The 230,686-nt window shown below is 65.5% G+C and carries 190 protein-coding genes, 1 tRNA gene, 7 pseudogenes and 2 riboswitches (1 of these 200 cut by a window edge); of the genes and pseudogenes, 71 read left to right on the top strand and 127 right to left on the bottom strand.

Annotated features, from left to right (window positions below; all coding sequences use genetic code 11):
• Together AB8808_RS00990 and AB8808_RS00985 are read left to right on the top strand one after the other, a co-directional pair.
• A protein-coding gene (locus AB8808_RS00990) for a hypothetical protein (protein WP_369925971.1) crosses the window boundary here: on the top strand, positions 1-26 show its 3' end. 517 nt of this gene lie to the left of the window's left edge; the window shows 26 of its 543 coding nt (coding positions 518-543); the start codon falls outside the window, past its left edge; its stop codon occupies positions 24-26.
• 63 nt (positions 27-89) lie between these two features.
• A tRNA-Ile gene (locus AB8808_RS00985) sits at positions 90-165 on the top strand.
• A 195-nt stretch (positions 166-360) separates the two neighbouring features.
• Here AB8808_RS00985 and AB8808_RS00980 read toward each other — a convergent pair.
• From AB8808_RS00980 to AB8808_RS00945, 8 genes are read right to left on the bottom strand one after another with little or no spacing between them, the layout of a single operon-like run.
• Positions 361-552, bottom strand: coding sequence for a hypothetical protein (locus AB8808_RS00980; RefSeq protein ID WP_010516191.1), 192 nt, complete (start codon positions 550-552; stop codon positions 361-363).
• A gap of 41 nt (positions 553-593) precedes the next feature.
• The gene (locus AB8808_RS00975; RefSeq protein WP_010516192.1) at positions 594-1,856 is read right to left on the bottom strand and encodes a cbb3-type cytochrome c oxidase subunit II; all 1,263 of its coding nucleotides are present in this window, start codon (positions 1,854-1,856) and stop codon (positions 594-596) included.
• Positions 1,853-3,283 (bottom strand): cbb3-type cytochrome c oxidase subunit I, encoded by a 1,431-nt coding sequence (locus AB8808_RS00970; protein ID WP_062446546.1) that lies wholly within the window; start codon positions 3,281-3,283, stop codon positions 1,853-1,855. The genes AB8808_RS00975 and AB8808_RS00970 overlap by 4 nt, the downstream gene beginning before the upstream one ends.
• On the bottom strand, positions 3,280-4,263 hold the full coding sequence (locus AB8808_RS00965) for a c-type cytochrome (protein WP_010516197.1): 984 nt from the start codon (positions 4,261-4,263) through the stop codon (positions 3,280-3,282). The genes AB8808_RS00970 and AB8808_RS00965 overlap by 4 nt, the downstream gene beginning before the upstream one ends.
• Positions 4,260-4,940 (bottom strand): c-type cytochrome, encoded by a 681-nt coding sequence (locus tag AB8808_RS00960; protein ID WP_198133931.1) that lies wholly within the window; start codon positions 4,938-4,940, stop codon positions 4,260-4,262. The genes AB8808_RS00965 and AB8808_RS00960 overlap by 4 nt, the downstream gene beginning before the upstream one ends.
• Entirely contained in the window at positions 4,924-5,694 is a 771-nt protein-coding gene (locus AB8808_RS00955) for a substrate-binding domain-containing protein (RefSeq protein WP_369925966.1), read from the bottom strand. Before AB8808_RS00955 ends, AB8808_RS00960 begins: the two co-directional genes overlap by 17 nt.
• A gap of 39 nt (positions 5,695-5,733) precedes the next feature.
• Positions 5,734-6,729 (bottom strand): substrate-binding domain-containing protein, encoded by a 996-nt coding sequence (locus tag AB8808_RS00950; RefSeq protein ID WP_010516202.1) that lies wholly within the window; start codon positions 6,727-6,729, stop codon positions 5,734-5,736.
• A 55-nt stretch (positions 6,730-6,784) separates the two neighbouring features.
• Entirely contained in the window at positions 6,785-7,348 is a 564-nt protein-coding gene (locus AB8808_RS00945) for a DsrE family protein (RefSeq protein WP_369925964.1), read from the bottom strand.
• A gap of 626 nt (positions 7,349-7,974) precedes the next feature.
• Between AB8808_RS00945 and AB8808_RS00940 the strand changes: the two genes are divergently transcribed.
• On the top strand, positions 7,975-8,511 hold the full coding sequence (locus tag AB8808_RS00940; protein WP_155723586.1) for a uracil-DNA glycosylase: 537 nt from the start codon (positions 7,975-7,977) through the stop codon (positions 8,509-8,511).
• On the opposite strand, the gene AB8808_RS00935 is transcribed toward AB8808_RS00940, so the two are convergent.
• The 4 genes from AB8808_RS00935 to AB8808_RS00920 all read right to left on the bottom strand — a co-directional run bounded on the left by AB8808_RS00935 (position 8,448) and on the right by AB8808_RS00920 (position 12,985).
• On the bottom strand, positions 8,448-9,617 hold the full coding sequence (locus AB8808_RS00935) for a TDT family transporter (RefSeq protein ID WP_369925961.1): 1,170 nt from the start codon (positions 9,615-9,617) through the stop codon (positions 8,448-8,450). The two genes, AB8808_RS00940 and AB8808_RS00935, sit on opposite strands and share 64 nt — an antisense overlap.
• A gap of 345 nt (positions 9,618-9,962) precedes the next feature.
• The gene (gene cydB, locus AB8808_RS00930; RefSeq protein WP_369925959.1) at positions 9,963-10,970 is read right to left on the bottom strand and encodes a cytochrome d ubiquinol oxidase subunit II; all 1,008 of its coding nucleotides are present in this window, start codon (positions 10,968-10,970) and stop codon (positions 9,963-9,965) included.
• 7 nt (positions 10,971-10,977) lie between these two features.
• Complete coding sequence (locus tag AB8808_RS00925; RefSeq protein ID WP_369925957.1) at positions 10,978-12,396, bottom strand: cytochrome ubiquinol oxidase subunit I; 1,419 nt, start codon at positions 12,394-12,396, stop codon at positions 10,978-10,980.
• Positions 12,397-12,511: 115 nt separating this feature from the next.
• A complete protein-coding gene (locus AB8808_RS00920; RefSeq protein ID WP_369925955.1) occupies positions 12,512-12,985 on the bottom strand; it encodes a hypothetical protein in 474 nt (157 codons plus the stop codon).
• Positions 12,986-13,150: 165 nt separating this feature from the next.
• On the opposite strand from AB8808_RS00920, the gene AB8808_RS00915 reads away from it, so the two are divergent.
• On the top strand, positions 13,151-14,026 hold the full coding sequence (locus tag AB8808_RS00915) for a LysR family transcriptional regulator (protein WP_369925953.1): 876 nt from the start codon (positions 13,151-13,153) through the stop codon (positions 14,024-14,026).
• 79 nt (positions 14,027-14,105) lie between these two features.
• Here AB8808_RS00915 and AB8808_RS00910 read toward each other — a convergent pair whose 3' ends face one another.
• From AB8808_RS00910 to AB8808_RS00890, 5 genes are all read right to left on the bottom strand, one after another.
• Positions 14,106-14,696 (bottom strand): HvfX family Cu-binding RiPP maturation protein, encoded by a 591-nt coding sequence (locus AB8808_RS00910; protein WP_369925951.1) that lies wholly within the window; start codon positions 14,694-14,696, stop codon positions 14,106-14,108.
• A 118-nt stretch (positions 14,697-14,814) separates the two neighbouring features.
• Positions 14,815-15,129: a hypothetical protein gene (locus AB8808_RS00905; RefSeq protein ID WP_369925949.1), complete on the bottom strand. Its 315-nt coding sequence runs from the start codon at positions 15,127-15,129 to the stop codon at positions 14,815-14,817.
• A 132-nt stretch (positions 15,130-15,261) separates the two neighbouring features.
• Complete coding sequence (locus AB8808_RS00900; RefSeq protein WP_369925947.1) at positions 15,262-15,906, bottom strand: hypothetical protein; 645 nt, start codon at positions 15,904-15,906, stop codon at positions 15,262-15,264.
• Positions 15,903-16,739: an MbnB/TglH/ChrH family RiPP precursor modification enzyme gene (locus AB8808_RS00895; RefSeq protein ID WP_369925945.1), complete on the bottom strand. Its 837-nt coding sequence runs from the start codon at positions 16,737-16,739 to the stop codon at positions 15,903-15,905. The genes AB8808_RS00900 and AB8808_RS00895 overlap by 4 nt, the downstream gene beginning before the upstream one ends.
• A gap of 20 nt (positions 16,740-16,759) precedes the next feature.
• Positions 16,760-17,704 carry an MBL fold metallo-hydrolase gene (locus AB8808_RS00890; protein ID WP_369925943.1) on the bottom strand — a complete coding sequence of 315 codons (945 nt, stop codon included), beginning with the start codon at positions 17,702-17,704 and terminating at the stop codon, positions 16,760-16,762.
• Between the two features lie 760 nt (positions 17,705-18,464).
• Positions 18,465-18,530, top strand: a riboswitch (Fluoride riboswitch).
• 47 nt (positions 18,531-18,577) lie between these two features.
• Between AB8808_RS00890 and crcB the strand changes: the two genes are divergently transcribed.
• The 4 genes from crcB (at position 18,578) to AB8808_RS00870 (ending at position 21,069) form a co-directional block, all read left to right on the top strand.
• Positions 18,578-18,973: a fluoride efflux transporter CrcB gene (gene crcB, locus AB8808_RS00885; protein WP_369925941.1), complete on the top strand. Its 396-nt coding sequence runs from the start codon at positions 18,578-18,580 to the stop codon at positions 18,971-18,973.
• A 25-nt stretch (positions 18,974-18,998) separates the two neighbouring features.
• A riboswitch (Fluoride riboswitch) is annotated at positions 18,999-19,064 on the top strand.
• Positions 19,065-19,135: 71 nt separating this feature from the next.
• The gene (locus AB8808_RS00880) at positions 19,136-20,452 is read left to right on the top strand and encodes a voltage-gated chloride channel family protein (RefSeq protein WP_369925938.1); all 1,317 of its coding nucleotides are present in this window, start codon (positions 19,136-19,138) and stop codon (positions 20,450-20,452) included.
• 11 nt (positions 20,453-20,463) lie between these two features.
• Positions 20,464-20,820: a hypothetical protein gene (locus AB8808_RS00875; RefSeq protein WP_369925936.1), complete on the top strand. Its 357-nt coding sequence runs from the start codon at positions 20,464-20,466 to the stop codon at positions 20,818-20,820.
• 12 nt (positions 20,821-20,832) lie between these two features.
• Complete coding sequence (locus AB8808_RS00870) at positions 20,833-21,069, top strand: DUF190 domain-containing protein (protein ID WP_369925933.1); 237 nt, start codon at positions 20,833-20,835, stop codon at positions 21,067-21,069.
• Here the strand turns inward: AB8808_RS00870 and AB8808_RS00865 are convergent.
• Positions 21,066-21,773 (bottom strand): annotated as a pseudogene (locus tag AB8808_RS00865) (IS3 family transposase); the annotation flags it as partial. The gene AB8808_RS00870 and the pseudogene AB8808_RS00865 sit on opposite strands and share 4 nt — an antisense overlap.
• Before the next feature lie 68 nt (positions 21,774-21,841).
• On the opposite strand from AB8808_RS00865, the gene AB8808_RS00860 reads away from it, so the two are divergent.
• Both AB8808_RS00860 and AB8808_RS00855 read left to right on the top strand, forming a co-directional pair.
• Positions 21,842-22,147 carry a transposase gene (locus tag AB8808_RS00860; protein WP_036140207.1) on the top strand — a complete coding sequence of 102 codons (306 nt, stop codon included), beginning with the start codon at positions 21,842-21,844 and terminating at the stop codon, positions 22,145-22,147.
• Positions 22,138-23,007 (top strand): IS3 family transposase, encoded by an 870-nt coding sequence (locus AB8808_RS00855; protein ID WP_369931243.1) that lies wholly within the window; start codon positions 22,138-22,140, stop codon positions 23,005-23,007. Before AB8808_RS00860 ends, AB8808_RS00855 begins: the two co-directional genes overlap by 10 nt.
• Before the next feature lie 31 nt (positions 23,008-23,038).
• Here the strand turns inward: AB8808_RS00855 and AB8808_RS00850 are convergent.
• From AB8808_RS00850 to AB8808_RS00840, 3 genes and pseudogenes are all read right to left on the bottom strand, one after another.
• Positions 23,039-23,436, bottom strand: a pseudogene (locus AB8808_RS00850) (transposase); the annotation flags it as partial.
• Positions 23,437-23,493: 57 nt separating this feature from the next.
• A complete protein-coding gene (locus AB8808_RS00845; RefSeq protein ID WP_506193281.1) occupies positions 23,494-23,658 on the bottom strand; it encodes a hypothetical protein in 165 nt (54 codons plus the stop codon).
• A gap of 73 nt (positions 23,659-23,731) precedes the next feature.
• Complete coding sequence (locus AB8808_RS00840) at positions 23,732-24,424, bottom strand: NUDIX hydrolase (RefSeq protein WP_369925929.1); 693 nt, start codon at positions 24,422-24,424, stop codon at positions 23,732-23,734.
• 135 nt (positions 24,425-24,559) lie between these two features.
• Between AB8808_RS00840 and AB8808_RS00835 the strand changes: the two genes are divergently transcribed.
• The 5 genes from AB8808_RS00835 to ybiA all read left to right on the top strand — a co-directional run bounded on the left by AB8808_RS00835 (position 24,560) and on the right by ybiA (position 29,229).
• Positions 24,560-25,615, top strand: coding sequence for a hypothetical protein (locus AB8808_RS00835; protein WP_369925926.1), 1,056 nt, complete (start codon positions 24,560-24,562; stop codon positions 25,613-25,615).
• Position 25,616: 1 nt separating this feature from the next.
• On the top strand, positions 25,617-26,540 hold the full coding sequence (locus AB8808_RS00830) for a hypothetical protein (RefSeq protein ID WP_369925924.1): 924 nt from the start codon (positions 25,617-25,619) through the stop codon (positions 26,538-26,540).
• 15 nt (positions 26,541-26,555) lie between these two features.
• Complete coding sequence (locus AB8808_RS00825) at positions 26,556-27,902, top strand: adenylosuccinate synthetase (protein ID WP_369925922.1); 1,347 nt, start codon at positions 26,556-26,558, stop codon at positions 27,900-27,902.
• A gap of 66 nt (positions 27,903-27,968) precedes the next feature.
• Positions 27,969-28,631: a DUF4291 domain-containing protein gene (locus tag AB8808_RS00820; RefSeq protein ID WP_369931307.1), complete on the top strand. Its 663-nt coding sequence runs from the start codon at positions 27,969-27,971 to the stop codon at positions 28,629-28,631.
• 31 nt (positions 28,632-28,662) lie between these two features.
• Positions 28,663-29,229: a riboflavin biosynthesis intermediates N-glycosidase gene (gene ybiA / locus AB8808_RS00815; protein WP_369925920.1), complete on the top strand. Its 567-nt coding sequence runs from the start codon at positions 28,663-28,665 to the stop codon at positions 29,227-29,229.
• A gap of 241 nt (positions 29,230-29,470) precedes the next feature.
• On the opposite strand, the pseudogene AB8808_RS00810 reads toward ybiA, so the two are convergent.
• Positions 29,471-30,467, bottom strand: a pseudogene (locus AB8808_RS00810) (aldo/keto reductase).
• 152 nt (positions 30,468-30,619) lie between these two features.
• Between AB8808_RS00810 and AB8808_RS00805 the strand changes: the two are divergent.
• The 6 genes from AB8808_RS00805 (at position 30,620) to AB8808_RS00780 (ending at position 38,407) form a co-directional block, all read left to right on the top strand.
• Entirely contained in the window at positions 30,620-31,549 is a 930-nt protein-coding gene (locus AB8808_RS00805; RefSeq protein ID WP_369925918.1) for an AraC family transcriptional regulator, read from the top strand.
• Positions 31,550-31,965: 416 nt separating this feature from the next.
• The gene (locus AB8808_RS00800; RefSeq protein ID WP_369925916.1) at positions 31,966-33,069 is read left to right on the top strand and encodes a type I restriction endonuclease; all 1,104 of its coding nucleotides are present in this window, start codon (positions 31,966-31,968) and stop codon (positions 33,067-33,069) included.
• An 81-nt stretch (positions 33,070-33,150) separates the two neighbouring features.
• A complete protein-coding gene (locus tag AB8808_RS00795) occupies positions 33,151-33,810 on the top strand; it encodes a hypothetical protein (protein ID WP_369925914.1) in 660 nt (219 codons plus the stop codon).
• 168 nt (positions 33,811-33,978) lie between these two features.
• Positions 33,979-35,622 (top strand): multicopper oxidase family protein, encoded by a 1,644-nt coding sequence (locus tag AB8808_RS00790; protein WP_369925912.1) that lies wholly within the window; start codon positions 33,979-33,981, stop codon positions 35,620-35,622.
• Between the two features lie 205 nt (positions 35,623-35,827).
• A complete protein-coding gene (locus AB8808_RS00785; protein WP_369925910.1) occupies positions 35,828-37,864 on the top strand; it encodes an alkaline phosphatase family protein in 2,037 nt (678 codons plus the stop codon).
• Positions 37,865-37,978: 114 nt separating this feature from the next.
• Positions 37,979-38,407, top strand: coding sequence for a DUF3617 domain-containing protein (locus tag AB8808_RS00780; RefSeq protein ID WP_369925907.1), 429 nt, complete (start codon positions 37,979-37,981; stop codon positions 38,405-38,407).
• A 69-nt stretch (positions 38,408-38,476) separates the two neighbouring features.
• Here AB8808_RS00780 and map read toward each other — a convergent pair whose 3' ends face one another.
• The 8 genes from map to AB8808_RS00740 all read right to left on the bottom strand — a co-directional run bounded on the left by map (position 38,477) and on the right by AB8808_RS00740 (position 45,330).
• Entirely contained in the window at positions 38,477-39,262 is a 786-nt protein-coding gene (gene map, locus AB8808_RS00775) for a type I methionyl aminopeptidase (RefSeq protein WP_369925905.1), read from the bottom strand.
• On the bottom strand, positions 39,259-39,471 hold the full coding sequence (locus AB8808_RS00770) for a ParD-like family protein (protein WP_369925903.1): 213 nt from the start codon (positions 39,469-39,471) through the stop codon (positions 39,259-39,261). Before AB8808_RS00770 ends, map begins: the two co-directional genes overlap by 4 nt.
• A gap of 89 nt (positions 39,472-39,560) precedes the next feature.
• Complete coding sequence (locus AB8808_RS00765; protein WP_369925901.1) at positions 39,561-39,941, bottom strand: VOC family protein; 381 nt, start codon at positions 39,939-39,941, stop codon at positions 39,561-39,563.
• Between the two features lie 69 nt (positions 39,942-40,010).
• Positions 40,011-41,264 carry a type II toxin-antitoxin system HipA family toxin gene (locus AB8808_RS00760; protein WP_369925899.1) on the bottom strand — a complete coding sequence of 418 codons (1,254 nt, stop codon included), beginning with the start codon at positions 41,262-41,264 and terminating at the stop codon, positions 40,011-40,013.
• The gene (locus tag AB8808_RS00755) at positions 41,261-41,593 is read right to left on the bottom strand and encodes a hypothetical protein (protein WP_369925896.1); all 333 of its coding nucleotides are present in this window, start codon (positions 41,591-41,593) and stop codon (positions 41,261-41,263) included. The genes AB8808_RS00760 and AB8808_RS00755 overlap by 4 nt, the downstream gene beginning before the upstream one ends.
• A gap of 93 nt (positions 41,594-41,686) precedes the next feature.
• Entirely contained in the window at positions 41,687-42,811 is a 1,125-nt protein-coding gene (locus tag AB8808_RS00750; protein WP_369925894.1) for a J domain-containing protein, read from the bottom strand.
• Positions 42,812-42,888: 77 nt separating this feature from the next.
• Entirely contained in the window at positions 42,889-44,457 is a 1,569-nt protein-coding gene (locus AB8808_RS00745) for a glycoside hydrolase family 30 protein (RefSeq protein ID WP_369925892.1), read from the bottom strand.
• A gap of 21 nt (positions 44,458-44,478) precedes the next feature.
• Entirely contained in the window at positions 44,479-45,330 is an 852-nt protein-coding gene (locus tag AB8808_RS00740) for a helix-turn-helix transcriptional regulator (protein WP_369925890.1), read from the bottom strand.
• Between the two features lie 98 nt (positions 45,331-45,428).
• Here AB8808_RS00740 and AB8808_RS00735 point away from each other — a divergent pair, with 98 nt between their 5' ends.
• Positions 45,429-46,325: an SDR family oxidoreductase gene (locus tag AB8808_RS00735; RefSeq protein ID WP_369925887.1), complete on the top strand. Its 897-nt coding sequence runs from the start codon at positions 45,429-45,431 to the stop codon at positions 46,323-46,325.
• A gap of 239 nt (positions 46,326-46,564) precedes the next feature.
• Here AB8808_RS00735 and AB8808_RS00730 read toward each other — a convergent pair whose 3' ends face one another.
• From AB8808_RS00730 to AB8808_RS00705, 6 genes are all read right to left on the bottom strand, one after another.
• Complete coding sequence (locus tag AB8808_RS00730) at positions 46,565-48,877, bottom strand: hypothetical protein (protein ID WP_369925885.1); 2,313 nt, start codon at positions 48,875-48,877, stop codon at positions 46,565-46,567.
• A 308-nt stretch (positions 48,878-49,185) separates the two neighbouring features.
• Positions 49,186-49,707, bottom strand: a complete 522-nt coding sequence (locus tag AB8808_RS00725) for a DUF2127 domain-containing protein (RefSeq protein ID WP_369925883.1) — start codon at positions 49,705-49,707, stop codon at positions 49,186-49,188.
• Between the two features lie 48 nt (positions 49,708-49,755).
• Positions 49,756-50,148 (bottom strand): DUF2894 domain-containing protein, encoded by a 393-nt coding sequence (locus tag AB8808_RS00720; RefSeq protein ID WP_369925881.1) that lies wholly within the window; start codon positions 50,146-50,148, stop codon positions 49,756-49,758.
• Complete coding sequence (locus AB8808_RS00715; RefSeq protein WP_369925878.1) at positions 50,145-50,789, bottom strand: OmpA family protein; 645 nt, start codon at positions 50,787-50,789, stop codon at positions 50,145-50,147. Before AB8808_RS00715 ends, AB8808_RS00720 begins: the two co-directional genes overlap by 4 nt.
• Entirely contained in the window at positions 50,786-52,759 is a 1,974-nt protein-coding gene (locus AB8808_RS00710) for a DUF802 domain-containing protein (RefSeq protein WP_369925877.1), read from the bottom strand. The genes AB8808_RS00715 and AB8808_RS00710 overlap by 4 nt, the downstream gene beginning before the upstream one ends.
• A 10-nt stretch (positions 52,760-52,769) precedes the next feature.
• Positions 52,770-53,465 carry a DUF3348 domain-containing protein gene (locus AB8808_RS00705; RefSeq protein ID WP_369925876.1) on the bottom strand — a complete coding sequence of 232 codons (696 nt, stop codon included), beginning with the start codon at positions 53,463-53,465 and terminating at the stop codon, positions 52,770-52,772.
• Between the two features lie 91 nt (positions 53,466-53,556).
• Here AB8808_RS00705 and AB8808_RS00700 point away from each other — a divergent pair, with 91 nt between their 5' ends.
• Positions 53,557-55,311, top strand: coding sequence for a glycoside hydrolase family 13 protein (locus AB8808_RS00700; RefSeq protein WP_369925874.1), 1,755 nt, complete (start codon positions 53,557-53,559; stop codon positions 55,309-55,311).
• Positions 55,312-55,333: 22 nt separating this feature from the next.
• On the opposite strand, the gene mgrA is transcribed toward AB8808_RS00700, so the two are convergent.
• Positions 55,334-56,365 (bottom strand): L-glyceraldehyde 3-phosphate reductase, encoded by a 1,032-nt coding sequence (gene mgrA / locus AB8808_RS00695; RefSeq protein ID WP_369925872.1) that lies wholly within the window; start codon positions 56,363-56,365, stop codon positions 55,334-55,336.
• Positions 56,366-56,486: 121 nt separating this feature from the next.
• Between mgrA and AB8808_RS00690 the strand changes: the two genes are divergently transcribed.
• The 4 genes from AB8808_RS00690 (at position 56,487) to AB8808_RS00675 (ending at position 61,466) form a co-directional block, all read left to right on the top strand.
• The gene (locus AB8808_RS00690; RefSeq protein WP_369925870.1) at positions 56,487-57,497 is read left to right on the top strand and encodes a FecCD family ABC transporter permease; all 1,011 of its coding nucleotides are present in this window, start codon (positions 56,487-56,489) and stop codon (positions 57,495-57,497) included.
• Positions 57,494-58,282, top strand: coding sequence for an ABC transporter ATP-binding protein (locus AB8808_RS00685; protein ID WP_369925868.1), 789 nt, complete (start codon positions 57,494-57,496; stop codon positions 58,280-58,282). Before AB8808_RS00690 ends, AB8808_RS00685 begins: the two co-directional genes overlap by 4 nt.
• Positions 58,279-59,145, top strand: coding sequence for a cobalamin-binding protein (locus AB8808_RS00680; RefSeq protein ID WP_369925866.1), 867 nt, complete (start codon positions 58,279-58,281; stop codon positions 59,143-59,145). The genes AB8808_RS00685 and AB8808_RS00680 overlap by 4 nt, the downstream gene beginning before the upstream one ends.
• An 86-nt stretch (positions 59,146-59,231) precedes the next feature.
• Positions 59,232-61,466 (top strand): response regulator, encoded by a 2,235-nt coding sequence (locus AB8808_RS00675; protein ID WP_369925863.1) that lies wholly within the window; start codon positions 59,232-59,234, stop codon positions 61,464-61,466.
• A 30-nt stretch (positions 61,467-61,496) separates the two neighbouring features.
• On the opposite strand, the gene AB8808_RS00670 is transcribed toward AB8808_RS00675, so the two are convergent.
• Positions 61,497-63,413 (bottom strand): LTA synthase family protein, encoded by a 1,917-nt coding sequence (locus tag AB8808_RS00670; RefSeq protein WP_369925861.1) that lies wholly within the window; start codon positions 63,411-63,413, stop codon positions 61,497-61,499.
• A gap of 134 nt (positions 63,414-63,547) precedes the next feature.
• Between AB8808_RS00670 and AB8808_RS00665 the strand changes: the two genes are divergently transcribed.
• Positions 63,548-64,171 carry a YrbL family protein gene (locus AB8808_RS00665; protein WP_369925859.1) on the top strand — a complete coding sequence of 208 codons (624 nt, stop codon included), beginning with the start codon at positions 63,548-63,550 and terminating at the stop codon, positions 64,169-64,171.
• Between the two features lie 13 nt (positions 64,172-64,184).
• Here the strand turns inward: AB8808_RS00665 and AB8808_RS00660 are convergent, their stop codons facing one another.
• Positions 64,185-65,864 (bottom strand): ArnT family glycosyltransferase, encoded by a 1,680-nt coding sequence (locus AB8808_RS00660; RefSeq protein WP_369925857.1) that lies wholly within the window; start codon positions 65,862-65,864, stop codon positions 64,185-64,187.
• Between the two features lie 226 nt (positions 65,865-66,090).
• Between AB8808_RS00660 and AB8808_RS00655 the strand changes: the two genes are divergently transcribed.
• Genes AB8808_RS00655 through AB8808_RS00645 form a run of 3 tightly spaced genes read left to right on the top strand, consistent with a single transcriptional unit; the run spans position 66,091 to position 70,150 of the window.
• Positions 66,091-66,630: an RNA polymerase sigma factor gene (locus AB8808_RS00655; RefSeq protein ID WP_369925855.1), complete on the top strand. Its 540-nt coding sequence runs from the start codon at positions 66,091-66,093 to the stop codon at positions 66,628-66,630.
• Complete coding sequence (locus AB8808_RS00650) at positions 66,630-67,643, top strand: FecR family protein (RefSeq protein WP_369925854.1); 1,014 nt, start codon at positions 66,630-66,632, stop codon at positions 67,641-67,643. Before AB8808_RS00655 ends, AB8808_RS00650 begins: the two co-directional genes overlap by 1 nt.
• Positions 67,644-67,696: 53 nt before the next feature.
• On the top strand, positions 67,697-70,150 hold the full coding sequence (locus AB8808_RS00645) for a TonB-dependent siderophore receptor (RefSeq protein ID WP_369925853.1): 2,454 nt from the start codon (positions 67,697-67,699) through the stop codon (positions 70,148-70,150).
• Here AB8808_RS00645 and AB8808_RS00640 read toward each other — a convergent pair.
• From AB8808_RS00640 to cyoA, 8 genes are all read right to left on the bottom strand, one after another.
• Entirely contained in the window at positions 70,147-71,079 is a 933-nt protein-coding gene (locus tag AB8808_RS00640) for a DUF535 family protein (protein ID WP_369925851.1), read from the bottom strand. The genes AB8808_RS00645 and AB8808_RS00640 overlap by 4 nt on opposite strands.
• A 49-nt stretch (positions 71,080-71,128) precedes the next feature.
• Complete coding sequence (locus AB8808_RS00635; protein WP_369925849.1) at positions 71,129-72,373, bottom strand: XVIPCD domain-containing protein; 1,245 nt, start codon at positions 72,371-72,373, stop codon at positions 71,129-71,131.
• 81 nt (positions 72,374-72,454) lie between these two features.
• The gene (locus AB8808_RS00630; RefSeq protein ID WP_369925847.1) at positions 72,455-73,324 is read right to left on the bottom strand and encodes a DUF4189 domain-containing protein; all 870 of its coding nucleotides are present in this window, start codon (positions 73,322-73,324) and stop codon (positions 72,455-72,457) included.
• A gap of 217 nt (positions 73,325-73,541) precedes the next feature.
• Complete coding sequence (locus tag AB8808_RS00625; RefSeq protein ID WP_369925845.1) at positions 73,542-74,324, bottom strand: SURF1 family protein; 783 nt, start codon at positions 74,322-74,324, stop codon at positions 73,542-73,544.
• On the bottom strand, positions 74,321-74,719 hold the full coding sequence (gene cyoD / locus AB8808_RS00620) for a cytochrome o ubiquinol oxidase subunit IV (RefSeq protein ID WP_369925843.1): 399 nt from the start codon (positions 74,717-74,719) through the stop codon (positions 74,321-74,323). The genes AB8808_RS00625 and cyoD overlap by 4 nt, the downstream gene beginning before the upstream one ends.
• On the bottom strand, positions 74,716-75,342 hold the full coding sequence (cyoC, locus tag AB8808_RS00615; RefSeq protein ID WP_369931306.1) for a cytochrome o ubiquinol oxidase subunit III: 627 nt from the start codon (positions 75,340-75,342) through the stop codon (positions 74,716-74,718). The genes cyoD and cyoC overlap by 4 nt, the downstream gene beginning before the upstream one ends.
• Before the next feature lies 1 nt (position 75,343).
• Complete coding sequence (cyoB, locus tag AB8808_RS00610; RefSeq protein ID WP_369931305.1) at positions 75,344-77,317, bottom strand: cytochrome o ubiquinol oxidase subunit I; 1,974 nt, start codon at positions 77,315-77,317, stop codon at positions 75,344-75,346.
• A 70-nt stretch (positions 77,318-77,387) separates the two neighbouring features.
• Positions 77,388-78,449, bottom strand: a complete 1,062-nt coding sequence (gene cyoA, locus AB8808_RS00605) for a ubiquinol oxidase subunit II (protein WP_369925840.1) — start codon at positions 78,447-78,449, stop codon at positions 77,388-77,390.
• 180 nt (positions 78,450-78,629) lie between these two features.
• Between cyoA and AB8808_RS00600 the strand changes: the two genes are divergently transcribed.
• Both AB8808_RS00600 and AB8808_RS00595 read left to right on the top strand, forming a co-directional pair.
• On the top strand, positions 78,630-79,973 hold the full coding sequence (locus AB8808_RS00600) for an MFS transporter (RefSeq protein ID WP_369925838.1): 1,344 nt from the start codon (positions 78,630-78,632) through the stop codon (positions 79,971-79,973).
• A gap of 65 nt (positions 79,974-80,038) precedes the next feature.
• Positions 80,039-81,100 (top strand): bifunctional transcriptional activator/DNA repair enzyme AdaA, encoded by a 1,062-nt coding sequence (locus AB8808_RS00595; RefSeq protein ID WP_369925836.1) that lies wholly within the window; start codon positions 80,039-80,041, stop codon positions 81,098-81,100.
• Here the strand turns inward: AB8808_RS00595 and AB8808_RS00590 are convergent.
• From AB8808_RS00590 to AB8808_RS00570, 5 genes and pseudogenes are all read right to left on the bottom strand, one after another.
• On the bottom strand, positions 81,090-81,635 hold the full coding sequence (locus AB8808_RS00590; protein WP_369925834.1) for a DUF2058 domain-containing protein: 546 nt from the start codon (positions 81,633-81,635) through the stop codon (positions 81,090-81,092). The genes AB8808_RS00595 and AB8808_RS00590 overlap by 11 nt on opposite strands.
• A gap of 81 nt (positions 81,636-81,716) precedes the next feature.
• Positions 81,717-82,697 carry a fimbrial protein gene (locus AB8808_RS00585; RefSeq protein ID WP_369925832.1) on the bottom strand — a complete coding sequence of 327 codons (981 nt, stop codon included), beginning with the start codon at positions 82,695-82,697 and terminating at the stop codon, positions 81,717-81,719.
• 17 nt (positions 82,698-82,714) lie between these two features.
• Positions 82,715-82,921 (bottom strand): annotated as a pseudogene (locus tag AB8808_RS00580) (hypothetical protein); the annotation flags it as partial.
• Positions 82,922-83,097: 176 nt separating this feature from the next.
• Positions 83,098-83,643: a fimbrial protein gene (locus AB8808_RS00575; protein ID WP_369925830.1), complete on the bottom strand. Its 546-nt coding sequence runs from the start codon at positions 83,641-83,643 to the stop codon at positions 83,098-83,100.
• A 228-nt stretch (positions 83,644-83,871) separates the two neighbouring features.
• Positions 83,872-85,266 (bottom strand): sugar porter family MFS transporter, encoded by a 1,395-nt coding sequence (locus tag AB8808_RS00570; RefSeq protein ID WP_369925828.1) that lies wholly within the window; start codon positions 85,264-85,266, stop codon positions 83,872-83,874.
• 163 nt (positions 85,267-85,429) lie between these two features.
• Here AB8808_RS00570 and AB8808_RS00565 point away from each other — a divergent pair, with 163 nt between their 5' ends.
• Positions 85,430-86,233 carry a helix-turn-helix domain-containing protein gene (locus AB8808_RS00565; protein ID WP_369925826.1) on the top strand — a complete coding sequence of 268 codons (804 nt, stop codon included), beginning with the start codon at positions 85,430-85,432 and terminating at the stop codon, positions 86,231-86,233.
• Positions 86,234-86,249: 16 nt separating this feature from the next.
• On the opposite strand, the pseudogene AB8808_RS00560 reads toward AB8808_RS00565, so the two are convergent.
• The 4 genes and pseudogenes from AB8808_RS00560 to AB8808_RS00545 all read right to left on the bottom strand — a co-directional run.
• Positions 86,250-86,654: pseudogene (locus AB8808_RS00560) on the bottom strand (methyl-accepting chemotaxis protein); the annotation flags it as partial.
• Between the two features lie 147 nt (positions 86,655-86,801).
• Positions 86,802-87,551, bottom strand: a pseudogene (locus tag AB8808_RS00555) (PAS domain-containing protein); the annotation flags it as partial.
• A 126-nt stretch (positions 87,552-87,677) separates the two neighbouring features.
• A complete protein-coding gene (pbpC, locus tag AB8808_RS00550) occupies positions 87,678-90,044 on the bottom strand; it encodes a penicillin-binding protein 1C (RefSeq protein WP_369925821.1) in 2,367 nt (788 codons plus the stop codon).
• A 47-nt stretch (positions 90,045-90,091) separates the two neighbouring features.
• Positions 90,092-96,118 (bottom strand): alpha-2-macroglobulin family protein, encoded by a 6,027-nt coding sequence (locus AB8808_RS00545; RefSeq protein ID WP_369925819.1) that lies wholly within the window; start codon positions 96,116-96,118, stop codon positions 90,092-90,094.
• A gap of 417 nt (positions 96,119-96,535) precedes the next feature.
• Between AB8808_RS00545 and AB8808_RS00540 the strand changes: the two genes are divergently transcribed.
• Positions 96,536-97,531, top strand: a complete 996-nt coding sequence (locus AB8808_RS00540) for an HWE histidine kinase domain-containing protein (protein ID WP_369925817.1) — start codon at positions 96,536-96,538, stop codon at positions 97,529-97,531.
• On the opposite strand, the gene AB8808_RS00535 is transcribed toward AB8808_RS00540, so the two are convergent.
• From AB8808_RS00535 to glgX, 7 genes are all read right to left on the bottom strand, one after another.
• Positions 97,521-97,997: a T6SS immunity protein Tdi1 domain-containing protein gene (locus AB8808_RS00535; RefSeq protein ID WP_369925814.1), complete on the bottom strand. Its 477-nt coding sequence runs from the start codon at positions 97,995-97,997 to the stop codon at positions 97,521-97,523. The two genes, AB8808_RS00540 and AB8808_RS00535, sit on opposite strands and share 11 nt — an antisense overlap.
• Before the next feature lie 55 nt (positions 97,998-98,052).
• Positions 98,053-99,204: a serine hydrolase domain-containing protein gene (locus AB8808_RS00530; RefSeq protein WP_369925812.1), complete on the bottom strand. Its 1,152-nt coding sequence runs from the start codon at positions 99,202-99,204 to the stop codon at positions 98,053-98,055.
• Entirely contained in the window at positions 99,201-100,148 is a 948-nt protein-coding gene (locus tag AB8808_RS00525; protein ID WP_369925810.1) for a lysylphosphatidylglycerol synthase transmembrane domain-containing protein, read from the bottom strand. Before AB8808_RS00525 ends, AB8808_RS00530 begins: the two co-directional genes overlap by 4 nt.
• 4 nt (positions 100,149-100,152) lie before the next feature.
• Entirely contained in the window at positions 100,153-100,884 is a 732-nt protein-coding gene (locus AB8808_RS00520; protein ID WP_369925808.1) for an ABC transporter ATP-binding protein, read from the bottom strand.
• Positions 100,881-101,555: a molybdate ABC transporter permease subunit gene (gene modB / locus AB8808_RS00515; protein ID WP_369925806.1), complete on the bottom strand. Its 675-nt coding sequence runs from the start codon at positions 101,553-101,555 to the stop codon at positions 100,881-100,883. Before modB ends, AB8808_RS00520 begins: the two co-directional genes overlap by 4 nt.
• A gap of 6 nt (positions 101,556-101,561) precedes the next feature.
• Positions 101,562-102,308, bottom strand: a complete 747-nt coding sequence (gene modA / locus AB8808_RS00510) for a molybdate ABC transporter substrate-binding protein (RefSeq protein WP_369925804.1) — start codon at positions 102,306-102,308, stop codon at positions 101,562-101,564.
• Positions 102,309-102,431: 123 nt separating this feature from the next.
• Entirely contained in the window at positions 102,432-104,534 is a 2,103-nt protein-coding gene (gene glgX / locus AB8808_RS00505; protein ID WP_369931304.1) for a glycogen debranching protein GlgX, read from the bottom strand.
• 182 nt (positions 104,535-104,716) lie between these two features.
• On the opposite strand from glgX, the gene AB8808_RS00500 reads away from it, so the two are divergent.
• Both AB8808_RS00500 and AB8808_RS00495 read left to right on the top strand, forming a co-directional pair.
• Complete coding sequence (locus tag AB8808_RS00500) at positions 104,717-105,082, top strand: DUF2946 domain-containing protein (RefSeq protein WP_369925802.1); 366 nt, start codon at positions 104,717-104,719, stop codon at positions 105,080-105,082.
• A 54-nt stretch (positions 105,083-105,136) separates the two neighbouring features.
• Complete coding sequence (locus tag AB8808_RS00495; protein WP_369925800.1) at positions 105,137-107,440, top strand: TonB-dependent receptor; 2,304 nt, start codon at positions 105,137-105,139, stop codon at positions 107,438-107,440.
• Here the strand turns inward: AB8808_RS00495 and lanKC are convergent.
• The 6 genes from lanKC to AB8808_RS00465 all read right to left on the bottom strand — a co-directional run bounded on the left by lanKC (position 107,437) and on the right by AB8808_RS00465 (position 116,481).
• On the bottom strand, positions 107,437-110,127 hold the full coding sequence (lanKC, locus tag AB8808_RS00490; RefSeq protein WP_369925798.1) for a class III lanthionine synthetase LanKC: 2,691 nt from the start codon (positions 110,125-110,127) through the stop codon (positions 107,437-107,439). The genes AB8808_RS00495 and lanKC overlap by 4 nt on opposite strands.
• Before the next feature lie 127 nt (positions 110,128-110,254).
• Positions 110,255-110,386, bottom strand: coding sequence for a hypothetical protein (locus tag AB8808_RS00485; protein ID WP_369925796.1), 132 nt, complete (start codon positions 110,384-110,386; stop codon positions 110,255-110,257).
• A 159-nt stretch (positions 110,387-110,545) separates the two neighbouring features.
• A complete protein-coding gene (locus tag AB8808_RS00480) occupies positions 110,546-111,943 on the bottom strand; it encodes a sensor histidine kinase (protein ID WP_369925794.1) in 1,398 nt (465 codons plus the stop codon).
• Between the two features lie 5 nt (positions 111,944-111,948).
• Positions 111,949-113,328 (bottom strand): sigma-54-dependent transcriptional regulator, encoded by a 1,380-nt coding sequence (locus AB8808_RS00475; protein WP_369925792.1) that lies wholly within the window; start codon positions 113,326-113,328, stop codon positions 111,949-111,951.
• Positions 113,329-113,344: 16 nt separating this feature from the next.
• Positions 113,345-115,720: an ABC transporter permease gene (locus tag AB8808_RS00470; RefSeq protein WP_369925790.1), complete on the bottom strand. Its 2,376-nt coding sequence runs from the start codon at positions 115,718-115,720 to the stop codon at positions 113,345-113,347.
• The gene (locus tag AB8808_RS00465; protein ID WP_369925788.1) at positions 115,717-116,481 is read right to left on the bottom strand and encodes an ABC transporter ATP-binding protein; all 765 of its coding nucleotides are present in this window, start codon (positions 116,479-116,481) and stop codon (positions 115,717-115,719) included. Before AB8808_RS00465 ends, AB8808_RS00470 begins: the two co-directional genes overlap by 4 nt.
• Positions 116,482-116,681: 200 nt before the next feature.
• Between AB8808_RS00465 and AB8808_RS00460 the strand changes: the two genes are divergently transcribed.
• The 5 genes from AB8808_RS00460 (at position 116,682) to AB8808_RS00440 (ending at position 125,803) form a co-directional block, all read left to right on the top strand.
• The gene (locus AB8808_RS00460) at positions 116,682-119,183 is read left to right on the top strand and encodes a response regulator (RefSeq protein ID WP_369925785.1); all 2,502 of its coding nucleotides are present in this window, start codon (positions 116,682-116,684) and stop codon (positions 119,181-119,183) included.
• A 148-nt stretch (positions 119,184-119,331) separates the two neighbouring features.
• A complete protein-coding gene (locus AB8808_RS00455; protein ID WP_369925783.1) occupies positions 119,332-121,509 on the top strand; it encodes a glycoside hydrolase family 3 N-terminal domain-containing protein in 2,178 nt (725 codons plus the stop codon).
• A 3-nt stretch (positions 121,510-121,512) separates the two neighbouring features.
• The gene (locus AB8808_RS00450; protein WP_369925781.1) at positions 121,513-122,289 is read left to right on the top strand and encodes a 3-hydroxybutyrate dehydrogenase; all 777 of its coding nucleotides are present in this window, start codon (positions 121,513-121,515) and stop codon (positions 122,287-122,289) included.
• A 122-nt stretch (positions 122,290-122,411) separates the two neighbouring features.
• Positions 122,412-124,133 carry an alpha/beta fold hydrolase gene (locus tag AB8808_RS00445; RefSeq protein WP_369925778.1) on the top strand — a complete coding sequence of 574 codons (1,722 nt, stop codon included), beginning with the start codon at positions 122,412-122,414 and terminating at the stop codon, positions 124,131-124,133.
• A complete protein-coding gene (locus AB8808_RS00440) occupies positions 124,130-125,803 on the top strand; it encodes an alpha/beta fold hydrolase (RefSeq protein WP_369925776.1) in 1,674 nt (557 codons plus the stop codon). The genes AB8808_RS00445 and AB8808_RS00440 overlap by 4 nt, the downstream gene beginning before the upstream one ends.
• A gap of 14 nt (positions 125,804-125,817) precedes the next feature.
• Here the strand turns inward: AB8808_RS00440 and AB8808_RS00435 are convergent, their stop codons facing one another.
• The 3 genes from AB8808_RS00435 to glnA form a co-directional block, all read right to left on the bottom strand.
• Positions 125,818-126,981, bottom strand: coding sequence for an OprO/OprP family phosphate-selective porin (locus AB8808_RS00435; protein ID WP_369931303.1), 1,164 nt, complete (start codon positions 126,979-126,981; stop codon positions 125,818-125,820).
• A gap of 135 nt (positions 126,982-127,116) precedes the next feature.
• Positions 127,117-127,893: a glutaminyl-peptide cyclotransferase gene (locus AB8808_RS00430; protein ID WP_369925774.1), complete on the bottom strand. Its 777-nt coding sequence runs from the start codon at positions 127,891-127,893 to the stop codon at positions 127,117-127,119.
• A 73-nt stretch (positions 127,894-127,966) separates the two neighbouring features.
• A complete protein-coding gene (gene glnA / locus AB8808_RS00425) occupies positions 127,967-129,379 on the bottom strand; it encodes a type I glutamate--ammonia ligase (protein ID WP_369925772.1) in 1,413 nt (470 codons plus the stop codon).
• 234 nt (positions 129,380-129,613) lie between these two features.
• Between glnA and acpA the strand changes: the two genes are divergently transcribed.
• From acpA to AB8808_RS00410, 3 genes are all read left to right on the top strand, one after another.
• Positions 129,614-131,293, top strand: coding sequence for an acid phosphatase (gene acpA, locus AB8808_RS00420; RefSeq protein ID WP_369925770.1), 1,680 nt, complete (start codon positions 129,614-129,616; stop codon positions 131,291-131,293).
• A gap of 177 nt (positions 131,294-131,470) precedes the next feature.
• Positions 131,471-131,629: a hypothetical protein gene (locus AB8808_RS00415; RefSeq protein ID WP_369925768.1), complete on the top strand. Its 159-nt coding sequence runs from the start codon at positions 131,471-131,473 to the stop codon at positions 131,627-131,629.
• Positions 131,630-132,019: 390 nt separating this feature from the next.
• Positions 132,020-133,417 (top strand): alpha/beta hydrolase, encoded by a 1,398-nt coding sequence (locus tag AB8808_RS00410; RefSeq protein ID WP_369931302.1) that lies wholly within the window; start codon positions 132,020-132,022, stop codon positions 133,415-133,417.
• A gap of 166 nt (positions 133,418-133,583) precedes the next feature.
• On the opposite strand, the gene AB8808_RS00405 is transcribed toward AB8808_RS00410, so the two are convergent.
• Genes AB8808_RS00405 through AB8808_RS00395 form a run of 3 tightly spaced genes read right to left on the bottom strand, consistent with a single transcriptional unit; the run spans position 133,584 to position 138,049 of the window.
• Positions 133,584-135,134 carry a DHA2 family efflux MFS transporter permease subunit gene (locus tag AB8808_RS00405; protein ID WP_369925766.1) on the bottom strand — a complete coding sequence of 517 codons (1,551 nt, stop codon included), beginning with the start codon at positions 135,132-135,134 and terminating at the stop codon, positions 133,584-133,586.
• Between the two features lie 3 nt (positions 135,135-135,137).
• Positions 135,138-136,538 carry an HlyD family secretion protein gene (locus AB8808_RS00400; RefSeq protein ID WP_369925764.1) on the bottom strand — a complete coding sequence of 467 codons (1,401 nt, stop codon included), beginning with the start codon at positions 136,536-136,538 and terminating at the stop codon, positions 135,138-135,140.
• Entirely contained in the window at positions 136,535-138,049 is a 1,515-nt protein-coding gene (locus tag AB8808_RS00395; protein WP_369925762.1) for an efflux transporter outer membrane subunit, read from the bottom strand. Before AB8808_RS00395 ends, AB8808_RS00400 begins: the two co-directional genes overlap by 4 nt.
• Before the next feature lie 178 nt (positions 138,050-138,227).
• Here AB8808_RS00395 and AB8808_RS00390 point away from each other — a divergent pair, with 178 nt between their 5' ends.
• Positions 138,228-139,022 (top strand): undecaprenyl-diphosphate phosphatase, encoded by a 795-nt coding sequence (locus AB8808_RS00390; RefSeq protein WP_036138550.1) that lies wholly within the window; start codon positions 138,228-138,230, stop codon positions 139,020-139,022.
• Positions 139,023-139,053: 31 nt separating this feature from the next.
• On the opposite strand, the gene AB8808_RS00385 is transcribed toward AB8808_RS00390, so the two are convergent.
• Positions 139,054-140,052: a LysR family transcriptional regulator gene (locus tag AB8808_RS00385; RefSeq protein ID WP_369925759.1), complete on the bottom strand. Its 999-nt coding sequence runs from the start codon at positions 140,050-140,052 to the stop codon at positions 139,054-139,056.
• A gap of 194 nt (positions 140,053-140,246) precedes the next feature.
• Here AB8808_RS00385 and AB8808_RS00380 point away from each other — a divergent pair, with 194 nt between their 5' ends.
• From AB8808_RS00380 to AB8808_RS00365, 4 genes are read left to right on the top strand one after another with little or no spacing between them, the layout of a single operon-like run.
• Positions 140,247-141,428 (top strand): efflux RND transporter periplasmic adaptor subunit, encoded by a 1,182-nt coding sequence (locus tag AB8808_RS00380; protein ID WP_369925757.1) that lies wholly within the window; start codon positions 140,247-140,249, stop codon positions 141,426-141,428.
• Between the two features lie 3 nt (positions 141,429-141,431).
• Positions 141,432-144,623: an efflux RND transporter permease subunit gene (locus AB8808_RS00375; protein WP_369925755.1), complete on the top strand. Its 3,192-nt coding sequence runs from the start codon at positions 141,432-141,434 to the stop codon at positions 144,621-144,623.
• Between the two features lie 3 nt (positions 144,624-144,626).
• Entirely contained in the window at positions 144,627-146,060 is a 1,434-nt protein-coding gene (locus AB8808_RS00370) for an efflux transporter outer membrane subunit (RefSeq protein ID WP_369925753.1), read from the top strand.
• Positions 146,057-146,830 carry an SDR family NAD(P)-dependent oxidoreductase gene (locus AB8808_RS00365; RefSeq protein ID WP_369925751.1) on the top strand — a complete coding sequence of 258 codons (774 nt, stop codon included), beginning with the start codon at positions 146,057-146,059 and terminating at the stop codon, positions 146,828-146,830. The genes AB8808_RS00370 and AB8808_RS00365 overlap by 4 nt, the downstream gene beginning before the upstream one ends.
• Before the next feature lie 19 nt (positions 146,831-146,849).
• Here AB8808_RS00365 and AB8808_RS00360 read toward each other — a convergent pair whose 3' ends face one another.
• The 9 genes from AB8808_RS00360 to AB8808_RS00320 all read right to left on the bottom strand — a co-directional run bounded on the left by AB8808_RS00360 (position 146,850) and on the right by AB8808_RS00320 (position 152,688).
• Complete coding sequence (locus AB8808_RS00360; RefSeq protein WP_369925749.1) at positions 146,850-148,013, bottom strand: AI-2E family transporter; 1,164 nt, start codon at positions 148,011-148,013, stop codon at positions 146,850-146,852.
• Positions 148,010-148,339 carry a hypothetical protein gene (locus tag AB8808_RS00355; protein ID WP_369925746.1) on the bottom strand — a complete coding sequence of 110 codons (330 nt, stop codon included), beginning with the start codon at positions 148,337-148,339 and terminating at the stop codon, positions 148,010-148,012. The genes AB8808_RS00360 and AB8808_RS00355 overlap by 4 nt, the downstream gene beginning before the upstream one ends.
• A 3-nt stretch (positions 148,340-148,342) precedes the next feature.
• On the bottom strand, positions 148,343-148,825 hold the full coding sequence (locus AB8808_RS00350; protein WP_369925743.1) for an ABC transporter ATP-binding protein: 483 nt from the start codon (positions 148,823-148,825) through the stop codon (positions 148,343-148,345).
• Positions 148,826-148,850: 25 nt separating this feature from the next.
• Complete coding sequence (locus tag AB8808_RS00345; protein ID WP_185754223.1) at positions 148,851-149,240, bottom strand: ElaB/YgaM/YqjD family protein; 390 nt, start codon at positions 149,238-149,240, stop codon at positions 148,851-148,853.
• A 103-nt stretch (positions 149,241-149,343) separates the two neighbouring features.
• Positions 149,344-149,502, bottom strand: coding sequence for a DUF1328 domain-containing protein (locus AB8808_RS00340; protein WP_036143663.1), 159 nt, complete (start codon positions 149,500-149,502; stop codon positions 149,344-149,346).
• 126 nt (positions 149,503-149,628) lie between these two features.
• On the bottom strand, positions 149,629-150,252 hold the full coding sequence (locus AB8808_RS00335) for a YbhB/YbcL family Raf kinase inhibitor-like protein (protein ID WP_369925740.1): 624 nt from the start codon (positions 150,250-150,252) through the stop codon (positions 149,629-149,631).
• A 69-nt stretch (positions 150,253-150,321) separates the two neighbouring features.
• Positions 150,322-151,323, bottom strand: a complete 1,002-nt coding sequence (locus AB8808_RS00330) for a YheT family hydrolase (RefSeq protein ID WP_369925738.1) — start codon at positions 151,321-151,323, stop codon at positions 150,322-150,324.
• Positions 151,320-152,120: a lysophospholipid acyltransferase family protein gene (locus AB8808_RS00325; RefSeq protein WP_369925736.1), complete on the bottom strand. Its 801-nt coding sequence runs from the start codon at positions 152,118-152,120 to the stop codon at positions 151,320-151,322. Before AB8808_RS00325 ends, AB8808_RS00330 begins: the two co-directional genes overlap by 4 nt.
• 82 nt (positions 152,121-152,202) lie before the next feature.
• Entirely contained in the window at positions 152,203-152,688 is a 486-nt protein-coding gene (locus AB8808_RS00320) for an Lrp/AsnC family transcriptional regulator (RefSeq protein WP_369931301.1), read from the bottom strand.
• Between the two features lie 132 nt (positions 152,689-152,820).
• Between AB8808_RS00320 and phhA the strand changes: the two genes are divergently transcribed.
• Positions 152,821-153,708 (top strand): phenylalanine 4-monooxygenase, encoded by an 888-nt coding sequence (gene phhA / locus AB8808_RS00315; RefSeq protein ID WP_369925734.1) that lies wholly within the window; start codon positions 152,821-152,823, stop codon positions 153,706-153,708.
• Positions 153,709-153,778: 70 nt separating this feature from the next.
• Positions 153,779-154,024, top strand: coding sequence for a hypothetical protein (locus AB8808_RS00310; RefSeq protein WP_036138582.1), 246 nt, complete (start codon positions 153,779-153,781; stop codon positions 154,022-154,024).
• Positions 154,025-154,549: 525 nt separating this feature from the next.
• On the opposite strand, the gene AB8808_RS00305 is transcribed toward AB8808_RS00310, so the two are convergent.
• The 6 genes from AB8808_RS00305 to AB8808_RS00280 all read right to left on the bottom strand — a co-directional run bounded on the left by AB8808_RS00305 (position 154,550) and on the right by AB8808_RS00280 (position 159,619).
• Positions 154,550-155,245: an SGNH/GDSL hydrolase family protein gene (locus tag AB8808_RS00305; protein WP_369925732.1), complete on the bottom strand. Its 696-nt coding sequence runs from the start codon at positions 155,243-155,245 to the stop codon at positions 154,550-154,552.
• 30 nt (positions 155,246-155,275) lie between these two features.
• Positions 155,276-155,977, bottom strand: a complete 702-nt coding sequence (locus AB8808_RS00300) for an RES family NAD+ phosphorylase (RefSeq protein ID WP_369925730.1) — start codon at positions 155,975-155,977, stop codon at positions 155,276-155,278.
• Positions 155,974-156,375, bottom strand: coding sequence for an MbcA/ParS/Xre antitoxin family protein (locus AB8808_RS00295; protein ID WP_036138588.1), 402 nt, complete (start codon positions 156,373-156,375; stop codon positions 155,974-155,976). The genes AB8808_RS00300 and AB8808_RS00295 overlap by 4 nt, the downstream gene beginning before the upstream one ends.
• Positions 156,376-156,448: 73 nt before the next feature.
• Positions 156,449-158,194: a DUF885 domain-containing protein gene (locus AB8808_RS00290; RefSeq protein WP_369925728.1), complete on the bottom strand. Its 1,746-nt coding sequence runs from the start codon at positions 158,192-158,194 to the stop codon at positions 156,449-156,451.
• A 60-nt stretch (positions 158,195-158,254) separates the two neighbouring features.
• On the bottom strand, positions 158,255-158,959 hold the full coding sequence (locus AB8808_RS00285) for a helix-turn-helix transcriptional regulator (RefSeq protein ID WP_369925726.1): 705 nt from the start codon (positions 158,957-158,959) through the stop codon (positions 158,255-158,257).
• 21 nt (positions 158,960-158,980) lie between these two features.
• Complete coding sequence (locus AB8808_RS00280; protein ID WP_369925724.1) at positions 158,981-159,619, bottom strand: glutathione S-transferase family protein; 639 nt, start codon at positions 159,617-159,619, stop codon at positions 158,981-158,983.
• Between the two features lie 303 nt (positions 159,620-159,922).
• Between AB8808_RS00280 and AB8808_RS00275 the strand changes: the two genes are divergently transcribed.
• From AB8808_RS00275 to AB8808_RS00260, 4 genes are all read left to right on the top strand, one after another.
• Entirely contained in the window at positions 159,923-160,948 is a 1,026-nt protein-coding gene (locus AB8808_RS00275) for a class 1 fructose-bisphosphatase (RefSeq protein ID WP_369925722.1), read from the top strand.
• Between the two features lie 101 nt (positions 160,949-161,049).
• Positions 161,050-161,973: a patatin-like phospholipase family protein gene (locus AB8808_RS00270; RefSeq protein WP_369925720.1), complete on the top strand. Its 924-nt coding sequence runs from the start codon at positions 161,050-161,052 to the stop codon at positions 161,971-161,973.
• A 104-nt stretch (positions 161,974-162,077) separates the two neighbouring features.
• Complete coding sequence (locus AB8808_RS00265; protein ID WP_369925718.1) at positions 162,078-163,526, top strand: glycoside hydrolase family 19 protein; 1,449 nt, start codon at positions 162,078-162,080, stop codon at positions 163,524-163,526.
• Positions 163,527-164,149: 623 nt separating this feature from the next.
• Positions 164,150-165,094, top strand: a complete 945-nt coding sequence (locus tag AB8808_RS00260; protein WP_369925716.1) for an IS110 family RNA-guided transposase — start codon at positions 164,150-164,152, stop codon at positions 165,092-165,094.
• Here the strand turns inward: AB8808_RS00260 and AB8808_RS00255 are convergent.
• Positions 165,042-166,097 carry a glycoside hydrolase family 43 protein gene (locus AB8808_RS00255; RefSeq protein ID WP_369925714.1) on the bottom strand — a complete coding sequence of 352 codons (1,056 nt, stop codon included), beginning with the start codon at positions 166,095-166,097 and terminating at the stop codon, positions 165,042-165,044. The two genes, AB8808_RS00260 and AB8808_RS00255, sit on opposite strands and share 53 nt — an antisense overlap.
• 69 nt (positions 166,098-166,166) lie before the next feature.
• A complete protein-coding gene (locus tag AB8808_RS00250) occupies positions 166,167-168,260 on the bottom strand; it encodes a TonB-dependent siderophore receptor (RefSeq protein WP_369925712.1) in 2,094 nt (697 codons plus the stop codon).
• A gap of 173 nt (positions 168,261-168,433) precedes the next feature.
• Here AB8808_RS00250 and AB8808_RS00245 point away from each other — a divergent pair, with 173 nt between their 5' ends.
• From AB8808_RS00245 to AB8808_RS00235, 3 genes are read left to right on the top strand one after another with little or no spacing between them, the layout of a single operon-like run.
• Entirely contained in the window at positions 168,434-168,742 is a 309-nt protein-coding gene (locus tag AB8808_RS00245; RefSeq protein WP_369925710.1) for a DUF3649 domain-containing protein, read from the top strand.
• The gene (locus AB8808_RS00240; RefSeq protein WP_369925709.1) at positions 168,739-170,304 is read left to right on the top strand and encodes a PepSY-associated TM helix domain-containing protein; all 1,566 of its coding nucleotides are present in this window, start codon (positions 168,739-168,741) and stop codon (positions 170,302-170,304) included. The genes AB8808_RS00245 and AB8808_RS00240 overlap by 4 nt, the downstream gene beginning before the upstream one ends.
• Positions 170,301-170,573, top strand: a complete 273-nt coding sequence (locus tag AB8808_RS00235) for a DUF3325 domain-containing protein (RefSeq protein ID WP_369925707.1) — start codon at positions 170,301-170,303, stop codon at positions 170,571-170,573. The genes AB8808_RS00240 and AB8808_RS00235 overlap by 4 nt, the downstream gene beginning before the upstream one ends.
• 1 nt (position 170,574) lies before the next feature.
• Here AB8808_RS00235 and AB8808_RS00230 read toward each other — a convergent pair whose 3' ends face one another.
• The 7 genes from AB8808_RS00230 to AB8808_RS00200 all read right to left on the bottom strand — a co-directional run bounded on the left by AB8808_RS00230 (position 170,575) and on the right by AB8808_RS00200 (position 186,204).
• Positions 170,575-171,234, bottom strand: coding sequence for a M24 family metallopeptidase (locus AB8808_RS00230; protein WP_369925705.1), 660 nt, complete (start codon positions 171,232-171,234; stop codon positions 170,575-170,577).
• A 25-nt stretch (positions 171,235-171,259) separates the two neighbouring features.
• Positions 171,260-171,682 carry a hypothetical protein gene (locus AB8808_RS00225; RefSeq protein ID WP_369925703.1) on the bottom strand — a complete coding sequence of 141 codons (423 nt, stop codon included), beginning with the start codon at positions 171,680-171,682 and terminating at the stop codon, positions 171,260-171,262.
• Between the two features lie 34 nt (positions 171,683-171,716).
• Entirely contained in the window at positions 171,717-172,793 is a 1,077-nt protein-coding gene (locus AB8808_RS00220; protein ID WP_369925701.1) for an NAD(P)H-dependent flavin oxidoreductase, read from the bottom strand.
• Between the two features lie 21 nt (positions 172,794-172,814).
• Entirely contained in the window at positions 172,815-173,099 is a 285-nt protein-coding gene (locus tag AB8808_RS00215) for a hypothetical protein (RefSeq protein ID WP_285404997.1), read from the bottom strand.
• Between the two features lie 307 nt (positions 173,100-173,406).
• Positions 173,407-174,765 (bottom strand): TolC family outer membrane protein, encoded by a 1,359-nt coding sequence (locus AB8808_RS00210; protein ID WP_369925700.1) that lies wholly within the window; start codon positions 174,763-174,765, stop codon positions 173,407-173,409.
• A 215-nt stretch (positions 174,766-174,980) separates the two neighbouring features.
• A complete protein-coding gene (locus tag AB8808_RS00205; RefSeq protein ID WP_369925698.1) occupies positions 174,981-184,211 on the bottom strand; it encodes an autotransporter-associated beta strand repeat-containing protein in 9,231 nt (3,076 codons plus the stop codon).
• Between the two features lie 499 nt (positions 184,212-184,710).
• Positions 184,711-186,204 carry an FAD-dependent monooxygenase gene (locus AB8808_RS00200; protein WP_369925695.1) on the bottom strand — a complete coding sequence of 498 codons (1,494 nt, stop codon included), beginning with the start codon at positions 186,202-186,204 and terminating at the stop codon, positions 184,711-184,713.
• Between the two features lie 64 nt (positions 186,205-186,268).
• Here AB8808_RS00200 and AB8808_RS00195 point away from each other — a divergent pair, with 64 nt between their 5' ends.
• On the top strand, positions 186,269-186,751 hold the full coding sequence (locus AB8808_RS00195) for a MarR family winged helix-turn-helix transcriptional regulator (protein ID WP_036138629.1): 483 nt from the start codon (positions 186,269-186,271) through the stop codon (positions 186,749-186,751).
• An 80-nt stretch (positions 186,752-186,831) separates the two neighbouring features.
• On the top strand, positions 186,832-188,073 hold the full coding sequence (locus tag AB8808_RS00190; RefSeq protein WP_369925693.1) for a flavin monoamine oxidase family protein: 1,242 nt from the start codon (positions 186,832-186,834) through the stop codon (positions 188,071-188,073).
• A gap of 40 nt (positions 188,074-188,113) precedes the next feature.
• Here the strand turns inward: AB8808_RS00190 and AB8808_RS00185 are convergent, their stop codons facing one another.
• Positions 188,114-188,761 (bottom strand): SDR family oxidoreductase, encoded by a 648-nt coding sequence (locus AB8808_RS00185; protein ID WP_369925691.1) that lies wholly within the window; start codon positions 188,759-188,761, stop codon positions 188,114-188,116.
• Between the two features lie 134 nt (positions 188,762-188,895).
• Between AB8808_RS00185 and AB8808_RS00180 the strand changes: the two genes are divergently transcribed.
• The 3 genes from AB8808_RS00180 to AB8808_RS00170 all read left to right on the top strand — a co-directional run bounded on the left by AB8808_RS00180 (position 188,896) and on the right by AB8808_RS00170 (position 191,500).
• Positions 188,896-189,069, top strand: coding sequence for a hypothetical protein (locus tag AB8808_RS00180; RefSeq protein ID WP_369925687.1), 174 nt, complete (start codon positions 188,896-188,898; stop codon positions 189,067-189,069).
• Complete coding sequence (locus tag AB8808_RS00175; protein WP_369925685.1) at positions 189,020-189,439, top strand: hypothetical protein; 420 nt, start codon at positions 189,020-189,022, stop codon at positions 189,437-189,439. Before AB8808_RS00180 ends, AB8808_RS00175 begins: the two co-directional genes overlap by 50 nt.
• Positions 189,440-189,793: 354 nt before the next feature.
• Positions 189,794-191,500: a methyl-accepting chemotaxis protein gene (locus AB8808_RS00170; protein ID WP_369925683.1), complete on the top strand. Its 1,707-nt coding sequence runs from the start codon at positions 189,794-189,796 to the stop codon at positions 191,498-191,500.
• Between the two features lie 25 nt (positions 191,501-191,525).
• On the opposite strand, the gene AB8808_RS00165 is transcribed toward AB8808_RS00170, so the two are convergent.
• The 4 genes and pseudogenes from AB8808_RS00165 to AB8808_RS00150 form a co-directional block, all read right to left on the bottom strand.
• Entirely contained in the window at positions 191,526-191,789 is a 264-nt protein-coding gene (locus AB8808_RS00165; RefSeq protein WP_369925681.1) for a hypothetical protein, read from the bottom strand.
• Positions 191,790-191,865: 76 nt separating this feature from the next.
• Positions 191,866-192,288, bottom strand: coding sequence for a M61 family metallopeptidase (locus AB8808_RS00160; protein ID WP_369925679.1), 423 nt, complete (start codon positions 192,286-192,288; stop codon positions 191,866-191,868).
• A 61-nt stretch (positions 192,289-192,349) separates the two neighbouring features.
• Positions 192,350-193,114: a bifunctional NADP-dependent 3-hydroxy acid dehydrogenase/3-hydroxypropionate dehydrogenase YdfG gene (ydfG, locus tag AB8808_RS00155; RefSeq protein ID WP_369925677.1), complete on the bottom strand. Its 765-nt coding sequence runs from the start codon at positions 193,112-193,114 to the stop codon at positions 192,350-192,352.
• 84 nt (positions 193,115-193,198) lie between these two features.
• Positions 193,199-194,866: pseudogene (locus tag AB8808_RS00150) on the bottom strand (PAS domain-containing protein); the annotation flags it as partial.
• 354 nt (positions 194,867-195,220) lie between these two features.
• Between AB8808_RS00150 and AB8808_RS00145 the strand changes: the two are divergent.
• The gene (locus tag AB8808_RS00145; protein WP_369925675.1) at positions 195,221-195,601 is read left to right on the top strand and encodes a VOC family protein; all 381 of its coding nucleotides are present in this window, start codon (positions 195,221-195,223) and stop codon (positions 195,599-195,601) included.
• A gap of 21 nt (positions 195,602-195,622) precedes the next feature.
• On the opposite strand, the gene AB8808_RS00140 is transcribed toward AB8808_RS00145, so the two are convergent.
• Together AB8808_RS00140 and AB8808_RS00135 are read right to left on the bottom strand one after the other, a co-directional pair.
• Positions 195,623-196,996, bottom strand: coding sequence for a S10 family serine carboxypeptidase-like protein (locus AB8808_RS00140; protein ID WP_369925673.1), 1,374 nt, complete (start codon positions 196,994-196,996; stop codon positions 195,623-195,625).
• 389 nt (positions 196,997-197,385) lie between these two features.
• The gene (locus AB8808_RS00135) at positions 197,386-198,984 is read right to left on the bottom strand and encodes a hypothetical protein (protein WP_369925671.1); all 1,599 of its coding nucleotides are present in this window, start codon (positions 198,982-198,984) and stop codon (positions 197,386-197,388) included.
• Positions 198,985-199,271: 287 nt separating this feature from the next.
• On the opposite strand from AB8808_RS00135, the gene AB8808_RS00130 reads away from it, so the two are divergent.
• A protein-coding gene (locus tag AB8808_RS00130; protein WP_369925669.1) for an IS3 family transposase occupies positions 199,272-200,380 on the top strand; the annotation gives its coding sequence in 2 pieces (ribosomal slippage) (positions 199,272-199,533 and positions 199,533-200,380; 1,110 coding nt in all).
• A 53-nt stretch (positions 200,381-200,433) separates the two neighbouring features.
• Positions 200,434-201,123, top strand: coding sequence for a CocE/NonD family hydrolase C-terminal non-catalytic domain-containing protein (locus tag AB8808_RS00125; protein WP_369925667.1), 690 nt, complete (start codon positions 200,434-200,436; stop codon positions 201,121-201,123).
• 16 nt (positions 201,124-201,139) lie between these two features.
• Here the strand turns inward: AB8808_RS00125 and AB8808_RS00120 are convergent, their stop codons facing one another.
• The 10 genes from AB8808_RS00120 to AB8808_RS00075 form a co-directional block, all read right to left on the bottom strand.
• Positions 201,140-201,397 (bottom strand): hypothetical protein, encoded by a 258-nt coding sequence (locus tag AB8808_RS00120; protein ID WP_369925665.1) that lies wholly within the window; start codon positions 201,395-201,397, stop codon positions 201,140-201,142.
• A 243-nt stretch (positions 201,398-201,640) separates the two neighbouring features.
• Complete coding sequence (locus tag AB8808_RS00115; protein ID WP_369925597.1) at positions 201,641-202,621, bottom strand: IS5 family transposase; 981 nt, start codon at positions 202,619-202,621, stop codon at positions 201,641-201,643.
• Positions 202,622-202,684: 63 nt separating this feature from the next.
• Entirely contained in the window at positions 202,685-203,089 is a 405-nt protein-coding gene (locus AB8808_RS00110) for a DUF4279 domain-containing protein (protein WP_369925663.1), read from the bottom strand.
• A gap of 141 nt (positions 203,090-203,230) precedes the next feature.
• Positions 203,231-203,827 (bottom strand): sister chromatid cohesion protein PDS5, encoded by a 597-nt coding sequence (locus AB8808_RS00105; RefSeq protein ID WP_369925661.1) that lies wholly within the window; start codon positions 203,825-203,827, stop codon positions 203,231-203,233.
• Between the two features lie 33 nt (positions 203,828-203,860).
• The gene (locus AB8808_RS00100) at positions 203,861-203,986 is read right to left on the bottom strand and encodes a hypothetical protein (protein WP_369931359.1); all 126 of its coding nucleotides are present in this window, start codon (positions 203,984-203,986) and stop codon (positions 203,861-203,863) included.
• Positions 203,987-204,336: 350 nt separating this feature from the next.
• A complete protein-coding gene (locus AB8808_RS00095) occupies positions 204,337-205,275 on the bottom strand; it encodes an HNH endonuclease family protein (protein WP_369925659.1) in 939 nt (312 codons plus the stop codon).
• On the bottom strand, positions 205,275-207,548 hold the full coding sequence (locus tag AB8808_RS00090) for an AAA family ATPase (protein WP_369925657.1): 2,274 nt from the start codon (positions 207,546-207,548) through the stop codon (positions 205,275-205,277). Before AB8808_RS00090 ends, AB8808_RS00095 begins: the two co-directional genes overlap by 1 nt.
• 333 nt (positions 207,549-207,881) lie before the next feature.
• On the bottom strand, positions 207,882-208,964 hold the full coding sequence (locus AB8808_RS00085) for a PA0069 family radical SAM protein (RefSeq protein ID WP_369925655.1): 1,083 nt from the start codon (positions 208,962-208,964) through the stop codon (positions 207,882-207,884).
• A gap of 108 nt (positions 208,965-209,072) precedes the next feature.
• The gene (locus AB8808_RS00080) at positions 209,073-210,737 is read right to left on the bottom strand and encodes an MFS transporter (protein WP_369925653.1); all 1,665 of its coding nucleotides are present in this window, start codon (positions 210,735-210,737) and stop codon (positions 209,073-209,075) included.
• Positions 210,738-210,747: 10 nt separating this feature from the next.
• Entirely contained in the window at positions 210,748-212,235 is a 1,488-nt protein-coding gene (locus tag AB8808_RS00075) for a hypothetical protein (RefSeq protein ID WP_369925651.1), read from the bottom strand.
• A 168-nt stretch (positions 212,236-212,403) separates the two neighbouring features.
• Here AB8808_RS00075 and acs point away from each other — a divergent pair, with 168 nt between their 5' ends.
• Together acs and AB8808_RS00065 are read left to right on the top strand one after the other, a co-directional pair.
• On the top strand, positions 212,404-214,344 hold the full coding sequence (gene acs / locus AB8808_RS00070; protein ID WP_369925649.1) for an acetate--CoA ligase: 1,941 nt from the start codon (positions 212,404-212,406) through the stop codon (positions 214,342-214,344).
• Between the two features lie 31 nt (positions 214,345-214,375).
• Positions 214,376-215,044 (top strand): response regulator transcription factor, encoded by a 669-nt coding sequence (locus AB8808_RS00065; RefSeq protein ID WP_369925647.1) that lies wholly within the window; start codon positions 214,376-214,378, stop codon positions 215,042-215,044.
• 36 nt (positions 215,045-215,080) lie between these two features.
• On the opposite strand, the gene AB8808_RS00060 is transcribed toward AB8808_RS00065, so the two are convergent.
• Positions 215,081-218,569, bottom strand: a complete 3,489-nt coding sequence (locus tag AB8808_RS00060) for a hybrid sensor histidine kinase/response regulator (RefSeq protein ID WP_369925645.1) — start codon at positions 218,567-218,569, stop codon at positions 215,081-215,083.
• 89 nt (positions 218,570-218,658) lie between these two features.
• Here AB8808_RS00060 and AB8808_RS00055 point away from each other — a divergent pair, with 89 nt between their 5' ends.
• A complete protein-coding gene (locus AB8808_RS00055; RefSeq protein ID WP_369925643.1) occupies positions 218,659-219,285 on the top strand; it encodes a 4'-phosphopantetheinyl transferase family protein in 627 nt (208 codons plus the stop codon).
• Positions 219,286-219,423: 138 nt separating this feature from the next.
• The gene (locus tag AB8808_RS00050) at positions 219,424-220,167 is read left to right on the top strand and encodes a pyridoxine 5'-phosphate synthase (RefSeq protein WP_369925641.1); all 744 of its coding nucleotides are present in this window, start codon (positions 219,424-219,426) and stop codon (positions 220,165-220,167) included.
• 52 nt (positions 220,168-220,219) lie between these two features.
• Here AB8808_RS00050 and AB8808_RS00045 read toward each other — a convergent pair whose 3' ends face one another.
• From AB8808_RS00045 to dnaA, 9 genes are all read right to left on the bottom strand, one after another.
• Positions 220,220-220,627 (bottom strand): ExbD/TolR family protein, encoded by a 408-nt coding sequence (locus tag AB8808_RS00045; RefSeq protein WP_036138661.1) that lies wholly within the window; start codon positions 220,625-220,627, stop codon positions 220,220-220,222.
• A gap of 5 nt (positions 220,628-220,632) precedes the next feature.
• The gene (locus tag AB8808_RS00040) at positions 220,633-221,046 is read right to left on the bottom strand and encodes an ExbD/TolR family protein (protein ID WP_036138663.1); all 414 of its coding nucleotides are present in this window, start codon (positions 221,044-221,046) and stop codon (positions 220,633-220,635) included.
• Positions 221,047-221,057: 11 nt separating this feature from the next.
• Positions 221,058-221,825, bottom strand: coding sequence for a MotA/TolQ/ExbB proton channel family protein (locus tag AB8808_RS00035; protein WP_369925639.1), 768 nt, complete (start codon positions 221,823-221,825; stop codon positions 221,058-221,060).
• A gap of 53 nt (positions 221,826-221,878) precedes the next feature.
• The gene (locus tag AB8808_RS00030; RefSeq protein WP_036138669.1) at positions 221,879-222,541 is read right to left on the bottom strand and encodes an energy transducer TonB; all 663 of its coding nucleotides are present in this window, start codon (positions 222,539-222,541) and stop codon (positions 221,879-221,881) included.
• 199 nt (positions 222,542-222,740) lie between these two features.
• Complete coding sequence (locus AB8808_RS00025) at positions 222,741-224,042, bottom strand: tetratricopeptide repeat protein (protein ID WP_369925637.1); 1,302 nt, start codon at positions 224,040-224,042, stop codon at positions 222,741-222,743.
• 282 nt (positions 224,043-224,324) lie between these two features.
• Positions 224,325-226,769 (bottom strand): DNA topoisomerase (ATP-hydrolyzing) subunit B, encoded by a 2,445-nt coding sequence (gyrB, locus tag AB8808_RS00020; protein WP_369925635.1) that lies wholly within the window; start codon positions 226,767-226,769, stop codon positions 224,325-224,327.
• A 66-nt stretch (positions 226,770-226,835) separates the two neighbouring features.
• Positions 226,836-227,918, bottom strand: coding sequence for a DNA replication/repair protein RecF (gene recF, locus AB8808_RS00015; RefSeq protein WP_369925633.1), 1,083 nt, complete (start codon positions 227,916-227,918; stop codon positions 226,836-226,838).
• 94 nt (positions 227,919-228,012) lie between these two features.
• On the bottom strand, positions 228,013-229,113 hold the full coding sequence (dnaN, locus tag AB8808_RS00010) for a DNA polymerase III subunit beta (protein ID WP_036138679.1): 1,101 nt from the start codon (positions 229,111-229,113) through the stop codon (positions 228,013-228,015).
• Positions 229,114-229,327: 214 nt separating this feature from the next.
• Positions 229,328-230,686: a chromosomal replication initiator protein DnaA gene (gene dnaA, locus AB8808_RS00005; protein WP_369925630.1), complete on the bottom strand. Its 1,359-nt coding sequence runs from the start codon at positions 230,684-230,686 to the stop codon at positions 229,328-229,330.

Below are 230,686 nucleotides of genomic sequence, written 5' to 3'. Positions count from 1 at the left end.
TCGATGCGGTTCTGATGTCCAACTGACGTGAGATGTAGGGCGGGGGCGTTTCGATGCCCCGGCCCAGCGGTTACACTTGCGCACCGCAAGGGCCTATAGCTCAATGGTTAGAGCAGGGGACTCATAATCCCTTGGTTCCAGGTTCGAGTCCTGGTGGGCCCACCATGTTGCGACGAATAGTGCCGACTGTTCTGAAAAGCATAGATTGGCCCGATTGGCCAGTTTATGATGTTTTGAAAGCATAAATGGGCCGGCTGCTCGTGATCACTTCAGCATAAGTTGGCTGCAGAAGGCAGCTTGTCACAGCTGCATGGTTGGGTCGCCGCCTCCCGGCGCTACATATAGGCGGGTGCTTTAGGGCTACTTTTCGGCTGGCGGTTTTGTCGACTGCTCGGGAAGCCTCGTGTGGGGTTGATCGAAAAATTCACGTTGCATTTCAAGAAACCGGTACTTCGGTTCTTCCACCCGCTTGCGATAAGCCGGCGAAAGACACCACACCAGCACCACGGCGAGGACACATACGAGCAAGGCAATGACGATGAAGGCAAACATGCAGCGGTCCCTCGATCAGGTAACGATGGTGACATTCGCCATCAGGGCTTGTTCACTGGCGCCGCGGCTTTCAGCGAACCCTGTTCGGCTGCCTGCCCGTATAGCGAGCGCACATAAGCGGCCAGCGCTTGGCGGTCCGGTTCGCTGAGCGTTGGAAAAGCAAGCATGGCCGTTCCGGGAACACCCACGCGGAGTACGCGGTCAATCTCGCTCACGTCGGGCTGGAGATGCCGGAAGTTGTAGGGCCGCGGTTTGAACGCAAGCGATGCCGGACCGTCGCCACCGCCGCCGACGCCGTGACATGCCGTGCAGTTTTGCGCATACAGTTCTACACCCCGCGAGACGCCGCCGGGCTCGGACGTTGCCGGTTCTGCGGCCGCATGTAGTGTCGACACGAAGGCCCCAAGGTCAGCGACCTGCTGTGCGGTCAGGTCTCGCCAGGCCGGCATCGAGCTACCAACGACTCCATCATGCAAAATGCCGGCAAAAGCGCCTTCGCTGTAACGGAACACGGTGAGGTTGGTAGGGTGTGGCAGCAACGATGCGCTAGCCACCGACGCGCCATTGCCCAGCGCACCGTGGCAGCCTGCACAATTCTGTGCGAACAGCGTTGCCCCCCGATTGGCGACCCCTGTTGGAGAAAGCGTCCGTGGCAGTTCCCTGCCAGGACTCGCCAAATGCGCGCGTGCGCCATTCGCGTCCAGCGATGCATCGCTGTCAGGCTGCATGCCCGGCATGGCTTCATTGGGCGCATCGTGCGCGGCGCTCCCCGCCTGCATGCGTGCGCGGCCCAAGGTTTTCATATAGGCCAGCAGATCCTTGGCCACGTCGGTTGGCTGGTTGGGGCTGCCTTTGAACATCCAGGCAAAGCCGGGCATCACCGAGCCCGGAACGATGAGCCGTGGATTGTAGAGGTGGGTCAACTGCCAGTCGTCGCTGCGGACTCCGGATTCACGCGCGAGGTCGGGCCCGATTCGTCGGGTGCCCCACAGCTGCGGCGACTCGAACTTGGTTTCCCATGGTGTGGTCGGCGGTCCCCAGCGACGCACGTCCTCGGGCGTGCTGCGCACCTGCTCGCTATGGCAGTACGCGCAGCCCTGGGTGCCATAGGTAATACGGCCTCTGGCCTCGGCCGGCGTGAAGGGAGCCAGCGTCAACGGCGCATGATCATGGATCGATTTCTCCAGCCGTAAACCAGGCAGGATCCCGAGCGCCACGACAGACAATACGAAGAAGCCGATGCCTGCCACAAAAAGAATCATCTGGGCGGCGCCAAACCAGCGTTTGCGCGGCAGCAGGCTCATGCTGGCACCCGCGCCGCGGCGGTAACACGTGGGCCGCTCAGCATGGCAGCAATCAGGAAACCGAAGCCGGCCAGAATAGGGACGGCCGAAACAACGCGCCACCACCAATACGGCATCGATGCACGCACCGAATCCATCCACGGCACGTGCTCGCCCCACAGCTCGCCCTGCACCAGTCCAGCCATCGTCAGGTCGGCGACCATCAGCGTCAGTCCACCCAGAATCAGCCAGAACGCGGCATTGGCACGACCATTGTGATAGCGCGCGCCGGGCGTGCGCTGCCACGCATGCAGCAGGGCACCGATAGCAATGAAGCTGGCAAAGCCGAGCATCGCCAGATGCGAGTGGCCGATTACCCAGTCACTGAAATGAATCAGCCGCTGCACAGGCATTGCGGCCTGTCCCGCACCCTGGATGCTCACCAGCAGGTAAAACACCACGCCCACCGTCACAAAACGCAGAGGTACGTCGCGCATCGCCATGGCGCCGGATCCGCGCAGCGACATCAGCTGATTGAACACCACCATGATGACGTCGACGCCCAGCAGCATCGAAGCAGCAATCGCTGCGCGCTGGGTATCCATCGGAATGGCCGAGTACACGTAGTGATGTGTGCCATTGAGAGGGTAGACAAAAAACAGCACCCAGAACCCGAGCATCGACAGAAAGTGGCTGTAGACCGGCTTGCCGGTCACGGCGGGGATGACGTAATACGACATGGACAGGATAAAAGGCGTCACCAGCAGGCCGACCGCGTCGTGGATCCACAAGCCGCTGAACGCCGCTCCCACGGCGCCGGGAGTGAACTCGGGAATCAGGCTGCCCATCGGAAACGACAGCAGGGTAAACACGCCGCCACCCAGCGCATACCACGCCGAAATGTACAGTCGATCGCGCTCAGGCCCGCGCACGATCGGCCAAAGAAACTGGACCCCGAGCAACACCAGGCACAGTTCCGTCATCGCATTGATGAGCAGCGGAAACTCGGTCCATTCCAGTGGTTTGATCGCCAAGAGCCAGTGCGGCAGGTTCGCCTCGACTAGCGCCCAGCCCGGCAGCACCATGCCGAAATTCCACAGCACGAACAGCGTCCAGCCCAGGCCTCGGCTGGTCACCGCACGTCCCGACAATCGCGGCGTGGCGAAATACAGAAAAGCCAGAAACGCGTTACCCAGCCAGCCGAACATGATGCCCTGCGTATGGTTGTAACGCAGCAGACCCCAGGTCGCCCACGGTTCGCTACCAAGAAAATTCGGCAGCACGAACTTGATCGCGACGACGGTGCCGAAGACCGCTGACAGGATCAGCGTAGTCAGGGCCGCAAGCCCATGCGCACGCAGCAGCCCGTGTTCGGTGCCGGCCAACGTCCCGGTGATCGGCAGATCGAGTTCGCTGTCGCCGTGTGTATCTATCGCCACACTGCTCATGGATTGGGCGCGCCTTTCATGGTCGTACCGCCGGATGGCACCGATGCGCTGCCGAGCACATGACCGTTGACCGTCTTGCCGTACATCGAACTGGCCGAATCATGAAACTTGGCGCGGGTTGCCTCCACGGTTCCCAGATAGCGCGGATCCTGTGGACGATCCTGACTATTCATATAGGTCGCCACGTCCCAGGCGTCCTGATCAGAGAGGGTGTTACCGCGACTGAGCGGCATGTTCGCCTTGATGAAGGCTGCTGCGTTCTTGATGCTGCCCATGCCGGCGCCCCAGTTGAACGACCCTGGCCCCCACAGGGCCGGAAATGCCATGCTGCCATCGGCGGCGATCTGACCGCCTCCGTCCTTGGCATGGCAAAGCGCGCATTTGGCCTCGTAGACGGTCTGCCCGCGGGCGTAGTCGGCAGGCAGCGGAGGTTTGTCGAGTTTCGGATAGCCACGGCCGGGAAGCTTGTCATCCACCGGCGCGCCTTTCGCCAGCCAGTAGGCGTAGGTCTCCAATGCCACGAGTGTCTTGTCACCCAACGGCGGCGCCTTCCCGTTCATGCTGAACTTGAAGCAGCCCTGCAGGCGTTCTTCGAATGTATTGACGTGACCATTCTTGGCTCGGTAAGCAGGATACGCCACGTACGCGGCCCACATCGGCGCCGCGCCGGCCTTACGGCCAGCGTCCAGGTGACAGCTGCTGCAGTGCAGCTGATTGCCGACAAACTCGGGCGCGTTCTCTTTCGGGTGCTCGAAAATCTGTTCGCCCAGGCTCACCATCTTGCCGAAATCGTCCTTTGGCATGGATGCCTCCGAAGGCGGCGCAAAGGGCTTCTTCTCGGGCTTCGGCGCCGCCGGTTTGGCAACGACGACCGCGACCGGCTTTGGTTCGTCGGCCTCGTGGTAACCCGAAATGAAAATGGTGCCACCGGCGATAGCCAGTACACCGACAACGGCGGCGATAACGTAAGAGGTTTTCATGGCTTTTCCCCGGGTGTGGCAGGTGTCTGCTCACTGAAGTAATCGGCCACGGCCTGGACTTCGGCATCGGACAGTTTTTTCGCGATGCCGCCCATCAGGCCCAGCGGACCGGCATCGCGTGTACCCTTGCGCCACGCCTGTAGCTGGTTCACCAGATACAACGATGACTGCCCGGCGAGTGCTGGGAAGTTCGCGCCCACGCCCACGCCGCCCTGACCATGGCACGAGCTGCAAGCGGGCACGCCATCGGACCAGCGCCCGCGGTTAGCCAGCTGCTCGCCTATGCTGGAAGCAGTATTACCTGCAGTCCCGGAAGCAAGCGGCGTGACCTTGGTCGGAACCGGCAATTGCGTGTAATACGCTGCCAGTGATGCCATCTCGTCGGCCGACAGAGCTTTGGCGATAGGCGTCATCATGGCGTTTTGCCGCTGTCCGCTGGCGAAATCGGTCAGCTGGTTCTGCAAGTACTCAGGCGGCAAACCGACTAGCCGGGGGAAGCCTGCCACCGCGTTGCCTTCGCCCATAACGCCGTGGCAGCTCGCACAGGGCGGAGCGCCATGGCCGTTGCCAGCATTTGCAATTTGCGCGCCCTGAGTCATGTTAGCCGCCGCGACGCTGCTAGTCATCAGAAGGACGAGAATCAGCAGGCAGGCGCGCAGTTCAATGGGTAGGCGCATGATCGCTCCAGCCATAGCGGGCAAAGATTTTATATCCTTCGGGGCTTTTCAGAAACGCCACGAAACCGGTGGTCGCCGCATCCTTCTGGCCCTTGGCCGTCAGCGCTACGCCGCAGTCGCGGTAAATGGCGTGGTCGGCATCCAGCGGTACGACGTCGGCAATGCCCGGATTGGCCTTGGCCCAGATTGCATAGATGATCCACGCATCTACGCTCGCATCCTGCGTCCAGCGCGCCTTCGCTTTGGCGCTGTTCGGCGCGTAGAAAACAATGTTGTGACGCAACGCCTGCAACGTGCGGATGTCGCCGTCACGTCCGGCGATGTCTTCCCACATGCCGACCTGACCGGCACCGTTGACCACCATGACGCGCATACCCGGCTTGAGCAGGTCAGTGAAGCCACCGACATGCCGCGGGTTGCCGGGACGAACCAGAATAGCCGCTGGTCGCAGATACAGTGATTCGATGGTCCCGTCGAGCATCGCGCCACCGAACTGCGTGACGAAGTCACTCATCATCGCTTCCGAGCCGCTGTAGATCAGGTCGCCATCCTTTTTGAAATCGTCGGCCCAGGCGTCGGTGGGGCCAGCCGTGACGATGACCTCCACGCCGTGCGCATCGCCATAGGCTTTGGCAGCGGCTTTCATGGCAGGCGCCGGACCACCCGGGCCATAGATGTGGATGACTTCCGCCGCATGGGCGCTGCCCAGTGATACAGCGAAACAGAAGACTGCAGCGATGGCCCGTTTGATCATGCCGTGTACCCCTACGTTAATGCAGCGTCAACACCCGAATTATTTTTTGCCGCCGCCCGCGTAGGCCTTGAAGCCATAGCGTTCGAAGATGGCCAGCCCTTCGGGTGAGCGGACAAACTGCAGCCACTCACGGCCGGCTTCCTTATGCGCCGCGTCTTTCACCACCGCACCGCCGTAGATCGCCGTGCTGTTTTCTGATGCCGGAATATCCACGTGCGAAATGGGATGCCCGGCCTGCTCCTGGAATATCGCTTCCGATTGCCAGGTCACGCCGGCTTCGGCCCTTCCCTGCATGATCCACAGCGGCGTCTGACGATGGTGGATGTGCGTCAGCACGGTACTGCCGTCCTTCCGCTTCGTTTCGTAGACCATGGTTGCCAGCGATGGACCGCCCGCCTTGGTCAGCGCATCGGTGATCTGGCGAGAAATGCCCTCGAACTCCGGGTTCGGCATGGCCAGCTTGATATTAGGCTTGGCCAGATCAGCCAGCTTGGTAATGTGCTCGGGGTTGCCCTTTGCAACCATGATGGTGAGCGTGTTGGTGACGTAGGGCACAGCCGGCGCGTCGAGCGTGCCGTCGGCGACAAACTGCTGAACCTTCTTCAGACCTGCCAGATAGACATCCGGCTTGACCGTCCAGGTCATGTTACCGACAGTAACCGTGCCGCCGGCCTTCAGCTGTTTCATCAGCAAACCGGGGGGAATGGTCTCCCAGTAGATACGGCCCTTGAACTCGGGATGCAGTTTTTCGAACGCCTGCACTAGCGGCGCCATCGCAAAAAAATAGTTGCCACCGACGTACAGCGCAAGTTTGGGGTTAACCGGGTCACCGTGGAAATCGGCGAGATTGTCCGCATCAGGCACGGTAAAGTCGAAGCCGCGATCCGTGGCGTCGTCGTTGGCGCCGTTCTGCCAGGGCGGCGACAACGCCTCGTTGAAACGTTGCGAAGAAGCGTCCTGCGCCATGGATGGACTGGCGAGCGAGGTAAACAGTGCGCACAACAGACCGGCAGCCAGAGTCGACTGTTTCAACATGATGTATCTCCAAAGAAACGCATTCGAATTGGACAAGGAAATGGCGGACCGATCCTTACATCGGCATCAGGTCGTAACCCTCGTGCTCCAGCGTGGTAATCGTGGTCAGCCCGGACAGCGCGGTGGTGACCGACTTGTCCACATCTGCGTAAGTGAACTGATGCTCTGCGACGGCCTGGCCACAGACCGCCACATCCACGCCAGCCTTGCGCAGCGAGGCAATCAACGGCAGGTTGGGATTGGCAGTGCCGAACTTGGCCCGATACGCTTCGTCACTCAGGGCCAGCGACGTCGCTTCGCCATAAGCAATGGCCACAAATTTCAGGTGCGAAACCGGCACGCCTGATGCGACATACAGATTGACGGTGCGGGCCACGTGATCCAGCGACGGATTCACGTCGGCCGGCGTCTTTGAGCCCTTGGTCAGCGAAAACACGATCTTGTAGGTCGCATCTTTTTCGGGCTTGTAGGCCGCGTTGGGCAGCATGTGCATCTTGCCGTAACTCTGGATGGTCGGCGTGGTCCAGAAACCTGGGTCTGAAAAGTTATGCTGGGCAAACGCAGTGGAGGCGGCAAGTGCGAGATTGACAAGGACGAAGATCTTGGCAAAACGGCGCATGGTCGATAATCCTGTTGGTGGGTGAGTAGGATGCCCCAATCTGAAATGCAACTCGAATGCAAGTTACTGCGTAGTGCCATATCATTTTGATATGAATGACGTTCATCGCTTATTCTCTTTTGCGCGATAATTGCGGCTGACAACCTCATTAAGGTCGCCAGGCACGCCTTCATTTCCCAGCCGGCGCTTTTGTAGCAAAGACCTACTTGGCGTAGTGTTGCTCGAACGGCTATTTGCGGCATACCGATGACGCATTCGGGAGATATGATGCGCAACTACGCCACCCGCTTATTCGCCATGGAGCGCACCGCTTAGGCGGCCGAACGCGGAATTGTCGACGTGGGTAGGCCAGCCTATAATCAGGCCCAGAAACACTATAGGCACCTATATCCTGCTGGTGATTCTCGCCATCTATCGGTTACGCCTTTTTGCTAGCGCGATCGCGCTGTTTGGCGCGACGCACCGGGCACTGTCAATAAGAGAAAAAGCATTTGGGTAAACTCGGGGCCAGAACGCGCCGGTTAGACGACTCCAAGGCCGTGAACGCGAGGGTGCTTGGGCTCCACGCCGCCCATATTTCATCGTTGACGCGTTACGTGGAGGCACAGTCCCGGCCAGGAGAATCCTTGCCTTACTTTGACCCCCTCGACGGCGGCGTCCATGCCTCCATGCTCGTTCTCCTTGAACGGCCCGCTCGGCATCCGATGCGACCGCGGTTTGTGTCTCGGGACAATCCTGGTCCGGCTCAGCAGAATCTCAAACGGTTTTTGCTGGAGGCCAACGTGCCGCGCAAGATGACGGTGCTTTGGAACCTGATCCCCTGGCTTCCGCCGGACGATCATCCGGTCAGCTCGGTTCGCCGGGCAGACATTGCTGCGGGATTGGCCGCACTGCCCGTTTTGCTTGGGCTGTTGCCCGCTCTGCGGGTCGTCGTACTAGCGGGCCGCACCGCGTCTGGCGCCATACCCACCGTCCACCAATGGCGCCCGGAAATCCCCATCTTGACGATGCCGCATCCTAGCCCTTTGTCGGTCAACCAGCATCCCGAGGTCGCCCGACGCATCGTGAGCGCGCTGCGCCAGGCCCGTCGCCTCACCCGTCAATCAGCCGCCGTTGCTTTTAATGAGGCGATGCACGGTGAAACAAACAGGTCGCCCCGATAAGCCCCGGCCACGGTACGACCCGCGACGATGATCCAAAGCAACGCAAGCATGGCGCCAAGGCATGTCCCGACGATGTTGAAAAAACTCAGATGGAGCAGGGCCCCCAGCTTCAGCGTGGCAACGGTGTAGACCCCCAGTGGAAAGGTAAAGCCCCACCAGCCCAAGTTGAATGGCATGGAAGCCCGCATGTAGCGCACCGTGATGAGCATCGCCATGAGCATCCACCACAAGCCGAGCCCCCATAGCAGTAAGCCGGTAATGATGCCAACGCCTGAGGCGACGGTTCCTATCGCTGTAAGACCCTGAGCGGCAAAGATGGCGGGCGCATCCGACCCCAACACCAGCATGCCCAATGCGCCCGTGCCTATCGGGCCGAGGGACAGCCAGCTGGAGGCGGCCATGTTCTCGTGAGGTAGCTTGTGCAAAGCCATTCGCAGAATGAGAATCACCAAAATGCTCAGAGCCACCGGCACCGAATAGGCCCACAACACGTAGCTGGTGATCAGGACCACGAACTGGGAAGCCGCCTCGGCGAGGTGCGGGGCCAGCAAGCCTCCACTCGCCCCGGCCACCTCCGCCGCCACCACCGGCAGCAGCCACACCGCCGTCATCTGATCGATGGAGTGCGCCTGACGGGTGAACATCATGAACGGTATCAGGACGCCACATGTCAGGGCCATGGCTACATCAATCCACCAAAGCACTTCCGCGACGGGCACGACGCCCTCTCCCCAACGGCCGATACCGTAGACCAGGAAGCCGTTGATGATCGTGGCAAGACCCATGGGAATGGTGCCAAAAAACATCGACACCGTGGAATGCCCAAAAATCTGGGCGGCTTCGGCACGGTAGAGGATCCAACGTGCGACATAAAGCACGCAGAACACCGCGTATAGGACGATGTTGAACAACCATAGCGCCTCGCCCATGGCGTGCAGCACGGGAAAGTTCAACGGTACTTGCCCGAGGACCAAAGCCAGGATGCCGGTACCCATCGTGGCGGCGAACCAGTTCGGCGTGAATTGCCGGATAGCCTCCCGCGGGTGGTTCAATCGACGCAACGGGAGCGCGCCAGTCAAAATAGCCGTTAAATGGGAATCACTCATAAATACACTCCAAGCGTTGGTCACGTCCGGCGGCGCAGGCATCGAAGACGACATCCTTGCGACCCGGGTCATCATCGATCAACGCGTGGCGACCCGCCAATCCTTTTATGGTATGCATCTTGGCGTCATCGGCATGACCCGTCTCAGCCCCATTCGTGCCGCAGCGTCGCGCTGCCGCTTCCCGCTCACCCTCATACCAAGCGCTGGCCACCGGTCGAATGTTAGACGCGGTTCAACGAGGTACCAATAGCCGAAAAAGCGCGGCCACCGCTGCCACGACAAGTACACCAGCCACATAGAGCATGACGAACCAGCGCACCTTGTGCCAAGCGGTCAAATTGCTCATCAGTGATAGCCCGGATCATCGTGACGCACCTTGCCACGAAAGACCCAATAGGAAGCGGCCGTGTAGGTGAGGATAATGGGGATGATGATCGCCGCCCCCACCAGGGTAAAGGCTTGGCTGGACCGTGGGGCTGAGGCGGACCACACGTCCAGTGATGGCGGAACCAGATGCGGGAAAATGCTGATGATGAGCCCGGTATACCCCAAGAACAGGATCGCTGCGGTCAGCAGAAATGGCTGGCGGTCGCGGCGCAAGCGCAGTGCCCGTTGAATGCCCAGCACGCACGCGATCACCAATAGGGGCACCGGGGAAAAGAAGAAAAGGTTTGGAAGCGCAAACCAGCGATGCGCCACAGCGGGCTGACCGACCACCGTCCAGATACTGACGGCCGCGATCATGGCGAGCAAGGCCCAGGACAGCGGCTTCATCGCCACGTACATGCGCCTCTGCAGCTCTCCGTCGGTCTTTAGAATCAACCATCCGCACGCCAAAGTGGCATAGGTCACCAGCAAGCCTAAGGCGGCGAGCAATCCGAAGGGTGAGAGCCAGTCAAATCCTCCCCCGGCGAAGAAGCCCCCAGCGACCGGAATGCCTTGTAAGAGACTGCCGAGAATGAGTCCTTGGCACACGATGGCCAAGGCTGAGCCGAGCATGAAGGCCAAGTCCCAAAGCCGCTGCGAGCGTCGTGCTTTGGCCCGAATCTCGAAGGCGACGCCGCGAAAAATCAGCCCGCACAGCATGCCGATAACGGGAAGATATGTTGCTGGAAGCAGCACCGCGTAGGCGACCGGGAAGACCGCATACAGGCTCGCACCACCGAGGACGAGCCATGTTTCATTGCCGTCCCAGACGGGAGCGACCGAGTTCAGCATCACTTGGCGCTCACCCTCCCGGTCAAAGAACGGAAACAACAGACCGATGCCCAGATCAAACCCGTCCAGAAGGACATAGACGAAGACGCCAAACGCGATGATGCCGCCCCAGACCACTGGCAGATCGATGCTCATGCTTACCTCACTCGTCAATGGGGTCGGTAGGCCGTGACAACGGCCGGTGATCAAACCGAGGCAGGCCCTTTCCAGTGTCCGGTGCTACCGACTCAGCGACGTCCTCGGCCGTGTCGGGTCCTTTGCCCATGAGCTTAAGCATGTAGTAAACGCCGGTGCCGAAGACCAGTACATAGACGATGACAAAGAGCATGAGCGAGGTGCCCACTTGTTGCGCGGAGATGGCAGATACCGCATCGCGCGTGCGCAGTACCCCATACACCACCCACGGTTGGCGGCCTGCCTCGGTGGTGATCCAGCCCGTCAATAGCGCCACCAGCCCAGAGGGGCCCATCACCAGCACAAATCGGTGGAATACCCGGCTGTCGTACAACCGCCTGCGCCACCTGAGCCACGCTCCGATGACTGCCATCAACAACAGCAATAAGCCCATGGCAACCATGGTCCGAAACGTCCAAAACACCAATGGGGAGTTGGGGCGGTCCGCTTTCGGGAACGATCGCAGGCCCTGGACTTCACCGTCCCACGAGTGCGTCAGAATCAAGCTGCCCAAGTGGGGCACCCGGACGGCATACCGGGTTTCTTCCCGTGCCATGTCGGGCCACCCAAACAGGTTCAGCGAGGTGCCACCCTTCTCTGTATCCCACAGGCCTTCGATGGCCGCGATCTTGGCGGGCTGATGCTCCCTGGTATTGAGGCCGTGTGCGTCGCCGGCCACAATTTGCAAAGGCACGACGAGCAAGAGGAGCCACAGTGCCATGGAGAACGAAGTGCGGATGGCCTGGTCCTGCCGACCGCGCAGCAAGTGCCACGCGGCGCAGGCGCCCACCAGGGTGGCAGCGACGATAAATGCGGCCAGCGACATGTGCACCAGGCGGTACGGAAACGATGGATTGAACACGATAGCCCACCAGTCCACTGGCACGACCCGCCCATCGACCAGCGTGAAGCCTCGTGGGGTTTGCATCCAGCTGTTGGACGATAGAATCCAGAAGGTTGAAATCAGTGTGCCGAGAGCCACCATCGTCGTCGCGAAAAAGTGGGCTTTCGGACCGACCTTGTGCCAGCCGAACAACATCACCCCTAGAAACCCGGCTTCCAGGAAGAACGCGCTCATCACCTCGTAGGTCAACAACGGGCCTGTTACGGGCCCTGCCACCGAAGAAAACCCGGCCCAGTTGGTGCCAAATTCGTAGCTCATGACTACGCCCGACACCACGCCCATGGCGAAGCCAACGGCAAAGATCTTCGACCAAAAGAAAAAGAGATCTCGGTAAACGGTGCGTCGGGTCCGCAGCCATAGCCCTTCAAGCACCATCAAGTAGCTCGCCAAGCCAATGCTGATGGCCGGGAAGATGATGTGAAAGGAAACGGTGAAAGCGAATTGCCACCGCGCGAGAAGGAGAGCTTGTTCCGGTACGGTCATGGTCGTATTTCCATGCGATGCGGCGCAGCCAGCGTACCAGCCGATGAGAAAAATCGATGGGCCTGCGACGATTCGTGGCGCCCTGTCACATCGACGGCGCGGTGTCGTTGGTCGGCTAGCCGTATTGCTGGACGGGCGATTGCGCCACGCTGATATCGATCGCGTGCAGCAGACGACGCGCCATGAGCCGATACAACGGCAAGCCCGGCTGCGCACGCTCCGTCTTCAGGTGGTCCTCGGCCAGTGCGACCAACCGCGGTCCATCGCAGAGGGCCGCTACGGTCAAGATCCCAGGCTTGGTGTCGCCGTCAGGCTGCATGACCGCCGAGGTGCTGCAAATCGAGCCATAATCGGGGAATTGGTGACCTCCTATGTACAGCTCGAGCCGCCGGTGGCGCTCGATCTCTGCGGCGCCTTGCCTTGCAGCCCATAGTGTACCGTCACGATTTTGTGCGACGGCATCCTGACCATCCCGGTGCAGGTGAATCGGCAACTCAGACATCCGCATCGACCACAGGTCTACCGTGTCCGCCTCTGTTACCCAGCGGGAATGCAGCGTCCCGTTGCAACCCGCCGCGAACAGGGTCAACGAGATGACAGCACCGCGGAGAACGCGAGTAAGCGATGTACGCAACATTTGAGGAAGACCGAAAGAAGAGGAGCATCACGATAGCGAGTCGTCAGCCTGCCGAAAAATGCAAGATTGGACTCGATGCGATATCATTTATGCATACCTGCATCAAGGACTAGGGCGATGAACTTGCACCACCTGCTGGTGTTTCACACGGTGGCGAAGACCGGCAGCATCACCGCCGCCTCGAAGGTCCTTCATATTTCTCAGCCGGCGCTCTCCCGAGAGCTTCGCGAACTTGAGGACAGCGTGGGGCTTACGCTGTTCGAGCGGCTGCCTCGGGGCATGCGTCTGACTCACCCGGGTGAGGTTCTCTCGGAATACGCGGCAAGGCTGTTCGATGTCGCGAATGCTGCCAAGCTGGCCATGAAAGAGTTGGCGAGCGCACAGGTGGGTCACCTGTCCATTGCAGCGAGCAACACCATTGGCACGTATGTTTTGCCGCGCATCCTCGCGCGACTTCGCACCGAAAGCCCTGGCGTGATGGTCTCACTTTTCGTGGGCAACACGGCTCAGGTGTCCCAAGCGGTTGCTGACATGCGATACACGCTTGGCTTTATCGAAGGACCGCTTCACGTGGCGGGATTGCAAGCCACGCGATTTGCGGACGACAAGTTGCTCCCGGTCGTCGCCGCCTGGCACAGGTTGGCCGAGGCACAGAGCATCGTGCCCAGCGATTTGCATGACGAACCACTGCTGATGCGCGAGACCGGTTCGGGGACCCGCGAGCTGATCGTCGACCTGCTGACGGAACTCGGAGTGCGCCGAGGCTCCATCATGGAATTTGGCAATACAGAGGCGGTGAAGCAGGCCACCATCCACGGCGGTGGCATTGCGTGGCTGCCTGCCATCAGCATTGGGGATGAGCTGGCCAATGATGTGTTGATTCCACTGCCTTGTGAGCCGCTGATCATCCGTCGACCGTTGACCATTGTTCGGCGCACCGGGGCATCCGATGGCCCCGCGGAGCGCGCGCTGCTGTCACTTTTAGGATCCTGAAATGGCAGATGCCGGCCTGGCGGTATGCCAGGCCGGCATCTGGTCGATTCACGGAGGAGTGCTTCAGATCAACACGGTCTTACTTGGGCCAGCGCGGAAACACTTTGGCCAGCCAATGATCGGCGCTGAGGTAACGGCCCGCGCCAAAGAAGAAGAGAACCATGAAGAGGATGGCGTAGGTCACGGTGAACTCCATACCGTTGTTCAAAATGACGGGGTCGCCCAGTTCAGTGACGTAATTGAACCGGCCCGGGAAGGCGTGCGCAAGCCACGTCATCAAACCATCCAGGCGCATGCTTGCCTCGGTGGTCTTCCCGGCAATGGCAGCCCATCCATGCGACCAGTGGACGGAAAGCCCTGCGACCGTCATCAGAATCATCAACGGCACCGTGATGACACGGGTCGCAAGACCCAGAGCGATGCAGATCACACCTGCTACCTCCGTACCCGTGGCCAGAGACGCCATCACCGTGGGCATGGGCAAGCCGAGGCCACCTTGCGATACGGGGTTGCCAAACCATTCGACGACGCCGCTAAACCCGGTGACCTTCGCATGAGCGCCCTCATACAACGTAGGCAACAAATACAGTCGGATGGACAGCAGCGCGAGGAAGTCGAGCTGCTTGGACTTGTCGAGGGCACGCTGGAGGAGTGTGGGCGGCTTGGCCATGATGATTCCTGTGGAGATGGATTGCGGTGATCAGCGGTAGCGTCTCGGCCCGGCGTGATAACGGTGAGGAGCCGAAGACGAGCGGGACGGCGGAACGCATCCCGCCCATTGACCGGTGCTACTGGCCGCAGACACCTTCCGCTAGCTTCTTGGCCGGGGTCTCCTGCGCGTCATGGCCCTGGGCCGTTAGCCCACATTTGCCGTCCCGCGTGCGCACCAGCCGATCTTGCGGGTCTTGGCTGACGGACGCTTTGCTGTAGATCTTTTCGGTGCCGCACTTGCCACTGGCACACTTGCCGCCGTGCGAGGCAGCAGGAGCGGTCGATGCGGGCGGGGGCGTGTTGCCATTGGCCGACGCTGGTTCCGCGATGGCGCCCAACGCGGCCAGAGAGGTGATGGCGATCGAGAGGGTCAAGTTCCGCTTCATGGTCATGGTCAATCTCCAGGTTGGGTGCTCCGAAGAGCCATTCGGTCCGCCATATGCTGCGGCCCTGTGGGGTGAGGCATAGCTTCGCAGCCCACCTGACCTGCCGCTAATGCAAGTTTCGAATGCCATCCATGCCTTTCAGGCATAGATAGGAACAAGCAGCCCTCGGGCCAATGATTCAACGAGCCAAGGGTCTGCGGCGTCCATCGGTCGGTCGTCGGTGTGGAGAGGTTCCAACTGAGCGACATCCACCGCTCTCAAGGGTAAAACCCGCACCAGGTGTTGCGCTGTGCGAAAGAGCGCGTAGGCATGGGGAATAGCGTGTGCGTCGGCGATGTCGTCGCTGGGCACGGCGTCCGCGAGGACATCGAACGGGGTGGCGATGAATCGTGCGGTCGGATTCAAGCGCACCCGGTGAGGACTACTGTCGTCCGACCATGCAGGCACGCTCGCCTGGCTAATCTCGACATCGAACAGTGCCCACTCAAATTCCAGAAGGATGCTCGACGCGTCATGCGGAGCCGTTTCTGCCATGAAACGGACAAATTCAGTGCCCAAGTGGATGAAAGCGGCCCTCTCCGCACCGAACGTTTTGAAGAATGCATCGATGTCTATCATGACTGCGTCGGCACCACGGTGTGCCATAAATCGAGGGAACATGGTCGCGATGAGTTCGAATGCCCCCGAGCGTACCAACGGTCCATAAGGAAGCAGATCGCCATCGCGCACCGCACGACAGCGTTGCTCCGCGGCTTCCTGCACTTCGGAAGGCGCCGGCATCATGCCGGCCGCCTCGACGGCTTGATCATGGCTTGATGCACGGCATTGAGTTCATTCAATAATGCGGTCAGGCTGGGCACGTGATTGTCACGCTCAAGCACCACCGGTCGGGCCCCGAACCGTTCGACTGCCAAAGCGCCCAATGCCTTCACCGCGTCAACGACCGATGTGCCGTGCGTGTCGAGCACCCGTCGGCCAAGCCCTTGATCCACATGCCCGGCCACGTGGTAATACGCCACAGCATCCGCAGGAAGCGCCGCCAAAAATGCCTGGGCGTCCCAGTCATGGTTGCGCGCGTTGACATAAACGTTGTTGACGTCCAACAGCAACGCACAGCCTGAGTCCTCGACCATGCGCGTTAAAAATTCCGCTTCGGGAATCTGTCCTGGTTCTTCGTAGTAATAGGAAATATTTTCAAGGGCGATGCGACGTTCGAGATGGTGTTGTACCGCCTTGATCTTGCTGACGAGGAAGCGCAGGCTTGCCTCCGTACGCGGCATCGGAATCAAGTCGTATAGATAGCCGCGGCTGTCGCGGGACATGGCCACATGGTCGCTGTACCACTCGATTCCGTGGTGATCCAGAAATGCCTTGATGGCGTCCAGGTAGTCCATGTCCAGCGGTTGGGCATCACCGATCGACAGGCTCAAGCTGTGAGCCACCATCGGATATCGCGCCGCGATGAGAGAAAACGTCTCGGCACTCTCGCCACCGAGGCCCATCCAGTTATCCGGCACGACCTCGAGAAAGTCGAAATCGCGGCGCGGAGGCGCGGCGGCCAAAGTGGCAGCGAACTCACGCCGTAAGCCAAGCCCACGTCCGTGGATACCTCTCATCGCGCAGGTGCTCGCGTCCCTCACGGGCCCGCTGGCACTTCAAAGCACGACAGGTCGCGACCTTCGGCCACCGGGCCGTGGTAATACTGCTGAATGATCTTGACGTTGCCGTCCTTGTCCTTCAGCGATTTACCCATGAAGTGGTTGAGCACGAGGAGCTTGGGGTTGATCGCCGCCGCCAGCTTGCCCACGATGCTCGGCGGGGCATGCAAGAACTTCGATGCGGTGTCGGCGTCCTCGTCGATCGCGGCCGGCATGACCAAGATATCGGCCCCTTTGGCAAAGTCGATGAAACCCTGGCGGCTGCCATTTTGATCCGCGGACACCACGATGGTGCCGCGCTTTCCTTCGATGCGAAAAGCAAGGGTGGGCACGTCACCGTGAGGAATGCCGTAGGCATAGACCTTCACTTCAGCATCCTGATAGACAAGTGCGGCCTTTTCAGCATGACGATCGACATCCAGCACCGGGCTCACGGTCAGCCGCAGGCCATCGCTGCCGTCCTTGAGTCCTTCGAGATAGGCGAAGGAACCCGTTTTCCCACCGAACATGTCCTTGAAAAAGGCCGTCATGCTCGGGAAGGCATCCGAACCGTCCGGGCCGACCAAGGCAATCTTATTGTCCATGGTCATGAAATAGGCACCCTTGAGGATCGCCGGAAGGTCCGCGCTGTGATCGGTGTGAAAGTGGGAGATGCCGATGAAGCGGAGATCTTCGAGACGGGCGCCTGACTGGCCGAACCGAAGGTAGGTACCGCCGCCGGCATCGATGAGCAGGCGAGACTTGCCGTCGATCCACACCACTTCGCCCGAAGAAGCGCGCGCATCGTCCGAGATGGGGCCGCCTGAGCCCAGCAGTTGGATGCCCATTCCGCTGGGGGAGCGACAGGAGGGCTCGGCGGCGAATGCCCCGACGGAGGCGGCGCATAGCCCAAACGCGATGGCGGCTCGCAGCAGGTTCTTCATGAGGAGATCCTTGGATTGGTCGGAAAGACGGTCAAGGCTTGACCGTGAGCATAGGGAACAGTTTGGGATTCGCTTGCTTTCCACACCAATACTCACATTCAATGCTTCGATACCTTTTTGGTATGGAATGCCGGTCGAGCGAAACAACCACGCGCATGGCAACCTCCACGCGGGTTCGGCGGGCATTTCGGCGCTTAATGCATTTGCGAAAGACCGGCTGGCTTGCTCGCAGGCGCCTAGGTCCGGCGAAGGTGCTCTCAATTCTCTGCCAGGTATGGCCGAATTGGCACATTGACGCGGTAGAAAAGATCATCGTAAGAACATGGCGCACCCTGGCCGGCGTCGCCGCTCCACCTTGGACCTGCGCCGGCTCGAGTTGAAAAGTATGTCGGCGGTGTATCTGACACAGCGACGGACCTGGGCGGAAGTCGACTGCCTTGTCACCCGGCAGGACGACACCTATACCTCCCTCACATCGAGATGCCGAAGGGTTCGCTGGCTGGTGTTATTGGTCCGTCGGCTTCCAGTTCGTCTAACGACCTTCCGGAACCTGCCTGATCCTGACGCGGGATAAGCGCTGACAAGCAAAAATCACTGGCTAGAGCGCGCCTATATGGTGTGCCAACACGCCACTTAAAGCCAAAGTCACCATCAACTGCTGAAAGTCCGAGGCCAAGCCGAAGTCGGTATGAGCTCATTCTTTCCCAGGTTCGGCGCTGTCGCCGCCCGCTCCGGATCGGTTAACCTCTAGCCCTAACTTGCACGTCCAGGAGATGGCATTCCTCCTGACCCAACCGCCGTTCCGGCTGATGATGCCTATCCACCCGCACCCCGCGGACGGATAGGCCGTGGGGTGCTCCGCCGGAGGCTGCCATGCCCCTGATCCTGCTTTCCATCGCTGCCGGTGCCAGCTTGGGTGCGTTGCTGCGCTTCGGTCTGGCCGAAGCCTTCAACCACCTCTGGCCAAACCTGCCGGCGGGCACCTTGGCGGCCAACCTCCTCGGCGCCTTCCTGATGGGGCTAGCCTTGGCTTCGTTTTTGGCCCTTCCCAACCTGCCGATCGCCTGGCGGTTATTTCTCACGACGGGCTTTCTTGGTGGCCTCACCACCTTCTCCACCTTTTCGGCTGAAGCCTTCCTCCTGCTCCAGCGTGGGGAGGTGGAGGCCGTCGCGATCCATGTGATTGCCCATGTCGTCGGATCGCTGGCCGCCACGGCCGTCGGCTTCCTCACGGCCCGTGCGCTCTGGCGGCCCGCCGTGCCGGGTTGACGCCCCTTCGGGCAGCCCCTACGCTTCTCGACACGGAGATGGCATTCCTCCGCGAACCGCCCCGCAACGGGCTGATGATGCCTACATGTCCTGGTTTCCGGGAATGTAGGCCTGCGTGCCGCGCTCTCGATCCTAGGTGATTTTCTACGACCTGGATGCTTCATGCGCGCTCTCCGCTCCCTCGAACAATGGGAACTGATCCCCCACATCGGCAAGTGGCTGCTACTGGCCTGTGCCGCTGCCGTGCTGGCGGGCACTGCCTCTGCCTGGTTCCTGCTCAGCCTCGACTGGGCTACACAGACCCGCGAAGCCACGCCTTGGATCATGGCGTTGCTGCCGGTCGCCGGCTTTGCCGTGGGTTGGGCCTACTACCGGCTGGGAAAGCCGGTGGAAGCCGGCAACAACCTGATCATTGATGAAATCCACGACCCTCGAAAGGTCATTCCGCGACGCATGGTGCCGCTGGTGTTCATCGGGACGGTGGTGTCGCACCTGTTCGGCGCCTCGGTGGGCCGCGAAGGCACGGCGGTCCAGATGGGTGGGGCCTTGGCGGATCAGGTGACCGCGTTGTTCCGGTTACGGCCAGAAGACCGCCGGGTGCTGCTGATGGCAGGCATGAGCGCCGGGTTTGCCGCCGTCTTCGGCACCCCGCTGGCCGGCGCGCTGTTCGGCTTGGAGGTCCTGGCGATTGGCCGACTCCGCTACGACGCGCTGTTCCCCTGCGTCATCGCCGCGATCGTCGCCGATCGGGTGTGCCTGGCGTGGGGTGTCCATCACACCGCGTATGTCGTGGGCACCATCGCCCCGGTCACGGGCTGGACGATCTCGGCCGTCATCGTTGCCGGCGTCATCTTCGGCCTGGTCGGCCTGCTGTTTGCCACGGCGACCCACCGGGTAGGGGCCTGGATGAAGCGACTGATCGGCTACCCGCCGTTGCGCCCCTTTGTCGGTGGCGCCGTGATCGCGGGGTCGGTCTATCTGCTCCACACCCAGGCCTACATCGGCTTGGGCATCCCCACCATCGTGGCGGCGTTTGACCATCCGTTGCCCTGGTGGGACAGCGTCGGCAAGTTTGGTTACACCGTGGCCTCGCTGGGGTCGGGCTTCAAGGGAGGCGAGGTGACCCCGCTGTTCTTCATTGGCGCCACCCTGGGCAACAGCCTGGCCCCGCTGCTCCACCTGCCGTTTGCCATGTTGGCGGGCCTGGGCTTTGTCGCCGTGTTCGCAGGGGCCGCCAACACCCCGTTGGCCACCACCGTCATGGCCATCGAACTGTTTGGCCCGCAGATCGCTCCGTTTGCGGCCATCGCCTGCGTGGCCAGCTACCTGTTCTCCGGGCATACCGGCATTTATCACGCCCAGCGGCTGGGCCGCGCCAAGCACCTGCGTCACTTGCCCGAAGATCTTCGCCTCAGCGACCTGCCGGCCTATCGGCGTCGTCAGCGCGACGTCCAGCCCACCGAAGTGCCCAAATCATGAGCGGAGTGCCCATGCTCGACCTTGTTGCCGTTCGTTTGTATTTCCCCGCCTCGGCCCGCGCCAGCCGATCGCGGTTTTGGCATCACCTGAGTGCCCCGGTCCTCGCGCATCACCTGCTCAGAGTGGCGCATCAGGCCAAGATCGAGCAGGCGATCCTCCACCATGTGGATGCCGGCTACCTTAAAGGGCAGCGGCTCTCGCACCACCATCCGGAAGCGTCGGCGATGGGACATCCGCAGTGCCTGGAACTGGTGGATCGCCGCGAGATCTTGGAACAGTTCCTCCAAGAGCACGCGGCCGAGCTTCAGCAGGTGCGCGTGCTCATGCTCTCGTGCGAAACACCTGAAGTTGCCACCACGCTCGATTAGGAGAGCACCACGATGAAAGGCTATCGGATTCTGTTTTTCACCCAAGAGAACCGCACGATCCACGGCGATACCGTGGGCCAATGGATCCTTCAGCGCGCACGGAAGCTGGGCGCGGCAGGTGGCACGATGACCGCAGGCGGGGAGGGCTTCGGGCACTCGGGAACGATCCACTCAGCGGGGTTCTTCGAAATGGCTGATCGCCCCATGACGGTGTCGGTCGTGACCGACTGTCGACCCCCCGTTGGTTAGTGCCAACCATAACCCGAGGTTGCCGGATCATTCTGCTGCCTGAATTCTGCGGGCGTCAGCCCGCCTAAGCTGTCGTGCGGTATCTCGCGGTTGTAGTCGGCTAGCCAAAGCTCTGCCTGCTCGCGCACTTCGGTCAGGTTCCGAAACACGTGCATGTCGAGGACACCACGCCGGAAGCTGCCGTTGAAGCGCTCGATGAAGCCGTTCTGCATCGGCCTTCCCGGCTCGATGAAGTCGAGCTTGATGCCTTTGCGTTCTGCCCATTCCGCCAGCGCAAGAGCGACGAATTCCGGACCGTTGTCCAGGCGAAGCTTCGACGGATAGCCGCGCCACGCGGCGACACGTTCGAGCGTTCGGATCACTCGCGATGCAGGAAGATTAAGGTCGATTTCCACAGCGAGTGCCTCGCGGCTGAAGTCGTCGATGACGTTGAACGTTCGGAACCGGCGGCCGTCCCAGAGCGCGTCGGACATGAAGTCGATGGACCAGCTTCCGTTGATCGCCTCGCCGGTCACCAGTGGTAGCGGGTGACGCGTCGGGACACGCTTCTTGCCGCGTCGGCGGCGATTCAACTGCATCTGGCAATACACGCGCCACACCCTCTTGTGGTTCCACGGCAGGCCGCGCCGGCGGATGATCTGAAATAGCTTGTCGAAGCCGCGCTCGGGGAATCGCTCAGCCAGCTCCGCTAATAGCCCGATGACGGGCTCTGAGCTTGCCCGGATTTGATGGACACCCATCGTGAGCCGTAAGGTTCGTCCAGAGGTGTCCCATGTCAAAAAGAATTCGTCGTCAGTTCACACCTGATTTCAAGGCCGGCGCGGTTGCCCTGGTCCTTGAGCGAGGTCAGCCGGTGTCTCGGGTATGCCGTGACCTGGATCTGGTCGAGAGTGTCTTCAGGCGCTGGATCGAGAAGGCTCAAGCCGGTTCTGGAGCGCCTTCGCGATCGCCCCCCGCCGTTCCGCTGACGGCCGAGCAGGCCGAGATACAGCAGCTTCGACGCGAGAACGAGATCCTGCGGATGGAGCGTGACATCCTAAAAAAAGCGACGGCGTTCTTCGCCAAGGAATCGAGCTGAAATGCCGGTTTATCGAAGCGGAGAGCGCGTCGTACTCCATCGTGGTTCTCTGCCGGCTGCTCGAGGTGGGTCGCAACAGCTTCTATGCCTGGCGGCATCGCCAAAAGCATCCGAGCCCCCGCGTGCTTCGTGACCGCCAGCACCTGGCGCAGCTGAAGCAGTTGCATGAGCGCAGCCGAGGGCTTTACGGCAGTCCCCGGCTATGGCATCTGGCTCGTGAGCAGGGGCTGAGCCTGGGGCGCCATGCGACCGCCCGCTTGATGCGCCAGGGCGGTCTCGTCGGGCGCAGCTGGCGTACAAGCAAGGCATCACGACGGGCCGCCACGGTGTCCGTGGTGGCCGATAACCATGTTGATCGATGCTTCACCACGGCCGCCCCTGATCAGGTCTGGGTAACGGACATGACACAGTTCGCCACGCAACAGGGTCCAATGTATCTGGCCGTCGTGATCGATCTGTACGCCCGGCGAGTGATTGGCCACGCAACGGCTGCGACTATGCATACCGACTTGCCCTTGCAGGCCTTGCGCATGGCCGTAAGCCAGCGCGGTTCGGCGCAGGGAGTGCTCCATCACTCCGACCAGGGCAGTCAATACACGAGCGCGGCTTACCAGGCCGAACTCGCTCGACTGGGTATGCGGGTGAGCATGAGCCGGCGCGGCGAGTGTTGGGACAACGCGGTGGCTGAGAGCTTCTTCAGTACGTTGAAGTGCGAGATCGCAGCCCCACGCCGCTACGCCTCGATCGAGGAGGCACGCCACGTGGTTTTTGAATACATCGAAGTGTTTTATAACCGGCAGCGCTTACACTCGACCAACGGCTATCGATCGCCTGCGGCGACCGAAGCTGCTACCCCATAACTTGAGTGTCCATTAAACCGGGGCAAGCTCACTCGTCGCGATCAGGGCGAGCCTTGTAGCGCAGCGTAGATCGCGAGAAGCCTAGTGCCTCACAGGCCCGGCGCTCGCTCCATCCGTGCTGCTCGACCAGCCAGGTGATGAGCGGGCGCTTATGCGCCGGGTCTACAGCTTTTTTGCGATGAGATCTTTAAGCCCGTGGTTCTCCATCGCCAGATCCGCATACATGCGCTTGAGCTTGTTGTGCTCCGCTTCCAGGTCACGCAGGCGATGAACATCCGACGCCTCCATGCCACCGTACTTCGATTTCCAGGTGTAGTAGGTCGCCTCGGAAATGCCCAGCTCCCGGCACATGTCCTTGACCTGCCTGCCGCCTTCGACCTGCTTCAGCGTCGCAACGATCTGGCTCTCGGTGAATTTGCTCTTGCGCATCGTGGGTCTCCTTGGGGATATTTTGCCCGGAGACCTCGGTTTATGTCTGGAGTAAGTTTACGGGGGGTCGACACTCCCGCTCGCCTCGTAGCCCGTGAGGAGCATTTCTTTGAGATGCGGTTCACCGGCGGCCGCGACCAAGGTTGGCATCCAGTCTTCGGCTGACATCGTTTCATTGATGATCACGCCCGGCTCGATGACACCAGGCCAACGCGCGAGCATCGGCACCCGGAAACCGCCCTCGTAGACCCGACGTCCCCCCGGTTTTGAGTAGTGGGACGGTTTGCGTTGGACCTCAAGACTCACGGGAGTACAACAACACTCGCCCAAAGTCCTGGAGCGCCGGTCGCGACAACTTGTAGAGCTGGGCGGGCCGCCCCTTGCCGGCGCGTGTTCGCTCGCCACGCGCCTTGATGATCATCCCCTGCTCGGCCACTTTGCGACGAAAGGTCGACTGATCCAGCTGTTGATCGAGTGCCGCCTCGTAAACCGCAATGAGCTCGGGTAGGGTGAACGTGTCCGGGAGAAGGAACGCTGGTAACGATGAATAGGAAGCCTTGCTGCGTACACGATCAAGCGCGGTGGCCACAATGGATCGGTGATCAAACGGAAGGTCTGGACAGGGACGTACGGGTACCCAGCGCGTTCGCGCTGAATCGAGGCCCACGACTTTGTGCTCGGGAAGCAGCGCCAAATAGGCCACGGAAAGAGACCAGCCGCGCAGGTCGCGCGTGGCGTTACCTATCGTACATAACTGCTCGAGGTACGCCACCTCGCCGCCGGTCTTGGTCCGGAATACCCGACGCACCGTATCGTCCAGCGACCGATCGGTATCGATGTGCACGAAGCCGCCGGGCAGCGTCCAGGTACCAGGCGCCACCTCAGCATCTGCCGCACGCTGCGCCAATAGGAGTTGCAGGCTGCCGTCCTTCAGCGTCAGTACGACCACGTCGGTGGTCACGATGGGGGTGGGAAAGTCGTTGGTCACGACCCAGTCCTCTCATATTTCTTTTTATATACAAATATATGGGAAACTTTACCAATAAAAACAATGGCCTTTGCGCATATATTTGCCTATTTGATAGATAGTTGCAAATAACAAGTAATTGGTAAGATACCACCCATGGACCTCCTCACCGCCACTGCCACTGATCTGCTCTCCGCACCCGATGCTCTTTGGGAGACCGCCTTGGTTGGCGGCGCTTCCGACAGACTGCTGACACTTCGGCGTCTGGCAGGCCGATGGCATCCTGATCACTGCACCGACCCGGCCGCCGACGAGGTCTTCGCCCGGATCCAGGCCGAACGCCGGCGTGTGGCCGGCGCCGCGCGAACAGTCGCTGGTGGTCGCCGCGCCACCGAAGCAAGGCCCGTTTTTGAGAGCACGATGGAGGACAACGGCAAACGTTGGACCATGCCGTACGTGGCCACCTATGGCGACGAACTCGGCACCGTCTATATCGGCCGTCGAACGCTACTGGAGGTCATGCCATTGGATCTGGCCGATCTCGCCGATCGCTCTGTCGCGCAGACGGCACGTTGGACCTTTGCATCCTCGGCAATGGAGCAGCAGATGCTCCCCTGTTTGCCGGACGTGGCAACGCTGCATCGCACCGCCGATTCCATCCTTGTGGTGCGCCCACGAAATCCGGACCTGGTTCGTTTGGCTGACGTGATGGCTCACGTCGGCGTTGTGCCCATCGAGCACGTGGCGTGGATCGGTTCGGGGCTCTGGAATCTTGCCTGCTATCTTGAATTTGCTGGGCGAGCACACCCCGTTATCGATGCCACCACGATATGGATTGACGTGGCCAAGCATCGCGTGGTGCTCCTGGGGGCATGGGGATGTGCGGGTGCCATAGGCGAGCGTTGGGTGGCGCTTCCATCACGATCGTTGGCCGATGTCACGCCTGCGTGGCGGGCTGATCCTGTGCAGCGCAGCGCACTTGGCCATATTCAGATCCGCCGCCTTCTTCGCGAACTGTTGGGTGACGTGACAGGCATGGGTCCTCCGCCAGCGCACACCCCCATATCACTCATCACTTTCGCCCGTAACCCGGCCGCCGGCGCGGCGGCTGAGCAATACCGTTCCTGGCAACAAGTCGTGCAAGCCACGTTTGGCAAGCCGCGGTTCGTGGCCTGGAATCTTCCGACCAACCTTATCTATCCGGAGAACTGACATGGGAAGTGCACGTTGGAGTTCCAGCGACTGGGACCACTACTCGGCGAGGACCAGCACAAAGTCGCGTGACGCCATCTTCGAATCGCGCGGGATGCGCCCAGAGTACGACCCGAAAGACATCAAGGTCCGTGAATCGCTCGACTCGGACGCCAACCCACAGTCGACGCCAATCATCGTGGCACTCGACGTCACGGGATCGATGGGCAAGATCCCGGAGGCCCTCATCAAGGGTAGTCTTGGCACGTTCATCGAAGAGGTCTACAACCGCAAACCCGTCACTGATCCGCACCTGATGTTTATGGGCGTAGGCGATGCCTTCTTCGACGCAGCGCCATTGCAGGTTACACAGTTCGAGGCGGACCTTCGGATTGCCGAGCAATTGGCGTCGGTATGGCTTGAGGGCCGTGGCGGAGGAAACGACAGCGAGTCGTATCACCTGCCGTGGTACTTCGCCGGCCTGCGCACCAAGATCGACTCGATGCCCAAGCGCGGCAAGAAGGGCTATCTCTTCACTGTAGGCGATGAAAAGGTGCCGCCGGCGCTCACGCCTGATCAGGCGATGCGTGTGTTTGGTGACGCCGTCGAGCGGGATTACACCGCCGCCGATCTGCTGGCGCTGGCGGAACGCTCGTATCACGTGTTCCACATCATCGTCGAAGAGGGCAATGCCTGCCGTAATCCAGTCATGCGCGAACAGGTGTTTGCCACCTGGAGCGACTTGATGGGGCAGCGTGTTATTCCGCTGTCGGATTTCACCAAGTTATCGGAGGTGCTGGTGTCCACGATCCAGGCCAACGAGGGCGCACACGTCGCTGATGTGGCGGCGAGCTGGTCGGGAGCGACCGCGCTGGTCGTGAAGCGCGCTCTGTCCAACTTGCCGGCGGTGGCCGTAGGCTCGGCGCCGAAGCTGACGCGATTCTGAGCGCGGGGATAGGTCATGGTGATGCGCATGCAGGCGGTCATCGGCGCTGGCTACGGTGACGAGGGCAAGGGCCGCACGGTCGATGCACTCGTTGCCGCGGCGCAGGGAGATGGATTGCGTCCGTGGGTTGTCCGCTACAACAGCGGCGCCCAAGCAGGTCATACGGTAGTGACACCGGACGGCCATCGGCATGTGTTTCACCAGGTGGGTAGCGGCGCGTTCCTGGGCGCCCCCACATATCTCGGTCCCGAAGTCGTTTTGAATCCGTGGTTGCTGGATGGGGAGCTTGATGCACTGGCGGCGTGCGGCGTGAATGTGCCGAGATTGATCGCGGATCCGAGCGCCCCGGTATCGGTGCCTTGGGATGCCATGATCAATCAGGCGCTGGAGCATGCGCGCGGTGCAGGTCGCCACGGCAGTTGTGGCGTGGGCTTTGGGGAGACCGTGGGGCGGTCAGAATATCCACCCTTTGCATTGCGCGGCATCGACCTGACTGACGATGCGCGCATACGCGCCAAGCTGGCAGCGATTCGTCACGAGTATCTGCCGCGCCGATTGGAAGTGATTGGTCTGCCCCCGGATGCGCTGGATGCATGGGTGGACAACTCTGCGCTGATTGATCGATTCGTAGCCGACGCGCTGTCGCTGGGCGCACGCCTGGAATGGTGTGCGCCTGCCATTTTGGCTGATCAGGAAGCGCTGGTGTTCGAGGGTGCGCAAGGGCTGCGATTGGATCAAGACCTCGGAGACTTTCCGTTCGTCACCCGCTCCCACACCGGACTGCCGGGTATTGCACGCTTGGCGCATGATGCGGGATTGAGCGGGCTGTGTCCGCTCGACGTGCATTACGTGACACGCGCTTACGGGACACGTCACGGTGCAGGTCCGTTGCCTGAGGAACTTTCTGTCGCGCCTGCACCGGGATTTAGCGACCCCACCAATGTTCCCAATCCCTATCAAGGCACCTTGCGCTTCGCTCTCCTCGACCCAGACGCGCTGCGCAGCGACATCGAGCGCGATCTTGAACGTGTTTCTCATGCCCCTCATCGACAGGTAGGAACGCGACCACTTGCGGGTGATCCTCGCGACGTCGAAATACTGGACGCGCGTCCGCTACTCGAAGTCACCTGCCTGGATCAGATGGGACCACACGCCCTGTGGCGCAACGGCACCCGCTGGCTGACCGCCGACCTGGCGTCGGCTACGGCCGAGGCGATAGGCATCCCCTTGGCTGCGGAGGCGTGGGGACCTGCTCGCACGGATCGAACCGAATCAGCGCTCGACGAAGAGCACAAAAGAATGATTCCGGCCATCGGCGAATGCCGCGAAGAGGCGGTGCTTGACTCGTGTTACGTGGTCTAGGAAAAACAACAAACAAACAGGGTCTAAAGAGGTGTTTCTTCGTTCCGGATAAAACGTAAGGTGATTATGGAAGAGCATTTGGATGCCAGCGTTGCGGGCTCAGCGAAGGTAGAAAACTACTTCGCACAGCTGGAGCGGTGGCCTGCGACCGGCCATCACATAATGGCGCACTTCGATGCCGATTCCATCGTCGTGTACCAAGCGTATAAGCCATCGATCGCAGCATTTGCCGTGAAGCACCAGCGCTTTGGCGGCGGTTTCAGCACCGATCGTATGAGTTGGATCAAGCCCAACTTTCTTTGGATGATGTATCGGTCGGGCTGGGCCCAGAAAGCCGATCAGGAGCGCATCCTCGCCGCGCGCTTGTCGCGGCGCCTGTTCGATGATCTGCTGCACTCGGCGGTGCCCTCTTCATACGATCAGAGCCGGTTCGCAACGCACGATGCATGGAAAGAAGCCGTCCGATCATCCCATGTGCGGTTGCAGTGGGATCCCGATCATGACCCGAACGGACGGCCGCTGGAGCGCCGTGCGGTGCAATTGGGGCTGCGTGGTGCGGCCTTGGCCAGGTACGTCGAAGAGGCATTGTCCATTACAGATATCACGGACTTTGTTGCCATGCAGCGCGCACATCTGGACGGCGATCTCGGGTTGCTGGTCATGCCGCATGAACAGGTATACCGTCCAAGCGAAGCAGCCGCTACCGTAGCGGGCATCGACCCTCTTTGATCGCGCCGACTCCAACCGGGACTCTCTGCAAATGTCCATCGAATCGTTCGACCTTGGCTGGCTATTGAACGCGACTCGCGTTGGCGTCCAGCCGAAGTACGTCTTCTTCTGGGGGCATACAGCGACAAGCCCGGGTGTCGTCGGGAAGGAATGCTTCTCGCAATGGTATCCGGCGAGTTTCTCCGTCGGTGGCCGGGAGTTCTCAACTGCGGAGCACTTCATGATGGCCAGCAAGGCAATGCTTTTCGATGATCAGCAGATATACGAGCGAATTCTCGTTGCTCGTACTCCGGGAGAAGCTAAACATCTAGGCCGCGAAGTACGACATTTTGTAGAGCGGCTCTGGAAGGAGGCTTGCTTCGATATTGTTGTTCAGGGTAATCGGGCGAAGTTCGATCAGAACCCGGCGCTGCGTGACGTCCTGCTAAGCACACGCAACCGCGTGTTGGTTGAAGCGAGTCCCGTGGATCGGCTTTGGGGCATCGGCCTGAGCAGCGATGATCCGCGCGCCTCAGATCCCGAGTTGTGGGAAGGGCCAAACCTTCTGGGGTTCGCGCTTATGGAGGTCCGCCGGATGTTGAACCAGGGCGGTCCCTGACATGTCGGCTTTCGACTGCGGCTTCAGGCGGTCTGCTCAACCGAATTGAGCGTATTGGTCCTGGCAAGGGCTAGGCGACCGGAACCGGCTGCGGAGTCTGAGCGGGAACGAAGAGGGGGCTCCTCCGGATTCAACAAATTGACGAGCCTGAGTAAAGACAGAACGCTCGGGCGATCGATGAGTGGTCAAACTATGCGAGACGGACGTGGCCAAACTATGTGAGATCGCGCAGCTGCGACGCTTACTCCGGAGCTTCGCCCAGCGTCCAGCTCTTACCCTCCCAAGGATGACCCTCAGGGACGCGCGACTTGGCATTGTAGGACTGGATCCATCCGGGGTAGCACGCCGGCAGGGCACTCGCGGCATCCAACTGCGCCAGATCATCCGCCGACAAGGCCAGATCGAAAGCCCCCAGGTTGGATTGCAGCTGGTCGGGGCGCTTGACGCCGATGATGACGCTAGTCACCGCCTTGCGCGAAAGCAGCCATGCCAGCGCGGCCTGCGCCGGTGTTGCCGTGTGACGATCGGAGACCACGCGCAACGCGTCGATGACGTCGTAGGCCATTTCCTCGTCCACTGGCGGGAACGCGATGCGTGCACGGCGCGCCGTCGCGTCGCTCGTGCCGGAACGGTCGAACTTGCCGGACAAGAGACCGCCGGCCAGCGGGCTCCAGCAGAGCAAGCCGAGCCCCTGGTCCTGGGCGAGCGGGAGCAGTTCTCGCTCAACATCGCGCCCGGCCAGTGAGTAATACGCCTGGATCGAAACAAAGGGCTCGAGGTTGAGCCGCGCCGCGAGACCCAGCGCTTTCATCAGCTGCCAGGCCGCAAAGTTCGAGCAACCTACATGGCGCACCTTGCCCGATCGCACCATGTCATCCAGGGTCCGAAGCGCGACCTCTGCCGGCGTCAACGGGTCAAAGTTATGGAGCTGATAGAGGTCGATATAGTCCGTCTTCAACTGTTTCAGGCTGCCGTCCAGCGCGGCCATCATGTGATGGCGTGACTGGCCCAGGTCGTTGACACCCGGACCCGTTCTGGCGCTCGCCTTCGTGGCCACCACCAGCTCCGGCCAGGATCTCACCCAGGACCTCTTCGGAGCCCCCCATGCCATAGACATCGGCCGTGTCCAGCATATTGATGCCAGCTTCCATGGCCGCGCCGAGAATGCGATCGGCCTCACGGGCATCCAAGCGGCCAATGGCATTGCCGGCAGCGGTGTCCGCGCCACCGAAAGTCATGGTGCCCAGACAAAAGCGCGATACAAAGAGTCCAGTGGCGCCCAAGGTGGCGTAGTGCATGGCGAGACATCCGTTGAGGGGGGATGTCATGGTGGCGCGGCAATAGCCGGACGGTCTATCCTTCGTCGTCGCCATTTCATAAGCGATCGTCCATGACCGACCCCCTGTCAGGCTTTTTTCGTGCCGTCACCATCCAGAGCGTCGTTTCCGCCCAAGTGACGGTGCGTGGCGATTGGGGCGCTCGCTATCCAGCCTACCGACACTTGAAGTTCGGCAGCCTTCTGGCAGGCGAACGCTGGATCGGTGTGGAGGGAGAAAGCCCCATACGAATGCACGCGGGCGATTTTTACCTTCTGACCGACGGGCGTCCTTACTACGTCGCTTCGGCGCCGGGTACGCCATTGGTCGATGGTGCGGTTGCCTTCGCAATGGGAGGCGACCCCTCCGGCGCCTTGGAGGTCGGCTCGGGCGCGATATCGAGCATGGCGATCGGCGGACGGTTCACCTTTTCGGATGACGATATGGCCGGGCAGCTTCGCTTCCTTCCCGCACTGATTCACATTCGAGCAAGCGAGGACACCCAAGGGCGCCTGGCGAACCTCCTGGCGATACTCAAGGAGGAAACGCAACATGCAGCCCCGGGCGCGAGGTTCGCGTTGGCAAACGTTGCCAACCTGATCCTGGTGCGCATCCTTCGTATCTACGCGGCACGCGTCGATATCGGGCCTAGTTGGCTTTGCGGCTGCCTTGACCCGGCGATTTCGGCAGTCCTGTCGGTCATGCACCAAAAGCCGCAGATGCGCTGGACCGTGCAGACACTCGCTAACCACGTCGGCCTCTCGAGATCGGCCCTGGCAGAGCGGTTTCAGCAAAAGGTGGGCCAGGCGCCCATCGCCTACTTGACGCAATGGCGCATGCTGCTGGCTCGCGTGGCCCTACGCCAAGGCCAGCCCATCGCGACCTTGGCAAGCGAGATTGGCTTTGGCTCGGCCGCAGCATTCGGCCTGGCGTTCAAGCGCGAAACCGGCCTCAGCCCGGGGCGCTATCGGCACCATGCGACAAGCCCCAACCATCCCGTATAGGTAGGCGCACTTCGCACGGCCGCCACGCTCAGAGACCAGGCGCAATGGGCGCCAACATGTGTCGACTGGGCAACGTAAGCGCATCCCGCAATTTCGAGAAGTTGGCTGGCACTAGCTGTTAGCGGTCAAACTATGCGAGACGGGTGTGGCCAAACTATGTGAGATCGCGCAATGGCGAGAAACCGGGCAGTGCCGGAACGAGTCGTCCCGGCCCCAGCACATATCCGGCAACTTGACGTCACATCCTGTCCCCGGACCACCATGCGCAGCGACGATGCTGCAATCCGCATACGCAAAGTAAGCGGTCAAAATACCTGCAATCGGTGTCTCACGCTTAAGTGCGTTGCAAATCCATCAGTCCCTGACCAGAATCCGACGCGTTCGCGACGGACTCAACCAAATCACAGGGGAAAAAAATGGATTTCATCGATCAGGTGAGGGCTCTTGCGTCCCGCGTGGCCCAGGCGAAGGATCTTCTACAGACAGAAGAAGCCACCAAGAATGCAATGGTGATGCCCTTCATTCAACTGCTCGGTTTCAACGTATTCGATCCGACCGAAGTCACGCCGGAACTCGTTGCTGACGTAGGCACCAAGAAGGGCGAAAAAGTCGACTACGCCATCCTGAAAGATGGCGTCCCGATCATGCTGTTCGAATGCAAGAAAAGCGGTGCCGACCTGCACATCAATCACGCAAGTCAGCTGTTTCGGTATTTCCACGTTACCGAATCGCGTTTTGGCGTGTTGACCAACGGTATCGTGTATCGCTTCTTCACCGATCTCGAGCGATCGAACAAGATGGATGAGCGGCCCTTTTTCGAGTTCAACATTCTCGAATTCCGCGATCAGGATGTCGATGAACTACGAAAGTTCGCCAAGTCGAGTTTCGATGTAGAAAACATCCTAAACACGGCCAACCAACTCAAGTACACCCGATCTATCCAGAATACGCTTCGCGACTGGATGACTCACCCCCCGGAAGAGTTCGTAAAGCTGGCGTCAGCCGAGTTTCTTGCAGGCAAGCAGTTCAGGGGTGCGATCAAGGAACTGTTTACCCAGGTCACAAAGCAGGCATTCCAGCAATTGGTCGGCGATAAGATCAACGAGCGCCTCAAGGGTGCGATGACGCCCGACCCCATGCTGTCGCCGCTTCCGGTAGTCGCCGACGTGGATGCCGAGGATGAAGAAGACGGGTATGAGACGACCGAAAGCGAGCTGGAAGCATTCCAGATCGTGCGCGCCATACTTCGCCCGGTTGTGAAACCGGGACGCATCTTCATGCGGGATGCAGCCAGTTACTGCGCGATTCTATTCGACGACAACAATCGCAAACCGGTTTGCCGCCTACGCTTCAACAATGAAAATCGACTCGTCGTTGGTCTTTTTAATGACCGGAAGGAAGAGGAGCGATTCCCCATTGAAAGCCTTGACCAGCTATTCGACATGGACGAGCGCCTGAAGGCTACGGTGCTAGGCTATCTGGGTGCTGACGGAAGCAAGCCTGTCGCTGCGACCGCCTGAGTCGCTTCATAGCCGCGGTCAGTTCCGCCTGCAACAAAACGACCGGTAGGCACCGAGACCCTACACCGGGATGTTGACCTGATGGATAGCAAGGCAGTCAGCCGGGAAATAAAGCAGAGGATCTGGGCCAGCCTCAAGACCATAGGCTTCGACACGTTCACATCGCGCACGGCTTGGCGGCATGGCGCCGACACCATCGACGTCTTCAACTTGCAATCGTTTAGCAAGTACGACGCCGATGTGCTCGGTATCACCACATTCTCGTTCAGGGTCAACCTTGGCAGGTACCTGGCATACATACCTCCGCAGTGGCCTCCGAAGATCAAGGCCGGCAAGCAGGTGCCAGAGGAACACCAGTGTCACTTTCGAGGAAGGCTCCTTCCTTCGTTAGCTATCCTTGGCAGCAACGACACCGTTTGGGCGATCGACGAAGCCGGTCGAAACCTGCCCTGGTGCATCCAGGACATCGTGAATCAGCTGCCCAAGGCCATGGAATGGTACGCATCCATGAATAATCCGGCAGACGTACTACGCATCCTTCTCTACGAAAAAGGCGATACGCCCGAGCGGCACGGTTTTGGTCGAAACCCTTCACCGATCCGGTCGTATGCCGCGGGCTACGTTGCCCTGGCCCTTGGCGACCGGGTCACCGCGACGAGGCTGCTTCAGGAAGCCGTCGACTCGAAGCGCTTCGTACACCTTTTCTCGAGCGTCGAAGGCGCTATGTATCGCGCACTTTGAACGCTCCATGGTTATCGTGTCGCCCACGTCGGTAGTTGGGCGCAAACACGCGGCAGGATCGGCGCAAACCGCAACATCTTGCGCATGATCAATAAGCTGGACTGAAACATCCTTGTCATTACGGCGACCTACGGTGGCTTGCTCGACAAGCCATCAACGATGACCCCCATGGACAACTCCCGACGCCGTTTCCTGGGCGTCGCCGGCGGATTCGCCGGTGCATGCGTTCTCGTCGACACGTTTCGCGTGGCCCAGGCAATGGATATGCCGATGACCATGCCGATGAAGCAACGCATGGCCATGCCCTCCCTGGCCGCGCCGAACGTGCCGCTGGTCAACCCGGTGACCATGGCAAGGTTCGTCGATGCCCTGCCCGTGCCACCGATCGCCGTGCCCACGGGCAAGCGTGCCCACCCCGCGTTCGGCGGCCGGCAGCTACCGTTCTATCGCATGCCGATGCGCGCCTTCAGTGCCAAGGTGCACCGGGATCTGCCGCCGACACCGCAATGGGGTTACGCGGGGTGTACGCCGGGCCCCACGATCATGACGCGCCGTGGCGAGCCGGTGCTGGTGGAATGGGCCAACGAGCTTCCCACCCGGCATTTCCTGCCCATCGATCACAACATTCATGGCGCGGAGAAATCGAAACCCGACGTTCGCACCGTCACCCATGTGCACGGTGCGCGCGTATCCGCGCCGAATGACGGTTGGCCGGAAGACTGGTACGTGCCGGGTAAATCGTCGACCGCCCTCTGCCCGGGCGACCAGGACGCCACCACCTTGTGGTACCACGATCACGCCATGGGCATCACGCGACTGAACATCTACGCGGGCCTGTTCGGCAGCTTCCATGTGCACGACGACGAAGAGCAGGCCCTGGGGCTGCCTTCGGGCGAATTCGACATTCCGCTGATGCTTTACGACCGCCTGCTCGCCAGGAGCGGCAAGCTCTACTACCCGGTGTCGGATGACGCCGACGCGCCCTGGGTGCCCGAATGCCGCGGCGACGCGGTGTTGTGCAACGGCAAGCTGTATCCGTATCTCGAGGTGGAGCCGCGCCGTTACCGCCTGCGGCTGATCAACGTGGCCAATACCAGCTTCTTCAACCTGTCTCTGTCACATGGCAAACCGTTCCAGCAGATCGGCAGCGACCAGGGCCTGCTGGCAGCGCCCACCGATCGCCTGCGCATCGAACTCTACCCGGCCGAACGGGCCGAGGTGATCGTCGACTTCAGTGCGTACGCCGGCCAGTCGGTGCAGCTACGCCATCAGGCCGATGGCATCGTGGAGTTCCGCGTTCGCGCCAAGGGTCGCCGCGATACCTCGGTGGTACCGGCCGCGTTGCGGCCAGTGCAGCGCATCGATCCATCCACGGCGGTGCAGGACCGCGTGCTTGCCCTGGGCGAGCAGGACGATTCCGGCGGCAATCCGATGACGATGCTGCTTGATGGAAAGATGTGGAGCGATCCCATCAGCGAAAAACCAAAGAAAGGCACGGTGGAAACATGGACGTTCGTCAACGTGACCGGCGACGCGCACCCTATCCACCTGCACCTTGTGCGCTTCCAGGTGCTGGAGCGCCGTCCGTTCGACCTCTTCGCGTGGAACGCCCGCAAGGAACTGAAGTTCACCGGGCCGTCGATGCCACCCGCAGCGCATGAAGCGGGCTGGAAAGACACCGTACGCTGTGACCCAGGCATGGTCACCCGCATCATCACGCGCTTCGACGGCGAGCCAGGCAAGTACGTCTGGCACTGCCATTACCTCGAGCACGAAGACAACGAAATGATGCGCCCCTACGAACTGGTCTGAAGCCCTTCGCTTTTTGTTACGACCGCAACGATTGTTCGCAATATCTTGCATTGACACGCGAATGTCATCACGGACTCACGCATTGTCGCGTGTGTGCCAACGATTGGTCACATGCGGGGTAGATGCTCAGTCTGGTCGATAGGCCACACACACAACCTTATCGACACGCATCAGGGGGAAGACTTCAGGTAGGGAGAGATTCAAAATGCTTACACGGTTGCACCGCACACGGCTTTTGCCGCTGTTGATGGGGGCGCTTTCCGCCGGCCTCGCCGGCGTCGTCAGCGCGCAGGACACCACGCCGCCCGACCACGATGCGCCGTTCCGCCAGAATGTGCCCGTGGCTCCCTTCAACAACCCGGGCGGTCTTCCCGGCGGCATCGTCTTGATGCACAAGCCTCACCATGGCCAGGACAACAGCGACAATACGGTTACCCCGATCAAGCACGTGATCCTGCTGATCGGTGAAAACCGCACGTTCGACCACGTCTATGGCACCTACACGGCGCCCAAGGGGCAGTCGGTGGACAACCTGCTGTCCAAAGGCATCGTCAATGCCGACGGCACGCCGGGTCCGAACGTGGACCTTGCCACACAGTACATGGCTTCGAGCACCGGCAAGTTCGACATGTCGCCCAAGAAGGCCGGCAAGTACAAGACCCTTCCGCAGATGAACACCGGTGGCGCACCCACCGCGGCACCCTTCGCTTCCGCGACGCAGGCACAGGCCATCGAGCCGGCCCTGCCCGATGACGCTTACGACATGCTCGCTGCCGGTGGCACGGGCCTGCCCAACCGCGTGGTCGATACCCGCTTCCCGGCCAAGCTCGCCAACGCGCCGGTCGACATGCATGCGTCGATCGGCTACGACGCCTACGCCAACAGCCCCGTGCACCGCTTCTTCCAGATGTGGCAGCAGCTCGATTGCGACACCAAGGCCTCCACCGCCGCCAACCCGAGCGGCTGTCGCCACGACCTGTTCCCCTGGGTCGAAACGACCATCGGTGCGGGCACCAACGGCAAGCCGCTACCGTCAAACTTCAACGACCAGAGCACCGGTGAAGGCGCCACTGCCATGCAGTTCCTGAACATGGCTCAGGGCGATGCACCGTACTTCAAGAAGCTGGCCCAGAAGTATGCGCTGAGCGATAACTTCCACCAGTCGGTGATGGGCGGCACGGGTGCCAACCACATCATGCTGGGTTACGGCACCTTGATCTACTACGCCGACGCCAACGGCGATCCGGCCACCCCGCCAAAAAACCAGATCGAGAACCCGGACTCGCAGTTCGGTACCAACAACTGGTGGATGCAGGACGGTTACAGCGGTGGTTCGTACGTCAATTGCTCCGACGAAAGCCAGCCGGGCGTGAAGCAGATCAAAAACTACCTGCGCTCGCTGCCGTACCTGACGTTCAAGGGCACGGACTGCAAGCCCAAGGCCTACTACCTGGTGAACAACTACAACCCGGGCTACCTGGGTGACGGCACGCCGGCTCCGCTGGGCTCCGACCAGTTCACCATCCCGCCCACCACGCAGGAGAACCTGGCGCTGCTGCTGGAGAAGCACAAGGTTTCGTGGAAGTACTACGGTGAAGGCTTCGGTGGCGGCAAGGAAGATGGAGAAGGCGGCACCTTCTGCAACATCTGCGATCCGTTCCTGTACTCCACCCAGGTCATGACCAACCCGGAACTGCGCGCCAAGAACCAAGACCTCAACGACCTGTACAACGACATCCAGAACGACACGCTGCCGGCGGTTTCCATCGCCAAGCCTGACGGCATCCTGGATGGCCATCCGGCCTCGTCGAAGCTGGACCTGTTCGAAGGCTACGTACGCAAGATCGTCGAAATGGCCGAAGCCAACCCGAAGGTGTGGGACGACACCGTGATCATGGTGACCTTCGATGAAGGCGGCGGCTACTACGACTCCGGCTACATCCAGCCGGTCGACTTCTTCGGCGACGGCACGCGTATCCCGCTGCTGGTGGTGTCGAAGTACTCCCTCGGCGGCAAGGTCGTGCACACGTATTACGACCATGTCTCGTTCGACAAATTCGTCGAGGCCAACTGGAACCTGAAGGACCAGATCTCCAACCGTAGCCGCGACAACCTGCCCAACCCCGTGTCGTTCAAGGAGAACCCGTATGTACCGGTGAACGCACCGGCCATCGGCAACCTCATGGACATGTTCAACTTCACCCGGAAGGATGTCCACGACACCGCCGCGATCGCTGACTGATCGCGCAGGGTTCGTTCGATACCGACCCTGCCCGCGAAAGCGGGCAGGGTTTTCGTGTTTGCAAGGAGTCCGATGATGATGAAGCTTCCCCTACCCAGACGGCGAGTCGGAACAATGGCCCTGACCGCACTGGCCGCTGCCGCCGCGTGCGCCCTCGCCGTGACGGCGGTCACACCGGTCCACGCCGATCCCGGCGACTTCGGTGCCATGCCCGGGCTGTGGCGGATCAAGGTGCGGCACGTGGTCAACGGCAAGGCAGGTGCACCCGAGGTGCAGTGGCATTGCGTGGATGAAGGTGCCGATCCCTGGACCACGTTCGCCGCATGGACGCCAGCGGAGGGCGAGTGCACTGCCACCGACCAGCAACGCCGCAGTACTTCGCTGGCGTGGAAGCTCACCTGCAAGGCGGGGCCGGCGGCTTCGGCGCATGTGGATTTCGACAGCGCCAAGCACTACACAGGCAGCGTCATGGTCGAAGGCCGTGGCGAGGTGACGCACGTGGAAGGTGACCGTTACGCCGCCTGCACCAGTCCGGAGGATTGACGCAGCGGCGGCAGCCACGACGCCAGTCTGTCGGGAGCTCCCTATGCCCCGCCTATCCGTGAATGGCGCCTACCGTTGAGTCCAGCGCACACACAGCGCCGACTCACCCGGCCGCAACGTCAGTACCCGCACACCCTGACGCGTCACCGCAACGGTATGCTCGAACTGCGCGGACAGCTTGCCATCACGCGTATACACCGGCCATTCGTCGGGATTGGCCCGGATCGCTGCCTTGCCCTGATTGAGCATCGGTTCGATCGTAAACGTCATGCCTTCTTCCAGAAGCATGCCGGTACCGGCATGGCCGTCATGCAGGATCTGCGGATCTTCATGCATCTCGCGGCCGATGCCATGTCCGCAGTATTCCTTCACCACGGTATAGCCCTGTTCGCGCGCGTACCGGGATATGGCATAACCGATATCGCCCAGGCGGGCACCGGGACGCACGGCGGCAATACCTTTCCACATTGCCGCATACGTTGCGCGCACGAGCCGACGCGCCGGATACGGCACGTTGCCGACCAGGTACGTGGTGCTGGAGTCGGCGATATAGCCGTTCTTCTCCAGCGTGATATCGAGGTTGACGATCTGGCCGTCGCGCAAGACATCGTCGCGCGACGGCATGCCGTGGCACACCACGTTGTCGATCGAGGCGTTGAGCACATAGGGAAAGTCGTACTGACCCTTGCTGGCGGGCCGCGCCTGAAGCTCATCGACGATCATACGCTCCACGAGATCGTTGATGTCCATGGTGGACCGGCCGGCCAGCGGCATGTGGTCCAGCACATCGAAGACCTGCGCGAGTAGTGCTCCGGCCTGGGCCATGAGCTCCACTTCGTGGGGCTGCTTGATCACGCGTGCCGCTCTGTGAGCAAGGGTGTCGTCACTCCCGCGCTCCTGAGTTCGCCCGCGACGATAGCCTGGAAACTCATGTCCGGATGCATTTCGCAGAGCATGCCGATCTTGATCCAGAAGTTGGCCTGGGCATTGATGGAACGGTGCGTAACGGTGCAGGCACGACGAATCTGGTCATGCAGTTCGTCGTCGATATTGACGATGCCCATAAGGGTGCCGGTGGTGAGTATATACGAATCGTATATACTTCATATATTCGACGCAAGTCCGGAACGGCTAGCCGCCTGGCATGCGGATGTCAGCCCTTCCTGACCCACTGACACAGGTGCAACAGAACGCCGCTTGGATCATGCACGAATACGACACTGGCACCGTAATCCTGCATCGCGGGCGGTTGCACCCGCGCATCCGGAAAGTCTCCTTCATCCAGGACCGAGGCCACGTGCGCGTACCAGGCTTGCGCGTCGTCCACCGTCACATGGAGCATGCTGTTCTCGGCGAACGCCTTGACGTAGTAATCCTGGATGTAGAAATGCTGCTCGTCGGCCAGGCGTACCAGTGCCAGGCCGGGGCCGACATCGAAGGTTTCCCAGCCGAGGGCGGCGTAGAACCGTTTGCACGCTTCGAAGTCTTTGGCTGGTATGAACGTCCTTAAGTCAGTGGCGTTCGGATAAGTCATAGTCGATGTCTCATGCTTGTTCTATCAGGCCTCTACATTGCACTAACCGTTCGCCGAAGTGACGAGCGGCTAACCACGCTTGTACAGTCGAGCGTGGTTCGCGTCCAGCGAGCTCGCCAACGTTTTCATCGTCTCTCGCGTCAACGGGAAATCCAACATCTTTGTCCTCAGGGACTGAGGTGTTATCACATCGAGCATTTCATCCAGCACACGTATCGCCAGCTTTTCGGGTAGTCCGGCAGCGCTGGCAGCGGACAGGATGTCGGAGCGCCCCGGTGCTTTGGAGGCACCGTTGACGTCCATGAAATGCTCGCCCCGGTGACCTGGAGAGTAGGTGAGGTCGAAGGGAGGGGCGAGAATCCACCGGTCGTCGGCCTGCCGGATGAAGGCGACGTTCTTTGCGTGATCGTCGCGGTTGTTCATGAGGACGTTGAAAACGCACAAGCGCAAGGCCTTTACCAACTCCCGCTGATCGCCCGTCAGGTACCTCACAGCCCGAAATAGATCGACATAGCCAAGCGAGGGGACGCGAAAGTCGGCGTGAAGCAAACCCGCAAGCGAATGCACATGAGTACGCTGGCCGTCCTGGCGATCGAAGCGAGCGGTGCCAAACGCAAGACGATGGTGGGGCAGTTCAAAAAGATGGGTGGGCATCGTAGCCAGTCCACAGGCACGTGCCAGTTGTGCATACATCTCTTCGACCGCACAACTATCGGGGGCATCGTCGGAGGCGGCGAACTTTACGAGCCATGGCTCACCGTCCGGAACGGCATGCTCTTGCGTTCCCAAGGCGCCTGTAGCGGGGTTGAAACAGACCATTGCCTTGGGACGTGCGCCGCCAGGCGAAGCACCTACCCGGGCCATTTCCGCGAGTACTTCGTAGCCATCGTCCGAGAGGACCGTGTCAATCTCCTCGGCCAGTCGCAGCAGTGTCAGGTCCTCATGACTGACTACCTCACCGCGGGGTGGCAGGTACACGAGCGCACCCATGGTGTTCTGGCCCAGATACGCGAGATGGTCCAGCGTCGATAGTCTCTCGACCGCCACGCCCTCAGCTCGCATGCGCCGGTGCATGAGGCGAAAACCCCAGCCATCAGGTAGCGAGTCGTAGATGAAGCCGGGAACATCATGTAGGTGGCGGTAGTCCCCCTGATGGTCGGGGTAGGCCAATGTTCGAAGTGGCGCCCGGATCGGAGACAGGTCGAGCTTCGCGTTGATCGCGGCGACATCGTATTCAAAAAGCACCGACTTTCCGTTATCGGCAAGCGTGCCGACAGGAATGCGCTGGCCGAAACCGCGATATTCAACGATGAGTTCTTTCATCGCGTTATCTCTTTCCCGATCGCTGCCTTTCGGTAGGCGCGCTTCCTGCCATCCGTATCAGCCCCCAGCCGCAGTGACGCGATAGATCCTTGAGACGGGACAAGGACGGCACTCAGGTCGTTCAGCGCATGCAATGACTCGAGGACGCGGATGAAGGTATCCAGGCTGCATTGTCCGGTCCGTTCGAAGGTAAGGAGTGTCTTATCCGACACCCCGATGCGGGCTGCCAGTTCGGCGGCGGGAATATTCGCTGCCACTCGCCTGGCGCGAGCGCGGCGGCCCAATTCGGCACGTATTTCCGAAGGCATGGAGAGCGAAAAATCAACCATATAACTACCTGATAGTGTCGATATATCAACTTTATTGGTAATATTTTACCAGAAATTAGCTGGGCGCTCACCTTCGGCTCCGCGCATCGCACCTCAGAACATCAGGTCGTCATAATCCATCTCAGCCAACTCCTTCCTGACCTCCTTCAACCAGGACTTCAGCCGTGACGGATCATCGAAGAGGCGAAGGTCCTTTTCGAAAACGCGGATATCCTGACGCATGCCGGTCATCTGCGCGGTAAGGCTGCGCTTGACGGTCTTGGGTGAAACGGACCTGGTGGGTGCCATGCCGCTGCGCATCAGGAAACCCATCTGCACGTCCACCAGTTCCTCGTCGAGCTGGTGGAGTTGTTCCTTGAGGATGGTGTTCCACCGCTTGAGCCTGTCCTCGCTGACATTGTCGAGCGACGACTGATCGATGTGTTCCAGCTCCAGCTGCAATTCCAGCAGGTCCAGCAAGCTCTTCTTGCCGTAAGCCACGTTGACCTTCTGCATCAGCGCGGCCTTGCGCTCCCGTTCCACCGGGTCGGCCTCGCGATCGGGGTGCAGCGCACTGGCCAGCTTGCGATAGACCTCGCGGATCGACAGATTGACCTCGTCCTGCTCGGTACGCGCGCGTTCGGCGGCAGCACTCTGCTTCGGTGTCTTCTTTCGCTTGGCGTGGTACTCGTCGCGGGCCTGCTGATGCTCGCGTTCGCGTTCGTCTTTCCCGTCCAGCTTCTCCTGCACATGCCGCATGACGTCTTCGGGCGAACTCATGTCGACCTCGTCGCCTATCTCGACCCCGAACATCGCGGACATGCTTTCGCGAATGTCGTTCAATGTGGCGGCCTCTACCTCCGGATCCACGGGGTCGTATCGACGAAGGATTTCTTCGACGACCGGATCGTCGACGCTGCGCACCAGTTCGTCGGCGACACGCAGCAGCAGATCGGCGATCGTCTGGCGCTCGGTCTTGGTCAGGCCCTTGCGACCGTGCAGCTGATCGAGTCGGGTGACCAGCTCGATGCGTACGGCGTTGTACTGCTGCAGGAGCGGCACGAATTCGTTGTTGTACTTCCGCTGGAACTCGGTGTCGAACGTGGCCCATTCGGCCAGCGCCTCGCGACGCTTGCCGATCCGCTCGACCAGCGTATTGAAGGCCTTCTGGCCTTTCGAAAGCGGGCGCGCCGGGCCGTCGGTCGGCGTGCCGATCGGGGTGAGGGTACGTTTTACCATGGAGGAGCTCCGACGAAATACGAAAGGTGCGCGGCTAGTCTAATCGACGCGGCATGACGGGTCGTGTCGGCAGCGGCCTACTCCACCCGCGTCGGCTTCCCCTCCGGCCCCAGCCAGCGCTGCGCACGTCGTATCCACGCACCCAGCACGTCCGGATGCCAGACGAAGGTAGCCACGCTTTCCGCCGGCAGGGTGTACGCGAACTGGTTGCGTCCCTGCGCCACCGTCAGCTGCTGCGCGTCGGTCTTGATGTTCACCGCTACCAGCACGATCGATCCATCGACCGGATTGCGGAACGCGACATTGGCGATGCCCATGCTCGCGTCCGTATCGTTCGACTTGATGCGTACGGCACCGGGCGCGACGAACCGGCTGAAATGGGCCAGTGCGTAATATTCATCGTTGCGGGTGACCTCGCCCGTCTGCGAATCGATGGTGACGACACCCTTGCACACGGCGCATCCGCCGAAGTGGGGGCCGTGGTCCTCGTCGAGCGCCAGGTTCCAGTAGATGACGCCACGCGCCCATTGCCGCGTGCCGGTGACCAGCAGATTGCGCGTGAACCACAGCAGTTCGCCATTCATGCTCAGCGCCCAGTCGCCGCCGGAGCACTCGGTGATGTAGGCGTCCTTGTCCGGATGGGCGCGATGCACGGTGCCCTGGGCGTGCTGGCTGCCTTCGTAGCAGTGCCAGGCGACACCGTCGACATAGCGGGCCACGTCGGGATTCGACAGTACTCCCAGCGGTTCCTCCGGGTGGCTCCAGTTGTGGTCCCAGTCCAGGATGCGCGTGCGCTGCGTTCGCCCGGCCAGCTTAGGCCCCAGGTACTGGCCGATGATGCGGGCACGCGTGGCGGCATCCATCGGCATGCCGGGATAGGTCATGGGCGAGAAGTGCGGCTCGTTCTGTAACGTGAGCGCGAAGATGGGAATGCCGAAGTGACGGTACGCATCGAGGTACCTGATCAGGTAATCGGCATACACGCTCTCGTACTGTTCCAGCAGCTCGCCGCCGATCAGGTTGCCCTCGGACTTCATCCATGCGGGCGCGCTCCAGGGCGAGGCCACGATCAGCAGGCCGGGCTGCAGGGCAAGCGCCTCCTGCACGGTCGGGATTACTTCCGGCAGGTTCTCGGCCACGTTGAAGTGCTTCAGGTCCGGATCGGTCTCGCCAAAGGGAATATCGTCCAGCGTGTAGAAATGTCGCGAGAAATCGGATGCGCCGATGGTCAGGCGCATCATGTTGAAGTCGAGGCCGGGCGGCGGTCCGAACAGCTCGCGCATCAGCGCGTGGCGTTGCCCTGGATTCAACCGGTGGCGCAGCAGCCAGGCGGAGGCATCGGTCATCGCGGCACCGAACCCGGTCATGCTCTGGTACGAGGTGTCCGCGTCGATAACGATGTCGGCGGATGTCCCGTCGCGAGCACTCATGGCGACGGCGTTCTGTGGTGACAGCTTGAGCCGACGATCCGCCGTGCTCAGCCACACATCCACCGATGGCATGATCGGCTTCACCGCCGGCTTGGCCGTCCGTGCCGGCGACGACTGCCGCGCCTGTGGCACGACCAGCACCGTGATGGACAACACCGCGAGCAACAGCAATGCGCCCGCTATCGCGCGGTGGGATACGCGCCGTGCTTCATCCATGAAGGACACACCCGCGCAAGGTCACGTGGCGGCTCGTCCGTTCATCGCCCGCCGGGCATCGATCCGCGCGCGAATGCGTTGCGTATCCGCCTCCGACACCGCGTTGTAGACGATCACGTGCAGGTCCGGACGGCCATCCACGGCGAATGCCGAATATTCCAGGTCCAGCACACCCAGTTCCGAATGATGGATCCGCTTGATGCCATCGCCGTGCGCGCGCACATCGTTGTCGAGCCACATCGCCTCGAATTCCGGACTGATCCGGGCCAGGTCGTCCACGAACTGGCCGATCTCCGCCGTGGCGCCGGCACGGGCGACATCCGCACGAAACGCACCCACGACGAACCGGGCCACCTTTTCCCAGTCGTCCTGGTGCTCGCGCACGCGTGCATTGGCAAACATGAGGTGGAGGATGTTGCGCTCGGCCGGCGGCAGCAGGCCGTAGTCGGTGAACACCGCGGCAGCGGCCTCGTTCCAGGCCACGACATCCCACAGCGCGGTGCGCACGAAGGCCGGACTGCCGTCCAGCGCATCCAGCACCCGCTGCAAGCGTGGCGTCACGCCATCGTAGGATCGGTAACGCACCTCGGGCAGGCGCCCCAGCGCCAGCATGAACAGGTGCTCGCGCTCCGGCTCGGTCAGCAGCAGGCCGGCGGCGATGCGGTTGAGCACCTCGGCCGAGGGCGCGCCACCCCTGCCCTGTTCCAGCCAGGTGTACCAGGTGGGGCTGATGTTGGCGCGCTGCGCGACTTCCTCTCGGCGCAGCCCCTTGGTACGCCGGCGACCGCCGGTGAAACCGAAGCTCACCGGATCGAGCCGCGTGCGGCGATCGCGCAGGAAGGTGCCCAGCGGATTGTCGAGGTGGTCGGACATGGCGAGCCTGTTGGTTTCTATACCACGATAACGTCACTACTTTACCCGTATGCGGGGCAGGACCATCGTACCCCGACACCCCTGACAGAGACATCCCCATGCGCATCTTCCTTACCGGCGCCACCGGCTTCATCGGCTCGCGCGTCGTTCCCGAACTGCTCGCAGCCGGGCACCAGGTGCTGGGCATGACCCGCTCCGACGCCGGGGCCGAGGCCCTGCGGGCGGCGGGCGCCGAGGTCCACCACGGCCTGCTGGAGGACCTGGACAGCCTGCGTGCCGGCGCGGCGCAAGCGGATGCCGTGATCCACACCGCGTTCGATCACGATTTCAGCCGGTTCGTCGCCAACTGCGAGAAGGACAGGCAGGTGATCAAGGCGCTGGGCTCGGCGCTGGTCGGTACGCGGCGCCCGCTGCTGATCACCTCGGGCACCGGCATCGGCAGCCGGGGCCCCGGGGAACTGGCTACCGAGGATGTCTTCAACATCGCACATCCCAACCCGCGCATCGCGTCGGAGATGGCCGCCAACGAACTGCTGGCCGAGGGCGTGGCCGTGGCCGTCGTGCGGCTGCCGCAGGTACACGATACGGTGAAGCAAGGCCTTATCAGCCCCTTGCTGGACGTGGTGCGAGAGAAGCGCGTGTCCGGTTACGTGGGCGACGGCCAGAACCGCTGGCCCGCGGCGCACGTGCTGGATGTGGCGCGCCTGTACCGTCTGGCCATCGAACGTTGCACGCCGGGGGCGCGCTATAACGCGGTGGCGGAAGAAGGCATCCCCGCACGCGATATCGCGCAGGTGCTGGGGGAAGGCATGGGTGTGCCGGTGGTATCGATCGACGCCGGCAAGGCGGCGGATCATTTCGGCTGGCTGGGGATGTTCGTCGGCCTGGACATGGCCGCGTCCAGCGCGTTGACCCGCGAGACGCTGGACTGGCACCCCACTGGCCCCACCCTCCTGGAAGACCTCAGGCGCATGGATTACTCCAGCCACGCCTGAGTCGGGGAAGCGCGCCGTTACTTCTGGTTGCGCTTCTTTTCGTCCTTGACCGCTTTCTTTTCCTTCATGGTCTTGGCGGGCTTCTTCTTCTCGCCCTTTTTTGAATCCAGTCCCTTGCTCACGGCGTCTCCTCGATAGGGGCTTCGGCGGATCGCCGTCGCTGGGTGGACCGCGCACGCGCGGTCCACTTGCGAAGATTACGCCTTATTGCCTACGCACGGGGCGCGCGACCCCATGATTTACACGCTGCCGAACAGGCCCCGTGCATAGTCGTACTCCGCCAGCATCTCGTCGAAGCTCAGCGCCCGGTTCCATACCGCGGCGTAGCGGGTCAGCACCGCACCCTGCCCCGCGGCGTCGCCCCCGTCCTTCCATGCGTTGATCAGCACCTTGCCGTTGAGCGGCCGCGCCGGCAGGCCGGGATAGCCCTGCTCGCGTGGCTGGTCCTCGTACGCCGGGCAGAGGAAACGCACGGTGCCGGCCACCGCATCGACCGACACAATGGCGAAACGCGGCTTGTAGCGGGTGTCGGTGGACTGCCCCGGACCCATGGTCACGGCTTTCTCGCTGGGGGTGAGCGCCAGCCGGAAGCTGGTCAGTTCCGCGTCGGTGGCGCCCAGCGTGTACGAGTGCTGCAGGGCCAGGCCCGCCATGCGCGGGCTGAATCCCTGGAAGGTACTGATCGCGCGCCCGGCATTGCTGCCAGGGCCGACACCATAAGGACTGCAGAACACCGCCGCGAAGGTCATGCTGGCGGTTTCGTCGATGTCGGTCTGGAAGCCCTGCGTACCGTTGGCCGACTGCGTGCCCGACGCGGTGAAGCTGGGCCGGCCGATCAGCGTGAGCGCCGCGCGGCCGCTGCCGGACCGGTCGACCACGTCGCTGCGCGCGTTGCCGTTGAAGTGCCACTCACCGGTGGGTTGCACACGCCTGACCCAGCCCAGCGCGACATCGGCGACCAGCGCATAGTTGTGCATGGGACGCGTCGTGCCGTTGCTGGCCACGTAGACGTCGGTGTCGCCGGCGCTGTCGCGGATGTTGGTGCGTGGCCCGCCGCTGCGCCCGGCGATGGACGCCGGCTCCGCAGGATCGCCCCAGCCCAGCGAGATCTTGCTGGCGCTGGAAGGCAGGTCCGTCTTCAGCGTGATCTGCAGGGTGTCGCGCGAGACCACGCGGACGGACGCGATCAGGTTGTTGTCGGTGGGACTGGCGGGCACGATGCGATTGTCGGCATCGCGCACATCCAGTCCGTAGTTGCGCGTGAGGGCCACCCAGCGCGTATCCAGCGTCAGCACGCCGGAAGGCACGTTGAAGGTAAGGTTGATGGTGCGGGCGCTGACTCGTACCGCTGCCACGACGTCGAGCGCGGGATTGCGCAGCGCGATGCCCGCGGAACGATCGAGGATCAGCTGGTAGAGCGCACGCGCGAAGTAACGCCCCTGCCACCGATGGCTTTCGTTTGTGAGGTGAAGCATGGGCTGGCCGGCAGCGGCTTCGTCGGCATAGTCGAACAGGTACTGCGGGTTCACCATGCGCAGGTACGCACTGGCCAGGCACGCATCGCGTTGCGCCAGCGCGATGAACGGATTGCAGAAAGCCAGGCTCATGGCACCGTAGCTGTTGTGGCTGCACACCTGGCCGATCAGCCACAGCGGGCGCCAGCTCTGCTCCGGCAGGTTCACCTGGCACAGCTTCTGCCAGTGCGCACGCTCCAGCGCGATCAGCTTGCTCTTGTAGGTGGCGCGTGTTTCCGAACGGCCCGTGGAATCCGCTTCACCCTGCTGCCATGTGGTGGCCAGCCAGGCGATGTTGCCGCCGTCGCGCTGGCCCTCGTCGCGCATCAGCCGCAGCATCGAGGTGAGCCGCAGGCGGCTGTTGTTCCAGCCCTGGTAGCCGTCGAGCTTGTCGTCATCGAGGAAGCTGGCGAAGTAGCCGATCGGTCGACCGCCCTCGCCGCTGGTGAAGGCCGCATAGCGGCTGTACTGCGACGCCGCGGGCACGCCGGTAAGGGCCGCGGTGTATTCGACAAGGCCATCCGCGCAGGCATTGGTGCCGACCTCGCCCCCCGTACCGTGACCGCCGTCGTATTCCACCAGCGGCACGAGGCCGGTCATGGCGCTGGCGTCCGTGCCCGGACGCACGCCGCCGTTGAAGGTCACGTTGGCGTAGATCTGCTGCAAGGTCAGCGCGGGTCGTCCGCCCGTGCCCACCGCGTTGGACTGGCCATGGAACATGATCAATTCGCGGCGCGCGCGAATGATGGTTTCCGACGCAGCGATGGCGTTCGCCGCTGGCAGCATGCCGCCGGTAACCACCGTGCCGGCGCTGGCCGTGCCGCCGAACAGCCAGGACAGGCCGAGGGTACCGCCCACGCTGGCCACGCCGAGGCCGCCCGCGGCGGAGGCACCGACGCGAAGAAACTGCCGTCGTGCGATGTCCGGTTCGGCCGGTTCCGGCGTAGCCGTGGCAGGACGCCACGGTCGCAGGTCGATGCCCCCGTCGGGGCGATGCAGGTTCAGGGAGACACGCTTGAAGATCCAGGATGGTTTCATGAGGCAACTCGTTGGCGCCCGGGCGCATGCCGGGCGTGGATAAAAAGAGGAGCGCACGAACGAAACCTGCCGAACCACGTGTGGACGGACGACGCACGACGATGGTTTCGGAATGTGCAGTTACGATGTATCACGCGGACCGGGTTACGCGACCCGTCGTAATCGGCAAGGAGGCCATGCATCACTCCTTTTGTGAGCTGCGCCGCAAACCGGCGTGCGCTGCGCAAGCCCGCACGGATGCACGGGCATCACGCGTCACGGGCACTGCGTTGCGCAGGCCCGTGCGTCCATCGGTCACACCCTTGTCGTTATCGCGCGTGCAGCGCCGATGCGCCGGTCACACCACCGCGCGGTCGCATGGCGAGGCGAACCAGATAGATCACGATGAGCACGTTGGCGACGAGCACGGCAACCTTCAGCCAGCCGAAACGCACGATGCATTCGTAGATCTCCACGGGCACGAGCGAGCCGGTGGCGATGACGGTAAACCACTCGGCCCAGTGCTTGCGCATCCACAGGCCGATGCCTTCGGTGGCGAAGATGGCGGCATACACCAGCGCCACGATGCCCACCGCCTCGACCTTGGCCGGCCCCATCTGTTCGAGCAGGTGCACCAGGCTCCAGCGCAGGTCGTTGCTGTCGGTCAGCGGCAGGTGTTCCAGCCAATGGACCAGGTGCCGGAAGTGGTCTTCCTGGTCGAGATGGAACGCCGCGCTGGCGATGATGATGAGACCGATCGTCTTGACCGCCTTGTACACCGCGATGATGCGCAGGCCGGCAGGGTGGTGGTCGGGTGCGTGCGTGTCGTTCGGAAGATCGGTCGGCGTCATCGGCGAACTATAGATCGGCCAGGGCCGCGACGTAATCCGCCGCGGGCATTATTTGCGCGGTTTCTTCCGCGCGCGCTTGCCGATGGTGGCCGCCTGCGGCGCGCCGTCGGTCGCCGGGCCGCCGCGCTCGCCCACGCGCTCCATCCAGGCCAGGTCGTCGACGTAGCCCAGGAAGTGCTGCAGGTAGCCGGGCGAGACATCGCGCATCACGCCCAGGGCGCGGTGCACCAGGGCCGACGAGTTCAGCGGACCGGCGTTCTCGGGCACCGGGGCCAGCGACTGGCGCAGCTGGCTTTCGGTACGCACCCGCGACCACAAGCGCTGGAAGTCGTCCAGCAGCGGCAGCTCGGGATACGACGAGGTGCTGCCGCGCTCGGCCGCGAGGGCGTCGACCAGCTGGCCGAGCGGGCCGCGAGGCAACGAGGGCGGCGGAGTCCTCACGGCGCGCCGGCGGCCGGCTTGGACGGCCGCAGCATCGGCGCGATCTCCACGCGGCGGTTCTGCGCCCGGCCTTCCTCGCTGGTGTTCGCGCCCACCGGCTGCTCCGCCCCGAAGGCGGCGGCAAACACGGACGACGCCGGCACGCCCGCGGCGATCAGCGCGCGGGTGACCGTAAGCGACCGCTGGGCCGACAGCTCCCAGTTGTCGACGAAGTGGCGATTGCCGTCGTGCACGGGCTGGTCGTCGGTGAAGCCGCTGACCATGAGCACGTCGTCGCGCGTCTTCAGGTAATCGGTGAGCGGACCGGCCAGGCTTTTCATGACTTCCTGGCCTTCCGGTTGTAGCTGGTCGGAATTGAGCGCGAACAGCACGCTGCCGCGGATGCCGATGCGGCCGTCCACCAGGGTGACACGGCCCGCGGCGATCGGTGCGGCCAGGGCCTGCTCCAGCGTCTGCCGGCGCTGCTGCTCCACCTGTTTCTGCTTCACCGCTTCGTCCAGCTTGCTGGTGAGCTGCAACTGCATGCCGATGACACCGACCAGGATCAGCACGAACGCGCCCAGCAGCACCGACATCAGGTCGCCGAACGCGGCCCAGATCGGCGTGCCGGCTTCGCCGTCGAGTTCGGCGTCGTCGCTCATGCGTCGGCCGCCCCGCTCGTGCGCTGGCGGGCCAGCTGCTGCATTTCCTCGATGATCTGCTTCTGCGACAACACGCTGAGGTCGACCACTTCCCTGGCCTGCGCCACGTAGTACGCCAGTTGCTCATCGCTGCGCGCCATCGCGCCGTCCAGTGCGCCGGCGATGTGCTGCAGGCGCTCGGCCAGGGCCTCGTTGGACTCGCCAAACAGTTGCACGGCGCTGCCGAAGGCCTCGCCCAGGCCGGCCACCTCGGCGGTGCTGCCGGTGAGCTGCGCGGCCACGGCGTCGAGCTGGCGCGCGCCGGCCTCCACCTGGTCGCCGAAGCGCGTGCCGACACGCTCGAGCAGGTCGGCGGAGGTGGTGACGAGCGCATCCACGGCGGTGCGTTGTTCGGTGGATGCGTGGTTGACGGCATCCAGCAGCGTTTCCAGCGTGGCCAGCAGGCGGTTGCGCTCGTCGAGCATGGCCGTGTCGCGCAGCATGCTGTCGGACAGTTTCTGGCGCAGCTCCGCGACCACTTCGGCCGCTGCGCGGGGCGCCTCGGCCGCGGCCTCCACCAGGCGTGCCATCTCGGCGATGGTCGCGCCGGCGTGGGCCTCGGTGCTGGCCGACACCGCCGTGGCCGTGCGCTCCAGCGTGTCGCAGATGGCCTGCTCGCGACGGATCGCGTCCGCAGCGGCGGCTTCCCACTGCGCCTGCAACGAGGCGGTCATCGCGGCCAGGGCGTCGCTCCACGTGGACAGGCGCGCGGCGTCGCGCGAGGCGAGCACGTCCTGCAGTTCCGCATGCGACTGGTTGACCGCGTGGACCAGCGAAGCGGTATGCGCGTCGAACGTCGCCGCAGCCGCCGCCAGCGCCTCGTGGTGTCGGCTGGCCAGCGCGGCGCCGTGATCGTCCAGCGCACCTTGCAGGTGCTGCACCAGGGTGGCGTTGCCGGCCTGCTGGCGGGCCAGGGCGTCGTGCCAGATCGTCGCCACCTCGGCGGTGCTTTTCGCGAAGCCGGCGGCGAGGCCGTCCAGCTGCGCCTGCACGGCGTGGGTCACCGTGTCGTGCAGTGCCGAGGTCTCGCGCGCCAGCCCCTCCATGGTCGCCGCCATCACCGGCTGGAACGCGGCACTGGCCGCCCGTGCGCTCTCGGCCACGCTGTCCTGCAGGGACGCACGGACCGACTCGGCCAGCCCCGTGTAGACCGTTGCCGTCGCGGCGTGGAAGGCTTCCTGGCTGGCCAGCTGGCGCTCGCTCGCAGCCACGCCCTGCTGCTCCACGCTGGCCATCATCGCCTGCAAACGATCGACCAGCGCGGGCATCACCTCGGTCTGCTGCTGCAGCAGGCGGAACGTTTCGTCACGCCGGTGCGCCTGCGAGAACACGCGCAGCGTGGTGGATGCCTTCGCATCCAGCGCCTGCACCACTTCCAGGCGCTCACGGCGAAGCAAGGCGGAGAGCAGGCCCAGCATGGCCGAGCTGGCCACGCCGGCGATCGACGTGCCGAAGGCGAAGCCCAGCCCCTTCACCGGCGCGGCCAGCGAACCGCGAATCGCCTGCAGGTCGGTGGCGCTTTCCAGCGCCAGCCCGGTACCGCGCAGGGTGGCCATCATGCCCAGCAGCGTGCCGAGCATGCCCAGCAACACCAGCAGGCCGACCAGATAGGGCGTGAGCGACGGTGCGGGCAAGGCCACGCGCTCGCCTTCGATACGCAGGCGCACCGAGGTGCGCAGGCCGGGGTGCAGGCGCTCCAGCCAGGCGCCCAGACCGGGCGGCGTGCCGGTCAGGTCGTCCACGGCGTGGCGCAGGCTGGACGTGGCCTGCCGGTACCGGTGCAGTTCCAGCGCGCCGGCCAGGTAACACAGGCCGATCAGCAGCGCGACGGCCGCGCCCAGCGGGTTGCTGCCCACGTAGCCGAAGCCGATCCAGCACACGGCCAGCAGGCCCACGAGGAAGACGGCGAGGTAGAGAGGAGTTCGGGACATGATTTCTCGGTTATCGGGTGGGCAGCGCGGCGAGCAGCGCATCCACCGGTTGGAAGCGAACGTGGAGTTCGGCCAGCAGCACGCTCTGCATGTCCTTGCGGAAGGTGTCCAGCCAGGCCGCGGTGCCCTCGGCCTGGGCCGCGATGCGCAGCCGGTCGAAGTGCCGGCCCAGCACGCCCGGTACCTGGCCCAGCAGCGCCTGCTCGCGCGGGCTGAGCGCCGCCTCCATGACGGCGTCGACCCCGGCCAGGCGCGCCATGTCGGCCGACACGGAGGCCACGCTGTCGCGCAGGCGACCCCGCAACTGGCCCGTCTGCGCCTGCATGGACCGCTGCAGCACCAGGTAACGCTGGCGGAACGGGGCGAAGTCGGCCAGGCCACCCGTGTCGTCGCCCGAGGCGACCAACTCGCGGGCGCCGGCAATGGCGCCGCCCAGCGCCTGACGCACCCGCGCGCATTCCGCCGCCTCGTCGGCCAGCGGACGGGATACGTCGTCGGCCACCGGCGCCGCCGTGCCGTCCAGCGCCGCCGACAAGGCAAGCGCGTGGGTCCAGTCGAGCCACTGGCTCAGCCGGTCCGGCAGGGCGATGTTCGGACGCGCGGTGTCGACGTCGGTGAGACGGGACAGCAGGCGGATGAACGTGGGGCCACGGACGCTTGTCCGCTGTACTCGTTGCACGGTGTCTGCTGGCGAAAAAACGCCCATTTTACACGCGAACGGTGGCGACCCATGGATCGTCGGCAAAAGCCGCCCCCTGGGATACCATCGGGGGTCTTCCAAGCGAGGGGATGGGTCGATGGGGATGGTTCGCCGACTGGCAGGCATGGCGTGCACGATGTGGCTGGGGACGGCGGCGCTCGCCGCCCCGTCGGCACCCGACACCGGCACCACCGGCGCACCCTGGTGGAAGCACGCCCTGGTTTACGAGATCTACCCGCGCAGCTTCGGCGACAGCAACGGCGATGGCGTGGGCGACCTGAACGGTATCACCGCCCACCTGGACGACCTGCAGAGGCTGGGCGTCGATACCATCTGGATCGCGCCGATGTACCCCTCGCCACAGGCGGACTTCGGCTACGACATCGCCGATTACGAAGCGATCGACCCGCAGTACGGCAACATGGCCGACTTCGACCGGCTGCAGGCGGAGGCGAAGAAGCGCCATCTCCACGTCGTCCTCGACATGGTGATGAACCACACCTCGGACAAACACGCCTGGTTCCTGGCCTCGGCGGCGTCGCGCGACAACCCCAAGGCCGACTGGTACGTGTGGAACGACGGCATCGATGCCACCGGCGCCACGCTGTCCGCCGTGCAGAAACGCAACATCCACGACGGCAAGGCACCGCCGAACAACTGGGAGTCGGTGTTCGGCGGCTCGGCCTGGCAATGGGTGCCCGCGCGCAAGCAGTTCTACTACCACCGATTCTACGTGCAGCAGCCGGACCTCAACTGGCGCAACCCGGCGGTGGAAAAAGCCATGTTCGGCGCGATCCGGTTCTGGCTGGATCGCGGCGTGGACGGCTTCCGGCTGGATGCGATCTCCACGCTGTTCGAAGACCCCCGCCTGCGCAACGACCCCATCCGCTCGGGCACCAATGCCCAGGGCGAGCCCAACCTGCAATCGCTGTACAGCGACAAGCTGCCCGAAGTGCACGGCGTGATGCGCCGGTTACGCGCCATGGTCGATGCCTACCCGGGCCAGCGCGTGCTGATCGGGGAAACCTACGAGCCCGACATCGCGCAGCTGGATGCGTGGTACGGCACGAAGGACGCCCCCGAACTGCACCTGCCCATGAACCTCCAGCTGGGCTTCGGCTGGCAGGCCAGCTTCGACGCGCGCTGGTTCCGCACGCGCCTGCAGGAATCGCAGCAGGTTCACGGGCAGCCGCTGCTGGTGGTGGACAACCACGACAACCCCCGCTCCATCGACCGCTTCGGCGATGGCCAGCACGATATCGCCCGCGCCAAGGTGGTGGCCGCCGCCTTGCTGACCTCGCGTGCCGTGGCCCTCACGTATTACGGCGCGCCCATCGGCATGACCACCGCCACGCCCACCCGCGTGGAAGACGTGCGCGACCCCGTCGGCATCACGGGCTGGCCGAAGGACAAGGGCCGCGATGGCGAACGCACGCCCATGCAGTGGACGGCGGGACCGCAGGCCGGGTTTTCGACCAACCCGCACACCTGGCTGCCGGTCAATCCCAACCACGTCGCGATCAACGTGGCTGACGAATCGGCACGACCGGACTCGCTGCTGAACTGGCACCGCCAGCTGATCGCCCTGCGTCGCGACAACCCCGCGCTGCACGACGGCGCCATGCGCTTCCTCGATACCGACAACCCCGACGTGCTGGTCTATCGTCGCGACGGTGACCGCCCGGTGCTGGTGATGCTCAACTTCAGCGGCAAGGCCCAGCCGCTGGCGAAGGGCCTGATGCCGGGCAAGGTCAGGACCCTGGCCGGCAGCGACGCATCCCTGCCTGCCACGGCCACGCTGGAGGGCGCACGCTTGCCCGCCTATGCCGCATGGGTCGTCACGCCCGACTGAGCGCGGCGACCACGCTGGGCGGTTACAGCTGCGCCGATGCCTTCCACAGGTCGGTGCCGCCGTCGCTGGCGTGCCGGTCGATCTCGGCCAGCTCGGCGTCGCTGAAGTCAAGTCGCTTCACGGCGTCCAGCGAGTTGTCCAGTTGCTCCACCGTGCGCGCGCCGATCAGCGACGAGGTGACCCGCGGATCGCGCAGCGTCCAGGCGATCGCCATCTGGGCCAGGGTCTGGCCACGTCCCTGGGCGATGACATTCAGGGCGCGGATGCGTTCCAGGTTGGTCGCGTTGAGCTGGTCCTTGCCGAGCGAGCCCTCCCGCGTGGCGCGTGCGTCGGCGGGGATGCCGCCCAGGTACTTGGACGTGAGCAGGCCTTGCGCCAGCGGCGAGAAGGCGATGCAGCCGGTGCCCAGGTCGTGCAGCGTGTCCAGCAGGCCATCCTCGATCCAGCGGTTGAACATCGAGTAGTTGGGCTGGTGGATGAAAAGCGGCACGCGCTCGTCGGCCAGGATGGCCGCGGCCTTGCGCGTCAGTTCAGGGGAATAACTGGAAATACCCACGTACAGGGCCTTGCCCTGGCGGTGCAGGTGCGCCAGCGCGCCCATGGTCTCCTCCAGCGGCGTGCTGGCGTCCACACGGTGCGAGTAGAAGATATCGACGTAGTCCAGCCCCATCCGCCGCAGCGACTGGTCGCAGCTGGCGATGAGGTATTTGCGGCTGCCGCCGATGCCGCCGTACGGGCCGGGCCACATGTCCCAGCCCGCCTTCGACGAGATGACCAGCTCGTCGCGATACGGCGCGAAGTCGCTGGCCATGACGCGGCCGAAGTTCTCTTCCGCCGAGCCGTACGGCGGCCCGTAGTTGTTGGCCAGGTCGAAATGGGTGACCCCGCGGTCGAACGCGCGGCGCAGGATGGCGCGGCCGGTCTCGAACACGTCGGCACCGCCGAAGTTCTGCCACAGGCCCAGCGAGATCGCCGGCAGGTCGATACCGCTGCGGCCGCAGCGGCGATAAGGCATGAGGTCGTCGTAACGATCGGCGGCGGCTTGGTAGGGCATGGCAGGGCTCCGGTTCACGCACGAAAAAAGGAATGGTAAGCCATGCGTGCGTGAATCCTTTATCCTGCCAAACCGCTACGGGAGCCGGGTGCAGGTGCCAAGCAAGGGCAGGACAACGCGGATGCCGCGCACGGCCACGTTCGCCTCGGCCGTGCGGCTCTGGTCGGGCATGCTGCTGGCGTCGCTGGCGGTGCTGGTGATCTCCGTGCTGCTGGGCGGGGCGGAGTCCACGGTGGCCGCCTCGTGGCAGGCGCTGTGGCACGACGGGGATACGCCGATGCACGCCATCGTGTGGGAGCTGCGCATTCCGCGCACCCTCGCCGCGTACGGCGTGGGTGGCCTGCTGGCGCTGTCCGGCTGCCTCATGCAGATCCTGGTGCGCAATCCGCTGGCCGATCCTTACACGCTGGGGCTGTCCGGTGGGGCGTCCGTCGGCGCGCTGGGCGCGATGCTGGCCGGCGCGGGTGCCGTCGTCACGACGCTGGGCGCCGCCACCGGCGCACTGGTCGCCTGTGTCGCCGTGTTCGTGCTCGCCCACCGCGACCTGCTGTCGCGACAGCGCGCCGCGCACCGCGAGGACGCCACCGACCTGATCCTGATCGGCGTGATGCTGGGCGCCGGGTTCGGCGCGGTGGTCAGCATGATGCTGGTGCTGGCGCCAGACCGGAACCTTCGCGGCATGCTGTTCTGGATGATGGGCGACCTGAGCGCCGTGGCCGATCCGTGGGTGCCCATCGCCAGCCTGCTGGCCGGCGTGCTGCTGATGGCACCGCTGGGCCGGCCGCTGAACCTGCTGTTGCGCGGCGAGGAATCAGCCAGCGCCCTCGGCGTACGGCCACCGCTGGTGAAGGCGGCGATCTTCCTCGTCGCCTCGCTGGCCACGGCCGTGGCCGTGACCACGGCGGGCACCGTCGGCTTCGTCGGGCTGGTGGTGCCACACGCGCTGCGGCGCCTGGTCGGCAACGACCAGCGCGTGCTGGTGCCCGCCTGTGCGCTGGGTGGCGGCATCGTGGTGGTCGTGGCGGACATGCTGGCACGCATCGTCGCCGAGCCCATCCAGCTGCCGGTAGGTGCGGTGATGGCGGTGATCGGCGTGCCCACCTTCATGGTGTTGCTGGTGGGCCGCCGATGAGCCATCGCCTGGTCGCCGCAGCGCTCGGCCTGACCATGGGCGGGCGGGAACTGGTCGCCTCCCTCGACATGACCGTCGATGCCGGCCAGGTCTGGTGCGTGCTGGGCCCCAACGGCGCCGGCAAGTCCACCCTCCTGCGCACGCTGGCGGGGTTGCGCCCGGCGGATCGCGGCCGCGTGTCGCTGGACGATCGTGACATCGCCGCCTGGCGGCCACTGGACCTCGCGCGCCGACGCGGCTTCCTGCCCCAGGCCGTGGTGGATGCGTTTTCCCTCTCGGTGATGGAGGCGGTGGTATCGGCGCGCCACCCGCGGCTGTCGTTCTGGGCGTGGGGCGATGACGACGCCGGCCCGGCCCGGCAGGCGCTGGAGACGTTCGCGCTGCAACCGCTGGCCGACCGCGACGTCACCACGCTGTCCGGCGGTGAGCGCCAGCGGGTGAACATCGCCACGCTTTTCGCCCAGGACGTGGACATCATGCTGCTGGACGAACCGCTGTCGTCGCTCGACCTGCACCACCAGATGAAGGCGTTGCATGAGCTGATGCGCGAGGCCCGCGTGCGCGGCACGTCCGTCGTCTACACCGTTCACGACATCAACCTGGCCTACCAGCACGCCACGCACGCCGTGCTGCTGGACGGTCGCGGCGGCGCCCTGGCCGGGCCGCGGGACGCGGTCATCACCAGCGCGAACCTGTCCGCCGCGTTCCACCATCCCATCCATGGCGTGACGCTCGGCGACGAGCTGTTCTTCCGCGCCGGACGCCTCGACGGAAATGCCCCATGAATCGTATCTGCCTCCTGCTGGCGCTGCTGTTCGCGCTTCCCGCCGCCGCTTCGGTGAGCGTCACCGACGACGCGGGCCACCGCGTGACGCTGGCGCAGCCGGCGCATCGCATCGTCAGCCTGGCGCCCAACATCACCGACGCGTTGTTCGCCGCCGGTGCCGGTGGCTACGTGGTCGGCACCTCGCGCTTCAGCGAGCACCCGGCGGCGGCGAAGAACGTCCCGGTGGTGGGCGATGCCACGATGCTGGACCTGGAACGCATCGTGGCCTTGAAGCCCGACCTGATCGTGGTGTGGCGCAGCGGCACGCCGGCCGCGCAGGTGGAGAAGCTGACCCGCCTGGGCATACCGGTGTTCTTCGCCGAGACCACGCGGCTGGCCGATGTGGCCGATGCTACCCGCCGTTTCGGCGTGCTGGCCGGCACGACCGCGGAGGCGGAGCGCAATGCGGAAGCCTTCGACGCGCGGCTGGCCGCCCTGCGCGCGAGGTACGCCGGCAAGACGAAGATCAGCGTGTTCTATCAGGTCTGGGACAGGCCCCTGATGACGATCGGGCATGCCCAGATCGTCGACGATGCGATCGGCCTGTGCGGCGGCCGCAACGTCTTCGCCGACCTGACCCAGGCGGCGCCCACCGTGAGCCGCGAGGCCGTGCTGGCCCGCGATCCCGATGTGATCCTCGCCGGCACCGACGCGGCGGAATCGCTGGCCGCATGGCGGAAAACCCCGTTCCTCGCCGCCGTGAAGCATGGCAACGTGATCGCCCTGGATGCACCCACCCTCGTCCTGCCGTCGCCGTCCATCCTGCCCGGCGTGGAAACGCTGTGCCGGGTGCTCGACCAGGCCCGTGGTCGCGCGCACTGAAGCCCCCTCGCACGACCTTGCGGTCGCCATCACATCGGCCTTCCTAGACTTGCTCCCGACCGCCCCGCAGACGGAATGTGACGTCTATGTCCGCTAACCCCGCCGATTCTCTTTCCGATCGATCATGGCTGGACGACGGCGGTGAAACGGGGGCGCTCATACAGGCGTTCGACTGGTCGCGCACCGCGCTGGGCCCCCTCGCCGAGTGGCCGCAGAGCCTGCGCACGGCCACCGGCTTGCTGTTGCGTTCGCCTGTGCCCATCGTGCTGTTGTGGGGCGAGCGGGGTTACATGATCTACAACGACGCCTACTCCCTGTTCGCCGGTGAGCGCCATCCCGCCCTGCTCGGCTCCGAGGTGCGCGAGGGCTGGAGTGAAGTGGCCGAGTTCAACGACAACGTGATGCGTGTCGGCCTGGCCGGCGGCACGCTGGCCTACAAGGACCAGGAGCTCACGCTACACCGCCACGGACGGCCCGAGCCGGCGTGGATGAACCTGGATTATTCACCGGTGATCGATGAATCCGGCCAGCCCGCCGGCGTCATAGCCACCGTGGTGGAAACCACCGAGCGCGTGCGCGCGGAACAGTCGATACGCGCCAACGAGGCACGCCTGCGTTTCCTGGACACGCTGCGCGAATCCACGGCCCGCTATACGGACGCGGACGCTCTGCTGGCCACGACCACGCGTATGCTGGGCAAGTACCTCGGCGTGTCCATCTGCGCCTATGCCGACATGGACGAGGACGAGAACGCCTTCACCATCCGTGGCGACTGGGCGGCGCCGGGATCGCAAAGCATCGTGGGGCGATACAAGCTCACCGATTTCGGACGCCGGGCCGTGACACAGCTCTCCATGGGCGAGGCGTTCGTGCTGAACGACCGCGATGCCGAACTGCCGGCTGACGAAGCCGAGGCCTTCGGCGGCCTGGGCGCCGCGGCCACGGTGTGCATGCCGCTGATCCGCGGCGGCCGGTTGACCGCGTTGATGGCGATCCACCAGCGCGAGCCGCGGGTCTGGCAGCCCGACGAGATGGCCCTGCTGACCGAAGTGGTGGAGCGTTCCTGGGCGCACATCGAGCGCGTACGCGCCGAGGCGGCCGTGCGCGATGGCGAGCGGCGCTTCCGCGAATCGCTGGAGGAAAAGGTGCGCGAACGCACCGCGGCGCTGATGCACGCCGAACAGGCCCTGATGCAGGCGCAGAAGATGGAAGCGCTGGGCAACCTCACCGGCGGCATCGCGCACGACTTCAACAACCTGCTGATGGCCGTGCAGGGCAGCCTCGAACTGCTGCGCGAGCGCATGCCCCCCGACCCCCTGCTGTTGCGCCTGGTCGACAATGCGCGCAGCGGCGCCGAACGCGGCGCGGTACTGACGCGACGTATGCTGGCTTTCGCGCGGCGACAGGAGCTGACCTCCGAGCGCGTCGACGTACGCCATCTGGTCGAAGGCATGACCGAACTGATGCAGCGCGCCCTGGGCAGCACCGTAATCGTCGAGACGCGCTTCGGCCCGCAACCGGCGGTGGTGGAAGCGGACGTGAACCAGCTGGAATCGGCCCTGCTCAACCTGGCGGTCAACGCACGCGACGCCATGGACGGCGTGGGCACCATCACCATCGCCACCGACGAGGTGCAGGTGCCCGCCGACGATGCCGCGCTGGCGGCGGGGCGTTACGTCCGCCTTTCCATGACCGACTCCGGTTCGGGCATGAGCGAAGCGACCCTGAAACGGGCGACCGAGCCGTTCTTCACCACCAAGGGCGTGGGCAAGGGTACGGGGCTGGGCCTGTCGATGGTGCACGGCCTGGCCGAGCAACTGGGCGGCACCCTGATCCTGTCCAGCCGGCCCGACGTCGGTACCACGGCGGAAATCTGGCTGCCCGCGGTGACTGCGCAGACGCCTGCCGCCACGCCGGGCCGGACGACGGAACCGGCGCCCGCCGTCGCCGGGACGGCGGCCCCGGACGAGGCCCGGGTGATCCTCGCCGTGGACGACGACGACCTGGTTCGCGCGACGACGATCGAGATGCTGGAAGCGATGGGCTATCGCGTGCTGGCGGCGCGCTCCGGTGCCGAAGCGCTACGGCTGCTCGAGCGCACGCGGGTGCATCTCGTGGTGACCGACCATGCCATGCCGCAGATGACCGGCACGCAGCTGGCGCAGCGCCTGCGCGAGGTCGACCCGACCCTGCCCGTGGTGCTGGTGACCGGCTACGCGGACATCGCCGGCGGCGCCGCCGACGACTTGCCCCGCCTGGCCAAGCCGTTCACGTACGCGGCGCTCACCGAGACGGTGGCGCGGGCCTTGCCGCGGGCCTGAGCACGCCACGGCGGCCACGCGCCTTACGGGTCACTTGCCTTTGGGCGGCAGGCGGTAACGCTGCTTGCTGTAGGCCCAGCTGGGCCACAGGGCATGGGCAAGGGCCGTCTTCTCGAGCGAGGGGTCGACCGCTTCCGGCTCCAGCTTCTCGCCGTCGGCCGAGTACTCATGGTCGAGCAGGTAGTGATACTGGGTCGGCGCCTGGTTGGGCCGCAGCACGATCAGCTGGTCGCCCTTGAGGTAACCGTAGTTGTCGCCGTACTGCATGATCGCGCGGTCCGGGTAACGCTGCGTCAGGTCCGCGCCCAGCATGGGGTGCTCGCTGCGGATGCCGATCAACGACAGCAGCGTGGGCGCCAGGTCCACCTGGCTGACGATGTGCTCGTCTTTCTTCACCGGCACGCCCGCGCCCAGGATCAGCGCCGGGATATGGAAATGACGCACCGGTACCAGGCTGGCCCCGAACACGCGGGCATCGTGGTCGGCCACGATCAGGAACACCGTGTGGTTCCAGTACGGCGACTGCTTGGCACGCTCGAAGAAACGCCCGATCGACCAGTCGGCGTAACGCACGGCGTTCGCGTTGCTGGCCGGCTCGCCCTCGGGCGTGATGCGGCCCGACGGATATTCCCACGGCGTGTGATTGGACACGGAGAAGGCGACGGTCAACGTGGGTTTTTCGCCGTCGTCCAGCAGCCGCTGGTGCAGTTCGTTGAACATGTCCTCGTCGGACGCACCCCACGAGCCGACGAACGCGGGCTTGGTCTTGAAGGTGGCGCTGTCCACCACCTCGTTGAAGCCGTTGCCGTAGAAGAACGAGCGCATGTTGTCGAAGTGGGCTTCACCGCCGTAGAGGAAGCGCGTGTGGTAGCCGAAGGTATCCAGCAAGGCGCCGAGGGTGAAGAAGTCGCGCTGGCTGCGCGGCAGTTTCAGCACGGCCTCCGCCGGCGTGGGCATGAAACCCGTGGTGACCGCCTCCAGGCCGCGCGCGCTGCGCGTGCCGGTGGCGTAGGTGCGCTCCAGCCACCAGCCCTCGTTGGACAGCTTGTCCAGCTCCGGGGTGTAGCCCGCGCCGCCCAGGCTGCCGACGAACTGCGCGCCCAGGCTTTCTTCCAGGATGATCACCAGGTTGAGCGGCTTGTCGCCCTGCCGCGTCGGCTCCTGGCGGTGCAGGCTGGGGTATTGCGGATCGAGCGGCGCACCGTCCAGGCCGGCCGCACGGCGCACGATGGCGTTCATCTCGTCGTCCGGCATCTTGCCGTACACGGCCGACGCCGAGCGTTCGTTGCCCAGGGCCAGGGCGGCGTTGAGCACGTTGTAGAGCGAATTCAGCGGCAGCGTGTTGACCATCGCGTCGTTGGTGAAGGCCACCTGCGACGCGTTCAGCGGACGATGCTGCAGGGTGCCGCGCGCGGCCAGGAACAGCACGGCGAAGGTGAGCACCGTAGCCACCGGGCGCATCCATCCGCGTACGTGCCGGCGGTCGGGCTGGCGGGTGGGCAACAGGCGGAAGCCGATCCAGGCGATCAGCGCGAAGGCGATCAGGCCCAGGCCCACCGACAGCTTGTAGCCGTTCCACAGCATGGCCGCGACTTCATGCGGGCTGGTGAGGTATTCGAAATAGAGCCGGTTGGGCCGCGTGTCGTATTCGACGATGAACTGCGGCGTGGACACTTCCAGCAGCGCATAGAGCAGCCACCACAGGCGCAGCCACCAGGCCGCGATGCGCGTGGGCCAGCGCCGGTGGCCCAGCCACGGCGAGAACAGCGCCGGCAGGGCCACCACCATCGCAAGCAGCGAGAGGTCGATGCGCCAGCCACCCAGCAGCACGGGCCACAGGCCGCCGGCATCGTGGACGCGGGTCCACTGCCAGGCGGAAAGCGCGACGCGCGAGAGCGTCAGGAAAACGAGGACGACGGCGATGAAACGCCAGGTGAGCTTGCGCACGATGGAGGTCCGGAGCAGGCGCGGCGGGTCGCCACGCGTGTGAAAATGCCAGGTTACAGGCGCATGACTTTACACTGTGCGCCCGACGAACGACTTACGGCCGGCTTTCGGCCCGCCGCACGAGGATCTTTGCGATGTTCAGACTGGCCGAGGCGACGCCGATCGCCACCGGGCACGTGCGCGAGGTGTACCAGCATCCCGACCGACCCGACCTGCTGATCAAGGTGATCTCGGGTGCGTCCATCGAGGAGCGCTGGAACGCCGCCCCGTGGTATCGCCGGCTGGCCCGCAGCGGCCCGTACAAGGATTTCGTGCGCGAGTTCCGCGAATACGTCACCGCCATCCATACCGGCGGCTACGACAGCGTGCCGATCGCCCGCGTGGTCGGCCTGGAGATGACCGACATCGGCCTGGGCCAGGTGGTCGAGAAGGTGCGCGGACCCGACGGCGGCCTGGCCATCACGCTGCACGACTGGGTGAAGGCCGAAGGTTTCACCGCCACCACCCAGGCCGAGCTGGAGGCCTTCCACGCGCGCCTGCTCGCGCACAACGTCATCGCCGCCGACCTGCACGCCTGGAACGTGGTCTACGGCGAGGATTCGCGCGGCGGCGGTACGCGGCTGGTGATGATCGACGGCTTCGGCGAGAAGAACATCATCCCGCACTGCTCGATGAGCCGCGCGCACAACGCCTCGCGCACCACAAAGAAATACGAGCGGATGCTGAAGCGCACCCGCGCCGAGGCGCCTTCCCGCTGACACCCGCCCATGCCTAAGGCTGCGGCGTGCAGCCCGGCCGGGACGCCGAGGCCGGCAACAGGAAATAATCCAGGTGGTTGGCCGTGCCCAGCCGTTGCGCCTGGCCGCTCACCACGCAGCCGTCCAGTGCCTCGTCGGTCGCCAGCAGCCAGCGGTGCGCCGGATCCTGCGCCTGCCACGCACGGGCCTCGGCCAGCTGCGCCGGGGCGCTGCGACTGAACCCGAATTCCTTCACCGGGCGCACGGCCTGCAAGAGGTTTTCCTCACGCCACAGCACCAGGCCCAGTTGGCCGTCCGGGCCGATCGCCTGGTCGGCCCGTTGCATCACCTGCCGGGCCGATTCGTTGTCGTTGAGCGCCGGGTAGGTCATCAGCGGCCATGCGATCCAGCCGGCCGCCATGCCGGCCAGCAAGGCGAGCACGCCCCGACGCGACCGCCCCACGGCGGCACAGACGAAAAACAGCGCGCCGATGACGACTAGCGCGATCCACAACACCTGCCCGCCATCGGCCAGTTCGTAGCGCGCCGCCATTTTCTGCGCGGCGCGGGGATGGGCCAGCAACGCCCACAGGCCCACGCCGCCGAACACCAGCCCGCAGGCGAGCGTGATAGCGAACGCCAGCCGTTGCAGCCAGCGCGCCTTGAGCAGGTCCTGCAGGTAGGGCGCAATGGCCAGCGCCAGCATCGGCAGCGCGGGCAGGATGTAGATCGCCCGCTTGCCGCGGGGGATGGAGAAGAACACCAGGATCAGCAGGCAGGACACCAGCGGCATCCACACGCGCGGCTCGCGCAGGCGCAACGCGTCGCGCCAGCGCGGCAGCATGAGCGGGACCAGCAGCCACACCGGTAGCCAGTCTTGCGCGATGACGCCGAGGAAGAACCACGGCGCCTCGGCGTGCTGCCAGGAATTGGCGTAGCGCTCCGCGGTCTGCCGGAACAGGATGTCCTGCACGTAGGCCAGGTATTCGGGCGTGCGCAGCCCGTAGGCAGCCACCAGCATCGGCGCGAGCCACAACGATATCGCCAGCAGGAAGGCCAACGCACCGCCGGCCCAGCGCCAGCCATCGCCCTGCGTACGGGTGATGCCGGGCCACTGGCGGACGCGCATGACCACGTACGGCAGCAGCATCAGCAGGGCGACGATGCCCACCCCCTTGGTGATGACGCCCAGGCCGGCGGCGAAGCAGCCCAGCCAGTACATCCGCCAGTCCGGGCCGCGCAGGCAGTGCACGAGGATGCCGACGTTGCCGGCGGTGATCCAGAACAACGACAGCGGGTCGATCTGCGCGTGCCGGATCACGTCGATGAACTGCATCGTCGCGAGCACGAGGATCGCCGCGTACAGGCCGATGCGGCCGTTCCACAGACGACGCCCGGCATACCCCACCAGCGCCAGCGTGCCCAGGCCGGACAGCAGCGAAGTCAGCAGGAAGGCGCCACGCCAGCCGCCGGTCAGCCACATCCACGCGGCTTCGGTCCACATCAGCATCGGCGGCTTGTCGGAATACAGCTCCGCGCCACGATGAGGGAACAGCCACTGGCCGGATTCGAGCATTTGCCGGGCCACCAGCGCGAAGCGCGGCTCGTCCGGCGGCCAGGGGTCGCGCAGGCCGATGCCCGCCGCCAGCACGGCCAGGGCGATAAGCATGAACCAGGCGAAGTCGCGGCGGGATCGGTCGTCGTTCGAGTGCATGGATGGCGCGGGCTGCCCAGGTCGGGGGCCATCGTAGCCGACCTTTCCCGGACTGCGCTGACGATTGGCTTACCGTTTTGCGGCAGACGGCATTTCAATTTTCCGCCGCCGGCACGTCTAGGGTGTTCGCCGGTGCGGAAATCGGCGCTCGTTCCTGCCCGTACGGGCGTCGATTTCCCACCGTGCGACCATAGATTCCCGTCCCATGAATGCGGTCAGACAACCCATGGATCGATCCGAGGCGGACGCCTCACCCGGCGGGACGCGTGCCGCGCAGGTAGTCGGCCTGTTCCGCGAGCACAATGCCGCCCTGGTGGCCTTCCTGCGCGCCCGGCTGAATTCGCTGGCGGATGCCCAGGAAGTGGCCCAGGAGGTGTACCTGAAGCTGCTGGCGCTGGACCCCGCCACGACGATCGACTCGCCCCGCGCCTTCCTGTTCCGCGCGGCCGCCAACCTGGCCGTGGACCGCCTGCGCATGCGCAACGTCCGTGCGCTGGCGCCGGTGGACCCGGACGCCGACGACTGGCACGTCACGCCGATTCCCGAGCAGCACGCCGCGGCGCTCGAGCAGTGGCGCGACCTGCGCCGGGCGCTCGACGAGTTGCCGCCGAAGACCCGCCGCGCCTTCGTCATGCACGTGATCGACGGTCGCGCATTCGCGGATGTGGCCAGGGACATGAAGCTCAGCGAGCGCATGGTGCGCTACCACGTCGGCAATGCCCTGGCGCATTGCCGTGAACGCCGCGATCGCGCGGAGAATCCTTGATGACCGCCATGCCCAGCGCCGATCACTCGCTCGAACACCGTGCCGCCGACTGGTGGGTGCGCCTGCGCGCCGCCGATCTCCCGGAGCGCATCCTGCTGGAATGGAGCGACTGGCTGGAGTCCGACCCACGCCACGCCGAGGCCTTCGCGCGCGTCTCGGCACTGGCCGAGGAGGTCGGCGGCATGCCGCCGTCGATGCGGGAGCGTTTCATCCAGCGGTATGCACCGGCGGCACCGCCGCGCTCCCCGCGTGCGCGCCTTGTCCGCGTGGCGGCGGCCATGGCCGCCCTGGTCGTGCTCGGTGCCGGGGCCTTCCTCCTGTGGCGGCCCCTGCCCGGCGTATCCGCCGGGCACTATGCCAGTGAGCGGGCCGGCCACCGCGACATCGCCCTGCCCGACGGCTCCCGTATCGAGATGGGCGGGGCCACGTCGGTCACGGCACGCTACGGTCGCGACGAGCGCGCCATCGACCTGGACGCCGGTGAAGCCTTCTTCCAGGTGACCCACGCCGAACGCCCCTTCGTGGTCAACGCGGGCCCGCTGCGCATCCGCGACCTGGGCACGGCATTCAACGTGCGGCGTACGGGCGACCGCGTGACGGTCGCGGTCACCGAGGGACGCGTCCGCGTGTCGCCCTCCGCGGCGCACGGCGAGGATGGCACCGTGGAACTGGGCGCCGGCCGCGAAGTCTCGTTCGATCCCGCGACCCAGGCCATGCGCATCGTCGATGTCGATCCCGCCACGGCCACCGCCTGGCGCGCGCACCGCCTGGCGTTCGTCGACGAACCACTGTCCTCGGTGGTGGACAACATCAACCGCTACAGCGCACGCCCCATCCACATCGCGGACCCGGCGCTGGGCAGGCTGACGTTTACCGGCACGGTGCAGGTCGATACCATCGACAGCTGGGTATCGGCGCTGCCGCGCGTGTTTCCGCTGCGTGTGGATACCTACGCCGACCGGCTCGAACTCACCCGTCAGACCGCCATGACGCGGGGTACGCAGCCGCGCTGACCATTCGCCCGGGGCCGCAGGTGTTGCAGTATTCGCTTCGCGGGCGCCGGCGCATGCTTACCGGCGCACTCGCGCTGACGCTCGCCGTCCGCGCCGCGCAAGCCATCGGCGCGCCTGCCGGCGCTTCCGCGGGAGCGACGCGGCCGTTCGCCATCGCGCCGCAGCCGCTCACCACGGCACTGCTCGCCTGGGGCAGGCAAGCCAACGTGCAGGTGCTGACCGCCTCCGGCTCGATCGCCAGCTGGCGTTCCGCCGGTGCCCAGGGGCTGCTCACCCCGGATGCCGCCCTCGACCAGCTGCTGCGGGGCACCGACCTCGAGCGCGAGTCCTACGATGCCAGCACGGTCGTGGTACGCCAGCGCCAGCAACCCGGCAACGCGACGCCGGCACCCGCCGATCCGGCGGTGGCGTTCGATCCGGGCGCCGTGGTGCCGCTGGCCACGGTGGACGTCCAGGGCCTGGTGCAGGACGTCGGCTTCAAGGCCGACACCACCCGCAGCGCCACGCGCAACGACGCGCACCTGATGGACGTACCGCAGTCGATTTCCGTGGTGACCCGCGACGCGATCGCGTCGCAGCAGGCGGTGGGTATCGGCGACGTCGCGCGCTATGTCGCCGGCGTGCAATACGTGGACGGCTACGGCGGCGCGCCGCTGTTCCTCATCCGTGGTTTCGACGCCGGGCACGGCATGACCGACGGCATGCCCAACGGCATCGCGCGCACGGAGGACCTGCCGCCGCTGATCGGCATCGAGCGCGTGGAAGTGCTGCGTGGACCCGAGGCCATCCTGGGCGACGCGTCGCAGAACAACAACTTCGGCGGCTCGATCAACGTGGTGATGAAGCGGCCCCAGGCGGAGCCGGTGCGCACGCTCACCTATTCCGCGGGCCGCTACGACGGCGGCCGGCTGGGCGTGGACCTGGCCGGCGCCGCATCCACCGATGGCTCGGTCACCTACCGCGTGGTGGCCGCGGGACAACGCGGCCAGACCACACCCCGTGGCGATGGGGGCGGTCGCGGCGCCTACCTCGCACCGTCGCTCGCTTGGGCCGGTGAGCGTACCCGCGTGATGGGCGGCGTGGAGTTCGTCGACAACCGCGTGCCCGGCCCGGAGCACACCGTGCTGCTGGGTCCGTCGTTGTCCGCGGCTTCGCCCTACCGCTCCGTCCCGGGCACGCCGGGCGACACGTCGACGTATCGCACCGGCCGCGCGGTGTTCGAGTTCGACCATGCGTTCGACGACTGGACCCTGCACAGCCAGGGCCAGTACGTGCGCCAGCGCAGCAACGGCAACAGCTGGTCGTACGTGTCGAGCGAGTTCGGCACCCGCGACGCCGTGCTCTCGCCGGTGGCGCGCACGTTCCGCTACACGGGCACCTACTGGACCTGGCAGAACGACCTCACCCGCCGCTTCGGGCAGGGTGACGTGACACACACCGTGTTGCTGGGCTTCGACCTGGCCCGCACCCATGCGGGTGACGGCGGCAGCGGCAGCACCACCCAGACCGATGGCAGCGACAGCGAGACGGTCGGCGACCGCGAGGCATTCGTCGCAACGCGGCCACTGGCCTACGACCTGCGCACCGGCACGGCATTTTCCGCGCGGTTCAACGCCTTGCTGGCGCCCGTGAGCACCACCGTGCAGACCCTGGGCGGATCGTGGCAGACCAACGCCGGCGCCTACCTGCAGGACCAGATCGTCATCGGCGACCGCTGGAACGTGCTGGCCGCGTTACGGCGCACCACCTACCGGCTGGAAACGCACTGGACCGACGGCAGCCCGCGCACCCTGCGCAAGGCGCGCTGGATTCCGAAGCTGGGCGTGGTCTACAAGCTGTCGCCGGAGGTAGCCCTGTATGCGGACAGCTCCACCGGCTTCCAGCCCGATCCGCTGCTGGGCAAGGACGGCCAGCCGTTGCCCGTGGCCACCTCCCGGCAGCTGGAGGCGGGCGGCAAGTTCGAGCTGTTCGATCATCGCGCCCGCCTGACCGCCGCGGTGTATCGCATCCGCGTGGACCACAGCGTGGATCTGGTCTCGCCGGAGGCCCCGTTCTTCGCCACGCCCGGCCCGGGCCAGACCAATTGCGGCGTGGAGCTGGAACTGTCCGGCCGCATCGCCAACGGCCTGGACGTCATCGCCAGCGTCACCGAGGCGCGCATCCACAACAACGACGATACGCGACCCACCGGCTCCCCACGCCACCAGGCGGCCGTCTGGAGCAGCTATCGCTTCGGCGACGGCGACATCAAGCCATGGGGCGTCGCCGCGGGCGTCCTGGCGCGAAGCCGCAGCATCGGCCGCACCAGCAACGACGGCCAGTATTTCGGCATTCCCGGGCAGGCCAGCGTGGAAGCGAACGTGTCGCGCTACGGGGACCACTGGCAGCTGACGCTGGGCGTGAAGAACCTCTTCGCCCGCACGCTGTACGCGGTGAATTTCGACGAGACCTTCGTACCCATCCGCCAGGGCCGTGTGGTGCTGCTGACCGGCTCGTACGATTTCTAGGCGCCACCCGTCCGGGTGAACGCCTGCAAGGCCACGGCGCAGGCGTCCTGGCTGAACGCCGTGCGCGCCTCGTCGAGGGCGGCCGGCGCCCCGAGGGGAATATCATGGCAACCGCCCGCCCCGGGCACGCCGCCATGCCGCTGCCAGAATCGGTCGTAGGCGGCCAAGGTCACGCCGGCCCGACGATCCAGCGGATGCGCGTGGTGGGACACGCCACGCACGCGCTCGATCCCGTAGTGGCTGGCCAGCGAACGGATCAGCGCCAGCAGGAGGTCGCGCGGACGCAGCCCGCCGGTAGCCCGGGTGAACCGGCCGATGGCTTCGCGCCCGAGGTAGGCCCACGAGCCGCGCATCGCGCCGATCAACAGGCCCTCGGCGCCACCGAACGTGATCGTGCAGGACGAAATCACTTCCTTGCCGTCGTTGAGCAGGAACAGGCCCAGTTCGCCCGTGGCTTCGTCTTCCGGCGCGCGCGCATGCAGGTAGGCCACGTTGCCGTCGCCGAGCGGCAGCGTGGCCAGGCGCACGTCGTGCCCCCGCACCAGCCGTTCGCGCAGGCGCTCGGGACACTCCCGCGCAATGAAGCGGTAATGCGCTTCCACCAGTCGCGCGCAGGTGGCGAGGTCGAAGTCACGGGAGATGTAGTGCCGCTGCCAGCGCTCGTAGACCCGGGGATTCAGCGCCGCCGCGGCCCGCAAGGTGCGCGAGCGCCCGACCAGGTCCAGCCAGGCGGTCTGGCGACGGAACGCGGCCAGCGAGCGCAACAGGTACGCCAGCCGCGGCTCGGGCGCTGCGCCCTGCCGGCGCAGCGCCGCACGTCGCCGAAGATGGTCCAGGGCCAGCACCAGCGCGGCCCTCGGCGGCCGAGACCCGGCCCGGGCATGGGTGAGGTCGCGCATCGCCTGGGACGGGGGGTAATGCGTCTGCATCTACCCATGACGTTCGGCGGGCGCCGGATTGAAATCGCCTGCGGGTCTCTTACCTGACCATCGTAGGCCCGCCCACCGGCGGAACCTGATCTTGCTGCGGGGCTTGCTGTTGCTGTTGCTGCTGCTGTGCCTGCACTTGCTGCTGGGCGTTGTGCTGGACGTTCACAGCTGCGTCCCGGCTGCTTTGCACGATCGGAGTCTGGATGGCCTGCATCACGTCGACCTCGGTGTATTGCTTGAATGGGGATTTGAGATCCCCTTGAACAGCCCACCCACGGTGACCATCGTCGCTCAGGACGACATGGTCAATGCGGTGGTAACCGGCGGCGATGGCTGCCGAGGTCAGGTAACCCGCAAAATTCTGCGTATGCAGACCAGGCGCACGACCTTGGCTCTCGTCAATGCGCGCCACGCACGCATGTGCCTGCTCGTAGATCCCATGGGCTGGGTGGCGGGCATCCAGCAGGGTGGGAACATCTTGGCGGTGCAATTTGGCGTCGTCGATGGCCGCCCTGGTTGCTGGGCCCGCCACGCCATCTGCTTTCAAGCCGTGTGCCAGCTGAAAAGCCTCGACAGCTTCCTTGGTGCGAGAGCCAAAGTGTTGGTCGGGTCGGATGGCGCTTCCATCGCGAGCCGTGAAACCGAGGTGGGCGAGGTCGGTTTGAAGTGCGCCAACAGCCGTGCCGTGATCGCCTTGCCTGTGAGCGCGATGCACGCCCGCATGACCTTGCGCAGGCGCGGCGGTCTTGGGATGTGTACCAAGGGCTGCCCGCAGTTGCTCATCAGTCAAGGGTGGGGATTGAATGGTGCTGCCTGCCTTCCAGTACTCAGCACGAGCAATGCCATCGAGCAGGGCATTGCGCTCGTCAGGATTCATGTCCCGGACTTTCTTGCCGTGCAGATCGTGGCCTTCGGCCAACGCCGTTGCGTAGATCGTCTTCGCCTGCGTGTCGTGGTGCGTGGTACCGCTGTAGTCCGCCTTGGAATACCCCTTAACCAGATCTTCGACGGTGTGGTCTGCGTGCTGGTCGACTACGAGCTTCTTTTGAGCCTCGCGTCCCGCCTCGTAGCTCTCGAAGACGGCGTTCCCCCAATGGTCGAGGGCGACTATTCCCTCATATCTGGATTGCGCCTGCTCCAAAGCTTTTTCTTTCGAGCGGCTAGTGTGGACCGTCTTGTCGGCACTTCCTTCGAATTCGAACTTGAGATTGCCCGGGTTGTTATTCCGCCAGGACACTGTCCCGTCTTGTGCGGTCACCCAGGTGCTGTCTTCCATCTCGAAAACGCGAGTCATACCCTGACTTGCCACGAGACGAGTCACCTTTTTCTCTGACACAACGTCCATATTTTTTCCTTGAGAATGGCCCTCAGGCCGTCAGATACCCTTGTTGCAATCGGTGCGAACTTCTTTGCATGCCTGCCCACCTGCAGCATTACAAGCGGCAAGGGCACGCGTCACAGCTTGCTTTTCGCCTTTGACATCGGTCGTTGCGCCACCGAACGAGCGAGCCATCGAGTCCCGCACAAGGGAGATGCAGCCGTCCTGCTGCTGGATTAGCACGGTGCAGTCCTGCTTGTTGCAATCCCCCTGCAATTTCTCCCAAACCGAATCGGGGTTGGGGTTGCCATGCATGAACATGAACTTCCCGTTTTTGTGGTTGACCACAAGGGTGTTGAGGAAAACTGGCACCGACCATTCTGCGTCCATGTCTTTGGCAAGACCCGACATGGGGAGCACGAGCTTCCTGGATCCTGCCTGTCCACGCCCCGCAACCACGGTTTCCCGAACTGCTTTCATCACACGCCACTGGCCCGACTGTCTGACCAAATCCAGGAAAGTCGTCGAGGGCTTCTCACCGCTGTCCATCTGCTCGATATGAACATGTCCTGGTACCACCTTGACGTAGTCACCATCGAACGGATCGTCGTGGAATTGGCTGCATTTCGAGCAGGCGATGAGCTTGTCGCTGGAAAAGTCCGGAATGAATTTGCCTTTCTTCTTTCCAAACATCACCAGGGTTCGGTGGTTGACTCCATCCTTGTCCGGTGCGGTCTCGAATACGGCCACTGCGTCTGCGTCGGGTTGGTCGCCGCTGGTCGTGAAGGACACTAATGTGGTGCCGGTCGGCGCAGTTTCCGCTACCTCCGGCGGCGCGGGAGGTGTGCCCTTGGAGGCAGAAGCGGCAAACGCGGGCACCGTAGCGACTATCAAAGCCAGTGCGGCCCATCGAGAAATCCGTGTCATCGCCACATTCCGGTTGGGAAAGTTCGGAGCATAACCGAGGCTCCACCGATGATCGATCCTCACCGTACGAAGGCTTGGAGGGGTTGGGCTCCGGGGCCGCCTGAGCTGAGGGCTGCTCAGTCCACGGATGCACGATACCGGCGCTACAGCCCGCGCCGAAGGCCAGCGTCGAAGGCCCCGGAGCCCAACCCCTCCAAGCCCCCCAACGCCGCCCAGACTATCGGGAAGCGCGCCTTTTCCGCTCGTCCTTCCAGACCACCCAACCGCCGAGCAGGATCATCAGGGCCAGCCCGTACCAGGTGATGGCGTAGGTCAGGTGGTTGTCCGGAAAGGCGATGACGGTGAGTCCACCCACGGGACCGTCGTTGCCATCGACATGACCGGGCGACGAGGCGGCATCGGCATCGATGAAGTATGGCGCGGTGTGTCCAAGCGACTTCGCCCGGGCAATGGCGGCCACGTCGCGGGAATACCAGCGATCGCCGGCAGGGTCGTTGTCCTGCAGGAACGCACCCTTCGGCTCGCTGATGCGCAGCAGGCCGGTGATCGTGGTTTCACCGACGGGCCCTGGCATGCAGCTGGCCTTGCCGCCGCACCAGGTGGTGGAGACGAAGCCGCGGTTGATGAGGACCACATCGCCGGCAGATGTGCGCAGCGGCGTCAGCAACCACGAACCCATGCCAAGCTCGGTGCTGGCACGCACGCGCACGCTCTTGTCCTGCAACAGCGTGCCGGTGACCGTCACCCGCCGGTATTCGTCGTCGGCCGTCGTGATCGTGGACCACTGCGGCCGGCCCGGTGCGGTGACGGGCTGCGCATGCACGCGCTGGTCCACGCGGGCGATCAGGTCGTGCTTCCAGGCCCGGCGATGCACCTGCCAGGTGCCCAGGGCCATGAAGCCGGTGAACAGCACGAGGCCGCACAGCGCCAGCAACCCCAGAACGAAGACGCCGCGCGTTCGGCGCGGCGTCTTCGGCGTGGTTGGAACATCCGCGCTCAAGGCAGGTTCTTGACCTGTTGCTCGGTCATGTCGTGGGTCATGCCCGGCATCATGTTCGAGTTGAGGTGGAACATGACCCAGATCGAGCCGGTGAGCGTGATCACCACCAGCACGAGGGTGAAGATCAGCGCCAGCATGTTCCAGCCGCCTTCCGACTTCGTGTTCATGTGCAGGAAGTAGATCATGTGCACCACGATCTGGATGGCAGCGAAGAACATCACCACGATCGCCAGCGTCTGCGCATTCGGGATTACCTTGCCCATCACCAGCCAGAACGGCACTGCGGTGAGGAACACGGCGAGGAAAAACCCCGTCATGTAGCCCTTCAGCGTGCTGTGGCTGGCGCCGTCGTCGTGATCGTCATGGTGGTCGTGCGATTCGATGTGCGCGCTCACGGCAGCACTCCCATCAGGTAAACGAAGGTGAAGACGCCGATCCAGACCACGTCGAGGAAGTGCCAGAACATCGACAGGCACATGATGCGACGCTTGTTGGCGGCGGTGAGGCCGAGGCGACCCACCTGGAACAGCAGCGTGACCAGCCAGACGATGCCGAAGGTGACGTGCAGGCCGTGGGTGCCAACCAGGGTGAAGAACGAGGACAGGAACGCGCTGCGCTGCGGACCGGCACCCTCGTGGATCAGGTGCGCAAACTCGTACATCTCGATGCCGAGGAACGCCAGGCCGAACAGGCCGGTGATGACCAGCCAGGCCATCATCGTGCCCTTGCGGTTCTTCTGCATCTCCAGCACGGCGAAGCCGTAGGTGATGGAAGACAGCAGCAGCATCGTCGTGTTGATCGCGACCAGCGGCAACTCGAACAGGTCGGCACCCGAAGGGCCGCCCGCGTAGCTGCGGCCGAGCACGCCGTACACGGCGAACAGGGTGGCGAAGATGAGGCAATCGCTCATCAGGTAGATCCAGAACCCGAGCAACGTGCCGTTGGCCGGGTGGTGGTCTTCCTTCATCCAGAACTCGAGGTCCTGGCCATCCGCGACGGTGGCGGGCGTAGCGTGCATATCAGACATGGGCGGCAAGCTCTTCCGTGCGGATGGCTTCGGTACGAGCCACTTCGTCGGCGGGGATGTAGTAGTCGCGCTTGTAGTTGAACGTGTGGCCGATCGCGGTGACCAGCAGGCCGAGGAAGGCCAGGCCGGCAACCAGGAACATGTGCCAGATCATGGCGAAGCCCAGCACGAAGGCGAAGCCCGCGATGATGATGCCCGCACCGGTGTTCTTCGGCATGTGGATCGGCAGGTAGCCTTCCGTGCGACGCGTGTGGTTGCGCTCCTTCATGTCCCACCAGGCATCCGGCTCGTGGATGATCGGGGTGAAGGCGAAGTTGTAATCCGGCGGCGGCGACGACGTGGACCATTCCAGCGTGCGGCCGTGCCACGGATCGCCGGTGACGTCGCGCAGCTTCTCGCGGTTGCGGATGCTGACGAAGATCTGCACGAGGAACGAGCCGATGCCCAGGGCGATGAGCACCGCGCCGAACGCGGCCAGGCGGAACCAGATGGCGAGCGACGGATCCTCGAAGTGGTTCATGCGGCGGGTGACGCCCATGAAGCCCAGCACGTACAGCGGCATGAAGGCGAAGTAGAAGCCCACCAGCCAGAACCAGAACGAGCACTTGCCCCAGAACGGGTCGAGGCGGAAGCCGAAGGCCTTCGGGAACCAGTAGTTGATGGCGGCGAACACGCCGAACACCACGCCGCCGATGATCACGTTATGGAAATGCGCGATGAGGAACAGGCTGTTGTGCAGCAGGAAGTCCGCCGGCGGCACCGCCAGCATGACGCCGGTCATGCCACCGATGACGAAGGTGACCATGAAGCCCATCGTCCACAGCATCGGCACGTCGAACTGGATGCGGCCACGGTACATCGTGAACAGCCAGTTGAAGATCTTCGCACCCGTGGGGATCGAGATGATCATCGTGGTGATGCCGAAGAACGAGTTGACGCTGGCGCCGGAGCCCATGGTGAAGAAGTGGTGCAGCCAGACCAGGTACGACAGCACGGTGATGACCACGGTGGCATAGACCATCGAGGCGTAACCGAACAGGCGCTTGCGGCTGAAGGTGGAGACGATCTCGGAGAACACGCCGAACACCGGCAGGATCAGGATGTAGACCTCGGGGTGGCCCCAGATCCAGATCAGGTTCACGTACATCATGGCGTTGCCGCCGAAGTCGTTCGTGAAGAAGTTGGTGCCGACGTAGCGATCCAGCGCCAGCAGCACCAGCACGGCCGTGAGCACCGGGAACGCGGCGACGATCAGCACGTTGGTGCACAGCGAGGTCCAGGTGAAGACGGGCATCTTCATCATGGACATGCCGGGCGCACGCATCTTGACGATGGTGGCGATCAGGTTGATGCCGGACAGCGTGGTGCCCACGCCGGCCACCTGCAACGACCATATGTAGTAATCCACCCCGACATCGGGACTGGCCGCGAGGCCGGACAACGGCGGGTAGGCCAGCCAGCCGGTGCGTGCGAACTCGCCGACGAACAGCGACGCCATGACCAGCAGCGCGCCGGACACGGTCATCCAGAAGCTGAAGTTGTTGAGGAACGGGAAGGCGACGTCGCGCGCGCCGATCTGCAGCGGCACCACGTAGTTCATCAGGCCGGTGACCAGCGGCATCGCCACGAAGAAGATCATGATCACGCCGTGGGCGGTGAAGACCTGGTCGTAGTGGTGCGGTGGCAGGAAGCCCGGGTTGTCGCCGAAGGCGATCGCCTGCTGCGCGCGCATCATCAGGGCGTCCGCGAAACCGCGCAGCAGCATGATGATGCCCAGCACCATGTACATGATGCCGATCTTCTTGTGGTCGATGCTGGTGAACCACTCTTTCCAGAGGTAGCCCCACAGCTTGTACTTGGTGATCAGGCCGAGCACCACCAGGCCGCCGAGGGCGACGCCCGCGAACGTGGCGATCAGGATGGGCTCGTGGTACGGGATCGCCTCGATGGTGAGGCGTCCGAAGATCAGTTTGGCTAGATCGGGCATGTTCATTACCGGACTCGCTAAGGCTTGAATCGAAATCAGGCGGCCGCTGTTAAAGCGGACGTCCGGCAGGGGAGATCGGCTGGCCGGCGCTGCCGGTGCCGACGCACAGCGCACCCACGTAGCGCGGACCGGCGGTATCCAGGCCCACCCGCGCACGGGTGGCGGCATCCAGCGAGGTGACGTTGTAGGTACCTACCACGCCCTGGCCACCCTGCTTGTCGATGGCCATCATGTCGCTCTGGCACATGCGGTTGGACTCGACGCAGCGGTTGAGGATGGCGTTGTAGAGGCTGGGGGCCACGCTGCCGTAGAAATGCACGGGCTCTTTCTCGCTGGGCTGCTCGAGCTTGAGGTAATCCTCGCGGCTGAGCGTGTCGCCGCTGGCCTTGGCCTTCGCCACCCAGGCGGCGAAATCGGCATCGGACAGGCTGTGGAAGCGGAAATGCATGTCCGAGAAGCCGGCGCCGCTGTAGTTGGCGGAAATGCCCTCGAAGTCGCCCGTCTTGTTCATCACCGCGTGCAGCTTGGTCTCCATGCCGGGCATGGCGTAGATCATTCCGGCCATGGACGGGACGAAGAAGGCGTTCATCACCGACGACGCCGTGATGTGGAACTCGATCGGGCGATCGACCGGGGCGGCCATCTCGTTGACCGTAGCGATGCCCTGCTCCGGGTAGAGGAACAGCCATTTCCAGTCCAGGGCCACCACCTCGACCACCAGCGGCTTCGTGCCGGGCGCGACCGGGCGGGAGGCATCGATCTGGTCGAGCGGACGGTAGGGGTCGAGCTTGTGCGTGCTGGTCCAGGTGATGGCGCCCAGCGCGATGATGATCAGCAGCGGGGCGGACCAGATCAGCAGCTCCAGCACCGTGGAGTGGTTCCAGTCCGGGTCGTAGCCGCCGTGGTTCTTGTTTTTCTCGCTGTACTTCCAGGCGAACAGGAAGGTCATCACGATGACGGGGATGATGATGATGAGCATCAGCACCACGGAAATCATGATCAGGTCGCGCTGCTGCCTTGCGACGTCGCCCGAAGGGCTGAACAGCACGGCATCGCAGCCCGACAGGAGCAGGGCAAGGGCGGGGATCAGCAATCCGCGCAACATCTTCATGGACATTCGCATGAGGGGGGCAACCGTGGGGACATTAAAATTTACGCTCAACAGGCCGCCAAGGCCATAGGACACATTGTCCCATGGCGTCGGTCCGCCGTCCCGTGGTGCCCGTTCGACGCGCCATTGACCCTCCGCTTCGCTATGCTGTAGCCAACTATCCACCCGGGCCGACCCAGGATGACCACCATTTCCCATGCGCACGAGGGCGCCGCCGGCGCCGAGCAGGACGTCCGCCGCCAGCACCAGACCAGCCACGCCCCCGTCGCCCCGGGCGAAATCGCGGTCGGCGTGGTCATCGGCCGGGCCTCGGAATACTTCGACTTCTTCACATACGGCATCGCGTCCGTGCTCGTGTTCCCGTCGGTGTTCTTTCCATTCCTCAGCCCGCTGGACGGCATCCTGCTGGCCTTCACGATTTTTTCATTCGCGTTTATCGCCCGGCCGATCGGCACCACGCTGTTCATGGGCATCCAGCGCACCTGGAGCCGCAGCACCAAGCTGACGGCCGCGTTGTTCCTGCTGGGCACGTCCACGGTCTGCATCGCCTTCCTGCCGGCCAACACGAACGGCGGCTACACGGTCATCGTGATCCTGTCGCTGCTGCGCTTCCTGCAGGGCATCGCGCTGGGCGGCTCGTGGGACGGCCTGCCCTCCCTGCTGTCGCTCAACGCGCCCAAGGAAAAACGCGGCTGGTACGCCATGCTGGGCCAGCTGGGCGCGCCGGTCGGCTTCCTGATCGCGGGCTCGCTGTTCCTGTTCCTGCACACCCAGCTGTCCCGTGAAGATTTCCTGGGCTGGGGCTGGCGCTACCCGTTCTTCGTGGCGTTCGCCATCAACGTGGTGGCCCTGTTCGCCCGCCTGCGCCTGGTAGTCACCGAGGAATACACCCAGCTGCTCGAAGAGGGCCAGCTGGAACCGATCGGCATCATCGAGATGTTCCAGGCCCAGGGTTACAACCTGTTCATCGGCGCCTTTGCCGCCCTGGCCAGCTATGCCCTGTTCCACATCGTGACGATCTTCCCGCTGTCGTGGATCACGCTTAACCGCTCGCAGGACATCAACAACGTTCTGGTCGTGCAGATCGTGGGCGCCTTCCTGGCCGTGCTGGCCACCGTGGCCTCCGGCGTGCTGGCCGACAAGTTCGGCCGCCGCAACACGCTGGGCACCATGGCGGTGCTGATCGGCCTGTTCGCCATCGCCTCGCCCTGGCTGCTCGGCGGCGGCAAGGTGGCCCAGGATGCCTTCCTGCTGATCGGCTTCGCCCTGCTGGGCCTTTCGTACGGCCAGGCCGCGGGTACGGTGACGGCCAACTTCGCCAAGCGTTTCCGTTACACCGGCGCGGCGCTCACCTCCGATTTCGCCTGGCTGTTCGGTGCCGCCTTCGCCCCGCTGGTGGCGCTGGGCCTGTCGATGCGCTTCGGCCTGGCCGCGGTCAGCGTCTACCTGCTGTCCGGTGCGGCCTGCACGCTGCTGGCGCTGCGCATCAACCGCTCGCTGGAAACCGACCGCAACAAGGCCTGACAGAAAGCAAATCCCCGCCCGATTCTCGTGGGCGGGGCCCGCCGGGGTGGCTTACCCTGTGCCGCATGCTCTTCGACCTGCCCGACCGCGACACCCTCTACCGCGCCCTGCTGGAACGCGATCCCGCCTATGACGGCCATGTGTTCGTCGGGGTCACCAGCACCGGCGTGTTCTGCCGGCTGACCTGCCCCGCACGCAAGCCGCTGCTCGAGAACACCCGTTTCTACGATTCCGTGCCCGCCTGCTTCGAGGCCGGCTTCCGGCCGTGCCTACGCTGCCGGCCGCTGGACCCGGTGAGCCAGCGGGAGCCGATGGTCTCGGCGCTGCTCATGCGCCTGGAAGCCGAGCCCGAGCGGATCTGGGCGGAGGGCGACCTGGTCGAACTGGGCTACGACCCCTCTACCGTACGCCGCGCGTTCAAGCGCCACCTCGGCCTCACCTTCCTCGACATGGCCCGCCTGCGGCGCGCCGGGCGGGGCATGGACCGGCTCGCCACCGGAGCCAGCGTCATCGACGCCCAGCAGTCCGCCGGCTACGGGTCCGGCAGCGGCTTCCGCGAGGCCATCGTGCGCCTGCTGGGCGAGGTGCCCGTGGCACTGCGCGGCAGGGAGCTACTCCGGGCCGACTGGATCGAATCACCGATCGGCACGATGCTGGCGGTGGCAGACGCCCACGCCCTGCACCTGCTGGAGTTCTTCGACCGCACGGCGCTGCCCACCGAACTGAAGAAGTTGCGCGAGGCGACCCGGTCTTCGATCACGTTCGGGCGTACCCCGGTGATCGACCGCATCGAGGCCGAGCTGCGTGACTACTTCGAGGGCAGGCGATTGGCCTTCGACACGCCGCTGGCCCGTCACGGCTCCGCCTTCACCAAGGCGGTATGGGATGCATTGGTCGCGATTCCGCCCGGAAGTACCCGGAGTTATGGCGACATCGCGCACGCCGCCTGCCGCCATACGGCCGTGCGTGCGGTTGCCCGGGCCAACGGGGCCAACCAGCTGGCCATAGTGATCCCATGCCACCGGGTGATCGGCGCCGATGGCGCGCTGACCGGCTACGGCGGCGGGCTATGGCGGAAGGACTGGCTGCTACGGCACGAGCGCAAGGTGATGGGGCTTACCAGGTGAGATCGTCCGGCACGACGAACTGCTTGTAGTAGTCGTCGTCATCGTCGCTGGTCGGCAGCGGATCGCCGTCCTTGCGGCCGTGATCGAGCACGATCATGTCCGTCGCACGGGCATGGATCTTGTCGGCGGGCAGGCGCGGGATGAGCTCGTAGCCATCGCCGGCCCGCGCGATCACCAGGCTGCCGGAGGCAAGCTGCGCACGCAGCGCCTCGTTGACGAAGAGGCTGGCGATCTTCTCGCCATCGTTGAAGCGATAGGCGATATCGCCCTCGCGCTTGACCCGGGTCGTCTCGATGATCTGCCGGACCTGCGCGCGGATCTCCCTGGCGCGGGCCTCGGCGTTGCGCTCGGCGGCGATGGCCCGGTCGCGCTCGGCACGCTCGGCCTGGAGCCGGCGGACGTCCACCTGATCGGCGGTATCCGGCGCGGGGGCCTTGCCCTGGCGGGCCTTGGCCTGCTCGCGCGCGACCTTGGCCAGCTTGTCTTTCTTGACGAGGCCGGCCTTGAGGAGCTGTTCCTGGAGCGGATTGCGCATGGCGGTGGTTTCGTACGTGCGGGGCGTCGATTCTAGCGCCGAAGACCCGCACCGGGGCCGGTGGGCTGCCGCCCCGCCGGCTCAGTTGAAATCCACCTGCACCACGATGGGGCGCCGGAACGCACCGCCACGCACGGTCGGTCCGGTCTCGCGCAGGCGCACGTTGAAGTCGTAGGAACGTCCCGTACCCAGCGCGTTGGCCAGGAACGGCACACCCGGCCGGATCGTCGTCCGGGTGTCGTCGCTGGCCAGTTCCAGCCCCACGTTGCGAGGGCCACTGAGCGAGAAGAGATCGCTCACCGTCGGGTCGGCGTCCGCAGCCCTTCCGAACGTGAACGAGGCGACCATGCCGACCGGTTCGGCGCATTCCTGCACCACCAGGTGGAAAGCCCGCCACGGTGTCGCGCGCTCTGGCGTGGCGAAATTGCCGACATGGTAGGTGCCCACGTCGAAGACCTGGTTAAGCGACTCCGCGCTGATGCTGCAGGTCGGTCGCACGAACTGGAGGTCGTAGACCACGAGGTGGCGGAATGCCCGGGTCCTGACATTGCCGGGCTGGTAGGACCACTGTTGGGCGATGACCCGGCTGTCGACGCGACCGAAGCGCACCGGACCGCCCGTGCGCTTGACGCGATAGCCGACCACGGCGTCGTTGCCGATCACCGCGTCGCCCAATCCGACATAGCGCTGGTACCGGTGCGGAAACTCATAGTGCTGGCTGTTGCGCAGGTCGTGGATGTACACCTCGATGCCGAAGCCCGAGGGTTGGCCGCCGACAGTCAGGGGGACCATGCCGCCTTCGCGCGCCACGGTGTAATCGCCTTCCAGCGTGGCGTAACCCTTCGCGCATTTCGCCAGCCGGTTACCGTCGCCATAGGCCACGTCGTCGCGAACCACGGTGCCCGGCGCCATGGCGTTGCTGACCGTAATCTGCGCGGTCTGGCCGAGCTGGTAATTGCCGTCGGCCTGCCAGTAACACCCGCTGGATATCGCCATGGCCGGCATGGCGAACAGCAGCAGCGGCAGCGCGCACGACGCACGGCGAATCGTTCGGTGATGCATGGAAACCTCGTTCCTTAAGGTGGGTGGTCCACGACCGCGTCGTGAGTGGGAAAGTGGCGATCCAGCCACGACGACCAGTGCGCCGCACGGCGGATCAGGTCGGCCCGGTAACGGGCATTGAAACGTGGCGTACGCGAGTGGTAGTTGGCCGCACGCGTCCAGACATCCCCCGTGTCGTCGCGCAGGTGCCCACGAATGCGCCACGCCGCGAGCAGGAAGGCATAGATATAGCGCGTGGCATTCATCACCACCCCCGCGGAGGCGGGTACGGCGGCGACCAGCAGCAGCGCCAGCAGCGCGCGCGCCAGCCCCGCGACATTCCGTTTCGTTGCTTCCATGACGGGCGTTCCTTCGGGTGAGCCGTTCGACCGCCGGGCATGCCGGCGGTCGAGTTCCTTGCTTACTGTTCGTAGCGAACCGTGTAGGTCACCGAACTGTTGGCCGCGCCGGCCACCACGGTGCCGCTGCGCTGGTAGGACGCCGAATAGGCCAGCACGGCCTGGTTGTCGGACACGGTTTCCTTCACGCCGTCCTGGGTGTCGCTCCAGATGTCGATGGGCGTACCGTTCTTGTCGAACAGGCGGATCTGCACACCCGCCGCGCCACCCGTGGTGGTCAGGGCACCCGTGCGGGGATCGACCGTGGAACCGGTGTCGTACGTGGCCCACACCTTGGTGCCGTTGGCGCAGGTGGTCTCGCCGGCCTTGCCGATGTAGATGCGGTAGCCGGTGTTGCCCGTGGTGGTACCCACGTCACCGAAGTCGGCCGCGTTCACCGAGCCGATGTTCACGGTGAAATCCGGACCGTTGCCCGGAGTGCCGCCGTCGACGGTGCAGGTGACGTTGGTGATGGCGCCGGTGAAGGTGATGGTGCCGGTCGACGCGAAAGCCGATGGCGCGGCAAGCCCGGCGATCAGCAAGGCGGAAGCGATAGCTTTGAGGTTCATCCGATTAACCCTTTGTATGACTTGAGAAACGGCCCCGGAGGGGGCCGTCGGCAGGGGGAGACACGGGTCACCCCCGCGCATCACGCAGCCGAGCTCGACTACGCGAGCGCATCGAGAATTCTGTACGAATTCCCTGGCCAGCCATATGGAATAAACCTCAAAAATCTAAGTTTTTTCCTGAGCCTCTTTTCAGCCTTCGGACAAGCAAATGGTCGGATTTCTCATTACTCAGCCACCGATCTTGCGTAGCGGCTTGCCGCTCATCAGATTGCGCTCGATCTGCTCCAGCGTGACGCCCTTGGTCTCGGGAACCAGGAAGAACGTGACCCCGATGAACACCGCGTTGAGGGCGGCGTACAGCCAGAAGGTCTGCGCGTTGCCGATGCCGCTGAGCAACGACAGGAACGTCGCGCCGACGATCATGTTGGTCACCCAGTTGGTGAAGGTGGACGCGGCGATACCGAAGTCGCGCCCTTGCAACGGCTGTACCTCGGAGCACAGCGTCCAGATCAACGGACCCGCCGACATGGCGAACCCGACGATGAACAGCAGCAGCATGCCGACGGTGAAGAACTGCTCGCCACGGGAATGGATGCCCAGGCTCATCATGGTGCCGACCACGCCCAGGCCCACGGCCATGATGGTGAAGCCCGCATAAAGGATGGGCTTGCGGCCCAGGCGATCGACGAAGGCGAATGCGATCAGGGTGGCCAGCACGTTGGTCAGGCCCACGGCGGCGGTGAACCACATCTGCGCATGGGTGTCGTAGCCCATGTCCTTGAAGATGCGCGGGGCGTAGTACATCACCACGTTCATGCCGGTGAACTGCTGGACGGCCTGCAACAGCACGCCCAGGCCCACCGAACGGCGGAAGTTGGGGTTCTGCCCGAACATGCTCCAGCCGTGCTGGCGGGTTTTCAGCTGCTCGTCGATATCGGCGATTTCCTTCCGCACTACCTCCGCGTCGCCGCGCAGCTTCGCCAGCACGACCTGCGCGTCCTCGCGGCGGCCACGCATGAGCAGCCAGCGCGGGCTGTCCGGCAGGAAGAACAGGCCGATGAGGAACAGCACGCCCGGCGCGGCTATGATCCCGAGCATCCAGCGCCAGTTACCGCTGGCACTGAACGCCGTGTCGGAGAGGAAGGCCAGCAGGATGCCGGTGGTGATCATCAGCTGGTAGGTCGAGATCATGGCACCGCGCACTTTTTCCGGCGCCACCTCGGCCAGGTACAGCGGCGCGGTAAAGGTGGCCACGCCGATGGCGATGCCCAGGACGAAACGCGCCACGATCAGGATCTGGGGCGACCAGGCCACTGCGCAGAACAGCGAGCCGGCGATGAAGACGACGCCGGCGACGATCAGCGAACGCTTGCGACCCAGCGATGCCGACATCCAGCCCGCACCCAGCGCACCCATCGCCGCGCCGCCCATCATCGAGCTTACGATCCACTCGATCATGTGGTCGGTGACCTTGAAGTCCGCCTGGATGAACTGGGTGGCACCGGAGATGACCCCGATGTCCAGGCCGAACATAAGGCCGGCCAGCGCCGCCAGGATGCAGGTGGTGACGATGGCCGCCCGGGGGTGGGCGGCGGCGACCTGTCTTTCGAGCGGGGCATCCATGGCGGGCATCCTTCGGTGAGGGAAAAGGGCGAGCGAATTGGATGCCGCGACATGTGTTCAAGTGGTGTGCGTCGCGTGCGGCCGGGGTAACGAACGACCCAAAGGTGGGGCGGACGCGAGGCGCGATGCCGGCTGTGTTAGTTTTAGCCGTGACGACTGCGCGATGGCTACCTTGACCGACCGAATTCCCAACGATAACCCCGACGATCCCACCGTGACGACGCGCGATGCGGCGGAGTTGCTGGGGGTGTCCGTGAGCACGGCTCAGAAGTGGATCGAAGGCGGCGCGCTGGCCTCCTGGAAAACACCCGGCGGTCATCGACGGATGCGGCGCAGTGCCGTGCTGGCCCTGCTGGAAGAACGCATGGCGCCGCCAGGCGAGTCGCCCGCCACGCTGCCTGACGAACTGCGCCCGGCGCGGCACCCGGATTACCCGGTGCATCCCGACGAGGCCCGGCGACTGCGCTCGCTCGCCCGCTCCGGGCTGCTGGACACCCCGCCGGATGCTGCCTTCGACCGCATCACCTGGCTGGCCAGTCGGCTCGTGGGAGCGCCCACCTCGGCCATCGCGTTGCTGACCTCGCGTCGGCAGTGGTTCAAGTCCCGCCAGGGCCTGGACGTGGAAGAAACCCCGCGCGGATGGGCGATCTGCAGCCACGCGGTGCTCGGTAACGGGCTGTTGCTGGTCGAGGATGCGCGTCGGGACGAGCGCTTTCGCAGCAATCCCCTCGTCCTGGGCGCGCCGCATATCCGCTTCTACGCGGGGCAGCCCCTGCGCGGTCCGGATGGACAGGTGCTGGGCACCCTGTGCGTGTTCGGTAACGAACCGCGGGGCCTGAGCATCATCCAGGCGGATGGCCTGCGTGCCCTGGCGGCCCTCGCCGAAGACGAGATCCGCCTGCACATGATCGAACAGGGCCGGCGCTGGCAGTCCCCGCCCGCGCCGACGGATACCCCGCCCGCCTGACGCCTCGTCTCGCGCGTCAGGCCAGTTCGGCCACCGCGCGACGCACGTTGTCGATGCCGCCGGCCTGCTGCGTGGTCGCCACGGCCACGTCGGACACGCGCTCCAGCAGCGTCCCCACGGAGGTCAGAATGTCCCGCATGGCCGCGCCTGCCTCGCCACTGCGTGCGCTGCCCTCACGAACCCGCTCCAGCGTGCCGTCGATCAGTTCGCGGATATCGCGAGCGGACTCGGCGCTGCGCTGCGAGAGCATGCGCACCTCGTTCGCCACCACGGCGAAACCCTTGCCGTGGATACCCGAACGCGCCGCCTCGATGGAGGCGTTCAGCGCGAGGATATTGGTCTGGAACGCGATGTCGTCGATCATCGCGACGATTTCCGAAATGTCGCGCGCACCGGCCTGGATCGCCGACATCGTGGCGATGACCGCGTCCACCATGGCGCCGCCGTCCACCGCCGAGCGGCTGGCTGCGTTAGCCAAATTGTTGGTCGCGCGGGCCTGCGCCGCGATAGCCGGCACGGTATCGGCCAGCTCGGCCAGCGAGGCATGCAGGGTGCGCGAGGCACGCGTCTGCGCGGTCACGTCGGTGGCGTACTTGACCACCTTGAACGGGCGCCCGGACATGTCGAAGATCGGGTTGTAGCTGCCCTGTATCCATACCTCGCGGCCGTGCCGGTCCACGCGGCGGTACAACGCCGAGTCGTATTCCCCGCGCCCCAGTTTCTGCCAGAAGGCCAGGTAATCGGCGCCCTCCCGGTCGGCGGCGTCGACGAACATGCGATGGTGCCGGCCGACCACCTCGTCGCGGGCATAGCCCATCGTGGCGAGGAAGTTGTCGTTGGCCTCCAGGACGGTGCCATCCAGCGCGAAGCTGATGACGGCCTGTGCCTTGTCGATCGCCGCCAGACGGCCTTCCATGTCCGCGGCACGCAGGCGCTGCTGGGTCACGTCGGTGGCGAACTTCACCACCTTGACCGGCCGGCCGAAGGCATTGAGCACCGGGTTGTAGCTGGCCTGTATCCAGACCTCGCGGCCATCCCTGCCCCGTCGCCGATACAGGCCGACATCCGGCTTGCCGGACGCCAGTCGCGCCCAGAACGCGGCGTAGTCGGGCGAGGCGACGTCCTCGGCCTCGACGAAGATGCGATGGTGGCGGCCGACGATATCCGCACGGTCGGCGTAGCCCAGGGCCTCGACGAAGTTGCGGTTGGCATCGAGGATGGTGCCGTCCAGCGCGAACTCGATCACCGCCTGCGTGCGGTCCAGCGCGTCCAGCTTGCCCCGCAACCCCGTGCGCGACTCCCCGACGACCCGGCGCATGCCGGCGAACAAACCGATGGCCATGATGGCGTTATCCCCTGGTGAACTCTCGAACATCCTTATCGACGATCGCGAGGGGCCGCTGAACACCCACTGCCGGAAACGCACAGCGATTCCGCGGAACGCTTACTCCACCACACCGATGCCCAGCTCGCGCGAGTCGGCGCGGCCGCGGTCGTCGACCACGCGCACCAGGAAACGCCCGGTGCGCTCCGGCGCCCACATCAGGCTCTGGCCGCTCGGCACGCTGCCCAGGTAGGCATCGTCGACGAACCAGTACAGCGTGCGTGACGCGCCGTCGGCGGTGGCGGTGAAGGCCACCCGCTCGCTGCCCAGGCGCGACACCCGGATCTGGTAGGTGCTGCCTTTCAGCGGCGAGGTGATCTTCGGCGGATCGCCCGCCAGCTGGCCACCGCCCTGGCAGTCCGGCAGCGCCGGCGGTGTTCGCCGCGGCATGCCGGCCTGGGCGAACACGCGGGCCAGGTCGGAGGGCCAGTATTCGTAGACGTCGGTGCGTGTGCGCGCCGGATCGTAGGGAGGGCACGCCGGCTTGCCCGTTGCCGTATCCACGACCACGGGCCGGTGCACGGTGCTGAGCCGGATGGGTGATTTGCCGGGAATGAACCAGGTGCTGCCGACCTGCGGACACCAGGCATTGGGCAGGTCGCCGCTGGCCAGGCAGACGGCCACCCGGCGCAGGTTGGGCGGATTGCGCCGCACGGGCTCGACCATGCGCGGACGCTCGGCGCGCAGCGCATCGGCGATACGGAAGAACAGCGGCGCGGCGGCATCCACGCCGATGAAGGCGGGATTGCCCGCGCCGTCGAAATTGCCGATCCATACCACCAGGACATAGGGCCCGAAACTGCCGGCCGTCCAGGCATCGCGGAAACTCCACGACGTGCCCGTTTTCCAGTACACCGGCAGGCGCGAGGGCTGCGCGGCCACGGCATCATCCGGCCGAGGGTTCTGCCGCAGCATGTCCATCACCATGAAGCTGGCTTCCTCGCTGAGCACGCGTGTGCCCTGGGTCCGTGGCTGCGCCGCCAGCGTGCGCAACGGCCGCAGCTCGCCGCGGTTGGTCAGCATGGCGTACAGCCCGGACAACTCCTGCATGGTCACTTCGCCGCCACCGAGCACCAGCGCCAGCCCGTAGTGTTTCTCGCTGGCCATGCGCGAAATGCCGGCGTCGTGCAGGAACTGGTAGAGGTTGGGGCTGGCCAGTCGTGCGGCGATCTGCACGGCGGGGATGTTGCGGCTGCGGATGAGCGCCTGCGTGGCGGTCACCGGTCCCAGGAAATGGCCGTCGAAGTTCTCGGGCGTGTACGGCCCGAACGCCGACGGCACGTCGCGCAGCACCGTCTCCGGATGCAGCAGCCCCTGGTCGAAGCCCAGCGCGTAGATGAACGGCTTGAGCGTGGATCCGGGGGAGCGCTTGGCCTGCGTACCGTTGACCTGGCCCTGGATCGACGCATCCGCGTAGTCGGCCGACCCGACCATGGCCTTGATCCCCATGTCGCGCGTATCGACCAACAGGGCCGCGGCGTTGCGGATGCCGCGCTCGCCGCCGCGCGCGACGTACTGGCGCACCTGCCGTTCCAGGCTGTGCTGCAGGCCGAGGTCCAGCGTGGTCACCACGCGCATGTCGTCGTCACCGTCGAGCCGACGCTCGGCCAGCACCTGCTCGACGAAATGCGGCGCCTCGAACGGCAGCCGCGAGAGCGGGCGCAGGGCGAACGGCAGGGCGAACAGCGGCTGCATGGCGGCATCCGCCGGATGCGTCGTCACCCAGCGCGCGAACAGCCGGTCGCGCGATCGGCGCAGTGCCGTGTCGATGACGGACGCGCCACCGGCGCTGCCCGGCACACCTCGCGAAGGTTCCTGCGGAATCACCGCCAGCGTCAGCGCCTCGGGCAGGGTGAGGCGTGCGGGTGGCTTGCCGAAGTAGGCCAGGCTGGCGGCGCCGACGCCTTCCACGTTGCGGCCATAGGGCGCCGCGTTGAGGTAGGCCTCGAGGATGTCGTGCTTGGAATACTGCAATTCCAGCTGCAGGGCACGGACCATCTGCACCAGCTTGCCGGCGGGGCGACGCGTGTCCAGGTGCCAGATCAGCCGGGCCAGCTGCATGGTCAGGGTGGAGCCGCCCTGCGGATTGCCGTGGCGCACGTAGGTCATCCAGGCGCCACGCGCGATGCCCCACGCGCTCACCCCCGGGTGCCAGCGGAACCAGCGGTCCTCGTGCAGCAGCACGCCGTCGACGAGCTCCGGCGCGATGTCACGCAGCGGCACCCACAGGCGATAACGATCGTCACTGGCCAGGGTGAGGCGCAGCAGCCGGCCGTCGGCGTCGTAGACCGCCGTGGACGATGGCAGCCACGCGCGCAGCGGCTCGTGCGGCCACAGCCGGCAGGTGACCGGCACGGCCGCAGCCAGCAGCAACGCCACGAGGACGTTGTGCCAGCCGATCCGGCGCAGCCTTCGTATCAGACGCATGGGTGCGCCGGGTCAGTGGACGACGCGGCGCATCGCATGCGCACCGCTCACGGCTTGGCCGTGACGGTCAGCGATCCACCACCGGGGGCCCGCGCCTGGGTGCCGCGGTCGTACAGCGATTCGGCGAAGGCCGGCGGGATCGTGAACCGGCCGGCGTTGGTCGCCTTGATCCGGTAAACGAACTCCTGCACGTCCGTGCTGGCACTGCCGTAGACCACCACGCGATCCTCGCGCACGTCGGCGTAATCCGGCTTCCAGGTGGATTCCGGGTTACCGATCGGCGAGCGCCAGGCTGGCGTGTCGTCGCCTTCGCCCTGGGCGTCCGCCGGGCCGTCGCCGCTGTCGGCGTCCGTGGCCTCCGTGGCGTCGCCGTTGTCTGCGGTCGTCGTGTCCTCGTCGGACGAAGGCGCGGGCGTTGCGGCATCGGCGGGTGGCGCCGTCTGCAAGACCGGCTCGAAGCCGCCGGGCAGCAGGTCCACGATGGCGACGTCGTACACCGGGGCGTTGGTGGTGGAGCGGATGCGCACGTGGACATCGATCTCGTCGCCCGTGGTCAGGCTGTCGATCGCCTTGCCCTTGGTGTCGGTGTAGCTACGGGTGATCTCCAGACCGTCCTTGCGCGTGTCCGTCGACGGCTTGCGATCGAAGCCACCCTGCGCAACGCCGTACCACGCGGCGTTGTCGCCGTCATTGACCAGACGCAGGCGCTGTGCCGCGGCCGGCCAGTGCGCATCCAGCAGCACGCCGCGCGGCGTACCGATCGGCGTGACGGTGCCATTGGCCACCACCGAGCCGATCGACAGCTTGCCGACGTCGCCACCGGTCTCCTTCGCCCAGGCATCGAGGGCCAGGATGATCATGCCGGAGGACAGCGTGTTGTAGTGGCCCTTGGCCAGCGGCCGCACCAGCGCGTCGATGGTTTCAGGCGGCAGCGACTTCGCCTGGTCGGGGAAGTGTTTGGCCAGCAGGTACAACACCGTGGCGTCGCGGATCGGTGCGTCGTAATAGTCCGCGTAGCTGTACGCCTCGTCGGCGGGCTTGCGGCCCAGCAGGCGTCGCGGTTGCGAGATCAGGTCGGCGGCCAGCCGGTCCTGGTGCAGCAGCTGGTAGGACGCGGCCAACCACGCCGCGGCCAGGTCGCCCTTCCATACCTTGGGATACGCCTCTTCCAGGCGCCGCTGCACGGCGGCCAGGTCGTTGGTGGTGACATTGCCCTGGCGGGTCAGCAGGTAGACCGCATAGGCACGCTGGCGCATCTGCACCAGCGTGTCGCCACTGTCGTCGGCCGCGATCTGGCGCAGCGCGGTGTCGGCGGCGGACAGCATGTCGCGCGGCACGGCCACGCCGCGGTCGGTCGCCTCGACCAGGTAGTGCACGGCGTAGTCGGTGACGAACGCCTGCGTATCCGGCGTGGCCGTCCACAGGCCGAAGCCCCCCTGCCCGTTCTGCCGTGCGCGCAGTACGTCGAACAACGCGGCCACCGGGTCGGCCGGCGGCGCGGTGTCGCCCTGCATGCGGGCCGGCTTCACGTCGCCGAACTCCGGGCGGTTGCCGAGGACCAGCGCCGGCATCGCCGCGCTGATGACCTGCTCGGTGCAGTAGTGGGGGAAGTCGACCAGGTAGGCCGCCAGACCGCGGGCCAGCACCACCGGCACCGAAGAGAACGCCACGTCGCGTCGCGCGTATTCGTCGTGCATGTCGCGCAGCGGCGTCACATCGGCACGACCGTGCGCATCCACCCGCCCGAAGGCGAGGTCGGTACGCATGGCCGACGCCGGCCTGACCGAGAGATCCACCGACTGCTTAGCCGACTTGCCGCTGGCCGCGGCGGTGAAGGTCAGGTTGCCGGAACCGAGCTTGTCGGTGGCGCGCACGCGGAAGATCGCCACGCCCTCGCGCATCTCGCCCAGGCTCAGTGTTTTCGAGGCGTCGCCGACCAGCTGCAGCTGCGGGCCGGTTTTCAGGGTGACCGCCACCGGTACGGACTTGCCGCCCAGGCCCGTGAGGTTGTTGGCCACGCCCACGCTGATCTCGGCTTCGTCGCCCGGCGCCAGCGTGGTGGGCACGTTGGGCGAGAGCACGAAGTCGCCGCGGACGGTGGTGGCACCCTCGAAGCGGCCGATGTTCTCCGGCGACACGCCGATCGCCATGACGCGCAACTTGCCGTTGAAATAATCCGGCACCTTGTAGGTCAGGTCTTTCGAGCCGTCCACATCGACGATGCCCGACCAGTACGCCACCGGCTTGTCGCGCTTGCGCTTGAACGGATTGAGCTGGCGGCCGATGGCACCGTCCGCGTCGCCGCCGGGTGCCGCCATCGTCATCAGCTTCTGGAAGTCCGGAATGATCAGGTCCAGGATCTGCGAGGTGGACACCTCTAGCATGCGCTTGCGGAAGAAATACTGCAGCGGATCGCCCAGCGAGTAGTGGGCCACCTGCAGGATGCCCTCGTCCACGGCGAACACCACCGCGCGCGTGGGCGTGGTGGAGGTGACGTGGAAGGTCACGGTGTCGCCCGGCTTCACCAGCGCCGGCGACTCCACCGTGATGGCGTTGCGCCGCGCGTCCATGTTGACCGAGAACGGCACCACGCCGAACGACAGCGGGCTCATGAAGATCTCGTCGGACGACGGATCGCGTACGTACTGCACGTTGATGTAGCCGTTGCCCTCGAAGTCGGCCGGCACGGTGATGTGCTGCACGCTGCTGGTCGCATCGGCATGGAACCACGCATGCGCGTAGACCTTGTCCCGCTCGATGGTGATCAGACCACTGCCCGCGTACGGTGCGCGGATGGCGATATCCACCGCTTCACCCGGGGCATAGTCCTTCTTCGACAGGGTGAGCTGCAGTTCCGCGTTGCGCTCCAGCGAGCGCGACACGTTGCCCTCGCCCGCCACGGACCAGGCCACGCGGTTGACCTCCTTGCCCTGCGCATCCTTGACCACCAGCGCGAACGTACCCGGCTTGTCCGTGGGCAGCGGAACATCCAGACCGGTGGCGGGAATCGCCAGCGGCGTTTCGGAGATCACCGTCTCGCGCGCCTTGGACTCGTACTTGAACACGCCGGAATCCTGCTTGGTCAGCACGGAGACGAAGCGGGTCTCGACGAGCGCCTGCTTCAGCCCGTTCAGGGCCATCCGCTTCGCCGTGGGATCGATGGCGACGAGATTGACCGTGCGCGTGGCGTCGCGGCTCACGTAGTCCAGGTTGTCGACGGCCTTGTAGCCGACCAGCCAGTCGTTGGACGACACCATGCCCTGCGTGGCGGCGGCGACACTGCGGCCGCCCTCGGCTTCATACGCCTTGGCGAGGAAATACAGCTGGTAGGTGGCATCGGCGTAGCGCGAGAGGTCCAGCGCGAACTCGGCATGGCCCTTGTCGTCGGTCTTGGCGTCGGCCAGCTTTTCCTCGAAACCCTCCTTGGCCCGGCGGATATCGTAGAAGTGATAATCCTTGTAGCTGGAGAAGGACGGAAACGCCGGGCGCAGGGTCAGCGAGCCTTCGACGCGACGATCCGCCGCCGGCGTGCCGAACAGGTTCTGCACGTCGACCATCGCCTTCAGCTGCGCGGGCTTCACCCAACCCTCGGCCACCGCGGTGGAAAGCTTTGCCGACACCTTCATGCGGTCCGGCTGGAATTCCTTCACCTGCACCGTGGTGCTGCCGATCTGCGAATACGGCTTGCCGTCCTTGGCGATGTAGAGATTGACCGTCCAGTTGCCGGTCGGCGAGGTTTCCGCCGTGGTGTGATCCAGCTCGGCAAAGCCGGCCGCATCCATGGACACCGCCTGCTGCGCCACGGTAGTGCCGCGCGGGTCGACCACCTCGGCGATCAGCGGCATGCCAGCCACGCTGCGCGTCCAGCTGTTGGCGCGCACGATCATGCCGATGTGGAACAGATCGCCCGGGCGGTAGATACCGCGATCGGAAAAGAGGTAACCGGACAGCTGGCCCTGGCTATGCGCATTGGGCTCGCCGCCGATGTCGAAGCGCGAGAAATCCAGGGTGCGGTCATACGTGCTCACCGGCAGGAACGACAGGTCCTCGCCCTGGCGCACCACGTACATGGCCGGCGCCTTCTCCTGCGTGAAGCCCTTGAGGTTGGCGAAGTGAGCCAGGCCGTCCGCGCTGGTGGTCTGGGTGAACAAGGTGCTGCCGTTCCTCGCGATCACCGCCACCGAGGCGCCGCCGACCGGCGCGCCGCTGCGAATGGACTGCACGAAGATGTCCTGGCTACCGTCCATCGACTTCTTGGCGATGACACCCAGGTCGGTGATGACCACCAGGCGTTCGTCCTTCGGCCAGTCGTAAGGCGCATGGCTGGCGTCGTCGCCCCTGGCCGCTTCAGCGGCGGCCGCGTCGGCATCGGCGCCGGCGTCGCGTGCGGCCGCTTCGCGTGCCGCCTTCACCCGGCGCTCGCGTGCTTCCCGCTCGGCCTTCTCGTCGTAGCCGGACAGCTTGAGCAGGAACACGCCACGCTTACCGGCGGCGAGGTACTGGCCCAGGTCGACGCCTTCGTAATGGGCCTTGCCCGGTCCTTCCTGCGGGAACGACACCTTGCTGACGAAACGCTCGACGATATCGTCCGGCGTGAAGCCGTACATCTCCGGTTTGGTGTAGCTGCCCTGGTTGAGCGAGACCAGGTGCTGCAACTGGTCGGGCAGCACGCGGCCCACCTCGACGCGCATGCCGGGAATATTACGCGACACCACCGATATCCGCTTGTCGCCGCTGAGCGACAGCAGCGAGCCGTCGGCCATGAAACGCAGCAGGCGCGGATAGTCGGGCACGGTCAGCAGCTGCGCCTGCGGCGCGGCCATGAGGTAGCCGCCGAACGCGCTCATGCCCTTGTCCACGCGCACGTAGATGCGCTGGCCGGGCTGGGCGTGGTAACGGAAGCTCTGCGTCGCCGACCAGTCGGTTTCCGTCGGCACGATCTCGGGCTTGAGCGCGGTGAAGACACGCAGGTCGGCCTCGCCGATACGCGACACATCCGCGTATTTGTCGTCGTCGGGCACCAGCCAGGCATGCAGGCGCTTACCCAGTTCGGCATCGCTCACCGGGCCGCCGAAGCTCATCACCACGACCTGCTCGGGCTCGAAACGGGCGTTGTCCACCAGCGTGGCCGTCATCTCGTCCAGCTTCAGGCTGTACAGCCCAGGGATGCGTACCGTGGTCTCCAGCGCCTTTTCCGTACCGTCGCCGCCGCGGCTGCTGCGCGCGCCGTCGTCCAGCGTCACGCCGACGGCACCGTCGTCCCGCGGCAGTTGCAGCGGCTGCGAATGGACGAACGCGTTGAGGTGGTGCTCGTCGTAGGTCACCGAGAACTTCAGGTCGCTGCCGCGCTTCTGGTTTTTCTCGCGTAGGTCGAGGGAAAGACGCTTCTCGAGCTGGGCCGCATCCACCGGATAGTTGAAACCCAGTTGCACGATGGTCTTCTTGCGCGTGGGGTCCTGCGGGTCCTGGTAGAACTCGCCATGGACGACGCGCGCGGCGAAGGGCGCGGTGGACACGCTGAAATGGTCCTCGGCCAGTACCGCCTGCGGCGCGAACACCCTGGCCTTGTCGAAGCTGACCTCGATCTTGCGGCCCACCGGCCAGTCGCTGGCCGGCATGAAGGTGAGCACGCGATCGCTTTCCCACTTCCACTGGCCCGGCAGTTTCGGGTCCATCGCGATGCCGTCGGTCACCGGCTTGCCCAGCGACTCCAGCCGGGCGGCCGAACCGGAAAAGGTCACCGTCAGCGGATGGATGGTGGCGGGAACATGCTCGTAGTCGCTGAGGGTCGGCGCCGGCGCTTCGAACGTGATGCGGTTGGGCTCGGCCGGCTTCGGTCGGTTTTCCCACCAGTGCCAGCCGAACCAGCCGGCGGCCGCGACCACGAGCACCGCGGCCACGCTGGCGGTGAACGCCAGCGGACGCGTGCGTGCGACACGGCCGGTAGCGGGAATCCAGCGCGGCGCCGACCAGGCCATGCCGCCGAACACGGGGCGCAACAGGCGGCCGAGCAGCCAGAACAGGCCACGCACCAGGCGCACGGGCAACATCACGATGAAACGAAGCAGATCCATGGTTCCCTTTCCATCCCTTGCATGAGTGACGGCAGCCCAGCCCGTGACGGCGGATACGCCCCTGCCCGCCCGCCGCAAAAGCGGCAGGCCGGGTGTCCTACGTGATCCCTGGTACATCCTGCGCGTGCCCGATGACACCGCCGCGACCGGATTCTGGCATACCGGCGCGCGTGTTCGGGCGTTTATCGGGCAACGTGGCAATAGGATAATTCTGAAAATGCGGACGCATTCGTGCAGGCGTGACGATGTTCACGGCCAGCGCGTGCGCTCATATCGTGCATAGAAGCCTTACGTTATGGTGCCGCCGTCCGCTTGCACACGAGCGGACGGTGCGACTGCACGGACGTCAGCCGGGCCGCCATGGACAATCCGCGCCGGGGGAGCAAGGCGACGCGCGGACAGCGACGGTGAATAACGATGAGCGAGCGCGCCACCCTTCCCTTCGACCGCGCCCGCTGCGCGGACGAGCCGGATTTCCGTGAACTGGCGGAGGTTGCACCGATCCTGATCCGGCGCACCGGCGCCGATCGCCTGGGCCACTGGGTCAACCGACCCTGGCTCGACTTCACCGGCCGGTCGATGGCCGAGACGGTCGGCGAAGGCTGGCTGGCGTCAGTCCATCCGGACGATGTGGAGCGCCATCGGGCCACCGGCATACGGGCCTTCGAGGCACGCGAGCCCTATTTGCTGGAGTACCGGCTGCGCCGGCACGACGGCAGCTACCGATGGATCGCCGAACACGGCACGCCGTCGGTGCACGGTGCACGGCTTGCCGGCTACTGGGCCAGTGGTACCGACGTCACGGATCACCGCGCCGCGCAGCACAGCCAGCGCGTGCTGATCAACGAACTGAACCACCGCATGAAGAACACCCTCACCGTGGTGCAGGCCATGGCCGAGCAGACCTTTCGCGAGGACCGGCCGATGGCCGACGCCATCGCCTGCTTCGGTGGCCGCCTCCGCGCGCTGGCCGCCATGCAGGACCAGCTGGTGGCCAGCGCATGGGAGGCGGTGTCGTTGCGGGATCTGATCGCCGCCACCTGCGCCCCGCTCGACCCCGGTGGCGGACGTATCCGCCTGGAAGGGCCCTGCCTGGTCGTGTGCGCGGAAAAGGCGGTCACCCTGACGATGGCGCTGCATGAGCTGTTGACCAACGCGGTGAAGTACGGCGCGCTGTCCAACGACACGGGCCGGGTCTCCATCACCTGGCGGACGTGCGTGGAGGCCGGCGGCCAGCGTCTACGGCTGGTCTGGAAGGAACGGGGCGGCCCGGCCGTGAGTGTCCCCGTCGGGCGCGGCTTCGGCAGCCGCTTCATCGAACGCTGCCTCGGCCGCGACGCGGGCGATCGCTCCACCCTCTGCTTCGAGGCGGACGGGGTGCGCTGGGCGCTCGAAACCGGGCTCAGTGCGTGATGTCGATCTTGACTGCCGTGCCGTCGGGCAGGTCTTGCATCTGTTGCAGCACCGAGCCGGTGAGTTCGAAGTGTTCGATGGCCGGCACCGGATTGAGGTTGTCGACGGTGTACTCACCCTCGGCGAAGATGGGCAGCGTGACGTAGGTGTAGCACTCGCCTTCGGCGCGCGCCTTGCCGGCCTCCAGCAGGGCTTCGATCAGCGACGGCAGCAGCCATTCGTCCGCGATCTCCTCGCGCAGCAACTGGTTGAAACCCGGCACGCTCTCGGCCACGCGCTCGAGTTCGGCGGTGCCGGTGTTGAGCCAGAAGATGCCGCCTTCGTCCGCCTCGTAGAACAGGTCGCCCAGGGCGGTGAACAACAGCGGCGTGTAGCCGTCGCCGATGCGCCACGCCCAGGACTCGGCCAGTGCGTCGATGGCGTCCTTGTCGGGCGTGCAGATGAGGTCGTTCCAGGTGAGGGCCATGGGGATGGGCCTTGCGATCGGTGGGGGACGGCACAGTTTACGCCCCCGGCATGACTCAGTCGCCCGCCCCCGCGATCACGGCTTCGACGAACGCCGCCCGCGCCCGCGCCTCCGCATCGCTGGTGGCCACCGGCCACGCGGCCAGCTGCACGATGACCAGGTCTCGCGCCGGGTCGACGTGCAGCAACTGACCGAAGATGCCGATGCCCGCATAGCCGCCGCCGTCGTAGGTCCACCATTGGTAGCCGTAACCCCGACCGGGCGCGCCGATGTCGGCATGCTTCGTGGTGGCGTCCACAAGCCAGTGTTCGCCCAGCACCTGCCGCCCGCCTGCCCGGCCGCCGTCGAGGAGGAACTGGCCGAAGCGTGCGTAGTCGCCCAGCGTGGCCGAGACGCCGGAGCCGCCGGCTTCCGTCCCGTCCACATCGTCCTTCAGCCAGAACGCGTCGCTGGCCATGCCAAAGGGCTCCCATACCTTTTCGGCGAGGTACGCGGCCAGCGTCCTGCCGGTGGCACGCGTGACCAGGATGCCGACCAGATCGGTTTCGCCGGTCTTGTAGACCCAGTGCTGCCCGGGCGCGAACTGGCGCGGCAGCGCGGACATGTACGAGACCAGCAGGGGCACGCCGGGCTGGCGCGTACCTTCGTACATGCGCGCGACATCCGAGGCGGGGTCGGTGTAATCCTCGTTCCAGCGCACGCCGGAGGTCATGGTCAGCAACTGGCGCACGGTGACATCGCGATACGCGCCCGCCGCCAGTTCCGGGATGTAGCGGATGACCTTGTCGTCCAGGCCGTGGATGGCCCCGTCGTGCAGGGCCGCGCCGACCAGCGTGGCGGTGAACGACTTGGCGACCGAGAACGATGTCCACCGCGTGGTGGGCCCCGCACCCAGGCCGTAGCGCTCCAGGCGCACCCTGCCGTGCTGGACCACCATGATGCCGGCCACGTGGTGGTCGGCCATGTAGCGTTCGAGCGTGGTGCCGTCGGCGAAGCGCGGATGCAGCGGCGTGCCGGCAGGCAACGGATACGGTGTGCCGTGGTGGACGACGTTGCTTGCGTAATGGGTATCCATCGCCCGGAAGGCGGCTTCGCGTTGCGGCTGGTTCCAGAACAGCACATCGGTGCGGCGGGCATGGGGCACGGCGCACGCCCCGAGAACCAGCAGCAACCCGGCCAGGGCCACCCGACGCACACGGCGGGTCATGCCACGCCCCGGGCGCGACGACGACGCACCTCGAAGCCACCCAGCGCCAGCGAGGCGAGGACGAACGGGCCCAGTCCGTAGATGACCCGGTACGCCAGCAGCGCCGCGAGCACGGCGGCGCGTTGTTCCTGCGGGAACGCCGCCAGGGTCAGTGCCTCGAAGGCACCGATGCCGCCCGGCGTGTTGCTGATGATGCCCGCCAGGATGGCGCCGACGTAGATGGGCGCGAAGTCGAGGAAGCTGCCGGCGATGTCGACGGGCAGCAGGAAGTACATGACGGCGATGGCCGCGACCATTTCCAGCGTGCCGATGGCGATCTGCGCGCCGGCGGAGCGCGCGGACGGCACCGGGGTGGAGAACTTCCCCACGGTCAGCTCGTCGTGCTTGCCCGCCAGCCAGCGCAGCAACACGATGAACAGGATCACCAGCGCGACACCCGGCCAGCGTCCCCAGCCGTGCGCGATGGACGGCTCGAGCAGCAGCGCGATCGCCGTGACCGACGCGAAGCCCAGGGCCACCGCGAAGCCGACCAGGCCGACCACGCGGGCCACGTCGGCCGCGCCCACCCCACGGGTGGACAGCATGCGATAGCGCAGCGCCGTGCCCGTGATGGCGTGGAAGCCCAGGGCGTTGCAGATGGCATGCGTGGTGGCGCCGGAAAAGATCTTCATCCGCATCGATACCCGGCCCGGCACCACCGTCTCCACGGCGAACACGTCGTAGGCGGTGAGACAGCCCCAGCTGACCAGGGTGGCGCCGATGGACGCCACCACATGCCAGCGCGGGATACGCTCGAGGGCCGCGCGGATGTCGTGCCAGGACATCCGCGCGATGTAGCGATGCAGCAGGAAGGCGGCCACGCCCACGAACAGCGCCGCCAGCAGGTATTGAGCGGCCCGGTGGCCGGCCTTCTTCGGGAGGGGTGCGTCGTGGGTGTCCGTCACCGCATTACTCTGCCATGGGACGCTGCCCGGGAAAGGCGGCATGATCCCACGACAACGAGGATGGGCGTGACCGACCGACCACCCGGCCCTCGCGCAGTTCGAAGGTATCACCGTCCAGCGCCGCCACATCGGCGGGGTCGTGGGTGATGACCACCAGTTGCAGGTCCAGCCGGGCCTGCACGGCCAGCAGTTCGTCGCGCATGCGGCCCCGCAGCGCGGGATCCAGCGCGGCGAACGGCTCGTCCAGCAGCAGGCCCTTCGGTTCGGTCGCCAGCGCGCGGGCCAGGGCCACACGCTGGCGCTGGCCACCCGAAATGCGCGCCGGGTAACTGTCGGCCACGCCCGCCAGCTCGAAGGCGGCCAGCCAGCGCTCCACGCGCGCATCCCGGCGACGGCGGGAGGGATTGAGCCAGCCGCCACGCAGCCCGAAACCGATGTTCTGCGCCACGGTCAGGTGCGGGAACAAGGCGTAGTCCTGGAAAACGTAGGACAGGCCGCGGCGGCGGGCCGGCAGGTTCACCCCGGTGCCGGCGTCGAACAGCGTGCGGTCGTCGACACGCACATGACCAGCCTCCGGCACCAGCAACCCGGCCATGGCGCGCAGCGTCAGGCTCTTGCCCGCCCCGGAAGGACCGAACAGCACGATGCGGCGATGATCCGAGCGCAGCACCACATCCAGCGTGAAGCGACGCTCGTCGGCACACAGCGTCGTGCGCAGCGCGATATCGACCGTCACGGACGCCACCGCCGCGCGGGGTCGGGGGCGAGCCGGCCGGCCAGCAACAGCACGGCCACGCAGGTCACGGAGGTCACCGCCACCATGAGCGCCGCAGAGCGATCGTCGCCGGCCTGCACGGCGGTATAGATCGCCACGGAAAGCGTCTGCGTGCGCCCGGGCAGGTTGCCCGCGATCATCAGCGTCGCCCCGAACTCACCCAGCGCGCGGGCGAAAGCCAGCAGCACGCCGGCGGTGATGCCACGTGCCGCCAATGGCAACGAGACGCGGAAGAACACGGCGGCCTCGCGCAGGCCGAGTACACGGGCGGCGCTCTCCAGTGGCGGATCGACCGCCTCGAAGGCGGCGCGGGCGGCCTTGTGCACCAGCGGGAAGGCGACCAGCGTCGCGGCGATCACGGCGCCCTGCCAGGTGAAAACCAGGTCGATACCCCGCTCGTGCAGCCACGCGCCCAGGGGGCCGCGGCGACCCAGGAGCACCAGCAGGTAATAGCCGAGCACCGTGGGCGGCAACACCAGCGGCAGGGTCAGCACCGCGTCGACGACATCGCGTGCCGGTGAACGCCAGCGCGACAGGCCGAAGGCCACCGCGACACCGAGCACGAGGTTGATCGCGGTGGCCCACAGCGCCACCTTGAGCGATAAGGCCAGGGGAATCCAGATCGCTCCCACAGCGCCTCAGGGCGCCTGGAAGCCGAACGAGGCCAGGATGCGCCGGCCCTCGGCGGACTGCACGAAGGCCGAGAACGATGCCGCTTCGGCGCCATGCGCCGTGTGCGCGACGACGGCGATGGGATAGCGGATGGGCTGTGGCGTGGGCACGGTGGCAACGACCTTCACCCGATCCTTCATGACGGTGGCGTCGGTGGCGAAGACGAAGCCCGCGTCCACTTCGCCCCGCGCAACGTAATCGAGGCTTTGCCGCACGTTCTGCGCCAGCACGCCCTTGGCCGATACCGCGTCCCACAGGCCCTGCTGCTGCAGCGCCGCCTGGGTGTAACGACCCACCGGCACCGACGCCGGATCGCCATAGGCCACGCGCTTGACGGCGGGCTGGCGCAGGTCGGCCGTGGAACCGACGCGCACGCTGGCGTCCTTCGGCACGATCAGCACCAGGCGGTTGCTGGCGAAGTCGCGCCGCGTGGCGGTGTCGATCGCGCCGGCGGCCACGGCCTTGTCCATGGCCGTCTGATCCGCCGAGGCGAAGATGTCCGCCGGCGCACCGTTGGCGATCTGCCGGAGCAGCACGTCGGAGGCGGCGAAGTTGAGCACCACGTGGGTACCGGGGTGCGCGGATTCATAGGCGGCGCCCACCTTGCGGAACGCGTCGGTGAGGCTGGAGGCGGCCGATACCGTCAGGTCGTCGGCGGATGCCAGGCCAGGGCCCGCGAGGAGGCACAGCGCGAGAAGCGACCGGAGGGGCATGAAGTGTCCGTGCGAAGGGGGCTTCGCAATATAGGAAGGCTTATAGCGCCCGGTCAACGGAAGAAGAGCCGCCCGGACCGGCCATGCGGCCGGCACCCTCGCGGGAGCCGGCCGCCGTCATCCTTATGCCGCGGCGAGTACCACGAAGCTGCGCGGCGGCGCGATCATCTTGCCGTCCTGCGCCACCGTGTCCACGACGAGATCCTCGTCGCTGGAGAAGGCGACGCTCCACGTCCCCTCCGGCAGGGCGAATTCCACGCCACCGTCGAAGGCGTTGATAAGAATCAGCACGGTCTGGTCCGCGGCATGCTCGCGCACGCCGGAGGCCTGGCTGCGGCCGTCCAGCAGCACGCCGATGGACCGGGCCCGCGGATCGTTCCAGTGCTCCGGCTGCATTTCGCCGCCACCGGGATTGAGCCAGACGATGTCGCGGATACCCGATTCCTCGTCGTAGCGGCCGTTGAGGAAGCGGCCACGGCGCAGGATGGGGTAACGCTCGCGCAAGGCCAGCAACTCACGCACCGACTGCGCCAGCCCGCCGTCGGAGGGGTCGTTTTCCCAGTCGATCCAGCTGAGTTCGTTGTCCTGTCCGTAGACGTTGTTGTTGCCGTCCTGCGTGTTACCGCGTTCGTCGCCGGACAGCAGCATCGGCGTGCCCTGCGCGAGCAGCAGCGTGGCCAGCAGGTTGCGCGACTGCCGCTGGCGCATGGCGCGGATGCCTTCGTCGTCCGTGGCACCCTCGGCACCGTGGTTGAACGAGTGGTTGTTGTCCGAGCCGTCGCGGTTGTCTTCGCCGTTGGCGTCGTTGTGCTTGCCGTTGTAGCTGAGCAGGTCGCGCAGCGTGAAGCCGTCGTGGGCCGTGATGAAGTTGAGCGACGCGTACGGGCGGCGGCCACGCTTGTCGAACAGGTCGGCGGAGCCGGTGAAGCGGCGGGCGAATTCCGCCAGCTTGCCTTCCTCGCCGATCCAGAACGCACGCACCGTGTCGCGAAACTTGTCGTTCCACTCCACCCAGCCCGGCGGGAACTCGCCCACCTGGTAGCCACCGGGGCCGCAATCCCACGGCTCGGCGATCATCTTGGTCTGGTTGAGCACCGGGTCCTGCGTGCAGGCATCGAGGAAGCCGCCGTTCTCGTCGAAGCCGTAGGGCTCGCGACCGAGGATGGTGGCCAGGTCGAAACGGAAGCCGTCGACGTTCATCTCCGTCGTCCAGTAGCGCAGCGAATCGGTCACCATCTGCAGCACGCGCGCATGGCTGAGATTCACCGTGTTACCGGTGCCGGTGTCGTTGATGTAGTAACGCTTGTCTTCGGCGAGGCGATAGTAGCTGGCGTTGTCGATGCCCTTGAACGACAAGGTCGGCCCCATCTCGTTGCCTTCGGCGGTGTGGTTGTAGACCACATCCAGGATCACCTCCAGCCCGGCACGGTGGTACGCCGCCACCATATCCTTGAACTCGCGCGGGTCGCCGCTGGACATGTAGCGGGTCTTCAGCGCGAAGAAGCCGATGGTGTTGTAACCCCAGTAGTTGCGCAGGCCCTGTTCGAGCAGGTGCTGGTCGTCGAGGTACGCGTGCACGGGCAGCAGCTCGATCGAAGTGACGCCCAGGTCGCGCACGTAGTCGATCACCTCGGGCGTGGCCAGGCCGGCGAACGTGCCGCGCAGCTTCTCCGGCACGGCCGGGTGGCCCATGGTGTAGCCGCGGACATGGGTCTCCTGGATCACCGTGCGGTTCCAGGGCACCGACGGCTTGCCGTGCTCGATCCACTTGTACGAGGTGTCCACCACCATGGCCTTGGGCATGAACGGGGCGCTATCGCGCTCGTCGAAGCTGAGGTCGCCGTCCGGGTGGCCCACCGTGTAGCCGTACAGTTCGTCGGCCCAGGTCAGCTCGCCGACGATGTGCTTCGCGTACGGATCGAGCAGCAGCTTGTTGGGGTTGAAGCGGTGACCGTGCTGCGGCTCGTACGGTCCGTGCACGCGGTAGCCGTACAGCTGGCCCGGGCCGACCCCGGGGACGTAACCGTGCCACACCTCGTCGGTGTACTCGGGCAGGTCGATCCGGCCCGTCTCCTTACCGGCCTCGTCGTAGAAACACACTTCCACGCGGGTGCCGTGGGCGGTGAACAGGGCGAAGTTGGTGCCGTTGCCATCCCAGGTCGCTCCGCGCGGAAACGGTGAACCCTCGCGGACGGGCGAGGCGGAGTCGTAGCGGAGATCGGGCATGTCGGCGTCCTCGGTGGGGGAGCGCACCATGACCGAGGCCGCGACAGGAAAACGTGAGGACAAACCCGTCCGGAATTGCCTGTCGTGGCAGGCACAGCGACAACGTGCCGCGGTATTTTCGCGTCCGGGCGTGACATCATCCCTGGACCCTTATCCAGGGTTGAATCGAAGGGAGCACCGTAGTGCGTCGATGGCAGGGTGGCATGCGTTGGCTGGGCTGGATGGCGATCGTCGCCGTCTGGTTCGCCGTGCTCGCGCCCACGATCTCGCGCACGCTGCCGGCCTTCACCTTTCCCGACCTGGGCGCCTGGTGCGAGGGCACGCCCGCCGCGCACGACGGCGGCGGCGACCATCGCGACGCCGATGCCGCCTGTGGCTACTGCACCCTGTTCGCGCAGACCCCGGCACTGGGCGGCAGCTTCTTCGTCGGGCCGGTGGCGCACGTCGCCGTGCGCATCGTTGCCGCCGTGCCCCGGCGACACGGTGCCGCATCCCCGCCTTGCCTGCATGCCCCGCCGCGAGGTCCACCGGTCGCCGTGTTCGCCTGATCGCCCCCTTCGACGCGACGCACGAACGCACGCCACCGACCCACGGACCTTCCCATGCCCCTGATTTCCTTCCCCAGGCGCGCCATCGCGCGTGCCGTTGCCTGCGCCCTCGGCGCCACCGCGTGGTCGGCCCACGCGGCCGATACACCCGCCACGCCCGACGCGCCGCAGACGACCACTTTGCGCGAAGTGCGCGTTTCCGCGGCCAGCCACGGCTCGCGGGTCGACCCCGACATGCCTTCGGCCGTAGAGACCCTGGATGCGGCGAAGCTGGATCGCCTCAACGTGGTCAATACCGAGGACGCGCTGAAGTACCTGCCGTCGTTCGGTATCCGCAAGCGGTTCATCGGCGACGAGAACGCCACCTTCTCGGTGCGCGGCACCAGCAACCAGCAGAGCGCGCGCGGGCTGGTCTACCTCGACGGCCTGCTCCTGTCCAATCTGCTCGGCAACAGCTGGGGCAATCCCCCGCGCTGGTCCATGGCGTTTCCCGAAAACCTGGCGCGCGTCGAGGTGATCTACGGCGCCTATTCCGCGCTGTATCCCGGCAACGCCATCGGTGCCACGGTGCTGATGACCACGCGCATGCCCGAGCGGCTCGAGGTCACCGGCGAGGTGCAGGCCTTCACCCAGCATGTCGATACCTACGGTGTGGACCGCAACTACGGCGGCAGCCGGCAGAGCGCCACCCTGGGCGACCGTTCGGGTCGCTTCGCCTTCCTCATCGGCGTGGCGCACCTGCAGTCCAACGGCCAGCCGCTGGTCTATGCCACGCAGAACGGGTCGAGCCGCGCCGGCACCGCCCAGCCCGTGACGGGCGCCATCGCCGACACCGGCACCAACGGCCTGCCGCGCGAGGTGCTCGGCATCAACAGCGAGGGCCAGGAAGCGACCCGCCAGGACGAGGCCCACCTGCGCCTCACCTACGACTTCACGCCCGACCTGACCGGCGGCATCACCGCCGGTTACTGGAACCAGGACCTGTCCCACCGCACGGCCACGTTCCTGCGCGACGGCGCCGGCCAGCCGGTGTGGTCGGGGCCGGTGAGCATCGACGGCCGGCAGTACACGCTGCCGGCGAATTTCTTCGCGCCGAGCACGCGGCAAAGCCGCAACTATCTGTATGGCGCCTCGCTGGGCACGCATCGCGACAGCGGCTGGAACATCGAGGGCAACGCGTCGTACTTCGACATGGACCGCAACCGCGACCGCGTGGCCGATGCCGTGACCTACGACGGCAGCGGGTTGCTTACCGCGGGCGACGGCAGCCGCTGGCGCACGCTGGACCTGCGCGCCAGCCACACGCCGGACGGCCTGGCCGACAACACGCATACGGTGAGCTTCGGCTATCACTTCGACGGCTATCGGCTGGACAACGCCAGCTCCCTGTTGTCGGCCTGGCGGCGTGGCGACGCCGGCACGCGGACGGCCGGCAACGGCGGCAGCACGCAGACGCAGGCGGTGTACGTGCAGGATGCCTGGCAGCTGGACGAGCGCTGGCGCCTCACCGGCGGTGCTCGCCACGAACAGTGGCGGGCCTTCGGCGGGCAGCGCGCGACCGCGGCGGCGGCCGTGACCTACCCGGAACGCGACGAGTCGCATACCTCGCCCAAGCTGTCGCTTTCCTATGCGGCCAGTGACAGCCTGCTGCTGCGCCTGTCCGGTGCCCGGGCCTACCGCTTCCCCACGGTCAACGAACTGTTCCAGGGCAGCTTCAACGGCATCGCGTTCACCAACAACGATCCGAACCTCAAGCCGGAAAACGACCTCTCCCGTGAGCTGTCGGCCGAGTGGTACCAGGCGCACGGTGTGGCCCGCTTCACGCTGTACCGGAGCGACACCCGCAACGCGCTGTTCAGCCAGACCGACACCACGGTGTTTCCCAATGTCACCAACGTGCAGAACGTCGACCTCGTGCGTACGCGCGGCGCCGAGGCCAGCTACGACGGACGCGGCGTGGTGTGGAACACGCTGGACCTGACGGCCAACGCGGCCTATACGCAGGCCACCACCGTGCGCAACCGGCGCAACCCGGCCTCGGAAGGCAAGCAGTTCTATCGGATACCCCGCTGGCGCGCCAACCTGGTGGCCACCTGGCATGCGTCCGAAGCGGTGGCGCTGACGCTGGCCGGGCGGTACTCCGGGCGCCAGTACAACACGCTGGACCACAGCGACATCCGCCCCGACACCTTCGGCGGCGCCAGCGAATTCCTGACCTTCGACGCCAAGCTGCAATGGCAGGCCAGCGACCACGTGAACCTCGGCGTGGGCGTCGACAACCTCACCGATCGCCGCTACTACGTGTATTACCCCTACCCGTCGCGGACCTACCTGATGGAGGCGAAGTTTCGTCTCTAGGCGAGCACCGGTTCCCCGCGCGCCGTCCTGACCGGCAGGTGGTCGTCGAGCATGAACGAGGCCGGTCCGCCGCGCCACAGGCGATCGAAGAAAGCGGCCACGCCCGCGTTGCCCGTGGCCAGGTCGCAACTGAAGCGCAGCAGTTCGGTGCCCGGGATGACGAGCCCCCCGGGTCGCCGGACCAGGAACGGCTCGATGCCGGCGGCGATGCGATGCGCCTGGCCGAGGTAATGCGCGGCCCGGTCGGGCAAGGCCCGGGCCAGATCCAGCAGGGTTTCGCCGATGCCCGCCAGCCCGTCGGCCACGCCGGGCGAGATGGCGTGGCCACGCATGAGATCGGGCTCACTGGCCAACAGGATGTCGCGATAGGTGTCCTCGCCCGTCACGACGAGGAACCGCGCCACGACGGCCAGCACGCCGGCGGTGCCGTGCCGCAGGTAGGGCAGCAACGCCACGCCGTCCACCTCCCGTCGCCAGGTGCGTTCGCCGTCGGCGTTGACACCATGGTGGTCGAGGTCGAAGGCGAGCGCTTCGCGCCCGGCGTCCAGGTAACGGCCCTTGCCCGTGGCCAGCGACAGGTGAAGGAGGAACAGGGCGACACCGGTCGCACCCTGGCCGAGGCCCACGGGTCGATACGTATCGTCGGCATGCCAACCGCGCTTGCCGGCCACGGCCGGTCCGGAGACCAGCAGCGCTTCGCCGGCGGCGACGGCATCCGCCAGGAACGACGTGTCGCGCGTGTGGCGCCACGCGGCGATACGTGCCAGGCCCCAGCCGGCCAAGCCGTCGTGCAGGCCGGATCGTTCGCGGATGGGGCCGTCCACCGATGACGCGCGTAGCAGCCGCACGGCCAGTTCGCTCTCACCCGCGTCGAGCAGGGTCCAGGCGATGCCCGCATCGCCGTGCATCAGGTCGCTGCCGCGGTCTTCGCCACTGCGCGCGCCAGCCACGAGGTAATCGAGCAGGCCGGTCGGTGCGGGACGGCCACTGCGCTGGTAGGCATGCAGGATGCCGGCCGCACCGTAGGCCACACCCCAGGGGTGCCGCTCGAAGACCTGCGGATCGGCCGGTACGTAGCGATCCGGTCGCGCATGCGCCGCGCGCTCGCCGATGTAACGGAACAGCTCGCCCGCCGCGTTGTCCACCGGCACCACCGCACCGCGCAGGTGCGACACCGAAAGGTCGTCGACCGGCAGGTCGGCCAGCGTCGTGTGCAGGCCCTGCATCACCACCACGGGGGAGGGACGCCGGGCCGGTTCGCCGTCCAGCAACAGGGCGACGGCGTCGACCATGGCATCCGGATAACCCATGCCGCCGCAGAGCCACCGGGCGAAGCGCAGGGCCGCCTGCGGGTCCAGCGGCAACATCGCGTTGACCGGCATCAGTGCCGCGAAGAGGTTCGCGCCGAACGCGTAACGATCCTCGGCGCAGGCGTTGGCATGACCGTCGCGTTGCGGCGAGCGCGAGGCGAAGCCCGGCGTGCACAAGCCTGACGGACGGTCCAGGCCGTCTTCCACCGCGGCTTCCAGGTCGATGATGCGCACGCGGCCGTCTTCCTCGACCATGATGTTGTGGAACGAGAAGTCGCCCAGCGTGACGCGTGCCTCGTGGATCGTTTCCAGCGCCTGCGCGACGCGCGCGAACACATCGCACACCTCGCGCAGGAAACGGGCGACATCGGCTCGCGTGGCGCGCGTCTTCAGCCACGGGTAGCGTGCGGCCAGCCAGCGCCGAAGGGTCTGGCCCTCGATGTATTCCTCGACCAGGTAGTGGTGCTCCCATTCCAGGAAGTACGCCACGGGCGCGGGGGTGATGCCAGACGACGCCAGCTGTCGCAGCAGCCGGTATTCCTTCTGCAGCAGGGAGGTCGACGGCTGCGCGCCGCCGACGTGCGGACGCGCCTCCTTGATCACCACACGGCGGCCCGCGTCGCGATCCACGGCGAGGTAGATGCCGCCTGCCGAAGAAAACGCCAGTGCACTGCGCACCTCGTAGCGGCCGGCATGCAGGCGCAACGTCGATGCCTCGGTCGCTGGAACGTCGGGCGGAAACGGGTCGCGCACCCACTCGGGCAGGTTCATGTAGGCGGCGCGGACATCCGGCTCCCGCTCGCCGTGTGGGCCACGGAGGAAATATTCGCGCTGACCGCCTGCCGACACCGCGTGCTCGCCGCGAATGCCGCCGAAACGGTAATGCACGACGCTCGATCCCGGGCAGCGACGGTCGCTGAGGATGTAGGGGCCGACGAAGCCGGCGAGGACCGCCTGCAATTCATCCAGTACCTCGCGGAAGGCCTTCGGATTCTTCGGATAGACGGTGATGAACTTTCCCGACGCGCCGCGTGGCCACCGCTTGCCGTTCATCGACGCATGCATGCGCGCATCCACCGCGAACTTGAACGCCACGCCCATGGCCACCAGTGTCGCGGCGGTGATCGACAGCACGATCCCGGCCGTGGACACCACCGAGGACACGTGGATCTTCCAGCCCTGCATCGGCAACGGCGCGTCCGGAGGCAGGCAGTGCATCCACACGCCGGAGCGATGCATGCGCCAGTCGGGCGGCAGGGTGCGACGTACCGGCTCGACGAAATCGCCCTCGTCGATCGCGCGGTTTCCGTGGATCTCGAAGAAATCCCGATCCACAGCGGTGTAGTAGAGCAGTTCGGTACGACGTTCGGCCGGCATGTCCGTCCTTGATGCTGCACGGAAGAAAACCCGGCACGCGCGACGACCCGGACGCCGCCGTGCGTGCCTTCGTCCCCACCCGGCCGTAGCGCCCCCTCCCGGACGCGCCACGGCGCGAACGGGAAAACTAGTGACCGTCGAAACCGTCGGCGTTGGCGAAGGAGCACGCGCCCCAGCTGCATGAACTGGTAGGGGTGTCGGCTTCGCCGGCGACGCCGGGTTCGGCGTCGAGCATCTGCAATCTGAGTACGTGATCCATGTCATCTCTCCTGGCCGATGGAAGCGCGCCTTGCCCTGCGAAAGGGGCGGCGCAACGGCAATCTAGGAGGGCGAAGTAGCCGCCACAACGTAGAAACGCGTCAGACGCGCGGAAATCCGCACGATGGGCCAGTCATCGACGGTTTCCGTGCGATTCCGGTCATGACGCCTGTCCGGAAGCGGACGGGTCCGTCCGTATCCGGACATCGTTTTTCGGGTCGCCCAGGGGCAGGTGGATGATCGCCAGCGCACCCCGGTCGCCCTCGCGGTCGCGCAGGTCGACGCTGCCCGCGTGTGCGTCCACGATGAGCCGGGTAAGCGTAAGCCCGATGCCTGAGCCGGTGGGCTTGGTGGTGAAGAACGGCACGAACAGCGAGGTGCGTCCGGGCAGGCCCGCTCCCTCGTCCTCGATGGTGATACGCACATGCGTGCCGGCCAGCGCCCAATCCACACGCACGGCGCCCGCCAGGGGCATCGCCGACTCCACAGCGTTGCGCAGCAGGTTGATGAAGGCCTGGTCGAGCTGGTCCTCGTCGCCCACCACCGTGACGACGGCCGTACCGACGACGGCGATGTCCATGCGATGCTCCAGCAAGGCAAGGCGCCGCAGGGCCTGGTCGAGGCGGAAGGGCCGCGGGCACAACGGCGGCAGGCGCGCCAGGCGCCCGTAGCCCGACAGGAAACGTGCCAGCGATTCGGATCGACGGCCGATCACTTCCAGGCCCTCGCGCAGTTCGCCTTCCACTGCCTTGCCGCCCTCGTCTTCCAGCAGCGCGGAGAGGCTGCCCGCCAGCGACCCGATGGGCGCGAGCGAGTTGTTCAGCTCGTGGCTGAGCACGCGGATCAGGCGCTGCCAGGCATCGCGCTCCTCCTCGCCCAGCGCGACGCTGACATCGTGCATCATCACCATCGTGTTCTCGTGGCCTTCGCTGTACCAGACGGCGCGCTGCACGATCCAGCGGCCACCACGCGTGGCGAAATCCCACGTCAGGATCGTGTTCTCCGCCGCCGCCATCACCGGGCCGAGGCCCAGCGAGGCGATGTCGCGCCCGATGACGCTGTCGTTAGCCGCGCCGATCAGGCATCGTGCCGCGGGATTGATCATCACCAGGCAGCCGTCGCGGTCCACCACGAACACCGGATCCTGCAGCGAGGTAAGCGTCTTGCCGAGGAAACGCAGGCTTTCGGTGCGCTTGCGCCGGCCTTCACGCAAGGTATCTGCGAGCATGTTGATGTCGTGGACCAGACCGCGCAGCGGATGGTGCACGGAAGGCAATCGCGCGCGGACACTGTAGTCGCCTGCGCGCAGCGCACCGAGCAGCGCCTCCAGCGTGCGCCATGCGTGGATCATGTGCCATGCGATCACGGCGAGCAGGACAAGACTGGTGACCAGGCACACGGTGAAGAGCACCACGCGCCAGGCCAGGGGAAGGCCGATGCCGGTCAGCAGCGCGCCCGCCGCGGTCAGGGGCGCCAGGGCGGCCGCACACCACGGCGCCACGAGCCGCAGGTGCGCGGTGCCGCGGATGAAGGGTCGCCTGGACGCGTCGGTAGGCATCGTCGTCAGGCCGCCGGGTCGAACCCGCCCCTCGCGCGGTGCTTTTCCAGGCGCCGGTACAGCGACTGCCGCGATATGCCCAGGGCATCGGCGGCGCGCTGCAGGTTGTTGTCGTGCCGCTCCAGTGCCTGGCGGACCAGCATCTCCTCCGCCTCGGGCAGGGTCAGGCGGTCGAGCAGCAGCGGCAAGGGCTCCGGCGCCGAGAGACCCAGGGTTTCCGCGTCGATGTCGTCATGACGGCCCAGCAGGACGGCGCGTGCGACGACATGCTCCAGCTCGCGCACGTTGCCCGGCCACGGATAGTTGCGCAGGGCACGTTCCGCCGAGGGCGTGAGCGCCATGCCACCCCTGCCACGCCGCACACACTCGCGCAGCAGGAAATGGCGCGCCAGCGGCACGATGTCTTCCACGCGTTCCCGCAGCGAAGGCAGGCGGACCTGCATCGCGTTGAGCCGGTACAACAGGTCGCGCCGGAAGCGGTTCGCCCGGATGGCGGCCTCCAGGTCGGCATTGCTGGTGGAAACGACCCGCACATCGATGCGCCGCGTATGCAGGGAATCGCACCGCTCGAACTCGCCCTCCTCCAGCAGGCGCAGCAGCTTGGCCTGTTGCGGCGGCGGAATGGTGCCCACCTCTTCCATGATCAGGGTGCCCCCCTGCGCCAGTTCGAACCGGCCGGGCCGGGGCGACGGCAACTCCTCGCCGAACATCTCCCCGGCGAAGCGCACCTCCGACAGGCTGGCCATGTCGACGCGGATGAGCGGCTGCTCGGCGCGCGGCGACAAGGCATGGATCTCGCGGGCGAGCAACGATTTGCCGCTGCCGTTCTCGCCCAGCACCAGCACGTTCCCATCGCCGCCGGCGATCCGCGAGGCCAGTTCCACCACCCGCCGCATGGCCGACGACTCGCACACCCGCATCACATCGGCGGACTGCCGCGACAGCGAGGTTTCCGTGCGCAACCGGAGGTTCTCCTCGCGCATCTGCCGCAGGGCGATCTGCGAGCGCACGGTGTGCACCATGCGCGCGTTGTTCCACGGTTTCTCGATGAAATCCGCCGCGCCGATCCGCATGGCGCGCACGGCCAGGTCGACGCTGCCCCAGGCGGTCATCACCACGATCGGCAGCTCGGGCATGTCGTGGCGCAGGCGTGCGATCAGGTCCAGCCCCTCGAGTCCGGAGGTGGTGTCCACGCCGTAGTTCAGATCGAGGATGGCGCAGGCGAAGTTCGTCCGTACGACGGCATCGCAGGCGGCCGCGGGCGAATCGGCTTCCACCGAGGCGATGCCCTCGGAGCGCATCAGGATGCGCAACGACAGGCGGATATCGGGATGATCGTCGACGATCAGCACCGGCAGTGACGGGTCGGTGGCGTTTCCGTACATCGGATCTGTTCTCCTCTCAGCCGCCACGCAGAACGGCAAGCGGTTCCATGGTGATGGCTCGCCATCCCGGCACCACCGCGGCAACCAACGCCGCGGTGACGAAGACCAGGCAGGCCACGGCCACCACCACGCCATCGATGTCGTCGACGCGCGTATACGACCGGGACAACAGGACACCGGCCACGCCCAGCAAGGCGCCGAGGCAGGCGATCGAAAGGTAACGCGTCACCACGTCGTGGGCCAGGCGCCGCTGCGGTGCACCCAGGGCCACGCGCAGCGCCAGCTCGCGACGTCGGCCAGCCATGTCGACCGACTGGCTGGAGTACTGGCCCACGGCGGCCAGGAACAGAGCCGCGAGCGAGAGCGCACACAGCAGCACCGCGTTCCGTCGGGCGGCCGCGGTCACGGCACGCACCAGGTCGCCCAGCGGCCGGGTGTCGCCGGCGGCCAGCCCGGGCGCGACGGTGCGCAGTCGTCGCTCGAAGGCGTCGCCATTGTCCGTCGAGCCCACCGGCGAACGACGCCAGACCGCGTACATCGGCATGAGCCGGCGAATGAAGGTGAACACCGTGGCATCGACCTGCTTCAGGGGCACGAACACCGTGGCCACGGCGCGTTCGCCGGCGCCGGCGACGCGCGTGTCGGCCGTGACGCCGACGATGCGCAGGGGCGGCATGGGGGCGAGGTGCGAGTCGGGCCGGGCGATATCGCCCAGGCCACCACCCATGGTTTGCCGGAACGTCTGGTTGACCCATGCCACCCGTGGAGTGCCGGCGTGATCGCCCGCATCGAATGCCCGGCCGAGCAACCGGTTCAGTCCCATCGCCTCGGCCGCGCCCTGGGTCACGATGGCGTAGCGAACGAAGTGCCGGCGACCGGCGGCGTCCAGGAAAGGCATGACCAGGCCGTCGCCCAGCGGCAACAGGTTGGTGAAGCCCATCGCGCCATCCGGCGAAGCCCTGTACGTGTCCCGGCGAAGGGCATCGAACAGGTCCGACACATCGGTGCGCGCGGGATAGGAAACCATGTCGGGCTGCAACGGTGCGAAATAGGCATCCTTGGCATCGAAGCCCGGTGCGATGCTTTCCAGGCGCAGACATCGGGCCAGGGCCGCCACGCCGAACACCAGCAGTGCGCTGGCCATGGCCGCCTGGACCAGCACCATGCCGCGGCGTGCGTAACGCGCCATCCGCCCGGGCCCGGCGCTCCCCGCGATGGCCACACGTTCCCGCAGGAGGTCGTCGATCCGATCGTGCACGGAGGCGGAGGCCGCCGCCACCGCGACTAGGAGGGCATCGGCGCAGCCCGTGAGCCAACGTACCGTGGTGGACGCCTCGACGGGTAACGAGGTACTGCGCCAGGCCGCGGGCACCACGTCGCGGAAGACGTCCACCACCACATCGCCCAGCGGAACGCCGAGGGCGGCAGCAGCCAGGCCGATCGCCGCGGCTTCCGCGGCGGCGATGGACCAGGGCGTCAATGCATGGGCGCCGAGCGCTATGCGGATGGCGGTATCGCGCGAACGGGCCAGGCCCCGGCCCAGCATGAGGTTGGATAGGTTAATGCCCGCGATCACCAGCACGCCCACGGCGGCACCCAGCATGCCCAGCAACGCCGGACGCGCCTGCCAGGTCAGTACGTGCCTGAGCGAGGTGGCGCCGAAGTCGGCGCCGTCGCCCGTATCGATGCCCGGACGGCCGGCCTGTGCCCGCGCACGCGCCGCCACGGCATCCGACAGGGCCTGCACATGCATGCCCGCCCCGAGCCGCGCCACGGGGATCAGGTTCTCGGCCGTGTCGTCGTCGGCCCCGGCGATGCCCAGCGGCACCACCACGTCCACGTCCGTCAGGAAGCGATAACCCCGCGGCAGCACGCCGACGATGGACAGGCGGTGGCCTTCCACCGTGAGCGAATGCCCCACGACATCCTTGCGTCCACCCAAACGTTGCTGCCAGACGTCGTAGGAGACCATCGCCCCATATTCGTCCGTGAGGTTGCGGCCGAGGGCCGGGACGACGCCCAGCGTGTCCAGGAAGCCGGCGTCCACTCCCTGTCCGTGGAGCAGCCAGCGCCGTTCGTCGAAGATGACGTTCATCGCTCGCGGCAGTCGGGTCGCACCGCGCGAGGCCACTCCCGGCAGATCGTCCATCGCCGCGACATACCGCGGCGAGGCGATGGGCGTGGGGTCGTCCCGGTAGCGTGCGCCATACAGCGCAACCCGTTCGCTGTCGACAAAAGGCAGCGGCCGCCACAGCAGGGCGTCGACCAGCGTCAACGCCGCGGAGAGCGCGGCGATGCCGATCGCCAGCGTCGACACGGCCAGGACGAAGAAGCCGGGACGCCGTAGCATCGCAGCCCAGGCATGCAGGCAGGACGCCACCCATCCACTCATGTGAAAGGCTCCGCCAGCCGGCGATCGTCCAGGCCGGAGGCCTCCTCGCGACGCCATTGCGCATAGCTGCTCTCGTCCACCACGCGGCCGTCGAGCAAGCGGACGGTGCGGTCGGCCGCCCAGCGGAAGCGTTCCTCGTGGGTCACCATGCAGATCGTGCGTCCCTCGCCGTGCAGGCGGCCGAGCAAGGTCATGATCCGCTCGCCGCTGGCCAGGTCGAGACTGCCCGTCGGCTCGTCGGCGAGCAGGATCGCCGGACTGCCGGCCAGGGCCCGGGCCACCGCCACCTGCTGCTGCTGCCCCCCGGAAAGCTGCGAGGGGAAATGGTGCATCCGGTGGGTCATGCCCACGTCGTCCAATGCCTCCAGCACACGCCGCCGGCGTTCCTCGCGCCCCATCGACGTGCGATAGGTCAGCGGCAACGCCACGTTGTCGAATACATCCAGGTCGCCGATGAGGTTGAACGCCTGGAACACGTAGCCGATGCGCTGGTTGCGCAGCCGTGCCCGCGCAGCGCGCCCGAGGCCTTCGACCGCGGCGCCTTCGAAGACGAGCGAGCCCTCGGTGGCCACGTCGAGCAGGCCCATCAGCGATAGCAGCGTGGTCTTGCCGCACCCCGAGGGTCCGGCCACGGCCAGGAATTCCCCCTGCCGTACCTCCAGATGGATATCCGTCAGGACATGGTTCTCGATGCCCGCGGAGCGGAACACCTTCGCCACGCCGCGCATCGCGATGACGGGATCTTTCGGTGGCGCTGGCATGCACATTTTCCTGCGGTTCGTCGGGAGACTAGCGCGGCAACTTCGCGTTGTGGTGCAGGGCCCGGATGCACGCGCGGCTGTTTGATGCGTCTTGCCGAATCCGCTTATCGGTCAGTCCTTACCGAAGGCGGCGGCGGCGGTCCTGGCCGCTTGCGCTACCATCCCGCGTCGCCCCCGCCATCACCGCAAGGCCCCGCCGCATGGCCGTTCCCCCGACCGATACCACCTGGTTCCTCCCCCACGACCGTGAACTGGGGCGGATGATCCACGATCTGGACGGGTCGACCCTCGGCCTGGGCCTGGCCGCCGCCTGGCCGGTCGCGTTCCAGCATGCGCTGGCCACGGTGCTGCGCGCCGATGCACCCATGGCGCTGCTCTACGGCACCGACGGCGTGTTCTTCTACAACGACGCCTACCGCGCCATTGCCGGCATGCGCCACCCGGACATCCTGGGGCGGCCCATCGCGGACGCCTTGCCCGAACTGGCCGACTTCCACCGCAACGTGCTCGATGTGGTGCTGGCCGGTGGCGCGCTCGCCTACCGCGACCAGCACGTGGTGCTGAATCGCTCGGGCGAATCGGAGGACGTCTGGCTGCACATCGACTTCAGCCCCGTCGTCGATGCTTCCGGCGTACCCCTGGCCGTGCTGGCCGTACTGAAAGAGACCACGCGGCGCGTCGAGGTCGAGGAACGCCTGCGCATCGCCCAGCAAGCCGGTGGCGTGGGCTCGTTCGAGTGGTTCCCGGAAACCGGGCGGCTGGAGGTCTCCGATGAGTACCGGCGCATCTGGGGCCTGCCCGCCGAGGGGCCGGTCACCGACGCCATGCTCAGCCGCCTGCTCCATCCGGACGACCGCAACGAGGCCGCGCCGCAGCGGCTGGAGCGTGCCAATCCCCTGGACTACACCGAATACCGGCGTCTCGACCCGGTCACCGGGGAGGTGCGCTGGATCGCCCGCCGTGGCGAGGTGATCGCCCACGAAGGGCAGGCCCGGCGCCGGTTCATCGGCATCGTCATGGACATCACCGCGCGCAAGCGGGCCGAGAACGAGCTGTCCACGTTCGCGGCCACGTTGCAGGAGCGCGTCGCCGAGCGCACCGCCGAGCTGATGCGCACCCAGGATGCCCTGCGCCAGAGCCAGAAAATGGAAGCGATAGGCAACCTCACCGGTGGCGTGGCGCACGATTTCAACAACCTGCTGCAGGTCATCAGCGGCAACCTGCAGTTGCTGGCCGAGGATGTCGGCGGCAACGAGCGGGCGGAGCGACGCGTGCGCCACGCCCTGGCGGGCGTCGCTCGAGGCTCCAAGCTGGCTTCGCAGTTGCTCGCCTTCGGCCGGCGCCAGCCGCTCGCACCCAAGGTGGTGAACGTGGGGCGCTTCATCCGCGACATGGACGACCTGCTGCGCCGCACGCTGGGCGAGGCCATCGAGGTCGAAACCATCGTCGCCGGCGGCCTGTGGAACACGCTGATCGATCCGGGCAACGTGGAGAACGCGCTGCTGAACCTGGCGATCAACGCCCGCGACGCGATGGACGGCCAGGGCCGGCTGACCATCGAGGCCGGCAACGCGTACCTCGATACCAGCTACGTGGATGCACTGGACGATGCCGAGGTGGCCGCGGGCCAGTATGTGCTGCTGGCGGTGACCGATACCGGGCACGGCATCGACGCCACCATCGTCGACAAGGTGTTCGAGCCGTTCTTCACCACCAAGGCGGAGGGACGCGGCACGGGGCTGGGCCTTTCCATGGTGTATGGCTTCGTCAAGCAGTCGGGCGGGCATATCAAGGTGTACAGCGAGCCGGGCGAAGGCACCACGGTGAAGCTGTACCTGCCGCGCACCACGCAGTCCGAGGACATCGTGGTGGACGTCGATGCCGGACCCGTGACCGGCGGCACCGAGACCGTGCTGGTCGCGGAGGACGACGACTCGGTACGCGAGATCGTGGTCGCCATGCTGGCCGACCTGGGTTACCGGGTGCTCAAGGCACGCGATGCGCAGAGCGCGCTGTCGATCATCGACAGCGGCATCCCCATCGACCTGCTGTTCACCGACGTGGTCATGCCCGGCGCGCTGAAAAGCCCCGAACTGGCGCGCAAGGCGCGCGAACGCCTGCCCGGCGTGGCCGTGCTGTTCACTTCGGGCTACACCGAGAACTCCATCGTGCACGGCGGCCGCCTGGACGAGGGGGTGGAGTTGTTGAGCAAGCCATACACCCGCGAGACGCTGGCGCGACGGCTTCGCCAGATCCTCTCGGCGCAGGCGCTGCGTAACGCGGGCGACCCCGCGGCCCAGGTCGCCGCGCCGGCCGCGCCGCCGGCCACCCGCGCGGTACGCATCATCGTCGTGGAGGACGACTGGCTGGTCCGCAGCACCGTCGTCGAGATGCTGCAATTGCGCGGGCACGATGTACGTGAGGCCGGCGACGGCCATCGTGCCGTGGCCCTGTTCGACGAGGCGGAAGCCGACCTGCTGATCACCGACGTGGGCCTGCCCGGCATGTCCGGCATCGAACTGGCGGCCACGCTGCGCGAGCGGCGGCCGACGTTGCCTGTCGTCTTCGCCACCGGCCATGCGGGCACGGCCGGGCTGCCCGCCGACCCTCACAGCGTGGTGCTGGCCAAACCCTACGGTTCCGCCGCGCTGAACCAGGCGGTGACGCGCCTGTTTTCCACGCCGGCGCCAGTCGGCACGTAGCCGCTCGATCCACACGGAGTCATTGCGCCCCAACGGCGTAATCGTTTACATGTAACGGTATTTACGTGCCCACATCGTGGCGCGATGCCGGTATCCTTGCCCGCCTGACGCGTCCGCTCGCGTGTCCATCGCTTTCCAAGGCCGAACCATGAACCGTGATCCCCGCATCGAAGACCTGATCGCCCGCATGACCGTCGAAGAAAAGGTCGGCCAGCTGGGGTGCTTCGCGGACGCCCTGCGCCCGTTCGCGCCGGACATCAATCCGGAAGCCAACGCGCTGGGCGCTGCGGAAATCCGCGAACAGATCCGGGCCGGCCGCGTGGGCGCGCTGTTCAACGGCGTGGGCGCCGCGGAGGGTCGCGAGGCACAGCGCATCGCCGTCGAGGAAAGCCGCCTGGGCATCCCGTTGCTGCTGGGTGCCGATGTCATCCATGGCATGCGCACCGTGTTCCCGATCCCGCTGGGTGAGGCCGCCACGTTCGAGCCGGCACTGGCCGAGCGCACCGCGCGGGCCACGGCGTTGGAAGCCACCGCCGCGGGTATCCACTGGACCTTCGCGCCCGCCGTGGACATCGCCCGCGACCAGCGCTGGGGCCGTGTGGCCGAAGGCGCCGGCGAGGACGTGGTGCTGGGTTCGGCATTCGCCGCCGCGCGCGTGCGCGGCTTCCAGGGTCCGGACCTTACCGCCGACAACGCGCTGCTGGCCACGCCGAAGCACTTCGCCGCCTACGGCGCCGTGGCCGGCGGCATGGAGTACAACGCCGTGGACATCTCGCCGCAGACATTGCGCGACGTGCACCTGCCGCCGTTCAAGGCCGCCGTCGATGCCGGCGCACTCACCTTCATGAGCGCCTTCAACGACATCAACGGCGTGCCCGCGTCGGCCAACCGCGAACTGATGACCGATATCCTGCGCGGCGAGTGGGGCTTTCCCGGTCTGGTCGTGTCCGATTACACCGCCGACATGGAACTGATCGCCCACGGCTTTGCCGACGGCGAGCGCGATGCCACCCGCCTGGCCTTCGTGGCCGGCGTGGACATGAGCATGCAGAGCGGTTTCTATGCCGAACACCTGCCCGACCTGGTCGCCGCCGGCGACGTGCCGATGGACGTACTGGACGAAGGCGTGCGTCGCGTACTCACCGTGAAGCACGCCATCGGCCTGCTCGACCGTCCCTACCGTTCGCTCGATGCCTCCGTCGAGGCGGACACCTCGAACAACGCGGCGCATGCCGAGCTGGCGCGCGACGCATCGCGCCGCTCCATCGTCATGCTGAAGAACGACGGCATCCTGCCGCTGCGCACGTCCGGCCAGAAGATCGCGCTGATCGGACCGTTCGGTGCCGACGTGGACAACCTCGAAGGCTGCTGGACGCTGTTCGGCGACAAGGCGCGCCACGTCAACATCGAAGCGGGCCTGCGCGCCGCGCTGTCCGCCGGCGACGCGCTGGAAGTCGTGGCCGGCAGCGGCATCGAGGAGGCGCTCGACGGCGGCATCGACGAGGCCGTCGCCGCCGCGAAGCGCGCGGACGTGGTGCTGCTCGCCATCGGCGAGCCGCAGGTCTACTCCGGCGAGGCGCAATCGCGTACGCAGATCGTCGTGCCGCCGGCCCAGCAGGCGCTGGCGGAGGCGGTGGCCGCCACCGGCACGCCCGTGGTCGTGCTGCTGAAGAACGGCCGGGCCCTGGCGCTCACGGGCGCCGTGCGCGATGCCAACGCCATCCTGGTCACCTGGTTCCTCGGCAGCCAGACCGGCCCGGCCATCGCCGACGTGGTGTTCGGCGACTACAACCCCGCCGGCCGCCTGCCCGTCAGCTTTCCGCAAGATGCCGGCCAGCAGCCGTATTTCTACAACCACCTGCGCACCGGTCGCCCCGAGCTGGCCGACCAGCCGCCGGCCTTCAAGGCACGCTATCGCGAGGTGACGTTCCAGGCGCTGTATCCGTTCGGCCACGGCCTCAGCTACACCACCTTCGCCTACGACGCGCCCCGCATGCAGGCCACCGTCGGCTGGGACGAGACCCTCGTGGTGTCCACCACCGTCACCAATACGGGTGCGGTGGCAGGCGAGGAAGTGGTGCAGCTCTACATCCACGACCGCGTCGCCAGTCGCGTACGACCGGTGCGCGAGCTCAAGGCGTTCCGCAAGATCTTCCTCGCGCCGGGCGCGTCCGCGGAGGTTCGTTTCGAACTCACCCGCCGCGACCTCGCCTTCACCCATCGCGACGGTCTCACCTTCGAGGCCGAGCCGGGCGATTTCCAGGTCTGGGTCGCTGGGTCGTCGCAGCAGGGCGAAGCCGCCACCTTCGTGCTCGGCGGCCCCTGAGCGATGCACGATCTCACCGGCAAGGTCGCCCTGGTGACCGGCGCAGCCAGCGGCATCGGTCAGGCCATCGCCGCCGCCTATGCCACCGCGGGCGCACGTGTGGTCGTGGCCGACATCGCGCGGGACAAGGCCATCGCGGCCGCAGCCGCGATGGGCCCGGGTGCGATCGGCATCGGCATGGACGTGACCGACGAGGCCCAGGTGGACGACGGCTTCGCCCGCGTGTCGCGCGAAATGGGCCCCGTCGACATCCTGGTCAGCAACGCGGGCGTGCAGATCATCGCCCCGCTGGTCGAACTGTCCTTCGCGGACTGGAAGCGGATGCTTGCCGTGCACCTGGACGGCGCCTTCCTCACCACGCGCGCCGCCATGCGCCAGATGGTCGAGGCAGGCCGGGGCGGTTCCATCCTCCTGATGGGATCGGCCCATTCCCATGTGGCCTCGCCGTTGAAGGCACCCTACGTCACCGCGAAACATGGCCTGCTGGGGCTTGCGCGGACGATCGCGAAAGAAGGTGCCGCGCACGGCATCCGGGCCAACGTGATCTGCCCGGGCTTCGTGCGCACGCCGCTGGTCGAGAAGCAGATTCCGGAACAGGCGAAGGCACGCGGCATCGACGAGGCCGCCGTGGTCCGTGACGTCATGCTGCGCGACACGGTGGATGGCGAATTCACCACACTGGAAGACATCGCCGCGACCGCGCTGTTCCTCGCCGGCTTCGGTTCGAACGCACTGACCGGGCAGTCGCTGCTGGTCTCGCACGGCTGGCACATGCAGTAAAACGCCACGCAGATGCAGGGGCTCGCCCAGATCACTCCGAGGCATCGCCCGCTACGTCGACTGTCACCCACTCACTAACGTGTGCGTCCCCCGGCCGGCTTCCCCGCGCCAAGGATGCACCCATGACGCCACGACGTTCACTGGCCCTCTCGGCCGGCCTGCTCACGGCATTCGCCGTGCCTTCCGCTGCCCAGATGGCCGCGCCTTACAACGTGCCCTCCGTACCCACGCGCGATATCGCCTGGTCGGCGTGCACGGCCGACGACGCCAGCCCCGACTTTTTCCCCTTGCTGGGTGACCGGCTTCGCTGCGGCACGGTCGGGGTGCCGCGCGATCATCACCGCCCCGCCGAGGGCAACATCACGCTTAGGGTGGTGCGCGTGGCCGCTGCCGATGCCACGAAGCGCCAGGGCGCGCTGTTCGTCAATCCCGGCGGTCCCGGCGGCGATGCCGGTACGTTCGCCGTGACCCTGGCCGCCATCTGGATGCATGCCAAACCCGGCGACCCCGTGCACGGCGAGAAGAAGCGCATGGCCGACGCGTTCGACCTGATCGCGGTGATTCCCAGGGGCATGCCGGGCAGCACGCCATTGGACTGCGTGGGCGAATTCCCGGTGATCCGCGCCGTGCTGCTGGACCGCACCGCGGCCAACACGGCCCGTTTCGACCTGCTGCAACGACGGATGGCGGACGCCTGCCGCGCCGATCCGCTGCATCCGTACATCACGACGGAACAGACGGTCTACGACCTGGACCTGGTTCGTCGCGCGCTCGGCGAAACCACCTTCAACTTCTTCGGCGTGTCCTACGGCACCTGGCTGGGCGCGTGGTATGGCGCCACCTATCCCGACAAGGTCGGTCGGATGCTGTTCGACTCGACGATGGACTTCACCGCCACCATGGAGGACAACTTCCTTCTTTCGGGCAAGGCGGAACAGGAGCGCTTCGACCGTCTCGTGGCGAAACCGGCGATCGCCGCGCCAGCGACGTACGGCCTGGGCACGAGCGAAGCGGACGTGCGTGGGGCCATGACCCGCTTGCCTTACCGTGTCCGCTTCGCGTGGACCGGCGAGTTCCGCTCGCCGGAAAGCCTGAAAGCCGCCCAGGCCATGGCGGACTGGTTGCAGGAGGCTCCCGGACTGACACGCAAGGCGATGGCTGCGCGCATCGCCTCGGCTGCTTTCCATCCCATGGCCTACGTGAACCTGCGTATCCGCGACGAAGCGCGGCGCATGCTCTACGCCGTGTATGGGCCCACCCAGATGGGGCTGCCCTCATCGCTGGCGCCCGCCTCGGCGATGATGGTGGCCGTGCCCTGCAACGACACACCCGGCATCCGCGACGCCGGCATCTGGCAGCAAACCATCGCGCGCTACGCGGCCGACTACCCCGCGGCGCACAGTGCCGACCTCCTCAATCCCTGCGTATTCTGGACCGGCCCCAACGCGGTGCGGCCGCCGATCGCGCGCCTGGCGCGCGCCGGGCGCATCCTCATCGTGGCCTCCGAGTTCGACACGCTCACGCCGATCGCCGGTGCGTTGAACATGATCAACGCACTGCCTGCGGCCTCGGCGCTGGTGTTGCGTGGACACGACCGGCACGGCGTTTTCACCCTGACGGATGAGGCTTGCATCGAGCGTACCGGTGCCCGCTTCCTGCTCGACGCCCGTGTGCCCAGCGAGCAACTCACCGAGTGCCAGGTCGATTCGTCCGCGAGGACCGATGCCGGCCAACCCACCGTCGACCGGTTCACCGAGGCCCCGAAGGTACAGCAATGGCGTGACCGCCTGGCGGAAGGGCTGGCACGCGATGGCCGCATGGCCATGCGCGGGGCACGGCCATGACCGCGCGCCGGCTGGTTTCCGCGCTCGCCCTTGCGCTGGTGCCCGTGGCTTGCCTTGCCGATCCGCAGATCGCCTGGACGAGTTGTCCACCGACGCTGGTCGGCCCGGGTGCCGCGGCGCTGGGTGATCGTCTCCAGTGCGGCACCCTGCGCGCGCCCCTTGACCATGTCGCGCCGGACGGCCGGCAGATCGACGTGGCCGTGGTACGTGTTCGCGCCATGTCACCCCGGCGGCGGCAAGGCGCGATCTTCTTCAACAAGGGCGGCCCGGGGGCCAACCCTGCGGCGTTGCTCCGGTCGATCGCGGTGGGCTGGTCGCGCACCGCCGCCGACGATCCGCGTGACGGGGCCAAGCGCCTGCTTGCCGAGCGCTTCGACCTGGTTGCGGTGATCCCGCGCGGACTGGAACCCGGTTGGGCGCTTCGGTGCGTGACCGGCCTGCCGCCACGGCATGCCTTCCTGCCCACGCACCTGGACGACGCCAACTGGCAGCTGGCCATCGAGGATGCGCAGGCGGTGGCCGACGCGTGCACCGCAGTGCCCGAGGCGCGCTACGCCAGCACCGAACAGCATGTGCATGACATGGACATGGTCCGGCGCATCCTCGGCGATGCCACGCTCAACTTCTACGGCATCTCCTACGGCGGCAAGGTGGGAGCGTGGTATGCGGCGATGTACCCCACGCACACCGGTCGCATGCTGCTGGATTCGAGCATGATCTTCACCCACGACTTCCGCACCGCGCTGGAGGCATCGCTCAACGCGCGGCGCGCGTTCTTCCTGGACGAGGTGCTGGCGCCGTTGCTGAAGGCACCGCTGCATTACGGGCTGACCGATCCGCTCTCGGTCAGCGAAGCCGTGGAGACCCTGCCGGCACGCGCACGCGCGGCCTGGTTCCACGTGCTCGACCAGCCGGACCGGCTGGCGGCCGCGCTTCGTCTGTCCGAGTGGATCAGGCAGGACGGCATCTCGGGGGCGCGCGAGTTCGATGCACGGATCAGGCGCGCCACGTTCAGCCCCGACCCCGACACCCATCGCGCCATTCGCTGGGCGGCCACCCAACTGGCAAGCCTCTACGTGAAGCCCCGACCCACCACGCCACAGTTCAACATGGGCCAGGACGGCGATTCCGTCCGCCAGGCGGTGGCCTGCAACGACTCCACCTGGTACCTGTCCGACGTGCAGATCCGCGCCATGGCCGAACGCAATGCGGCCGCCTATCTGATCAACGACGGCGAGGAAATCCTCGAGCAGCTGGTGTGCCGACGCTGGGGTACCCCGGGTGCACGACAACCCGACCTGGAACCACTGGCGCACGTGCCGCCGTTCCTCCTGCTCCAGTCGGAGAAGGACACGGCCACGCCCATGGCCGGAGCGAAGGCCATCCTTGCGCGCTTCGGCAATGCGCGGTTGCTGGTGGCGAAGGGATCCGCGGTGCACGGGCTGTTCAACTTCACGGCCTCGGCCTGCGTGGAGCGCGCGGCGGCGCGTTACCTGCTGGACGGCACCGTCGGCGTCGACGAGGCATCGCGCACGCTGGACTGCGACGCCACGCCCATCCATCCGCTGGCCGACCTGCCGGCGCCCGTACCGACGCCCACCCTGCCATCCCCGTCCGCGACGCCGGCACCGATCACGCCGTCACCCACACCGGTGCACGACGAGACGTGATCCTTTCGCATCGGTCAGAACATCACCTGCGCACGCACCTCGACGATGTGCGGGTCGATGCGCAGGTCGCGACGGTCGCTGGTCGCCCGGACATAGTTACCCTGGAGCTTCAGGTAACGGGTGACGTACCAGTTGGCGCCGAGCGTCCAGTCATGTTCGCGGCCGCCCAGCACCGGGCCGTCGTCCAGGTCCAGCGTGCTGTAGCGCACCAGCAGCTCCACCGCGCCCCATGGGCCCTTGGGCACCACGTCGCCGACGTTGCCGCCGTTGTAGGCGCGCGACTCACCGGTCACGACCCAGCTGCCGAACGTGTACCAGCCGTGCGCGACGTACGCCGGCTTGTCGACGCGCTTGACGCGCGCGTCCAGGTATTCGCCCTGGACGGACCAGGGTCCGCCGATCCACAGGCCTTCGGCACCGCGCCGGTCCACATGGTCGGCCACGCCGAGCGTGCCGGAGTCGATCAGGCGCTGCGTGATGAGGCCGGCCTCGGGCAGCGCGCGCAGGCGCACGTTGGGCGGGGTGTAGCGCCCCCGGCCGTCGGTCGTGCCTTGCGGGGTTTCCCGCGAGAGCGACAGGCCCAGGTGCACGACATCGCCCGGTGCGTTGCGCGGCGTCCAGGCGGCGCGTCCGGCCAGCATGCGCCCGTCCAGGTCGCCCTGCAGGTTGCCACCGTGGTAGTAGCCCAACTGCACCAGGTACTGTTTGCGGGTCAGCGCCCAGTCCACGCCGATGCGGCGGTTGGCGTAAACCGCCTGCATGGGCAGCGACGGCTCCAGGAACGACGTGCTGCCCGTGCTGGTGTTGCCCTCGAAGCCGACCGGCGTCTTCATGAAGCCGACGCGCACCGCGCCGGCGTCGTCGCCCAGCACGGCCTTGGTCTGCACGCGCAGGAACACGTCCAGCCACGTGCGCGACTGGAAGTCGAACACCGCCGTGGCGTCGTAGACCCCCTTCTTGCGCGCGAAGATACCGAACTCCTTGCGGCGGTTCGTCTGCGCGTCTTCGTAAACGCCATCGTCGTGCGCGAAGCGATTGAGGTCGAACTGGTATTTCAACGACATGCCGATGTCGGTGCCGTCGCCCAGCACGACATGCGTGGGCCAGTTGCTGCGCCAGTCGTAAGCGACAGCGGATGGATCGGCGGCGGCCGCGCACACGGGCGCCAGCAGCGCCATCGCGGCTAAGGCAATCTTCTTCAAACCCTGGTCTCCCCTGGCTGCCGTGGGTCACGGCAGGCGTTATTCAAAAGCGATACGACAGGGCTGAGAATCCACTCAATCTTGCGAACGGGTGGTGAAGAGGCCGGCGCCTCAGCGCTTCAGGCGGATCTCGAACACGCTCGGCCACCGTTTGCCGGTGACGAACAGACGGTCGTGGACGGCGTCGTAGGCGATGCCATTGAGCACGTCGTCGGCCGGATCGGCCATGCGGCGATGGTCGACCAGGCCGCCGAGGTCGATCCATCCGGTGACATGGCCGGTCTTCGGATCGATGCGCGCAATGCGATCGGTCTGCCAGACGTTGGCGAAGATCTCGCCCTTCACCCACTCCAGCTCGTTGATCATGCGCAGGGGCACGCCGTCGGCCGTGACCTCGATGGTGCCGGTCTGCGCCAGCGTGTCCGGGTCGAGCACGCGCAGGGTGGGCGTGCCGTCGCTCAGGTAGAGGTGCTTAGCGTCACGCGTCAACGCCCACCCCTCGCCGGGGTAGCGGAACGTGCCCAGGGGCGCGAAGGTCTTGCGGTCGTAGATGAAGCCCACCCCGTCGCGCCAGGTCAGCTGGAGCAGGCGGTCGCCCGTGACAATGATGCCTTCGCCGAAGTAGCCCGCCGGGGTGTCCAGCTGCTGCACGACCTTGCCGGTGTCCAGGCGCACCTTGCGCACGCCCGAACCCATGTATTCCCCCGTGCTTTCGTAGAGGAAGCCGCCGTCGTAGAAGAGCCCTTCAGTGAAGGCCTGCGGATCGTGCGGGTACGTGTGCACCACGGTGTAGCGGTACACCGGGATATCGGCGGCCGGCGCGGTGCCGCTGAAGGCCAGCAACGCCGACAGGGCCAGGGTGGGCATGCGGATCGAAAGCGTTCTCATGACATGTGCCTTGCGCCAGAACGGGCGAGGGGCGCCGAAGCGCCCCTCTTTCCGGAATGTACCGGCTCCGGGATCAGAGCGCGTAGTACATCTGGAATTCCAGCGGGTGGGTGCTGGCGCGGTAGCGGGTCACTTCCTGCATCTTCAGCGCGATGTAGCTGTCGATGAAATCGTCGGTGAAGACGCCACCGGCCTTGAGGAAGTCGCGATCCTTGTCGAGCGCGGCCAGGGCCTCGTCGAGGCTGGCGCACACCTGCGGGATGTTCTTCTCTTCTTCCGGCGGCAGGTCGTAGAGATCCTTGTCGGCCGGTGCACCCGGGTCGATCTTGTTCAGGATGCCGTCCAGGCCGGCCATCATCAGCACGGTGAAGGTCAGGTAGCCCGACTGCATGGGATCCGGGAAGCGGATCTCGATGCGGCGACCCTTCGGGCTGGACACGTACGGGATACGGCAGGACGCCGAACGGTTGCGCGCCGAGTAGGCCAGCATGACCGGTGCCTCGAAGCCCGGCACCAGGCGCTTGTAGCTGTTGGTCGTGGAGTTGGCGAACGCGTTGATGGCCTTGGCGTGCTTGAAGATGCCGCCGATGTACCACAGTGCCGTCTGCGACAGGCCGCCGTAGAGATCGCCCGCGAAGAGGTTCTCGCCGTTCTTCGACAGCGACTGGTGCACGTGCATGCCGGAGCCGTTGTCGCCGACGATGGGCTTGGGCATGAAGGTGACCGTCTTGCCCTGCTGGTGCGCGACGTTCTTGATGACGTACTTCATCGTCATCAGCTCGTCGGCCTTCTTCACCAGGGTGTTGAAGCGGGTGCCGATCTCGCACTGGCCCGCGTTGGCCACTTCGTGGTGGTGCACTTCGACCACCTGGCCGAGCGACTCCAGCACCTTGCACATGTCCGCGCGCATGTCGCCCAGGGTGTCCACCGGGCTGACCGGGAAATAGCCGCCCTTGACGGCCGGACGGTGACCGCTGTTGGTGCCGTCGTACTTGTAGCGCGACGACCAGGCCGCTTCTTCCGAGCCGATCTCGTAGAACACGCGGCCCATGTCGTTCTGCCAGCGCACCGAGTCGAAGATGAAGAACTCGGGCTCGGGGCCGAAGAAGGCCGTGTCGGCGATACCGGTGGACTTGAGGAAGGCTTCGCCACGCTTGGCGATCGAGCGCGGGTCGCGGCCGTAGGCCTGCATGGTGCTGGGCTCGAGCACGTCGCAATGCAGGATCAGCTGCTTGTGCGCGCTGAACGGATCGAGGTGGGCGGTTTCCGGGTCCGGCATCAGCACCATGTCGGATTCGTTGATGCCCTTCCAGCCGGCGATCGACGAGCCGTCGAACATCTTGCCGTCTTCGAAGGTGCCTTCGTCGATGGCATGAGCGGGGAACGTGACGTGGTGGTGCTTGCCGAGCATGTCGGCGAAGCGCAGGTCGACGAACTCGATTTCCTCGTCCTGGATCAGGTTCAGCACTTTGGAAGCGGCGGACATGGGCAAACCTCGAATGGGGGTGGGGTCGGAAGCGATCCGGTTCAGGCCCCGGCATCATAAAACGCCCGCGTGACATCCGCTCGATTGCACCAATAAGGTGCATGATGGATTCGATTGCACCCGCCCGGAGCGCGCCTGGGACGCGACCGGCGGACGCCGTTCGTTTACCCTTCGTCTTCTCCCACCCACCCCCTTCGTCCGCCCGCACCCAGGGTCGACGCACGCCGAGCGGCCATGACCAAGAAAAACGACACCGATACCCCCGATACCGCGCGACGCCGATTACTGGGGGGCATGGCCACCACCGGCGCGCTGCTGGCGCTGGGTGGCGTGCAGGACGTGACCGCGGCGGGCAAGAAGACGCCCGGGCCGGCACCGACCGGCGCCGCGCTGGACGCGCTGCTCGAAAAGCACATCGGCAACGTGGTGGTGATCTACGCCGAGAACCGCAGCTTCAACAACCTGTTCGGCGATTTCCCGGGGTTGCAGCAGCCACTGGGCGCGGTGCCCACGGAGCGCCTGGTCCAGCGCGATCGCGACGGCACGCCGCTGAAGACCCTGCCGCCGATCTGGGACGGCATGGTGCCGCACGAACAGGTGGTGGACCACGCCACGTACAAGGTCGGCGAGAAGGACATCACCGGGCTGCCGAACGCGCCGTGGGCGCTGCATACCGGCGACGGCACACCGCTGCCGCATGGCGTGGTCACGCGCGACCTCGTCCACGCCTTCTACAACAACCAGCTGCAGATCAACGGTGGCAGGAACGACGGCTTCGTCGCATGGGGCGACAACGGCGCACTGACCATGGGCCGCTACGCCAGCACGCCGGTGCACCTGCGCCTGTGGAACATCGCCGCGCAGTTCACGCTGTGCGACAACTTCTTCATGGGCGCTTTCGGTGGCTCGTTCCTCAACCACCAGTACCTCGTGGCCGCGCAGCCGCCGTTCTATCCCGCGGCGGACAAGAGTCCGGCGCAGTTCAACATCGCAGTGACCGAAAGCGGCGATCCGCTGGACCATCGCCTGAAGATGGCCGAGGACTCGCCGAAGAGCGCCATGGACGGCAAGCCGAAGTTCGCCAACCACAACACGCTGACGCCCGATTTCTGGGCCGTGAACACCATCGGGCCACCCTACTCGCCCGGCTTCAACGTGGATCGCAAGAATCCGCTGCTTGCCGACGCCACCAGCGCCAACACGCTGCCACCGCAAACGCACAGGCACATCGGCGACATGCTCTCGGCGAAGGACATCGACTGGGCCTGGTATGCCGGCGGTTTCCAGGCAGCCCTCGACGGCAAGGGCGACGGCGACGATGCCCGCTTCCCGCAGACCCCCAACTTCCAGCCGCACCACCAGCCGCTCAATTACTTCGTATCGCTCGCCCCGGGCACCGACGCACGCAAGCGCCACCTGCGTGACGGCGGCCTGGGCGAAACCGCGGCCACCAACCGCTTCCTCGCGGATATCGCCGCCGGCAAGCTGCCGCCCGTGGCGTTCTACAAGCCGCAGGGCAACCTCAACATGCACGCCGGCTATTCCGACGTGGAAGCCGGAGACCGCCACCTCGCCACGGTCGTGCATGCGTTGCGTAACAGCCCGCAGTGGAAGGACATGCTGGTGGTGATCACCTTCGACGAGAACGGTGGCTGGTGGGACCATGTGGCTCCGCCGAAGGGCGATCGCTGGGGCCCGGGTACGCGCATCCCCGCACTGGTCGTCTCGCCCTATGCGAAGAAGGGCCACGTGGAGCACACCATCTACGACACGGGCTCCATCGCGCGCTTCCTCACTCGTCGCTTCGGGCTGGAGAAACTGCCCGGGCTCAAACTGCGTGAGGACGCGATGATCGCCACTGGCGGGACGGCGCCGGGTGATCTGACGGAGACGCTCGATTTCAATCGCTACTGAACTACCTCGGTGACTTCGGACGTCACGAAGGCCCATTAAATCGGTGCGCGTATTGGGATTGCCAGAAGTTAAGTGACTGTCGTTCTTTGAAACAACAAAAAAAGATCTGATAAGCATCTATGGAAACCAGCTCAGGGTGGCGTAGAAATGGATCACACCCACTAAGGAGTCATGCTCATGTCCACTGACAAGCCCCAAAGCAGTCCGTTCGAGGATGATGACGTGGCCGCGCTCGTTGTTGACACGGAAGACCCGGGTAACAACGATAAAAAGCGATCCAGCGACTCAGATAAGTCGAAGCAGCCCTCGCCACCGGCTGACAAGAAAGCTAAGTAAGTCGACTTAGCGCAGGCGTTTTCCTACACGCCTGCGCGTGACTTACTCAGTTCAAGTAGAACCAAAGGCTTCTGCCACAAACAGGTAGAGGCGTCCAGACTGCGACTCCCGAACACCGTCAGGGAAAGTCGCATGCCTGCTTCTCTTCATTGCCACCGCTCCAGTGGCTGCCTCGCCGTGGCACTAGCTGGCCTGTACGTTTTGTCAGGGAACGCTTTGTGCGCGTCACCTGCACAAGACATTCCGCGCATCCAGTGGTTGCCCTGCGACCGAACACTGGTCACCGAGAACGACAATGAGTTCAATGGCCGACTGAGCTGCGCGCGCTTTCGCGTGCCTCTCGATCATGTGCAGCCCGATGGACGTACCATCGAAGTCGGCGCCGTGCGTATGGCCGCCGCGGACTCGACACACCGCAAGGGCGTACTTTTCGTCAACGTCGGCGGCCCCGGCGGGCAGCCCGCCTTGTTCGTGCCCGCGCTGGGTGCGGCATTCGCCTCCTGGCCACACGACGATCCGCTGCATGGCATGAAGCGGGAGCTGGTCGATCGCTACGACATCGTCGCGGTGATACCCCGGGGTTTGTCCGGTGGCTGGACACTCGACTGCACCCGCGATCTCACCACGACGTTCGCCTTCCTGCCGACGCATCGCGACGATGCCAACTGGGCACGACTGGTCGCCGACGCCCGCGCCACGGCCAGCGCCTGCACGCGTTCGCCGGAGGCGCGCTACCTCAGCACGGAACAGCACGTACACGATATGGATTACGTGCGCCGCGCCCTCGGCGAGGAACGCATCCATTTCTACGGCGCGTCCTACGGCGGTCGCGTCGGCGCATGGTATGCGGCGATGTATCCGCATCGCATGGGCCGCATGCTGCTCGATTCCAGCATGGTGTTTCCCGCGTCGTACACCAAGGCGTCCTACGCGATGATGGACGCGCAGAAGAAGCATTTCGACCAGGATGTGCTGGGCCCCGTGCTGGCGGACCCGCTGCGTTATGGCCAGCCGGCCGATCGGGACGCCTTGCGCTGGGCGCCGCATGTCCTGCACGCCGCGGTCAGGCCGTACTGGCACGACATGCTGACGACGCCCGAACGTCTCGCCGCCGCCCTGACCATGAGTCGCTGGCTCGACGACCAGGGCTGGAAAGGGTGGCGGGCGCTGGGCCTGTATGCCGCACGCGAAAAATTCAGCGAGGATGCCGCCACGGCGCCGGTGCTGCGCATGGCGGCCAGGCACCTGTTGATGGCGCAGGACAGGGATGTGACCCCCAGGCCGTTGCAGTCCATCACGGACGTGCTGGACGATCCGCTCGCCGCCGCCGTCAACCTGGCCGTGCTGTGCAACGACGAAGCGTCATGGGGTGACGAGCGCACCGTGCGCGCGCACGCCGACAACGACGCGTTCACCTATCCGATCGAGGATGGCCTGCACACGTTCAGCCAGCTGGTCTGTGCGAACTGGGGACCGCGCACGTCACGCGTGCCCGACCTGGACACGCTTGCCGAAGGACGCCCCTTCCTGATGATCCACGCCGACGGCGACCGCATAACGCCCATCGAGGGGCCGCGCCGCGTGGTCCTGCCGACGTATCCCAATGCGCACCTGATCACGGTCACCGGCAGCGAACTGCACGGACTGCTGGGGCAGTCCGATACGTCGTGTGTCGAACACGACGCCGTGCGCTACCTGGTGGACGGTACGCTGCCGGCCGGCCATGCACGCGCATCGTCCTGCGCGTTCGTCGAAGGTGGCGACGAGACGACTGCCTACGACTTCTGAGCACGTATTGGCCGTGCCAGGTGTGAGCATATTCGGACAGTGCAGGGCCTTCGGTCGATCCGGACAGCCTTTGGCTTCTTGCACACCTCGCCCGAAGGTCGTGACGCGCTTCGGAGCACAGGCGACTCGTGACGGCGCACCGTTTTAGCACAAGCCGCCCGGGGCACTAATGCCCCGGCGTGCCGCCCGAGGCGAACGGCGGCTTGGCGAACCAGATCGCGATCATGGCCAGGCCGAAGATCAGGCCGAAGATCCAGAACACGTCGTTCACCGCCAGCGTCGCCGCCTGCATGTCCACGAGACGGTTGAGCGCGGCGTTGGCGGGAGGGCCCTGCACACCCAGTGCCTGGAAGCGGTCCAGGTACTCGGTGGTGGCGCGATTGCCCGCACTCACGTTCTCGACCAGCACCGCATGGTGATACGTGGTTCGATGGGAATACATCGTGGTGCTGACCGCGGTGGCGATGCTGCCGGCCAGCGTGCGGAAGAAGTTCGACAGGCCCGAGGCGCTGGCCACCTCCTCGTCGGGCATCCCGGAAAGAATGATCTGGTTCACCGGCACGAAGAACAAGGCGATGCCCGCGCCCATGCACAGGCGCGGAATGGCCAGTTCGCCATAGGGCGCATTGGTACTCAGCGTGGACATGTAGAACGACGCGCCGGCGAACACCGCGAAGCCGATAGTGTTCAGCAGGCGCAGGTCGAACTTGTTCTGGAACACGCCGACGATGGGCGACAGCACGATGGCCAGGATGCCGATGGGCGCCACGACGAAGCCCGCCCAGGTCGCGGTGTAGCCGAGGACCTCCTGCACCCACATCGGCATGACCACGGTGCCGCCGAAGAACGCGAACATGCCCAGCGACAGGCACAGCACCCCCACGAAGAAATTGCGTTTGCCCAGCAGGCGCAGTTCGACCACCGGATGCTTGTGCATCAGCTCCCACGCGATCAGGAAGGTGATGCAGACCAGCGAGACGATGGCCAGCACGGTGATCGTTTTCGAGGTGAACCAGTCGTCGTCGTTGCCGTTGTCCAGCATGAACTGCAGGCAGCCCACGCCGACGGCGAGCAGGAACAGGCCGATCGCGTCGATCGGCATCTTGGTGACCTTGGACTCGCGATCGCGCAGCAGGGCGTACGTGACTACCACGGCGAAGATGCCCACCGGGATGTTGATGAAGAAGATCCACGACCAGTGGTAGTTGTCGGTGATCCAGCCACCCAGGATCGGTCCGAACACCGGCGCGACCACCACCGTCATCGCCCATAGCGCCAGCGCGATGGGGCGTTTCGCCACGGGATAGTTGTTCAGCAGCAGGGTCTGCGACAGCGGCACCATCGGCCCCGACACCGCGCCCTGCAACAGGCGGAAGACGATCAACATGGGCATCGAGGTGGAGAACCCGCACAGGGCGGAGAACACCACGAACAGCGCCACCGATGTCATGAAGGTACGCACTTCGCCGAAGCGCCGCGCCACCCAGCCGGTCAGCGGCTGCATGACCGCGCTGGCCATCGAGTAGGCGCTGATCGCCATCGTGCCTTCGTTGCTGCTGACGCCCACGTTGCCGGCGATGGTGCGCACCGACACGTTGACGATGGAGATGTCCAGCACCTCCATGAACGTGGCCAGCGCCACGCCCGCCGTAAGCAGCACCAGCGCGCCGCCCGCCAGCGGCGGCCTGGACCCGCCCTTGCCGTTCTGCCCGGCCATCGTTCAGCCGCCGCGCTTGGCCGGTACCGGCTTCGGCGTCGCATCCACCGTGTTCTCGCGGATGATCTGCTCGGCGCGCTGGTCGGCCTCGCCCATCTCCTGCTCGTAGACGTTGGTGCTGGCCAGCGGTTTGCTACGCGGGGTTTCCGAAAGCACGCGGCCGTCGCGGTCGTGTGTGTCCACGTTCACGTCGGTGGACAGGCCGATACGCAGGGGATGCTTGCGCAGGTCCTCCGCGTCGATGGCGATGCGTACGGGCAGGCGCTGCACCACCTTGATCCAGTTGCCGGTGGCGTTCTCGGCGGGCAGCAACGAGAACGCGCTGCCTGTGCCGGCATTCAGGCCGACCACCTTGCCGTGGTATTCCACGTCCGAATACATGTCGGTGGTGAGCTTCACCGGCTGGCCGATGCGGATGTGCTCCAGCTGGGTTTCCTTGAAGTTGGCATCGACCCACAGGTCGGCCAGCGGCACCACGGTCAGCAGGTCCTGACCCGGCTGGATACGCTGGCCCACCTGCACCTGGCGGCGCGCGGCGTAGCCTTCGATGGGCGAGACGATGGCGTTGCGGCCGCTGTTCACCCATGCGTTGCGGAACTGCGAACGGGCCTGGATCACCGCCGGGTAGGTCTCGACGGTGGTGCCATCGACCTGCGCGTGCGCCGCGGCGGCCTCGCGCTCGGCCGCGTCCAGCGCCGCCTTGGCCTGCTGCATCTGGCGCTTGCCGTTGTCCACTTCCTCCGCGGACACCGCGCGACGCTCGAGCAGCGGATGGCGGCGGTTGTAGTCGTCGCGTGCCTGTTCGTACTGGGCGCGACGCTGCGGGATGGCGGCATCAGCCTGGTTGGCCTGCTGCATCTGCGCCTGGGCCTGGCGAACGGCCTGGGCCAGCTGGCCCTCCGCATTCATCAGGCTGACCTGGGCGTCGACGGGGTCCAGCTTGATCAGCACCTGGCCCTGGTGCACCCGCTCGGTTTCCTCCACGCCCACCTCGACCACCGTGCCCGCCACGCGGGACGAGATGGTTACCATATCGCCCTTGACGTAGGCATCGTCGGTGGTCTCGCGCTGCGACAGCACGAAGATGTAGTAGAGCAGCCAGCCGATGCCGGCCAGCACGAACACGATCGCGATGATCGACAGAACGATGACCTTCTTGCGCTTGGCCTTCGGGTCGTCTTCCTTCTTGTCCTTGCCGTCCTCGTCCTTGCCGTCGTTCTTTTCCTTGTCCTTGTTCTTTTCCTCGTCCCTGCCGTCGTCGTCTTCATCGCCGGCATGCTCGTCGCGCTCACCGCGCGGCGATTCGTCGCCGTACTTGTGCAGGTACTTGTAACGGTACTTGTAGGGCTGCGGCGTGAGGCCGTCGCCGTTACCTTCGCCAGGCGTTTCGTCATCGGAGATCATCGCGTGGAATCCTTGCCGGCGGCGGTGGCCGGAAGAGCGGGCAGGTCGTCGGCGTGGTAACCGCCGCCCAGTGCGTGGATAAGGGAAAGGTTGGCGGAGAGCATCTGGCTGGTGAGCTGCAGGCGGGCGTCGCGCTGCTGGTCGAGCTGCATGTCGGCGTTGAGCCAGGTGCGATCGTCGATCAGGCCCTTGGACCGGCGATCGGCCGCCTTGGACTTCTGCGCCGCGGTGGCCTCGTACTGGCGATCCACCTGCACGCGCTGGGCGTCCAGCGCCTGCAATTGCGCGATGCCCTGGGCGATCTCGCTGGCGGCCTGCACCACGGCGCCATCGTATTGGGCCACGGCGCTGTCCAGCTGGGCCTGCGCGCTCTCGAACTGGGCCCGCAGGCGGCCGCCGCTGAAGATCGGCAACTGCACCGACGCGCCGAGGTTCCCCAGCGTGAGGTCGGTACGCGTGCCGGAGCCCAGATCGGGATACGTCCGCAGGAAGGCGCCGAGCGCCATCAGGCTCACGTCGGGATAGTAGGCCTTGCGCGCCTGGTCGATGTTCTTCGATGAAGCTTCGATCTGCCAGCGCGCGGCGGCGATATCCGGACGCCGGGCAAGCAGTCCGATGCGGGCGTCGTCGGGCAGCCGGGTATCCGGCGTAGGCAGCGGCGATGGCGTCAGGCTGCCGAGGTCCTTCGGCGACACGCCGGCCAGTGCAGCCAGCTGGGCCAGGTCGAGGCTGGCCGCGCCTTCCAGCTGGGCCACGTTCTGTCGCGTCTGCGCCAGTTGGGCATCGGCCTGGTCGAGGGTGGTCGGGTCGTCCAGGCCGGCGTGCACCCGCAACTCCACCAGGCCGCGGTATTGCGACGAGCTGTCGGCCGCATGACGGGCCACGGCCAGCCGGGCCTGCTGGGCCTGCCAGTCGAAGTACGTGTTGACCACGTTGTACTGCAGCGAGGTGGCGGTGGACGCCCGCTCGGCCTCGGCGGCGCGCGCCTGCCCGACCGACGCCTGCACGGCCGCCTTCTGCTTGCCCCAGAGGTCCAGGTCCCACGTGGCCAACGCGCCGGCCGCGCCGCTGTTGCTCCAGCTCTTGCCGGGATTCAGCTGGAAGCCCTGCGCGCTACCCGTGGCACCCGGCATCTGCCCGTTGAGAGAGACGTCGTTATAGCCGTGACCGCCGTTGACCAGCCCGCGTACCTGCGGATTCAGTTCGGCCCTGGCCGAGTCCACCGCCCGCATGGCGGCGCGGTAACGCGCCTCGGCCTGCTCCATGTTCGGCGAGCCGCGCATGGCCAGGTCCACCACGCGGTCCAGTTGTGCGTCGCCGTAGCGCTTCCACCATTCCGGCTGCGGCCATCCCGACTGGCTGGTCGGCAGGCCGGCAATCGGCACCTCGTCGCGCGGCACGAAGGCGGGCGGCCGCACGGCCGGGGCGCAGGCCGCCAGCATCAAGGCCGCGGACAGGACGGCAACGCGGAGGCCGCCGCTCCGGCGGCGGTGCCGATGGGGATTGGGCATGGAAGGGTCCGTTGAATACAGGCGGGCGGCCGTGAAACCGCCGTATCGCGTCGGCGAAAATTAGCAGCCGACGGCGTAGGCGGTACGTGACGGTTCATCCAGTGAAGCAAGTCGCATGGAATGACGAACCCGTGCCGCTAAGCTAGGCGACCCTGCTCCGCCACCGGACCGAATGCACGTGAATGACCTGATCAGCGCCATCCTCCTCGGCATCGTCGAGGGGATCACCGAGTTCCTGCCCGTCTCCAGCACGGGTCACCTGCTCATTGCGGAGCGCTGGCTCGGGGCCCGGTCCGACCTGTTCAATGTGGCCATCCAGGCCGGCGCCATCCTCGCGGTCACCTTCATCTACTGGCGCACCCTGTGGAGCCTGGTGGTGCACTGGCGCAAGCCCGAGACCCGCGACTACGTGATGAAGCTGGGCGTGGCCTTCCTCATCACCGCGGCGCTTGGCCTGGTGGTCACCAAGCTGGGCTTCAAGCTGCCCGAGACGATCACCCCCGTGGCCTGGGCGCTGATCGTCGGCGGCCTGTGGATGATCGTGGCGGAGAAGGTGGCGGCGGATCGCCCCGACCAGGTGGCCGTCAGCTGGCGCGTCGCCATCCTGGTGGGCCTGGCCCAGATGGTGGCCGGCATCTTCCCCGGCACGTCGCGCTCGGCGGCCACCATCTTCGTCGCCATGCTGGGCGGCACCACCAACCGGGCCGCGGCCACGGAGTTCGCCTTCCTCGTCGGTATCCCGACGATGTACGCGGCCACCGGCTACGAGCTGCTGAAGACGTTCACGCACGGCGGCGCGGCGGGCGAGGACTGGACGGGCCTCGCCGTGGCCTTCGTCGTGTCGACGCTGGTCGCGTTCGTGGCGGTGAAATGGCTGCTCGGCTACATCCGCTCGCATCGCTTCACGGTGTTCGCCCTGTACCGCATCGTGCTGGGCATCGCCCTGCTGCTGTTCCTGCCCGCCGGCGGCTGACCCACGCCAGACACCGGCGGCGCGCCGCTGGTCAGGCCACGGCGGCGATCGGCTCCGGCTCCGGCTCGGCCAGCGCCACCTGGCGCAGGCGCGCCAGTTCGGCCTGCTGCTGCTCCACGATCTTGCATTGCGGCGTGCTGGTGCGCTGGAACAATTCGCTGGTCCACTCGATGAACGCCTGCACGCGCGCCGACAGGTGGCGTTTCTGCGGGTAGACGATCCACAGGTTGGAGCCGGTGGAGATCGTGTCGGTCATGATGATTTCCAGCGCGCCCTTCTGCAGCGCGGAGGCGGCCAGGCAATGCGGCGCCTGGATGATGCCCAGGCCGGCGATGGCCGCCTGGATCACCGATTCCCCATCGTTGATCAGCATGTGCGCATCCACGTCCACCGACACGCGACCGCTGGGTGAATCGAACTGCCATTGGTAGGGCTTGCCCGTGCTGGGGTGCACGAAGTTGACCGTGCGGTGCGCCTTTAGGTCGTCGATGCGTGTCGGCGTGCCGTGGCGCGCCAGGTACGACGGCGCGGCGCACAGCACGTTGCTGAAGTGACCGATCTTGCGCGCGATGAGGCTGGAATCGGCCAACTCGCCCATCCGGATGGCGCAATCGAAGCCTTCTTCGTTCAGGTCGAACGGGAAATCGCACATCGTGAGTTCGAGCCGGATATCCGGAAAACGCTGCTCGAATTCCGCGAGGTTGGGAATGATCGCGGCGCGGCCGATCGCGGACGACGCCGCCACCCGCAACTTGCCTACCGGCTTGGTCTTGGCGTAGCCCAGGGCTTCGGTGGCCTCGGTGAGGTCGGCCAGTATCTCCTTGCAACGCACATAGAACGCGGAGCCATCGTCGGTCAACCGCAGCGAACGCGTGGATCGGAAAAAGAGCCGCGCGCCCAGGCTTTCCTCCAGCCGGGAGATCGCCCGACTGACGCCCGACGGGGTCATTTCAAGTTGCGTCGCCGCCGACGAGAAGCTCTTGGCTTCCACCACGCGGACGAAAACGCTGATCGCTGAAAAGTCTTCCACGGTCGACCCCGCTGGATTGATTAGTGACTGGGCGTCACAGGCGGGGTGATTGTAGACCCATTTTTCGCTTGCGGAGCAAGACCTAGATTACGCCACCTGGGTGGAACCGGCTTGACCTCGAGCGCGCTTGAGGTCGTACGCTCCGCCGCCTTGCCGTTCCCCCGCCTATTTCGACACATCCAGGACACCCCGCCATGAAGAAGAAAATACTGCTCGGTTCGGCCGCCCTCGCGGTAGCCGTTGCCTCGGCGCTGTGGCTCGGCGGCGGTGGCGCACCTTCGCATGCCGCCGAACCGGCCATGGCGATGCCCGCGCCCGACGTCACCGTGGCCCAGGTGGTGTTGCGCCCGGTATCGGACGCCAGCGGCTTCACCGGGCGCATCCAGGCCGTGGATTCGATCCAGATCCGGCCACGCGTCGGCGGTTACATCGACAGCGTGCATTTTCGCGAAGGCGCCACGGTGAAGAAGGGCGACCTGCTGTTCACCATCGATCCGCGCCCGTATCGTGCGGAAACCGACCGCCTGGCCGCCAACCTGGCCCAGGCCCGCGCCGAGGCGAAGAATGCCGAGGCCAACACCGCGCGCGGCGCCAAACTGGTCCAGCAGCACGCCGTGTCGCAGGAGGAAGCCGACCGGCTAGATACCGCGGCGGTGAGCGCGAAGGCGCAGGTCGCCTCCGTGCAGGCCGCCCTGGATGCCGCCCGCCTCAACCTGTCGTTCACCGAGGTGCGCGCACCCGTGGACGGCAAGGTCAGCAACGCCCAGATCACCGCCGGCAACCTGGTCACCCCAAGCGACACGCTGACCAGCGTGGTCACGGTGGACCCGATGTACGTGTACTTCGACGTGGACGAGCAGACCTTCCTCAAGCTGGACCGCCTGCGCCGGCAGGACGGCCGCGCACCGGACGTGCGGATGGGACTGGCGGATGAAACCGGCTATCCGCATACCGGCAAGATCGACTTCGTGGACAACCAGGTGCGGGCCGGCGCGGGCACCATCCGCCTGCGCGCCGTGTTCCCCAACGCCGATGGCGCGTACACCGCCGGATTGTTCGCCCGCGTGGAACTGCGCAGCGGCACCACCCAGCCACGGGCACTGATCGACGACAAGGCCGTGGGCACCGACCTGGGCAACAAGTTCGTCTACGTGCTGGGCAAGGACAAGAAGGTGGAATACCGCCGCATCGCCACCGGTGCGCTGGTCGACGGCCTGCGCGTGGTCGACAGCGGGCTGACGGCCGAGGACGTGGTGATCGTCAACGGCCTGCAACACGTGCGTCCCGGCATGGACGTGAACGCCAAGCGCGTCGCGATGGCCTCGCTGGTACCGGAAGGCACGCGCATCCTCGCCATGGCGCGTAACCAGGACTGATCGATGAAACTCGCCCAATACTTCGTCAACCGCCCGATTCTCGCGGGCGTGCTGTCGGTGCTTTTCCTGATCGCCGGCGGAATCGCCGTATTCAGGCTGCCGATCAGCGAATATCCCGAGGTCGTGCCGCCCACCGTCGTGGTCAAGGCCAGCTATCCCGGCGCCAATCCCAAGGTCATCGCCGAAACGGTGGCCACGCCGCTGGAAGAACAGATCAACGGCGTCGAGGGCATGCTTTACACGTCCTCACAGGCCACCAGCGACGGGCAGATGACCCTTACCGTGACCTTCGCGCTGGGCACCGACCTGGACAACGCGCAGGTGCAGACACAGAACCGCGTGGCGCAGGCCCTGCCCCGCCTGCCCGAGGAAGTGCAGCGCCTGGGTGTCACCACCACCAAGAGTTCGCCCGACCTGACGATGGTGGTGCATCTCACCTCGCCCGACCATCGCTACGACATGCTCTACCTGTCGAACTACGCACGCACGCGCATCAAGGACCAGCTGGCCCGCCTGGACGGCGTGGGCGACGTGCAGCTGTTCGGCGCGGGCGAGTACAGCATGCGCGTGTGGATGAACCCGGAAAAGCTGGCCATCCGCAACCTCACCACGGGTGACGTGATCAAGGCCGTGCGCGAGCAGAACATCGAGGTGGCGGCCGGTTCGCTCAACGCACCGCCGGGGCCGAATTCCAACGCGTTCCAGGTGAACATCAACACGCGTGGCCGCCTGGTCACCGAGGACGATTTCCTCAACATCATCGTGCGCAGCGACGCCACCGGTTCGGTCACGCACCTGCGTGACGTGGCGCGCGTGGAGCTGGGCTCGAACAACTACGCGCTGCGCAGCCTGCTGAACAACCGCGAGGCCGTGGCCATCCCGATCTTCCAGCGGCCCGGTTCGAACGCCATCGCCATCTCCGACGAAGTGCGCGCGCAGATGGCCACCCTGAAGAAGGACTTCCCGCAGGGCGTCGACTACTCGATCGTCTACGACCCGACCGTGTTCGTGCGCGGCTCGATCGAGGCCGTCGTGCACACGCTGTTCGAGGCGATCCTGCTGGTGGTGCTGGTGGTGATCCTGTTCCTGCAGACCTGGCGCGCCTCGATCATTCCGCTGGTGGCCGTGCCGGTATCGCTGATCGGCACGTTCGCGGTGATGTACCTGGTCGGCTTCTCGCTCAACGCGCTGTCGCTGTTCGGCCTGGTGCTGGCCATCGGCATCGTGGTGGACGACGCCATCGTGGTCGTGGAGAACGTGGAGCGACACATCGAGCACGGGCTGGACCCGAAGGCGGCCACGCGCCAGGCGATGACGGAAGTCACCGGCCCCATCGTGGCGACGGCGCTGGTGCTGTGCGCGGTGTTCGTGCCGGCCGCCTTCATCAGCGGCCTCACCGGCCAGTTCTATCGCCAGTTCGCGCTGACCATCGCCATCTCGACGGTCATCTCCGCGTTCAACTCGCTGACCCTCAGCCCGGCGCTGTCCGCCATCCTGCTCAAGGGCCGCGACGAGCCGAAGGACAGGCTCACCGTGTGGATGGAGCGCAGCCTGGGCTGGCTGTTCCGCCCGTTCAACCGCGGCTTCGAACGTGCATCGCACGGCTACGTCAGCGGCGTGCAGAAGGTGCTGCGGTTCTCCGCGGTTATGCTGGTGCTGTACGTGGGCCTGGTGGCGCTGGGCGTACTCGGTTTCGCGCGGACGCACACGGGATTCGTGCCGACCCAGGACAAGCAATACCTGGTGTCATTCGCGCAGCTGCCCGATGCCGCTTCGCTGGACCGCACCGAGGGCGTGATCCGCCGCATGGGCGACATCGCGCTGAAGGACCCGGGCGTGGAGAGCGCCGTGCAGTTCCCCGGCCTGTCGATCAACGGCTTCACCAACAGCACCAACGCCGGCATCGTGTTCGTCACGCTGAAGCCGTTCGAGGAACGCCGTGCCGGGGACCTGTCCGCCGAGGCGATCGCGGCACGACTCAACGGGCAGTTCGCCGGCATCCAGGATGCCTATATCGCGATCTTCCCGCCGCCGCCGGTCAACGGCCTGGGCACGATCGGCGGTTTCCGCATGCAGATCGAGGACCGCGGCGACCTGGGCTTCGAGGAACTCTACAAGCAGACGCAGGGGATCATCGCGGCCAGCCAGAAGACACCCGAACTGGCCCACCTGTTCACCAGCTTCCAGGTGAGCGTGCCCCAGTACGATGCCGATATCGATCGTGAGAAGGCGAAGTCCGAAGGCATCGACCTGGGCGATGTGTTCCAGACCATGCAGGCGTACCTCGGCTCGCTCTACGTCAACGACTTCAACCGCTTCGGCCGCACCTACCAGGTGAACGTGTCCGCGGAACCGTCGTTCCGCCACGAGCCGTCCGACATCGTGGGCCTGAAAACCCGCAATGCCGCCGGCGACCTGGTGCCACTGGGTTCGTTCCTCACGGTCCGCCAGACCAACGGCCCCGACCGCGTGCAGCACTACAACGGTTATCCCACGGCCGAGATCAACGGCGGTGCCGCGCCGGGCTACAGCACCGGCCAGGCACAGGCGGCGATGGAGAAACTGGTCAAGGCCAACCTGCCCAACGGCATGACCTACGAGTGGACGGAACTGACCTACCAGCAGATCCTCGCCGGCAACACGGCGGTGCTGGTGTTCCCGCTGTCCGTGCTGCTGGTGTTCCTGGTGCTGGCGTCGCTGTACGAAAGCCTGAGCCTGCCACTGGCGGTGATCCTGATCGTGCCGATGGTGCTGCTGTCCGCGATCGTCGGCATCATCGTCACCGGCGGCGACAACAACATCTTCACCCAGATCGGCCTGATCGTCCTGGTGGGCCTGGCGTGCAAGAACGCGATCCTCATCGTCGAGTTTGCCCGCGAAGCGGAGATCGGCGGCATGAACCGCGTGGATGCCGTGCTCGAAGCCGCACGACTGCGACTGCGCCCGATCCTGATGACCTCGTTCGCTTTCATCATGGGCGTGGTGCCCCTGGTCACCTCGCACGGCGCCGGTGCGGAAATGCGCCATGCCATGGGCGTGGCGGTGTTCGCCGGCATGCTCGGCGTCACCTTCTTCGGCCTGATCTTCACGCCGCTCTTCTACGTGCTGATCCGCGGCTTGAACGAGCGCACCGAAGCACGCCGTCGCGAGCGCCGCGAGCGTCGCCTTCTCGAACACGCGGCCCGGGAGTCGTAAGCCATGACCTTTGTTCCTCGCATGACCGCACTGTTCGCCGCCCTCGTCCTCGCCGGCTGTGCCAGCGTGGGCCCGGACTACCATGCACCCGTGCAGGCACCGGTGACCTTGCAAGGCGTCGACGCCACGCACCAGAACACCGGTGACGTGCAGGCACGCTGGTGGAAACAGTTCGGCGATCCCACCCTCGATGCGCTGATCGTCCGCGCGGCGAAGGGCGCGCCGGACCTCCGCATCGCCACGGCCCGGCTCAACCAGGCGCGTGCCGCACTCGGCACGGCACGGTCGCAGCAGGTGCCCGACGTGGAAACCGTCGCATCGTTCCAGCGCAGCCGTGGGCAACAGCCGGGCTTCAGTGACCAGCGCACCACGGTGACCCAGTACCAGGCGGGCTTCGATGCGTCGTGGGAGCTGGATCTGTTCGGCGGTGTTCGCCGGTCGGTGGAAGCCGCACGCGCCGATGCCGCGGCCGGAGAGGCATCCCTGCAGGATGCGCAGGTCACGCTGTTCGCCGAGGTGGCACGCAACTATTTCGACCTGCGCGGCACCCAGCTGCGGATCGACGTGGCCCGGCGCGACATCGCCAACCAGCAGGATTCGCTCAAGGTCATCCAGGCCCGGGTCGATGTCGGCACCGGCGCCGAACAGGGCCTGGCCAGCGCCAGGGCCCGAGTGGCCGCGGTGGAAGCGCAGCTGCCCGTACTCCAGACCCAGGCCCAGGCCGATACGTTCCGCATCGCGGTGCTGCTCGGCGCGCGGCCGGGTGAGCTGGACGTCGACCTCTCGCCGGCCACGTTCACGCCGATCGATGTCAGCCTGGCGATCGGCGGCGCCGACGACGTGCTGAAACGACGCCCGGACATCCGCATCGCCGAGCGCGAACTGGCCGCCGCCAATGCGCGCATCGGCGTGGCCAAGGCCGATTATTTCCCGCACATCTCGCTGGGCGGGTTCATCGGCTTCCTTGCCGGTCGCAGCAACGACTTCGGGGGTGCCGACTCGCGTGCCTTCCAGCTGGCGCCGAGCATTTCATGGTCGGGTCTGAACGTGCAGCGCGTCGCGTCGGGCGTGCGCGGTGCAAGGGCCCGCGCGGAAGAGGCGCAGGCCAACTACGACCGCACCGTGCTCACCGCGCTGGAAGATGTCGACAACGCGCTGGTCGGTTTCAACCAGCAGCGGGTGCGCGTGGAGAAGCTGGTGGTCCAGGCCAGCGAAAGCCGCCGCGCGGCGGAACTGGCCAAGCTGCGCTACGACGCCGGCCGCACCGACTTCCTCGAACTGCTCGATGCGCAACGGACCCAGCTCTCGGCCGAAGATCAGCTGGCGGAAGCCGAGGCGGCCACCAACACGCGTGCCGTGCAGCTGTACAAGGCGCTCGGCGGTGGCTGGCAAGCCTGCGGCAACGAAGCATGCAGCGAGGTGGCTAAGGCGCCATGACCGCCGCGACGCTTCATCGGCTGCCGGTGGCCACGCCCCGCTCGACCCCGCTGGGCGTGGAGCCGCCGCTCGGCCAGCGCGTCGCGCTGGTGAGCGGCGCCAACCGTGGCATCGGTTACGAGGTGGCGAGGCAACTCGCCGCGCTCGGTGTCACGGTATTCGTCGGCGGGCGCGAGGTGGCACGGGCGGAGAAGGCGGCACGCACGCTCCGCGAGGCGGGCGGTGTCGCCTATGCACTGCGCCTGGATGTCACACGGTCGGCGGACATCCAGACGGCCGTCGCCAACATCGAGGGACGACTGGGGCGGCTCGACATCCTGGTGAACAACGCGGGCGGGTATTTCGACGCGGGCGGCCGCGCGTCGCGGCCCGACCTGGATACGATACGTGGCGCGCTCGAAGTGAACCTGCTGGGCGCATGGTGCCTGACCTCGGCGGTGCTGCCGATGATGCGGCGCCACGGTTACGGTCGCGTGGTCAACGTGTCCAGCGAATGCGCCACGCATGCCATGTGCGGCGACGATGCGCCGTCTTACCGCATCTCGAAGGCCGCGCTCAACGCCTATACGCAGGTGGCCGCCAGGGAGCTGGAAGGCAGCGGCGTGCTGGTCAACGCCGTGTCCCCCGGCTGGACCGCCACGGCCCTGGGCGGTAGCGGTGGCCGGCCGGTGGCCGAGGGCGCGCGCGGCGTGGTGTGGGCCGCGCTGTTGTCGGAGCGTGAGGCGATCCACGGCAGGTTGTGCCGCGACGGCAGGGCCATCGCCTGGTAACGAGGCAGGGCGACCGGGTTCAGCGCGAGATGATGTGCGCGAACCACTCCCACCCGCGGAGCCGGGCGGTGATCAGCTTGACGCAGGTCAGCATCGGCACGGCTAGCAACGCGCCGGGAATGCCCCATAGCCAGCCCCAGATCAACAGCCACAGCAGGATGGCCACGGGGCTGAGCCGCGAACGGCGCCCCTGCAGCATCGGCGTAAGCATGTTGCCCTCGATCGCGGTGATGCCGGCGAACGTGGCCGCCGGCAGCATGGCCGGGCCGAGTTCCTGGAAATGCAGCACGCCCACGATGGCCAGCACGGTGGTGGTGGTGATCGCGCCGACGTACGGGATGAAGTTCGCCACGGTGGCCACGGTGCCCCAGAGCAGGGGATCGGGCACGCCGTAAAGGTAGAGCATGCCAGCGGTCACCAGCCCCAGCGTCACGTTGATCGCCGCGGTCATCAGCAGGTAACTGGATACCTCAACCTGGATGCTGCGCACGATGCTCACGGTGTGTCGCTTGTACGCAAAAGTGGGCGATATCTCCACGGCACGCCGCAGGATCTCGTCGCCGTATACAAGGAAGAAAAACACCAGCAGCGCCACCGTCAGCACGCTGGCCAGCACTTTCGGCGCGCCGGCCACGATGTCCCAGGCGGTGAAAGCGAACCCGGCGGCGGCTTGGGGCGCGTTGCGCGCGGTCGTGCCCCCGACCAGGTTCTGCGTGGCCCGGCTGGCCGCTTCGATCTGCTGCGTCATCGGCTTGATCTTGGGCGCAAACGCGCGCATCGCCGTCGGTGCCTCGTGGAACCAGTTCAGTGCGGGCGTGGACAACGTGGCGATGGCCGAAACCAGCCCGACGCCAAGCATCACCATGACGGTCACCGAGGCCAGCCAGCGCGGGATGCGCACGCGTGCCGCGGCAACGACGATGGGGTTCAGGGCCAGGCCGAGGAAGCCTGCCAGCACCAGTGGCACCAGCAGCGACTTGCCCAATACCACCGTATAGACCAGCGCCAGCAGGATCATGCCGGTCAGGGAAATACGGATCGCCTTCAGGTGGCGCGAGATGCGACGGGTGCTACGGCTGCTGCCGGGCTTGCGACGGGGCCGGGTGGGCAGGGTCGCCATTCCCGCTCCCGGCGCCATCGTCGAAGACAACGGCGTGGGCAACCCCCCGGGCAGATCGCTCATGACGCGTCGTCGGCCACGTCGGCCGCGTCATCCGCGGCGTTTCCGGCCAGATCGCCCAGCAGGCTACCCGTGGCCATGGAAATCACCTTGCCGATGATGTCGGCGGTGCCGCCGGCCACCAGCCCGCTGACACCGGGTACGGCGAGGGGGTTGAGCTTGATGTTGCTGAGCAGGAAACCGGCACCGGTCGCGATGCCCACCACAGTGAGGGGATGCTCGTAACCGCGCGCGATGATCGCCGCAGCCGGTTCCACCACCTCGACGCGCGCCGCCGTGACGCGTGCCTTGGCGGCCGTTACCTTGGCCATGCTGCTGAAAATACCCATCGTCTACACCCCTGCCTTGGCTTCGCCTTCCGCCTTGCCCTGACGTACCGCTTCCCTGGCCAGGCTGGCCAGTTCGTTACGGGTACCGGGAAGGCTGATCCAGTGCATGCAGCGCTTGAACACAAGGATGGCGGCAACCAGCAACACCAGCTGCAGGCCGGCCAGCGCGGTGAGCGCCCAGGCCCACGAGCCGAACCACTGCGCCAGGCCCCAGCCGGCGAGCGCCAGCAGGGTCAGGCCCAGCGCCACCGCGAAGACGATCGCGGCCAGTCCCATGAATAGCATCATGACGATGCCGGCACGGGCCAGGCCCAGCTCCGCGCCTGCCAACGCAAACTGCGCGGCGAACAGGTTCTTCAGGCCACTACCGAGCCGACGCAGGTCGTCGATCCAGGCGGGCATCGTCAACGACGGACGCGCCGGACCCGCGCTATCCGCGGCCGGTTCGTTCACGTCGCTACGCCCCGAGGGAATGTCTTCCTGCATGTGTCATTGCCCCCGGGACAAAGGATCAGTTACGAAGGATGCGACCGGCCAGCCAGCCAGCGGCCAGCGCCATGGCGATGGACTGTACCGGCTTCTCGCGCACGTAGTCGCGGGCGGTATCGAGCCAGTCGTTCGCGGTGTCCACGGCCTCGCCATAGACTTCCTTGCCGCGCACCTTCACTTCCTCGGCCTTCTCGGCAGCACGCGTGGCGCCCTCGGCCGCCTTGTCGGTGGCGCTGTGCAGGGTGTTTTCCACCTTGTCGGCGGCGCGATCCACCACGTCCTTGGTGCGGTCCACGGCGTCGGACGTAGCCTGCTTCACACGCTCGGCGCGCGCGTCGATACGCTCGGCGGCCGACACGTTGTTCGCGGCGGCGTTCACTGCATTGGCAGCCTGGTCGAGGGGATTGTTCATGACGTGCACTCCGAAAGGACGGGATGGGACAAGTTAGAGCGGAAGGGGTGACGCTGGAGTCATCGCAAGCGCCGGCGACCGAAGCCGCCGACGCGCGCCGACGTTACCGGCCTCGGCCGCGGAAGAACGAGATGATGGCCAGGATCAGGAAGACGATGAACAGGATCTTGGCGATGCCGGCCGCTGTGCCCGCGATGCCGCCGAAACCGAAGACAGCCGCGATGATGGCGATGACGAGGAAAACGAGAGCGTAGTGCAGCATGGGGAAAATCTCCGGCAGAATGGGACGCGACGCCATTTAGTCCCGGACCCTGCGCAGACCGCGTGAAACCGCGCCGGCCTGCTCAAAGGCCGTTCAGGCTGGCGCGGCGTCCCATGCGTTTCCGCTTCAGCCGCGAACCCGCGGATTGAGCGAATACGTGCCGGTGACGACGGCCTCGTCCACCACGTGACCCTTCATCACATCGCGCAGCTCGGCCAGGTTGAAACCGGTTTCCAGCGGCAGCGTGTCCACGTCCAGTGCGTAAACATGGAAGTGGTAGTGGTGGGGGATGCTGTCGTTCCAGGGCGGGCACGGGCCGTCGTAGCCGTGGTAATGCCCTTCCATGTCACGATCGCCCTTGAACCAGCCGGTGTAGTCGTTGATGCCCTGGACCGACCCGGGCGGGCCCACCGGCTCTTTCTTGCCGCGCGGCACGATGCCCTCGCCACAGGCGCCTTCGCCCAGTTCACGGCACTCCACGGGGATATTGGCCATCAGCCAGTGGACGAACTCCACGCGCGGCAGGTCGCGGCGCACTTCACGGCCTTCGACGTTGACGTCGTCGGGCTTGGAGGGCACGTCGGTGTCGATCACGGCGATGACGAAGGATCGGGCCGTGTTCGGCACCTCCGTCCACGCCAGGTGCGGCGTCACGTTACCCGCCGGCTTCACCGGCTCGCCGAGGTCCATGAACGCGTAGGTGGCCGGGATCGGCTTGCCGTGCTCGATGCTGTCGCTCTTCAGTCGCATGGGCTACTCCTGTTGTATCGCAGCACTTCACCACGCAACGTGTGTAGTCCTTGCAGTGAAACCAGGGACTCAGCCGGCGATGGCGTTGAAGCGGGCCGCGATGTAGTCGTCGGTAAAACTGGTCATGCTGAAATCGCGGATGAAACCGCAGTGCCCGCCGTGGTTGGCGATATCCAGCTCGATGTTGGGCGGCAGGCGGAGCTGGTGGAACGCGGCGATGGGAATGACCGGGTCGTCGCGCGAGGTGAGGATGGTGGCCGGGACGTTCAGGTCCATCAGGCGATCGCCCGCGACCGAGTAGCCGTCGAGGTAGGCCTCGAGCGAATCGAAATCGGTGTGACGCAACACCAGCGAACTGGTGAGGTCGCGCATGTTCTGCTTCAGCTCGTTCAGCTCGAAATACGTCTGCTGCGGGAAGGCCTGCTGCTTCAGGCGCAGCGAGCGGCGCCACTTGTGCATGAAATAGGCGTTGTAGAACCACGGTGCTTCGCTTTCCAGCGAAAACAGGCCCTCGCTCGGATCGATGATCGGGCACACGGCCAGCGCGTAGTCGAACGACACGCCCTGGGTGGGCGCGAGGATGCCTGCGCGCAACGCGAAATTGCCACCCAGCGAGAACCCGGCCACGCCGACCACGCGCGAGGGAAACATGCGGGTGATCTGCCCGAGCGCCGTCACCACCTCGTCGATGCGACAGGAATGGAACAGTGCCTCGTTCAGGCCGTGGCTGTCGCCGTGGTCGCGGAAGTTGAGGCGGAACACATCCCAGCCTTCCTCGATCAACCGGCTGCCGGTCTGCAGCACGTAGGTGGAATCGACGCTGCCCTCCCAGCCGTGGAAGAGAATGGCCAGTCCGCGGGACGCCCCGCCCGTGGTCTGCGCCGTATAGCGACCGCTGAGGCGGTCGCCCTGGCCCACTTCCACCAGCACTTCGACCGACCCTTCCTGCACCTTGTGAGCGCGCCGGGGCAACAGGCGTCGACGGATGCCGCTGGAGGAAAGCATGGTCTGCACATGACCGCTGCGTAGCGGCCATGGCGGATTCAGGTCGATGCCCTTGGGCAGGCTCATGCCGGGGTATCGGTATCCAAAGCCAGGGCGATGCGCTCGCGCGAGGCCTCCGCCATGCGGCGGCGCCCATCGTCCGACACCGGCACGGGCTGGAGGAAATGCACTTCGACGTCGAGCGGACGCTCTCCCAGCAGGCGCAGGAAATTGCCCATGAAGCTCTCGTCTTCGCGGAAGCCCGCATCCACGATACGGCGACCGTGGCGCGCGAAGCGCAGGGCCACGGGCTGTACCGGCACCCCGGCGTCCAGCGCTGCCTGGAAGATGCGGGCATGGAACACCCGCAGCACGCCGTTATGGCCGGTACCGCCCTCGGGGAACACGGCCACGCCACGCCCCTCGCGCAGGCGCTCGACCATCACGGCCATGACCGACGCCAGGGAGTGATTGCTGCCGCGGCGATGGAAGATGGTGCCGCCGCGGGCCGCCATCCAGCCCACCAGCGGCCAGCCGGCGATCTCGGCCTTGGCCACGAAGCACGCGGCGCGCTGCGAATGCAGCAGCACGATGTCCAGCCACGAGGTGTGGTTGGCCACGAACAGCACCGGGTCGGGCAAGGGCGTACCGATGCGCACGCTGCGAAAGCCGAAGATCCGCAGTAGCAGGGTGGACCACAGGCGGATGGCGCGGTGGCCGAAGGGCTCCTTGCCCTCCTTCATGACGCCACCGGCCCAGCTGAGGATGGCCGTGCAGATGAAGATGCCGAACAGGATATGCAGCAACAGCAGCGGCACACGCCACACATAGCGCAGCGGGCGCAGGGGATCGCGCGGGGTCGGGTTGGCGTCGGCGGGTTCCATCAAGCACACAAGATTAACGACCGGCGGACCCTGCCGCTAGGGGAATTTCTCAATCTCGTTGTGCCGCGCGGGCTTGGGGCCGTCAAGCGCGGGCGTTCCCGAGCGGCAGGGCCGTCGAAGCCTTGACCGTCCGCAACACGAAGCTGGTGTTCACGTCGGCCACTCCGGCCGCGTTGAGCAACCGGTCGAGAAGAAATTGCGAGAAGCCGTCCAGATCGGCGACATAGACCTGGAGCAGGTAGTCCATGTCCCCGGTGAGCGCATAGCAGGAAACGACTTCTTCCCAGGTGGCGACCGACTCGGTAAAGGCGTCGATGGCGGCCGACTCGTGCCGCGACAGCTGCACCCGGACGAAGGCCTGCAGGCCCAGCCCGATCGCGCGGGGCTCCAGTCGGGCGCCGTAGCCGCCGATCACCCCGTCCGCCTCGAGCTTCTGCACACGGCGCAGGCATGCCGAGGGCGACAGGTTGACCTCGGTGGCCAGCTCCGCATTGGTGATTCGGCCATGGGCCTGGAGCGCGCCGAGGATGCGTAGGTCAGTCCGGTCGAAGTTGGCCTGCACGTTTATGACCTCATTCGAAGTATATGCGCACGTATATTGCGCCTTGTGACGTAACTAGCGCAATGAGACAAGCCTATTGCGTGCGTCCGGCACTAATCTGTTGTCCTCGCCACGATATACCTCTCCAGGAGTTGCCCCATGGAAAACCCACGCCGCGTCGAGCACCAGCAGACAGACCGCGGTTACGTTCCGGTGTACGCCACCGGCACCGTGGAGCAGCCGTGGGCCAGTTATTCGAAGACGGATCACGAGGTGTGGGACACCCTGTACAGCCGGCAGCGGGCCCTGCTGCCGGCCTATGCCTGCCAGGAATTCCTCGATGGCGTGGAACGCTTCGGCCTGGGCGACGGCGGCATTCCGCGTTTCGACGACTTGAACCGCGTGCTGGGTGCGGCCACGGGCTGGGAAGTGGTCGCCGTGGAAGGCCTGCTGCCGGACGAGGTGTTCTTCGACCACCTGGCCCACCGCCGTTTTCCCGTGAGCTGGTGGATCCGCCGGCCGGACCAGCTGGATTACCTGTCCGAGCCCGATCTGTTCCACGACCTGTTCGGGCACGTACCCCTGCTGCTCAACCCCGTGTTCGCCGACTACATGCAGGCGTACGGCAAGGGCGGCATGAAGGCCCATGCCATCGGGCCGGAGGCCTTGATGAACCTCACGCGCCTCTACTGGTACACGGTGGAGTTCGGCCTGATCCGCACGGAAGCCGGCTTGCGCATCTACGGCGCGGGCATCGTCAGTTCCAAGAGCGAGTCGATCTATTCCATCGACTCGACCGCGCCCAACCGCATCGGCTTCGACCTGGCCCGGGTGATGAACACCCGCTACCGGATCGACTCGCACCAGCAGGCCTACTTCGTGATCGACGACTTCGCCCAGTTGTTCGACGCCACGGCGGCCGATTTCACCCCGGAATACAAGCGGCTGGCCCAGGGCCAGGCCGTGGCGGCCGCCGAGGTGCTGCCGACGGACACCGTGTTTCATCGGGGCAGCCGGGAAGGCTTCGTTTCCGGAGGAGATAACTGAGCCTCAACGGCGGCCTAACGAACGTCCGCTTACGATGGGCCCACGTTCAGTCAACAGGGTGGGTTCAGTCGTGGTCGTCTTCGATATTCCGTTCGAGTCCGTGGGTCCGGGCCTCTGGGTGCTCCAGAAGAATGCGAATGAATATGCCGAGTTCTGCTCGCGCGACGATGCGCTCGAATGCGCATTGGCCGAGGCGCGCCGCATCGAGGCCGCCAACGCGCTGTCGGACATCGTGTTGAACATCGAGGGCAACGACGGAGTATGGCGGGCATTCGATACGTCCATCCGGCCCTACAGCCGCATGCAGGCCGCCTGACGCCGCGCCGCACCCATCCACGCCTCGTGGGTGGGTGTGTAGGAGCCCACGATGTGGGCGATCCCAAACCCGGAAACATTCGTGAAAAGGCCAGCCGCAACGCTGGCCTTTTCGTTGCCCACATCCCGTTACGGCGTGGATGGCAACGGTGTAGGAGCCCACGATGTGGGCGATCCCTCACGACGGCGGGTGCGAATGAGGCCATGCATCGAAAGCGGAGCATGGCTTCGATGGGTTCACGGAAACGCCGGTAGAACTGGGCGGGTGGCTTCTTTCGCGATATGGGGCGGTGAGGGTTCGCGGACATCGTCCGCTCCTACATAGGCCTGGGGCACGGTAGTAGGGGAATCGCAAAAAATAAAACCCCGGCAGCCAGGGGAGGAGCTGCCGGGGTCACGTCGGGTCCAGGCTATCAGGGGAAATAGCGGGACCCGGGACAAAAGGCTATCTAAACCGCCTTCTGCCAACGGGTCGCCTCTCGGCGATCGAATACTTAGATAAGGCCGTTGCCGTGAAGTTCCCGTATCACGGGGGGGTCGTGTTTGGGCTCTGTTTAACTTCGGCGGCCGTGGCGTGGTCGGCCAGCCACGGGCGGACCTGGGCGACCCACAGCGCATAGCCTTTCGGATTCATGTGCAGGCCGTCGCCGATGAACAGATCGGGCTTGGGCTGGCCCTGCGCGTCGACCATGGCGGGCGCCACATCGAGGAACGCGACATTCTTCTGTGCCATGGCCCAGGCGCTGATCAGCTTATTGGCCGCATTGATGGAGGGCAGCAGGGCCACGCGTGCCAGGGAGGGCTTGATCGAGATGAAGGCGATGGGCACATCTGGCTGGCCCTGGCGGACCTTGGTCACGAACGCGGCGAAATCGTCGCGCACCTGTTCGGGGGTGTCGCCGTTCTGCAGGTCGTTGTCGCCGGCGTAGACCACGATGGCGGCCGGCTTGTAGGGCGCCACGATGCGATCGGCGAACGCCGTGGCGTCGTCCATGTCCGAGCCGCCGAAGCCGCGGTTGATCACACGATAATTCGGAAAGTCGCTGGCCAGGCTCTTCCAGAAGCGGATGGACGAGCTGCCGATGAACAGCACGGCGTGCGCGGGCGGTGGGTTGGCCCGGTCGTTGGCCTCGAAGGCCTGGATGTCGCTTTCCCACTGGCTGTGGTCGGGGGCCTTGGCGTGGGCGCCGAAGGACAGGACGAGTAAGGTGAGGAGGATCATCAGGCGTTTCATCCGAAGGAACGTAACCGCTCAGGCGCCCGGGGGCAAACCCGGACGATCCACCGCGGTGACCTTGAGCACGGCCTCCACATGCTGGCCGTTCCAGCGATAGATGAAGTGCTCGGCCTGCAGGCAGGGCGCCACCAGGTCCGGATAGAACACCGCCACGCACTCGCCGCCGGGATGCCGCGCGCTGTCGTAGACGATGCCGTTGGAACCCTCGTCGCGCAGCCGGCGGGCGAGCGCGACACTGGCCGTGTAGGAATCCGGATCGTGCTCCGCGGGCCAGCCGCCGCGGATATCGTGCAGGCGGCCGGCGATGGACGTGGCGTAGCAGCGCACCTGGACGTCCGTCGGTGGCTCGCGCGTGGCGGCCAGGAAGGCTTCCCGGTGGTAGACGGTTTCCTCGATGGCGGTGGCCACGGTGTGCGCCGCGTAGAACACGCCCCAGTGACCGTCCGAGAACCGGCTGCCCTCGGGCGGTATATGGGCGAAGGCGGCCATGATCGGCGTAGTGCCGTGCCCCGATACCCTGCGACCGGGTGGCAGCAGGCTCAGTGCGCCCATTTCCTCGCGCAGGCGTGGGTTGGTCAGCGACTCGATCGCCATCACCGCGTCGATATCCTTCGGATCGGCGATGCGGTCGAACAGGCCCACGGGCGGAAACCGGCTGGGAACGATGCGGTAGGCGTGAGCCCAGCGTATCCGCCGCGACGGCGGCAGCGGGATCATCCGTTCCAGCCGCGCTGGGCGTCCAGGTACTGGCGGACGACATAAAGGTCGGCGACGTTGCCCGAGAGCATGCGATCCAGCGCCGAGCGGCCACCGAACAACGGGGCCGCGTTGGGTTTGCGGACCCAGGCATCCGCCTGGCCGGGCTCGGGGAACAGGATCTGCAGGTCTTTCCAGATGCCCAGCAGGTAGCTGATGCGCTCGATCACGTCGCGCCCCGGCGCGCCATCCTGCAGCTTCTTCCACTTGAAGTAGGTGGACTCCGGCGGATCGCCCAGCAGGGTGCGCTGTTCGGCACCACGGAGTTTCCAGCGTTCCGCCAGCGCGAAGAACGCCCTCAGCGCCGGGCCGCCGAGATCGGCGACGGGTGTCGGACGGGCATGGATCGCAGGCTGCATCGACGACTCCACTTGTGGATACATAGACGATGTTACTTCATATGTGGAGATCGCGGTAGCAGGGTGGTCCTGCTCAGTGTTTGCGCTGCGCGGCGATCCATTCGTCGACATGCTGCTCCAGTACCGGCAGGGGTACCGAACCCATCGACAGCACCGTGTCGTGGAACGCCCGCAGGTCGAAGCCCTCGCCCAGCGCCTTCTCCGCCTTCTCGCGCAGGGCGCGGATCTTCAGGTAGCCCAGCTCGTAGGACAGCGCCTGGCCGGGCCAGCTGATGTAACGGTCCACTTCGTTGGCGATCTCGCGCTGGCTCAGCGCGGTGTTGCTGCTGAGGTAGTCGATCGCCTGCTGCCGGCTCCAGCCGAGGTGGTGGATGCCCGTATCCACCACCAGGCGACAGGCGCGCCACATCTGGTAGGTGAGGAAGCCGAAGTGCTCGTAAGGCGTGTGGTAGATGCCCATCTCCTCGCCGAGGTATTCCGAATACAGCGCCCAGCCCTCACCGTACGCCGAGATATAGCCGTCGCGCCGGAAGTCGGGCAGCCCCTGCTGCTCGGCCGACAGCGCCAGCTGCAACGCGTGGCCCGGCATCGACTCGTGCAGGGTCAGCGCCGGCATGTTGAACAGCGGACGCGACGGCAGGTCGTAGGTGTTGACCAGGTACGTATCCGGGCCACCGCGGCCGGACGTGTAATACGGCGCGATGGCCGCCGGTACCGGCTCGATGGCGAAACGCTGCCGGGGCAACAGGCCGAAATACTTGCCCAGCTTCGCGTCCACCTGCTTGGCCACCCACGCCGTGCGCATCAGCAGCTCGTCGGGCGTCTTGGCGTAGAACTGCGGATCGCTGCGCAGGAAGGCCAGGAACGCCGGGAAGTCGCCCTTGAATCCGGTCTGCTGCATCGTCTGCACCATCTCCTTGTGCAGCCGATCCACCTCGCGCAGGCCGATGGCGTGGATGGCGTCCGGGGTGAGGTCCAACGTGGTGTACTCGAGGATCTGCTGCCGGTAGTAGGCCTTGCCGTCGGGCAGCGACTCCGCTGCCAGGGTGGGCCGCGCACCGGGCACGTACTCGGTGCGGAAGAACGTGAGCAACCGGCCGTAGGCCGGGATCACGTCGCCGGCGATGACCTGGCGGGCTTCCGCACGCAGCGCCTCGGCGTCGGCCGCCGGAAGCGTCTTCGGCAACGCGGTGAACGGCCGGTAGAGCGCGCTGTCCTCCGGTTTCTTCAGGTCGGCGACGGCGGCGATCGATACGTCACGCCCGTCGAGCACGGCCCGCGGCACCGTGAAACCACGCGCCAGGCCCAGGCGCATGTTGGCGATCTCCTGGTCCATGTACGCGGGGATCTGGCGCAGGCGGTCGATGTATTTGCGGTAGTCGTCGCGCGTGCGCAGGTCGTCGCCGTGCATCACGTAACCGATGTCCGACCAGAACGCCGAGTCGCTGTTGAACGGCATCTGCCACTGCTGGAACCGCTGCGCGGCGGCCAGGTTGGCGATCTGTGCCTGGTAGACCTCGTAGTCCACGCGTGCCGTGCCGCTCAGCGATGCCGAATCGATCCGCTTCAGCTGCGCCAGCACGTCGTTCCAGTAGGCGAGACGCTTCGCCTGGCTGGCGGCGTCCACCGTGTCCAGCCGGCCCTCGCCGGGCTGCGCTTCACCGGAGGTGAGGATGCCGGCCTGTCCGTTGCGCCAGGCCCATTCCTTCGTATAGATCGCCTTGAACGCCGCGTCGGCGGGCGTGGCCATCGGTGCGGCGGCGTGGGCGGTGCCGGCAACGAGGCCGGCGAAGGCGATGGCGCGGATCCAGGGGGACATGCGGGCTCCGAAGGGGGGCGGTCAAACCCCGATCATCGCATCCCGCCGCGTGCCGCGGCGCTATTCCAGGCCGGCGTAGTGGGTGTGCATGGTGACCAGGTAGGCGGCGATGTCGCGGCCCGGCTGGTCGACGAACACCTCGCCCGATTCGCGGCAGCTGGCGATGCGGTCGGGACGGAAGTTGCGGAACGCATCGCGGTGGCGACACCAGGTGCCCAGGGTCCACGCGCCACCCCAGAACGACAGGCACAGCGGCAGCACCTCGCGGGTGCTGCCGCGGCCCTCCGCGTCGGTGTAGTCCAGGCACAGCACGCGGTGGGCCAGCACGGCCTCGTGCAGGCGGTCGAGCATGACCGCCACCTCGTTCTGGAACGTGTCGCGCCAGATAGGCGCGAAGATGCGCGACTGCGCGGCGCGCTCGCGCAGGTCGGGAGGCAGCACCGCCTCGATCTTGATCAGGGCGGCCTGCGCCTCGCGCGCCAGCCGCTCGCCGGCGAACGCACGGACGAACCGCGTGCCCGCCACCAGTGCTTCCAGTTCGCCTGCGGTGAACATCAGCGGCGGAATGTCCGCGCCCTTGCGCAAGACGTAACCGACGCCGGCCTCGCCCTCGATCGGCACACCGGAGGCCTGCAGGTCGGCCACGTCGCGGTACACCGTGCGTAGCGATACCTCGAGCGTGATCGCCAGCTGCCGCGCGGGCAGCGCGGTGCGCCGCCCGCGCAGGGCGTTGATGATGAGGAACAGGCGGTCGGCACGGCGCATGGGCGCATCATCGCTTTCTCGTCAGGCGACCGCCAGCGCCTGGGCCTTGGCCAGCGCCGCGTCCTGGGCATGAGCCCGCACCACCGCCGGCCGTGCCATCACCCGATCCACGTAGGCGGTGAACACGTCACGCCGGGGTACCAGACCGAAACCCATCGTCCATGACAGCGAGCTGGCCCAGAGCAGGTCGGCCGCGGTGAAGCGTTCGCCGAACATCCATGGACCCGTCGCCAGCTGCGCCTCCAGAAGATCCATCACGCTATCGAAATCGCCATAGGCCGACTGCATGGCCGGCATCGGCTCGTGTTTTGCCCAGCGGTCCATCACGGCCGGCTCGAAGCACGAGCCGTAGAAGGCCAGCCAGCGCAGGTAGGGGCCACGCAGTGCATCGTCCAGCGACGGCGCCAGCTTCGCCTCGGGGAAAAGATCGGCCAGGTAGATGAAGATCGCCGGCCGCTCGGTAACCAGCTCGCCGCGGTGCTCGATCGCCGGCACCTTGCCCATCGGATTGACCTTCAGGTACGCCGGCCGGCGCTGTTCGCCCGCGGCCAGGCTCATCACATGCAGGTCGTATTGCGCGCCCAGTTCCTCCAGGAGCATGAGGACGCTGCCGGATCGGCTTTGCGGGGCGTGGTGGAAAGCGATGCGGTTCGGATTCATGCGGTGGTGCTCCCTTGGTCGTGGATCGTGGTCGAGACAGGCAGGTGCGAAGCGGGGGCGGCGCGTCGGCGAGGCGGCGGGTCAGGCGCGAAACGGTAATACCCGTCCATCAGTCGCCCCCGGCTGCCCAGCGGCGCGTACCACCTGGCGAGTCGATCCATGAATCGGTGCATGATGCGTCCCCTTCCTGCTGCAGTGCGGGCGAGTCTGCGCCAGGGCTGCTGACAGCGTTCTGTCAGCAGCCCTCTGGCGCCTTTCACGCCACATCCGGACAATGCGGGTTTTCGCGCCCGAGCCCGTCCGATGACGAAACCGATTTCGCTGATCCAGTTCCTGATCGAAGAAAAGCGCGAGGGGCATATCAATGCCCAGCTGAGCCTGCTGATCGAAGTGGTCGCCCGCGCCTGCAAGCGCATCTCGGTGGCCACCGGCAAGGGTGCCCTGGGCGGCGTGCTGGGTAACGCCGGCTCGGACAACGTGCAGGGCGAAGCCCAGAAGAAGCTGGACGTGATCTCCAACGAAATCCTGCTCGAGGCCAATGCCTGGGGCGGCCACCTCGCCGCTTGCGCCTCGGAAGAAATGGAAGACCCGCAGCCCATTCCCGACGCGTATCCCAAGGGCAACCACCTGTTGTTGTTCGACCCGCTGGATGGCTCGTCCAACATCGACGTGAACGTGTCGGTCGGCACGATCTTCTCGGTGCTGCGCTGCCCCGATGGCGTCACCGAACCGAAGACCTCCGATTTCCTCCAGCCCGGCACGGAGCAGGTGGCGGCGGGCTACGTGGTCTACGGTCCGTGCACCCTGCTGGTGCTGACCTTCGGCCACGGCGTGCACGAGTTCACGCTGGACCGCGAGCACGGCAGCTTCGTCCTGACCCGCCGCGCAATCACCATCCCCGCCGAAACGGCGGAGTTCGCCATCAACATGTCCAACCAGCGCCACTGGGAGGCGCCGATGCAGCGCTACATCGGCGAGTTGCTGGCCGGTGCCGACGGCCCGCGCGGACGCGACTTCAACATGCGCTGGGTGGCCTCGATGGTGGCCGACGTGCACCGGATCATCACCCGGGGCGGCGTCTTCATCTATCCGCTGGACGCCAAGATCACCGGCAAGGGCGGCACCGGCAAGCTGCGCCTGATGTACGAGGCCAACCCCATGGCGTTCATCGTCGAACAGGCCGGCGGTGCGGCCACCACCGGCCGCGAACGGATCATGGCGTTGCAGCCCACCGCCCTGCACCAGCGCGTGCCGGTGTTCCTGGGCTCGAAGAACGAGATCGACGTAGCCACCCGTTATCACCTGGATGCGGACCACACGCGCGACTGATCGTCCCGGGCGCCGTCCGCGCCCGGGTTACGCCATCCCCTCGTCACCCGGGCGCCTCGCCCGCGCCCGATGATCCGCCTGCCCCTTTCCTGGTCCCCGACATGACGCTCCGCCGCGCTCGCACCCTGATCCCGCTCCTGCTCGCCACCCTGCTCAGCGGTTGTTTCGGCGGCAGCAAGCCCGACCAGCGGCCCGATACCGCCGTACCCGTGCTGGCCGCCAAACCACGTATCGGCCTGGCGCTCGGCGGCGGCGCGGCCAAGGGCTTTGCGCATATCGGCGTCATCAAGATGCTGGAAGCCAGCGGCATCCACGCGGACGTGGTGTCCGGCACCAGCGCCGGCAGCGTCGTCGGCGTGTTGTATGCCTCGGGCATGGATGCCTTCCAGCTGCAGGAACAGGCCTTCGCGCTGGACGAAAGCAACATCCGCGACGTCCGCTTGTTTTCCGGCGGGCTGGTGCAGGGCCAGAAGCTGCAGGACTACGTCAACGCGCTGGTGAAGAACACGCCCATCGAGAAACTGCACACGCCGTTCGCGGCCGTGGCCACGCAGCTGGAGAACGGCGACCGCGCCATCTTCATCCGTGGCAACGCCGGCCAGGCGGTACGCGCGTCCAGCAGCATCCCCGGCGTGTTCGAGCCGGTGGACATCGGTGGCCGGCACTTCGTCGACGGCGGCGTGGTCAGCCCCGTGCCGGTGGATGCGGCGCGCCAGCTGGGCGCCGATATCGTCATCGCCGTGGATATCTCCGCACGGCCCGATGGCAGCAACCCCGGCAGCATGATGGGCGTGGTGGGGCAATCCATCACCATCATGGGACGCCGCCTGGCCGAACAGGAACTGGGCCGCGCCGACATCGTCATCCGCCCGAAGGTCGGCCAGATCGGCCCGACCGACTTCGACCAGAAGAACGTCGCCATCCTCGAGGGCGAACGCGCGGCGCTGGCCGCCATTCCCGCGATCCGGGCGAAGATCGCGCAGAAGACCGCCGCCATGGGCAAGCCGCCGGTGCCCGCACACTGACCCGCGCTTTTCGGACGAGTCCTATGGGCAGCCCGTGGTCACCGCGCTAGCGTGAGCGGGCGGGCCGGCCTGCGGCCCGCTTTGCCCGATGCCATGGAGGCTGCATGTATTCCACGCCGTTCCGCACGTTGCATGTCGCGAGCGCCCTGTGTGCGTTCGCTCTCGTACCTGCCGCATTCGCCCAGGACTACGATCCTTCCTCGACCTACACCGAAAACTGCGTCGTCACGTTCAAGGGCGATGTCTTCCGCGCGAAGTGGTGGGTCGAACCCGGCCATTCGCCCGCCCGCGTCGACCAGGTCGCCCACCCGTGGGATACACCCTGGGAACGCGCTGCCAGGGATACGCCCACGGGCTGTCCGGGGCCGGACCAGCCCGGTGATCCTGGCGATCCGGGCAACCCGGGCGATCCACCGCCCCCGCCGCCGCCCGGCAAGCCACGCGAGGTCCTGCTCAGCCAGTTGCTGGCCGACGAATCCCGCCTGACGACAGACCCGCTGATGGGCGCGGTTCGCGCTTCCATCCGCACGCTGGACAACGCTTCCGTGGAAGCCGTGCAGCCCGGCCGCGCCGCCAATCCGGCCAACGTGCGGCGCGTGGAATCGATCGTAGACGCGGCGCGCTTCGCCTACCTGTTCCCGTTGCGTGCGCCGGAGTATTCCTATCGCGGGCTGCTCCAGGCCGTGGCCAAGTTCCCTGCCGTGTGCGCCGACTACGATGACGGCCGCGATGCGGAAGCGATCTGCCGCAAGACGCTGGCCACGATGTTCGCGCACTTCGCCCAGGAAACCGGCGCGCACGAATCGTGGCGGCCGGAGGAGGAATACCGCCAGGCGCTGGCCTACGTGCGCGAGATGGGCTGGAACGAAGGCGCGCGCGGCGGCTACAACGGCGAATGCGCCAGCCAGGGGTGGATCGCCGACACCTGGCCCTGCGGCACCTACGCCGATGGCGCCTTCAAGAGCTACTTCGGCCGCGGAGCCAAGCAGCTGTCGTACAACTACAACTACGGCCCGTTTTCCGAAGCCATGTACGGTGACGTACGAACGCTGCTGGATGCGCCCGAGCGCGTGGCCGATACCTGGCTGAACCTCGCCAGCGCCACGTTCTTCTTCACCTACCCGCAGCCGCCCAAGCCATCCATGCTGCATGTGATCGACGGTACGTGGCAGCCCAACGCGGCCGACCGCGCGGCGGGACTGGTGCCGGGCTTCGGCGTCACCACGCAGATCATCAACGGCGGCGTGGAGTGCGGCGGCCAGGACGAGCACCTGCAGTCACGCAACCGCATCACCTATTACCGCGCCTTTGCCGCCACGCTCGGTGTGCCGGTGGGAGCCGATGAGGTGCTCGGTTGCAAGGGCATGAAGCAGTTCGCCGAAGGTGGCGCCGGTGCGTTGCCGGTGTATTGGGAAAACAACTGGAGCGAGCAGCCGGGCTGCAAGCTCGTCGGCTACCAGACGGCGTTTTCCGCGCTGAAGCCGGGTGAGTATGTCGCCTGTGTGCGTAAGGCGTTCCCGGATGTGGAGATCGTGGACGATACAGGGCGCTGATCGTCACGGAAGGTGCGCACCGTGCACTCTCGATGGTGTGCGGTGCGCTTTGACTTTGGGCTGAGGTCTTGAAGCAAGAGCCTCGCGCTTTGGAGCAAGAGCCGGCGGGTAGCCCCCTCGGGGCCGGTAGCCGCAGGCGAGGGCTTCGAAGGCCGCGCAGCGGGTCCGGCCAGGACGGCCGGCCATTTTCGCGAGACAGGATGTCGAGTCGAAAACCCCCGTTCGAAGCCCGACCCGGATGTGGCGCGGGTAGGAGCGCACGATGTGCGCGAATCAGGTACACGGCCGCGCCAGCGGCCCTTCCTTAGCGGGTCGCCGCAGGCGTGGCACCGAGGGGGCTACCCGCCGGCTCTTGCTCAACGCGTGCGGGGTACGGCTTTACCGCTTTGTTGGCTTTTCGCGCACATCGTGCGCTTGTGTCTTTTCGATGGGGTAGATTCGAAGTCGAGAGCGGAGTGTGGCAGGCCGATTGTGCGCGGTGCCTTGAGCACGTGTAGGAGCCCGGGCCGCCACACTCCCTTCTTTCCACCAAGCCCGAACAGTTGCCCGAGTTAACGGCTCGAACATCACAAGCGTGGGCCCGTGGAAAGTGCTCTCTATCCCGCCCTAGCTGGAACGAGACGATGACTTTTTACCTCGGTATCGACGTCAGCAGCAAGACGCTTGACGTGGCTTTCTTCCGTGCCGGTGAACAAACCGGCGCCTGTGAGCAGTTCGACAACAGCCCAGCCGGTGCGAAGAAACTGCTTCGCGTCATGGCCAGGCTGGACGTGCAACACGTGGTCCTGGAGGCCACCGGTGGCTACGAGAACCTGATTCTGGATGCCATCGCCCAGATCTATACGGTGACCCGGATTGCCTCGCATCGTGGCACCGCTTTCGTGCGTAGCCTGGGCAAGTTTGCCAAGACCGACAAGGCCGACGCCAGGGCCTTGGCCCACATGGCCCAGACCATCACGCCGCAGCCCTATAAGCCGCCAACGCCGGCGCAACGCCATCTGCGCGGCCTGGTGAAGGGCCGGGATCAGTTGATCCGGCAGCGCGACGACAACCGCCGCCGGATCAAACGGTGCGAGTCGATGGTCGTCCAAGGGGCGCTAGAGCGGGTAGGCGCCCTGCTGACCGCGGAGATCAAGGCACTCGAAGGGCTCATGGCGGAAGCCGCCAAAGCCGCCGATGCGCCGCTTGCTGAGCAACTGCTCCAGGTGCCTGGCCTGGGCAAGATCGCCGTCGCCACGCTGCTGGCCTTCCTACCGGAGCTGGGCCAACGCGGCAATCGGCAGATCAGCGCGCTGGTCGGCGTCGCGCCGTACACCAAGCAGAGCGGGCGGCGGGACGGCCCCCGCCAGATCATGGCCGGCCGGCCCTTCGTGCGGCGCATCCTTTACATGGCCGCACTCGCCGCCATCCGCAGCACCCAGTCACCTCTGAGAGCCCACTATCAGGCCCTTAAAGCGCGAGGCAAGCCTCCGAAGGTGGCCATCGTGGCCTGCATGCGCAAACTGCTCATCACCCTCAACGCCATGGCCCGCGATCAGACTCAATGGCACGGCACGGTAGAGGCCTGAAAAAGACAGTTGCTCCTACGAGCGGCTTCGCGGAAACGCCATCCCGCGTCATCTTTACCGGCAGGATGCTGCCGTCCGCCGCGAAATGCAGTTCGTCGATGCTGGTTTCGCGGTGGTTGCCGTTGGTGTCGCCCAGTGGGTGGCGGTGGTAGACGATGTACCAGCTATCGTCCTTCGCCACATGGAACAGCGAATGGTGGCCCGCGCCGGTGGCGATCTTCGGGTCCTGCTGGAGGATCTTGCCGACGCGGCGGAACGGTCCGGTGACCGAGTCGCCCACGGCGTAGGCCACCGAGTAGTCGGGACCGGTCCAGCCACCCTCCGACCACATGAAGTAGTACTTGCCGTTGCGCTTGAACATCAACGGACCTTCCACGTACTCCGGCGCCGGCGTGATCTCCTTGAACACGGTGCCGTCGGCCATGGGCTCGACGCCGGTGAAGTCGGGTTTCAGCTTGACGATGTTGGCGTGTTTCCAGCCGCCGTAGATCATGTAGTACGTGCCGTCGTCGTCGCGGAACACGAACTGGTCGATCGGCTGCGCTCCGTTGTGGAAGGCGCCGATCAACGGCTTGCCGATCAGGTCCTTGAACGGGCCGTCGGGCTTGTCGGCCACGGCCACGCCGATGCCGCCGACCTCGTTGTCGTTCTGGATATCGTTGGCGGCGAAGAAGAAATAATACTTGCCGTCCTTCTTCACCAGCGCCGGTGCCCACAGCGCCTTCTTCGCCCAGGGGATGGCACGCATCGACAACACGTCGGCGTGCTTCGTCCAGTGGACCAAGTCGGGCGAGGAGAACGCGTCGAAGTGGTTCTGCTGCGCGTAAGGCAATGAGGTGGTGGGATAGATCCAGTAGGTGTCGTCGAAGATGGCCGCCTCCGGATCGGCGTACCAGCCGGGGAAGACCGGGTTGCCCGCATGCCCCGGCGGCGGCGCGGCCAGCGCGCCGAAGGATACGCACGCGGCAAGCACCGCGCTCCCGATGAACCTGCCTGGCCGCATGCCGATCTCCCGTTCGCCCGAGTCGAACGTCCGACCATAACGGTTCGGACGCCCGGAATCCACGGTCGGTCAGAAGCGGTAGCTGGCGTTGCCCATGATGCTGCGACGCGGGCCGTAGAAGCAGTCGCCGCGGGCCAGGCATGTGGCGCTGTACGCCTGGTCGGTGACGTTGGCGGCATTGACGGAGAAGCGCCACGGCCCCTGCGTATAGGCCACCATCGCATCGAACAGTGTCTTGCGCGGCACCACGAGCGTGCCGGTCTCGTCGTAATTGGTGCCGATGTAGCGTGCACCGATGCCGAAGCTGAAACCGTCACTGTCGGCGTCGTTCACGTGGTACACGCCCCACGCGGAGGCCTGGTTCTTCGGCAGGCCCGCGACGATCGTGCCGTCGTCCGGCCGCGCTTTCGTCCAGGTGTAGGTGCCGATGAGGTCCACATGGCTGCCCAGGCGCGAACTGCCTTCCAGTTCCACGCCGCGGGTCTTCGCGCGGCCTGCCTGGATCTGGTTCAGCGGATTCTGCGGATCGGGCGCGAGGCGGTTTTCCTCGCGCAGGTCGAAGTACGTCGCGGTGAGCAGCGTCGAGCCGCCGACCGGCTGGTATTTCAGGCCGGCTTCGTACTGTTTGCCGCGCAACGGCTCGTAGGGGCGGTTGTAGAAATCCAGGCTGTCCAGCGGCTGGAAAGACTCGGTATAGCTGACGTAGGGCACCAGTCCGTTGTCGAAGCGGTACATCACGCCGAAGCGCGAGGTGGTCGCATTGTCGACGGAGCGGCTGTCGCCGGTGGTCAACGTGGCGCGATCATGGCGCACGCCCACCGTGCCGATCCAGTGCTCACCCCAGTTGATCTGGTCCTGCACGTAGAGACCGGTCTGCCGCGTATGGCTGGACGGTGCCGGCAGGATGTCGGGCGGCACGAAGCCGTTACCGTAGACCGGCGCGTACAGGTCGAACGGGACGAGGTCCACGCCGTTGCCCTGGCGCCTGTCGCTGTGCGAGTAGCCCAGGTCCGCACCGAACAGCACGCGGTGATGCATGGCGCCCGTGTCGAAATCGCCCTCGAGGCGTGTATCCGTGACGAAGCGCTTGTGTCGGCTGAGGGCGATATAGCTATAGCGCGACACGGTGCGCTGGTCGTCGTCGAGGAACGGATACGCGGGGTTGGTGTAGACGTTCGGATAGAGCGAGCGGTAGTCCACGTTGTCGTGCGAGTAGCGCGCATTCTGGGTGAACTTCCACGTGTCGTTGAAGCGGTGCTCGAAGAACGACGACAGCGCGCGCTGGCTGGTGTCGTAGCGATCGAAGCCGGGCTCGCTGACGAAGCGGTTCGTCGGAATGCGCCCGTTCGGATTGAACAGCAACGTGCCCGCGTGCGGCAGGAAGTTCAGCGAGGAGCCGTTGTGGTCGAACTGCAGGTTGGCAAGTACGGTCCAGCGGGTGTTGTTGTCGGGCTGCCAGGTCACCGAGGGCGAGATCGCCTTGCGGTCGTCGGACACGTGGTCGATCTGCGAGTCGGCGTCGCGCACCACGCCGATCAGGCGATACGCCCAATGGCCGGCCGCATCCAGCGGGCCGGTGAAGTCGAACGCGGCCTGCTTGCGCGCGTTGTTTCCGACCTGCACCTGCACCTCGTGTGCCGCCGTGAACTGCGGGCGCTTCGACGTGAGACCGATCAGCCCGCCGGTGGTGCCCTGGCCGTAAAGAACGGACGAGGGGCCGCGCACCACCTCGATATGGTCGAGGAAATAAGGCTCGGTGCGTGCGTACGAACCACCGAACGACTGGCGCAGGCCGTCCAGATAGGAGGTGAACGACGCGCCGCGGACGAAGGCGTCGTCACCACGGCTGTCCACGCCGTAGGCATCGGAGCGCACGCCGGCCGAGTAGCGCAGCGCGTCCTGCACCGTCAGCACGCCCTGGTCGAGCATCTGCGTGCCGGAGATGACCGACACCGCCTGCGGCGTTTCGATGATCGGCGTATCGGTCTTGGTCGCGCCCTCGGCGTCCTGCCGTGCGTAGCCCTGGTCTAGCTTGACGCCCCGCACGTCGACGGCATCCAGCTGGACGGCCTTGTCGGTGCGGTTCGTGTCTTGGGCAAAGGAAGCGTGCGAGGCCAATACCCCTGCGATGAGCAGGGGCAGCGCCTTCTTGGGAAGGATCATGAGCATGGGTCCGTAGCGGGGGAATGTCGCGGTTAACGCGAACGAATCTCATTACCATGATGCCGCACATGTGGTAGACACCGCAATACCTTGCGCTGAGATTGCGAATGAATCGCATTTGCGTACACTGGTCGACCCGTTTCCGCACACACCACGGCGAAAGACATCCCGGAATGAGCAGGCGCAAGACGACAGGCATCTCCCCCATGCGGGCGCTGGACGTGACGGGCCGAGCCACCGCCGCGGTGTTCGGCGGCTATGCGCTGGCGGCCCTGGTGGCGGCGGCGTGCGCACGCTGGCTGCCCGTGGCGCGTGTCGAGGCGGTGGTCGCCGGCATGCTCGTTTCGTTCGCGGTCTACGCCTTGGTGGCCATTTTCGCGTTCGCCTCGCGCAGCGCGGCACGTGCCTGGATCGGGATGGCGGCGATCGGCGTACCGCTCGCAGTGGCGCTGGCGGCGTCCCTGCACGGAGCGGCGGCATGAACGGGGTCAACGGTGGCCTGCGCCAGTCGATGGCCTGGCTGCATACCTGGGCGGGCCTGCTCGTCGGCTGGCTATTGCTGGCGATCTTCGCGACCGGCACCAGCGCGTATTTCCAGGACGAGCTCACCCGATGGATGCAGCCGGAAATCACCGGCGTGCGCCAGCCGACGCGCGCCGCGGAAGGCGCGGTGACGTGGCTTACCGCCCACCAGCCCGGCGCGGACAGCTGGTCCATCGCCCTGCCCGGCCAGCGCGCCATCGCCTCCACGGTCTACTGGCGGCAGGCGGGTGAAGACCGCAGCGCGGCGCGCGACAACACGCTGACGCTGGACGGCAACGGGCAGCCCGTGGTGTCGCGCCCCACCCTGGGCGGCGCGTTCCTCTATCGCATGCACTTCGACCTGCACTACATGCCGGTGATCTGGGCTCGCTGGGTGGTCGGCTTCTGCGCCATGTTCATGCTGGTGGCCATCGTCAGCGGGGTGATCACGCACAAGAAGATCTTCGCCGACTTCTTCACCCTGCGCTTCGGCAAGGGCCAACGCTCCTGGCTGGACGCGCACAACCTCAGCGCCGTGCTGGCACTGCCGTTCCACCTGATGATCACCTTTACCGGCCTGGTCACGCTGCAATCGCTGTACATGCCCTGGGGCGTGGCGGCGGCGTATCCGAGCAAGGCCGCCTACTTCGCCGACGCGTTCGGCAGCGAATCGCCGCCGGTGCGTTCCGGCGAACCCGCGCCGATGGCCCCCCTCGGCGGGATGATCGCCGAGGCGCGGAAGGTGTGGGGCGGCGCGCAGCCGGGCTTCATCGACATCGCCCTGCCCGGCGACCGGCATGGCGTGGTGCGCCTGTTCCGCAGTGGCGGCGACGCCATGGATGCCCGCGAGAAGACCCTGCTGTTCGATGCCACGACGGGACACATGCATCCGCTGCCGGCCGCCAAGGGTGGCGCTAGCGCCACCGAAAGCACGATGGTGGGCCTGCACGCGGGGCGTTATGCGCCGTACGCGCTGCGCTGGCTGTATTTCCTGTGCAGCCTGGCCGGGACGCTGATGGTGGCGACGGGCCTGGTCCTGTGGACGGCCAAACGGCGGCTCCAGCTCCCCGATCCCGACCGGCCCCATCTCGGCTTCGTGCTGGTCGAGCGGCTCAATATCGCCACCGTCGCCGGCCTGCCGCTGGCCTTCGCCTGCCACTTCCTGGCCAACCGGCTGTTGCCGGTGCGCATGGACGACCGGGCGACATGGGAAGTGCATGCCTTCTTCATCGGCTGGGGCGCCGCGCTGCTGATCGCCTGCGTGCAGCGCCCGCGTCGCGCCTGGCTGGCAGTGCTCGTGCTCGGCGCCGCGGCCTTCGCGGCCCTGCCTGTCGTGGACGAGCTGACCACCGAGCGCGGCTTGCTGCCTAGCCTGGCGCGCGGCGACGGTGTGTTCGTCGGCTTCGACCTGACCATGCTGGCCCTGGCCGCCGCCTTGGGCACCGCCGCGTGGAAGCTGTACAGGCGGCCGGCGGGCGCGAGGCGCAAGCACGCGGCGATCGCCGCCGGAGCGGATGCATGATCGCGTTATCGCTGGTGGCTTCGGTACTCGGTTTCGCCCTGCTGTGCCTGGGCATGTCGCGCCACCAGCGCGATCTGTTCGGCCGGTCGCTCCCGGCGGGACGGACGCGTGCGGCGAAGGCTGCCGGCTGGCTGCTGGTGACCGTGGCCTATGCCGGCAGTCTGCTCGCGGAAGGCGCCGCGCTCGGCGCGGTCTATGGCGTCGGCGTGCTGACCTTCGGCGCGGTGGTCGTGGCGCTGACGGTGACGGGCCTGTCGCGGTCCCGGTGAGCTACGCGACCAGAAGGTCTTCGTAGAACGCGCCGATCGGCAGCTCGGGATGCGCGATCTGGATCTCGAGGATCCACAGCCCGGGCACCGGCGCCGCGTCGAAGTTGCCCAGCGTGCCCGCCTTGTGCACGGCGTGCGGGTAATCGCCGACGCGGTGGCCCTTGGTCGCGTGGTTGAGGCGCCAGCCCATGGCCTGCGCTTCCGCGCTCAGGTACGCATACAGCGCGACGCCGGTCACGCCGTCGCGCCAGCGCGCCTCGCCCCGGCGGAATAGCTCGCGGGCGGCCTCGGCGCAGGCGTGCTTGAGTGGATCGTCGCCCAGCACGAAGGTATCGCCGACATCGCCTTCGTGGCCGTCGAACACCGGCCCGAGATCCACGAAGTAGATATCGTCCTCGCCCAGCACCGTGTCCGGCGCCGAACGCTGGCGGAAGGTCTTCAGCGTGTTCTCGCCGAAACGCAAGATGCTCGGATGCCAGATGCGGTCCATGCCGGCCGCCTGCAGGCGCTCCTTCGCCAGCACTGCGGCCTCGGGCTCGGTCATGCCCGGACGGATGTGCGCGGCGATATCGCGCAATGCCGCCCACGAGCGCTCGCGGGCGCTGAGCAGGCGTTCGAGGGCGAAGCGATGGCCGACGTTTTCGGCCGTGGCGACAGGCATGGCGGGTTCGGCTCCGTGGCGGTTTTCAGGAATGCGACGACGGGTGGGTGAGTGCACGCAGCCGTGCGCTGGCACGCACGCGTACCGCCTCGGCGCCGTCGACCCGGGACAGGTATTGGAGCACGTCCTTGCGGGTCGACGGATGGGCCGCGACGGCGAGGCGCACCTGTTCGTTCACGTCATCGGCAAGCAGCCGCAGCAGGTTTTCCGGCGCAACCTTTCGCTGGGCGATGGCGAGGCGGACGGCCGCGTCCGGATCATCGGCGAGCCGCTCCAGCATCGGCAAGGCCACCTCGCGGTGGGCCGCGATGAACGGCCGCAGGTCCGGCGCGCGCTCGTAGACCTGCGCCCATACCGCGACGGGCACGGCCTCGGTCATGGCGCGCTGTTGGTCTTCGGCATCGTCGCTGCGGCGCAGCCGAATCCATTCATTCGCATCGTCGATCATGTCGTCCCCCTCTCGCGGATGGGGTCCGCGAGCATCAACCCAGTCGCAGCCGTGCCGCTGCCTGGGCGAGCATGGTACGCGCGATCTCCTTCGCAGGCACCTCCCGCGCGAGCGCGCCGGCCTGCCCGGCCCACAGGGGTTGGAAATCGCCCTGCCCAATGGCTTCGGTGGCCGCGCGCAGCGGCGCCAGGGGGCCGGCGGCCAGCGGGAACGGCAGGACATCGGCCGCGAGCGGCCCCAGTTCGCACATGACCCGGTTGACCACACCGCGTGCGGGGCGACCGGTCAGTACGTTGGTGACCACGGTACCGTCGTCGCGCAAGGCACGCAGGGCATCGCGATGCACGGGGGCGATCGTGGCTTCCGGCGTCCGCAGGAAGGCAGTGCCCACCTGCACCGCCGACGCGCCGAGGCACAGCGCCGCCGCCATGCCGCGACCGTCCGCGATCCCTCCGGCGGCAATCACCGGCACCCGCAAAGCATCGACCATCTGCGGTACCAGGGCCATCGTGCCGGGCTGGGCCGCCATGTCGTGGGTAAGGAAATTGCCGCGATGGCCGCCGGCCTCGTAACCCTGGGCGATCACGACGTCACAGCCACGCTCGGCGAGCCAGCGCCCCTCGGCCACCGTGGTGGCGGAGGCGAGCACGATGGCCCCGGCGGCTTTCACCCGCTGGAGCAACACCGGATCGGGCAGCCCGAAGTGGAAGCTGACCACCTCGGGCGTCAAAGCCTCCACCAGCTCGCAAAGAGCGGTGTCGAATGGCGCTCGGCCCCCCGTGGCGGACGCGGCGTCCGGGTCCACGCCGTACTCGGCGAAATACGGCGCCAACCGTTCCTGCCAGCGCCGTGTTTGTGCCTCGTCGGGCGCGACCGGCGTGTGCGCGAAGAAATTGAGGTTGAGCGGCGCCGTCACCGCGCCACGGAACGCGGCGACGTGCTCGTGGATGGTCGCGGCGGATAGCGATGCACAGGGAATCGCGCCCAGCCCGCCGGCCCGGGCGACGGCGATGGCCAGCGCCGCGCCACCTGCGCCGGCCATCGGCGCCAGCAGCAGCGGTTGCTCGATGGCGAGCAGGTCGAGCACACGGCGATCGGTCCAGCTGGGCACGGCGGTTCCTCGCGGCATCGGTCAGAGGCTGACGGCGTAGGTGATGAAGAAACAGGCCGCGGTCAGCAGGATCATCGCGGCGATGAAGGCGACATCGGCGATGCGTTCCAGGCGGTGCAGGCGCACCTCGGTTTCCGTCCGCAACGCGAAATACGCGCTGAGCGTGGCGACGAGAAAGAAGATCGCATCGACCGAGAGCAGGTCGTCGGCCCAGCTGTCGGTGCGGCTGACGGCATTGGACACGCGCAGCAGCCCGACGCCAGTCAGGCAGACACCGACCATGGCCGCCGAGATCGTGCAGATCATGCGGCAAGTACCTTCCGCAAGCGGTGTCTGGAAGGATCGGCGCGGCATGGGCCTGGGGTCCCGTGTAGGCAAGAGCGGATATGGTACGCCGATGGGGTTGGTTGGTGCCTTGGGTGTTTGGTGGTGCGTGGGGTTTTTGGTGGCGCGTGGGGCGTGGTGGGGCGTGGGCGTGGGATAGGTGAGGGGCGGCTTCTTTGCTTTGTTGGCTTTTCGCGCACATCGTGCGCTCCTACCGTAGGAGCGCACGATGTGCGCGAATGGCACGCCACATGCGCGAATGGCCCACGATCGCCATCGGCTCGGAACGTTATTGCAGCAGCCGGTTGATCGCTTCGATGTCCTTCAGTTCGGCGATGCCGGCGGCGCGCTTGAGCCGCAGCTTGTTGAGGATGAACTGGTGGCGCAGCGCGGTGTATTGCGTGCGGATTTCGGCCAGCGTCTGGATCGCGACGACGACGTTGGTCAGGCTCTGCGTGCCGATGTCGTAGCCGGCGCGCAGCGACGCCAGCGCCTTCTTGCCCGATTCCACCGCCTCGCGCGCGTCGCCCACCTGGCCGATGCCCGCGGTGACCAGGTTGAAGTAGTTGGTGGTGTCACGCGCCGTCTGCCGGCGCAGCGACTCCAGGTCGCCCTCGTCCGCGTCGCGCTGGTGGATCGCCTGGCGCACCTGCGACTGGGTCAGCCCACCGCTGAACAGCGGCACCGCCAGCACCAGTCCGACCGTGGTGGTGCCGGTGCCGTAGCCGGCACCGCCGCGCACACCGTCGCGCCATGCACCGGCCTTGTCGTAGTTCACGGCGAGGTTCACGGTGGGCAGGTGGCCGCTGCGGGCCGCGGCGATCGCGTGCTCGTCCGCCCGGACCAGGTGACTGGCCGCCATCACGTCCGGGCTCTGACGCATGGCCTGCTCCACCCAGGCGTTCGCATCGTTGGGCGTGGGCGCTTCCATCGGCAGGTCTTCGCGCAGCGCCTTCAGCGTGCCCGGCTCCTTGCCGGTCAGCTGCTGCAACGCACGCCGCGCATCCTTCAGCGAGGTCTCCGCATCCACGCGCGACGACTTGATGTAGAGGTAATACGCGCGCGACTGGGTGAGATCGGCTTCCGGTGCCAAGCCGTTCTTGAACAACGTGCTGGCCTGGTCGTACTGCTGCTTATAGGCATCTTCGTACGAGCGGAACACCTCCACCTGGTCCTGCGCCACCAGCACGTTGAAGTACGCCGTGGTCGCGCGAACGTACAGATCCTGCAGTTCGCCCTGGTACGTCGCGTCCTGCGCCTGGGCCGTCGAGGCCGCCTGCCGCTCCCGCGAGAACTTCGACAGGTCCAGCACGGTCTGGTCGAGGGTCAGGGTCAGGTCGCGTTGCCGGCTGTGTCCGTCCGTGGTGGTGGATGGTGCAGCGTCGTTGCTGGACTGCACGCCGATGTTGCCGGGATGGAACTGCTGCAGCTCGAGGCCGGCTGACAGTTGCGGCAGCAAGGCCGCGCGCGCCTGTGGCACGCCTTCCGCCACCACCAGCCGGCGCGCGTCCGCGCTGGCCAGCACCGGATCGTTGGCCACCGCCTCGCGGTAGACGTCCATCAGGTCTTCCGCGCCCGCGGTAGCCGGAAAGCCACCGGCCAGGGCCAGCATCGCCACCAGAACGCCCGATACGTACCTTGTTTGCATGTCCGCCCTTGCCCGCACCCGAAGATGGGGTGCGCATTGCAAGCGGTGTGCCACGCTGGGGAAACGCGGTGGGACGCACTGCGGGCCGCGCTTTCAGACGGCCGAACGGCCTTTTCGCAAGAGCTTGCGCCGGTCGGCGCCCATGTAGCGGCGGCGCCGACCCGTGTCCGCGGACGTTATCGCGCGGACACGGGCGGTCACGGGGAGCGGCCGCGTCAGAAGTTCCAGCGCACGCCCAGGTTCACCGCATCGCTGCGCTGGCGCTTGCCGATATCGGCGTTGTAGTACACGAACGTGCTGGCCTTGGGCGTGATGTCGAAGCTCATGCCCACGCCCGCCTGCCAGTGGTTGCGCACCGGCTCCGATCCCTGCACCGAGAACGTGCCACCCGGTTCGCCGGCGAAGGCATTGTTGACCGACACCGTGTTGTCGCGGGTGTTGTGCAGGTAGCGAACCATGACGATGGGATGCAGCTTCGTGCCTTCCACGCCCAGGTCCACATCGCCGACCAGGCGCGCACCGACGCCGTACTGCAGGCTGCTGGCGCTGGCGCGGCCCACGCGCAGGTCCGCGTCGCCGGCATTCTTCTCGGTAAAGGCGTCGTACTTGACCTTGCTGTAATACGCGCCGACGAAGGGCTCGAGGTGCATGGCCCGACCCAGCGTGAAGCGGTAGCCGCCTTCCAGCGAAGCGTTGGTGGTTTTGCCGTCGTAGCTGCCCGTGGCCTGCGGCGTGAAGCCGCCCACCGCGATGCGCCGCGAGCTGTCGGCGTTCTGCCAGCCGTACGATGCCAGGCCCTGCGCCCACCACTGCCTGTCGTTGAAGTACAGCGCATGCAGGCCGATCGCCGCCTGGTCGACATCCGTGTAGTCGCCGCGGCGATCCACCTCGGTGCGCGAGTTGGCGACGTTGGCATGCACGCCCAGGCGCAGGTCCGGCGTCACCGGTGCGTCGGCACCGATCACTACGCCATGGATGCGGTAGTCGGTCTGCGCCACGTCCGCACTGTGGTCGAAGCTGCTGCTGGAGGTATACGGCTCGGCCCAGACGGCCGGACCACGCTCGCCGGTATCACGCTGGAGCTTCAGGCGGTTGAACACCGTGTCCTGGTACTGGCTCTGGCCCGACAGCTCGGCGTTGGCGGCCGAGGCATAGGTTTCACCGGTGAGCGAATCGAAGGCACGGATCACCTGCGGCGAGCGCAACCCGCGTACGTTGCCCAACAGGGTGGACAGCGGGTCGCCACCGGAGACGGCGATCCGTTGCAGGGCCGTGGCCATCGAGCGCTGGTTGGCGCCCAGGCCCGGGAACCGGTCGAACGTGATGCCGCCCGAGCCCAGCCCACTGCCGGCCTGACTGTAGGTCAACGCCAGATTGTTGCCGATCACCTGCCAGCTCATGTCCAGGAACGGCAGGTTGCTGCCCGTCATCGTGCTGCCGGCGTAGCTGCCGGTGATGCCCTGCGATGCGCTGATCACGTTGACCTGGGTGACCGGGCCGAACGACGTGCCGTTGTTCTCCACCGTCACCGTGCCGCCCAGCACCGCCGTGCCGTTGACGACGACGGCATCGGTCACGCCGTTGTCGCCCGTGCGGATATAGGTGCTGGAGCCGGCGCCGAGGGTCAGGCCACCGACCGTCAGCACCGTACCCGGCGTGCCCGTACCCGCTGCCGCGCCGGTCGCGCCCGGTACACCGCTGGGTGCCACCGTGCCGTCGACCACCACCGGACCGGTGACGGTACCGCCGCCGATGATCGCGCCGCCCGGATTGATCGTAGCCGGCCCGCCCAGCGTGCCGTTGACAGCGACAGTGCCCGCCACGACCGTGCCGCCGGGGAAATTCACCGTGGTGCCGGCGCCGATCGACAGCGTCCCGTTGCCCACGTTGAGGTTGTCGATGTTGTTGAACACACCGCCCGGCAGGGTGGCATCGCCCGAGCCCGTGACATTCACGGTGGTACCCGGACCGGTGCCGTTGACGGTGCCGGTCACGGCCGGCAACTGGCCGAAGCCGACACCGATGCTGCTGCCACCACCGAGGTTCACCGTGCCGGCGATCGGACCGGTCACCGTGACCGTGTTGCCCGTGCCGCCGAGGTTGACCGTGCCCGCACCGCCGACGGTGAGGCCACCGTTATACGGATTGCTGGCGTTGAGGATGCCGCCGTTGACCGTGAGGCCGCCGCTGAAGCCGGACAGCGAACCGCCCAGGGTGAGGCTGCCGGTGCCTTCCTTGTCCAGGCCGCCCGTGCCACTGAGGCTGCCGTTCAAGGTGAGGTCGGCCGGGCCCTGCACGGTGACGCCGTTGCCGCCCACGTTCACGGCATTGCCGAGCGTGACGCCGGTGCTTGCCTCCAGCGCCGCGCCGTCGATGCCGAGGCCACCCGTGCCCAGCGCCGTATCGCTGCCGACCACCAGCGTGCCGCCGCCGATCGTGGTGCCGCCGGTGTAGGTGTTGTTGCCGGTCAGGGCCAGGCGGATCGCCCCTTGCCCGATCAGGCTACCGGTGCCGGAGATGGCACCGGCCAGGGTCAGGTCGTTGCTGCCGGGCAAGGTCAGCGCGGCGTTGAGCGCGATGTCGTTCGCCAGCGTGGTGACCGCCGTGGTGTCGAGGCTGGCCGCGCCGCCGACGGTGAGCGCGCCCGTACCCAGGGCCGCGCCGTTGCCGACGGTCAGGCCCCCGGCGTTGAGGGTCACGCCGCCGCTGAAGGTGTTGGTGCCGCCCAGCGAGAGCGTACCCGTGCCGTCCTTGACGAGGCTGCCGGTGCCGCCGACGGTGCTGTCGAGGGTCGCATCGGCATTGCCCGCGAGGATCAGCGCGTTCGCACCGAGGTTCACGCTGCTACCGGCCACGCCGTTGAGCGAGCCGATGGTCTGGTTGCCGGCGGCGGCGATGTCGAAGGCACCAGTGCCGGCCAGGGTGACAGCCCCGCCGCTGGCCAGGCTGCCGCCTGCGCCGATCGCCAGCGTGCCGCCGTTGACCGTCGTACCGCCGGTGTAGCTGTTGGCACCCGCCAGGGTGAGCGTCGCGCCACCGTTTTTGGTCAGGCTGCCGGCACCGGTGAGGGCGCCGCCGAGCGTCAGGTCGTTGCTGCCCAGCACGGTCAGGCCCGCGTCGAGCGCCACGTCGTTCGCCAGCGTGACGGGGTTAAGCGCGTCGAGCGTGCCCGCGCCTGCCACCGTCAACGCGCCGGTACCGAGCGCCGCATCGTCGTTCACCACCAGGCCGCCGGCGTTGAGGGTGACGCCACCGCTGAAGGTGTTGGCGCCGCCGAGCACCTGGCTGCCCGCACCGTTCTTGATCAGCGCGCCGGTACCGGCGATGACGCCGTCGTAGGTGCCGTTGCCGACGCCGTTGAGCGTGAGCGTGCTGCCGCCTAGGGTGACGTTGCTGCCGGCGACGCCGTTGAGCACACCGATCGCCTGGTCGCCGCCGCCGGCGATATCGAACGCGGTGCCCGCGTTGGCGAGTGTCACAGCGCCCGTGGACGACAGGCTGCCGCCCGCGCCGATGGCGAGCGTGCCGTTGTTGATCAGCGTCCCGCCGGTATACGTGTTGATGCCGGTGAGCGTTTCGATGCCGGTGCCTTCCTTGATCAGCCCACCGGTGCCGCCGATGCTGCCGCCGAAGGTACCGTCCGTCGCGCTGCCGACCGTCAGCGTGTTGCCGCCCAGGTTCACGGTGCCGTTGCCCACCAGCGTGCCGAACACCTGCGTGCCGTTGCCGGCCGAGAGGTCGAAGACGGCGCCCGTGGCGAGATTCACCGTACCGGTGTTGAGCAGGCTGGCACCGGCGCCCAGGGCCAGCGTGCCGCTGTTGATGAACGTGCCGCCGGCATAGGTGTTCGTGCCGTTGAGCGTGAGCGTCGCCGCCCCGTCCTTGGTCAGGCTGCCCGCGCCGGTGAGCGCACCGTTGAGCACGATGTCGTTGCTGCCCGCCACGGTGAGCCCCGCGTTGAGCAGCACGTCGTTCGCCAGGGTCACCGCATTGGCGGCATCCAGCGTGGCCGCGCCGCCGACGGTGAGGGTGCCCGTGCCGAGCGCGCCATCGTTGCCGACGATCAGGCCACCGGCGTTGAGGGTGACGCCGCCGGTGAAGCTGCTGCTGCCGTCGAGGGTCTGGATGCCGGTGCCGTTCTTCACCAGCCCGCCGCTGCCGGTCAGGCTGCCGCTGAAGGTGGCGTCCGTCGCACCCGCCAGCGCCAGCGTGTTGCCGCCGAGGGCCACGGTGCTGCCGGCCACGCCGCTCAACGAGCCGATGGCCTGGTTGCCGGCGGCGGTGATGTCGAACGTGCCGGTGCCGGCGAGGTTCACCGCGCCCGTACCGGCCAGGCTGCCACCCGCGCCGAGCGCCAGCGTGCCGGCATTGATGATCGTGCCACCGGTATAGGTGTTGGCCGCGGTGAGCGTGACCGTGGCCGGACCGTCCTTGATGATGCCGCCCGCACCGGAGATCGCGCCGTCGAGGGTCAGCGCGTTGCTGCCGAGCAGGTCGAGGTTGGCGCCGCCGGCGAGGTCGATGGTGTTGCCCAGCGTCAGCGCGGCACCGGTATCGAGCGAAGCGTTGCCGCCGACGTTCAGTGCACCCGTGCCGAGTGCCGCATCGTTGCCCAGCAGCAGGCCGCCGGCGTTGAGGGCCACGCCGCCGGAGAACGTGCTGGCGCCGCCGAGCGCCTGGATACCCGCGCCGTTCTTCACCACGCTGCCGGTACCCGCGATCAGGCCGTCGTAGACGCTGTTGCCGACGCCGCCGAGGGTGAGCGTGTTGCCGCCGAGGGTCACCGTGCTGCCGGCCACGCCATTGAGCAGGCCGATGGCCTGGTTGCCGCCGGCGGAGATGTCGAAGCCCGTGGCCGGGGCGGCGAGGTTCACCGCACCGGTGGCGGCGAGGCTGCCGCCCGCACCGATCGCCAGCGTGCCGGCGTTGATCGTCGTGCCGCCGGTGAAGGTGCTGGCGCCGGTCAGCACCTCCGTTCCCGTACCTTCCTTGATCAGGCCGCCCGTGCCCGCGATCGCCCCGGCGAACACGCCGTTGGTGGGACCGCCGATGGTCAGGGCATTGGCGCCCAGGTTGACCGTACCCGCACCGGTGAGGGTGCCGAAGCTCTGCGTGCCGTTACCCGCGGACAGGTCGAAGGTGGCACCGCTGGCGAGGTTGACGATGCCGCTGCTGGCCAGGCTGGCGCCCGCACCGAGTGCCAGCGTGCCGGCGTTGATGTTGGTGCCGCCGGTGTAGGTGTTGGGGCCGTTCAAGGTGAGCGTGGCCGCGCCTTCCTTGGTCAGGCCGCCGGTTCCGGTGACCGCGCCGTTGAGGGTCAGCGCGTTGCTGCCCAACACGGTGAGGCCGGCATTGAGGGCGATGGCGTTGGCCAGCGATACGGGGCCGTTCGCATCCAGCGTGGCCGCACCGCCGATGGTCACCGCACCGACGCCGAGCGCGGCATCGTTGCCGACGACCAGGCCGCCGGCATTCACCGTCACGCCGCCGCTGAACGTGCTGGCGCCGCCGAGGGTCTGCACGCCGGCGCCGACCTTGACCAGGCCACCGTTGCCCGACACGGCACCGTCGAAGACCTGGTCCGTCGCCGTGCCGAACTGCAACGTGTTGCCGCCGAGCGCGATGGCGCTGCCGGCCACGCCCGAAAGGGCGCCGACCGTCTGGTTGCCCGCGGCCGAGACGTCCAGCGTTGCGCCGGCGTTGGCCAGCGTCACCGCGCCGGTGCTCGCCAGGCTGCTACCCGCACCGAGCGCCAGCGTGCCGGCGTTGATCGTCGTGCCGCCGGTATAGGTATTGGCGGTGGCCAGCGTGAGCGTCTGCGCACCGTTCTTGGTCAAACTGCCCGCACCCGACAGCGCGCCGGCCAGCGTGAGCGCCTGGCTGCCCTGCACCGCCAGGTTGGCACCGGCGGCGAGGCCGATGGTGTTGGCGAGGTTGAGCGCTGCGCTGGTATCGAGCGACGCGTTGGCACCGACGTTCAGCGCGCCCGTACCGAGCGCGCCGTTGTTGCCCAGCAGCAGGTTGCCGCCGTTGAGGTTCACGCCACCGCTGAAGGTATTGGCCGTCGCCAGGTTGAGCGTCGCGTTGCCGTTCTTGGTCAGGCTGCCCGTGCCGGACACCACGTTGTTGAGCGCCAGGTCCTGGTTGCCCAGCACCGTAAGCGCGCTGCCTGCTCCGAGGTTCACGGCGTTGCCGAGCGCCACCGCGGCCGTGTTGTCCAGCGTCACCGCACCGCCCACGTTCAACGCACCCGTGCCGAGCGCCCCGCTGTTGCCGAGCAGCAGGCCACCCCCGGTGACGCTGAGGCCACCGGTAAACGTGTTCGCGTTACTCAGCGTGAGTACCGACGTACCGCCCTTGGCGAGGCTGCCGTCGCCGGCGAGGACGCCGGCGAGTGTCACGTCCTGGCTGCCGGTCAGTGCCAGCGACGTGCCGCTGCCGAAGTTGACCGCGTTGGCGAGGTTGAGTGCCGTGGTGCTGTCCAGCGCCACCGCGCCACCGACGTTCAGCGCACCCGTGCCCAGTGCACCCGCATTGCCGAGCAGCAGGCTGCCCGCATTGAGGTTGACGCCACCGCTGAAGGTATTGGCGCCATTGAGCGTCAATTGCGTCGTGCCGTTCTTGGTCAGGCTGCCCGTGCCGGACACCACGCCACCCAGGGTGACGGCCTGTGTACCGGGGAGCGTGAGCGTGGCACCGGCCAGGTTCACCGCGTTGGCCAGATCGAGCGCCGCGGTACCGTCCAGCGTCGCATTGCCGCTCACCGTGAGCGGCCCCGTGCCGATGGCGTTGCTGTTGCCGAGCAACAGGCCGCCCGCGTTGAGGTTGACGCCACCGCTGAACGTGTTGGCACCCGTAAGCGTCTGCACGCCCGCGCCTGTTTTCACCAGCGACCCGGTGCCGCCGATGACGCCGGCGAACGTCTGGGCGGTGGCGTCGCCGAAGGTGAGCGCATTGCCGCCGAGCGCGATCGTGGTGCCGGCCACGCCGGACAGCGCGCCGATGATCTGGTTGCCTGCCGCCGAGATGTCGAACGCCGCGCCGGCGTTGGCGAGGTTGACCGCGCCACCCGCAGCAAGCGTACCGCCCGCGCCCAGCGCCAGCGTGCCGGCGGCGATGTTGACGCCGCCGGTGAAGCTGTTGGCACCGTTCAGCGTGAGCGTGGAGGCACCGCTCTTGAGCAACCCGCCGTTACCGCTCAACACACCGCTGAACGTCGCCGGCTGTCCACCGAGCACATTGAGCGTGGCACCGCTGCCCAGGTTCATGGCATTGGCGAGCGTCAGCGGCACGCTGCCGTCGAGCGTGGTGGATGCATTGACGTTGAGCACGCCGCTGCCCAGGGCGCCGCTGTTGCCGAGCAACAGGCCGCCGCCGTTGACGGTGAGGCCGCCGGCGAAGGTGTTGGCGCCGTTCAAGGTCAGCAGCGACGTGCCGGTCTTGACCAGATTGCCGGGGCCGGAGACGACGCCGCCGAGCACCAGCGCCTGGTTGCCGGGCAGGTTGAGCGTGCCGCCCGTATTGAGGCTGACGTTGTTGGCAAGGGTCAGTGCCGTCGTGGTGTCCAGGGTGACGTTCGCGCCGACGCTCAGCGCGCCGGTGCCGAGCGCGCCCGCGTTGCCCAGCAGCAGGCCGCCGCCATTCAACGCCACGCCACCGCTGAAGGTATTGCCGCCTCCGAGCGTCTGCACGCCGGTGCCGACCTTCACCAGTCCACCGGTGCCGATCAGCGTGCCCGTGTAGCTGGTGCTCGTGCCGAGGCCACCCGTGGTGAGCGTGGTGCCACCCAGGTTCACCGTGCCGCCCGTACCGGCAAGCGAACCGATCGTCTGGTTGGCACCGGCGGAGAGATTGAGCGTGGTGCCGTTCACCAGCGTCACCGCCTGGGTCGGCAGCAGGGTGCCGCCCGCGCCCACGGCGAGCGTGCCGCCGTTGATGGAGAACGAGCCCGACAGCGTGTTGGCCGCGCCCAGGGTCAGCGTGCCCGCGCCCGCCTTGATCACGTTGCCCGCGCCGGACAAGGCGCCGTTGAGGGTGAGCGCCTGCGCTCCGTTGAGGGTCAGCGTAGTGCCGCCACCGACGGCCACCGTGTTGGCCAGCGTGGTCGCCGCGGACGCGGTGAGCGTGCTGGAACCGGTGACGTTGACCGCACCGGTACCGAGCGCCCCGTTGCCGCCGAGCAGGATGCTGCCGCCGTTGAGCGTGGTGCCGCCGCTATAGGTATTGCCCGCGGCCAGACTCAACGCCCCGGTGCCTGTCTTGGTCAGCGCGCCGGTGCCGGAAATCGCCCCCGCGAGTCCCAGGGTGTTGGTGCCCTGCACGGTCAGGCCCGCGCCTTGCAGGTTGAGTGCCGTGGTGACGCCCAGTCCGTTGATGGCGGATTCCAGCACCGCACCCGACACGGTCGCCGTCGCCCCGAGGTTGTCCGCGGTGTTGAGCACCGCCGTGCCACCGGTCAGGTTGCTGGTGTTGGCCAGGCGTCCCACCAGGGTCCAGCGTCCGCCGGTGATGTTGAGGTTTTCGAAATTGATGTACTGCGACGACGTGGCCGTGTTGGCACCGTTGCCCGCGGCACTTTTCAACGTCAGCGTATCGACACCCGTACCGCCGTCGACCACGCCCGCGGCTGCAAAATTGAGCACGCCCACGCCGAGCAGATCGGGTACGGACAACGCCACGCCGACGCCGGTGCTGCTGACGCTGGCGGCGGTGTCTGCCACGAAAGTGTCGTTGCCGCCACCGACGTAGACGCTGCCCAGGATCTGTCCGTTGTTAATCAACGTGTTGGACGTGCCGTTGAAGGCGATGCGCCCCTGCACCGTACCGCCCGCGGCGTTGGTCATGTTGACGTTGCCCTGGCCCGACGCGACAAGCGCCGGCGCATCCACGGCAAGCACGCTCACGCCGACCAGCGGCTTGCCGCCGATGGTGCCGGAGTTGACCAGCGTGGTGGTCCCACCGGCGCCGTTGCGAATGTCCAGTGCTACGCCACCCAGGTCGCCGGCGTTCACCGACGCCACGCCAAACGTGCCGTACATGCCGTTGGTGTTGGTAATCGCGTGGTTGCTGGCGTTGGCGTTACCGACGATGGTGCCCTTCGACAGCACACTGAGAATGCCGAGGAACGAGGGATCGATCGTGCCCGCGTTGTTCAGCGTCACGTTGTTGCCCGAGAGCGTCATCGCGGGCGTGAGCAGGCCGAGCACGGGTGCCACGCGGCCGTCGGAGGTGACGTTCACCGTGAGGTTGTTGGCCGCCGTGTTGAACGGGTTGCCCACGGTCGTGCCACCCGAACAGGTCACGGTCACGCCATCAGCGGGTGAGCCCGGCGCGCAATCCGCCCACACCTGCTGGCTGACCAGGCCCAGGAGGGTCGAGGCGAAGGCAAGGCCGATGCCCTTGCTGATCGGATGACGACGGACAGGTTTTACACGGCGCTTGCTCATGACACTCCCCATAAGCACACGCGTCTTCCGCATCACGGACGATCGCGCGCACTTCAACGACGGCGCCGGAAACATTCCGGGCCGTGAATGGACATCCGATCGATGACGTCCGCAAGACCTGCATGCGCAGGCGTTTGCTTTCCGGCGTGAGCCTAAGCGCCGGCATCGACGCTTCGATGCACAAATCTGGCGGTGGCTTTCCGGGTGCTTTGCGGGGAGGTGTGTGGGAAATCGACGATTCGGCAAACAGTGGGCAAATGCGGCAACCGTCGTTCGTCTTTCCGATGGTTTACGCTTAAGTAGTCTTACGTAGGAAAGCGCTTTATTTATGCGTTTATATCGTGCTTATGGCTTATGCCTTTTGGTATCCCATTCACTTGCGTGAAGGATGATGACTCGCGTGATGCCGAAACAATCTCTTGCCGGATAACGCTTGCGATTATCTGTTGCGTGGAGCGCGTTTCATCGGAAAGGCGTGACGACGACCGTCCGGTTATCCTCAAACGTGCAGGTGCGCTGGAATGAACGCCCGAAGGTAATCAACCAGCGTTTCCCGATGTGCGGCATCCGTGATAGCGCCGATGTAGCCGTCGGGTCTGATGAGAAATGCATCGCCATCGCCTGCCGCATAAGCCGACTGGAACACACCGTCGCTGTCATGCAGCTCACGATCCGCTCCGACATGATGCACGTCGACATCGGCAGGCCATGGTGTGATCGCGTCGTCGCCGTTGAACAGCATGAGTGTCCAGTGCGGACCCTGCGTGAGTTCGAACAGGCGCTTGCGTGTGCCGTGGCGGGTCGTGAACCAGGCGTCCGGCGCACGATCTCCGGCACGGGGGCCGCGCTGCCGCAACGGGGACTCGCACGGCAACGAACCGAGGGCATAGCCGATATCCAGCTGGCGGGTGTCGCGGCCACGGCGCATGTCGCCCTGCCTCGCGGCATCCAGCAGACGCGTGGACAAGCCCAGCATCTCTTCCGCGACAGGGCGTCGTTCGTCTTCGTAGCTTTCGAGCAGCGTGTCCGCTGCGCCTTCGCATACGGCTGCCAGTTTCCAGCCCAGGTTGTAGGCGTCCTGGATACTCGTGTTGAGACCCTGTCCACCGGTGGGTGGATGCACATGGGCCGCATCGCCGACCAGGAACACGTCGCCACTGCGGTAATGCGTGGCAAGACGTGCACTCATGCGGTACACCGATATCCACGCGATATCGTCGACACGCAGGTCGGAGCCGCCGGCGCGTTCGTCTATCAGCGCCTGCACGCTAGCCACGTCGGTGTCGATGTCGCCCTCCGCCGCTACCGGCGCCTGCAACTGGATCAGGTCGGTACCCTGCAGCGGGCAAAGCGCGAGTTGCCGGGACATGTCGCCATCGTTGAAGCGATGCCAGTAGCGCCGGTCCAGACCACGCATCCGCAGGTCCGCGACCATGGCGCGAACACCCAGCGTCTTGCCGGGAAAGTCGATGCCCAGCAGGCCGCGCACCGTACTACGCCCGCCGTCGGCACCGATGAGGTAGCGGCAGGTGACCGCGCTTGCCTCGGTGGGCGTGCGCAGGCCCACGCGTATCGCATCCGCCTGGACCACATCCGTGACCTCGGTATCCCATTCCACGGCGCCGCCCAGTTCGCCGAGCCGCTCGCGAAGGATCGCTTCGGTGCGTGACTGCATCACCATCCAGGGGGCACCGTAGGGCTCGGTCGCCGTGGACCCGGCCGTCGCGATGGCCTGCTCTTCCCGCCCACCGTCCGCGTCGTGAATCCATTGGCTGGGATAGGGCCCGCCCGCCGCCAGGATGCGATCGACGACGCCCAGGTCCGCGAACACTTCCAGCGTGCGTGGCTGGATACCCTTGCCGCGCGACCCTTCGAACGCCCCGGTGCGGCGATCGACGATACGATAGGGCACGCCACGGCGGGCCAGTTCGATAGCGAGGGTGAGGCCCGCCGGGCCGGCGCCCGCGATCATCACGTGCGTTTTGACAGACATGCTCGGCTCCTGTTATGTGCACAATGCACATATTAAGGACGAGTCTACGGCGATGGATTACTAAGTGCAAGATACACATAAAAAGGCGACGTTCCGCGAACTGCACATGGCGATGGTGGCGCTGGTCGGCGTGATGAACCGCCCCCAGCGCGATGAGCAGCTGCTCGCCGCGGCGGGCGTCAGCCTCGATCGCGCGCTGTTTCCCCTGCTGGTGCTGGCAGGCCGCTTCGGTCCGATCGCCGTGGGCGAACTGGCCGATCGCGTCGGCCGCGATTACACGACCGTCAGTCGTCAGTTGGCCAAACTGGAATCCCTCGGGCTGATCGTGCGTCAGCCCGGGCAGAAAGACCGTCGCGTCACCGAAGCCACCACCACCCCGGCAGGCGTGGCCATGAACGCCGCCATCGATACGGCCCGCGAACGCATGGCGCGCCAGATCTTCGATCGCTGGGAGGATGCGGATGTCGACACGTTGACCCGCCTTCTTTCCCGGTTCGCGCGGGAACTGGAGGCCGTGGACCCGGCGCTCCACCTGCGCGACGACTGAGCACCGCCGCTCACCGGATCGCCACGGGCTCGCCAGTACAACCGGGGAAAGGCGGTTCCCCACCGCCGGAGACCGCGATCTTGAACGAAACCCTGGATGTGGCGATCGTCGGCGCCGGTGCCGCGGGCGTGGGCGCGGCGCGCCGCCTTGCAACATCGGGCCGGAACGTCCTGCTGGTCGAGGCATCGTCGCGCATCGGCGGACGCGCCTTCACTGTCAAGATCGATGGCCTGCCGCTCGACCTGGGCTGCGGATGGCTGCATTCAGCGGATCGCAACCCGTGGACCACGATCGCCGACGAAGCCGGCATCGCCGTGGATCGCCACAATCCGCCCTGGGGTCGCTCGATCCCCCGACCCGGGTTTTCCGTGCAGGAGCAGGAAGAAGCCCGCGCCGCCTACGACCAGTGGCACGACCGGATCATGGATACGCCTTTGCCGAGCGACGTCGCGGCGGATCATCTCGTCCCGGGCGGCCGATGGAATGCCTACCTGCAGGCGATGAGCGGCTTCATCAACGGGGCCGACCTGGAGAAGTTGTCCATCGCCGACTACGCGCGCTACGAGGGCGCGGCCACCGGCGAGAACTGGCGACCGGTCCGCGGCTACGGATCGCTGGTCGCGGCGTCCCTGCCGATGGACACACCCTGCGCGCTGTCGACACCGGTGGAACGACTCCTGCTGCCCGATACAGGCGGCGTGACGCTGGGCACGCCACACGGCGACCTGCATGCCCGCGCCGTGATCCTGACCGCCTCCACCGCGGTACTGAGCGGCCCCACGATCCGCCTGCCCGACGCCCTCGATCCCTGGCGCGAGGCGGCTGGACGGTTGCCGCTCGGGCACGATGAAAAGGTCTTCCTGCGCATCCTCGACGACAGCGCTTTCCCGTCCGAGCAGCACGCCATCGGCAATCCACACGATGCGGCCACGGTGTCGTACCACATACGCCCGCTGGGCCGACCGATGATCGAGTGCTTCCTCGGCGGTGCGAGCGCGCGGCAACTGGCCGAGGAAGGCGTGATCGCCGCTTACGAGCATGTGATGAACGAGCTGGTGGCGCTGTTCGGGCGGAAGGCGCGTGAGAGCCTGCGGTTGCTGACCACCTCGCAGTGGCGGCACGACACGCGAATCGGTGGCGCCTACAGTCATGCGCTTCCGCAGTGGTCGTCCGCGCGGCGCACCCTTGCGACGCCGTATCAGGAGCGGGTGTTTTTTGCTGGCGAAGCAACGCACGAGAGTGCGTTTTCGACGGCGCATGGGGCGTATCTGAGTGGGGTTCGGGCGGCGGAGGAGGTGCTGGCTGCACTCGATGTCAGATGACGCATGACGCCACCTGTGCAAGGGAACAGGCGGTCACCTGTCAGCCAAGCGCAGCCTCGATCGGCGTCTCCCCGTCGATGAACCGCAGTGTCTTCCCCACGGCGTTGTCACCTTCCAGAAGGCTGGCAATAGCCCACGCCACATTGGCGCGAGATGTCTTGTCGCCGGCGGACGACGGGCCCTCCACCAGGTCGATCCGTCCTGAAGCGTCGTCGCTCGTCAATGTGCCGGGCCCCAGGATGGTCCAGCGCAATGATGTGGTACGCAGATAGGCATCTGCCGCGGCTTTGGCCTGCGCGTAGGCATAAAACCCATTGTCCGGTTCGACGTGGTCGATGCCCGCACCGACGTACGAGACCATGACGAAGCGTTTCACGCCCGCCTGGGCCGCGGCGTCCATCGTGCGGATGGCCGCGTCGCGGTCTACGGCATAGGTACGCTCGGGGCTACCGCCACCGGCGCCTGCCGACCAGACGACGGCGTCGCAGCCCTTCAGCTCGACGGCAATCGCGGCGGTGTCGGCATGCTCGATATCGAATACCGACGGCTGCGCACCCAACGTGGAAATATCTGGCGCATGGTCAGAGTTGCGAACGAGTGCACGCACATCGTGATGCGCGGCCACGAGCCGGGGTATGAGCAGCAGCGCGACCTTGCCGTGGCCGCCGACGATGGCAATGCGGTTCATGGGATTTCCGATTAGTGGTTTGCCCGGACTATAGCCATTGGGCTGTTGGAGTATCGTCTATGCGACTGCCATCCCCAGGGGCGAGGCATTCGACTTACGATAGCGGCCTCTGGCTGGGCGTGATGGAAATGACGATGAAGGCTACCTTGCTCAGCGATATCCGATTCGCCATGCGTATGGTGATCCTTATCCTTGTCACCCACGCCGTGGGCTATCTCACCCACGAATACGCGCCTACAACGATGGCGTGGATGCTGGGTGCGGACGGCTGCCGCCACGTTCTGGCTCTTGTTGATGTGCGCGGGTAATGTCTGGAGTTACGTACCCATTCGGGCACTGGCAACGCACGCGGACATTGCGCTGGCCGCACGCGGGTTGCAGATCGGCAGCCTGGCGTTGTTCCCCCTGTTGATGATTCCGTCGATGCTGCTGGTCGGACACTTCTTCGCGAAGGCCTGTCCGCTGTTCATACGCAACATCGCGCAAGGCAATCAGGCACGAGCACTACTGATGATCGCGATGACGACGACGTGGTTCTTCGTGTTCTTTGGAGGCTTGGGCATGTCGGGAAGTTACGGCACGGCGGCGCAAGTCTTCTCTATCGTGTCGGAGATCGTGTTGCTTCCCATCGCCCTTGCATTCCTTTGGCATCGATACGTGGCTCACGTCGACGCCTGATACGAAACGCCAGCAACATGCGAAGCCTCATTCCCGCAGAGCCCGCTTTCACGTCATTTTGACACCCGTGAGCGCGTTCCAGCCCATGCAGCTTCGGATGACGAAAGCCGAGCAGCACCGAAAGATCGCTCGCCTCAACCCGGAATTTGTGGCGTCTTCAGCGCGCCGCCCACCTGTGCTCAATTCCGCATCACTGAGCTGAAAGTCCATATTTCGTGCGGTATATGGCACGAAAGAACGTGAACCACGTCTCACAAAGCCAACTGCGCAGTTAATGGAAATATCAAATCTGCCAGATTTGCATCAAGAAGCCCGCGGGAGTGCCGTCAGAGGGAGACACTTTCAGGACTGCACATGACAATCAAACTCAAGATTACACTCGTCATGGCGTTTTCACTCTTCGTCGCATTGCTCCTGGGTGGTATCGGGCTGGCATCGCTGATGAGCATGAAAAGCCGCATAGCCACGCTCTACGACGATTCGATGGTTTCGATCATGGACGCTACGCGGGTACGGGCTCGCACCTTCGAAATACGCCTTGCAATAAACCGGGCATTCATCCGCATGGATGCGCAGACCATTGCCGAGGCGGAAAAGAAGCTGGCCGACAGCACCGCGCTGATCGATGGGGCATGGAGCGATTACTACCCCGCCCACACGTCCAGTGATGAGGAAATCGCACTGGCAAAGCGTTTCCTTGCCCACCAGCAGACGGAAAGGCAGCTCACCGCCAAGGCACTTGCCGGGCTCAAGGTCAAAGACGAGGCTGGCGTGCGAGAGCTGCTGGTCGGACCGCTCGGAGCAGCCTACGACGCGGAAACAGCCGACATCGACCAGATCGTGAAGGGAGAGAAGAAGCAGGCCACGGAGACCTACGAGGCCGCCGTTGTCGCCGTCCACCGCACCGCCGTGTTCATGTTCGCCGTGGCATTCCTCGGAGTCATCCTCGTGGCCATCGTCGGCGTGAAGCTCACGCGGACCGTGATGCGCCCGCTGCTTCGCGCTCGCGAACTGGCCACGCGGATCAGTGAGGGCGAGCTGGATCACCGGCTGCAAGTGTCCGGCAAGGACGAGCTCAGCGACACGCTGCGTGCGCTGTCCGTCATGGACGCCAAGCTGTCGTCCATCGTTTCCGGCGTGCGTGAGAGTGCCTCCCAGGTGAACCAGGCTGCCCGCGATATCTCCGAAGGCAACGACGACCTGTCCGCGCGTACGCAGGAACAGGCGTCTTCCCTGGAAGAAACGGCGGCATCGATGGAAGAAATGGCCGCTGCGGTCAAGCAGAACGCAGAGAGCGCCGAAGTCGCCCGTGCGATCTCGCGCGGACTGCGCGAAGACGCCCTGGCAGGCAGCGATGTGGCCGGTGACGCCGTGCAGGCGATGGAACAGATCACCCAGGCCAGCCGGCAGATCGGCGAGATTGCCGTGTTGATCGATGAAATCGCCTTCCAGACCAACCTGCTGTCGCTCAATGCCGCGGTGGAAGCGGCACGGGCCGGCGAGCAAGGCCGTGGTTTTGCGGTCGTTGCCTCGGAAGTGCGTGCCCTGGCTCAGCGAAGCGCGGGGGCCGCGAAGGAAATCAAGGCGCTGATCGGCAGCACCACCGAGCGAGTGGAAGCGGGTGCGGCGCTGGTCGGCAAGACCGGTGAAGCACTGACCAAGATCCAGGGGGGCGCATCGCGTGTCGCCGAGATCGTCATGGAGATCGCCTCGGCATCGCAGCAGCAATCCGCAGGCGTGGAGCAGGTCAACCAGGCCGTGACCGACCTGGACGAGGTCACGCAGCAAAATGCGGCGCTGGTGGAGGAAGCCAGTGCAGCCAGCCGCCATTCGCTGGAACTGTCGGACGAATTGATTCGGCAGGTGGCGTTCTTCCGGATCGCCGGTACGGCACAGGCCGGCAGCGACGCATCGATGGTATCGCCTTCAGCAGCAAGCACGACCGTTGCCGCACCCGCACGTCCGGTTGCTGCCATCCCGGCCGCTGTGTCCGTGATCAAGTCCCCTGCACGGCAGCCCGTGCAGGCGAAGGAAATGGAGTCGGCCTGGCGGGAGTTCTGAGTCGACGAAGATGCCGTGCAGTGAATTACACGCGCGGCATCAGCAACGCAGACAATCGATCCGGCACGCCCGGCGCACGACGCAGTGCCGGATAGCGCGGTCCACCGTGAGAATCGAGCACGCCATGATGGGTCTTGCCGTCTCGTTCGAAGTCGAACGAGACGGGCTGCTGCACGGACGCAGCAACGGCCGACAACAACGCATCCACGGTGAATGCCATGCTGTTCACCTGCGTGATACGCACGCCCGGTGCCATGCCGGTCTTGAACGCAGGGCTGTCCCGCACCACGCCACGGCATCGTTCAGCACTACAAGGCCATCGAAACGCCCGTACGGTGCCCGCCCGAACACCGCCGAGGTTTCCCTCAGAAGTCCACATCGAGGCGCTGCGCACGGGACGGAACCACTACATGGAAGGCGTGCATGTCGACGCTGTCGCGCACCCAGTCGAGGGGATGTCCATCCGCCTCGATCGTGAGGCCGGCCACGCTCGCCGCCGAGATCGTGCGCGCATGGCTGAAAAGCTCCCACTCCGGATAGAGCAGGGTGACTGCGCCAGTGGCCTGTGCCGGAATGACCTCATGCACGCGGAAGACCTTGTGCGCAGTGTCACGCGCATCCACGGATACGTCGATCTGTCCCTTGAACGCATGGTCGACGGGCAGAGGAATGGTGGAAAGAGGCGTCACGGGCATGGCATGGAGGCCTGCGGCCATCGCGAGCACCGGCAAGCCGACCGCCCAGCCCAACCTGGCGCGTCGCGCCGGTTCGAGTAAGGCGTGCTGCATTACCGGGTAGCCGGCACCGCGACGCGCGCGCCTTCACGCCTGTCGGTGGGAGGGAACAACCTCATGACGTCGTCCCCTGGTTCCGTTGGATCGGCAGGGCGCCGAAGGACTGGCTTACCGGCATCAGTTCGATCGCATTGATGTTGACGTGGGCTGGCAAGGTCGCCGCCCAGAACACGGCTTCGGCGACATCGTCCGGCGTGAGCGGCTTGGTTCCGTCGTAGACGGCGGCGGCACGCGCCTCGTCGCCACCGAAGCGAACGACCGAGAACTCCGACCCTCCGGCAAGGCCCGGTTCGATGTCGGTCACGCGTATGCCCGTGCCCGCCAGGTCGGCGCGCAGGTTGAGCGAGAACTGGCGTACGAACGCCTTGGTCGCGCCATAGACGTTACCGCCGGGATAGGGGTACGTCGCCGCGATGGAACCGATATTGATGACGTGTCCGCGGCGACGCGCCACCATGCCCGGCAGGATGGCGCGCGTGACGTACATGAGGCCCTTGACGTTGGTATCGACCATCGTCTCCCAGTCATCGGGGTCGGCGGCATGCGCGGGTTCGAGTCCCAGCGCCAGGCCGGCGTTGTTCACCAGCAGGTCGATGGATGCGAGCTCGGCAGGCAGGCTCGCCAACGCCGCATCGACGGCCAGCCGGTCACGGACATCCATCTGCAGGGGGTGGACCCGCTCCCGGCCCAGCTCGTCGGCAAGGGCATCGAGCCGGTCACGGCGTCGGCCCGCCGCGATCACCCGGTGTCCTGTGGACGCGAAGCGGCGCGCCATGGCGGCGCCAAACCCGGCGGTGGCGCCGGTCACGAGAACAATCATTGGAGTTTCCAGGATGTGGGGTGACTCCCGGCATTATGCCGGGACGACGCCTCGCCACGCATCCGCCACCTTCGTCACCTATCGATTGAGCAGTGCCGATATTTCCGTCGCCGAGTCGGACGATTTCTTCGCCAGCTGCCGTACTTCGGAGGCGACGACGGCGAACCCGCGTCCCGACTCACCGGCATGTGCCGCCTCGATGGTCGCATTCAAGGAGAGGATATGTGTTTGCAGTGCGATAGCGTTGATCACATCGACTGCGGTGCGCACGCGCTCCAGCGTCGTGCGCTGCCCGGTTACGTCGGTGGCATAGAGAATCAGTTTGGCGAACGTTCCGTCGATGGCGAAGATCGGATTGATGGTTGCCTGGAGCCACAGGTAGCGGTCGGCGACATGCACCGCCAGTTCCGTGGAGATCGATTCGCCGGCGATCAGACGCGTCCGACCCTCGCCATCCATGACCGCGCGGAAGATCGATGCCAGTGCCGCACCCGCCTGGTCTGCCGTGTCCATGCCCAGGACGCCGAGCATCGTCGGACTGACGTCGAGCACCGTGCCGTCAGGCAACCAGTTGGCCGTGGCCGTGGATTTCCATATGGCGGCAAGGCGGGTTTCGTCTTCCTGCGCGCGAAGCCGTGTCTCGGTGACGTTGGCCTGCACCGAAATGAACTTGCGCAGTTGCCCATCGGCGCTGAAGATCGGATTGATCGACAGGGATATCCAGTACGGCGTACCGTCCTTCGCGTAGTTGAGGATCTCTTCGTAGAACGGCTCACGCGCTTCCAGCTTGGCGCGGATACGACCGATCGTCACGGGGTCGGAATGCTTACCCTGAAGCAGTGGCCCTGGCTTCTTCCCGATCACGTCCAGGAAGGCATGGCCCGATAGTTTAGTGAAGCCGCTGTTGACGTATTCAATGCGGCCATCCGGCCCGGTGATGATGACCGAGTTGTCGGTTCCGTTAGCCACCAGCGACAGCAACTCGAAGCTTTGTCGCTGGGCTACCTGTGCCGTGATGTCGGTGGCGAACTTGACCACGCGCACTGGCATACCATCCAGGCCCAGCACGGGCGTATACGTGGCCTGGATCCACACGTGCTTTCCCGTCTTGTGCACGCGCTTGAATTCCGCGACCTGGAACTCGCCCTGCCGCAGACGATCCCAGAAGCCGCGATAGGCCGGACTGTCGTGCTCCTGCGGATCGACGAACAGGCGATGATGCTTGCCCACCACCTCGTCCAGCCCGTAACCGAGCGCATCGAGGAAGTTGGCGTTCGCGGTGAGGATGGTGCCGTCCATCGCGAATTCGATCACCGCCTGCGATCGACCGATGGCGGTGATCTGGCTCTCACGATGAAGGTCCATCAGCTTTCGCTGCGTGGTGTCCTGCGCGATCTTCACCACGGACACCGCGTTGCCTTTCTCGTCCAGCACCGGGTTGTAGGTGGCCTGCAGCCAGACCACATCGCCCCGCTTGGTCAAACGCGGGAACTCGGCCGCCTGGAATTCGCCTCGTCGCAGACCGTCCCAGAAGGCCGCGTAGTCGGCACTCTGCGCCATGTCCGTGGCAACGAACATCGAGTGATGTTTCCCCACGATCTCGGACGCGGCGTAGCCCATCAGATCGCAAAAACGGGCGTTCGCCGCAAGGATGTTGCCGTGCACATCGAACTCGATGGCGGCCTGTGAGCGAAAAAGGGCGTCGAGCTTACGGGTGGCGTGGGACTTGAAGAGGGCGGATGGGTTCCACACGGCTAGGCCTTGGTCGGGATCTCTCGATAGAGCCGGATAGCAAGCCAGAACCATGCCATGCAACGAGGTCGCGTTATGGCGCGCTGCGGCGAGCAGGGATGCCCTTACGTCGACTAACGATATGACCTGAATTGGCATATTCGTCGAATAAAGGGCGGAGGATGAGCCTGCGCAGATACCGCAGGAAATTACGGTTCATCGTCGACCAGGCGAGAGGCCTGAAGACCGCTGGCATACTCGACGCCCCTGGCTTCGACTCGAACGTCTACGGCTGGGTCACTGTCAGCGAGGCCGACAAGGCATCCGACGACCATGAACATCCACGGGGCATACCCCGTGCCGGAGCACCTCAGCATGATCGATCACCTGGATCACATTGTTCTTACCTGCACCGACCCGGAGGCGACGACGCATTTCTACGTCGATGTCTTGCAGATGAAGAAGGAAACGTTTCGCGGCGATCGCGTGGCTTTCCGCTTCGGAACCCAGAAGATCAACCTGCATGTGAGAGGCCATGAGTTCGAGCCGAAGGCTCATCTACCTGTACCGGGCGCGTTGGACTTGTGCTTCATGGCCAGCATCCCGCTCGATCAGGTCATCGCGCACCTGAACGCATCGATGTGGCCGATCGTCGAAGGCCCGGTCGAGCGCACCGGGGCGACGCAGAAGATCCGCTCCATCTATGTGCGTGACCCGGACCTCAACCTCATCGAGATTTCGGAACCGATCGCCTAGATACGCAGCGGCACCCCGCGGTCAGCGCGCTCCGACGATGAAAGCGCGCAGGTCCGCAGCAAGACGCGCACGCTGCGGGAGGTCTTCCGCGATGCCGTGCCCGGCCGGGTAGGCGCGGGCAGTCCAACGCGACCGGTCGATCTCGCTATGGTTGAGTTGATACTCGCCCAACGCATAGGGCGTGACCGTGTCGAAATAGCCGCCGGCCGTGAACAGTCGCATCCGTGGGTTGGCGGCCATCGCCGCGGCCAGCCACGGCACGACGTCCAGCGCCCCCTCGTCGGAGCCGTCGTCCGAGACGGCGGGCCCGGCAAACTTCCAGTCCTGGTTGATGGACAGGTTCAGCGGCCTGTAACTGCCTGCCATCGTGTATCCCAGACCGGAAAGATACCTTTCCATCAGCAGGGGCGAGCGTTTTCCCAGGGTCATCGATGGATCGCTGTAGGGGTCCTGCAGGCCATCGATCTCATGACTACCCACGATGCGCGCATCCAGGCTTCCCACATGCGTCCCGCCGACCGGCAGCACGAGGGCGTGGGCAAACGCACGGCGATCGATGCGCAGGTGGGCATCTTCCAGGACGGATGCGGGCACACCGATCTGGTCGCTCATCGCCTGGGCCGCCGCATGCGTGTCTTCCTGCGACAAGGCGCTGCCTTCCTGAAGGGCGGCCGCATACCGCGTGCGGGCAAAGCGCAGGGCATCCGCATAGGCCTGTTCCGCGGACGCGGCCGGCACACGCCGGGCACCGTGCGCGTAGGCTGCCGCCGCCAGGCTAGGCAGGCGGTTGATGGCTTCGATATCCGCGTCGACATGGGTGGCGAGGAACATGGACAGCATGACGACGCCAGCGATGTTCAGGCGGGGCGTCTCGGCATCCGCGTGGAGGATGGCCGCATTTCGCAGGGTGCCGTAGCTTTCCCCAAGCAGGTAGACGGGCGCATCACTTCGCTTGTTCGCGCGCAGCCAGCCATCGACAACGCCGAGGATCGAGCGCGCATCGCCACGTGTGTTCCAGACGGCCGAAGCGTCCTGGCCGGCGAGCGGAAAGCTGGCACCGGTGCCCAGGGGATCGACGAACACCAGGTCCGTGACATCCAGCAAGCTATCGGGATTGTCCGTGAAGGTTCCTGTCGATGCGTTGTAGCGCTGGGGACCGAGGCCCTCCATCTGCAACGGCCATGACGATGCTCCCGGGCCACCGTTGTAGACGATCGTGACCGGCCGTTTCGCGCCCGCGAGGGAGGGCACCACATAGGACTCGGTGACGACCACCCCGACGATGGTTCCATCCGGCGAGCGGACCGGCCACTCGCCGACACTGGCGCGGTAGACCACGGTACGACCGGCCAGGGTCGTCCGGCGTTCGGTCGTCACCGGCGGCCGGGCAGCCATTGTCCGCGTCACCGTGGGAGCGTATGCGGCCGAAGCGGCCTGCGCGGCTGTCAGATCGGGTGCGCTTTTCGCCCAGGAGGGAGAGGCGCAGAGCAGGGCAAGCATGAACATGCCCGTTAGTGTCCATCGCATGGTGAGCATGGCCTGGTTGCGGGAGAGCAGCGCCGTATCCTACGCCCCAAACAGCAGGCGTGCGGGGAAAGACTCACAGGTTGGGTGGTGTAGACATTCGTCGGCGGGTCCGATGACTTCCTCGCCTACTGCCGCACTTCGCCTTTGAACCTTCGAGAGGCTACGCTCGGTTTGAACTACCGAGGAATTCTCGGTAGTTGCAGAACGGTCTATTTTGCCATCCTCAAAGCCTGATACGAGTAAAGTGAAATGAAGGTTTATTGGATGTACTGCTCAATCCTTCGCATATCCATAGAGCCAACCTTGTGTTTGTCATATGCATAACTAAACGATGCATCTACTACATTTGCATCTAATATCTGCGCAGATTGAAATTCGCCATTCGGTTGACGCCAGGTTGCCATGAGCCTGCCCGACTCGCCATCGTGCTTGAGATAGATGCGCACGAGCCCAACCACATCTCCCGCGCTGAGTGTTGTCGGTCTATGCTCGAGCGAAAGCATAGTGTGTTTCCCCATAGCCATCTCGATCGATGCAAGCGTGCTATCTCCGTCGACTACTTCAAGTGCAGCCACCGCTTTCAAGAAATTCGGTATGGCCGTTCCCGACTTACGCAGGACATGAGTAAGCAAGTCATCCGTTTCCAGATACGTTTCACTGTCATCAAGTGCTTCGGAATAAGTCCCGCCTTTTATTTGGCTCTGCCAAACCAGGTATTCTTGAGATCCGAGAAGGGACAAGCGAAGTTGAGCACCTTGCTGCAAAGCCCTGACGAGCCAGTCCGCTGCCTCATTCAGAACTCTTTCGTCCTTTTCTTTCTTAACATAGTTTGTTGTCTTAGACGCGAGTAGCGCGAGTGTAATCTCTGCGTGTTCCTTTCTCCTCGCGTCGAGATCGTTAACCCATCGCCGCAAGTCTCGATTCAGAGGGTCGTTGCTCGCCAGAAAGGACGATGCTTCTTTCTGAAGATCCTCGTCACGGCTCGATAACAGGCTTGCCGCGAACTTCATTGCGTCCTTACGACTGCTGTTACACAGGTTTTTGAAGGCCATAAGCAGCCAACTGTTGTTGTACTTTACCGACGAGTTCTCGAGCATCGTCTTGGATAGAGGTACAAGTGATGCATCCTTCCACCAAGCCGTCAGAAGATCACCCCGGCGCTCATCGTCATATGCTGTGTCGGAGAATATTTTTTGTGCTGTGGAGGCCATATCTGGACTGAAGCTCAAACCAGGGAATACTCCTCTAGAAGCGGCGACCAGCCTGGCGGCATCGTAGAAATCCGCTCTGGAGGTTCTAGGATCGAGAATGATCTGACGCATGCGCTCGAGGTCGCGTGGCCCCAGTCCTGCAACCTCCGACGACCGGCGGCCTTCGATTACCTGCCTTGCGATTTTCACGGTCCATGCGTCGAGTAGCGTATGGGTACGCAGGTCTTCCAGAGTCGTCTTGACTGGAGAGTCTTCCGACGAAATCGAAAGCCAGTCCTTGACCTTTGATTCAACAAACTTCGTAGTCGTCGATTGGAGTGAACTGTACGCTAGATATCCGGCACCAAACGCAACGCCTAGGAGTACTGTCGCACCAATCTGTAAAATGTTCTTTGCTGCGGTAAAAACTGCGAGCGTGCGATCTACTGCTAGCTGGGCTGCCTCTAGCTTCGCTTTTTCGAAGTCTGCCGCTAATGCTTCCTTCGTGCTTTTTAGATCCACGCGAGCCTCTGAGAGGTCTCGAAGCAACGCGTCTGAGCGCTGCGCTTGGCCCATGTTTAAAGCGTGGATCCGCTCAACCAGTTCGTCTCTCTGCGCAGCGAGCCGTTTTTCAAGTTGGTAGTTAAAAAAGTCATCCTTGTCCATGTTTCGTCCTTGGCTATTTATGTCTACCCATATCGGCTACGTCAGCAAATGCTTTAACCACGACGTATCCATCATCGCATCCCCAGCTGGCTCCAAATCCGCCTTGCGCAACGCCACATGCACCCGATCGCGAATGATGTCCGTACGATGTAGCCGATCCCGAGGCGCGAACTCTTCAGTTATTTTTGGCGCGAAACAGTGCGCGAACGGCGTGTGTCGCCTCCCCGTAAACTTACTCCAGACATAAACCGAGGTCTCCGGGCAAAATATCCCCAAGGAGACCCACGATGCGCAAGAGCAAATTCACCGAGAGCCAGATCGTTGCGACGCTGAAGCAGGTCGAAGGCGGCAGGCAGGTCAAGGACATGTGCCGGGAGCTGGGCATTTCCGAGGCGACCTACTACACCTGGAAATCGAAGTACGGTGGCATGGAGGCGTCGGACGTTCATCGCCTGCGTGACCTGGAAGCGGAGCACAACAAGCTCAAGCGCATGTATGCGGATCTGGCGATGGAGAACCACGGGCTTAAGGATCTCATCGCAAAAAAGCTGTAGACCCGGCGCATATGCGCCCGCTCATCACCTGGCTGGTCGAGCAGCACGGATGGAGCGAGCGCCGGGCCTGTGAGGCACTAGGCTTCTCGCGATCTACGCTGCGCTACAAGGCTCGCCCTGATCGCGACGAGCCCGTCATCGGGCTATTAGCGGAGCTGGCTGAGCGATTCCCCGAGCGCGGCTTCGACAAGCTATTTCAGATCATCCGCCGGCGCGGTCTGCCGTGGAACCACAAGAGGGTGTGGCGCGTGTATTGCCAGATGCAGTTGAATCGCCGCCGACGCGGCAAGAAGCGTGTCCCGACGCGTCACCAGCTACCACTGGTGGCCGACGAGGCGATCAACGGAAGCTGGTCCATCGACTTCATGTCCGACGCGCTCTGGGACGGCCGCCGGTTCCGAACGTTCAACGTCATCGACGACTTCAGCCGCGAGGCACTCGCTGTGGAAATCGACCTTAATCTTCCTGCATCGCGAGTGATCCGAACGCTCGAACGTGTCGCCGCGTGGCGCGGCTATCCGTCGAAGCTTCGCCTGGACAACGGTCCGGAATTCGTCGCTCTTGCGCTGGCGGAATGGGCAGAACGCAAAGGCATCAAGCTCGACTTCATCGAGCCGGGAAGGCCGATGCAGAACGGCTTCATCGAACGCTTCAACGGCAGCTTCCGGCGTGGTGTCCTCGACATGCACGTGTTTCGGAACCTGACCGAAGTACGCGAGCGGGCAGAGCTTTGGCTAGCCGACTACAACCGCGAGATACCGCACGACAGCTTAGGCGGGCTGACGCCCGCAGAATTCAGGCAGCAGAATGATCCGGCAACCTCGGGTTATGGTTGGCACTAACTAACGGGGGGTCGACACGCGGTACCGCGCTGCCCGACGTTCTGAGCGATCGGGTGAACTTCGAAGTCATGGGCGCCGATCGCTGGCGGCATGTGCACGATCTCGCCGACATGGGCGGGGAACACTGGAAGCTATTCCTCACAGGGGACAAGGAGGGCACCGGCCTGAGGCTTTCCGCGGAGCCTCGGCAGAACCCGCCCGACCTGCGGGTGGATTTCAAGGATCGAAGCGATGTCGACGGCTCCCCACCCCATGACGTACCCGATGTGCGGCACGCGCTCGTCTTCGAGACCCCGCCGCTCGATCGGCCTACCGAGGTGGCCGGCCTGTTCTCGGCAACGCTCGATGTCACCACCAACAAGCACGACTTCGACCTGGCGATCGACCTGTACGAACTCACCAGCGACGGGCGATGGCGCGATATCTCGTCGTTTCTCGGCAGGGCCAGTTACGTGCAAGACAGGACGACGCGACACCTCCTCGTGCCTGGCACGCCCACGCGACTCGATATAACAAGTCAAACTGTCGCGGGCCGGTTGATGGCCAAGGGAAGTCGATTGGTTGCCGTGGTCAGCGTCCCGAAGGGTCCGGACCGACAGATCAATTACGGTACCGGGCGGGATGTGAGCGATGAATCTATCGAGGATGCCGACACACCCTTGCGATTGAGCTTCTCGGCATCGAGTTCTCTGGTTGTCGGAATCGATCCGGCGGGTGACCGCCAGGTGCCGGCTTCGCCCTGACAACCCACTCCTTCATTCAGAACAATTCTCCCTGCGGCGAATGCACCCGAGGCGGCACGAATCGCGAGGTATCCAGCACCGTATCCCAAGCCCGATGCAGCCCCGCCTTCCGCATCGCCACCTGCACCCCCATCGGCACGCCCGCATCAAGAAGCGTCTTCACCGCCTGCATCCGCCGATGCGGCGCGCTTGAGCGCGGTTCCAGCTTCCACGCCAGATTGTTGTCCAGCGAGTTGATCGAGATGAACACCTGCACCAGCTTGCGCTCGGCCATGGGCGCGAGGATGTCCGGGTCGCGTTCGATTAGGGCGTTTCCGAGCTTGGTTCGGGCATGCTCAAATCCGGGAGGACGTCGCTAGGACAAGTCATCTAGGGATACTCTGATCTATGAAGCATAAAACGGACGTCTATACGCAACGGCATGCACATCAGTTGATGCCGGGCAAAGAAGGAGCGGAAGTACTGTTTTCCCTGTCGCTGGTTCAGCCTGAGCCCTGATCAACGCCTGTGTTCGGCGTCACAGACGCACCTCCCCTGCGGACAGGAGCAAGGTTCGTCGCACCATCCACAGATTTGACAGCGCAAACAACGTCAATACCTGCGCCGTGTTTTTGGCCAGCCCCTTGAACCGTGTCTTCTGATAGCCGAACTGTCGCTTGATCACCCGGAACGGGTGTTCGACCTTGGCTCGTATCGCGGCCTTGAGGTATTCGACATGCTTGGTGGCTTCTTTCCATGCACCTTCAGGCATCGCCTTGACTCTCCCGCGCTGCGCTGCGATGTGCCACATAAGCCCCCGCTTCGCTACACGCTTTTCTGCTCCCCGGTAGCCCGCATCGGCATAAACGGTTCGTTCTTCGCCGTGCAGCAACTTGTCCGTTTCCGTGACGTCACTCACGTTCGCCGGCGTGGTGGTAACCGTGTGCACCAGGCCCGATTCCACATCCACACCGATATGCGCCTTCATACCAAAGAACCACTCGTTGCCTTTCTTTGTCTGATGCATGTCCTGATCGCGCTTCTTGTCACGGTTCTTCCTCGACGAAGGCGCATGGATGATCGTGGCATCCACGATCGTGCCCTGGCGAAGCAGCAGGCCCTGCTGCCCCAGGTGGGCGTTGACCGCGTCGAGTATCTTCGCCGCCAGACCGTGCTGCTCCAGAAAGCGACGGAACTTCAGAATCGTCGTCTCGTCCGGAATCGCATCGTCGTTCAATTCCAGCCCGGCAAAGCGCCGCATCGACTCGATCTCATACAACGCATCCTCCATGGCCGGATCGCTCAACGCGTACCACTGCTGCATGAAGTGGATGCGCAGCATCGTGGCCGCCGGCATCGGCGGTCGGCCACGCCGGCCCGCTGTCGGATAACTGACGAGGATCAACGCCAGCAGCGCGTCCCAGGGCACGACCTTGTCCATCTCGCCGAGAAATTTCTCCCGCCGCGTCGGCTTCTTCTTCGATTCGAAACTCATGGAGGCAAAGGATCGCTGCTTCATCGCGAGGGATTCCTGGGACTTTCGACTATTTTGACGCAAGCGGGGGATTAAATCAGGGCTTCCCTAGTCGTCCAAAAAATAGTTATCGATAAAAACCGGTACGCCAAAACTTGCGAGATTCATCAGCAACGACTTGGAGAAAGTCGGCCCTCCGTCGACACTGGATTGAAAGTGCCCGCACCACCAAACCGTGTCGTAGTGATCTATGTAGCGTTGAAGAACCTCCTTCTTAGGCGCGAGCTCGTTAAGAAGATGAAGAAGCCCCTCCTCTAGCGTGTCCCACTCCTGAACAAAGTCTTCAGCCGAGGTGCCGCTATATGACCACAGCGAGCGCTTCATCATCCTTCCGTGGACGACAGTACCGGCCTTTCGTACATGATTTGGCTCCAACCCAAGTTCACGCGTAACGTCATTGGGAATGATGTCGCCATTGATCCGAAGTTGAACTGAGTACCTATGCGAACTCATAGCCTCTGCATCCCATCACGAAGTCGCTATCGACCAATCATAACAAGTCATAGAAACGACGGATGACTAGTCCGTCAACATAAGACTCCATAAAGGTTCTGGGGGGACGACGATAATGACCGCTACTAAGGGATGACGCTCTTAGCCGCCCTTCTTCTCATTCGCACCGTCGTGCGTTCTCGCGGAAAGGATATCCATGCCAAGCTCGGCGTACGATTTAGCGTCTTGGTCTCTCAGGAGCAACTGAAGGGCTGCAAACGCTTTGTCAGTTCCTGAAGAGTTTCCTAGGGCGTACGCGACCGCGGCGCGCACCTGCTTACTTCTGTCACGCGCACGTGTAACGAGTTGCTGCTCCACGAACTGGGGCATGCCTTGGTAAGAGAGGTGCCCAATGGCTGATGCGGCAGACGCCCTTACACCGTCATCTTTGTCGTGGAGCATCTCAGCCAAGTAGGGGTAGCTCGCTTCTCTTTTTGGCATAGTCGGCGAGCCGAGCTGGCCCATTAGAAATGCCGCAATTTCCCTTGTCTCCGCCTTAGGGCTCGAAGCAAGCAAAACCGCCCATCCAAAGATCGTGTCGATATCTGGCCGAGCATGGAGTTCGCGAACCGCTGCCGTACGTACGATCACAGATTTGTCTTGTGCAGCCTCAACTAACGCTTCCGAACTCCAAGACTTAAGCCCTTCTGAGACGAGCAACCTCAAGAGGGATGCAGATGCATCCAAGCTGTCAATCATAGTGGACCGCCATTTGATCTCGCGTTTACGCCATTACCGACTTTTGCTAAGGAGCGGCTCCTTCTGCAACTCCGAGCCTTCTGAATCGCCTTCATTTGGTCCTGTCTCGGCCTCGCGCAGGAAGCCAATGATCTGCTCTTCGGAAAAACGCTTCTTCACGTCCAATCTCCTTCTTGTGGGGGATTGAACTCGAAACCGGGGCGCTACTCAAATTTGGGGGGACGTCGGGATGTCGCCGTCGAAAGGCTTCACGCAGACATCCTTCGCGCGTAAGTAAGCATAGCGGTGTATCCCGCAGTGCCAAAAGCCATGGCATCGCGCGTGGAAAGGTTGTCCTAAATCGTGTTGAGTCATTCGCTGCGGACACGAGCTTGCGGGGCAAGGCGGCCGTGGTGTGTCTGCTCAGATACCAGCCGTTGACGACGAAGCGGTCACCGGTATTGAACTTGGCTTCCCGGAGTATGCATGAGCAGCAAATTTCGGACCATCGGTGACGGCTAAGAATAACCTTACCCGCCCAGACGCTCGATGAAATTGATTTTCCAGGAACGTACCATTTCCGAATAGGGCGCCGCGCCGTCGGCCATTTGATTGATTTGCCCAAGTATCATGTCCTGCATGAATTTGAGACGCGCTGGAAAGTCTTGAATAGACGGTCGAGGCAGTGAATTCGCGATGTTGGCCATGCTCAGATCCTGAATGATGCAGCCCAGCTCCAACGCAAGCCCCCCCATGAACTCTAACTGCCGCAGTATGCGGGTGCGTTCTTGCACGAGGCCCAGGCGATTTAGACCATAAACTTCGATCGACTTGGCTCCCCTCTTGCTGCTTGCGGAAGGAGTGCCCGGCAAAACCAGCCCGAGCGGAGTTTCTTCGTGCACGGAAAAATGGAGGTGTTCCCTCGGGTCGTCGACCGTCGGGTCTAACAACAGCGGCTTCTCGGCCGACAGCAATCCGCGCTCATCACGAACGTGAACACACCCCTCGTCTAGTGGGAAGTGATCCTGCTTGCCCGACTTCACATGCGGTAGCGCCGCTGTCGCGAATCCGAAAGGGTCAGCCAGCTCGGTGCCTGCGGGAACGGCTCGCTGGTGTCGTTCTCTATTGCAGTCGATGCAACTAGGCAGCAGATTTTCCCAGCACATGGCCAGCCACCAGTACCCTGGATGGCCTACGGCTTCGCTTACACCCCCCTTAGGACGGTAGTGTTCAACGTCCACTGGGGCCGACGCCGAATAAAACGTCTCGCAGTAGGCACATTTGCCGTGGAATAAGAGGGCTAAGGCTCGTCTGACGTCGTCATGGCGATACGCCTTATAGATGAAAGCGCCTTTTGGGTTTTTTCGCCTCTGATGGGCTTTTGCCCGCATCAATTCGCTCTTACCCTTGCTGTCTTTTGCGTCCAGGCAGTCGGGTCGCTTGACAGATGCGCGGTTCACCTTGCGCATTAAGCGGTCCCCTTAAGAGCGTCTATGATGCGGCGCCTTACCTGGGCCCTCCGCTCGGACATTTGCTCGGCGCGCATGGACGCCCTCTCCTGGAGATATTCGGCCACCGCTTCTTGCACGACCCGTTGGGCCTCGCTTGTTCCAATTGGAAGAGCCGATGCAATCTCGCGCCGAAACGCCTCAACGGCATCGCGGTCTAGACCTTCACGCGACCCTTCTGCCAAAAGAGTCGCGATTCTCGCCATTCTGCTGTCGGTAGCGTGATCATCAGTAGAGTTAAGCTGGAACAGATCAGAGGTCAACAGCTGCTCGACACGTAAAAGACTTATCGGCGGTATGTTCTCGAGCTTCTCCACCACTCCATGGCCCTGGCCAGTGCGCCGGATCACAACCACTTCATTGTCGTCCATGCCGCGCAGGCAAAGGGGGTCATGCGTTGTCAGGATGAAAGTCATATTGGGGAGCGCTTCGCGTAGTGCGTCGACGATTGCGATCTTCCAGCGTGGGTGAAGATGAGCTTCGATCTCATCAATCAATATCACGCCTCGTGCCGTGTGTAGGCTCTCGAAATCCCTATAGACGCTGCGATTCATAAGCCCATGCATAACATCACAGGCCATCGCAAGCACAGAACGATACCCGGATGATGCCCTTCGCAAGGGCACAATGGACGCCGGTTCTCCATCCGCACGAAAGGCCGTGACCAAGTAACACTTGCCTTTTTCAGGGTCTCTGATGAGCACATCGAATTCAGCGTCGATGCTTAGTATCGTTCGGAGCGCGCGCGTTATCATTGCGAACCGGTCATCGGGAAGCCTGCTCAGCCACTTCTCGGGGTTTGGCAAGTCGCTCGCATCAAACAGATTGGCGATGTGGGCCTTCCCGAAACGTCGTGAATGACTATCGCCGTACTTTCGGAATGCGCCGTACGCAAAGACCGGCACCTCTTCGTCGCTGCTGGTCAGCGGAGGTAAGACTATGCGCGAGCCGATATTTAACTGTTTAACGTGATGTACGGTTCCTTCTGAAAGGGTCACCGTTACTTGAGTCGAATAACTCGGGGCAATGTAAGGTTGCCCAAAATAGTCGTGAGAGAGTATCAAATCGTTATCAGAAATGTTGAGTGCATTGCGCGCAGCGGGCTTAGCTAGAGCGAGTGCAATCGCCTCAAGAATGGAGCTTTTTCCAGTGGCGTTCTCTCCGAGAATAAGAAGCGCGGGAGCACGCCGCCTTTTGTTCTGGCTGGCGGATTCATCTGGCATCGTTAGCTGAAGATGCTCGATCGCTTTAAAGCGCACTATCTCGACCTTGCTCAGACGCGCGTGACTCGGGCGGCGCAGCGGAGCGGTCACGGGCTTCGAGGGTGCACTCCGCTCCCTGTCAAATAGCGTCTCGGCGCGATCGAAAAAGATGAAGCCCTGCCCGTCTAGAGATAGGCGTCGGAAGGCGTTGCCTATGGAGTGCCTAGTGATCGCCGCGCGACTTCCGGTGAGTTTGCTGATTGTGGTCCATAGACTGCGGAGTAACAGGTACCACGTACCACCGAATTCGAGTTCATCAAAGCGAAAGAGCTTCTCTGACACGCCGCGTTGATTCTGCAACGCCGACCGGAGCTGATGCCGGTATTCCTTATGTCGTTGCCGACGCGCATCGACCAATTTCGATGCATTGAGATGGAAGTGAATTATCGTTTCCGCACCCTTTCGGGAAGTTCCTTCGAGCAGTCCTTCCGGGCCAATCCAAAAGTGACGCTGAAAGTCACGATCGTGACAAGGATCCAGTAGAAGCGCGTCCTCCTTCGGCGGGTAATCGTCAGCCGGCCATAACCCATTGTTGTGAGCTACGTAGCGGCGGATGACTTCCACACCGGGGATGGCCGCTCGCGGCCCTCTGACAGGAAAGTAAGCCTGTTCTTCAGGCATGCATGAATAGCATGCGGGATAGAAGTTTTGCCAGGCCAGATCGAGCCAGCAGTAATAGAGATGAGCGTACTCACTCTTAACGTAAGGCTCCGCTTCGCCTCGCGGTCGGAACTTAAGGATTCTGGTATCAACACTCGACTCGCAAAAGGCGCATCGCCCTTTGAACAGTCGGCGTAGCGCATCCTGCATCCCGCCTTCCTCAAGGTTTAATACGCCAGTGCCTGGATAAGACTGAGCTCGGCGCTCTTCAGACTGGTCCATAAAAACAAGCAACTCATCCCGCAGCATTTTCGGCACGCTGCCGGTGAGGGTTTGCGGTGGCGGCTCGTTGCCGCGATCGACGTATTGCATACGCTCTATTTCGTCCATGTAAGCATTAGGCCCATCGTACGGGCATCGTGATATTGCCTCGGCCGTTGGCCACGGCGCAATGCCTTTCCGCTCCTCGAACGCCTTCCCTGTTTTCGCCCCTCATGCCGCATTCTCGGCAGAATAGAGATTAACCGGTCCGCGCGTAGTTTGCGTATCGATGAGCGCTTTAGTCCCCACCCTGACGATCTTGATCGATAGCGGACTGATGTCTCGACTTAGTCCAGACGAAGTCGAGGTCGCTTCGGCAAGCAACCTATAATAGCCGGGACGGTGCACGAGTCCCCGCGAACGGCCGGCATTATGCCCGTGGATTCAAAACAACTCGCCCTGCGGCGAATGAATCCTCGGCGGCACAAAGTTCGACGTATCCAGCACCGTATCCCACGCCCGGTGCAGCCCCGCCTTCCTCGACGCCACCTGCACCCGCTTCCGAATGATGTCCGCGAACACTCCCTGCCCCCGCATACGCGTCGCAAAGTTTGAGTCGTAATCCTTTCCGCCATTCATCTGTTGAATCAGGCTGATGATGTGCGATGCGCGATCTGGATAGTGCAACTCCAGCCATTCGCGGAAAAGTTGCTTGAGCTCATGCGGCAGACGCACGCAGGTGTAGCCGATAGATCGTGCGCCAGCCACACCGGCCTGCTCGATGATCGCCTCAACATCGCGCTCATTAAGCGCAGGGATAATGGGCGCGACCAGCACGCCCACCGGCACACCTGCCTTACTCAAGGTTTCCACCGCCTTCATCCTCCGGTGCGGCGCGCTCGCCCGCGGTTCCAGCTTGGACGCCAGCTTGTTGTCCAGCGAGTTGATAGAGATGAAGACCTGCACGAGATTTCGTTCCGCCATCGGTACGAGGATGTCCAGGTCGCGTTCGATCAACGCGTTCTTGGTCACGATCGTGCACGGATGGTTGCACTCGTTGAGTAGCGCGAGCGCCGCACGCGTGAGCCGCCACTTCTTTTCGATCGGCTGGTACGGATCGGTGTTGCTACCGATGTTGATCGGCTGGCAGGTGTAGTTCTTACGCGCCAGTTCGTGACGGAGCACCTCGGCCAGGTTGCTCTTGGCGAACAGCTTGGTTTCGAAGTCGAGACCGGCCGAGAGGTTGAGGTAGCCATGCGACGGGCGGGCATAGCAGTAGATGCAGCCATGCTCGCAACCCCGGTAGGGATTGGTGGCACGGTCGAAGCCGATGTCCGGGGAGTCGTTGCGGGTGATGACGCTGCGGGCAAGCTCCTCGCGCACTTCGGTGGCCGGACGCCGCGCTTCCTCTTCGCGCGGCCAGCCGTCGTCTTCGGCGTGGTAACGCACGGACTCGAACCGGCCTTCCGGGTTGGAGGCGGCGCCGCGGCCTTTATGCTTGCGGAACAGGGGGATAGGGGTCGACATGCGTACAAATGTACGCCACTTTCGTCTCAGAAGCCGGGATACGGTTCGCAGAATGCCGAATGCGGGCCAAGGTCGGGCGGGGCTGCCAGGCCACCGCCCGCCAGACCGTCAATCCTCCAACGGCACATCCTTGGTCTCGCGCACGAAGAACAACCCGATGACGAAGGTCATCAGCGCCACGGCCACCGGATACCACAGGCCGTAGTAGATATCCCCTTTCCACGCCACCAGCATGAAGCCGATGGTGGGCACGAAGCCGCCGAACCAGCCGTTGCCGATGTGGTACGGCAGGCTCATGGACGTGTAGCGGATACGCGTCGGGAACATCTCCACCAGCCACGCGGCGATGGGTCCGTAGACCATCGTGACGTAGAGCACCAGGATGGCCAGCAGGAGCACCAGCATCGGATAGTTCGCCTGTGCCGGGTCGGCCTTCTCGGGGTACCCCGCCGTCTTCACCTGGGCGGCGACCTTCGCGGTGAACGCCTTGCTCTGCTCGGTGAAGGCCGCCTTGTCCAGGCTGCCACCCTCGAACGATTCGATCACCGCGTCGCCGATCTTCACCGTGGCCAGCGTGCCCGCGGGTGCGGCGGCGTTGGTATACGGAATGCCCTTCTTCGCCAGCACGCTCTTGGCGACATCGCACGAGCTGGTGAAGGTCTTCTTGCCCACCGGGTCGAACTGGAAGGTGCACGCCTCCGGATCGGCGGTGACGACGACCGGTGCGGCCGCAGCGGCGGCTTCCACGGCGGGATTGCCGAAGTGGGTCAGGCCCTTGAAGATCGGGAACATCGTCAGTGCCGCGATCAGGCAACCGGCCAGCACCACCGGCTTGCGGCCGATGCGGTCGGACAGCCAGCCGAAGAAAACGAAGAAGGGCGTGCCGATCAGCAACGCGCCGGCGATCAGCAGGTTGGCGGTGGTGCCGTCGATCTTCAGGCTTTGCGTCAGGAAATACAGCGAATAGAACTGGCCCGTGTACCAGACCACGGCCTGGCCGGCGGTGGCGCCGAACAGTGCCAGGATCACCAGCCGCAGGTTCTTCCATTGGCCGAAGGCTTCGGTCAGCGGCGCCTTCGACTGCTTGCCCTCGGCTTTCATCTGCTGGAACACCGGCGACTCGTGCAGTTGCAGGCGGATGTACACCGATACGCCGACCAACACCGCGGAAAGCAGGAACGGAATGCGCCAACCCCAGGCTTCGAACGCCTCGGTGCCCAGGCCCAGTCGCGTGCCGAGGATGACCAGCAGCGAGAGGAACAGGCCGAACGTGGCGGTGATCTGGATGAAGCTGGTGTACAGCCCGCGCTTGCCCGGCGGCGCATGTTCCGCCACATAGGTCGCCGCACCACCGTATTCACCACCCAGGGCCAGGCCCTGCAACAGGCGCAGCAGGATGAGCAGCACGGGCGCGGCCACGCCCATCGTCGAATACCCGGGCAACACGCCGACCAGGAACGTCGAGGTGCCCATGATCAGGATGGTGATGAGGAAGGTGTACTTGCGCCCGATCAGGTCGCCGATGCGACCGAACACGATGGCGCCGAACGGACGCACGGCAAAGCCGGCGGCGAACGCAAGCAGGGCGAAGATGAACTGGCTGGTCTCGTTCAATCCCGTGAAGAACTGCTTGCCGATCAGCGCGGCCAGCGAGCCGTAAAGGTAGAAGTCGTACCACTCGAACACGGTGCCCAGGCTGGACGCGAAGATCACGCGCCGGTGGCTGGTGCCGATGCTGCCGTCGGCACGCAGGCCGCTTGCGGTAGTCGCCATGTCGCTCCCCTTAGAACCGGTAGTTGCCGTTGAGCGTGAGTTCGTTGCCGGCGGTTTTCTGCCGGCCCAGGCCGTTGGTGGTGGTCGAGTCGAGGTTGGCGTGGATCCACTCCACGCTGAAATCGAACGGCCCGGTGGTGTACTGCAGGCTGGCCGCTTTCTGGCGGCTCTTCAGCAGGCCGGGGGTGTTCGCCGCGCGCCAGCGCAGCACGTCGTTCTCGTCGGGCTTGCTGACCGAGGCGAATGCATACACCGTCCAGTGCGGATCGAACTTGTAGCCCGCCTGCAGGTAACCGCCCTTGTCCTTGATGTCGCCGAACTGCGAGAGGTCGCCGAACAGTTCGCCGATCGCATTGCCGGTGTACACCACGCTCTTGAAGATGAACTTGCCGGGCGTCCACAGGCCGCCCAGTTCCACCGCCGTGCTCTTCAGGTTGCTCTTGATCGGCGTGGCGGTAAGGCCATCCACGCCGTGCAGGTCCACCTTGCTGTAATGGCCGGCCACGAAGGCCTGCCAGTTGCCGCCCTTGGCGGTGAGGCGCGCCTCCACCTGCGGCTTGAAGCCCGCGTTGCCGGCGGTCTGGTAGTTGGTGGTCGCGTTGGTGCCGGGGCCGTTCCAGCTGCCCTGCAGCACGGCCATGTCGAAGCGCCACTTGGTGCCTTCGGAACCGTGATTGAGTTCCTGCATCCAGATGGCCCCGGGGAAGCGCCAGCCGATCACGCCGCTGCCGTAGCCCAGCGGAAACGCGATATGCGACAGCGACTGCGGGATGTAATCGAGCGGGAACATCAGGTCCCACATCTGGCCGATGCGGAACGTGGTGCCGGTGCTGGCGTTGGCGATGTCCATGTACGCCTGGCGCATGCGCAGTTCCGGCTGCGAGCCGGCGTAGGCACCGGTGCCGTTGAAGCCGCCGAAGAAATCCATCTCGATGCGGCCGCTGCCGGCCCAGTTCTCGTTGAACTTCGCTCCGGTGAAGTCCAGCCAGAAGCGCGTGTTGCGCACGTCCACGCCGCTGACGCGACCATCGGCGCGGTTGGTGCCACCGGCCGGGATCGGATACTCCGAGTTGGCGCCGTTACCGTAGGTATAGGCCTTGTTCTGGGTGAAGGCGCTGGCGTTGATGAAGCCGTGCAGCGCCAGCGACACGCCGGGCGCCGTGCCGGTAGTGAAGGCGGGCTTGGCGGGGACGGTCGCCACCACTTTCTCCACCTTGGCCACTTTCTCCTCGGTCTGCTGCGACTGGACCTGCGCCGCCTGGGCCGTGGTCGCCGCCTCCGTGGTCTGCGTCTTTTGCTCCTGGATCATCGCCTTCAGTTCCGCCAGCTGCTGCTCGAGCTGGTTGACCCGCGACTCCAGCGCCGCCTCGCGGCTCGTGGTTTTCTTCGATCGCGACTGGGCGTGGGCGAGGTCCGGCACCGCCGCCATCGGCAGCATCAGGGCACAGGCCACACTGAGGGCGATGGCCTTGCGGCCACCGTAACGGTTCGTCTTCATCATGGTCTCCCCAACCATTGGCAGCGCGAGCATGTGGCCGTTACGGCCGGGGTTCCATTCGCCAAAGGTCGAAACTCGACCAAAGTCGTAGCCGGTGCGACCCCTCGGGTCGCGTGGCGGGGATAAACTTCCCCTCATAGCCCCAACGCCGTCCTTACAGGAGCACGCATGTCCGACATCCATCCCGTCGATCCCGCTTTCGCCGCCACCGCGCGCGTCGGCAAGGCCGACTACGAGGCCAACTACGCCCGCTCCGTGCAGGACCCGGAAGGCTTCTGGAAGGACATGGCCACGCGGATCGACTGGATCGTGCCGCCGACGAAAATCAAGGATGTCTCGTTCGACCCGGCCAACCTGCACATCCGCTGGTACGAGGACGGCCAACTCAACGTGTCCGCCAACTGCCTCGACCGGCACCTGGCGACGCGCGGCGACAAGACCGCCATCATCTTCGAGGGTGACGACCCCGGCGAGTCGCGCAGCCTGACCTACCGCGAGCTGCACACCGAGGTCTGCAAGTTCGCCAACACGCTGAAGAACCTGGGCGTGGCCAAGGGCGACCGCGTGCTGATCTACCTGCCGATGATTCCCGAAGCGGCGGTGGCCATGCTGGCCTGCGCACGCATCGGCGCCGTGCACTCGGTGGTGTTCGGCGGTTTTTCGCCGGATTCCGTGGCGGCACGCATCGCCGACTCCGGCGCCAAGCTGGTCATCACGGCCGACGAAGGGTGTCGCGGCGGCAAGAAGATCCCGCTCAAGGCGAACGTGGACGAATCGCTCACCAGGCCGGGCACGAACAGCGTGCATACCGTGGTGGTGGTGCGCCGCACCGGCGGCGCCATCCACATGCAGTCGCCGCGCGATCGCTGGTACCACACGCTGATGGAAGGCCAGTCCGCGGAGTGCGCGTACGAGGCGATGAACGCGGAAGATCCGCTGTTCACCCTGTACACCTCCGGCTCCACGGGCCAGCCCAAGGGCGTGCTGCACACCAGTGCGGGATACCTGGTCTATACCAGCCTCTCGCACGAACTGACCTTCGACCTGCGCGAAGACGACATCTACTGGTGCACCGCCGATGTGGGCTGGATCACCGGCCACAGCTATGTCGTGTATGGCCCGCTGGCCAATGGCGCCACCGTGGTGATGTTCGACGGTGTGCCCAACTACCCGGACTTCAGCCGCTTCTGGCAGGTGGTCGACAAGCACAAGGTAACGCTGTTCTACACCGCGCCCACCGCCATCCGCGCGCTGATGCGCGAGGGCGACGAGCCGGTGAAGAAGACCTCGCGCAAGAGCCTGCGCGTGCTGGGCACGGTGGGTGAGCCGATCAACCCGGAAGCCTGGAACTGGTACCACCGCGTGGTGGGCGAATCGCGCTGCCCCATCGTCGATACCTGGTGGCAGACCGAGACCGGCGGCTTCATGATCACGCCACTGCCCGGTGCCACCGCCCTCAAGCCCGGCTCCGCCACCACGCCGTTCTACGGCATCGTGCCTGCCATCGTCGATGCCGAGGGCCGGCCGCAGGAAGGCGCCGCCAGCGGCAACCTGGTGATCACCGATTCGTGGCCGGGCCAGATGCGCACGGTGTACGGCGACCACCAGCGTTTCATCGACACCTATTTCAAGACCTATCCCGGTAACTACTTCACCGGTGACGGCGCTCGCCGCGACGAGGACGGTTACTACTGGATCACCGGTCGCGTCGACGACGTGATCAACGTATCCGGTCATCGCATCGGCACCGCCGAGGTGGAGAGCGCCCTCGTGTCGCACGCCAAGGTCGCCGAGGCGGCCGTGGTCGGCTGTGCCCACGACATCAAGGGCCAGGGCATCTATGCCTTCGTCACGCTGAAGGCGGGGGAGACCGGCAGCGACGAACTGGCGAAGGAACTGGTGGCCGCGGTGCGCAAGGAGATCGGCCCGATCGCCGCGCCGGATCACCTGCAGTGGGCGCCGGGCCTGCCGAAGACGCGGTCGGGCAAGATCATGCGGCGCATCCTGCGCAAGATCGCAGAGAACCAGCCCGACCAGCTGGGCGACGTGTCCACGCTGGCAGACCCGGGCGTCGTGCAGAACCTGGTCGACCAGCGGTTGATCCGGTGATGTCCGGCCGCCCGTGTCGTCGCGGTCGCTGATGGCCGACGTCCTCATCGCCGACGACCATCCGCTGTTCCGCGATGCCTTGCAGCGCGCGGTGCTGGCGGCGTTGCCCGATGCCGTCGTGCACACGGCGGACAGCGTGCCGGCGCTGTTCGCGCTGATCGAATCGCTGCCGGACGCGGACCTGCTGCTGATGGATCTGCACATGCCGGGCGCACGCGGCTATTCCGCGCTGGCGCATATCCGCGGCCAGTACCCGGGGCTGCCCACGCTGGTGGTTTCGGGACACGAGGAAGCGCAGGTGGCGCGTCGTGCGCTGGGCCATGGTGCATCGGCGTACATCCCGAAGTCGGCCTCTGTCGAACAGATCGTGGAGGCGGTGCGTACCGTGCTGGACGGCGACGTGTGGCTGCCGCACCAGCTGGTCGGTGGCAACGTGGAGCTCAAGCCCGACGAGGCGGCCGTCGCCGCGCGTGTGGCGTCACTCACGCCGCAGCAGTTCCGTGTGCTCGGCATGATCGCCGAGGGCTTGCTCAACAAGCAGATCGCCTACGACCTGGGCGTCTCCGAGGCCACGGTGAAGGCGCACATGACGGCGATCATGCGCAAGCTGGGCGTGTCCAACCGCACGCAGGTGGCGCTGGCGGCAAGCCACCTGGACGTGGACAAGGAAGCCTTCCCGGGAAACACCGTGGAACCCTGAAACGCCGCAGGGCGCGGCACCGGGCGTGGCATCGACTCATCCCGCGCCGGCGCCGGTACCTGTGCGTTTCGCCAGCGCCACCAGCAGCGCGCGCAGCGCGGCCGGCCGCACCGGCTTGTGCAGCACCGGGTATCCCAGCGTACGCGCACGCTGCTTCAGCGCCGTGCTGCCGTCGGCCGTGACCAGGGCCGCGGGCGGCATCGGAACGATGGTCGTGCCGATGTGTTGCAGGGCGTCCACGCCATCCATGCCTTCGCCCAGGTGATAGTCGGCAAGGATGAGATCCACGTGCGTGCTCGAGAGCACCGCCAGCGCCGCGGGTACGTCGATGGCCACGCGGCAATCCACGCCCCAACGGCCCAGCAGGGCCTGCATGCCCTCCAGGATGGTGTCGTCGTTGTCGAGGCACAGCACCGTCAGCGGCAGTTGCTCGCCGCCGGGACGCGCCATCGTCGGCGCGCGCTTGCGCGATACCGCCGCCGTGCGCGGCACGGTGATGCTGAAGCAGCTGCCACGCCCGACCCGCGAGCGCAGTCCCAGTGTATGGCCGAGGATGCCGGCCAGGCGCTCGCAGATCGACAGCCCAAGGCCGAGACCTTTTTCGCCCCACGGCGACGGACGCTCCAGCCGCTGGAACTCACCGAAGATGCGTGCCTGCTGCTCCGGCGCGACACCGGGCCCCGTATCCCATACCTCGATGCGCAGGTAGTCCCCCTCATGGCGCACCCCCAGCACGACGCCACCCGTGCGGGTGTAGCGCAACGCGTTGGAGAGGAAGTTGGCCACGATGCGTCGCAGCAGCTGCGCGTCCGAGCGCACGGAAAGCGATGACGGCACTACGTGCAGCGTGAGGCCGCGCTGCTCGGCCACCACGGCAAACTGCTGCTTCAGCGAATCGAACAGGTCCGCGAGGGCGAAGGGGAGTACCTCGGGCCGGTAGCTGCCGGCATCCAGGCGCGAGACATCCAGCAAGGCGTCCAGCAGGTCCTCGGCCGCGCGGAACGACGCATCGATGCGTTCGGCCAGGCCGGCCGCTTCCGTGTCCAGGCCGGGATGTTGGCGCAGCGCCGAGGTGAACAAGCGGGCGGCGTTCAACGGTTGCAGAAGGTCGTGGCTGGCGGCAGCAAGGAAACGTGTCTTCGACGCATTGGCCGCTTCCGCGTCGCGTCGCGCCATCGCCGTGGCGTTCAACGCCTCCGACAACTCGGCCGTGCGTACCTCCACCCGTTGTTCCAGGGTTTCGTTCGCATCGATCAGGGCCTGCTCCACGGTCTTGTACGCGGTGACATCGGTGAACGTGGTGACAAAGCCGCCGCCGGGTAGTGCGCGGCCGCGCATCTCGATCACCGTGCCGTCGGGGCGTACGCGCGAGAACACGTGCGGCGAGCCGGCACGCATGTAGCGGATACGCTTGGCGACATGCTCGTCCACCTCGCCGGGCCCGCATTCGCCGAGCTCGGCGTTCCAGCGAATCAGGTCCGCCACGGGCAGACCAACGTAGACCATGCCCTCGGGATAGTCGAACAGCTCCATGTAGCGGCGATTCCATGCCACCAGGCGCATGTCGCCGTCCACCACGCTGATGCCTTGCGAGACGTTTTCCAGCGTCGTGGACAACAGTTCGCGGTTGAAGCGCAGCTCCTGCGAGGCTTCGTCGAGCAGCGCCATGGCCTCGGCGATGTCCAGTCCGGTACCGGACAGCGCACCCATCAGGATGCGTCGTGCGCTGGCCGCGCCCACGGCGCTCGCCAGCAGGCGTTCGGTGAACTGGATCAACGGACGGTCCGCGGCATCCGACGATTCCAGTGCCACGCCGTGGCGCTCGCCGTATTCATGGAACGCACGCGCGGTGACGCGCTCACCGACGATACGGCCGGCGATGGTGCCCAGGTCGCGCACGGTGACGCGACCGCGCCAGTCGCCGGCGCCGCCGGCGCTGCGCACGAAGGGATCGACGAACAGCGCCGCGTGCAGCCGCTCGGCCACGCTGGGTCGAAAGCGCAGGGAGATGAAGACCAGGCAGCCGACGTTGGTCAGCAGCGACCAGAAGGTGCCGTGCGTCACCGGCTCCCAGCCGGTCAGGTGGAACAGCTCGGTGGGTTTCAGCCAGGCGATGCCGAACGGGCCATCCTGCATCCATGAGGTACCGATCCATCCCGCACGCGTCATGGCGGGTAGCAGCAGGGTATAGGCCCACACGGCAAAGCCGGCCAGCAGGCCCACCTGCACGCCGCTGCGGCTGGCACCGCGCCAGTACAGGGCGGAGACGATGGCCGGCGCGAACTGCGCCACCGCAGCGAAGGAGAGCAGGCCCGTGGCGGCAAGGTTTTCCGCATCCGCGATGATGCGGTAGTAAACGTACGCCATGGCGGCCAGGCCGACGATCGCGATGCGTCGGATCAGCAGCACGGTACTGGACAGGTCCGCGCGCTTCTCCAGGTCCAGGCGACGGATGCGCAACAGCATCGGCATGACCAGGTCGTTGCTGATCATCGTGGCGAGCGCCACCGCCGCGACGATCACCATGCCGGTGGCCGCTGAGAAGCCGCCGATGAAGGCGAGCAGGGCCATGCCCGTGTCGCCGTGCGCAAGCGGCAGGTTGAGTACCCATGCATCCACGTGGCCCCCGGTCACCTGCGACAGGCCCAGGCCCGCGCTGACGATCGGCAGCACGGCGAGCGAGATCAGCACCATGTAGATCGGGAACAGCCAGCGGGCGCGGCGCAGGTCGCGCGGATCCTCGCATTCCACCACGCCGATCTGGAACTGGCGCGGCAGGCAGAACATGGCGCAGAAGGCGAGCAGGGTCTGCGCCACGAAGCCGGGCGGCATGCTGCCCTTTTCAATCTGCTGGAGCGGCGCCCGCAGCGTTTCCTGCAAGCCGGGGCCATGTCGCCAGGCGTAGATGCCGATGGCGACGAAAGCCAGCAGCTTGACCAGTGACTCCGCCGCCACGGCCAGCATCATGCCGTGGTGGTGTTCGGTGGCGTCGATGGTGCGCGTGCCGAACAGGATGGCGAAGACGGCGAGCAGGGCGGCACACCACAGCGCCGTGTCACCGAACCACCACGCGGAGTTGCCGGCGCCGAGCACGGCGAACGACATCGCCACGGCTTTGAACTGCAATGCGATGTACGGAATGATGGCGACCACGGCGATCACGGCCACCAGCGCCGCCAGGCCGTGCGACTTGCCGAAGCGCGCGGCGATGAAATCGGCGATCGAGGTGATGTTGCGCTCCCGGGCCACCAGCACCAGGCGCTCGAGCAGGCCGAAGCCCAGCACGAACAACAGCAGGGGTCCCAGGTAGATCGGCAGGTAGGCCAGCCCGGAACGCGCCGCGGTGCCGACCGCGCCGTAGAACGTCCACGACGAGCAATACACCGCCAGCGCCAGGCTGTAGACCAGGGGACGCAGACGGGGTTGCCGCGGATACAACGGCCGACGGTCGCCCACGTAGGCGATGACGAACAGCAGCCCCACGTAGAGCAGGGCCACCAGCAGCAGAAGCCATCCTGCGATCACGTTACCTCGCTCCCCCTTCGACAGCGTTTCGATTCTAAGGCACGCGGGCGCACTTGCCGTCGTTGCCGTTCCCACGCAGCATCGTCACCATGCCCCAGCTCCCACCTATCCCGCCGCTCGCGGACGACGACATCCATGTCTGGCACACACCGTGGCCCGGCGGCAGAGGGGATAGCCACTTCGCGGCGCTCGTCGCGGCATACGCCGGCCCCGGCGCACCGGACATCGTTCGCGGCGACCAGGGCAAGCCCCTGTTGCCGCCACCCTTCGACAACCTCGGCTTCAGCTGGTCGCACAGCGGCGATGTCGCGGTGCTGGCGATCGGCCGGGGGCCGGCGGGATTCCTGCTGGGCGTGGACGTGGAAACGGAGCGCCCGCGTGCCCGGGCCTTGGAGCTGGCCCGGCGCTTCTTCGCGACCGAAGAGGCCGCCTGGCTGGAAAGCCTCGCGGACGATCAGCGTGCAGCTGGCTTCCTGGCGCTGTGGACTGCCAAGGAAGCCGTGCTGAAGGCCCATGGTGGCGGGCTGTCCTACGGCCTGCACCGTGCCGCGTTCACGATCCGCGGGGAAGAGGCGCTGCCACTCGCGTTCGATGGCGACCTCGGCCCGGCCGACGCATGGCAGGTGCGGGCGCTGCCGCTGGGCGAGGGAAGGCGGGGCGCGGTGGCCTGGCGTGGGGGTGAACGCCGGGTCCGCGTCTTCACATCTTCGCTTTGAACCTTTTCGGCGTCGGCCGTGTCTCAGTTACGTGTGTGTGTGAGCCGTGGAGTGCGCCACAGGGAGGTGGCGCGTTATGCTGGGAAGACAGTCATTACGCACGTCGCGAAGGTGGCGTGCGTTTTTTTTGGACCGTCGATGACCCTACTCAGCGTCAACCTCAACAAGATCGCCGTGCTGCGCAACTCGCGCGGTGGCAACGAACCCTCCATCGCCAAGGCCGCGCACACGTGCATCGATGCGGGCTGCGGCGGTATCACGGTGCATCCCCGGCCGGACATGCGTCACGTCACCCCCGCCGATGTCCGCGTCATCGCGGGCCTGCTGCGCGGGCGCGTGGAATACAACATCGAGGGCAATCCCTTCGCGGAGGCACGCGGCGCCTATCCCGGCCTACTGGAACTGGCGCGGGAAGTACGCCCCACCCAGGTGACCCTGGTACCGGACGGCGACGGCCAGATCACCTCCGATCACGGTTTCGATCTCACGGCCGACATCGAGACGCTCCGCCCCGTGGTGGCCGCGTTCCGTGAGTTGGGCTGCCGCGTCAGCGTGTTCGTCGACGCCGGCGGCGCCGGGTTTGCGGAGGCCAGGGCTATCGGCGTCGATCGCGTCGAGTTGTATACCGGGCCCTACGCGGAGGCCTTCGAGCAGGGCGACGCGCGGCGCGAGCTGGCCGCGTTTGCCGACACCGCGCAACGCGCGCAACAGGCGGGGTTGGCCGTGAATGCGGGCCACGACCTCAGCCAGGCCAACCTGGGCACGTTCAAGTCGGCCATTCCCGGGCTGGCGGAGGTGTCGATCGGCCATGCCCTGATCGGTGAGGCCTTGTACGACGGCCTGTCGCGAACGGTACGCGCCTACCTCGATATTCTCTCGTAAAAAAAAACCCCGCCGAGAGGCGGGGTTTTCGTCTAACCGGACAGACCATGGATCAGTTCGAGTTAACGAAACCGATCTTGGTCAGGCCCTGGCCCTTTGCGTCGGAAAGCACGCGAGCCACGGCCTCGTACTGTGCCGCGTCGTCCGCGTCGATCTGCAGTTCCGGCTGGTTCGACTGCTGGGCGATCACCGCGATCTGGGCCTTGAGGCCAAGCTCGTCAACCGGCGTGTCGTTCCAATAGAGCGAGCCATCCTGGCGGATCTGCAGCCGGACGGGATCCGGCGGGTTCTCTGGGTTTTGCACGTTCGGATTCGGCTGCGGAAGATCGATCTTGATCTTATGCGACAGCATCGGAGCCGTGATCATGAAGATGATCAGGAGCACCAACATGACGTCGACGAGCGGCGTCACGTTGATGTCCGCCATGGGACCACCAGAGTTGCCTGAACTGAATGCCATTTTCGTTACTCCTTGCCGGTCGACATGAAGCCGACGTGGACCATACCGGCTTCCTTGGCATCGCCAAGGATCTTCTTCACCACCTTGTACTCGGTGGTGCGGTCCGCACGGATCTGGAGTTCCGGCTGCGGCGACTTCGCCGCCGCAACCGCAAACTGGGCCTTCAGTTCAGCCTCGCTGACTTCACCGTCATTGAGGAAGTACGTACCGTCCGGCTTGACCGCGAGATCCATCGGTTCGACCGGGGTGTCATCCTTAACGTTCGGATTAGCCTTCGGCAGATCGATCTGGACCTTATGGGACATCAGGGGTGCCGTGATCATGAAGATGATCAGCAGAACCAGCATCACGTCGACGAGCGGCGTGACGTTGATTTCCGACATCGGGCCACCGCTGTTGCCACCGCTGGACATAGCCATGGGTCAGCTCCTTACTTCTTGACGACGACCGGCGCCGTACCTTCGACGCGAGCGCCGGTGGCGAAGAAGTCGTGCAGGTCATGCGCGAATTCGTCGAACTTGGCGTAGGTCAGGCGGTTGGAGCGCATGAAGAAGTTGTACGCGAGCACGGCCGGGATAGCGGTGAACAGACCGAACGCGGTCATGATCAGCGCCTCACCGACAGGACCGGCGACCTTGTCCATCGATGCGGAACCCGAAGCGGCGATACCGATCAGCGCGTGGTAGATACCCCACACCGTACCGAGAAGACCGATGAACGGGGCCGAGGAGCCGACCGTGGCGAGCAGGGTCAGGCCACCTTCCAGACGCAGGCTCTCGCGAGCGACGGCCTGGCGGAGTGCGCGGTCGATGAATTCCGAACGCGACAGCGTTTCGGCGAGGCGACCGCCAGCAGCCTGCTGGTGGTGAGCGACGGCCGAAGCGGCATCGAGCGCGATCTTCGAGAACGGTTCGCCCTTCGGCTGCTCTTCGAGCATACGAATGGCTTCCTGCGTCGACGAGGTGTTCCAGAAACCCTGGATGACCTTGTCGGCGCGGGACCGCACCATGCTGTTACGGATGAAGTTGGCGACGATGAAGTACCACGAGAGTACGGACATCGCGACCAGCACCACGAACACGATCCAACCGAGGAAGTCGAAATTGTGAATGAGGTGGTCGAAGCCCATCTGCTTGAGGGCATCGGCGTTGGAGTTTTGACCTGGCTGAGCAGGCTGAGCGGAGGTGTCTTGCAACATAACGCTACCCTTGGGAAGTCAAGCGTGAACTTAAAAGATGTAAGTGTGGGGGCTTACAGCTGGTTTAGGTTGAACGTAACGGGGACACGTGCATAGCCTTCGACGGCAGCACCGCCTCGCTTGCCCGGGTTGAATCGCCAGTTCCTTGCGGCATCCTCCGCGGCTTTGTCCAATTCGCGGAAACCGCTCGACTGGTCAACCTTGATGTCTTTCGGCGCACCGTCGACACCCACGAGGACCAGAAGAACCACCGTACCTTCATGCCGCTGACGGACCGCCTGCGGCGGATACTTTGGCGGGTTACGCTGACGGTACGACAGATTTTCGCTCGGCGCGATATCCGCCGGCGGAGCAGGCGGCGCGGGAGGCGCCGGCGGCGGAGCCGGAACAGGATTCGAGCTCGCTTCCTCGACAGCCGGCGGCGGTGGAGCCGGCGGCGGCGGAGTCGGCGGCGGCTTCACCTGCTGGATGATCTTCGGCGGCGGCTGCTTAGGGGGTTCGGGCGGCGGCGGCGGCGGAGGGGGCGGGGGCGGCGGCGGTTCGATAAAATCGACCTGCACGACTTTCTCTTTCTGCTTTTCCTGCGACTTCGGCGGCGCCATGGGCGCGACCAGCAGCAGGAAGGCGAACGAGTGCAACGCAATGGCGACTGCCAATGCGCTGGTGCGCCCCCAACTGAACGGCGCTTGGCCGGTTGATTCGTTACTTGAGGCCATCAGTCACTATCAAGAGCTAATCAAGCGGAAGTGAGCCCGCACTGCTCTTCCGGCGTTTGGCAATTGACATTGCCGAAAACGCAGGTTTCTGCAAGCGGAAAGATATGCAAGTTACACCAGCATATGGCGTTTGTATAGCGCCTGAAGGGAGGATTCGTGACGATATTGAATCCTCCACTTTTCAGCACCTTACAAGCGCTTACTTGGTGTTCTCTGCATTTTTCAACCAGGCGTTGGCCTTGGCAGACGTTTCAGGGTCCTGCGCCGCGAGCTTCATGTCCGCAATAGCACCCTGCTTGTTCTTCTGACCACGCTTGGCTTCCGCGCGCACCATATAGGCCTGGCCTTTATGCTGAACGCCCTTGCTGATGGCATCGGTCACCGATTTCTCGGCAGCCGGGTATTGATTCTTCTGCAGCTGGAGGCGGGCGACGCTGAGCGACACCTCGCCGTCCTTCGCCAGCGGAGCAGCCTTCTGGTACGCGGCCAGCGCGGCGCTCTCGTTGCCTGCCGTAATGGCGGCGTCGCCCTGCAGCTTGTAGACCTCGGCGGAGGGCTTCACCACGCCCTTCGACAGACCGTCTTCCAGCACGGCCTGCGCCTTGCCGGCGTTGGCTTCCTGGCGCTCGCTGTGGTCCTGGCCATCGATCAGGTAGACCTTGGCGAGGTTGATGTACAGCTTCTCGTCCTTGAAGGCGCCCGCGGCACGGCCCTTTTCGAGCAGCGCGATCGCTTCGGGATACTTCTGCGCCTGGATCAGCGACGACGCCGCATTCTGCATCGCGGTCGGGTCGTTCGGATTCTTGGCCAGCTCGGCCGAAGCCAGGTCGGCGGCCTTGTCGCCCTGGCCGGTTTCCGCATAGCTGGCGGCGAGGATCTGGTCCCACGAACCCTGCGGCTTCGCGTCCGGCATCGACTTCGCCTTGGTGATGGCGGCGATGGCTTCCGGGTACTTCTCGAGGCGGTAATCGATATTGCCTTCGAGACCGTAGGAGTCGGAAGTTTCCTTCTTGCCTTCCGAGCGCCATTCCTGCAGCGACTGCAACGCCGGGGCGTACTGCTCGTCAGCCACCAGGAACTGCGTGTACATGTACTTCAGCTGGAAGTAGGTGTCGTTCGGCATGACGCCGATATCCAGCGCCTTCTTCAGTTCGACGATGGCGCCTTTCACGTCGCCGTCGTTGTACTTCATGTTGGCCAGGCCCTGCAGGGCCAGTGCCTGGGCGTACTTGCTGCTGGTACCCGAGCCATCGGCGAGCGGCTGCAGAATCTGCATCGCCTTGTCCTTGTCGCCATTGTTGGCGGCGTCCAGGCCCTCGTTGATGGCCTTCTGGTCCTTCTCGGTCTTGAGGTCGAGCTTGGGCTCCGTACGCGTGGCGTTCGGGTACAGCGCTTCTTTCTTGTCCTTGGGAGCCGAGTCACGCGCGCTGACCGCACCGCTGGCAAGGGAAAGAGCGACCGCCGTGGCGAGCGCGAGCTTTGCGAAGGAACCCTGTTTCATCGAATGACCTCAGGCTGTAGGACTCGGCGCTCAAAGAACAGTGCCGGGGGACTACAGAGGTTAACCTGATTCTATTCCTAAGAACAAGTCGCAGTGCGATAAAAAACAATAGTCAAAACAATGACTTGTTATATGTTTGTTGGCGCGATGCAAATTTGTGGCCCTTATGGCCCTTGAAAACGGCGTTTTCATCCTTCCCTGCGAGTTGTGACGCAGGTCAAAAAAAGAGCCCGATGCGTAACCGCCATCGGGCTCCGTGATGTAAACGCTTACGCCAGATCGTCAGACGTCGAGGTTGGCTACCTTCAGCGCGTTCGATTCGATGAAGTCGCGACGCGGTTCCACGGCCTCGCCCATCAGCATCGAGAACATCTGGTCGGCGGCCACGGCGTCCTCGATGCCCACCTGCAGCATGCGACGGGTTTCCGGATTGACCGTGGTTTCCCACAGCTGCTCCGGATTCATTTCACCCAGGCCCTTGAAGCGCTGGATGGAGCGGCCCTTCTTGGCTTCGTCCAGGAGCCAGTTGCGCACGTCCGCGAAGCTGAGCACGCCGCGCGAGGCATTGCCGCGGCGAACCACGGCGCCGGGCTGCAGGTGCAGGTCGGCGAGCTGACGTGAAATGCCCAGGATGGCGCGGAATTCGATACCGCCGAAGAACGCCTGCGGCATGATCCACGTGTGGCTGAGGCCATGCTGCATCCGTTCCACTTCGACGGCGGCGCCCTGCTCGTTCAGCGCCGGACGGAAGCGCAGCTTGTAGGTAGGCTTGCCCAGGCCGCTGGCACTGAGGCGCGTGGCAATGCCATCGAGCCAGGCCTGCATGGCGACAGGGTCGGCCCACAGGCCTTCTTCCATCGGCACGTGCTCGATCATCGCGGTGAGCGAGGTGGTGTCGAAGCGATGGCTGAGGCGAGCGATCTGGTCCAGGGCGGACTGGTAATCGTGCAGCAGCTTCTCCAGGACTTCGCCGCTCACGGGTGGCGCGCCCTCTTCCGGCATCAACGACGCGTTATCCACCGCACCCGAGATCAGGTACTGGTTCAGGACCACATCGTCCTTGATGTACATCTCCTGCTTGCCCTGCTTCACCTTGTACAGCGGCGGCAGGCCGATGTAGACGTGCCCGCGTTCGATCAGTTCGGGCATCTGGCGGTAGAAGAAAGTCAGCAGCAGCGTGCGGATGTGCGAACCGTCCACGTCCGCATCGGTCATGATGATGATGCGGTGGTAGCGCAGCTTGTCCGGGTTGTATTCGTCCTTGCCGATGCCCGTGCCCAGCGCGGTGATCAGCGTACCGACTTCGGCGGAGGCGATCATCTTGTCGAAGCGTGCCTTCTCCACGTTGAGGATCTTGCCCTTCAACGGCAGCACGGCCTGCGTGCGCCGGTTGCGGCCCTGCTTGGCCGAGCCACCTGCGGAGTCACCCTCGACCAGGAACAGTTCGGACAACGCCGGATCCTTTTCCTGGCAGTCCGCCAGCTTGCCCGGCAGGCCGGCGATGTCGAGCGCGCCCTTGCGGCGGGTCATCTCGCGAGCCTTGCGGGCCGCTTCGCGGGCACGTGCCGCATCCACCGCCTTGGAAGCGATGGCCTTGGCCTCGGCCGGATGCTCCAGCAGGAACTCGGACAGGCGGTCGTTGACCACCTGTTCCACCGCGGTCTTCACCTCGCTGGAAACCAGTTTGTCCTTGGTCTGCGAGGAGAACTTCGGGTCGGGCACCTTGACCGACAGCACGGCGATCATGCCTTCGCGCATGTCGTCGCCGGACAGGCCGACCTTGGCGTTCTTGGCCAGGCCTTCCTTCTCGATATAGCTCTGCAGCGTACGCGTCAGCGCGGCGCGGAAGCCCGTGAGATGGGTACCACCATCACGCTGGGGAATGTTGTTGGTGAAGCAGAACATCGTTTCCTGGTACGCGTCCGTCCACTGCATGGCCACTTCGACGGTAATGCCGTCGGCGGTTTCCGTGCTGAAGCTGACGACCGTCGGGTGTAGCGCGGTTTTCAGCTGTGACAGATGCTGGACGAAGGAGCGGATGCCACCCTCGTAGGCGAAGATGTCCTTGCGGTCGTTGCGCTCGTCCACCAGCTCGATGGTGACGCCCGAGTTGAGGAAGGCCAACTCACGCAGACGCTTCGCCAGGATGTCGTAGTGGAACTCGATGTTGTTGGTGAACGTGGCCGGGCTGGGCAGGAACCGCACCATGGTGCCGCGCCGCGTGGTGTCGCCCACGGGGCCGATGGGGGCCTGGGCCACGCCGTGTGCGTATTCCTGACGATATTCCTTGCCGTCGCGCCAGATGGTCAGCCACAGCCGCTCGCTCAGCGCGTTGACGACGGAAACACCCACGCCATGCAGGCCGCCGGAGACCTTGTATGAGTTGGCGTCGAACTTGCCGCCGGCATGCAGCACGGTCATGACCACTTCGGCCGTGGAAATGCCTTCTTCCGGGTGGATTTCCACCGGAATGCCGCGTCCGTTGTCCGAAACGCCGACGGACCCGTCCTGCCCGATCACCACCGTGACGTAGTCGCAGTAGCCAGCCAGGGCTTCGTCGATCGCGTTATCGACGACCTCGAAGACCATGTGGTGGAGACCGGTGCCGTCGTCGGTGTCACCGATGTACATACCGGGGCGCTTGCGCACCGCGTCCAGGCCCTTGAGGACCTTGATGCTGCCGGAATCGTAGGCGTTGGACTGGTTCGGATCGAGAGGTTCGTTCATGCGATGCCTGGTGATGGCGCGAGGTGCGGCCCGATGCGGCGCAGGTGCGCCGGCATAGTCGGTCGATTATAGCAAAGCCACGACGGCACCCTGTTCCACGTGGAACACAGTGACCGGCTGGCTGGAAAGTGCGTCGGGAATGTCTGTCCCCGTGACCAGAACCTGCGCATCGCGGCCGAGAAGCTGCGTTACCACCCACTCTTGATGGGTCTGATCCAGCTCGGACGCAAGATCGTCGAGGCATATCACCGGCCACTCGCCCTTGATGTCTGCGTGGAGCGCCGCCTGACCGAGCAGGCAAGCCAGCGCGGTCAGTTTCTCCTGGCCGCGCGAAAGGTGCTCCCTCAGGGGAGCCTGTTCGAAGTTGATGGTGAAATCAGCACGATGTGGGCCGACGGTGGTGTGTCCACGTGCGAGATCACGAAGGCGTCGTGAGGCCAGGATATCCAGCAAGGGCTCACCCTCCTCCCAGCCCGGGCGATAACGCAGGTCGAAGGGACCTAGTTCGGGAAGGACGTTAGCGGTGAATTCCTGGATGTGGGGCAACAGTCGGACCAGATAAGCCTTGCGATGCGCGGTCATCGCTTCCCCGGTGGAAGCCAGTTCGGCCTCCCAGGGTTCGATCCATGATGGTTCGATGGGGCCACCGCCTCGCAGAAGCGCGTTTCGCTGCTTGAGGGCACGCTGGTATCGACGCCATTGCCCGACGAAGTCATGTTCCACGTGGAACAAACCCCAGTCGATGAAGCGCCGGCGTTCATCGGAAGCCCCGGCGATGAGGTCATGGGAACCCGGCTCAAAGCAGACCACCGCGCATTCCTGCACCAGTGCGCCCAACGATGCCGCCGTATCGCCATCCACCCTCGCCTGCCACCGGCTTCCCTCGCGCCCCAGACCCAATCGTCGTACGCGATCGTCTTTACCGCGCACTTCCGCGAAAACGGACAGGGCGGCGGCGCCCCGTTGCAACAAGACATCACGCGATCCCGCACGGAACGATCGCCCATGGGACAGCAGGTAGGCGGCTTCGAGGATGCTGGTCTTCCCGGCACCGTTGGGGCCTACGAATACATTGATCCCCGCGGCCGGCGTCAGCGAAACGCTGTCGAGATTGCGCAACCCGGCGATCCTGAGTGATTCGAACTTCATGACGCCCTGTGGTGGCCGGTACGACGAAACGAAAAACGCCGGGGTGTCGAAGACAGCCCCGGCGTCATCAGCCGAACTTTAACGTGGAAGTAGATCAGAGGCGAAGCGGCATCACGACATGGCGCGCTTCTTCGTTGCCCTCCTCCTGGAGCAGGCAGCTCGACTGCGCATCACGCAGGTTGATGCGCACCTTCTCGCCACGCAACGCACCGAGCGCATCCAACAGGTAGCCGACGTTGAAGCCCACGGCGAGGTCGTCGACGACGGTCTCCGCTTCGACTTCTTCCTGGGCTTCTTCCTGCTCCGGGTTGTGCGCAACGATCTTGATCCGGCCTGGCGTCAGTTCCAGTTTGACGCCACGGTACTTCTCGTTCGAGAGGATCGCTGCGCGCTGCAAGGCGCTGCGCAGCACATCGCGCTCGATCGTCGCGGATTTGTCGGCACCGAGCGGGATGACCGCCTCGTAGTCGGGAAAGCGTCCGTCGATGAGCTTCGAGGTGAACATGACGCCACCACGCCGCACGCGCAGATGATTACGCCCGAACTCCAGCTCTACCGAGCCCTCGCCCGCTTCCAGCAAACCGATCAGTTCGTTGACGCCCTTGCGCGGAATGATGATCTGGCGACGTGCCGACACCGAACTCTGCAGCTTGGTTTCTTTCAATGCCAGGCGATGGCCGTCGGTGGCCACACAACGCAGCGTGTGCTCCTGCAGATCCAGCAGCATGCCGTTGAGGTAATAACGGACATCCTGGTTGGCCATGGCGAAGGCCGTGCGGTCCATCAGGTCGCGCAGCACTTCTTCCGGCAGCGTGACCCGCTCGACCAGTTCGATTTCATCGACGGTCGGAAACTCGCTGGAAGGCAGGGTGGCCAGGGTGAACCGGCTGCGGCCCGCATTCAGGGCTATCCGTTCGCCGTTGAGCTTGATGTCGATCTTTGCGCCATCGGGCAGTGCGCGAACGATGTCGAACAGCTTGCGCGCAGGAATCGTGATCTCACCTTCCTGGACAGCGTCGGCGGCGGTCGTGGCGACCATCTCGACTTCGAGGTCAGTACCGGTGAACGAAACCTCTTGTCCGGAAGCGCGAACCAGGAGGTTGGCGAGCACGGGCAGCGTCTGCCGGCGTTCGACGACGCCCACGACTTGCTGCAGGGGTTTGAGCAGAACTTCCCTCTGGATGCTGAATTGCATGCGACCCCTACTCCTGCTTTTAATGTTTTTAAGATTTATATAGTGGTTGTTGTTAGGGCGGTGGATAACTTGACAAGTCAAAAAACTTAATACATTTCATGAGCTTGTCATTTCATATCTATCGCGTCTAACCGGTGAAGCTATGTGGGTGTCTTGTGGATAACTTCGAGGCCCAAATCCATCCTCCGTCCATCCACCTATTATCCACAGGTTCTCAGCCCGTCAATATACGAATGAGTTGCTCCCAGTCCTGGCGCATGCGCACGTCCTTCTCGCAGAAACCGCGGATGGTCCGGCAGGCATGCAGCACCGTGGTGTGGTCACGGCCGCCGAACGCCTCACCGATCTCGGGAAGGCTGTGCTCGGTCAGCTCCTTGGACAGGGCCATGGCGACCTGCCGGGGGCGCGCCAGGGAGCGCACGCGGCGCTTGGAGAGCAGATCGGAAAGGCGGACCTGGTAATAATCAGCCACCGTCTTCTGGATGTTGGGCACGGTCACGGCCTGCGCATGGGTGTTCAGCAGGTCGCGCAGGGTTTCTTCCGCGAAATCCGTGGTGATCGGCTTGCGGTAGAAATTGGCCCGGGCCGCCAGCGTATTCAGGGCACCCTCGAGATCGCGCACGTTCGAGCGGATGCGCTTGGCGAGCAGCATGGCCACGTCCTCGGACACTTCCATGTGCTTCTCTGCCGCCTTGGCCAGCAAGATGGCCGCTCGCGTCTCGAAGTCGGGCGGCTCGATCGCCACCGACAGGCCCCAGCCCAGCCTCGACTTCAGCCGCGGCTCCAGCTTGTCCAGTTCCTTGGGATAGCGGTCGCAGGTGAGGATGATCTGCTGCTTGGCTTCGAACAACGCGTTGAACGTATGGAAGAATTCTTCCTGCGTGGTGTCCTTGCCGGCGAAGAACTGGATATCGTCGATCAGCAGGGCGTCCACCGTGCGGAAGCGGCGCTTGAACTCGTCCATGTTCTTCTGTTGCAGCGCCTTGACCATGCCGCTGACGAACTGCTCCGAGCGCAGGTACAACACCTTCGCGCCGGGATTGTTCTGCAGCAGCATGTTGCCCGCGGCGTGCATCAGGTGCGTCTTGCCCAGGCCCGTGCCGCCGTAAAGGAGAAGCGGGTTGTAGGCCCTGCCCGGATTCATCGCGACCTGCATCGCCGCCGCCTTGCCCAGCTGGTTCGACTTGCCCTCGACGAAGGTCTCGAAGGTGTAGTGCATGTCCAGGTTGTGGACATGGGGCGGTTCCGGCGGCGCCTCCGGCGCCCGAGGCGCCTGCTGCGAAGGCGACGGGGACGGCGTGGCACTGCTCACGCGCACCGGCACGGCCCTGCCGCCGGACGAGCCGACTTCCAGGCGTACCGTAACGGGATGGCCGATCAGGTGTCCCGAGATACTCTGGATCTTTTCCAGGTACTGCTCGCGAATCGTGTCCAGCGAATACGGGTTCGGGGCGTACAGATGCAGGCCGGAGGCGTCTTCCCGGGCCTGCAGCGGCATGAGCCAGGTATGGACTTCCTCGGCGGTCAATTCGCCTTCAAGACGCTCGAGACAGCGCCTCCAAAGATCACTCAT

This window comes from Xanthomonas sp. NCPPB 2632 (genome assembly GCF_041228075.2).
Lineage (GTDB): Bacteria > Pseudomonadota > Gammaproteobacteria > Xanthomonadales > Rhodanobacteraceae > Luteibacter.
The sequence above is the reverse complement of the archived record's forward strand: the minus strand, read 5'-3'. Positions and strand labels throughout refer to the sequence as shown.

Excerpts from the sequence above, each read along its gene's own strand:
- AB8808_RS00980 (WP_010516191.1), bottom strand. The coding sequence starts at position 552 with ATGTTTGCCTTCATCGTCATTGCCTTGCTCGTATGTGTCCTCGCCGTG.
- AB8808_RS00975 (WP_010516192.1), bottom strand. The coding sequence starts at position 1,856 with ATGAGCCTGCTGCCGCGCAAACGCTGGTTTGGCGCCGCCCAGATGATT.
- AB8808_RS00970 (WP_062446546.1), bottom strand. The coding sequence starts at position 3,283 with ATGAGCAGTGTGGCGATAGATACACACGGCGACAGCGAACTCGATCTG.
- AB8808_RS00965 (WP_010516197.1), bottom strand. The coding sequence starts at position 4,263 with ATGAAAACCTCTTACGTTATCGCCGCCGTTGTCGGTGTACTGGCTATC.
- AB8808_RS00960 (WP_198133931.1), bottom strand. The coding sequence starts at position 4,940 with ATGCGCCTACCCATTGAACTGCGCGCCTGCCTGCTGATTCTCGTCCTT.
- AB8808_RS00955 (WP_369925966.1), bottom strand. The coding sequence starts at position 5,694 with ATGATCAAACGGGCCATCGCTGCAGTCTTCTGTTTCGCTGTATCACTG.
- AB8808_RS00950 (WP_010516202.1), bottom strand. The coding sequence starts at position 6,729 with ATGTTGAAACAGTCGACTCTGGCTGCCGGTCTGTTGTGCGCACTGTTT.
- AB8808_RS00945 (WP_369925964.1), bottom strand. The coding sequence starts at position 7,348 with ATGCGCCGTTTTGCCAAGATCTTCGTCCTTGTCAATCTCGCACTTGCC.
- AB8808_RS00935 (WP_369925961.1), bottom strand. The coding sequence starts at position 9,617 with ATGAGTGATTCCCATTTAACGGCTATTTTGACTGGCGCGCTCCCGTTG.
- cydB (WP_369925959.1), bottom strand. The coding sequence starts at position 10,970 with ATGAGCATCGATCTGCCAGTGGTCTGGGGCGGCATCATCGCGTTTGGC.
- AB8808_RS00925 (WP_369925957.1), bottom strand. The coding sequence starts at position 12,396 with ATGACCGTACCGGAACAAGCTCTCCTTCTCGCGCGGTGGCAATTCGCT.
- AB8808_RS00915 (WP_369925953.1), top strand. The coding sequence starts at position 13,151 with ATGAACTTGCACCACCTGCTGGTGTTTCACACGGTGGCGAAGACCGGC.
- AB8808_RS00910 (WP_369925951.1), bottom strand. The coding sequence starts at position 14,696 with ATGGCCAAGCCGCCCACACTCCTCCAGCGTGCCCTCGACAAGTCCAAG.
- AB8808_RS00905 (WP_369925949.1), bottom strand. The coding sequence starts at position 15,129 with ATGACCATGAAGCGGAACTTGACCCTCTCGATCGCCATCACCTCTCTG.
- AB8808_RS00900 (WP_369925947.1), bottom strand. The coding sequence starts at position 15,906 with ATGATGCCGGCGCCTTCCGAAGTGCAGGAAGCCGCGGAGCAACGCTGT.
- AB8808_RS00895 (WP_369925945.1), bottom strand. The coding sequence starts at position 16,739 with ATGAGAGGTATCCACGGACGTGGGCTTGGCTTACGGCGTGAGTTCGCT.
- AB8808_RS00890 (WP_369925943.1), bottom strand. The coding sequence starts at position 17,704 with ATGAAGAACCTGCTGCGAGCCGCCATCGCGTTTGGGCTATGCGCCGCC.
- crcB (WP_369925941.1), top strand. The coding sequence starts at position 18,578 with ATGCCCCTGATCCTGCTTTCCATCGCTGCCGGTGCCAGCTTGGGTGCG.
- AB8808_RS00880 (WP_369925938.1), top strand. The coding sequence starts at position 19,136 with ATGCGCGCTCTCCGCTCCCTCGAACAATGGGAACTGATCCCCCACATC.
- AB8808_RS00875 (WP_369925936.1), top strand. The coding sequence starts at position 20,464 with ATGCTCGACCTTGTTGCCGTTCGTTTGTATTTCCCCGCCTCGGCCCGC.
- AB8808_RS00870 (WP_369925933.1), top strand. The coding sequence starts at position 20,833 with ATGAAAGGCTATCGGATTCTGTTTTTCACCCAAGAGAACCGCACGATC.
- AB8808_RS00860 (WP_036140207.1), top strand. The coding sequence starts at position 21,842 with ATGTCAAAAAGAATTCGTCGTCAGTTCACACCTGATTTCAAGGCCGGC.
- AB8808_RS00845 (WP_506193281.1), bottom strand. The coding sequence starts at position 23,658 with ATGCTCGCGCGTTGGCCTGGTGTCATCGAGCCGGGCGTGATCATCAAT.
- AB8808_RS00835 (WP_369925926.1), top strand. The coding sequence starts at position 24,560 with ATGGACCTCCTCACCGCCACTGCCACTGATCTGCTCTCCGCACCCGAT.
- AB8808_RS00830 (WP_369925924.1), top strand. The coding sequence starts at position 25,617 with ATGGGAAGTGCACGTTGGAGTTCCAGCGACTGGGACCACTACTCGGCG.
- AB8808_RS00825 (WP_369925922.1), top strand. The coding sequence starts at position 26,556 with ATGGTGATGCGCATGCAGGCGGTCATCGGCGCTGGCTACGGTGACGAG.
- AB8808_RS00820 (WP_369931307.1), top strand. The coding sequence starts at position 27,969 with ATGGAAGAGCATTTGGATGCCAGCGTTGCGGGCTCAGCGAAGGTAGAA.
- ybiA (WP_369925920.1), top strand. The coding sequence starts at position 28,663 with ATGTCCATCGAATCGTTCGACCTTGGCTGGCTATTGAACGCGACTCGC.
- AB8808_RS00805 (WP_369925918.1), top strand. The coding sequence starts at position 30,620 with ATGACCGACCCCCTGTCAGGCTTTTTTCGTGCCGTCACCATCCAGAGC.
- AB8808_RS00800 (WP_369925916.1), top strand. The coding sequence starts at position 31,966 with ATGGATTTCATCGATCAGGTGAGGGCTCTTGCGTCCCGCGTGGCCCAG.
- AB8808_RS00795 (WP_369925914.1), top strand. The coding sequence starts at position 33,151 with ATGGATAGCAAGGCAGTCAGCCGGGAAATAAAGCAGAGGATCTGGGCC.
- AB8808_RS00790 (WP_369925912.1), top strand. The coding sequence starts at position 33,979 with ATGGACAACTCCCGACGCCGTTTCCTGGGCGTCGCCGGCGGATTCGCC.
- AB8808_RS00785 (WP_369925910.1), top strand. The coding sequence starts at position 35,828 with ATGCTTACACGGTTGCACCGCACACGGCTTTTGCCGCTGTTGATGGGG.
- AB8808_RS00780 (WP_369925907.1), top strand. The coding sequence starts at position 37,979 with ATGGCCCTGACCGCACTGGCCGCTGCCGCCGCGTGCGCCCTCGCCGTG.
- AB8808_RS00770 (WP_369925903.1), bottom strand. The coding sequence starts at position 39,471 with ATGGGCATCGTCAATATCGACGACGAACTGCATGACCAGATTCGTCGT.
- AB8808_RS00765 (WP_369925901.1), bottom strand. The coding sequence starts at position 39,941 with ATGACTTATCCGAACGCCACTGACTTAAGGACGTTCATACCAGCCAAA.
- AB8808_RS00760 (WP_369925899.1), bottom strand. The coding sequence starts at position 41,264 with ATGAAAGAACTCATCGTTGAATATCGCGGTTTCGGCCAGCGCATTCCT.
- AB8808_RS00755 (WP_369925896.1), bottom strand. The coding sequence starts at position 41,593 with ATGGTTGATTTTTCGCTCTCCATGCCTTCGGAAATACGTGCCGAATTG.
- AB8808_RS00750 (WP_369925894.1), bottom strand. The coding sequence starts at position 42,811 with ATGGTAAAACGTACCCTCACCCCGATCGGCACGCCGACCGACGGCCCG.
- AB8808_RS00745 (WP_369925892.1), bottom strand. The coding sequence starts at position 44,457 with ATGGATGAAGCACGGCGCGTATCCCACCGCGCGATAGCGGGCGCATTG.
- AB8808_RS00740 (WP_369925890.1), bottom strand. The coding sequence starts at position 45,330 with ATGTCCGACCACCTCGACAATCCGCTGGGCACCTTCCTGCGCGATCGC.
- AB8808_RS00735 (WP_369925887.1), top strand. The coding sequence starts at position 45,429 with ATGCGCATCTTCCTTACCGGCGCCACCGGCTTCATCGGCTCGCGCGTC.
- AB8808_RS00730 (WP_369925885.1), bottom strand. The coding sequence starts at position 48,877 with ATGAAACCATCCTGGATCTTCAAGCGTGTCTCCCTGAACCTGCATCGC.
- AB8808_RS00725 (WP_369925883.1), bottom strand. The coding sequence starts at position 49,707 with ATGACGCCGACCGATCTTCCGAACGACACGCACGCACCCGACCACCAC.
- AB8808_RS00715 (WP_369925878.1), bottom strand. The coding sequence starts at position 50,789 with ATGAGCGACGACGCCGAACTCGACGGCGAAGCCGGCACGCCGATCTGG.
- AB8808_RS00710 (WP_369925877.1), bottom strand. The coding sequence starts at position 52,759 with ATGTCCCGAACTCCTCTCTACCTCGCCGTCTTCCTCGTGGGCCTGCTG.
- AB8808_RS00705 (WP_369925876.1), bottom strand. The coding sequence starts at position 53,465 with ATGGGCGTTTTTTCGCCAGCAGACACCGTGCAACGAGTACAGCGGACA.
- AB8808_RS00700 (WP_369925874.1), top strand. The coding sequence starts at position 53,557 with ATGGGGATGGTTCGCCGACTGGCAGGCATGGCGTGCACGATGTGGCTG.
- mgrA (WP_369925872.1), bottom strand. The coding sequence starts at position 56,365 with ATGCCCTACCAAGCCGCCGCCGATCGTTACGACGACCTCATGCCTTAT.
- AB8808_RS00690 (WP_369925870.1), top strand. The coding sequence starts at position 56,487 with ATGCCGCGCACGGCCACGTTCGCCTCGGCCGTGCGGCTCTGGTCGGGC.
- AB8808_RS00685 (WP_369925868.1), top strand. The coding sequence starts at position 57,494 with ATGAGCCATCGCCTGGTCGCCGCAGCGCTCGGCCTGACCATGGGCGGG.
- AB8808_RS00680 (WP_369925866.1), top strand. The coding sequence starts at position 58,279 with ATGAATCGTATCTGCCTCCTGCTGGCGCTGCTGTTCGCGCTTCCCGCC.
- AB8808_RS00675 (WP_369925863.1), top strand. The coding sequence starts at position 59,232 with ATGTCCGCTAACCCCGCCGATTCTCTTTCCGATCGATCATGGCTGGAC.
- AB8808_RS00665 (WP_369925859.1), top strand. The coding sequence starts at position 63,548 with ATGTTCAGACTGGCCGAGGCGACGCCGATCGCCACCGGGCACGTGCGC.
- AB8808_RS00660 (WP_369925857.1), bottom strand. The coding sequence starts at position 65,864 with ATGCACTCGAACGACGACCGATCCCGCCGCGACTTCGCCTGGTTCATG.
- AB8808_RS00655 (WP_369925855.1), top strand. The coding sequence starts at position 66,091 with ATGGATCGATCCGAGGCGGACGCCTCACCCGGCGGGACGCGTGCCGCG.
- AB8808_RS00650 (WP_369925854.1), top strand. The coding sequence starts at position 66,630 with ATGACCGCCATGCCCAGCGCCGATCACTCGCTCGAACACCGTGCCGCC.
- AB8808_RS00645 (WP_369925853.1), top strand. The coding sequence starts at position 67,697 with ATGCTTACCGGCGCACTCGCGCTGACGCTCGCCGTCCGCGCCGCGCAA.
- AB8808_RS00640 (WP_369925851.1), bottom strand. The coding sequence starts at position 71,079 with ATGCAGACGCATTACCCCCCGTCCCAGGCGATGCGCGACCTCACCCAT.
- AB8808_RS00635 (WP_369925849.1), bottom strand. The coding sequence starts at position 72,373 with ATGACTCGCGTTTTCGAGATGGAAGACAGCACCTGGGTGACCGCACAA.
- AB8808_RS00630 (WP_369925847.1), bottom strand. The coding sequence starts at position 73,324 with ATGACACGGATTTCTCGATGGGCCGCACTGGCTTTGATAGTCGCTACG.
- cyoC (WP_369931306.1), bottom strand. The coding sequence starts at position 75,342 with ATGCACGCTACGCCCGCCACCGTCGCGGATGGCCAGGACCTCGAGTTC.
- cyoA (WP_369925840.1), bottom strand. The coding sequence starts at position 78,449 with ATGAAGATGTTGCGCGGATTGCTGATCCCCGCCCTTGCCCTGCTCCTG.
- AB8808_RS00600 (WP_369925838.1), top strand. The coding sequence starts at position 78,630 with ATGACCACCATTTCCCATGCGCACGAGGGCGCCGCCGGCGCCGAGCAG.
- AB8808_RS00595 (WP_369925836.1), top strand. The coding sequence starts at position 80,039 with ATGCTCTTCGACCTGCCCGACCGCGACACCCTCTACCGCGCCCTGCTG.
- AB8808_RS00590 (WP_369925834.1), bottom strand. The coding sequence starts at position 81,635 with ATGCGCAATCCGCTCCAGGAACAGCTCCTCAAGGCCGGCCTCGTCAAG.
- AB8808_RS00585 (WP_369925832.1), bottom strand. The coding sequence starts at position 82,697 with ATGCATCACCGAACGATTCGCCGTGCGTCGTGCGCGCTGCCGCTGCTG.
- AB8808_RS00575 (WP_369925830.1), bottom strand. The coding sequence starts at position 83,643 with ATGAACCTCAAAGCTATCGCTTCCGCCTTGCTGATCGCCGGGCTTGCC.
- AB8808_RS00570 (WP_369925828.1), bottom strand. The coding sequence starts at position 85,266 with ATGGATGCCCCGCTCGAAAGACAGGTCGCCGCCGCCCACCCCCGGGCG.
- AB8808_RS00565 (WP_369925826.1), top strand. The coding sequence starts at position 85,430 with ATGGCTACCTTGACCGACCGAATTCCCAACGATAACCCCGACGATCCC.
- pbpC (WP_369925821.1), bottom strand. The coding sequence starts at position 90,044 with ATGCGTCTGATACGAAGGCTGCGCCGGATCGGCTGGCACAACGTCCTC.
- AB8808_RS00545 (WP_369925819.1), bottom strand. The coding sequence starts at position 96,118 with ATGGATCTGCTTCGTTTCATCGTGATGTTGCCCGTGCGCCTGGTGCGT.
- AB8808_RS00540 (WP_369925817.1), top strand. The coding sequence starts at position 96,536 with ATGAGCGAGCGCGCCACCCTTCCCTTCGACCGCGCCCGCTGCGCGGAC.
- AB8808_RS00535 (WP_369925814.1), bottom strand. The coding sequence starts at position 97,997 with ATGGCCCTCACCTGGAACGACCTCATCTGCACGCCCGACAAGGACGCC.
- AB8808_RS00530 (WP_369925812.1), bottom strand. The coding sequence starts at position 99,204 with ATGACCCGCCGTGTGCGTCGGGTGGCCCTGGCCGGGTTGCTGCTGGTT.
- modA (WP_369925804.1), bottom strand. The coding sequence starts at position 102,308 with ATGCCCCTCCGGTCGCTTCTCGCGCTGTGCCTCCTCGCGGGCCCTGGC.
- glgX (WP_369931304.1), bottom strand. The coding sequence starts at position 104,534 with ATGCCCGATCTCCGCTACGACTCCGCCTCGCCCGTCCGCGAGGGTTCA.
- AB8808_RS00495 (WP_369925800.1), top strand. The coding sequence starts at position 105,137 with ATGCCCCTGATTTCCTTCCCCAGGCGCGCCATCGCGCGTGCCGTTGCC.
- lanKC (WP_369925798.1), bottom strand. The coding sequence starts at position 110,127 with ATGCCGGCCGAACGTCGTACCGAACTGCTCTACTACACCGCTGTGGAT.
- AB8808_RS00485 (WP_369925796.1), bottom strand. The coding sequence starts at position 110,386 with ATGGATCACGTACTCAGATTGCAGATGCTCGACGCCGAACCCGGCGTC.
- AB8808_RS00480 (WP_369925794.1), bottom strand. The coding sequence starts at position 111,943 with ATGCCTACCGACGCGTCCAGGCGACCCTTCATCCGCGGCACCGCGCAC.
- AB8808_RS00475 (WP_369925792.1), bottom strand. The coding sequence starts at position 113,328 with ATGTACGGAAACGCCACCGACCCGTCACTGCCGGTGCTGATCGTCGAC.
- AB8808_RS00470 (WP_369925790.1), bottom strand. The coding sequence starts at position 115,720 with ATGAGTGGATGGGTGGCGTCCTGCCTGCATGCCTGGGCTGCGATGCTA.
- AB8808_RS00465 (WP_369925788.1), bottom strand. The coding sequence starts at position 116,481 with ATGCCAGCGCCACCGAAAGATCCCGTCATCGCGATGCGCGGCGTGGCG.
- AB8808_RS00460 (WP_369925785.1), top strand. The coding sequence starts at position 116,682 with ATGGCCGTTCCCCCGACCGATACCACCTGGTTCCTCCCCCACGACCGT.
- AB8808_RS00455 (WP_369925783.1), top strand. The coding sequence starts at position 119,332 with ATGAACCGTGATCCCCGCATCGAAGACCTGATCGCCCGCATGACCGTC.
- AB8808_RS00450 (WP_369925781.1), top strand. The coding sequence starts at position 121,513 with ATGCACGATCTCACCGGCAAGGTCGCCCTGGTGACCGGCGCAGCCAGC.
- AB8808_RS00445 (WP_369925778.1), top strand. The coding sequence starts at position 122,412 with ATGACGCCACGACGTTCACTGGCCCTCTCGGCCGGCCTGCTCACGGCA.
- AB8808_RS00440 (WP_369925776.1), top strand. The coding sequence starts at position 124,130 with ATGACCGCGCGCCGGCTGGTTTCCGCGCTCGCCCTTGCGCTGGTGCCC.
- AB8808_RS00435 (WP_369931303.1), bottom strand. The coding sequence starts at position 126,981 with ATGGCGCTGCTGGCGCCCGTGTGCGCGGCCGCCGCCGATCCATCCGCT.
- AB8808_RS00430 (WP_369925774.1), bottom strand. The coding sequence starts at position 127,893 with ATGAGAACGCTTTCGATCCGCATGCCCACCCTGGCCCTGTCGGCGTTG.
- glnA (WP_369925772.1), bottom strand. The coding sequence starts at position 129,379 with ATGTCCGCCGCTTCCAAAGTGCTGAACCTGATCCAGGACGAGGAAATC.
- acpA (WP_369925770.1), top strand. The coding sequence starts at position 129,614 with ATGACCAAGAAAAACGACACCGATACCCCCGATACCGCGCGACGCCGA.
- AB8808_RS00415 (WP_369925768.1), top strand. The coding sequence starts at position 131,471 with ATGTCCACTGACAAGCCCCAAAGCAGTCCGTTCGAGGATGATGACGTG.
- AB8808_RS00410 (WP_369931302.1), top strand. The coding sequence starts at position 132,020 with ATGGCCGCCGCGGACTCGACACACCGCAAGGGCGTACTTTTCGTCAAC.
- AB8808_RS00405 (WP_369925766.1), bottom strand. The coding sequence starts at position 135,134 with ATGGCCGGGCAGAACGGCAAGGGCGGGTCCAGGCCGCCGCTGGCGGGC.
- AB8808_RS00400 (WP_369925764.1), bottom strand. The coding sequence starts at position 136,538 with ATGATCTCCGATGACGAAACGCCTGGCGAAGGTAACGGCGACGGCCTC.
- AB8808_RS00395 (WP_369925762.1), bottom strand. The coding sequence starts at position 138,049 with ATGCCCAATCCCCATCGGCACCGCCGCCGGAGCGGCGGCCTCCGCGTT.
- AB8808_RS00380 (WP_369925757.1), top strand. The coding sequence starts at position 140,247 with ATGAAGAAGAAAATACTGCTCGGTTCGGCCGCCCTCGCGGTAGCCGTT.
- AB8808_RS00375 (WP_369925755.1), top strand. The coding sequence starts at position 141,432 with ATGAAACTCGCCCAATACTTCGTCAACCGCCCGATTCTCGCGGGCGTG.
- AB8808_RS00370 (WP_369925753.1), top strand. The coding sequence starts at position 144,627 with ATGACCTTTGTTCCTCGCATGACCGCACTGTTCGCCGCCCTCGTCCTC.
- AB8808_RS00365 (WP_369925751.1), top strand. The coding sequence starts at position 146,057 with ATGACCGCCGCGACGCTTCATCGGCTGCCGGTGGCCACGCCCCGCTCG.
- AB8808_RS00360 (WP_369925749.1), bottom strand. The coding sequence starts at position 148,013 with ATGAGCGATCTGCCCGGGGGGTTGCCCACGCCGTTGTCTTCGACGATG.
- AB8808_RS00355 (WP_369925746.1), bottom strand. The coding sequence starts at position 148,339 with ATGGGTATTTTCAGCAGCATGGCCAAGGTAACGGCCGCCAAGGCACGC.
- AB8808_RS00350 (WP_369925743.1), bottom strand. The coding sequence starts at position 148,825 with ATGCAGGAAGACATTCCCTCGGGGCGTAGCGACGTGAACGAACCGGCC.
- AB8808_RS00345 (WP_185754223.1), bottom strand. The coding sequence starts at position 149,240 with ATGAACAATCCCCTCGACCAGGCTGCCAATGCAGTGAACGCCGCCGCG.
- AB8808_RS00340 (WP_036143663.1), bottom strand. The coding sequence starts at position 149,502 with ATGCTGCACTACGCTCTCGTTTTCCTCGTCATCGCCATCATCGCGGCT.
- AB8808_RS00335 (WP_369925740.1), bottom strand. The coding sequence starts at position 150,252 with ATGCGACTGAAGAGCGACAGCATCGAGCACGGCAAGCCGATCCCGGCC.
- AB8808_RS00330 (WP_369925738.1), bottom strand. The coding sequence starts at position 151,323 with ATGAGCCTGCCCAAGGGCATCGACCTGAATCCGCCATGGCCGCTACGC.
- AB8808_RS00325 (WP_369925736.1), bottom strand. The coding sequence starts at position 152,120 with ATGGAACCCGCCGACGCCAACCCGACCCCGCGCGATCCCCTGCGCCCG.
- phhA (WP_369925734.1), top strand. The coding sequence starts at position 152,821 with ATGGAAAACCCACGCCGCGTCGAGCACCAGCAGACAGACCGCGGTTAC.
- AB8808_RS00305 (WP_369925732.1), bottom strand. The coding sequence starts at position 155,245 with ATGATCCTCCTCACCTTACTCGTCCTGTCCTTCGGCGCCCACGCCAAG.
- AB8808_RS00300 (WP_369925730.1), bottom strand. The coding sequence starts at position 155,977 with ATGATCCCGCTGCCGCCGTCGCGGCGGATACGCTGGGCTCACGCCTAC.
- AB8808_RS00295 (WP_036138588.1), bottom strand. The coding sequence starts at position 156,375 with ATGCAGCCTGCGATCCATGCCCGTCCGACACCCGTCGCCGATCTCGGC.
- AB8808_RS00290 (WP_369925728.1), bottom strand. The coding sequence starts at position 158,194 with ATGTCCCCCTGGATCCGCGCCATCGCCTTCGCCGGCCTCGTTGCCGGC.
- AB8808_RS00285 (WP_369925726.1), bottom strand. The coding sequence starts at position 158,959 with ATGCGCCGTGCCGACCGCCTGTTCCTCATCATCAACGCCCTGCGCGGG.
- AB8808_RS00280 (WP_369925724.1), bottom strand. The coding sequence starts at position 159,619 with ATGAATCCGAACCGCATCGCTTTCCACCACGCCCCGCAAAGCCGATCC.
- AB8808_RS00275 (WP_369925722.1), top strand. The coding sequence starts at position 159,923 with ATGACGAAACCGATTTCGCTGATCCAGTTCCTGATCGAAGAAAAGCGC.
- AB8808_RS00270 (WP_369925720.1), top strand. The coding sequence starts at position 161,050 with ATGACGCTCCGCCGCGCTCGCACCCTGATCCCGCTCCTGCTCGCCACC.
- AB8808_RS00265 (WP_369925718.1), top strand. The coding sequence starts at position 162,078 with ATGTATTCCACGCCGTTCCGCACGTTGCATGTCGCGAGCGCCCTGTGT.
- AB8808_RS00260 (WP_369925716.1), top strand. The coding sequence starts at position 164,150 with ATGACTTTTTACCTCGGTATCGACGTCAGCAGCAAGACGCTTGACGTG.
- AB8808_RS00255 (WP_369925714.1), bottom strand. The coding sequence starts at position 166,097 with ATGCGGCCAGGCAGGTTCATCGGGAGCGCGGTGCTTGCCGCGTGCGTA.
- AB8808_RS00250 (WP_369925712.1), bottom strand. The coding sequence starts at position 168,260 with ATGATCCTTCCCAAGAAGGCGCTGCCCCTGCTCATCGCAGGGGTATTG.
- AB8808_RS00245 (WP_369925710.1), top strand. The coding sequence starts at position 168,434 with ATGAGCAGGCGCAAGACGACAGGCATCTCCCCCATGCGGGCGCTGGAC.
- AB8808_RS00240 (WP_369925709.1), top strand. The coding sequence starts at position 168,739 with ATGAACGGGGTCAACGGTGGCCTGCGCCAGTCGATGGCCTGGCTGCAT.
- AB8808_RS00235 (WP_369925707.1), top strand. The coding sequence starts at position 170,301 with ATGATCGCGTTATCGCTGGTGGCTTCGGTACTCGGTTTCGCCCTGCTG.
- AB8808_RS00230 (WP_369925705.1), bottom strand. The coding sequence starts at position 171,234 with ATGCCTGTCGCCACGGCCGAAAACGTCGGCCATCGCTTCGCCCTCGAA.
- AB8808_RS00225 (WP_369925703.1), bottom strand. The coding sequence starts at position 171,682 with ATGATCGACGATGCGAATGAATGGATTCGGCTGCGCCGCAGCGACGAT.
- AB8808_RS00215 (WP_285404997.1), bottom strand. The coding sequence starts at position 173,099 with ATGATCTGCACGATCTCGGCGGCCATGGTCGGTGTCTGCCTGACTGGC.
- AB8808_RS00210 (WP_369925700.1), bottom strand. The coding sequence starts at position 174,765 with ATGCAAACAAGGTACGTATCGGGCGTTCTGGTGGCGATGCTGGCCCTG.
- AB8808_RS00205 (WP_369925698.1), bottom strand. The coding sequence starts at position 184,211 with ATGAGCAAGCGCCGTGTAAAACCTGTCCGTCGTCATCCGATCAGCAAG.
- AB8808_RS00200 (WP_369925695.1), bottom strand. The coding sequence starts at position 186,204 with ATGTCTGTCAAAACGCACGTGATGATCGCGGGCGCCGGCCCGGCGGGC.
- AB8808_RS00185 (WP_369925691.1), bottom strand. The coding sequence starts at position 188,761 with ATGAACCGCATTGCCATCGTCGGCGGCCACGGCAAGGTCGCGCTGCTG.
- AB8808_RS00180 (WP_369925687.1), top strand. The coding sequence starts at position 188,896 with ATGAAGGCTACCTTGCTCAGCGATATCCGATTCGCCATGCGTATGGTG.
- AB8808_RS00170 (WP_369925683.1), top strand. The coding sequence starts at position 189,794 with ATGACAATCAAACTCAAGATTACACTCGTCATGGCGTTTTCACTCTTC.
- AB8808_RS00160 (WP_369925679.1), bottom strand. The coding sequence starts at position 192,288 with ATGCAGCACGCCTTACTCGAACCGGCGCGACGCGCCAGGTTGGGCTGG.
- ydfG (WP_369925677.1), bottom strand. The coding sequence starts at position 193,114 with ATGATTGTTCTCGTGACCGGCGCCACCGCCGGGTTTGGCGCCGCCATG.
- AB8808_RS00145 (WP_369925675.1), top strand. The coding sequence starts at position 195,221 with ATGATCGATCACCTGGATCACATTGTTCTTACCTGCACCGACCCGGAG.
- AB8808_RS00140 (WP_369925673.1), bottom strand. The coding sequence starts at position 196,996 with ATGGCTGCCCGGCCGCCGGTGACGACCGAACGCCGGACGACCCTGGCC.
- AB8808_RS00135 (WP_369925671.1), bottom strand. The coding sequence starts at position 198,984 with ATGGACAAGGATGACTTTTTTAACTACCAACTTGAAAAACGGCTCGCT.
- AB8808_RS00120 (WP_369925665.1), bottom strand. The coding sequence starts at position 201,397 with ATGGCCGAGCGCAAGCTGGTGCAGGTGTTCATCTCGATCAACTCGCTG.
- AB8808_RS00115 (WP_369925597.1), bottom strand. The coding sequence starts at position 202,621 with ATGAAGCAGCGATCCTTTGCCTCCATGAGTTTCGAATCGAAGAAGAAG.
- AB8808_RS00110 (WP_369925663.1), bottom strand. The coding sequence starts at position 203,089 with ATGAGTTCGCATAGGTACTCAGTTCAACTTCGGATCAATGGCGACATC.
- AB8808_RS00105 (WP_369925661.1), bottom strand. The coding sequence starts at position 203,827 with ATGATTGACAGCTTGGATGCATCTGCATCCCTCTTGAGGTTGCTCGTC.
- AB8808_RS00095 (WP_369925659.1), bottom strand. The coding sequence starts at position 205,275 with ATGCGCAAGGTGAACCGCGCATCTGTCAAGCGACCCGACTGCCTGGAC.
- AB8808_RS00090 (WP_369925657.1), bottom strand. The coding sequence starts at position 207,548 with ATGCAATACGTCGATCGCGGCAACGAGCCGCCACCGCAAACCCTCACC.
- AB8808_RS00085 (WP_369925655.1), bottom strand. The coding sequence starts at position 208,964 with ATGTCGACCCCTATCCCCCTGTTCCGCAAGCATAAAGGCCGCGGCGCC.
- AB8808_RS00080 (WP_369925653.1), bottom strand. The coding sequence starts at position 210,737 with ATGGCGACTACCGCAAGCGGCCTGCGTGCCGACGGCAGCATCGGCACC.
- AB8808_RS00075 (WP_369925651.1), bottom strand. The coding sequence starts at position 212,235 with ATGAAGACGAACCGTTACGGTGGCCGCAAGGCCATCGCCCTCAGTGTG.
- acs (WP_369925649.1), top strand. The coding sequence starts at position 212,404 with ATGTCCGACATCCATCCCGTCGATCCCGCTTTCGCCGCCACCGCGCGC.
- AB8808_RS00065 (WP_369925647.1), top strand. The coding sequence starts at position 214,376 with ATGGCCGACGTCCTCATCGCCGACGACCATCCGCTGTTCCGCGATGCC.
- AB8808_RS00055 (WP_369925643.1), top strand. The coding sequence starts at position 218,659 with ATGCCCCAGCTCCCACCTATCCCGCCGCTCGCGGACGACGACATCCAT.
- AB8808_RS00050 (WP_369925641.1), top strand. The coding sequence starts at position 219,424 with ATGACCCTACTCAGCGTCAACCTCAACAAGATCGCCGTGCTGCGCAAC.
- AB8808_RS00045 (WP_036138661.1), bottom strand. The coding sequence starts at position 220,627 with ATGGCATTCAGTTCAGGCAACTCTGGTGGTCCCATGGCGGACATCAAC.
- AB8808_RS00040 (WP_036138663.1), bottom strand. The coding sequence starts at position 221,046 with ATGGCTATGTCCAGCGGTGGCAACAGCGGTGGCCCGATGTCGGAAATC.
- AB8808_RS00035 (WP_369925639.1), bottom strand. The coding sequence starts at position 221,825 with ATGTTGCAAGACACCTCCGCTCAGCCTGCTCAGCCAGGTCAAAACTCC.
- AB8808_RS00030 (WP_036138669.1), bottom strand. The coding sequence starts at position 222,541 with ATGGCCTCAAGTAACGAATCAACCGGCCAAGCGCCGTTCAGTTGGGGG.
- AB8808_RS00025 (WP_369925637.1), bottom strand. The coding sequence starts at position 224,042 with ATGAAACAGGGTTCCTTCGCAAAGCTCGCGCTCGCCACGGCGGTCGCT.
- gyrB (WP_369925635.1), bottom strand. The coding sequence starts at position 226,769 with ATGAACGAACCTCTCGATCCGAACCAGTCCAACGCCTACGATTCCGGC.
- recF (WP_369925633.1), bottom strand. The coding sequence starts at position 227,918 with ATGAAGTTCGAATCACTCAGGATCGCCGGGTTGCGCAATCTCGACAGC.
- dnaN (WP_036138679.1), bottom strand. The coding sequence starts at position 229,113 with ATGCAATTCAGCATCCAGAGGGAAGTTCTGCTCAAACCCCTGCAGCAA.
- dnaA (WP_369925630.1), bottom strand. The coding sequence starts at position 230,686 with ATGAGTGATCTTTGGAGGCGCTGTCTCGAGCGTCTTGAAGGCGAATTG.